The organism is Sphingomonas sp. GlSt437 (assembly GCF_048015635.2).
GTDB lineage: Bacteria > Pseudomonadota > Alphaproteobacteria > Sphingomonadales > Sphingomonadaceae > Sphingomonas.
In genome coordinates this window covers 1701432-1917613 of record NZ_JBPGYA010000001.1, presented here as the reverse complement: position 1 = coordinate 1917613, position 216182 = coordinate 1701432, and the positions used below count along the sequence as shown (strand labels likewise).

Genomic DNA, 216182 nt, shown 5'->3' with positions numbered 1-216182 from the left:
ACCCGACAAGATTCGAACTTGTGGCCTCTGCCTTCGGAGGGCAGCGCTCTATCCAGCTGAGCTACGGGTGCGTGGCGTTCGCTTAGCCCGCCGGTGTGCCGCTGGTCAACGGGCGAGACTGGGCGTGGGCCTTACTCTGCTTGTGCCAGCACGCGGCGCGCGGCTTTCAGATGCGGGGCATCGACCATTTTGCCGTCGAGGCTGAGCGCGCCGGCGCCGGGGTTGGCCTCGAACAACGCGACCACGCGGCGGGCGTGAGCGATCTCGGCGTCGCTCGGGCTGAAGGCGGCGTTGATGACGGGCACTTGCGCGGGGTGGATCGCCATCATGCCGGTGAAGCCGTCGCGCCCCCCGCGCGCGGCATAAGCGGCGAGGCCGCCGAGGTCACGGAACTCGGGATAGACCGTCTCGATCGCCGGCACGCCGGCCGCATGCGCCCCGAACAAGGTGAGCGCGCGGGCAACGTCATAAGGCGGGGTGTAGCGGCCATCGGCTTCGCGCGATGACGTGGCGCCGATCGCAGCGGGTAAATCCTCCGCGCCCCAGGTCAGGCCGCAGAGCCTTGTCGTCACCCCGCCATAGCTGCCGAGGCCAAAGATCGCCGCCGGCGTTTCAGTCGCGATCGGCAGGATCATCGTATCGCCGGTCAGCATCGCGTCGAGCTGGCGGAGCGAGGCGGCGCCCTCCGCTTTGGGCAGCACGATGCCATCCGGCCGCGCCGGCAGCACCACGGCAAGATCGGTGGCGATGAGACCGCTGTCGAGCGGATTGACGCGCACGAACACGATAACGCGCCGCTCGCCCGTCAGGAAATCCGCCACCGCCGCTCGCGCCGTCGCCTTCGCGTCGGCCGCGACCGCATCTTCCAGGTCAAGAATCAGCGCGTCGGCGCCCGATGCGACCGCCTTTTCCATTCGATCGGGCCGGTTGCCGGGCACGAACAGCAAGGATCTAAGGCGCGTCATTCATCTCTCCGCAAGCTATGCTCGGCCAAGGGCTAGCACGGCTAACCTGCCCGATCCACGCGGTGGGTCGATCTTGAGATATTATCACATCACCTGTATTCGTGCCGGATACGTACCGTTCGGAGTTGCCCCACACCATGACGAAGACCCTGCTTCTCTCGACCGTGGCACTTGCGCTCGCCGCGCCGCTAGCGGCGCACGCTCAGGATGTAGCGCCCGCTGCAGCCGATACAGACCAGGACGGCGGAGCAAAGAAGCAGAAGGAAATCGTCGTCACGGGCCATCTCGACAAGGCACGCGCTTCGATCCAGCCGAGCCTGGGGGCGACCACCTACACGATTTCCAACGAAGCGATTCAGGAGCTGCCCGGCGGCGACAACCAGCAGCTCAACCAGATTTTGCTGCAGCTACCCGGCGTGACGCAGGACGGTTTCGGCCAGTTCCACGTCCGTGATGACCATAACAACCTGCAATATCGCATCAACGGCACGATCCTGCCTGAGGGGATCGCGGTGTTCGGCCAGACGCTGAGCCCCCGCCTGGTCGACCGCTTCGATCTGCGCACCGGCGCGCTGCCCGCGCAATATGGCCTGCGCACTGCGGGCATTATCGACATCACCACCAAGAGCGGCTTTCAGAATGGCGGCCGCGTCGATGTTTACGGCGGCAGCCACGACACGATCACGCCGAGCTTCGAATATGGCGGGTCGGGCGGCAGCACCAATTATTTCGTCACCGGTAGCTATCGCCACACCAATCTGGGGATTGAGGCAGTCGATGCCGGGCAGACACCGGTCCACGACAAGTCCGATCAATATCAGGCCTTCGCCTATCTCGATCACACGCTGGGCGAGGGCGACCGGGTGTCGTTCATTGGCGGCTATTCGGACCAGACGTTCCAGATCCCCGATCCGCGCGGGCTTCACCCGACCAACGGCTATAATGTCGGCGGCGTCACCGATTATCTGTCAGACAATCTCAATGAGCGCCAGCACGAGCAGACCGCCTTCGGCATTGGCAGCTTCCTGCACGATGCCGGGCCGCTGACGCTGCAGGCCTCGGTCTTTGTCCGCTACTCGCAGCTGCGCTACACCCCTGATGTAACCGGCGAGCTGTTGTTCAACGGCATTGCCCAGAAAGCGTTGAAGCGAGACTTCACCTTTGGCGGCCAGATCGAGGGCGCTTATCGCCTCAGCACCGCGCACACGCTGCGCGCCGGCGTGATCGTAAATCGCGATCGCAGCAACAGCCGCACGACCAGCCAGGTTTTCCCGGTCGACGCGCTTGGCAACCAGACCGGCCAGCCGATCACCATCCCCGACAATTACGCCGCGACCGAAACCACCTACAGCGCCTATCTGCAGGACGAGTGGAAGCCCTGGGCGCCGCTCACCATCAATTTCGGCGGCCGGTTCGATCGCTATGAGGGCTTTCGGTCGGAGCAGCAATTCAGCCCGCGCGTAAACGCCGTGCTCCAGCCCGGCGGCGGGCTGACGCTGCATGCCGGCTATGCGCGCTATTTCTCGCCCGCGCCCTTCGCCAATGTCGCGGCGACCAGCGTGTTGCTGTTCCGCGGCACCAGCGCGCAGGCGCCGGGCGACGACGGCGTCAACCCGCCGCTCGCCACCGTGCCGTTCGCTGAGCGGCAGGATTATTTTGATGTGGGATTGGAGCAGAAGCTCGGCTTTTTCACGATCGGTATCGATGCTTATCATCGCCGCTCGCGCAATCTGGTCGATGAAGGCCAGTTCGGTGCACCGATCATCCTGACGCCGTTCAATTACGCGCATGGCCGCATCGACGGCATTGAGGGCACGATCAATTACCAACACGGCCCGCTCGTCGCTTATGCCAACCTCGCCTGGGCCAAGGCGAAGGGCGAGGGCATCGTCTCGGGCCAGTTCAACTTCAACCCTGCCGACTTCGCCTATATCGCCAACCACTTCATCTATCTCGATCATGACCAGACCTGGACGGCCTCGGGCGGTGTTTCCTACCGCATCGGCGCGTCGAGCCATGTCGGCGGCACGGTGATCTATGGCTCCGGGCTGCGGCGCGCGGGCGCTGTGCCCAATGGCGACAAGCTGCCGCCCTATGCCGTCGTCAACCTGACCGCGAGCCACGAGTTCAAGGAGGCCGGCCTCGAAGTCCGCGTCGACGTCAACAACGTGCTCGACAAGGTCTATGAGATCCGCGACGGCTCGGGCGTCGGCGTCGGCGCACCGCAGTTCGGGGCGCGGCGCGGGCTGTTCTTCGGGGTGAGCAAGAGCTTCTAGGGCGGCGCGGGGCTCTCGATCCCCACTGATCTACACCAGCTTCCCCGGCGAAGGCCGGGGCCCAGCCCCGTAAGTAACCTGCGCGGTAGCGCAGGGCGCGCTCCCGCGCGCGTCTTAGATCAGGACTGGGCCCCGGCCTTCGCCGGGGAAGCGCTGATGAAGGAAATTAGCGGCCCGTCCGCTCGCCCAGCTTGCGCTCCCAGGCCAGTGCGTCCGTCACGATGCGGTCGAGGTCGTCATAAGCGGGGCGCCAGGGCAGCGTCGCCAGGATGCGGCTGTTGTCGGCGACCAGCGCATCGGGATCGCCCGCGCGGCGGCCTTCGTAGCGGCGCTCGATCTTGACGTTCGTCACCCGGTCGACGGCGTCCAAGACCTGATTGACCGAATAACCCTTGCCATAGCCTGCGTTCATCGTGTGGCTCGTGCCCGGATCGGCGATCAGCAATTCCAGCGCGTGGACATGCGCAGCGGCGAGATCGCTGACATGGATGTAATCGCGCACCCCGGTGCCGTCCGCCGTCGCGAAATCGGTGCCGAACACGCTCACCCCGTCGCGCTTGCCCGTCGCCGCCTCGACCGCGACCTTGATGAGGTGCGTGGCGCCAGCGGTCGACTGGCCCGAGCGGCCGTGCGGATCGGCACCCGCCACGTTGAAATAGCGCAGCGCCGCATAGTTGATCGGGTGCGCCGCGGCGACATCCTTCAGCATGATCTCGGTCATCAGCTTCGACATGCCATAGGGATTGATCGGCCGCGTCGCGCTGTCTTCGCCGATCGGTACGGTATCGGGTATCCCATAAGTCGCGGCGGTGGAAGAAAAGATGAAATGCTTCACGCCCGATGCCACCGCGCTTTCGATCAGCGATCGGCTCGCGGCGGTGTTGTTGCGATAATATTTGAGCGGGTCACTGACCGATTCCGGCACCACCACCGATCCGGCAAAATGCATCACCGCAACCACATTATGCTCGCGCATGGTGCGTCGGACGACCTCGTCATCGGCGATATTGGCCTGGACCAAAGTCGCGCGCGGGTCGACCGCCCAGGCAAAGCCCGTCACTAGATTGTCGACGACGACGACCGGCCAGCCCGCGTCCGCCAGTGCCAGCACGGCATGGCTGCCGATATAGCCCGCGCCGCCTGTCACCAGCACCGCACCCTTTTGCATCATCCGCGCTCCGCATCGCTCATAAGCCGCGCTAATGCCGATTGTGTGGCGCGCCGTCGAGCCTATCTATGGCGGGTAACAATCTTCAGGAGTTTCGATAATGGCGAGCGAAACGGCGATTTTTGCCGGCGGCTGCTTCTGGTGCACTGAGGCGGTGTATAACGACGTGATCGGCGTGGAAGGCGTCGAGAGCGGCTATATCGGCGGATCGGTGGCGAACCCGACCTACAAGCAGGTGTGCGGCGGCAATACCGGCCATGCCGAGGCGATCCGCATCACTTATGATCCCGCGCAGATCAGCTATGGCGACCTGCTCGACATCTTCTTCGCGACGCACGACCCGACGACGCTCAACCGCCAGGGCAATGATGTCGGCACGCAATATCGCTCGGCGATCTTCCCCCTCTCACCCGAGCAGGACGCCGCCGCGCGCGAAGGCATCACACGCGCCCAGGCCGATTGGCCGGCACCGATCGTGACGACGATCGAGCCCGCCTCGACCTGGTATCCGGCCGAGGATTATCACCAGCAATATTGGGAAGGCGAAGGCCAGCGTAACCCCTATTGCCTGGCGGTCATCCCGCCCAAGATCAACAAGCTGCGCAAGAGCTTCGCGGCGCGGTCAAAGGCGGCGGTGGGGGCTTGAGGGCCAAGCGCTATCAGAACAAACGCCAAATTGGTTATTGAGCCAACAATATCCGGTAAATTCCTGCCGTGATCCCGGCCTTGAGCCGGGATCCCGCTTCTTTTCGACGACGGCAAAGGCAGCGGGACCCCGGGTCAAGCCCGGGGTGACGGCCTTCGCTCAGCCTTGGTCACCCCAATACGCCGCCCTTCTCAGCCGGTCGTTGATCGCCTCGCCGATGCCGTCGATCGGCACCGGGGCGATCGCGATGCGGGGTTTCTCGCTCGCATCCGCCCGGTGGAGCGCGTCGAACAGGCGGGCGGCGGCTTCTTCCAGATCGCCGGTCGCCGACAGCGTGTCGTCGCCCGGCGTCGGGCCGAAGCCGATCATATATTCGTCTGCCGCCGCGCGCGGCGCGCCGATGCGCAGCGGCTTCCTTGGCGCGTAATGCGTCAGGATCTGGCCCGGCGCCTCGATCTTGTCGGGCGCGTCCTCGCCCAGGTCGAAGCGCTCGATCCGGCCGGTCGGATCGGCGAGCGCGCGCAGCACCTGATCCGTCGTTATCGGGCCATGACGCAGGATGCGCGTCGTGCCGAATGCCTCGCGCACGATGGTCGATTCGATACCCTTCAGCGTCGGCCCATCATCGATGACGAGCGGGATGCGCCCGCCTAAGGACTGCACGACATGCGCCGCGCGGGTCGGGCTGATCGAGCCCGACGCATTGGCCGATGGCGCCGCCAGCGGACGCCCGGTCGCTTTCAACAGCGCGCGCATCGCCCGGTGCATCGGCACGCGGATCGCGACCGTCTCCAGCCCCGCGGTCACCAAGGACGCGATCGGCGCGCTGCTGCGCATCGGCAGCACCAAGGTCAGCGGGCCGGGCCAGAAAGCATGGGCGAGCAGCTCGGCGCGGTGATCGAACGCCGCCAGCGCGCGCGCGGCGGCGATATCGGGCACATGCACGATCAGCGGGTTGAAGCTCGGCCGCCCCTTGGCGGCATAGATGCGCGCCACCGCCGCGCCATCGGTCGCATCCGCCGCCAGGCCATAGACCGTCTCGGTCGGCACCGCGACCATGCCGCCCGCCAAGATTTCCTTTGCCGCCCGCGCGATAGCGGCGCGGCCATAGGGCAGGATTTGGGTCGGCACCTCGGGATTTGGCGTCATCATCACCCGGCGCTATAGCGCGGCCGTTCTTGCGACAAGAGAGGATCGCCGCCGTGCCGTTTGCCGCCGCCATTGCCGACCAGCGTTTCGTGCTCGACCATATCGTCCGAGTGGCCGAGCTCGGCGCGACCGAACGCTTTGCCAATGCGAGCCATGACGTGATCGATGCGGTGCTGGAAGGCGTCGGCGCGTTCGCGGCCGGCGAGTGGGAGCCGCTGCGCCGCGTGGGCGACACCGTCGGTGCGAAATGGACGGAAGCTGGCGTCGTCATGCCCGCCGGCTATGCGCAAGCCTACCAGGCCTATGTCGAAGGCGGCTGGGGCACGATCGGCGTGCCGGAGGCGTTCGGCGGCCAGGGCATGCCGTTCGCCATCCAGACCGCAGTGCTCGATACGCTCGGCACCGCCAATATGGGCTTTGCACTATGCCCGACGCTGACCGTCGGCGCGATCGAGGCGCTTGGCCATCACGGCTCGCCTGAGCAGCAGGCGCTCTATTTGCCGCACCTCGCGACCGGCGCGTGGACGGGGACGATGAACCTGACCGAGCCGCAGGCCGGCTCCGATGTCGGTGCCGTCCGCGCCAAGGCCGAGCCGCGCGCCGATGGCAAGTGGTCGATCTCGGGGCAGAAAATCTACATCTCGTTCGGCGACCACGACATGGCCGAGAATATCGTCCACCTCGTCCTAGCTCGCACGCCCGATGCGCCGCCGGGAACCAAGGGCTTGTCGCTGTTCCTCGTCCCCAAATGCCGGCTCGATGCCGAGGGCAAGCCGGGCGCGTTCAACGATGTTCGCGTCGTCTCGATCGAGCACAAGATGGGCCTGCACGCCTCGCCGACTTGCGTCCTCTCGTTCGGTGATAATGGCGAGTGCGTCGGCGAGCTGATCGGGCCGGAGCTCGGCGGCATGCGCGCGATGTTCACGATGATGAACAACGCGCGGCTGAATGTCGGCCTGCAGGGCGTGCAGATTGCGGAGGCGGCGACGCAGATCGCAGTCGGGTACGCGCGCGACCGCATCCAGTCGGCCCGCGCGGGAGGCGGGCGCGAGCCGGTCGCGATCATCGAGCATCCCGATGTCCGCCGCATGCTGATGCGGATGAAAGCGCAGACCCAGGCCGCGCGGGCGCTCGTGTACCTTGCTGCAGGCGAGGTCGATCGGGCGGCGCTGGGCTTCGAGGGCGCGCAACAGCGGCTCGATCTGTTCACCCCACTCGCCAAGGCGCACGGCACCGATCTCGGCAATGAAGTCGCTAGCCTGGCGGTGCAGGTGCATGGCGGCATGGGCTATATCGAGGAAACCGGCGTCGCCCAATTCTTCCGCGATGCGCGCATCACGCCGATCTATGAAGGCACCAACGGCATCCAGGCAGCGGACCTGGTCGGCCGCAAGCTCAGCATGGACAATGGCGGCGTCGTGCTGCGGCATCTGGCCGAGATGCGCGGCGATACCCGCGATGCGGGCCTGAGCGCGCTGATCGATGCCTGCGAGGAGGTGGCGCGGCGGCTGCTGACGGTGGAGGTCGATGATCGCCTGGCGGCGAGCTATCCATTTCTGACGATGCTGTCGGTCGCGACCTGCGGCTGGCTGATGGAGCGGATGGGCCGCATCGCGGCGAGCGCCGAGGGCGACCCGGAGTTCCTCAAGATGAAGCAGGCAACCGCGCGCTTCTATGTCGAGCAGATCGTGCCCGAAGCGCTGGGGCTGAAAGCGGCGGCGATGGCCCCGGCAGACGTGCTCTACGCGTTGGCGCCCGAGGCATTCGCGGCGTAGCGGCCCTCAATCCTCCCCCGCCAGGGGGAGGGGGACCAGCGAAGCTGGTGGAGGGGTAGGACGCCCAACGGCACGAGCGACTTCCTCCCCCTCCGTCATGCTGCGCATGCCACCTCCCCCAATGGGGGAGGAGTTTGGGTGTGCGCCGCCGCTCTAAGCCCCTCCCTTCCAGGAAGGGGCGCACCTCACCCATAAACCCGGACAAAAAACACCACGGTCGTCACTGCCGTCACCCCTAGCGTCCACGCCCGCACCACCCCGGCGGGCAGCCGTTTGCCGATATGCGTGCCCGCCCAGCCGCCGAGAATCGCCCCCACCAGCATCGGCAGGCACGCCCACCAGCGCACCAGCCCGCTGCCCACGAACACCAGCGCCGCTGCCAGATTGGCGATCGCCAGCATCAGCGTGCGCGGCGCAAACAGCGCGCGGGGGGAGACGTTGGCGAGCAGGCCATAGACCGCCGTCGTCATCAAACCGACGCCGCCGCCGAAATAGCCGCCATAAATGCCGAGCACGCCTTGCGCCGCCATCAGCGTCGGGCGACCGATCGTCACCCGGTCATGCAGCCACGCCGCCGCGCGCTTGCCGAATGCAATCACCAGAAACGCGATCAGCAGCAGCCAGGGAATGATGAAATCGAACGTCCGGCTCGGCGTCAGCACCAGCAACACGCTACCCGCCAGCCCGCCGACAAAGGTGATGACGCTCAGCGTCCTGATGCCCACCCCACCGATCGGCGCCAGCTCGTCGCGAAACCCCCAGGCGCTGGTCGCAGCACCAGGCAGCAGCGCGACATTCGAGGTCGCGTTGGCGGCATTGGCAGGCAGACCGACAAAGATCAGCGCCGGCAGCGTCGCGAACGTGCCGCCCCCCGCCAGCGCGTTCATCGTCCCGCCGATGAAGCCGGCGAGGAGGGGGAGGAAAGTGAGGATCATCATCCGCCCCTTGCCCGCCCGGAGCGACGCTGTCGACCGACTAACGCGCGCCCGCAAACGCCCAGCGCAAGCCCGACGCCATGCCGAACGCGGCGAGGTCGATCGCCGGGCGGGCGAGGCCCGATCCGTCGAGGCCGTGCATCGCGCGCGCCCAGGGCGGCAGCAGATCGACTGCGGCTTGAGTCGCTACCGCCTGGGGCGGCAAGTCGCGCAATCGGGCGGGCTGGTGGCGGGTGATGATGCGCGCGACCTCGCGGCTGCGATCGGACGGGGTCAGCTCACCACGGAACTTCTCGACCAGGGCCTCGGCCTCCGCCCGCGTGACTGGCACCGGATCGGCGCCGAGCAACCGCGCAATCGGCGCAACGTCAGCGAAATAGGCGTCCTGATCGGCGCGGCTCATCAGCGGCTCGCCATAGCGGCGCCAGCTATCGAGAAACATGATCGCGCCGGCGACATGCACCCAGGCAAGCAGCGCCGCATCGTCGGCGCGATACGCCTCGCCCGTCGGCGTAACGCCCGCCACTCGCGCATGGATTGCCCGCACCCGCGCGATCGCTGCCTCGGCATCGCCGCGCGCGCCATAAGTCGTGATCGCGATGAAGCGCGCGGTGCGGCGCAACCGGCCGATCAGGTCTCGGCGGAAATTGCTATGGTCCCACACGCCCGCCAGCGCGAGCGGGTGGAGCATATGGAGTAGCAAAGCGGCGATGCCGCCGATCATCATCGTCGCGACGTCGCCATGGACGCGCCAGGCGACCGAGCCGGGCGGGATCAGCGCCTCGGCGGAGCGCTCGATCGGGCGCTCGCCCTTGGCGGCATCGTTGAACAGTGCGACGACTTGCCCGACCAGCGCACGGCGAGCCGGCTCCAGCATCAGCTGAGCGCCGCCAGCTTTTCTTCGGCCTGCCGATCGAGCTCGGCGCGGCTCTTGCGTTCGGCCGCGGTCTTGAGTTGCCCGCACGCCGCATCGATGTCCCGCCCGCGTGGCGTGCGTACGGGGGCGGAGATACCCGCTTCGAAAATGATGTTGCTGAACGCGCGCACCCGCTCTGGCGTCGAGCATTCGTACGGCGCGCCGGGCCAGGGGTTGAACGGAATGAGGTTCACCTTGGCGGGCAGCTTATACTGGCGGATCAGGCGAACGAGCTCGCGCGCATCGGCATCGCTGTCATTCTTGTCCTTCAGCATGACGTATTCGAAGGTGATGCGCCGCGCATTATTGGCACCAGGATAATCGGCACAGGCCTGGAGCAGCTCGTCGATGCCGTACTTACGATTGAGCGGCACGATCTCGTCGCGAATGTCCTTGGTGACGGCGTGGAGCGACACCGCCAGGTTCACCCCGATTTCCTCGCCCGCGCGCGCCATCATCGGCACGACGCCGCTGGTCGAGAGCGTGATGCGCCGCTTGCTGAGCGCGAGGCCGTCGCCGTCCATCACGATCTTCAGCGCATCGCGAACGCTGTCGAAATTATAGAGCGGCTCGCCCATGCCCATCATCACGATGTTGGTGAGCAGGCGGCCATCGGGGCTGGAGGGCCATTCGCCCAGCGCATCGCGCGCCAGCATCACCTGGCCGACGATCTCACTGGAGGTCAGGTTGCGGACGAGCCGCATCGTGCCGGTGTGGCAGAAGCGGCAATTGAGCGTACAGCCGACCTGGCTCGACACGCACAATGTTCCCCGATCGGCATCGGGAATGAACACCATCTCGTAATCCTGCGCGTCCGGCGCGCGGAGCAGCCATTTGCGCGTGCCGTCGGTCGAGACCTGCGCCTCGACAACCTCAGGCCGCCCGACGACGAAACGCTCGGCGAGCAACGGGTGCTGTGCCTTGGCGATGTCGGTCATCGCGGCGAAATCGGTCACGCCGCGATTGTAGATCCAGTGCCACAACTGCTTGGCGCGCAGCTTCGCCTGTTTGGGCTCCATGCCGGCATCGCTGAGCGCGGCGCGGATCGCGTCCTTCGACAGCCCGACCAGATCGACGCGCCCATCGGCGCGCACCGGCGCAACGCGCGGCACGGGCACGGGGTCGATATGCCCGGGGATGGGCATCGGCGGGGCAACGCTGTCCAGCATGGCCGGCGCACATAGGGGATGGCGCGCCAAATTGCCAGTCGAGCGCTCGCGCTTGCGCTCCCCGGCATTCCTTGGAAAAGGGATCCCACACAACAGGGGATGCGCAAGCCATGTCGTCGACCATCGCGGAACTCGAGAAAAAGCGGGCGGCGGCGCGATTGGGCGGCGGCGAGAAGCGCATCGCCGCGCAGCATGCCAAGGGCAAGCTCACCGCGCGCGAACGGCTCGATGTGCTGCTCGACCAGGGCTCGTTCGAAGAGCTCGACATGTATGTCGAGCACAACTCGACCGATTTCGGCATGGCCGAGCAGATCGTGCCGGGCGACGGCGTCGTCACCGGATCGGGCACGATCAACGGGCGGCTGGTGTTCGTGTTCAGCCAGGACTTCACCGTGTTCGGCGGCTCGCTCAGCGAGCGGCACGCGCAGAAAATCTGCAAGATCATGGACATGGCGATGAAGGTCGGTGCGCCGGTGATCGGCCTGAACGACTCGGGCGGTGCGCGCATTCAGGAAGGCGTGGCGTCGCTCGGCGGTTACGCCGAGGTGTTCCAGCGTAATGTGCTCGCCTCGGGCGTCGTCCCGCAGCTCAGCCTGATCATGGGGCCATGCGCCGGCGGCGCGGTCTATTCGCCGGCGATGACCGACTTCATCTTCATGGTGAAGGACTCAAGCTACATGTTCGTCACCGGCCCCGATGTGGTGAAGACGGTGACCAACGAGATCGTGACGCAGGAGGAACTGGGCGGCGCGATCACTCACACCACCAAATCCGGCGTGGCGGACGTCGCGTTTGAGGATGATATCGAGGCGTTGCTGGCGGCGCGCGACTTCATCGATTTCCTGCCCGCCTCGAACCGCGAGGCGGTGCCTGAGCGGCCGTCGTCGGACCCGTGGGACCGCATCGAAGACAGCCTCGACACCTTGGTGCCTGCGAGCGCCAACCAGCCCTATGACATGCACGAGCTGATCCGGAAGACAGTCGACGAGGGCGATTTCTTCGAAATCCAGCCGACCCACGCCGCCAACATCATCATCGGCTTCGGCCGGATCGAGGGGCGCACCGTCGGCATCGTCGCCAACCAGCCGATGGTGCTGGCGGGCGTGCTCGACATCAATTCGTCCAAGAAAGCAGCGCGCTTCGTGCGCTTCTGCGACGCGTTCGAAATCCCGATCGTGACGTTCGTCGACGTGCCCGGCTTCCTCCCCGGCACCGCGCAGGAGCTCAACGGCATCATCAAGCACGGCGCCAAACTGCTGTTCGCTTATGCGGAGGCGACCGTGCCCAAGATCACCGTCATCACCCGCAAGGCCTATGGCGGCGCGTATGACGTGATGGCGTCCAAGCATCTGCGCGGCGACTTGAACTATGCCTGGCCGACCGCCGAAATCGCGGTGATGGGGGCGAAAGGCGCGGTCGAGATCATCTTCCGCGGGAAAACGCCCGAGGAGATCGCCGAGCGGACGGCGGAATATGAAACGCGCTTCGCCAATCCGTTCGTGGCGGCGAGCAAGGGGTTCATCGACGAGGTGATCCTGCCGCACTCAACGCGGCGGCGGGTGGCGCTGGGGTTGCGCAAGCTGCGGGGGAAGCAGTTGGAGAACCCGTGGAAGAAGCATGATAATATTCCGTTGTGAGCAGGGTTGGCCTGCTTGTGTGAAACTCGGCTACACCTTATAATCACATGATAAGGAGCAGCCATGCAGACCGAGCGCGTAACCTTTCTCACCAGCCGCGATCATAAGGCGGCGCTTGACGCGTTCGCGCGGCGGAACGGCAAGTCCGTTGGCCATGTCGTACGCGAGGCGACCAGCCTTTACATGGCCGCCCCCACTGGCGCGGGCGAGACCGAGCTTGCGGCGCTCGTCGATGAAGTGAACGCCGCCCTGCCTCGCATGGAAGCGTCGCTCGACGAAATGAGCGCAACGCTGCGCGAGACTCATGCCGATGTCGATCGCATGCTGCGCGAAATGGGCGCGCGATGAGCACGGTCGGCGACGCTTTCAGCGCGCTCAAAAATGTCATGCTCATGCAGGAACGAATCGACGGCCTACGATCCGATATTCGCACCGTTGCCGACGATTTGCGCACGGTGACCTCCAAGGTGGGCAACATCAACGAGCGCGTCATCCGCATCGAAACGATGATCGAAATGACGCGCAGCGGCCAAGGCGGTGCGACGCCAAGGATCGAAGGATGAAACTCGGCCGCCTCAACCATGTCGGGGTCGCGACGCCCTCGATCGACGGTTCGATAGCCTTCTACCGCGACGTGATGGGCGCCGAGGTGATCCGCGAACCGTTCGACCTCCCAGCGCAAGGCGTGCGCGTCTGCTTCGTCGACACCCCCAACAGCCAGATCGAGCTGATCGAGCCCTTGGGCGACGCCTCCCCCATCCGCGCCTTTCTCGAGAAGAACCCGGCGGGCGGGCAGCACCATCTCTGCTATGAAGTGCCCGACATCCACGAAGCCAAGGCATGGTTTGAGGCCAAGGGCTGCAAAGTGCTCGGCGAGCCGCGACTCGGCGCGCACGGCACGCTGATTTTCTTCGTCCATCCCAAGGATATGGGCGGCGTGCTGACCGAGATTATGGAAACGCCGAAAGACGCGCATTGACACAAGCGGGGTGTGGAGCGGCGCTGCCGTAGCGTTATCGGCTCACCATACCCGATTTTCCAAACGTAGCGGACACGTTGCCTATAGCTCGACTAACGGGCATACTCAAACAGCTGAAACCTTCCCCAGGGGGCTTGCCAATGACCTATGAGACGATCCGCGCCGAACGGCATGGCGATGTGCTGGTGATCACTCTCAACCGGCCGGATCGGCTCAATGCCGCGCCGCCGCAGATGTTCGAGGAGATCGGCCATGCGCTCGATCATCTCGATGGCTCGCGCGCGGTGCTGCTCACCGGCGAAGGCCGTGCTTTCTGCTCCGGCGCCGATCTTGCCGGGCGCGGCGACGGGGCCGCGACCACGGGCGGGGAGCGCGCGCAGCGCTCGCTCAATGGCAGCTACAACCCAACGATGCTCAAGATCGCGCGGCTCGGCGTGCCGGTGGTAAGCGCGGTGAAAGGGCCGGCCGCCGGTATCGGCTGCAGCCTGGCGCTCGCCGCCGATTTCTGCATCGCCGGGCATAGCGGCTATTTCCTGCAGGCCTTCGTCAATATCGGCCTGGTGCCCGATGGCGGCGCGAGCTGGATGCTCACGCGGCTGGTCGGCAAGGCACGTGCGACCGAGATGATGCTGCTGGGCGAGCGCATCCCCGCGCACAAGGCGGCCGAATGGGGCCTGATCTATAAGGCGGTGAATGACGAGGAACTGCTCGCCGAAGCGATGGCGCTCGCCGAGCGGCTCGCGCGCGGCCCGACGCTGGCGCTGGGACTGATGCGCCAGGGGATCGCGGCGGCGCTGGAAAGCGATTACGCCGCCGCGATGGCGGCCGAGGCCGACCGCCAGGCAATCGCCGGCGACAGCGCCGATGCACGCGAGGGCGCGATCAGCTTCCTCCAGAAGCGCGAGCCGGTGTTTAACGGCGCGTAAGACACGCCTGCGACCCTATCGAAAGCTGGGGTCGCAGTCCATTGAGCGATCCCAGCTTACGCTGGGATGACGCGAACCGCGCCAACGCGAGACACCGCCCGTCTAGCCAAAGCCATTCACGCTGAGTAGGGCCTTCAACTGCGCTTAGGCCCTACTCAGCGAGCACGGGGCAGGTTAGGGGCAGGTGGATGACCGACAAGAAATCTCCGGGACCATCAATCGCCGACTGGCAAGCCCTCGCCGCCAAGGAAGTGAAGGGCGCCGACCTCAGCTGGCACACGCCTGAGGGCATTACCGTCAAGCCGCTCTACACCGCCGAGGATATCGCCGATTGGGACCCCGGTCTGCCCGGCTTCGCGCCGTTCATGCGCGGCGTGCGCGCCAGCATGTATGTCGGGCGCCCGTGGACGATCCGGCAGTACGCCGGCTTCTCGACCGCCGAGGAATCGAACGCTTTCTACCGCCGCAATCTCGCCGCCGGGCAGAAGGGACTGTCGGTGGCGTTCGATCTCGCCACGCACCGCGGCTATGACTCGGACCATCCCCGCGTCACCGGCGATGTCGGTAAGGCAGGCGTCGCCATCGACACCATCGACGACATGAAAATCCTGTTCGACGGCATCCCGCTCGACAAGATGTCGGTGAGCATGACGATGAACGGCGCGGTCATCCCCATCCTCGCCTTTTTCATCGTGGCGGGCGAAGAACAGGGCGTGCGGCAGGATCAGCTCGACGGCACGATCCAGAACGACATCCTCAAGGAGTTCATGGTCCGCAACACGTACATCTACCCGCCCGAGCCATCGATGCGGATCATAGCGGACATCATTGCCTATACCTCGGCGCATATGCCGAAGTTCAACAGCATCTCGATCAGCGGCTATCACATGCAGGAAGCCGGCGCGACGCAGGTGCAGGAGCTGGCTTTCACCATCGCCGACGGCCGTGAGTACGCCAAGGCGGCGATGACGGCAGGGCTTGACATCGATGCGTTCGCGGGGCGGCTCTCGTTCTTCTTCGCGATCGGCATGAACTTCTTCATGGAAGTGGCCAAGCTGCGCGCGGCACGGCTGCTGTGGCACTGGGTGATGACCGAGCTTGGCGCGAAGGACGAACGCTCCAAAATGCTGCGCACGCATTGCCAGACCAGCGGCGTGTCGCTGCAGGAACAGGACCCCTACAACAACGTCATCCGGACTACGGTGGAGGCCCTCGCAGCGGCGCTCGGTGGCACACAATCGCTCCACACCAACGCGCTCGACGAAGCGATTGCGCTGCCCACCGATTTCTCCGCGCGCATCGCCCGCAACACCCAGATCGTGCTGCAGGAGGAAACCGGCATCACCAGGGTCGTCGATCCGCTGGGCGGCTCTTACTATGTCGAGGCGCTGACCAGGGAACTGGCCGACAAGGCCTGGGAAATCATCGAGCGCGTCGAGGCCGAGGGCGGCATGGCAGCGGCGGTCGCCAAGGGCTGGCCCAAAGCGATGATCGAGGAAGCCAGCGCCGCGCGTGCTGCCCGAGTCGATCGCGGTGAGGACGTGATCGTCGGCGTCAACAAATACCGGCTCGCCGAGCAGGACCCGATCGACATTCTGGAAGTCGACAATCACGCGGTGCGCGAAGGGCAGATCGCCCGGATCAACCGGGTGAAAGCGGGCCGGGACGAGGCCGCGTGCCAGGCGGCGCTGGAGGCGCTGCGCGATGCCGCGCGGCACAAAAATCCTCCCCCCCAGGGGGAGGGGAACCAAGCGCAGCTTGGTGGAGGGGGATCGCCACACGCGTCAGCCGCTGGCGCGGCTGCCACCTCCCCCGGCGGGGGAGGATTTGCCAACAACCTCCTCGCCCGCGCCATCGACTGCGCTCGCGCCCGCGCCACGCTCGGCGAAATCTCCGCCGCGATGGAAGATGTGTTCGGCCGCTATGCGACCAGCCCGACGCCGGTCAGCGGCGTCTATGGCGGCGCCTATACCGATGATGCGCGCTGGGCGCTGTTGCAATCAGGCGTCGCCGCCACCGAGCGTCGCCTGGGCCGCAAGCCCCGCATGCTTGTCGCCAAAATGGGGCAGGACGGGCATGATCGCGGCGCCAATCTGGTGTCGAGCATGTTCGGCGATCTGGGGTTTGAGGTCGTGCCCGGCCCGCTGTTCCAGACCCCCGCCGAGGCCGCCGCGCTCGCCATCGACAGCGATGTCGACGTCGTCGGCGCCTCCAGCCTCGCAGCCGGCCACAAGACGCTGATCCCCGAACTGATCGGTCATCTGAAAGATGCCGGCCGCGCCGACATCAAGGTCATCGCCGGCGGCGTCATCCCCGCGCAGGATTATGAGTTCCTGCGCGAGGCCGGTGTCCAGGCGATTTTCGGCCCTGGCACCAATCTGGTCGAGGCTGCGGCGAAAGTGCTGCGGCTGCTAGGCCATAACATGCCACCCGAGAGTGAGGCGGCGGAATAAGGAATGACCATGCGTTTTGCTCGATCGATCCTCGCCTTTTCGGCCATGGCTTGGCTGATGACGGTATCGGCGTCGGCCGACCAGGCCGCCCCGACCACGGGACGATCAATCGCGTCGCTGGCCCACATCCCTTTGATGTCACGCCAAGGTGCCGCCGTTCAGCTTGGCTCGCGCGTCGCCTCAGGCAAGCCGACCTTGATCGCCGTCTGGGCAAGCTGGTGCCCGCCCTGCGTCGCCGAGGCGCCTTATCTCGACAAGGCGCGCAAGGATTTGGGCAAGAGCTATAACTTCCTGTATATCAATCGACGCGAGGGCAATCCTGATCCGGACCAGCCCGCCGATCAGGTTGCGCAATTCCTCGACCGCGCCGGCCTGAGCGATGTCGACTATCTCGTTGCAGATGTCCGCGCCTATCAACAGATTGTGGGCGCCGATTTTAAAGATATTCCCCAAGGCAAGGTCGGCATTCCGCGCCTGTACCTGTTCGATGCCGAGGGCCGGCAAGTCTATACATCCTATGGCTTTGACGAGGCAGAAGGCGCGCAGCTTGAGCAGCGCATCAAACGGGCGATGACGAAATGACGATAATGCTCGACAGCGAACCCCGCACCGACTGGACCCGCGCCGAAGTCACCGCGCTGTTCGACTTGCCCTTCACCGAACTTGTCTTCCGCGCTGCCGAGGCGCATCGCGCGCACCACGCGCCCGCGGAGGTCCAGCTGTGCACCTTGCTCAGCATCAAGACCGGCGGCTGCCCGGAGGATTGCGGCTATTGCAGCCAGTCCGCCCATGCCGACACCGGCCTGAAGGCCGAAAAGCTGATGGACGTCGACGCCGTGCTCGCGGCGGCGGCGGAAGCCAAGGCAGCGGGCTCGCAGCGTTTCTGCATGGGCGCGGCCTGGCGCAACCCCAAGGATCGCGATCTCGATGCCGTCTGCGAGATGGTCGAGGGCGTGAAGGCGATGGGCCTCGAAACCTGCATGACGCTGGGCATGCTGGAGGAGCATCAGGCGCGCCGGCTGAAAGCGGCGGGGCTCGATTACTACAACCACAATATCGATACCTCGCCCGAGAATTACGGCACCATCATCACGACGCGGACGTTCGAGGATCGGCTGGAGACGCTCGAGCATGTCCGCGAGGCGGGGATTGCGGTGTGCTGCGGCGGCATTGTCGGCATGGGCGAGACACGCAGCGACCGCGTCGGCTTCATCCATGCGCTGGCGACGCTGCCGCGCCACCCGGAAAGCGTGCCGGTCAACGCGCTGGTGCCGGTGCCGGGGACACCGCTGGGCGACATGCTCGCGGGGACCCCAATGGCGAAGATCGACGATATCGAATTCGTCCGCACCGTCGCGGTCGCGCGGATCACGATGCCGATGAGCATGGTGCGGCTGTCAGCAGGCCGCGAGAGCATAAGTGAGGCGACGCAGGCGCTTTGCTTCATGGCGGGCGCGAACAGCATCTTCACCGGCGACAAACTGCTGACGACCGGCAACCGGGGGGATAGTGCGGACGGCGCGATGTTCGAGCGGCTGGGGCTGAAGCCGATGGTGGCGGAAGAACCGATGCGGATGGTGGAGGCGGCGGAATGAGCGATCCGCTTCCGCCCTTGACGATTTCAGAGCTGGAAGATTGGATCATCGAGAAAGGTGACGCCGTGATCCAGCGCCGAGCTTTCTCGCCGGAACTGGTCGTCCCAGAGGAGGAGCTAGTATACTGCCTTTGGTGTGTCGATTACGGAATGCGAAATGGGGGAGACCTTCAGCCCGCAATCGATTTGAAACAAGACTTAACGCAGGAAGGGCGTCGCCTAGCTGGAGATTTGAAACTGCCGAAATGCGAAGCGCTTTTCGGGCTCAGTCAGTCGGACGTCGAGCAGCAATACTTCGCGATGTTTGAGTCTGTTTGCTCGGAGCTCAAATCGGCATATCAAGAAATGCTGGAGAGGCGTTCCTAATGTTCAAGAAAATCCTGGTCGCCAATCGCGGTGAAATCGCCTGCCGCGTGTTCCGCACCGCCAAGCGGATGGGGCTTGGCACCGTCGCCGTCTATTCCGATGCCGATGCGCGCTCCCCCCACGTCCTGATGGCGGACGAGGCGGTTCGGCTTGGGCCGGCGCCGGCGGCGGAGAGCTATCTCAAGGCCGACCTGATCCTTGCCGCCGCCAAGGCGACGGGCGCGGATTGCATCCACCCCGGCTATGGCTTCCTCTCCGAGCGCGAGAGCTTCGCCAAGGCGTGCGCCGAGGCCGGCATCGCGTTCGTCGGCCCGCCGCCGGGCGCCATCGCCGCGATGGGCGACAAGATCGAATCGAAGAAGCTCGCCAAGACAGCGGGCGTCAATGTCGTGCCCGGCTTTCTGGGCGAAATCGCCGATACCGATGAGGCGGTGAAGATCGCGTCCGACATCGGCTATCCGGTGATGATGAAAGCCTCGGCCGGCGGCGGCGGCAAGGGGATGCGGCTGGCATACGCCGAGCAGGATGTCCGCGAAGGGTTCGAGGCGACCAAGCGCGAAGGCCTCGCCAGCTTCGGCGATGACCGCGTGTTCATCGAGAAATTCATCGAGAGCCCGCGCCACATCGAAATCCAGATCCTCGGCGATCAGCACGGCAACATTGTCTACCTGAACGAGCGTGAGTGCAGCATCCAGCGCCGTCACCAGAAGGTGGTCGAGGAAGCGCCGTCGTCGTTCGTCACCTCCAAGATGCGCAAGGCGATGGGCGAGCAATGCGTCGCGCTGGCCCGCGCGGTCGGCTATTATTCGGCGGGCACAGTCGAGCTGATCGTTTCGGGCGCGGATACCACGGGCGAGAGCTTCTACTTCCTCGAAATGAACACGCGGCTGCAGGTCGAGCATCCGGTGACCGAGGCGATTACCGGCCTTGACCTGGTCGAGCAGATGATTCGGGTGGCGGCGGGCGAGAAGCTCGGCTTCGGGCAGGCGGACATCGGCATCAACGGCTGGTCGATCGAGAACCGGGTCTATGCCGAGGACCCGTATCGCGGCTTCCTGCCCAGCACCGGGCGGCTGGTGCGGTATAATCCGCCGGAAGCCGGTGAGACGCCATACTCTTCGCAACCGTCACCCCAGCGAAAGCTGGGGTCGGCTGATGAAAGTGAGCCGTCGGCAGCGACCCCAGCTTTCGCTGGGGTGACGGAGAATATTGACGGCGACGAACCTTATATCCGCGTCGACGACGGCGTGCGTGAAGGCGGCGAGGTCAGCATCTTCTACGACCCGATGATCGCCAAACTGATCACCTGGGCGCCGACCCGCGAGGAAGCGATCGACGCGCAGATCGGCGCGCTCGATGCGTTCGAGATCGAGGGGCCGGGCAACAATATCGATTTCCTTTCCGCGCTGATGCAGCATCCGCGCTTCCGCTCGGGTGCGCTGACCACGGGCTTCATCGCCGAGGAATATCCCGAGGGCTTCCACGGCGCGCCCGCCGCGTCCGACCTCGTCCGCACGCTCGCCGGTATCGCGGCGTTTGCCGCCACCGCCGAGGCCGATCGCGCCCGGCGGATCGAGGGGCAATTGGGCGATCGCCTGCCGCCGCCGGCCGATTGGGTGGTCCGCATCGCCGGCGTCGATCATGACGTATCGCTGAGCGAGGACGAAGTCGTCGTCGATGGCGAGGCGCTCGATCTGATCGCCGAATATACGCCGGGCGACCGCATGATCGACGCCGAGGTCGATGGCGAGCCGCTGACTGTGCGCATCGCCCGCACCCGCACCGGGTTCAAGTTGACGACGCGCGGTGCAGCGCATGTCGCCCGCGTACTGCCTGCCCACGCCGCGCCACACGCCGCGCATCTGGTCGAGAAAGTCCCGCCCGATCTGTCGCGCTTCCTGCTCTGCCCGATGCCGGGGTTGCTCCAGCGGCTCGACGTCGGCCCCGGCGACAAGGTCGAGATCGGCCAGCCGCTGGCGGTCGTCGAGGCGATGAAGATGGAGAACATCCTGCGCGCCGAGAAAGCGGGCACAGTGAAATCCGTGAGCGCTAACCCCGGCGAGAGCCTGGCGGTCGACGCCATAATACTCGAAATTGAATGAAATAGTTGCCGCACTGCAACGGATTTCACGGTGAACGCGCGCTAACGAAAAATTGCGCTGGACGGCGCAGGGGCGATCCGGGCACATCAGCGGCAATGTCGTCGCGTCGTTTCAGCCTGATATCCTGTCTATTGGTCGCGGGATGCGCGGTCGGGCCGACCTATCGCCCGCCCGCCGATGCGACGCTCGGGGTGCCCCCCGCCTACACCGCCGCCGCACCCGCAGGGCAGGCGAGCGACTTGCCGCACTGGTGGACGAGCTTCAACGACCCGTTGCTGAACGGCATCATCGACACCGCGCTCAAGCAGAATCTGGATATCGAGCAGGCAGTGGCGCGGCTGCGGCAAGCGCGCGAAAGCTATGTCCAGACGCGCGCATCGCTCTTCCCAAGCGTGAGCGCGACATCGGGCTATTCGCGCAATTTCAGCCTGCGCGGCCAGACGTTCGGTTCGATTACCAATGCCGGCATCACCAACCAGACGGTGTCGATCGGTGCAGATGCATCATACCAGCTCGACATTTTCGGCGGCAACCGGCGCGCGAGCGAAGCCGCCAAGCGCAACTACGAATCGAGCGGGTTCAGCCTGGCGCGGGTGCAGGCAAGCGTCGCCTCGGAAGTCGCGCGCAGCTACATCCTCGCGCGCGCCGCGCAGGCCTCGGTCAGCATCGCGCAAGGCAGCGTCGCCATCCAGAACGAGAATTTCGAGATTGCGGGCTATCGCGCGCAAGCCGGGCTGGTTTCGTCGCTCGATGCCGAGCAGGCGCGCGCCCAGCGCGCCCAGACCGCAGCGCAAGTGCCAACGCTGCAGCAACAATTCGAGCAAGCGTCGGACACGCTCGGCGTGCTGACCGGTCAAGCGCCCGGCGCTCTGCGTGCGCAGCTGATCGCCGCCGCACCGATCCCCAAGGGCCCCGATGCGGTGCCGGCGGGCATTCCCGGCGACATCATCCGCTTGCGCCCCGATGTCCGCTCGGCCGAGCGCACGCTGGCGGCCGCGACTGCCAATATCGGCGTGGCGCAAGCGCAGCTTTATCCGCAATTCTCGATCGGCGGCAGCGTCAGCTCGAACGCCAATACGGTCTCGACGCTGACCGACATCGTCACCGGCCGCGTCTTCGCCAATATCGCCCAGACGATTTTCGATGCGGGCAAAAGCAAATCGGTGGTGCGCGCGCGCCGCGCCGCGGCCGAGCAAGCCTTTGCCGCCTATAAATCGACGGTGCTGACCGCGCTGCAGGATGTCGAGAACGGCCTGGTCGCGCTCCACACCGCGCAGGCACGCCAGCAGGAATTGACGACTGCGGTCGATGCGGCGACCAACGCCGCGCAGCTCGCCCGCGTGCAATATCGCGCCGGCCTCACCGACATCACCACGCTCAACAACGCCGAAGCGCAGCTCCTGTCTGCGCAAAGCAGCCTGATCGGCGCGCGATCGGACGAGGCGCAGGCGCTGGTGCAGCTTTATCTGGCCTTGGGCGGCGGCTGGGATGCCGCCGGCCCCATCCCCACTGCCGAGCCGCTGCGGCGCGGCGACGGTCAGCCGGGGCATTGACGGGAACCATTATGGCAGACGCAAGCGCTTCCAATCTTGACGATTTCCTGGGCGTAAGGCCCAAGCCCGCCTGGCGCCGCTATGCCAAATGGGGCGCGATCGCGCTTGGCGTCGTCCTGCTGGCGCTGCTCGCGCTCCGCTTTTTCGGCGGCGGTGCCAAGACCGAATATGCGACCGCGCCGGTCGAGCGCGGCAACCTCACCGTCAGCGTTTCGGCAACGGGCAAGCTCGCGCCGACCAACCAAGTGACGGTGGGCTCGGAGTTGTCGGGGCTCGTCACCAAGGTTCTGGTCGACGTCAACGACCATGTCACCAAGGGTCAGGCACTCGCGATCGTCGATCCCTCGCGCTTCCAGGATGCGGTCAACCAGTCGCAAGCCGCGCTCAACGCCAATGTCGCGGCGGTCGCGCAGGCCAAGGCGACGCTCGCGCAATCCCGCGCGACGCTGGCGCGCTACGAAGCGGTGAGCAAGCTCTCAGGCGGGCGCGTGCCGGCCAAGACCGAAATGGACCAGGCCATTGCCGATGCGGCACGCGCGGCGGCCAATCTTCGCGCGGCCGAAGCCAATGTCGGCTCAGCGCAGGCAGCACTCTCATCCAACGTCACCCAGCTCAAGAAAGCGGTGATCTATTCGCCGGTCAACGGCGTCGTCCTCGCTCGCCAGATCGAACCCGGCCAGACAGTGGCGGCATCGTTCAACACGCCGACCCTGTTCGTCATCGCCGAGGATCTCTCGAAGATGAAGCTCGAAGTGCAGATCGACGAAGCCGATGTCGGTGAAGTACGCGAGGGCCAGCAAGCAACCTTCACCGTCGACGCTTTCCCCGGTGCGCAATTCCCGGCGGCGATCACCCGCGTCGATTTGGGCTCCAACTTGTCGGCGCAGAATGCCAGCAGCAGCTCGACGAGTTCGACGACGACGCAGCAAGTCGTCTCTTATGGCGCGACGCTGTCGGTCGCCAATCCCGATTTGCAGCTGCGTCCGGGGATGACCGCAACCGCCGACATCACCACGATTTCCAAGAACGACGTGCTGCTCGTGCCCAATGCCGCGTTCCGCTACAAGCCGACTGATACCAGCCAGTCGAGCGGCGGCATCGCGTCCGCCTTCGGGCCGCCCCGGCTCAACCGGGGCCAGCAACGTGGCGCAAAGGTCGGCCGCCATGCCCAGCAGCAGCTCTATATCCAGCAGGACGACGGCACGCTGAAAAAGCTGACCGTCACCACCGGCGACACTAATGGCGTGGTGACCGAAGTGCTGGCGGGTGATTTGAAGCCTGGCATGAAGGTCGTGACCGGCGAGCTCGCCAAGGACAAGAGCGGCAAGCGCTCGGGCGGCGGCGCGGGTGCCGGTGCGGCAGGGGGCTCGGGCGGTGGCCAGCGGCGCAGCGGTGGCTGATCCCGCCGCCCCGCTCATCTCGCTCCGGCGCGTCACCAAGACCTATGGCGCCGGCGCGACTGCGTTCCAGGCGCTGAAGGGCATCGACCTCGACATTCAGGGCGGCGATTTTGTCGCGGTGATGGGCCCGTCCGGCTCGGGCAAGTCGACGACAATGAACATCCTCGGCTGTCTCGACGTGCCGAGTGCGGGGACCTTCACGTTTCGCGGCGTCCATGTCGAGCGCTTGGACCGCGACCAGCGCGCGCTCTTACGCCGCAAATATCTCGGCTTCGTCTTTCAGGGTTTCAATCTGCTCGCACGCACAACCGCGCTCGAAAATGTCGAGCTGCCGTTGCTCTATCGCGGTGATCCCAAGGCCGAACGCCACGCCGCCGCAATGGCCGCGCTCGACAAAGTCGGGCTCGCCGAGTGGTGGGACCACACGCCGGCCGAGCTGTCCGGCGGGCAGCAGCAGCGCGTCGCCATCGCGCGCGCGATCGTCACCAATCCCGACGTGCTGCTCGCCGACGAACCGACCGGCAATCTCGACTCCGAACGCTCGATCGAGATCATGGAGCTCTTGACCGATCTCAACCGTCAGATCGGCATCACCATCCTGATGGTGACGCATGAAGGCGACATGGCCGCGTTCGCGCGCACCATCGTCCATTTCAAGGACGGGCTGGTCGAGCGCGTCGAAGCCGGCGCGCGGGCGGGGGTGCAGGCGTAAGACGATGCTCGGCACCACCATCCTCCTCGCGCTGCGCTCGATCATGCGGCACAAATTGCGCTCGTTCCTGACGACGCTCGGCATCATCATCGGCGTCGCCGCCGTCGTCGCGATGGTGACGCTGGGCAAGGCGACGACAGCGGCGGTGCAGCAATCGATTGCCTCGCTGGGCACCAACATCCTGCAGGTGCGCCCCGGCCAGGGTTTTGGCCGCGGCGGTGGCGGGCCGCGCCCGGCCGATTTCAAGAGCGAAGACGTCACCGCGGTCGAAAAGCAGATCGCCGGCATCAAGGCAGTCGCGCCCGAAGCGCAGCAGACGGTGACCGTCATCTATAACGGCGCCAATTGGTCGACCACGGTCAACGGCACCACCGACGACTTTTTCAACGTCAATCCCTGGACGATCGCCGACGGCCGCATCTTTACGCCGCAGGAGGAAAGCGCCGGCAAGTCGGTCTGCATCCTCGGCAACACGGTCAAGGTCAATCTGTTCAAGGACAAGGAACCGGTCGGCGAGCAGATGCGCATCTCCGGCTTCACTTGCACGGTGATCGGCGTGCTCGCCGCCAAGGGCCAAGGCGGCTTCGGCGTCGATCAGGACGATCTCGTCGTGATGCCGATCAAGACGGTGCAGCGCCGCATCACTGGCAATCGCGACGTGCGCGTGATGCTGGTCGGCGTCAGCGACGATTATTCAACCGCGCAGGTGCAGGAGGCGATTACCGCACTGATGCGGGAACGGCGCAACATCACGCCCGGCAAGGACGATGATTTCTTCATCTTCGACACCAAACAGTTCAGCGACACACTGGCGCAATCGACCGCTTTGCTCACTGGCATCGTCTCGGCAGTGGCGGCGATCAGCCTGGTCGTCGGCGGCATCGGCATCATGAACATCATGCTGGTGAGCGTGACCGAACGCACCCGCGAAATCGGCATTCGCCTGGCGATCGGCGCGGTCGCGCGCGAGGTGCTGATGCAGTTTCTGATCGAGGCGATCGCGCTTTCCTGCCTGGGCGGCATTGCCGGGCTGCTGTTCGCGCAGCTGGTGATCGCGGCGCTGGTGCCGCTGCTCAAGCTGACCTGGCTGTTCGACTTGCAGATCAATATCGCTGCCTTTGCGATCTCGGCAGTGATCGGCGTGGTGTTCGGCTATTTCCCGGCAAGGCGCGCGGCGAGCCTGAACCCGATCGACGCGTTGCGGCACGAGTAACCCAAAATCCTCCCCCGCCAGGGGGAGGGGGACCAGTGAAGCTGTTGGAGGGGGAGGAAGCATCGTCTTCGGCCGAGAGTCCTCCCCCTCCGTCGCCTTCGGCGCCACCTCCCCCTGGCGGGGGAGGATCATTCCGGCCATAGGGCTCACTTATGACCAGCTGGAAACTGACCCTCCCGTGCACCAAGGCCGAGGCCGAGGGAATTGAGGATAGCGACGCGCTCGTGATGATCGAACCCGCGCCGGTGTTCCTCACCCGCGAGGCCACACCTGATGACCCGAATGACTGGCGGCTCGACGTCTATCTCGCCGAGAAACCCGGCAAGCGTGACATCGCCGCCATTCGCGCGCTGGTCCCGAGCGCGGGCGATGCGGAGCCGGTGATCGAGCGGATCGAGGACCAGGATTGGGTGACGCTTAGCCAAGCGGGGCTCGAGCCTGTCCGCGCCGGCCGATTCTTCGTCCACACCTCAGCCTATCAAGGGGCGATCCCGACCGATGCACGCGCCTTCCGCATCGAGGCGAGCCGGGCGTTCGGCACTGGCCATCACGAGACGACGACCGGTTGCCTGCTCATGCTCGACGCGATGAAGCGCGCCGGCACGCGCGTCGACAATCTGATCGACATCGGCACCGGCACCGGCCTGCTCGCCTTCGCCGCGCTCCATTTGTGGCCGCGCGCTTATGCGACCGCGACCGATATCGACCCCGTCTCGATCGAGGTGACAGCGGAGAATGCTGCGATCAACGGCGTGCCGCTCGGCCAGCGCATGGGCCGCGTCGCGCTGGCGGTGGCGGACGGCACGCAAGACGCATTGGTCCAGCGCCGCGCGCCCTACGACCTTGTCATCGCCAACATCTTGGCGGGGCCGCTGGTCGAGCTAGCGCCCAACATCGCCGCCATCGCCGCGCCCGGCGCGCAAATCGTCCTGGCAGGACTGCTGACGACACAGGCAAGCGCGGTGGCGCGGGCCTATCGGCGGTCTGGGTGCCGCGTGGCGGGGCGGACCGAGCTGGGGGACTGGACAGTGCTGCGGTTGCGGGTGCGGTAGGTCGCCGGGTAATGGCGCGACGGACGGCAGGAGGCGCTTGCCCGCGCCAGTTCGGATGATCGCTACGCCTTGGTGACGGTGATTTCGCCGAAAGTCATGAACACCTCGGCTTTGTCGGTTGGCCCGCGATAAGCACCATCGGCGCCGGCGAGGTGAACAGCTAGCGCCGTCAGCTCCCAAGCCTCTTCTTCGCTGGCTTCAATCTTGCGGGTGGTCATCGCCTTCAGACCCTGCTGCTCACCGAATGCCTTGACCAGCGCGGCATGGCGCCGCAGCGGCACCGGGATCGACGGGTGATCCCGGGCCCAAAGGAATGTCCCATCCGCGAGCGACCGTGTGCCGATCACCTGCACCGGCGCGCGAGCTACGGCGTCCTTGCCGGTAAAGGTGATGAGGCCGATTTCCATGTCGACGGCCCAGCGCGCCTTGTCCATGTGCCAGGTGCCGATATTTAAAGCGGTCTTCGCTGAAAGTTCGGCCTTGGCGCGATCGAATATCCGGTTGATTTCAGCGTCTGCCAGGTGAGCAGGATAGTGTGGCAGCTCACTACCGCTACCGCCGAGCCGCGCATCGCCGTCAGACCAGCGACCAAGAATAGCCATCGCGACCAGCCCTTTTGTTATTGCCCGGCGCGAGAAGATGAACTCAGACAATCTGCGCCCCACCCTTGGCGCGCGCATACTCCTGCGTCCCCCGCGTGATCACCTCATCCTCCGGCAAAATCGCGGCGATCGGGATATCCGGCTGCGCCAATATCTCAGCATAAAGCGGCGCGAAGTCCGTCTCCACCGTCACCCGCAGCAGCTCGTCGAAGCTCGGGATGACGAAATAATTCTGCTGGAAATCGTCGATGCGATATTCGGTGCGCATCACCCGCTTCAGGTCGAAGCCGATGCGGTTGGGGCTAGGGTCATCGAGCGCGAAGACGCTTTCCGCTGCCGACGAGACGATGCCCGAGCCATAAATCCGCAAGCCATCAGGCTCGGCAATCAGCCCGAATTCGACCGTGTACCAATAGAGCCGCGAGAGCTGCTTGAGCGCCCCGAGCCCCAGCGCGCGCTGCCCGCCACGGCCATAGGCCGCCATGTAATCGGCAAACACCGGATCGGCGAGCATCGGGACATGGCCGAACACGTCGTGAAAGACGTCGGGCTCCTGCAGATAATCGAGTTGATCCGGCCGGCGAATGAAATTGCCCGCGACGAACCGCCGATTGGCGAGATGATCGAAAAACACATCGTCCGGCACCAGCCCCGGCACCGCGACGACCTGCCAGCCGGTGAGCGCCATCAGCCGATCGGATAATTCCTCGAAATCGGGAATGCCGGGCTTGGAAAGCTTGAGCACATCGAGCCCGCGCAGATACGCATCCGATGCGCGACCGGGCAGCAATTTCGCCTGGCGCGCGAATAGCGTGTCCCACACCGCATGTTCGGCTGGCGTATAATGCGCCCAGTCCTGCGGAATCGTCCAATCGGCATTGGCGCCCTCGGGCGGCGGGTTGAGCACGGCAGTCGCTTCGGTCATGCGATAAGGATAGCATGACCATCTGCCGGCGCGAAATCGCGTTGGCCGTGGTTCAGCGCTTCATCATCTGGTTGCGCTCGCGTACGGCGACGCCGGGATCGTCAGTGATGAAACCATCGACTCCCAAGTCCATAAAGCGCCGTATTTCCAGATCCAGATGGCCGCGCCCGGCAGGGTCATCGCCGATGCGGAAACTTTTGGGAAGAAACGTATTTTCCAACCGAAATGTCCAGGGATGGACGCGCAGCCCCGCTGCATGCGCGTCGATGACCAGCGCTGTCGGCATCCTCTCGCCATCCTGGATCAGCGCCTTATTGGGCGCTATTCCCCAGGCATAAGTGGCAATCTCGCGCAGCCCAGCAGCATTGGTCATCGCGGCATAGCTGGGCTGAGCATGATCGGCTGGACCACCCTTTGCTTCGAGCAATTGGATAAGGCGCAGCCCGGTCAATTTGTGCAGCTCTTTTAAATTATTGACCTCGAAAGACTGGATGAACACCGGGTCATGCGGCTTGTCCCAACCCGCCGCCTTGAACTCGGCGGCAAGCTTGGCTTCCATGGGCAGACCGATCGACGCGAAATAGCTGGAATGCTTGAGCTCGGCATAAATGCCGATGGTGCGATGAAGCTCGTTCGACCGCTGCTTCACCAGCGCAATGATTTCGGCGAGCGTCGGCACATCAAACTGGCCATCATATCGGGTGTTTCGCGGGCGCAGCTGCGGCAATCGTTCTTTCACGCGGAGCGTTTTCAGCTCAGCAAGCGTGAAATCCTCGGTGAACCAGCCCGTATGGCTCTCACCATCAACAATCTTAGTGGTTTTACGCACGGCAAATTCAGGATGCTGCGCCACGTCGGTCGTCTGGCTAACCTCATTTTCGTGGCGGGCGACAAAGACATTGTCCTTCGTCAGTACCAGATCAAGCTCGATAAAATCCGTGCCATAGCTGATCGCGCGATCATAAGCCGCCAAGGTATTCCCAGGCCGGAAGCCGCTCGCGCCGCGATGGGCGATGACAATGGGGTGCGACATAGACGGCACGACAGGCGCATCCTGCCCGATAGCGGCCGTGGGCGCCAGCACGCACGCAACCCATAGCGCCATAATGCGCGATCTGGCGCGCCATCCCCTAAAGATCATATGGCAATCCACTCCGCCATGCTTATCTGTCACTCGCACAATCCGGCCGCCCGCGCCAGCATCAGAGTGTATCAAAGGGGAACTCCATGCACTTTACCATCAATGGCCGCGCCTTTGAGGCCGAGCCGGACATTCGGGCGTCGCTGCTCGACCTGCTGCGCAACGAGCTGGGCCTGATGGGCACCAAGAAAGGCTGCGACCATGGCCAGTGCGGCGCCTGCACGATTCTGGTCAACGGTCGCCGCATCAATGCCTGCCTGACGCTGGCGGTGATGCACCAGGATGACGACATTGTGACGATCGAGGGGCTGGGCGCGCCGGACAAGCTGGCGCCGCTGCAGGATGCATTCGTGCGCCACGATGCTTATCAATGCGGCTATTGCACGCCGGGGCAAATCTGTTCTGCGGTAGGCCTGCTGAGCGAAGTCGAAGCCGGCTGGGCGAGCCATGTCAGCGACGACCTCGCCGCGCCCGCGCTCTCCCGCGCCGAAATCGCCGAGCGGATGAGCGGCAATCTCTGCCGCTGCTCGGCCTATCCCAATATCGTCGATGCGATTGCCGAAGTGGCGGGCGTCGACGGCGCCAGCGTGACCGAAGCCGAGGTGGTGGCAGCATGAGAAGCTTCGATTATTGCCGCGTCGCCAGCCCCGAGCATGCGGTCGCCGCCATGGCCGAAGGGCATCCGCGCTTCATTGCAGGTGGCACCAATTTGCTCGACCTGATGAAGCTCGAGATCGAAACGCCCGACCGGCTCGTCGATATCAGCCGGCTGGCGCTGGGCGATGTCGAGAACACCGATGCCGGCGGTCTGCTGATCGGCGCGCTGGTAACCAACAGCGATCTGGCGGCTGATGCGCGCGTGCGGGCGCGCTATCCGGTGCTGGCACGCGCGCTGCTGGCGGGAGCCTCGCCGCAGCTCCGCAACAAAGCGAGCGTCGGCGGCAATCTGCTCCAGCGCACCCGCTGCCCCTATTTTTACGACACCAACATGGCGTGCAACAAGCGCGCGCCCGGCAGCGGCTGTGCGGCGCTGGGCGGTATCACCCGCAGCCACGCCATCCTCGGCACCAGCGAGCATTGCATCGCGACGCACCCGAGCGACATGGCGGTGGCGCTCGCCGCGCTTGACGCGGTTGTGGTGACGCTCGCGCCCGATGGCGACCGCCGCCGCATCGCGATCGGCGATTTCCATCGCCTCCCCGGCCAAACACCCCACCACGAGACGGTGCTCAAGCGCGGCGAGCTCATCACCCATGTCGAGCTGCCCGCCGCCCCACCGGGGCGCCAGGCCTATCGCAAGGTACGCGACCGCGCCTCTTATGCCTTTGCGCTGGCCTCGGTTGCGGCTGTAATCGCGGTTGAGAATGGCGTCGTTACCAGCGCCCGGCTCGCATTCGGCGGCATCGCCACCAAGCCTTGGCGCGACACGGCGGTCGAAGCCGCGCTCGTCGGCCACGCCCCCACCGCCGAGCGCTTCGCCGCCGCCGTCGACGCCTTGCTCGCCGGCGCGCGCGGGCATGGCGGCAATGATTTCAAAATCCCCCTCGCCCGTCGCCTGCTGTTGGCGGTGCTGCGCGACCTGACCGGAGAGCTGTGATGGCCGAGATGCGGATGGACCAGGATGCGCCGGCGCTGGCGCTCGATCGTGGCGTGCAGGGCGTGCTCGGCAAGCCGCTGCCGCGCTATGAAGGCGCGCTGAAAGTCACCGGCCAGGCGCCTTATGGCTATGAGCATGCGGTGCCCGGTGAGGTCGCCTATGGCTATCTCGTCACCGCGCCCGCCGCCAAGGGGCGGGTGACGGCGATCGATGCCAGCGCCGCGCGCGCGATGCCCGGCGTGATCGACGTCATCGTCGACGATCCGCGCCTGCCCCAGCAAGCCGCCGGCTTCGGCCCGCCGCCTTCGGGCCATGCGACGATCGACCATTATGACCAGCTGCTCGGCATCGTCGTCGCCGAAAGTTTCGAGGCCGCGCGCGCCGCGGCCCGCGCGGTGCGCGCGACGATCGAGGCCGAACCCGGCCGCTATGGCTATGACATGATGGCGGGGCTGGACGAGGCGAGCGGTCCACCGCGCGATTCGCGGCTGCAGGACATCCACAAGGGCGATCTCGACGCCGCGATCGCCGAGGCGGTGGCGACGGTCGACGCGACCTACACCACCCCCAACCAGGTCCATGCCGCGATGGAGCCGCACGCCAGCGTTGCGGTATGGGATGGCGACCGGCTGACGCTCCATTCCAGCCTGCAGATACTGGGCGTGGCGCGGCAGATCCTCGCGCACATCTTCGGCATCGAGGCTGAGCAGGTGCGGATCCTGTCGCCCTATATCGGCGGCGGCTTCGGCGGCAAGATGCTGGGGCCGGAAGCGATCTGCGCCACCATCGCCGCGCGCGCGATCGGCCGGCCGGTGCGGATCGCGATGACGCGGCAGCAGCTGTTCCACAACGTCTATCGCCGCACCGAGACGCACCAGCGCATCCGCCTCGCCGCCGATGCCGACGGCAAGCTCACCGCGCTCGCGCATGACAGCGTGGTGGCGCAGGGGCCGCATGGCGGCTTCATGGAGCCGGTCGCGCTCGGTACGCTGTCGCTTTATTCGGCGCCCGTCCGCCAGATCACGCATCGGGTGGTCACGATGGACATGATCACCGCCGGCGCCGTCCGCGCGCCGGGCGAGGCGGTCGGCATGATGGCGCTGGAAAGCGCGATCGACGAGATGGCGCATCAACTGGGCATGGACCCGATCGCGTTCCGCAAGCTCAACGAGCCCGAAGTCGATCCCACCACCGGCGCGCCCTTCTCGTCGCGTCGGCTGATCGAGTGCCTCGATCTGGGCGCCAAGCGCTTCGGCTGGGGCCAGCGCGACGCCACGCCGGGCAGCGTCCGCGACGGCGAATGGCTGATCGGGCTCGGCGTCGCCGCCGCGGTGCGCATCAACCTGCTGATGGATTCGGAAGCGCGGGTGACGCTGGGGTCGGACGGTCGCGCGACGATCGAAACCGACATGACCGATATCGGCACCGGCAGCTACACCATCCTCGCCCAGATCGCCGGCGAAGCGTTGGGCCTGCCGATCGAGGCGATTACGGTAAAGCTGGGTGACAGCGATTTGCCGCGCTCGGCGGGCTCAGGCGGGTCGTTCGGCGCGCCGAGCGCGGGCTCGTCGGTGGCGCTGGCGTGCGAGGATATCGTCGAGCGCCTTGCCGAACGCATGGGCGCGGCGCCCGCCGACGTGACGCTGAAGGACGGCCACGCCATCGCCGGCAATCGCCGCGTGCCGCTAAGCGAGCTCACCGGCGGCGCGCCGATCGTCGCCACCGGCACTATCCACCAGGGCCGCAATGCGCGCACCTACAGCCAGCAAGCGCATGGCGCGCAATTCGCCGAAGTCGCGGTGAACGCGGTGACCGGCGAAGTCCGCGTGCGGCGGATGGCAGGCGTGTTCGACGCCGGCCGCATCCTCAACGCCAAGACCGCGCGCAGCCAGGCGATCGGCGGGATGATCTGGGGGGTGAGCTATGCGCTGATGGAAGAAGCCGTGCTCGACCGCCGCTTCGGCCAGTTCGTCAACCATGACCTTGGCGACTATCACATCCCGGTCAACGCCGACATTCCGCCGATCGACGTGCAGTTCATCGAGGAAATCGACCGGCACGTGAACCCGATCGGCGCCAAGGGGCTGGGCGAGCTGACCATCTCGGGTGCCGGCGCGGCGGTGGCGAACGCGGTATTCAATGCGACCGGCGTGCGCGTCCGCGACTTCCCGATCACGCTCGAGAAGCTGCTGCCGGGGCTGCCGGGGGTTTGAGCGATCGGCAAGACCCCATCCCGTTCGGGCTGAGCTTGTCGAAGCCCTGTTCTTCATTGCGACCAAGTGCCGCCCTTCGACAAGCTCAGGGCGAACGGAGTTGAGAGGTTATGGCCGATAACGACACCGTCCTCGCCGCTGCCCAAGCGTGGCAAGGCGCGCCGATGGCGATCGCGACCGTCATCTCGACCTGGGGATCGGCGCCGAGGCCGCGCGGTAGCCACATGATCGTCCATGTCGATGGCCGTTTCGAGGGCTCGGTATCGGGCGGCTGTGTCGAGAGCGACATCCTCGCGACCGCCGCCGAAGTCATTGCCGGCGCGCCGTTCCAGCGCAAACATTATGGCGTCGCCGACGCCGCCGCCTGGGAAGTCGGCCTGCCGTGCGGTGGCGAGATCGAGGTGCTGGTCCAGCCGGTCAGCGCGGCGGGCTTCGACCCCGAATTGTTCGACCGCATCGCCGAGGCGCGCGCCGCGGGCCAGGCGATCACCGTCCATACCGATCTCGATACGGGACAGAGCACGACCCGCACCATCGAAGGCGCGGCGTTCGTCAACCGCTATGACCCGCCGCGCCGGCTGCTCATCGTCGGTGCGGTGCAGATCGCGCAGGCGCTGGCCGGCCTCGCGCGCGAGCTGGGCATCGCCGTGACGCTGATCGATCCGCGCGCGCGCTTTTTGACCGAGGAGCGCTTTCCGTACGTGACGCTCGACGATCGCTGGCCAGACGAAGCCATCACTGCGCTCGCCCCCGATCCCGCGACGGCCGTCGTCACGCTCAGTCACGACATCAAAATCGACGACCCCGCGCTCATCGCCGCGCTGGCCAGCCCGGCAAGCTATGTCGGCGCGCTCGGCAGCCGCAAGAGCCACGCCGCCCGCGTCGAGCGGCTGAAAGCGGCCGGTGTCGCCCCCCAAGCCATTGAACGGATTGACGCGCCCGTCGGGCTTGATATCGGCGCTATCGGGCCGGCCGAAATCGCCTTGTCGATCGCGGCGGCCATGATCAGGGCGTTCCACGCCCCCGGGGAAGCCTGAGCTGATAATGCCTGAGTTGTGCCGATGATCGCTGCCGACAAGACCGTGCTGGTACTGCTCGCCGCCGGGCGCTCGACCCGCTTCGGCTCGGCCGACAAGCTGGAAGCGACATGGCGCGGCAAGCCGCTCGCGCTCCATGCGGTGCAGGCGCTGAAGGCCGTGCCGTTCGCGCACCGCGTCGCCATCGTGTCGGACACCACAGTCGATTTCTCGGGCCAGGGCTTTGAGGTGATCGTCAATCCCGATCCCGATGAGGGGCTGGCGCGCTCGCTCCGGCTCGGCGTCGCGGCGGCACGCGATGTCGGCGCGGCGGCGATGCTGGTCGCGCTTGCCGATATGCCGCGCATCACCACCGAGCATGTGCAGCGCGTGCTCGATGGGGCGGAGGGGGCAATGTCGATAGTCGCGTCGAGCGATGGCGCGCACGTCAAGCCGCCCGCTTTGTTCGGCGCCGGTCATTTCACCGCGCTAGCGGCGATGACGGGGGACGCCGGCGGTCGCACCCTGCTCGCCGACGCCACGCGCGTCGCCGCCGATCCCGACGAGCTGATGGACATCGACACGATCGAGGACCTGGAGCGCCTGCGCGCAGCGGGTTAGCTACCGCACATAGCTCGCGCCGTTGATGTCGAGCACCGCGCCCGTCATCGACGGCGGCGCTTCGAGCGCGCAGAAGCGGGCGGCGGTGGCGACTTCCTCCGGCATCGCGACGCGCCCCAGCGGAATATCAGCGAGCAATTTGTCGCCGCCGCGGCTCGCCAGATATTCCTCGGCCATGCCGGTCATGGTGAAGCCGGGGCAGATCGCGAACGCCAATATGCCGTCGCGGGCATAGCCGCGCGCGATCGATTTGGTCATGCCGATCATGCCGGCTTTGGATGCTGCATAATGCCAATGGTCGGGGCTGTCGCCGCGATAGGCAGCGCGGCTGGCGATGTTGACGATCCGGCCGCCAACCCCTCGCGTCTGCCAGTGCCGCACGGCGAGCCGGCACAATTCGGCCGACGCGGTCAGGTTGATCCGCATCGTCCGCTCCCATTCGGCGACCCAGTCGGCGTCGTCGCGACTGATCGGATTGGCCTCGAACACCCCGGCATTGTTGATGAGGACGTCGATCGCGCCGCCAAGCTGATCGAGTGCTTCAGCCCAGGCATGTGCAGGCGCGGCGGAATCGGCGAAATCGGCGGCGATGTGGCTGGTTGTGGCTTGTCGCGCGAGGGCAACACCGGGGGTGTCGAGCGAGTTGGCGATGGCGGCGCCAATGCCGCGCGAGGCACCCGTAAGGAAGATTTTGATCATGGCTTGGGACTTAGCGTGCCTGCCCCCATCCGTCACCCCAGCGAAAGCTGGGGTCGCTGGCGGCACGCGGTCCCAGCTTTCGCTGGGACGACGAGATGGCTACGCTGCGACGTTGGCGGAGAATTTGCCCGCGGCGCTTTGCAGCCCGTGCAGGCGATCATCGACTTCGGCGAATTCGCGGTCGAGCCCGGCGATTTCGCTGGCGACATTTTCGGTATCTTCGCGGATGGCGGTGATGGTGGCGGACATCGAGTCGGCGGCGAGCGCCGTCTCGTCGACGCTGGCGGTAATTGCGGTCACCGTCTGCGCCTGGATTTCCATCGCACGCCGGATTTTCTCGGCGGATGCCTGGACTTCGCTCACCGTCGAGCGGATCGAGGCATTGGTTTCAACGGTCGTACGGGTGGCCGACTGGATCGCCGCAATCTTTGCAGCGATGTCGTCAGTCGCCCGCGCGGTTTGGTTGGCAAGGCTCTTCACTTCCTGCGCGACGACCGCGAAACCGCGACCGGCATCGCCCGCGCGCGCCGCCTCGATCGTCGCGTTCAAAGCGAGCAAATTGGTCTGGCCGGCAATGTCGCGGATCAGCCCCAGAATAGATTCGATCGACTTGGCATGCTCGCTTAGCGCTTCGGACATGCTGACCGCCGCGCCAGCCTGGCTCGACGCCCGTGTCGCAATATCGGCCGCCGCCTCAACCTCGCCGCGCGCATCTTCGATCGCGCGGATCAACCCTGCTGCCGTCTGCGCCGCCTCGCGCATCGCGATCGCCGATTGCTCGGCAGCGGACGCGACTTCAGAAGTCTTGTCGATCATGCTGCCGGCGGCGTGCGAGGCATCGCTGGCCCGGCCGCGCAGCCGCGCGCCCAGCGCCGCAGCTTCCTTCACGGTCGAGGCGATCTCGGCATCGAACAGCTCGGCGCGCTGCTGGCGCTCCTGCCGTGCTTCGTCGCTCTGCGAATTGACCAGCCATGACGTGACCATCTGCGCCTCGAGCACCGCCAGCCGCTGCACGACATCGGCGCAGCGGCCGAATTCGGCGGTCTCGCCATAAGTAGCGCGGGCAAGCTCGATCACGCGCGCATGGCCGCGCGCATAGGCCGAGACGAGCGACTCCGCCGAAACCCCGGCCTTGAAGCTGTCCGCCGTCTGCCGGGTCGACCACTCGCTCCAGCGTTCGCCAAAGGGATCGCGGAATTTGAGCAGGATATAATCGCCGGTCTTTCGATGCCGCTTGGCGAGCAGCTCGGGCGTGAACAACGGCACCAGATGGCGCGTATCGGAGCGCGACAGATAATAGCTCCAGAACGCATCGGCGACCGACAGCATATCGGGCTCGATCGCTTTCAGGATCAGCGCGCACGTTTCGGCGACGGTGCCGTCCCAATCATAATCGGCGACGCGCTCGCGCATCGAGCGGAGCACGCGCGGACCGCCTGGCGACAAGGGGATGGCGACCTGGCTCAAGCGGCGACCTTGGAGATGAAGTCGCTCGCGGTGGTCTTGAGCGTGCCGAGCCGGCCGTCAAACGCGTCGAAGCCGGTGCCGACGCGCTCGATTTCGCTGGCGACATTTTCGGTATCTTCGCGGATCGCGGTGATGGTGGCGGACATCGAGTCGGCGGCAAGCGCGGTTTCGTCGACGCTGGCAGTGATGGCGGTGACCGTCTGCGCCTGGATTTCCATCGCGCGGCGGATCTTCTCGGCGGACGCCTGAACTTCGCTCACCGTCGAGCGGATCGAGGCATTGGTTTCGACTGTGGTTCGCGTCGCCGACTGGATCGCGGCGATCTTGGCGGCAATGTCGTCGGTTGCGCGAGCGGTCTGGTTGGCGAGGCTCTTCACCTCCTGCGCGACGACCGCGAAGCCGCGCCCCGCGTCACCGGCGCGCGCCGCTTCGATCGTCGCGTTCAGCGCGAGCAAATTGGTCTGGCCGGCAATATCGCGGATCAGGCCCAGGATCGATTCGATCGACTTGGCATGCTCACTCAGCGCTTCGGACATGCTGACCGCCGCCCCTGCCTGGCTCGACGCCCGGGTCGCAATATCGGCCGCCGCTTCCACTTCACCCCGCGCATCCTCGATCGCGCGGATCAAGCCTGCCGCCGTCTGCGCCGCCTCGCGCATCGCGATCGCCGATTGCTCAGCCGCGGCGGCCACTTCGCTCGTCTTGTCGAGCACGCCGCGCGTCGATTCGGACGTGCGCGAGGCCTGACGACGCAGCTCGGCGCCTTCCGAGGTTACGGTGGCGACCATCGTCGCGATGCCGTCGCGATATTCATGCGCCAGCCGGTCGCGCGCGACTTGCGCGCTATGCTCGCGATAAGCGTTGTAGATGGCGACGGTCAGGTCGCCTTCGAGCGCCGAGAGACGCATGAGGGTATCGATCAGCACTGGCAGCCGCGCATCGTCGCGCTCGACCCGCTCGATCAGAAATTTGAGCGCGGCGCGATCGCTCGCGTTGATCATCGAGAGCAGCGCCATCGGCTGCACGCCGGCTTCATAAGCCGCGGCGACCGAGCGCTCGATCGATTCGACCCAAGCAAGGCCGCTGGTATCGAGGAAGCGGTTGCGCAGGAAAACGACGCCGAGGTCGATCATCTTCTCGGTTTCGTGCGGCGCCCAGAGGCGCTCATCGGAAAAGCAGCGCAGCCATTGCTGCCAATAGGCCGCCGAAATGTCGCGGATCGCCGGCTCAAGCACGGCCCAGGCCTCGCGGCTGGCCGACGCGAGCGAATGGTCGAAGTCGAACACCCGCAGCCGCGCGGCGAGATCGCATTTGGCGGCGATGGTGCCAGGAACGGGCAGATCGGTGGTCGGCAAGGGTCCAGTCTCCGCAACGGGCGGGCGCCATAACGGTCGCATGCCCTCCTTGCTGAAAAGGCTAGCCCGATTTGGTTAAGGGAGCGTTAGAGGGGGGATAGCCTTCCCCACGGCCCCTCTCCCCTTGAGGGAGAGGGATACGAAGACTTGGCAGCTTGCTGCCTAGTCGAAGTTGGGTGAGGGGTAGGTCCCGCGCTATCGAGGGTGGAAATCCCCCTCACCAAGCTCCGCTAAGCGCCTTCGGCGCCAAGCTGCGCTATCCTCTCCCTCAAGGGGAGAGGAATTGGATACTCGGCATCGCGTCGCTTGCATCGCGCCCCCGCACGGCTAATAGGGCGTCCGAGCAACACGAAGGACCAGGCATCTTGGCCAGCCAACGCCCGATCTCACCGCATCTCACCATCTGGAAATGGGGCCCGCACATGCTGGTCTCGATCCTCCACCGCGCGACTGGCGACGGGCTGGCAGTGGTGGGGTCGATCCTGCTCGTCACCTGGCTGGCGATGATCGCGGCGGGCGAGGATTCGTATAACCGCTTCATGAGCCTGTTCGTCACCGCGCAGGGCCATCTCAATCCGCTCGGCTATCTGTTCGGCATCGGGCTGACGCTATCGCTGTTCCAGCACATGGCGTCGGGCATTCGCCACTTCGTGCTCGATACCGGTGCCGGCTATGAGCTGAAGGCGAACAAGCGCGGCGCGCAGGCGACCATCCTGTTCTCGCTCGCTGCGACCACGGCCTATTGGGCCTATCTCATCTGGGGCAAATAACATGGGTAGCGGCACCGAACTCGGCCGGGTCCGCGGCCTCGGCTCGTCCAAGGAAGGCGCGCATCACTGGTGGCACCAACGGCTGACAGCGGCTGCCAATCTGGTGCTGATGCTGTGGTTCCTCGCCTCGATGGCGCGGCTGCCGGCGCATGATTTCGCCGCGTTGCAGCTATGGCTGAGCTCGGCCTGGGTGGCGGTACCGATGGCGCTGCTCGTCATCAGCGTGTTCTACCATTTCCGCTTGGGGCTGCAGGTGCTGATCGAGGATTATGTCCACGGCGCCGGCCGCTATGCGTGGATGCTGGTCCTCAACTTCTTCGTTGTCGCACTGGGCGCGACTGCCCTGTTCGCGATCCTCAAAATCGCCTTCACTGCCCAGACCGGAGCCGCTTCCTGATGGCCGACGCCTATAAGATCATCGATCATACATATGACGCGGTGGTGGTCGGCGCCGGCGGATCGGGCCTGCGCGCGACGATGGGGATTGCGGAGTCGGGCCTCAAGACCGCGTGCATCACCAAGGTGTTCCCGACGCGCAGCCACACCGTCGCGGCGCAGGGTGGCATCGCCGCGTCCTTAGGCAACAACACGCCCGATCACTGGACCTGGCACATGTACGACACCGTGAAGGGATCGGACTGGCTGGGTGACCAGGACGCGATCGAATATATGGTGCGCGAAGCCCCGGCGGCGGTCTACGAGCTCGAACATGCCGGCGTGCCGTTCAGCCGCAACGACAATGGCACCATCTATCAGCGCCCGTTCGGCGGCCATATGCAGAATATGGGCGAAGGCCCGCCGGTCCAGCGCACCTGCGCGGCGGCCGACCGCACCGGCCACGCGATGCTGCACGCGCTCTACCAGCAGAGCCTGAAATACGACGCCGATTTCTTCATCGAATATTTCGCGCTCGACCTGATCATGGAGAATGGTCAGTGCCGCGGCGTGATCGCCATGTGCATGGAAGACGGCTCGATCCACCGCTTCCGCAGCCACGCCGTGGTGCTGGCGACGGGCGGCTATGGCCGCGTCTATTTCTCGGCGACCAGCGCGCATACCTGCACCGGTGACGGCAACGCGATGGTGCTGCGCGCCGGCTTGGCGCTGCAGGACATGGAATTCGTCCAGTTCCACCCGACCGGCATTTACGGCGCGGGCGTGCTGATCACCGAAGGCGCGCGTGGCGAGGGTGGTTACCTCACCAACTCCGAAGGCGAGCGCTTCATGGAGCGCTATGCGCCGTCCGCGAAGGACCTTGCCAGCCGGGACGTCGTCTCGCGCTGCATGGCGCTCGAGATTCGCGAAGGGCGCGGGGTGGGCAAGGAGAAGGACCATATCTTCCTTCACCTCGACCATATCGACCCCAAGGTGCTCGCCGAGCGGCTGCCCGGCATTACCGAGACGGGCAAGATCTTCGCCGGCGTCGATCTCACCCGCCAGCCGCTGCCGGTAACGCCGACGGTGCATTACAATATGGGCGGCATCCCCTGTAATTATCATGGCGAAGTCGTGCAGCTACGCGATGGTGATCCCGATGCGGTCGTGCCCGGCCTTTATGCGGTGGGCGAGGCGGCGTGCGTCTCGGTCCACGGCGCCAACCGGCTCGGCTCGAATTCGCTGATCGACCTCGTCGTGTTCGGCCGTGCGACCGGCCTGCGCATCAAGGAAACGCTAAAGCCCAACACGCCGCACAACCCGCTGCCCAAGGGTTCGGAAGAACTGGCGCTCGCCCGGCTCGACCATTTCCGCCACGCCGCTGGCAGCCAGCCGACCGCGCAGATCCGCCTCAACATGCAGCGCACCATGCAGAAGCATTGCGCGGTGTTCCGCGATAATGCGCTGCTCGGCGAAGGCCAGACCAAGGTTCATGAGATTTACCAGTCGATGGGCGATGTCGGCATCAAGGACCGCAGCCTGATCTGGAACACTGACCTCATTGAAACGCTCGAACTCGACAATCTCCTCGCGCAAGCCGTGGTGACGATCGAATCCGCCGCCAACCGCAAGGAATCGCGCGGCGCGCATGTCAACGAGGATTTCCCCGAGCGCGACGACAAGAACTGGATGAAACACACCATCACCAGCTTTGACGGCTGGGGCGGCAAGGGCGGTGAGACCAAGATCGATTACCGCCCGGTCCACGACTACACGCTCACCGACGAGGCGGAGTATATCAAGCCGAAGAAGCGGGTGTACTAAGCCCCGCCATTGACAGCTGCGCCCCGCCCGCCTGAATGAGGGGATGGTGCATTTGTCGGGGGCGATGATGGCGGTGATCGGTTTGATGCGGCGGATCGGCATGGTGGCCGCGCTGCTCCTCGCCCCCGCCACGCTCGCGCAGGACTCGGGCTATCAGCCGCCCCGCCACGCTGCCCCGCCGCCGTTCCTGCAGCAGCTCTCGGCCTCGGACGTTATCCGCTATGCTGATGCCGGCATCCAGATCGAGCATGATCATCCTGCCGCCTGGTCGCTCGCCGAGCATCGCCGGCTGGAGCGCGCACTCGCCGGCCTCCAGCCGCAGCGCAAGGGCGTCGTCGATGCCTATGTCGTCGCGGTCGCGCTCGATAGTGACCCAAATTTCGGCAAGGAAGCGCGCGAGGCGGCGCGGGTGCTCGCCCGCCGCTACGATGCCGCCGGCCATACCATCGTGCTCGCCGGGTCCGATGGCACGCGGGACAGCGACTTGCCGATGGGATCGCCCGACAATCTCTCCGCCGCGCTCGCCCGCGTCGCCGAGCTGATGGACCATGATGAGGACGTGCTGGTGCTCTACACCACCAGCCACGGCGCGCCGTTGGGGATTGTCTATAACGATGCCGATCAGGGCTATGGCGTCATCTCGCCCAACCGGCTCGCGGCCGAGCTCGACGGGCTGGGGATCAAGCGGCGCGTTGTTATCCTGAGCGCCTGTTTCGCCGGCGTGTTCGTGCCGGTGCTGGCGTCCGACGATACCGCCGTGCTGACCGCCGCCTCCTCGGATCGCACCTCGTTCGGCTGCCAGGCCGATGCCGACTGGACCTTCTTCGGCGACGCGCTGGTCAATCACGCGCTCCGCAAGGCACAGCCGCTCGATGCCGCCGCGCGCGAAGCGGCGGGGCTGATCCAGGGCTGGGAAGCGCAAGGCAAGCTGACGCCGTCGCAACCGCAAACGAGCATCGGCAGCGGCGCCGCGCGCTGGCTGGCGACACTCGATGCGCGCACACCCCGCGCAACGACGCCCTCGGTGGGTCGCCCGGCTGTCACGCTGCTGGAAGGCCGCTGATCGGCGCTTGTCGATGGCTGCGGGCTGCGCCAAACTCGGTGCGTTCGGTCAAGAATCGAACGGGAGGGACATTATGCACATCATTCGAATGTTGATCGTCGGCCTGATCGTCGGCGGAATCGCCGCCTTTCTCTATCCCCACAACCAGCATCTCGGCTTTATCGGCCTGACGGCGGTGGGCATTGGCGGCTCGTTCGTGGGCGGCTTCATCACCCATTTGATCAGCCCGCCGGCGCCGGGCAGCTCGCAGGCGCTGCACCCGGCCGGGTTCCTGATGTCGATCATCGGCGCGCTGGTGCTGATCTTCGGCCTGCGCCTGCTACACCTGCTCTGACCACCCCTCAAAACCCGGCGCGCCAAAGGGGGAAGGCGCGCCGGGCCTCGGCGGCGTGGCTCCTCAGATCGAGAAGCCGCCGTCGATATCGATAGTGGCGCCGGTGATGTAGCTCGCCTCGTCGCTCGCCAGGAACGCGGTGAGCGCGGCGACCTCGTCCGCCGTGCCATAGCGGCCAAGCGCGGTCATCGGCGTCAGCGCGCTGGCAAAGGGACCGTCGGCGGGGTTGAGATCGGTGTCGATCGGGCCGGGCTGGATGACGTTGACGAGGATGCCGCGCCCGCCCAGATCGCGCGCCCAGCCGCGCGCAAAGCCGGCCACTGCCGCCTTGGTCGCGCCATAGACCGCGCCGCCCGGCACCGGCACGGTATGCGCGTTGACGCTGCCGATGATGATGATGCGGCCGCCATCATTGAGGTGCGGGATCGCCGCCGCCGTGCCATCGTAAACGCCGTTCACATTGACGCCGAATTGCTTGCGGAACGAACCCGTGTCGCCTTCGCTGATCGGGGTGAATTCGGCGATGCCGGCATTGTGGACAAGGATGTCGATGCTGCCCAAAATTGCCACGGCTTCGGCAACGGCACGCACTGCGTCGGCCTGATTACCGGCATCAGCCTTGATCGCGCCGCCTTCGCGCCCGGCCGCCTTGATCGCGCCCGTTACCTGGTTGGCGGCGTTTTCATTGCCGGCATAAGTGATGACGACATCGGCGCCTTCCTGCGCCAGCCGTCGCGCGATTGCCGCGCCAATGCCGCGCGCGCCGCCGGTAACCAGCGCCTTCTTGCCCTCAAGCCTGCCTGCCATGTCTGCTGATCCTGTCTGGATGAAGGGCGCGATTGCCCTGCTTGGCGCTAAATGGGACGCGGGCGGCATGCTTCAAGCGATGGCAGGCAGATGCACGCTCGATTGCCGATTTTGCAGCACCAAGTATTTGCGAGGGCGCCCGCGCTTGTGTATCCGACGCCCGAGCAAGTGAGGATTACCGCGAGCCATGGCCGAATTCGCCCTGCCCAAAAACTCCAAGATCACCGACAAGGGCCGCGCCTTTGCCGCGACCCCGGGCACCAAGCGCGACGATATCAAGACGTTCAAAATCTATCGCTACGATCCCGATAGCGGCGAGAATCCCCGTTACGACACCTTCCAGGTCAATCTGAAAGAATGCGGGCCGATGGTGCTCGACGCGCTCATCAAGATGAAGGCCGAGCAGGACAGCTCGCTCACCTTCCGCCGCTCGTGCCGCGAGGGGATTTGCGGCAGCTGCGCGATGAATATCGACGGCAAGAATGGCCTCGCCTGCACGACCGCGATCGAGGACATCAAGGGCGATGTCCGCATTACGCCCTTGCCGCACATGGAAATCATCAAGGACCTCGTGCCCGATTTCAAACATTTCTACGCGCAATATGCCTCGATCAAGCCGTGGCTGCAGACCGTCACCCCGTCGCCGAGCGGCAAGGAGCGGCTGCAGTCGCCTGAGGATCGCGCCAAGCTCGATGGTCTCTACGAGTGCATTCTGTGCGCGTGCTGCTCGACCAGCTGCCCGAGCTATTGGTGGAATTCCGACAAGTTCCTCGGCCCGGCCATCCTGCTCCAGGCCTATCGCTGGCTCGCCGACAGCCGCGACGAGATGACCGGCGAGCGGCTGGACGAGCTCGAAGACCCGTTCCGTCTCTATCGCTGCCACACCATCATGAACTGCGCCAATGTCTGCCCCAAGGGCCTGAGCCCCGCCAAGGCGATTGCGGAAATCAAGAAGATGGAAGTCGAGCGGGTCGCGTAACAGCAACTCCTCTCCCGTTTACGGGAGAGGATAGCGGAGCTTGGCGCGGCACGCGCTTAGCGTAGCTTGGTGAGGGCAGCCGCTCGGCCAACGTCGGATTTACCCCTCACCCAGCTCCGACTAATGCCTTGCTTACGCAAGACCTAAGTCTACGCATCCCTCTCCCCTTCAAGCAGGGGCGAGGGTTTGGAGGTAAGCCCCGGAAGACGAATGCCTGACTCTACCTCCCCCCATTTCCGCTATGTCGAAGCGCCCGATCATCCCGGCTGGATGAGCTGGGAGCTTGCCGATCCCACCCGCTTCAACAGCCTGTTCGGGCGATTTCTGTTGAAAGTGGAAGGCGGCATCGCGCGCGTGCGGATGGTGCCCGAACGCATCCACTCCAACCTGTCCAATCACATGCATGGTGGCGCGCTGCTGGGGTTTATCGATATCGCGCTGTTCGCCGCCTCGCGCGGGTTCGGGCTGATCGAGGCGGGCACCGCCGTGACGGTCGATCTGTCGACACAATTCCTGGGCGGCGCGCGGATCGGCGAGGAGGTCGAGGCGCAGGTCGAGCTGCTGCGCGAGACCCGTCGGCTGCTGTTCCTGCGCGGGCTGGTCGTGCAGGGCGAGGAAAAGGTCGCTGCCTTTGCCGCGACGATCCGCAAGCCGACGGCGCCATGACCTTCATCCTCGATCGCTACCAGCAGCTCCTTGCCAATGGCGAACTCCGCGCCGATGCCGAGCAGCAGGCCGCGGTGCTCCGCCTTGCCCATCTCGCCACCGCGCTAGAGGCGACGCCGCCGCGCGGCTCCGTCCTGTGGCGCGCACTCGGCCGCGCGCCCGAGCCGCCGGTCGGCGTGTACCTCTGGGGCGCGGTCGGGCGCGGCAAGTCGATGCTGATGGACTTGTTCTTCGCCTGCACCGAGATTCGCCGCAAACGCCGCGTCCATTTCCACGAATTCATGCTCGAAGTGCACGCGCGGCTGAACGAGGAGCGCAGGAAGGAAGCCGGCGATCCCATTCCCCCGGTCGCGGCCGCGCTCGTCGGCGACACCCGGCTGCTCGCCTTTGACGAGATGGTGATCAACAATTCGGCCGACGCGATGATCCTGTCGCGCCTGTTCACCGCGATGTGGGCGCGCGGGCTGACCGTGGTCGCCACAAGCAACCGCCCGCCCGACGACCTCTACAAGGACGGCCTCAACCGCGAGCATTTCCTGCCCTTCATCGCGCTCCTCAAGGGGAAATGCGACGTCATCGGCTTGAACGGCCCAACCGATTATCGCCGCGACCGGCTCGGGCGGATGGACATGTGGCTCGTCCCCAATGGCCCGGAAGCAACCGCCCAACTCTCCGCCGCCTTCTTCCGCCTGACCGACTTCCCGCCCGAGGACCGCGCGCATGTGCCGGCCGAGGATATTCCGGTCGGCCAGGGGCGCACGCTCCACATCCCCAAGAGCCTGAAGGGCGTCGCGGTCGTCAGCTTCAAGAAGATGTGCGCTGAGGCGCGGGGTGCTGCGGATTATCTGGCGGTCGCGCGGCGCTATCACACCGTCATCATGGTCGGCATCCCGCGATTGGGCCCCGAAAACCGCAACGAAGCGGCGCGGTTCGTCACCTTCATCGACGCGCTCTATGAGCACAACGTCAAGCTGATCGCCGCCGCCGATGCTCAGCCCGAAGACTTGTACGTCGCGGGCGACGGCAAATTCGAGTTCGAGCGCACCGTCAGCCGCCTGAAGGAAATGCAGTCGGAAGATTATCTCGCGCGCGGCCACGGAGTGTCGGCTTAAGCAATCGTCACCCCGGGCTTGACCCGGGGTCCCGCTTCCTGGATCGTCGGATTTAGCGGGACCCCGGCTCAAGGCCGGGGTGACGGTCGAGACGAGGTAGGGGAGGCGAAATGCGCACATTCAATCGGTTGAGCACGCTGACGCTCGCGCTCGCCTTCGCGGCGGCGCCCGCACTGGCTGCCGACAAGGGCAAGTCGGCCGACCCCAAGCCGGCTGCCGATGCCTCCGCCGATGGCAAGGACAAGCCCACCACCCTGTTCTCCCCCCACAGCGTCACCACCAGCGGCAGCGTGACCGCCGGCGGCCAGCGCGTCGATTACAAGGCGGTCGCAGGCACGCTGGTCATCCACCCCGCCGATTATGACGATGCCGCCTGGCGCGCCCAGGCCGAGAAGGATCGCGACCCCGCCGCCGCGCCGCCCGAAGCATCGATGTTCTACGTCGCCTATTTCAAGAACGGCGCGCCCTCGGCCAGCCGGCCGATCACGTTCCTCTACAATGGCGGCCCCGGCTCGCCGACGGTGTGGCTGCATATGGGCGCGTTCGGCCCGCGCCGCGTGGTGACGATGGACGACAGCCACACGCCGGCCGCGCCCTATCGCATCGTCGACAACGCCTCGAGCCTGCTCGACGCGACCGACCTCGTCTTCATCGATGCGCCGGGCACCGGCTTCAGCCGCATCACCGGCAAGGACAAGGAAAAGGCGTTCTTCGGCATCGATGCCGACGCGCACGCCTTCGCCAATTTCATCCGCCAGTTTTTGAGCCAATATGGCAGGTGGAATTCGCCCAAATTCCTGTTCGGCGAAAGCTATGGCACGCCGCGCTCCGCCGTGCTCGTCAACGAGTTGGCGGCCGGCGACAATATCGACATGAACGGCGTGGTCCTGCTATCGCAGATCCTCGACTTCAACCTGTTCGCCGGGCTGCAACAGGCCAATCCCGGCAATGTCGAAGGCTATGTCGTGCAAGTGCCAACCTTTGCCGCGACCGCCTGGTATCACAACCATCTGCCCGCCGGCCGCCCCGCCGAGCTCGAGCCTTTCCTCGCCGAGGTCGAGAAATTCGCGACCACCGATTACGCCGCCGCGCTCGCCCAAGGGTCAGAGATCGACCCCAAGACCAAGCAGGCGGTCGCCGAGCGGCTGTCGCGCTATATCGGCCTGCCGGCATCGTTCATCCTCAAGGCCGATCTGCGCATCGACGGGCCGACCTTCTCCAAGCATCTGCTCGAGGACCAGGGGCTCACAACGGGCCGGCTCGATTCGCGCTTTGCCGGGCCCGACCTCGATCCGCTGTCGAAAGACGCCGAATATGATCCGATGGATGCCGCGATCAGCTCGGCTTATGTGACCGCCTTCAACGCCTATGCGCGCGACACGCTCAACTGGGGGCACGACCAGGAGTTCAAGACCGCGATCAACGCCTTTCCGGTGTGGGACTGGAGCCACTCGCCGCCCGGCCAGCCCTTCGCGTTCAAGATGGTCGGCACCAGCGTGATGGGCGATATCGCCAACGCGATGAAGATGAACCCGGGGCTTAAGGTGCTCGTAGCCGGCGGCTATTACGACCTGGGCACGCCCTTCTACCAGGGCTGGTACGAGATGCATCACCTACCGGTACCGGCCGCGCTCCAGGCCAATATCGACTATCGCTATTACCCGTCAGGCCACATGGTCTATTCGCACGAGGAATCGCTGCGCAAATTGCACGACGATGTCGCGGCGTTCATCCGGCGGAATTCGGGAGAACAGGCTGTGGATTTTCGTCTGTATGGGGAGAAGGTGGAAAAGCGCCGCGGAGCCAAATAAAGCTCTGCCCCGCCGCGTTCACTGCCAGCCCCGCCAATAATGCCACGGTAAGCCCCGCCGCCAGCACCGGCGGCACGCCCGCCTCATGCAGCCGCGCCAGCACGATCGGCGCGGCGAGCATCACCAGCGCGATGGCGGGCAACGCGGCGAGCACCGCCTGGCGGCGTTCGGGGGAAAGGGGCGGCAGCGCGATCACGTCGATTGCGCTAGGGCCGCGCCCCTTAACAGCTTATATAAGCCGCAGCGACATTCGTGGTTAGCAAGCGGTAAACCGGGAGGGCGCGATGCTGGTGACGACGACGGAGAATGTGCCCGGCCATCAGGTCAAGGGCGTGCTGGGGCAAGTGTTCGGCGTCGTGGTGCGCTCGCGCGGCATCGGCGGGAACATTACCGCGAGCTTGCGCTCGATCGTCGGCGGCGAGATCCACGAATATACCAGCCTGGTCGAGGAAACCCGTCGCCACGCGATCGACCGCATGGTGCAGAACGCCGCGCTGATGGGCGCCAATGCGGTCGTGATGATGCGCTTCGATTCGGGTGAGATCGCGCAATCGATGAACGAAGTGATCGCTTATGGCACCGCGGTGATCCTCGATCCCGCGCCCACCGCTTGAGCCGCGCATGCTGCGCGGGGTGGTCTTGGGCTTCGCGATTCTGTTCGTCGCGCTAGCGCTTGCCGGAGTGGTTGAGGAGGGATCGAGCTGGCCGACGCTGATCGTGGCGCTCGTCCTGCTGGCCGGCGTGTTGTTCGAGCGGCGGCGCTACGGCGCTGCGCAGGCAACAGCACCGGCAGGCGAGAATTGGCAGGCGACGCCCGAGCGTTTCTTCGACGAAACCGGTCAGCGCGTGCGGGTTTGGGTCGACGCCAGAACCGGCGAGCGCCGCTACGTGGCGGACGATTCGGCACCGGAATAACCGCTCATTTTACTATTGCGAACTATTAGCATAAGCGATCGCTTTAACCGGCTTTTCGTGGTTGCCCTGCCCGCCCAAAGCGCCTAAGCCGCCCCCGTTTTCAAGGCGCGGAAGCCGTCCGGCCTCCGCCCCGTCCGCAGCGGCAAGGGAGAGACCATGGCCCGCAAGAAAATCGCCCTCATCGGTGCCGGCAATATCGGCGGCACGCTGGCTCACCTCGCCGCGCTCAAGGGGCTGGGCGACATCGTCCTGTTCGACGTGGTCGAGGGCGTGCCGCAGGGCAAGGCGCTCGATCTGTCGCAGTGCGCGCCGGTCGAAGGCTTCGACGCCAGCATCACCGGCACCAACGATTACAAGGATATTGCGGGCGCGGACGTGATCATCGTCACCGCCGGTGTCGCCCGCAAGCCGGGCATGAGCCGCGACGATCTGCTTGGCATCAACCTCAAGGTGATGAAGGCGGTCGGCGAAGGCATCGCCGCTCACGCGCCCGAGGCGTTCGTCATCTGCATCACCAATCCCTTGGACGCGATGGTGTGGGCGCTGCGCGAATTCTCCGGCCTGCCGCATCAGAAGGTCGTCGGCATGGCGGGCGTGCTCGATTCGTCGCGCTTCTCGACTTTCCTCGCCCAGGAATTCAACGTGTCGGTCAAGGACGTGACGAGCTTCGTGCTCGGCGGCCATGGCGACACGATGGTCCCGGTCATCCAATACTCCACCGTCAGCGGCATTCCGGTGCCCGACCTTATCAAGATGGGTAAATCGACGCAGGAGCGCATCGACGCGATCGTCCAGCGCACCCGCTCGGGCGGCGGCGAGATCGTCGCGTTGCTCAAGACCGGCAGCGCCTATTACGCGCCGGCGACGAGCGCGATCGCGATGGCGGAGAGCTATCTCGGCGACCAGAAGCGGCTGTTGCCGGCCGCGGTGCACCTGACTGGCCAGTACGGTGTCGACAACCTGTACGTCGGCGTGCCGGTGATCATCGGCAAGGACGGGGTCGAGCAGGTGATCGAGATCGACCTGGACGAAACGGCGAAGGCAAATTTCCAGGTCAGCGTAGAGGCGGTGAAGGAACTGCTGGTGGCGTGTAGGGGGATTGACGGCTCGCTGGCATGATTGAGGCGTCTGAGCTCGTTGGCAAGAAGCTTCTCGTCGGCGTTACCCACATCCATTCCGATGGCACTGTCGAGCAGGAGCAATTTGTGGGGACCTGTAGCATAGAAGACCGCGAAACATACTGCTTGGTCAACATCGACTGCTCAGACGGCGAGCGACGGAGCTATCCTTTCGACGCCCGCGCGCTCGAACGGGCGAACCACGGGGAGTATCGGCTACGCAGCACGGGCGAGATAGTTCGAAACCCCGACTTCCTGATGACTTGGGAAGTGTCAAAAGGAATAGAAGACGCATGAGCATCCTCGTCAACAAACACACCAAGGTCATCACCCAGGGGATGACCGGGGAGACCGGCAGCTTCCACACCCAAGCCGCGCTCGATTATGGCACGGCGATGGTCGGCGGCGTCACGCCGGGCAAAGGCGGCACCACGCATCTCGGCCTGCCGGTGTTCGACACCGTCGCCGAGGCCAAGGCCAAGACTGGCGCGGACGCCAGTGTCATCTATGTGCCGCCGCCCTTTGCCGCCGACTCGATCCTCGAGGCGATCGACGCCGAAATCCCGCTGATCGTGACGATTACCGAAGGCATTCCGGTGCTCGACATGGTCAAGGTCAAGCGCGCGCTGTCGGGCTCCAAGTCGCGGCTGATCGGGCCCAATTGCCCGGGTGTACTGACGCCGGGCGAGTGCAAGATCGGCATCATGCCAGGCAGCATCTTCAAGCAGGGCTCGGTCGGCGTCGTGTCGCGATCGGGCACGCTGACCTATGAAGCGGTGTTCCAGACCTCGAACGCCGGGCTCGGCCAGACGACCGCGGTCGGCATTGGCGGCGACCCGGTCAACGGCACCAACTTCATCGACGTGCTCGAACTGTATCTCGCTGATGATGCCACCAAGTCGATCATCATGATCGGCGAAATCGGCGGATCGGCGGAAGAAGAAGCCGCGCAGTTCCTGAAGGACGAGGCGAAGCGCGGCCGCAAGAAACCGATGGTCGGCTTCATCGCCGGCCGCACCGCGCCGCCGGGAAGGCGGATGGGCCATGCCGGCGCGATCGTCTCGGGCGGTCAGGGTGGTGCCGAGGACAAGATCGCCGCGATGGAAAGCGCGGGCATCCGCGTGTCGCCTTCGCCATCGCTGCTCGGCGAGACGCTGGTCGAGGTGTTGAAGGGTTGATCCCAAAGGCCGTCATCCCAGCGGAAGCTGGGATCGCGCGCCGCAAGCGACTCCAGCTTTCGCTGGGGTGACGGGAGTAAGTGATGGGTTACGAAGGCCAGGATTTCGAGGCGCTTGCCGGAGCCGTGAGCCCGGCATTCATCGACTCGCTATATGCGCGGTACAAGACCTCGCCCGACAGCGTCGAGCCGGCCTGGCGCGCGCTGTTCGAAGGGCTCGACGGCGCCGCGAGCGGGCCGAGCTGGGGCAACCCCGCCTGGCCGGGCAGCGCCACCGATGACTTGACCGCCGCGCTCGACCCCACCCAGATGGAGCCGGCGCCCGCCAAGCCGCAGGGACCAAAAGCTGGCGGCGCCAAGCCCGCCACAGGCGCCGCCCCTGCAGCGCCCGCCAGCCGCCAAGTCGATGTAACCCAGGCGGCCGCAGACTCGATCCGCGCGATGATGCTGATCCGCACCTATCGCGTGCGCGGCCACCTCGCTGCCGATCTCGATCCGCTCCACCGCTCCGAACGTGCGCTGCCGGCTGACCTGACGCCCGAATATCACGGCTTTTCCGGCGCCGATCTTGATCGCCAAGTCTATCTCGGCGGTACGCTTGGTCTGCAATGGGCGACGGTCCGCCAGATCGTCGACATCCTGCGCAAGAATTACTGCGGCCGCGTCGGCCTCGAATATATGCACATCAGCGATGTCGAGGAGCGTCGCTTCTTGCAGGAGCGGATGGAAGGCCAGGACAAGGCGATCGACTTCACCGATAACGGCAAGAAAGCGATCCTCGCCAAGGTGATCGAGGGCGAGCAGTGGGAACGCTTCTGCGCGCGCAAATATGTCGGCACCAAGCGCTTCGGGCTCGACGGCGGCGAGAGCATGATCCCCGCGCTGGAAGCAGTCATAAAATATGGCGGCCAGTTCGGCGTGCGCGAGATCGTCTACGGCATGGCCCATCGCGGCCGGCTCAACGTGCTCGCCAATGTGATGGCCAAGGCGTACCGCGTCATCTTCCACGAATTCGGCGGCGGATCGGATAACCCGGACGATGTCGCCGGATCGGGCGACGTCAAATACCATCTCGGCACCAGCACCGATCGCACGTTCGACGGCATCAACGTGCATATGTCGCTGGTCGCCAACCCGTCGCACCTCGAAGCGTCGGACCCGGTCGTGCTCGGCAAGACGCGCGCCATTCAGACGATCGCGGGCGATCTGGAGACGCATTCGGCCTCGCTCCCCGTTCTCATCCACGGCGATGCCGCGTTTGCGGGGCAAGGCATCGTCTGGGAATGCTTCGGTTTTTCCGGGCTTCGCGGCTACAATACCGGCGGCTGCATCCACTTCATCATCAACAACCAGATCGGCTTCACGACCAGCCCACAATTCGCGCGCTCATCGCCCTATCCGTCGGATGTCGCCAAGGGCGTGCAGGCGCCGATTTTCCATGTGAACGGCGATGATCCCGAAGCCGTCACCTTCGCGTGCAAGATGGCGATCGAGTTCCGCCAGCGCTTCCACCGCGACATCGTCATCGATATGTGGTGCTATCGCCGCTTCGGCCATAACGAGGGCGACGAGCCGAGCTTCACCCAGCCGCTGATGTACGCGGCGATCCGCAATCACCCGCCGGTCAGCGAGATTTACGGCAAGCGGCTGATCGAGCAGGGTGTGGTCGATCAGGCATGGATCGACGCGCAGGTGAAGGCCTTCAACGACTTGCTCGAAGGCGAGTTCGAGGCCGGGCAAAGCTACAAGCCTAACAAGGCCGACTGGTTCGCCGGCCGCTGGTCGGGCCTGCACGCGCCGGCCGATCCTGAAACCGCGCGGCGCAACGTCGATACCGGCATCGAGCCCAAGCTGTTCGACGCGCTCGGCCGCACGCTGACGACGGTGCCGGACAGCGTCCAGATCCACAAGACGCTGGGCCGCGTGCTCGATGCCAAGCGCCAGATGTTCGCCAGCGGCACGGGCTTCGACTGGGCGACGGGCGAGGCGCTGGCTTTCGGCTCGCTGCTCTCGGAAGGCTATGGCGTGCGGCTGTCGGGCCAGGATTCGGGGCGCGGCACGTTCAGCCAGCGCCATGCGGTGTGGGTCGACCAGACCGACGAGCATAAATATATCCCGCTCTCGACGATCGAGCATGGCCGGTTCGAGGTGCTCGATAGCCCCTTGAGCGAATATGGCGTGCTCGGCTTCGAATATGGCTATGCACTCGCCGACCCCAAGACGCTGGTGCTGTGGGAAGCGCAGTTCGGCGATTTTGCCAATGGCGCGCAGATCATGATCGATCAGTTCATCGCCGCGGGTGAAGCCAAGTGGCTGCGCGCCAACGGCCTCGTGTTGCTGCTGCCGCATGGCTATGAAGGCCAGGGCCCCGAGCACTCATCGGCGCGGCCCGAGCGCTTCCTGCAATTGTGCGCGCAGGACAATATGCAAGTCGCCAACTGCACGACGCCGGCCAATTATTTCCACCTGCTGCGCCGCCAGATGCACCGGCCGTTCCGCAAGCCGCTGATCGTCTTCACCCCCAAATCGCTGCTGCGCCACAAAATGGCGGTGTCGAGGACCGAGGATTTCGTCGGCGATGCGCACTTCATGCGCCTGCTCTCCGATCCCTCGGCGCCGGCGGACGCGGAGGTCAAGCGGCTGGTGCTGTGCACGGGCAAGGTCGCCTATGACCTGATCGAGGCGCGCGACGCAGCCGGCGACAAGCAGACCGCGATCGTCCGCGTCGAGCAGCTCTACCCCTTCCCCGGCGAACCGCTGACCGAGCGTCTGAAGCGGATGCCGGCGCTGGAAGACGTGGTGTGGGCGCAGGAAGAGCCGAAGAACAACGGCTATTGGTCGTTCGTCGAGCCGTTTATCGAGGAATGCCTGGCCGAGGCAGACGTGAAGCCGCAGCGCCCGCGCTATGCCGGCCGCGCCGCCAGCGCCTCGCCCGCGACCGGCCTCGCCAAGCGCCACCAGATGGAGCAAGCCGCCCTGGTGGCCGATGCGCTGGGGCACAATGTCCGCGAGGAAATCAGGCGGACGCGGAAGAATTAGGAGCGTCGCCCCAGCGAAAGCTGGGGCCGCGTGCCGCAAGAATAACCCAACGACCCCAGCTTTCGCTGGGGTGACGCAAAATAAGGTTAGAGGGCCAGACCATGGCAACCGAAGTCAAAGTCCCCGCACTGGGCGAATCGATCACCGAAGCGACGCTGGGCGAATGGCTGAAGCAGCCAGGCGACCAGGTCGCGGCCGACGAGCCCATCGCCAGCCTGGAGACCGACAAGGTCTCGGTCGAGGTCAACGCGCCCGTCGCCGGCATGCTTGGCCAGCACGCGGTCAAGGTGGGCGACACAGTGCAGGTCGGCGCGATGATCGCGACGATCGAGGCCTTCCAGGGCACCGCGCCGCAACTCGCGCCGGCGCCTGCGCCCGCGCCGGCCTCTCAGCCCGCACCTGCGCCCATTGCCACTCCGCCGGAGCCCGCGCCCGCCCCCGGCGATGCCCCCGCCGCGCTCAGCCCCTCGGTGCGCAAGGCGGTGCTCGAAACCGGGGTCGACCCTTCGGGGATCAAAGGCACCGGCAAGGATGGCCGCTTGACCAAGGACGACGTGATGGCAGCGGCCAGCGCGCCGGCTCCAGCAATCTCTGTGCCTGCGCCTGTTGCCGCGCCGACGGCAAAGCCGCCGTCGGACAGCGGTGTCGCCGCTGCCGGCCGCGCGGAGCTTGAAGAGCGCGTCCGCATGACGCGCCTCCGCCAGACCGTCGCCAAGCGGCTGAAGGACGCGCAAAACACGGCCGCGATGCTGACGACGTTCAACGATGTCGACATGTCGGCGGTGATCGAGGCGCGCGCCAAGTACAAGGATTTGTTCGAGAAAAAGCACGGCGTCCGCCTGGGTTTTATGGGCTTTTTCGCCAAGGCCGCGTGCCTCGCGCTGAAGGACGTGCCGAGCGTCAACGCGCAGATCCAGGGTGATGAAATCGTCTATCACCATTATGTCGATATCTCGGTCGCGGTCTCGGCGCCGCAGGGCCTCGTCGTGCCGGTGGTGCGCAATGCCGATCAGCTGACCGTCGCCGAGATCGAAAAGACGATCGGCGATTTCGGCAAACGCGCCAAGGACGGCACGCTGAAGCTGGAAGAAATGCAGGGCGGCACCTTCACCATCTCGAACGGCGGCGTGTTCGGCTCGTTGATGTCGACCCCGATCATCAACCCGCCCCAGTCCGCCGTGCTGGGCCTGCACCGCATCGAGGACCGCCCGGTGGTGAAGGACGGCCAGATCGTCGCCCGCCCGATGATGTATCTGGCGCTCAGCTACGACCACCGCCTGATCGACGGCCGCGAAGCGGTGACGTTCCTGGTCGCGCTCAAGAACGCGATCGAAGACCCGACGCGGATATTGATTGATTTGTGAGGGGGTGGTGCTCCTGCGAACGCAGGATCCCAGAGCCAGAAGCGGTTCGGCTGACAACCCTAGGCTCCTGCGTTCGCAGGAGCACAGTGAGGTAGAAAATGGCAGACGGCAATTACGACTATGACGTCCTGGTGATCGGTGCCGGCCCCGGCGGCTATGTTGCGGCAATCCGCGCGGCGCAGCTCGGGCTGAAGACCGCCTGCGCCGAGAGCCGCGAGACGCTGGGCGGCACCTGCCTCAATGTCGGCTGCATCCCCTCCAAGGCAATGCTCCACGCGAGCGAATTCTACAATGACGCCGCCAACGGCACGCTCGCCAAGCTGGGCGTCAAGGTCGGCGCGCTCGAGCTCGACATGGAGGCGATGCACGCGCAGCGCCGTGATGCGGTCAAGCAGCTGACCGGCGGCGTCGCCTTCCTGTTCAAGAAGAACAAGGTCGACTGGCTGCAGGGCCATGCCAAGTTCACCGGCACCGATACGGTCGAGGTCGCGGGCAAGACCTATCGCGCGCGCAACATCATCATCGCCACCGGCTCCAGCGTCACCCCGTTGCCCGGCGTTACGATCGATGAGAAGATCGTCGTCTCTTCCACCGGCGCGCTCGAACTGCCGCAAGTGCCGGGCCACCTCGTCGTCATCGGCGGCGGCGTCATTGGGCTTGAGCTCGGCAGTGTGTGGAAGCGGCTGGGCGCGAAAGTGACGTGCGTCGAATATCTCGACCAGATCCTGCCCGGCTTCGACGGCGAGGTCCGCAAGGAAGCCAACAAGATCTTCAAGAAGCAGGGCATCGAGTTCAAGCTGTCGACCAAGGTGACGGGTGTCGCGGTCAACGGCAACAAGGCGACCGTTACCGTCGAGCCCGCTGCGGGCGGCGCGGCCGAGACGCTGGAAGCCGATGCCGTCCTCGTCTCGATCGGCCGCCGCCCCAATACCGATGGCCTGAACCTCGACGCCGCCGGCCTCAAGACCAACAATCGCGGCCAGATCGAGATCGATCACGACTTCCGCACCGCCGTCCCCGGCATCTGGGCGATCGGCGATGTCGTCCCCGGCCCGATGCTCGCGCACAAGGCCGAGGATGAAGGCATTGCGTGTGCCGAGAATATCGCCGGCCAGCACGGCATCGTGAACCACGATGTCATTCCCAGCGTCGTCTATACCTGGCCCGAAATCGCCGGCGTCGGCCTGACCGAGGAAGCCGCCAAGGAGCGGGGCGAGGTGAAGGTCGGCAAGTTCCCGATGCTCGCCAATTCACGCGCCAAGACCAACCACGAGCCCGATGGCTTCGTGAAGGTGATCGCCGATGCGAAGACCGACCGTGTGCTCGGCGTGTGGATGATCGCCAGCGTCGCGGGATCAATGATCGCGCAAGCCGCGCAAGCGATGGAATTCGGCGCGACCAGCGAGGACATCGCCTATACCTGCCACGCCCACCCCACCCACGCCGAGGCGTTCAAGGAAGCGGCAATGGGGGTATTGGGCAAGCCGATCCATATTTGAAGCTGACGGCGCCGGGCGGTATCATCCCATGACACCGGTTCGCTTACCGCCGCCGAGTAAGCTGGCGCTGGCCGCCGAACTGCCCCGAGCGCTGGGGACGCTGGTCGATGCGGCGGTCAATCGATCCGTGCTGCGGGCCGCACCTAAGGGAGATGGTCGGCCGGTCCTCGTTCTGCCAGGCGTCGCGACCGGAGACGGCTCGGTAAGGCCGATGGCGCACTTTCTCAGCAAGCTCGGCTATCGCGCTGAAACCTGGCAGCTCGGCATGAATCGAGGGACGCCGACGATCGGGGCTGAGGCCGAACATCTGATCGCTCGCGTCACGGCATTGGCCGAACGTGACGGCAGTAGCGTCACGCTGATTGGCGTTAGCCTTGGCGGCATCATGGCCCGACTCGCCGCGCATCGGGGGCCGTCGCTGGTGCGGGAGGTCGTGACGATCTGCTCGCCCTATGCCGCCGATGCGCGTGCGACCAATGCCTGGCGGACCTATCAGTTGCTGAGTGGCGAGCGCGTCGATGATCCGGCGGTCGCCGCACGGCTGGTCGAAGCCAGACGACCGCTACCCGTGCCCGCAACCGCGATCTGGTCGCGCAATGATGGCATGGTCAATCCGGCTGCCTGCTTCGTCGCCGATGAGCCGGGGCTGCGCATCGTGGCCGTCGATGGCGGGCATTTGCTTGTCCATCTTCGCCCCAGCGTGTGGCTGTTCGTGGCGCAACTCCTGGCTGGTGAAGCGCCAGCAGCGTTACCGGGCTAGGTACGGCTGGCGGTGCGCCATAGCCCATCGGTTCTTCGGGCGTCAGTAGTCCCGCAACTGCCACCGTACCGGCGGCGCAATTACATGGCTGATCACGGGCTTGCCGGTAGGATCAAGCGGCGGCGCATAACGACCATAATGAATAAAGAGATTGCACGTCACCTTCTCGAACTCGAAACCCGAGTGCTTTCCCAACGCCCTGCAGTCGGTCACCCGACCGGTCGCATCGACTGTCAGAAACGTGACAATGCGTGCCTCCGCCCCCGCCGCTTTCGCGGTAGACGGATAATTGGCCGGACCAAACCACGTATCGGGATTGCCGATTGGCTTTGCTCTGAGTTCAGGGTGATCCAACTCGGCCGGATCGATTTTCCAGGTCTTCAGCAAATCCTTTTCGCAATCCTTGAGGGCATTCAGAACGTCGGTCATTGGGCCGGTGCGCAAGCGAACAGACTTGTCCTTGTAGGCGAAGACCCAGGTTGTGGCCGATGCCCTTTGCCGGAACGCATCAAAGCCCGTGCGGATAACGGTAAGGCGCATCGGTTTGGCGTCGGTCTTCAGTTTTGTCTCCCCCGACTGGAACCAGCCGGGGTCGTCCATCGGGCCCTCATTCGTCGTAATTTCAAGCTGTCCCTGTTCAGGCAGTTTCAAATCGGCGGAACCGCCGGCGAGCACCAACTCCATCGTGCTTGCCAGCGGCCAGAGCCTGAACCCGAAATTGGTCGGCGCATTTTTGTCGCCAAAGTTGCGGGCGACGATGCAGGCATCGGGCTCGTAATCGACCACCCATTTGCTGACCGGCAACAGCCCATCAGTCGCCGGTGATGCTTCCGAAGGAAGAGCGAGCGCCGCCTGAAGCAGCATCAAGAGAGCGATGGACATAGGCCACAATGCACTGTTTTTATTGTGGCTTGTCAATCATCAGCACGCGAGCAGCAAAGTGACCATGGCGAAGCGCGGACTGCGGTGTGGAGAGGGTTTGACCGCCGGACGAGGGAGGGAGGTGGCCCGTGTCGCACTTCCCCATGGCCATGCCGAGATTAGCCCAAGGTTGATTGCCGCCCCATACCGTTCTTGGCCGGTAAGCCTTTTGGCGGTGGTTACAGTCCCGCTTCCACCGCCAGGCGGATCATGTCGGCGGTTGTCGGCACGCCGAGCCGATCCATCAGGATGGCGCGGTGCATCTTCACGGTCTTTTCGGACAGGCCCAATTCAGCCGCGATCTGCTTGTTGAGCAGCCCCGAGGCGACAAGCTTCAGCACTTGCCATTGCCGCTGCGACAGTGATTTCACCATCTCGGCCGCCTGGATACGGCGCATCACCCCCGGCGCCGGCGCGCGTGCTTCCACCTCGACCTGGCTGCCGAGGAAATAGACAAGCTCGTCTTCCTCGTCATACAGCGGCGCGACCAGCACGGCGTTGCGGAACGGCGTGCCGTCGCGCTTGTAATTGAGGATTTCGACCAGCACCGGCTTGCGATTGGCCACCGCGCGACGGATTTCGTCCGACAGCCATGGCTCGGTCGCGGGCCCGGACAGGAAGCGGCAATTACGGCCGACGACTTCCTCGCGCGGATAGCCGGTCAGCTCGCAAAACGGATCGTTGCACGCGACGATCGGATTGTCGCGCTGGCGTGGATCGGTCACGACCGTCGCGATCGGACTATCGTAAACCAGGCGGCTCAGCCGCTCCATCACCGGATCTTCGGGAGTCATCGTCGCCATAGGGGCTACCCTTTCCAGCCGGCAGGCGCCGATGCCCGGGATGGGAGCATCATGCAGTCCGTACAGCACCAGCTTAGGCGTTCGCCGCACGGAAATCTAGATAGTTGACACCTAAAAGTGTCAATAAATCTGGACGGTCAAATAAATTATATCTCTTTACGTGCCGCCGCGGCTGTGAACGCGATAAAACCACCAGCGGCCCGAACACGAGGAACCCCCAAGCCGCTGCTCGCCTCCCAAAGACCGGGTAGCGGCAAGGCTTACCCTTGCCTATCTAAACTTCTGGCACTCCGCAAAGAACAGAAGTAGAACTCCCCTTCATGCAGATACACTCCCACCAGCATCGGCCCACCGAATGCTGACTCACATCAGCGTGCGCGGCGCCCGCGAGCACAACCTGAAGGGCGTCGACGTCGATATTCCGCGCGACACGCTGACGGTCATCACCGGTCTGTCGGGCAGCGGCAAGTCGAGCCTCGCGTTCGACACCATCTATGCCGAGGGCCAGCGCCGCTATGTCGAGTCGCTGTCGGCCTATGCGCGCCAGTTCCTCGAGATGATGCAGAAGCCCGATGTCGAGCATATCGAGGGGCTGTCGCCGGCGATCAGCATCGAGCAGAAGACGACGAGCCGCAACCCGCGCTCGACCGTCGCGACCGTCACCGAAATCTACGACTATATGCGCCTGCTATGGGCGCGGGTCGGCACGCCTTATTCGCCCGCGACTGGCCTGCCGATCGCCGCGCAAACGGTCAGCCAGATGGTCGACCGGGTGATGGCGCTGCCCGAGGGCACGCGGCTGTACCTGCTGGCGCCGGTCGTGCGCGGCCGCAAGGGCGAGTATCGCAAGGAGCTCGCCGAGTGGCAAAGAGCGGGCTTCACCCGCGTCCGCATCGACGGCGAGCTGTACGAGATCGACGAAGCCCCCGCGCTCGACAAGAAATACAAGCACGACATCGAAGTCGTGGTCGACCGGCTGGTCGTCGGGCCAGACCTGGGCACGCGGCTGGCCGACAGCTTCGAGACGGCGCTGAAGCTGGCGGACGGGCTGGCTTATGTCGATCTGGTGGATGGGACGGTAAACTCCCTCTCCCCTTCAGGGGAGAGGGTCGGGGAGGGGGGCAGTGCCGCGAGCGCAGTCCGTGAAATTGCCCAGTCGTTCGCTGCTGAGACCGCCCCTCTCCCAACCCTCTCCCCTGAAGGGGAGAGGGCTAGTGGCATGAAAGGCGCCGGCATTCCGGCCAACCGGATCGTCTTTTCCGAGAAATTTGCCTGCCCCGTCTCGGGCTTCACCATTGCCGAGATCGAACCGCGCTTGTTCAGCTTCAACGCTCCGCAGGGCGCCTGCCCGGCGTGCGACGGCCTGGGCGAGAAGATGCTGTTCGACGAGGACCTCGTCGTCCCCAACCACGCGCTGTCCTTGAAAAAAGGCGCGATCGTCCCCTGGGCCAAGTCGCAGCCGCCCAGCCCCTATTACATGCAGGTGCTCGGCTCCCTCGCACGCGAATTCGGCTTCAGCCTCGATACGCCATGGGAAAAGCTGCCGGACGACGTGAAGCACATCATCCTCCACGGCACCGGCGGCAAGCCGGTGACGCTGACCTTCGTCGACGGCCGCAAGTCGTACGACGTGCGCAAGCCCTTCGAAGGCGTTATCGGCAATCTCAACCGCCGCCTGCTGCAGACCGAGAGCGCGTGGATGCGCGAGGAGCTGAGCAAATACCAGACCGCGCAGCCCTGCGAAGTCTGCCACGGCGCCCGCCTCAAGCCCGAGGCGCTAGCGGTGAAGGTCGGCATGCGCGACATCAGCAGCGTCACCCGCCTCTCGGTAGTCGACGCGCTCGCCTGGTTCGCGCAAGTCCCGCAAAGCTTCACCCCGCAACAGGCCGAAATCGCCCGCGCCATCCTCAAGGAAATCGACGAGCGCCTGGGCTTCCTGAACAATGTCGGCCTCGATTACCTCAACTTGGATCGCACCTCGGGCACGCTCAGCGGCGGCGAGAGCCAGCGCATCCGCCTCGCCAGCCAGATCGGATCGGGCCTGTCGGGCGTGCTCTACGTCCTCGACGAGCCCTCGATCGGCCTCCACCAGCGCGACAACGACATGCTGCTCGCCACGCTCAAGCGCCTGCGCGATCTCGGCAACACCGTGCTGGTCGTCGAGCATGACGAGGATGCGATCCGCAGCGCCGATTACATCATCGACATGGGCCCCGGCGCCGGCGTCCATGGCGGCGACGTGGTCGCGCGCGGCACGCTGCCCGAATTGCTGGCGAGCAAGGACAGCATCACCGCCGATTATCTGAACGGCACCCGCGCCATCCCCGTGCCGGCCAAGCGCCGCAAGGGCAATGGCAAGAAAATCACTGTCCACAACGCCACCGCCAACAATCTGCGCGGCGTGACGGCGAGCATCCCGCTCGGCACCTTCACCTGCGTGACGGGCGTGTCGGGCAGCGGCAAGTCGAGCTTCACCATCGACACGCTCTACGCCGCCGCCGCCCGCGTGCTCAACGGCGCGCGGATGATCGCCGGCAAGCACGACAAGATCACTGGTCTCGAAAATTGCGACAAGGTCATCGACATCGACCAGTCGCCGATCGGCCGCACCCCGCGCAGCAACCCCGCCACCTATACCGGCGCTTTCACCAACATCCGCGACTGGTATGCCGGCCTGCCCGAGGCACTGGCGCGCGGCTACAAGCCCGGCCGCTTCAGCTTCAACGTCAAAGGCGGCCGGTGCGAGGCGTGCCAGGGCGACGGCGTGCTCAAGATCGAGATGCACTTCCTGCCCGACGTCTATGTGACGTGCGACGTCTGCCACGGCGCGCGCTACAACCGCGAAACGCTCGAGGTGAAGTTCAAGGGGATGAGCATCGCCGACGTGCTCGACATGACGGTGGAAGACGCGGTCGAGTTCTTCAAGGCAGTGCCGCCGATCCGCGACAAGATGGCGATGCTGGCTGAAGTCGGCCTGGGCTATGTCAAGGTCGGCCAGCAGGCGACGACGCTGTCGGGCGGCGAGGCGCAGCGCGTGAAGCTCGCCAAGGAACTCGCCCGCCGCTCCACCGGGCAGACGCTCTACATCCTCGACGAGCCGACCACCGGCTTGCATTTCGAGGATGTGCGCAAGCTACTGGAAGTGCTCCACGCGCTGGTCGAACAGGGCAATACCGTGGTGGTGATCGAGCACAACCTGGATGTTATCAAGACCGCCGACTGGATCATCGACCTGGGGCCGGAAGGCGGCGTGAAGGGCGGGGAGATTGTCGCGGTGGGGACGCCGGAGGAGGCGGTGAAGGAAGCGCGGAGTTATACGGGGCGGTATTTAAGGCCGTTGTTGCGATAGCCTATCGGGTCAATCCGAACCGCAAGGCTCGGGCGGCGGAGTAGGCCACGCGAAAGCAGCAAATTGCACGTCGGATGCGCCACGATATCCCAAAATCGCCGCTGCCAATGCCGCCCTTTTTCCTTTTGCGATTACTTGAGCCTTATCTAAGTATGCGAGATAATGCTCTGCAATGGCACGATCGACATCAATAATCGTCGCCTTGTCATCGCAGAATGAATAATGGTGGGCCCATCCTTTAGCCATCCCAGATATTCTATTTAGAGTTTTGGGAATACTATACTGCTGCTGAAATTGGCCAGCATCGCTGCAGCGCCTCATATGAAAAAGTGAAGTTGCTGCAACCTCACGACAACGCATCACGATGCTTTTGCGGGACTTTCTCGCTGGCCTGAGACCTTCGGCAGAAAACTCGATGCCTAAGTATTCAAACGGATTGCTTATTTGGATAGGAAACTTGCTAGATTTGTCCGGCGAAAAATCCATGCCCATCTCATCAAGCAGACGCCGGGCCTTTCTAAGCTTGGATGAGGCGGCCCTACCAGAGGGCGCAAGAATCATGATGTCGTCAATGTACCTGATGCAGCGGCAATCTCCTTCATTCATTTTCTGATCAAATTCAGATAGTATTAGGTTTCCTAGGAAAGGAGACAAGCAGTTTCCTTGCGCAACACCAATGTCCCCGTAAGGAAATTGATCCTTACTCTTCAAAAGAGATCGAGCATTTTCGAGGTCGACTACAATCGCCTTTTCAAGAAGTTCGATGAATGGACCGTCATCGGTGAATTCTCTGACCAGCTGTACGCAATAGGATTTTGATATCTTTGTAAAGAACCCCTCAATATCTGCAATCATAACGTGCGATAATCCATCGTTCGTAAATTCGATTAATTGTCGAATGGCCGCTGGAACGCCCGCAAATTCATCGCCTTTCCTTTTTGGCACACCCCCGTAGCTATAGGGTTGAAAAGCCCGGTTGCGTATCCGATCGTCGCTTACCAGCGCGTCAAGGATGCACCGTTGAACGATGCGATCTTCGACTTTTGAGATCACTATCGGGCGGATTTTGCCGGTCTTGCCCTTTTTTTCTAGCGCGACCCCTCGGCTGGCCGAGAACTTATAGGTCCCCCATTGAATGCGCGAGCCGATGGATGCAATGCGCCTTTGTTCGTCGCCGGCAAACCCCTTTGCCTCATCCTTGACGTATGGTGACGTCGAATGCCGAGAATTCGCGCTTACCGCTTGCCATGCTTTGGTCAGATGGCCGTGCTTGCGAATGAACTTTCTAAACCTGTCGTCCAAGTCTCCGGGCCCCTGCTCTCGTCAACCCATCCGACCTTGCACTGTCCTCCGAGGAACCGGAACGATGCCGATCCCCTGCGCCGCGCAATGTGCTTGCACACCCTGACACGTCGCCGCTCCGCTCGCTCGCCACACCAGAATTGTCGGCTGGCAAAGCTTGCAGCGCAAGAGGCAAACACAGAGCAGCGATTAAAACCGCCGCGCTGCGCCGCGCCCGCTTGGCACGTTTTTGCATGCCCCCCCAACAGCGCGCCAATCCAACGAAAGTTCGATTTCAGCGCGAAATTCAGTTTGCATGCCTGGCCTCCCGTCCTTGTAAAATAATCTAACAGCTGCCGAGCAGGGCGCCCTAAAGCTACGATCAACAGCTCCATTGTGGCTACGATCGGACGAGATTGCACTGTCCTCCGAGGAACCGGAACGATGCCGATCCCCTGCGCCGCGCAATGTGCTTGCACACCCTGACACGTCGCCGCTCCGCTCGCTCGCCACACCAGAATACCCGGCTGGCAAAGCTTGCAGCGCCAAAGCACTCAAAGCTAATATCACAGCAAGAACAAAAGTGAAGAAAAACCGGCGGGAGGGATTCGAACCCTCACCCTTCCGATTAGCAATCGGCTGCACCGTCCATTGTGCTACCGCCCCATTGAGCCACAAATGTCGCTCGGAAGTAAGAATCTGACAGTGCTGTGATTTTTTGTCAATCAGGGGTCAGCAAGCCGCCGCGGCAAAGCCGCGTCGTCGGTCGCGGCTTCTCGCCGCGCCGGCCGGGCCGGGCTAGTGCGCTTGGTATTAGCTGCGCTAATCCCGTCGCCGCCCGGCTGTCCTACATCCCTCCACCTGGTATAAATCCGCATCCCTCCCAAACCCATAGGAGGGTCCAATGCCATTCCCGCTTTACCCCACGCCGCCCGCGCCCGAGGGCACCGGTCAACTCGGGCGCCCGCAGCTGTCGCGCGATACCATGCCCGGCTACATCTATAACAATGGCGACGCCTTCGCGCAGTGGCAGCGGCTCGTCGATGCGGGGTTGATCGGCAATCCCCAGCCCATGGCGCCCGAGCTGCTCGCCCGGGCAGCCGAGGCCGAGGCGCTGTTCCGCCGCATCCGCCTGGAGACCGAAGCCGCCGAGCGCGCGAGCGAATGGCGCTGACGAGCAAGTAAGGCGCGCGCCGGCCTCATCATTGCCCCCGTCTGACTGGCGAGCGCGCGCCAAGCGCCCCGCAGCGCTCAAGCGAGCCGCTTACCCGCGCAGCGCCGAAGCCCAGCTGCGGGGTGACACCCCCACCATTTTGCTGAACGCGCGCGAGAGCGCGGCGGGGCTCTCATAGCCGACCGCGCGGGCGACCGCCTTGATTGGCTTGCCCTTGCGCATCAGGTTCTGCGCAACCGTCATTCGCCAGCGGGTGAGGTAATCGACCGGCGTCGTCCCTGTCGTCTCCCGGAAATGCGCGGCGAAGCGGGTGCGCGACATACCCGCCTCTTCCGCCAGATCATCGAGCGTCCACAGCCGCTCGGGCCGCTCGTGCATCGCCGTGATTGCGCGTGCGAGCCGGGCGTCGGCCAGCCCGGCCAGCATCCCGCCCGTCACCACGCCGCTCGCGATTACATGGCGGAGCAGCTGGACGAAGAGATATTCGAACAACCGGTCGAGCGCGACTTGGCGGCCGTCGCGCGCCGCGAAGGCTTCATCGAGCAGCAGGTCGAGCGTCGGCGCGAGGTTGGCGATCTCGGCCAGGCGGATCACCACCAGATCGGGCAGGCCCAGCGCGATCGGGTTGCCCGCGCCACCGCCGATCTGGATCGTCGCGCAGATCAGGTCGGCGCCCGTCTCGCGATCGGTATCGAAGCCGTGCGCCGTATTGCGCGGCAGCAGCAGGATCGAGGGTTCGGCGATCTCGATCGCGTCATGCCCCGCGCCGCTCACGGTCATCCGCCCGCTCTTCAGGATATGCAGATAGCCGAGCCCGTCGGGATTCTCGAAGCCGATCGCCTGGCACAAATTGCCCGTGAAGAAGGCGCGCGCGGTGGGCGTGAATTGGCCGAAGAGGGCGTCAAATTGATCCACGGCACTCTCTGCAAAGTTATTGGCACCAATAGCTGTTCATAATCCCGGATACAGCCTGAGTGCAATCCGCACGGTTCAAGAAGGAAACCGACCAATGACCCGCATCAACCCCGTCAATATCGACGCCATCGACACCGATACCAAGGCCACGCTCGACGCCGTCAAGGCGCAGATCGGCATGGTGCCGAACCTGTTCAAAGTCTTCGCCCAGTCGCCCGCCGTCCTGAACGCCAATCTCGCCTTCGCCGGCGCGCTCGCCAAGGGCGTGCTGACCGCGCAGCAACGCGAGATCATCGCGCTGGCGACCGCGCAGGTCAACGAATGCCATTATTGCCTCTCCGCGCACACGCTGATGGGCAAGAGCGCCGGCCTCTCGCCCGACGGCATCCGTGCGGCACGGGAGGGTAAAGGCGACAACGCGATCGACGATGCGATCGCCACCCTCGCCCGCCGCGTGACCGAGGAACGCGGCCACCTGAGCGACGCCGAACTCGCCGCTGCCCGGCTTGCCGGCCTGAGCGACGCGCAGATCGTCGAGGTCGTCGCCAATGTTGCGCACAATGTGCTGACCAACTTCACCAACAACGTTGCCCGCACGACGATCGACTTCCCGGTTGTCGACATCGCGCTCGCGGCCTGAACTGCCTTTGCCGGGCGGTCAATCACGACCGCCCGGCCACGATCCGACCATCTGAAAGGACATCACCATGAAGTTCCAGTTCCTCACGCCTGCCCTGCACGGCGTGCTCGATTATCTCGCGGCCGGCGCGCTCGTTGTGCTGCCGTTCCTTCTGGGCTTTTCCGGCATCGAGCTGTGGCTGTCAGTGATCGGCGGCGCTGGCCTGATCGCGTACAGCCTGCTGACCGATTACGCCTATGGCGCGATCAAATTGGTGTCGTTCGACGTGCATCTGCTGCTCGATCTGTCAGCGGCGGTTGCGTTCATCATCGCGCCGTTCGTGCTCGGCTTCGGCTTCCTCGCCTCGATTTACTATCCGGTAATGGCGGCTGGCGTGGTCGCCGTCGTGGCGCTCAGCCAGCGTCAGGGACAAGTGGCGGCGGCAGTGCGTCGCTGAACACTCCACCGGCCAGCTGGGCCAGCGCGTGTTGGCCCAGCTGGCCCTGGCGGCCCTAATCGCGACGCACCAAGCCGCGATGCCGCCGCGCAACACCCCGGCGAGCACCGCGCGGAAAGCGTTGAGCATCCCCGCCTGCCCGCGCCGGATAACATCGCCACCCTGATCGCCCACGCCATTGCGCAAACGCCTGATTGTGATGCGCAGCGTCCACACCGCCACAGCGGACTTGGCATCGGGTGCACGAGGGCCAAACCCGCGCACCGGGGGAACAAACCATGGATTACGTGCTGAAGGATGTGCTGGACACCGTATCCATCACGACCGCCTTTTATTTCCGCACCGATTTTCGCAAACCCTATGCGATCCGCGTGCCGGCTTATGAAAGCGTCGCGCGCTTCCACATGGCGTTCCACGGTTATTGCCAGGTGCGAATCGACGATGGCACCGTCGTCGATCTCGGCGAGGGCGATCTGGTGCTGGTGCCCAACGGGGCGAGCCATGTGCTCGCGTGCGGCGGCGATGCGCCGGAAATCTTGCTCGAAGATGCGTTTCAGCGCACCGGCTATGAAGGGCACGGTCCCTTCGTCTTCGGCTATGATGGCGAGGCTGACGGCTGCCAGCTCATCTGCGGTCACTTCGCTTTTGCCAAAGGCGCCGACCATCCGTTGCTCGCGCTGCTGCCCAGCATCGTCCACATCCCCGCCGCCCGGCGCCGCGCGCTGCCACTGCTCGACGAGATGTCGGCGCTGATCGGCCGCCAAGTCTTCAACGACGATCCCGATGCGACCGCGAGCTTCGGCCGCTTGTCCGAAGCGCTGTTCATCGAAATCCTGCGCGCCGCTTCGCACGACGTGCCGCGCCTCGCCACCTTGTTCGCCGCGATCAGCGACCCGCATCTCGGCCGCGCGCTGGCAGCGATCCACGCCAATGTCGGCGCGCAATGGACGGTCGAGGCACTGGCCGGTCATGCCGCCATGTCGCGCACTCGCTTTGCCGAACGCTTTCGCGCGCTCGTCGGCCTGTCGCCGATGGCGTATCTCACCGAATGGCGGCTGCAGCGCGGCCTGAAGCTGCTCGCCGACGGGCAATTGCCGGTGAAAACCGTGGCCGCTCAGGTGGGTTACACCTCGCCCGCCGCCTTTAGTCGCGCGTTCAGCGAGCGGTTCGGGCACAGCCCGTCGAGCGTCGGACGCGCCCCGGCGGCCGCCTGATTGATCGCGACCCCCGAAGTCTTTGCCCGCCACCCCAATCTTGGCGGCGCCTCTTCCCTCCCCAAGCGCAATGGCGTCGGTAGCGGCGGTGACGACGGGGGCGTCCGAGTCGATCCTCCGCGCGCGCCTACAATGCCAAGCAGGAGGAACATCATGTCAGACTTGAAGACGGGTCGTCGGGAATTTCTGGGCCATGCCGGTCTCGTAACCGCCAGCCTCGTGGCGATCGGCACGGCGGGCAGCGCGGTTGACGCTGCGGTTCGCGGCAAGGCGGCGATGGCCACCGCCGGCGGCGACATTGACATTCTGCAAACCGCGCTCGCGCTCGAGCATGAAGGCATCGCTGCCTATACCATCGCGGCCGGTAGCGGCTTGCTGACCCCGGACGTGATCAAGGTCGCATCGGTGTTTCTCGGCCATCACCAGCAGCATCGCGATCGGTTGGCCGGCCTGATCCGCACTGCCGGCGGCCACCCCGTCGATCCCAAGACCGACGCCGAATATACCCAGGAACTGAACCTCGGCGCGCTCAAGTCGCAGGGTGATGTGCTGGCGCTCGCGACCAAGCTCGAACAGGGCGCATCATCGGCTTATGTCGGGCAGGCGGCGGGGCTGAAAGACCACCAGCTTGCCGGCTTGTTCGCCAGCCTCGCGGCAGACGAAGCCTCGCACTGGGCCGTGCTCAACAACGCCATTGGCGGCGCCGTGCCGACCAAGGGCTTTATCTTCGGATGACGAGCGTAAGGGTGCGCGCCCATCTTGCTTTGTGGGTCGCGCTTGCCGTGTCGCCGTCGCTCGCTGCCGCTGAGGCAGCGGGCGGCGCGGCGGCAGACAAGGCGCTTTACGAGGGCAAATGCGGTGGCTGCCACTCGGTGGAAGCCAACCGCATCGGCCCGCTCCACCGGGGTGTGGTCGGGCGGCGTGTCGCGAGCGCCCCCGGCTATGCCTATTCAGCCGCACTGCGCAAAGTGACGGGCGTGTGGACCCCGGCGCGGCTCGATAAATGGCTGCAGAACCCGCAGGCCTTCGCGCCCGGAACCAAGATGTACCTCAGCGTTTCAGACCGCGCAGAACGCGCGCAGATCATCGCCTATCTGCAAAGCGTCTCGCCGCCAGCCGCAGCGCATAAGTGAACCAATCGGGAGAACGCCTGTGAGCCTCACCTCGAAAATTCTCGCCATCGGCCTTGGCGCGGCGATCGCCGCTTGCGCGGGCTGCACCGACAAATCGGCAGGCAGCGATCGTGCTGCCGGCGGCGCCTCGTCTGCCTCGACCGCAGAGGCCGAACCCGCCGCCTTCTACAAGCCCGAATACACTGCCGACGGCTCGCTCAAGCTGCCCAGGGATTTCGAGCAATGGGTCTATGTCGGCTCGCCGCTCACACCCAACGCGCTCAACAACGGCAAGGCCAATTTCCCGGAATTCCACAATGTCTACATCCAGCCGGGTGCGTATCGCGAATACAAGCGGACGGGCGTGTTCCCGGAAGGCACGATCATGTTCAAGGAGCTGCAGCTGACGCTGAAAGGCGACAAGCCAGACGGATCGCGCGCCGAAGCATCGGGGCGCGGCTATTTCCCCGGCGCGCTCAACGGCGCGGACGTGTCGGTCAAGGATAGCAAGCGCTTCGCCGCCACCAATGGCTGGGGCTATTTCGACTTCAACCACGCCGAGCCCAAGGCGGCAACCGCCAAGCTGGAACCAAAGGAGGCGTGCGCGGCGTGCCATTTGGCGGGCGCCAAGAAGGACATGGTCTGGGTGCAGTTCTATCCACGGCTGCAATAAGGCGGTATCCCACCCCAAGCATGACCGACCCCCAGACCAGCCACGCCGCAGCCGCTTTGCGTGAGGCGGTTGCGGCGTGCCGCGTTTGCGCGGCGCATCTCGACGCCGGGCCGCGGCCGATCGTTCAATTCAGCCCGGCCGCGCGCATCCTGATCATTGGGCAGGCGCCGGGATCGAAAGTGCATGCGAGCGGCGTGCCGTGGGACGATGACAGCGGCAACCGGCTGCGCGACTGGCTGGGCATTAGCCCGGTCGATTTCTACGATCCCGCCAAGGTCGCGCTGATGCCGATGGGCTTTTGCTACCCCGGCAAGGGGCCGAGCGGCGATCTGCCGCCCCGGCCCGAATGCGCGCCCCTGTGGCACGATCGCATCCTGGCGCTGCTCCCCGCTGACCGGCTGACCTTGCTCGTCGGCAGCTATGCGCAGGCGCGCTATCTGAACGATGGTGGCCAATCGATGGTCGATCGGGTGCGGGCCGGGTTGGAGAGTTTCGGCAGCATCGTCGCCCTGCCCCACCCCTCCTGGCGCGTCGTCGGCTGGATGAAGCGCCACCCCTGGTTCGCCGATGAGCTGCTACCCAAGCTGAAACAGGCGGTCGACGCGCGACTAAAGTGAAGCGGGGGCGGGCGCGCTGGTGGGTCCGCCGGGATTCGAACCCGGGACCTCTCGATTAAAAGTCGCTTGCTCTACCGACTGAGCTACGGACCCACGAGCGCGGGCGCCCCTTGGCACGATATCGCGCGCCGCGCAATCAGCCTTGCAGGCGGTAGGCAAGCTGACGGATGGTTAGCCCGGTGATGGGCTCCCGCCAGTCAGGGGCGATCTGGGCGAGCGGGCGCAGCACGAAGGCGCGATCGCGGAAGGCGGGATGCGGCAGCGTGAGGCCGCGGCTGAACCACGCGCCGCCCGACCACAGGATCAGGTCGATATCGATCACCCGCGCCGCCCAGCGCTCGCCGCGCCGCCGGCCGAAGGCGCGCTCGATCGTCTTGGCGCGGGCGAGTAGTTCGGGGGGAGCCTCGTCGGTCGAGATGATCGCAGCGGCATTGACGAAGCGGCGGATCGAGGGGCCTACAGGCGCCGTCTCGATGATCCGCGACGCCGCAACCACCCCGCCCATCGCCGCCAGCGCCGCGCGCACTTCCGCCGCCGGACCGCCATGCCGCCCGCATCGGTTGGAGCCGAGCGCGATCGCGTAGGAGTGGGCATGGCTTGCGGTCGACACCGCCAAGCGCCTATCGCGCCGGCATGACCTTGCCAACGCCTGCCGATCGTTCCCCGCTGCCCCAGGGCGAGCCGCCGCGCGATTGCCCGCGCTGCCCGCGCCTCGTCGCCTTTCGCGATCAGTTGCGCGCTGAACTCCCCGATTGGTGGAACGCGCCAGTGCCCGCGTTCGGCGATCCGCAAGCCTGGCTGGCGATTATCGGCCTCGCCCCCGGCAAGCACGGCGCCAATCGCACCGGCCGACCGTTCACCGGCGATTTCGCGGGCGACTTGCTGTTCGCGACGCTCGCCAAATTCGGCTTCACCAGCGGCACCTACGACGCGCGACCCGATGACGGGCTGGTGCTGAAGGGCGCGGTGATCGTCAACGCGGTCAAATGCCTGCCGCCGGAAAACAGGCCGACGCCGGCGGAAATCCATGAATGCCGGCCGTTCCTCAGCGAGCAGGTCGGCCTGCTCCCCAAGGCGCGAGTGTTCATCGCGCTGGGGCAGATCGCGCATCAATCAGCGGTCAAGGTGCTGGGCGGCCGATTGCCCAAGGCGCGCTTCGGCCACCTTGCCGAGCATGTGATGCCCGATGGGCGCGTGCTGATCGATAGCTATCACTGCTCGCGCTACAACCAGAATACCGGGCGGCTGACGACCGAGATGTTCGAGGCGGTGTTTGCGCGGGCGGTGGCGGTGGGGGTAGCCTGAGTTACAACCAAACCGTCACCCCGGGCTTGGTGATGAAGGTCGCCGTGTCCCCCGGACACGGCTGAAACCGTCCGGGGGACGGTTTCACCTTCATCACGGGTCCCGCTATTATCGAGCGCTCGAAGAAGCGGGACCCCGGCTCACGGCCGGGGTGACGATGCAAATATTCGCAAATCAGCTCAAAAACGGCGCCACCACGTCTGCCCGCACCCGCATCGGCCGCCCGCTCGCGCGGTCGATCAGCGCCCAGCTCGTCACGGCCTCGACCTTCACGTTGCCGTCCGCGCCAAGAAAGCGGACGTGGCGATCGAAGCGCGCGCCCTTGGGCGCGTCGGCCACCCAGGTCTCGCCCGTCACCGTTTCGCCCGGGCCGACATTGCCGCGATAATCGATCTCGTGGCGCGTCACGACCCAGTAGAACGCCGCCTTGTGCTCGGGCGGCGCGACCGCTTCCCAATGCGCAACCGCGATGTCCTGAATCCACCGCACCCACACCGCGTTGTTGACATGGCCGAGCTCGTCAATGTCATCCGCGCTCGCCGTGCGGGAGAGCGTGAAGCGCATGCATCAGCCCCGGCGAACGAGCGCGGCGGGCGGATCGATACCGATCGCCGCGATTTCCCACAGCGGCGAGCTTGGCCGGGCGCGGCTATGTTCAGCCTCGGCCTGCGCGGCGGCTTCGCGGTCGCCGGGCTCGTAGAAGCGATAGCTGGTATCGGGGATGCGCCGCAGCCGCTCGATCACCCCCAGCGCCCAGCCGTCGATCACGCGCAGCGCCGGCTTGGTCGGCGACAGATTGGCGCTCGGCCCCTGCCGCCAATCCTCGCGGATGACGCGCAGCACCTGCATTTCGGCGGCCTGGCGATTGGGTTGGGTCACCGTGCGCGCGCTGAAGAAACCGGCGGCGCCGTTCCAGCCGCGAATGCCGGTGCCTTCCACAACGATGCGATAAAGCGGCACGCGTCTAGCCCTCCACGTCCAGCTGCCAGAGCACGAAGGCATGCTCCTCGGCCGCTTCGCGCAAACTGTCGAACCGCCCCGATTTGCCGCCATGGCCGGCGCCCATATTGGTCTTGAGCACGAGCACGTTCGCATCGGTCTTGGTCGCGCGCAATTTGGCGGCCCATTTGGCCGGCTCCCAATAAGTCACGCGGGGATCGTTGAGGCCGCCTGAAATGAACAGCGGTGGGTAGTCCTGCGCGGTCACATTGTCATAGGGGCTGTAGCTGCGGATGAGGTCGAACGCTGCCTTGTCCTCGATCGGGTTGCCCCATTCGGGCCATTCGCCAGGGGTCAAGGGCAGGCTGTCGTCGAGCATCGTGTTGAGCACGTCGACGAAGGGCACATCGGCGACGACCGCGCCCCACAGCTCGGGGGCCTGGTTGACCACCGCGCCCATCAGCTCGCCACCCGCCGAGCGGCCGGCGATCGCGAGCTTGCCGGCGCTGGTCCACTTGTCCGCGATCAGCGCGCGGGCGACATCGACAAAGTCGTTGAAGGTGTTGGTGCGCTTCTCCAGCTTGCCGTCGAGATACCATTGCTGGCCGAGATCGTCGCCGCCACGGATATGCGCGATGGCATAGGCAAAGCCGCGATCGAGCAGGCTCAGCCGCCCGGTCGAAAAGCCTGGCGGGATCGCATAGCCATAGGCGCCATAGGCATAGAGATAGAGCGGGCGGCTGCCGTCTTTGGGGAAATCCTTGGGGTAAACGATCGACACCGGCACCATCGTGCCATCGCGCGCGGTGATCTTCAGCCGCTCGGTGGCGTATTTGCCGGCGTCATAGCCCGAGGGAATTTCCTGGACCTTGAGCACGGTCATCGCGCCGGTCGCGACATCGTAATCATAGACGGTGCCCGGCGTGACCATCGATTCATAGCCGAGCCGCAGCACGGTCTGCTCATATTCGGGGTTATCGCCGAGACCAGCGGCATAGCTCGCTTCGGGGAAAGCGATGCGCTTGGGCGGGACGGCGGGATCGTAAGAGTGGATCTCGATCTGGTCGAGCCCGTCTTCGCGCCCCTCGACGACGAAGAAGTCGCGATAGGTTTCGACCCCGGTCATGTAGAAATGGTCGCTCGGCGCGATCCGCTCGGTCCATTCGCTGGGGGCGGAGACGGGCGCGGTCACCAGCCGCCAATTGGTGTGGGTGTCATTGGTGTGGATGAACAGCGTGCCGTCATGCTCGTCGACATCATACTCGCGGCCGGGCTGGCGGGGGGCGACCAGCAGCGGCGTCGCGAGCGGATTGTCGGCGGGGAGGAGATAGACCTCGCTCGTGACATGGTCGCCTGTCGCCAGGATGATCCATTGGCGCGAGCTCGTTTCCGACACGCCGACGCGGTAGCCGGGGTCGGCCTCGCGGAAAATCTCGACATCGTCCTCGATGGGCGTGCCGAGCCGGTGGAAGCGGGCATTGTCGGTGCGCCATTGCTCATTGGCGAGGCCGTAGAGAAAGCCGCTGTCATCCGCCGCCCAGACGATTTCCGAGAGCATGCCGGGGATCACCTCGGGCAGATGCTCGCCGGTCGCGAGGTTCTTGACGCGGACGGTGAAGCGCTCCGAGCCATTGTCGTCGATCGCATAGGCGAGCAACTGGCCGTTATTGCTCACCGAGAGCGCGCCGAGCCGGAAATATTCCTTGCCCTCGGCGAGCGCGGGTTCGTCGAGGATCAGCTGATCCTCACCACCTGCCACCGGCTTGCGCCACCATTTGCGATATTGCCCGCCGGTCTCGAACGCGGTCCAGTAGAGCCAGTCGCCATCCTTTTGCGGCACGCTCGCATCGTCTTCCTTGATGCGGCCCTTCATCTCTTCATAGAGCCGGTCGGTCAGCGGCGCGAGCGGCTTCATCACCGCCTCGAAATAGGCGTTCTCGGCTTCGAGATAGCCGAGGATGTCAGGATCGGTGACCTCGGGATATTTCGGGTCCTTCAACCAGGCATAGGGGTCCTGGATCGTCGTGTCATGGACAGTGAAGGCATGCTGGCGCCGCTCGGCGACCGGCGGCTGGGGAAGGGTCGTCATCGGGGTTCTTTAGAGCCCAATGGCGCGCATTGGAATCGCCGTTGAAATTTTTGCGTCCCCTCGCCCCTGCTTGCAGGGGAGAGGGTTGCGCAGACTTAGGCCCGGCAGGGCCTTAGTCGAAGCTGGGTGAGGGGTCCTGCCGAGCGCAGCTCGGCGCGCGTCACTCGCGCGCAGAACCCCTCACCCAACCTGCGCTAGCCAGCAAGCTGGCAAGCTTCGGTATCCCTCTCCCCTGCACGCAGGGGAGAGGGCGATATATACGCTAGTGCAGCTTCAGCCGCGGCCGAACGATCTGGTTGACGTGGCCGATCAGGATCAGCGCGACCCCCTTCACCCAGCCATGGATCGCGATCAGGTGCATGCGGTAGAGCGAGAGATAGACCATCCGCGCGATCGTGCCCTCGACAAACATCCGCCCGCCGACGAGATTGCCCATCAGGCTGCCGACCGTCGAAAAGCGCGAGAGCGACACCAGCGAGCCATGGTCGTGATAGCTGAAATCCTTGAGCGGCCGGCCTTCCTGCGCCCGCACCAGATTTTCGAAGATTAACGACGCCATCTGGTGCGCCGATTGCGCGCGCGGCGGCACCGGGCGCTCGGCACCGGGGAGCAGGCACGAGGCGCAATCGCCGAGCGCATAGATGCGGTCGTCGCGCGTCGTCTGCAGCGTCGGGCGGACGATGAATTGGTTGAGGCGGTTGAGTTCGAGGTCGCTCATCGTCGCCAGCTCGTCGGCGCCTTTCACACCCGCCGCCCAGACGATCAGATCGGCCTCCACCGTCGCGCCATCGGCGGTGTGGACCAGCCCGGCGTCGATCCGCGTCACTTGCGTCGCATCGCGCACATCGACGCCGAGCTTGGTCAGCTGCTGCTTGGCGGTCTCGGCGAGCGGCGCGTCGAGCTGGGGCAGGATGCGCGGGCCGGCCTCGAGCAGCGTCACTTCGAGCTTGGTATCGTCGAACACCTCCAGCCCATAAGTGCGCAGCGCCTTGGCGGCATTGTAGAGCTCGGCGGCCAGCTCCACGCCCGTCGCGCCGCCGCCGACGATCGCGATCTTCACCCGCGCGTCGGGGTTGCCGGTCTGGTGCTGGTGATTGGCGCGCAGGCACAGGCTGAGCAGCCGCTGGCGGAAGCGGTCGGCCTGCGAACGCTGCTCGAGGAACAGCGCATGCTCGCGCACCCCGGGTACGCCGAAATCATTCGAAATGCCGCCGACCGCGACGACCAGATAATCATAGCGGATCGAATGGCGCCCGATCACCTCGAACCCCTCGGCATCGACCAGCGGCGCCATGGTGATCGTGCGCGCTTCCCGGTCGATGCTTTCCAGGCTGCCGTTGAAGAAGCGATAGCCCCAGCGCGCGGCATGGCCGCCATAGCCGACCTCGTCGAGATTGGCGTCGAGCGAGCCCGCCGCCACTTCATGCAGCAGCGGCTTCCAGATATGCGTCAGGTTGCGGTCGATGAGGATGATGTCGTGGCGCTTGCGGCCATAGCGCGCGCCCAGCCGCCGCACGAGTTCCAGCCCGCCGGCGCCGCCGCCCACCACCACGATCTGCGTCTTGCGTTCGGCCATTGCCTGCCCCCTTCATCGCCGCACCGCAGCATGGCGACGATAGCCGCACCGGGCAAGTCCGAGCGACACGGGTTTTAGGGTAAGGGCGCGGTTGCGCGGAGGCGCGTGCAGGTGAATAATATGACAATCACGACATCCCGATCGAGTAACCGCCATGTCCTCTTACGCCGACCGCCTCGCCGCCCTTCGCGACCAACTGAAGCGCGACCGCCTCGACGGGTTCGTCGTGCCGCTGACCGATGAGCATATGAGCGAATATGTCGGCGCCTATGCGCAGCGGCTGGCATGGCTGACGGGGTTTCAGGGATCGGCGGGGACGGCGGTGGTGCTGCCGCAAGAAGCCGCGATCTTCACCGATGGCCGCTACACGCTGCAAGTGCGCGAGCAGGTCGATGGGCGGCATTGGGCCTATGTCGGCGTGCCCGAGACGAGCGTGTCGGGCTGGCTTGGCGCACATGCCCCCGCAGGCGGGCGGATCGGCTATGATCCCTGGCTCCACACCCGCGACTGGGTGCGCGAGGCGACCCGCGCGCTCGCCGCCAAGGGCGCGACGCTGGTCGCGGTCGATACCAACCCGGTCGATGCGGTGTGGCCTGATCGGCCGCTCCCCTCCGACGCGACGCTGGTGGTGCAGGACGATGCCCGCGCCGGGCGCAGCCATGCCGACAAGCGCGCCGAGATCGGCGACTGGCTGACCGCGCAGGGGGCGGACGCGGTGGTGCTGTCCGCGCTCGATTCGATTGCCTGGGCGCTCAACGTGCGCGGCCGCGATGTCGATCACACGCCAGTCGCGCTCGCTTATGCGATCGTCCAGGCCGATGGCACCGCCGACCTGTATGTCGCGCCCGAAAAGCTCACCGACGCGGTGCGCCAGCACCTCGGCAACGCCATCCGCCTGCACGATCGCGCCGCGTTTGCCGGCGATCTCGCGGCATACAGGGGCAAGCGCGTCGCCGCCGATCCCGAACGCGCGGTCGCCGCGATCTTCGACCGGCTGGAAGCAGGCGGCGCGACGGTGCTCGCGCTGCGCGACCCGGTGGTACTGGCCAAGGCGACCAAGAACCCGGTCGAGATTGCCGGCCACCGCGCCGCCTCCGCCCGCGACGGCGCCGCGCTCGCCCGCTTCCTGCGCTGGGTCGAGGCGGAAGCACCCAAGGGCGGCCTCACCGAGCTCGATTGCGTGGCGAAGCTGCGTGCCTTCCGTGAAGAAACCGGCGTGCTGCTCGACACCTCGTTCGACACCATCTCGGCGACCGGCGCGCATGGCGCGAGCCCGCATTACCGCGTCGACGAGGCATCGAACGCGCGGTTGGAACTCGGCCAGCTCTATCTGGTCGACTCCGGCGGCCAATATCTCGACGGCACCACCGATGTGACGCGCGTGCTCCCCATCGGCGCGCCGACGCCTGAGATGCGCGACCGCTTCACCCGTGTGCTCAAAGGGCATATCGGCCTCGCCACCGCGATCTTCCCGCCCGGGACCAATGGCGGGCAATTGGACGGCTTCGCGCGCCGGCCGCTCTGGGAAGCCGGCCTCGATTTCGCGCATGGCACCGGCCACGGCGTCGGCGCGTATCTCGCGGTGCATGAAGGGCCGCAGCGCATCGCCAAGCCCAATTACCCGGGCGGCGGCCCGTCCGAGCCGCTGCGCGCGGGCATGATCATCTCGAACGAGCCCGGCTATTACAAGGCGGGCGAATATGGCATCCGCATCGAGAATCTGGTGCTGGTGGTCGAGCGCGACGTACCCGGCGGCGACCAGCCAATGCTGGCGTTCGAAACGCTGACCTTCTGCCCGATCGAACGCTCGCTGATCGTGCCCGAGCTGCTGACGGTGGCCGAGCAGGCGTGGCTCGATGCTTATCATGCACGAGTGCTGGAGGTGCTGGGGCCGCAGCTGAGCGGGGATGATCTGGCGTGGCTGGAGGCGAAATGCGCGCCGCTTTGAGCTGATTGACTCAATCAAGATGTTCCCTCTATGTTCCCGTCCAACGACTCGCAGGACGGGAGAGAGGCGATGATCGGTTACGTAACGCTCGGCACCAATGATCTGGCGCGCGGGGCGAAATTCTATGATGCCATCGCGGCCGAACTCGGCACCGCGCGGATGATGGAGTTTGACAGCTTCATCGCCTGGGGCACGCCGGGCGGAGCGCCGGGCATCGGGCTCACCAAACCGTTCGACGGCAATGCGGCATCGGTCGGCAATGGCGTGATGGTGGCGCTCGACGCGAAAGACGAAGCGCAGGTCCATCGCCTGCACGACATCGCGCTGGCGAATGGCGGCACATGCGAAGGCCCGCCCGGGCCGCGCGGCGATGGCGGCTTCTACGCCGCCTATTTCCGCGATCCCGATGGCAACAAGCTCAACGCGTTCGTGATGGCGGGGTGAGCGGCAGCGACGTCAGCGCTCGCCGCCGTCCTTGTCCTCAGCCGGGTGAGGCACGGCGGGCGTTTCGGCGCGGGCGCGGGCTTTGCGGCGTTTGAGGTTCTCGCGCAGCTGCGCCGCCAGCCGCTCCGCCCGCTCGTCATTGGCTGTCATGCGGTATCGCTAGCGCTGGCGCTCGTGCCTTGACAATAGCCCATGCCTCCGACCATAGGCGCGCTTCCGCCCCACCGAGCGATCGCCGGGCGTGTGCTGCCGTAGCTCAGTGGTAGAGCGCATCCTTGGTAAGGCTGAGGTCGTGAGTTCAATCCTCACCGGCAGCACCATTTTCCCGATCCAACCGCCGATTTTGTGATCGCGACGGCAGTCGCCGGGAAATTGCCCGATCCACGATGCAAAAAGCCCCGGCAACCAAGTGGTTGGCCGAGGCTTTAATGGTGGGCGTGGCAAGGATTGAACTTGCGACCCCTGCGATGTCAACACAGTGCTCTACCACTGAGCTACACGCCCACGAAGACGCGCGCCTTAGCCGGGCCGGGCAGGACGCGCAAGCGCCTGTTGGCGATTTTGGGCGATTGCGCGCGCCGTCACAGCCCGGTGGCGCTGCCCATCTCGAACAGCCGATCAACCTCCAGCACCAGGTCGCGCAAATGAAAGGGTTTTGACAGCACGCGCGCATGCGGCACTTGCTTGCCCGCTTTCAGCGTGACGGCGGCAAAGCCGGTGATGAACATCACCCGCAGATCAGGGCGGATCTCGCCGGCCTTTTGCGCCAGCTCGATGCCGTCCATCTCGGGCATCACGATGTCGGTGAGCAAGAGGTCGAAATGCTCGGTCTCAATCAGCGGCATCGCCGCCGTGCCGCGATCCACCGCGCTCACCGCATAGCCGGCCTTTTCCAGCGCCCGCGTCAGATACTGGCGCATCACATCATCGTCTTCGGCAAGCAGTATCCGGATCATCGCGCTACCTTGGGTCCCCAGACCGCGTGTTTATGCTTGAACCCCTTAAGATTTTCCAGCCAGACGGCGTGCTCCACCCTGTCCTATCCCAATAAGCCGCGCTACCCTGATCGCATGACGCAGATCGATCGCCTTCCGTCACACGCGCGCCGTTGCCACCCGGCGGAGTGGGCAACAAAGGGGGGACGTAGTGTAAACTTCGTCAACTTCGGTGCAGCCGGGCGATTCGAAAACGATCCCGTCGGCCGCACCCGCACCGGCGGGAAGCGCTTGCAGCCGCGCAGCCATTGTGAGCGCGCCATCGCGTGCCTAGGATAGAGGCTATGCACGGCACCACGCCTTGGTTCGACCAATGGGACCCGAACCCGCCCGAAAGCCCGGTCGTTTTATCGGTGCAGCATGCCGGGCGCGATTATCCGCCGGAAATGGCCGACCAACTGCGCGTACCGATCGCGCAGCTGCGGCCGCTCGAAGATCGCTATGTCGATGCGCTGGCGCTTGCTGCGCGCCGCCACGAAACGCTGTTCGTCCAGCGCGCGGCGCGGGCGTGGATCGACCTCAATCGTGGCGAGCGCGAGCGCGACCCCAAGCTTGATGACGGCGCCGATGCGCGCCGCACCAGCATCGAATCGCACCGGCTGCGCAGCGGCCTTGGCCTGGTGCCGCGGCGCATCGCGTCGGCGGGCGATATCTGGCGGCACCGGCTGCGCAGCGCGGATGTCGACGCGCGGATCGCCGCGTGCCACCGGCCGTATCACGGCGCCATTGCCAAGGCCCTGAACGCGGCGCGCGACCGCTTTGGCATCGCGATCCTGCTCGATATTCATTCGATGCCGCCGCTCGGCACCGAGGGGCCGGTCGCGCGCATCGTGTTCGGGGATCGCTTCGGCCGCTCCGCTGCGGCGCGTTTCGTCAGCCGGATGGAAAGCATCGCCGAAGCCGCCGGGCTGCGCCACGCGCTCAACACACCTTATGCCGGCGGCCATCTGCTCGACCGGCACGGCCAGCCGAGCGCCAACATCCACGCGATCCAGATCGAATGGTGCCGCAGCCTGTATCTCGATGCGGCGCTCGATCAGCCTGGCGAGGGCTTGCCGATGGCCGCGCGCGCATTGCGCGGGATGATCGATGCCGTGGCGGACGAAGCGCTCAACGGCGCGGCGCCTTTTGCGCCCCACGCGCTGGCTGCCGAATAAAAAACCACCCCGTGCAAGCACGGGGTGGCCAAGGTTCAGGGAGGAGACACGCCGAAGCGTGCCGCGCTGTCCCGTGAAAGGGGGGGCACGAGACTGCGCCCAAGCAATATAGGTCGATGCGCGCGCCGCTTCAAGCGGTCGCGGGCACGGTGCCTAGAGCTGGCCTGAAGCTCGGCCTAAAGCCGGCTCAGATCGTCAATTCGGGCGCCGGCAGCAGGCCGCGCTGGGCTTGCCGTTCGAAAACTTCGCGAATCACCGAAAGCGAGAACAGATGCGCATAAAGCAGGGGCAGCAAGCCGGACTGGGCGATCTTGCGGAGCTGATCGCCGCGCAGATCGTTGAACTTCTGCTCGTTGATCATCTGGAAGCCGCGATAGATAAACGGCGTCTCGCTGCCTTGCGGCTGGATCGAGAACTCGCCGTCCATCAGCAAGCCAAGCTCGTTCACTTCGCGCATGAACTGCGCGGTCCGCTGGCCGGCTTCCTCGAACATGCGGTTGAAGTCGAGGATCGATTTGGTGAACTCGGTCGGCTCGCCATTGGCAAACAGCGCCTCGCCATCCTCGAACGCGCCGATCGTGTCCGACGACGGATCGAAGCAGAGCGACAAGTCTTCCGAATCGGGCCGCAGCCGCGCCAGCATGTAGGGATAGCGGCGGACATAGGCCGGCACGTACATCTGGTCGTTGATCAGCGCGCCGTCGTCGTCAACGAACACGTTGACGCCCTCGTTCAGGCCCATCAGCGCCAGCGGGATCGCATCGTCACCAACCGAAAACACGATCGGCATGAAGCGCTGCGCCAGCACGAATTCGTCGACCGTCAGCGGAATGGCGTGCTGACCGACGAGGAACGGCGCCTTAGTCGCGGGGCGAACGCGGAAATCGGCGTGCGCCTGGCTCGAGAGCGGCTCGAGCCCGTTATAAAAGAGCGGAAGCGATTGCGGCGCGCTGGCCATTCATGTGTCTCCATTGACGAAGGGGCACCGGCCACAAGCCGACGCCCCCGATTGCGCAACGCTCTATGGTGCCGCGCCCGCGGGCGCAAGTCTCACGAGCTTGCCGGGGTTCATAATGGCTGCTGGGTCGATTGCCTGCTTGATGGCGCGCAGCGCCGCCAGTCGTGCCGGGGTCGACAAGCGCTCCAGCTCGCCCAGTTTCATCTGGCCGATGCCGTGTTCCGCCGAGATCGAGCCGCCGGCCTCGATCACCAAGTCATTGACATAGCTCGTGATAGATGGCGCCTGCTCGGCATACCAGCGCACCGGATCGACGCCCGCCGGCGCGCGGACGTGGAAATGGACGTTGCCGTCACCCAGATGGCCGAAGCCGCTGGCATGCGTGCCGGGAAAACGTGCCTCTACGGCACAAGCCGCGTCGATCATGAAGCGCGGCATGTCGGCGACCGGCACCGAGATGTCGTGCTGCGCGGCTGGGCCGGCCGCGCGCTCGGCTTCCGACAGCGAGTCGCGCAGCCGCCAGAACGCCGCCGCCTGCGCTTCATTGGCGGCGATGACAGCGTCCTGCACCATACCGTCCGCCAACGCGGGGGCAAGCAACCGTTCGAGCAGCGCGGCGGGCGCTTCATGACCCAGATCAGTCGCCACCGCCTCGATCAGCACATGCCAGGGATGCGAGCCGTTCAGCGGCGCGCGGCTAGCTGGAATGTGCGCCAGCACCAGGCCAAGCGAATCATCGGGAATGATCTCGAAGCTTTCGATCGCATCGGTCGCCGCTTCCAGCCGCCGCAGCAAGGCGAGCGCGGCTTGGGGATCGGCGAGCCCGACCCACGCCACCGCGCGCGCCGCCACCGCCGGCACCAGTCGCAACGTCACTGCCGTAATCACGCCCAGCGTACCTTCGGAGCCGATCAGCAATTGATTGAGATCGTAACCACGATTGTCCTTCTTGAGCGGGGCGAGGCCGTCATGCACCGATCCATCGGGCAGCACGGCTTCCACCCCGGCGACGAGACCGCGCATCGTCCCCCAACGCAGCACTTGCGTGCCGCCGGCATTGGTCGCGGTAAGCCCGCCGATCGTTGCCGACCCCTTGGCGCCGAGCGTCAGCGGAAAGCGCATGCCCTGCTCGCCCGCCGCATCGTGGAGCGTCGCCAGGATCACGCCGGCCTCGGCGATGGCGAGACCGGCCGCGGCGTCGATCGAGCGAATGCGGTTCATCCGCCGCGTCGACAGGATCAGTGCCGAACCATCCGCTGGCGGCACCGATCCGCCGACCATCGAGCTGTTGCCGCCCTGCGGCACCAGCGAGACGCCCAGCGCGTGCGCCCGCCCGACAATCGCCGCTGCTTCGGCGGTTGTGGCCGGCGCGATGATCGCCGCCGCGCTCCCGCGATAGCGCCCGCGCCAGTCGACCAGCCAGGGCGCAACATCCGCGGGATCGACAATCGCGCCCTTCTCGCCCAGCCGCTCGCGGGCGTAGTCGATCAGCATCTGTTGCGCGGTCTGAGTCATCGGGCGGCCTTTACCACCTCCGGGGCGCGCGCGGCAGCATCAATTCATCGACTGTTCAAGCCGGCACGCTATGAGAGCTGCCAAGATGCGTGCGCTGCCCCTGATTGCCTTGTCTTTATCGGCCCTCGTGCCCGGTGCAGGCGCCGCCGACCCCGGCGATCCGCCGCAGCAAGTGCAATGGACCGTGCACCAGCAAGTCGTAGTGCGCTTCCGCCGCCTGCCCGACACGCCCGATGCCGATATGGCGACGCCGGCGCGGCTGAAGATCGTCGAGCGCAAGGGGCCGAAATGGGCTCTGACTCATATTCCGTGCAATTCTGGTCATGCTGGCGCCATAACTCTGGCCTTGAGCAGGTCGATCTTCGCGCGCCCGTACATTTGCCGTTTTATCAACTTGAGGCGGTTGACGTTCCCTTCGACCTGTCCGCTGGACCAAGGGCTGGAAATGGCAGCGGCCACGGCATCCTTGTCGGCCTCCACGCCTGCTGCGAAGGCAGCGAGCTTGGTGCTGGCGGCCTTGGCGATCCACGGATCGAGGCGGGCCTCGTCCTTCGAGCGCATCATCGCGTGGAAACGGTCGAGAACGTCACGTGCCACGACCAGCGCGGGCACGGCCCGCTCGACCACAGCGTTGATCATCGCCGTCTGGGCCGATCCGGTGCCGCGTTCGGTCGTCATGCTACGGGCAATGGTGCGTGCGCTCATTGCGGCGCCGACGGCGTGGCCGAGTTTTTCGTCGCGCCGCCGGCGGGTGGCCCATTCGCTGACCACGCGCAGCGAACCGGCAAAGCCCGATGCCTTCAGTCGCCGCCACAGCTCTGCGCCCACCCTGCATCCGGCGCTCCATTCTGCCTCGAGTATGAGCGACCAGGCATCAAGCGAACTCTCCCGGCTACGAAAGGTATCGTGACGCTGGCCACGCAGGATTTTGCGGATGGTCTGGCGCGACACGCCGGTGGTGTGCGCCATGACCCTGATCGGCGTGCCTTGGCTGGCCAGATCCAGGATCTGCCGGTTGAGTGCCTCACGGATCTGCGCGCCGTCCCACTGCAGGCGTTCGGCACGGGTCAGGGTTGCGGGATCGACCGGCCCGGATGGCGCCAAGATCCGGCGCAAGCCAGGCATTTCCATGCGCACTGCTGCCAAAAAGGCTGCCGATGCGTTTTCGAAGAGATGCCAGCGGTCGGCGACCTGTTGCGCCTGTGGTGCCGCCTCGGTTGCCGCGGCGACATAGCCTGCGCCACGATCCCGGCAAATGGTCGCAACTTGCGGGTTCTCCTGCAGCCACGCCACGACGGTCTCGCGTTGCCGGTCGGGCAGCAGGTCGATGACCTGGCGGCGCTCCAGATCGACGATGATCGTGCCGTAGGTGTGCCCGCGCCGCCAGGCGAAGTCATCGATGCCGATGACCCGCGGGGGTGGCGCAGGTTCGGCCATCGGATCGCCATGACGCAGAACACGCAACATCGTGTCGCGCGACCACGGCACCGCCAGACGCGCCATCATCCGCGCGCCCGGTCTGCCGCCCAGCGCGACCGCCACCGCATGCAGCAGTGCCTCGCAACGCCCGACCCGCCGGCCATATCGGCGGGCGAACGCTGGTGGCAACGGTTCACTGAAGGTCGTGCGCGGGCATGGCGCATGGTTGCACCGCAAGCGCCGCACCTTGAGCCGGAGCTCAACTCTGGCACCGCTGATCGGCAAATCTGTCAGCGTGCGATCGTACGTGCTGTGGCGCGATCCCGACGGCGTGCCGCAATCCGGGCAGATCCCTTGCGATGCGGCCAGTCGACCGGACATCCGCACCATGCCCTCGACGATGGCCCTGCCTTCAACGATTAGTCCCGGTAACGACAGGCTGCTGTCCCATGCCTTTGCGACCACTGACATTCCTCCCCACTAACCATCAGCAGGAATCCAACAGTCCGCGCCCTGTCCTGTCAATTCTGCACGGAATATGAGTCAGAGCCCGAAATGCGTGCCGATTCCACTGATCGGCGCCGCGCAGGTGTCGACGCGCGACAGCGTCGACCTGATGATGATCGATGGCGGCGTGCTGCGCACGCGCTTCGCCGATCGCTGCCCTGCACTCGGCTTTTACCCCGGGCTCTATATGCGCCAGACCGCCGACGGGCTGGTCTGCGCGGGCCGCGACGCGCTGCGTGCCCGATCCGGCGCCGACTGCCGGATCAAAAGCTTCAAGCGCCTGGCCATCAAGAAATAGGCGCAGCCGAGCCCGCCGCTTGACTTTGCCAAGCGAATCCGCAAGCCCGAATGCAAGCGTCGGGTCACTCGGCGCGCCATTTTTCCGGACATCAAATGAGCTTTGCCGATCTCGGCCTATCCGATGAACTTCTAAAGGCGGTCACCGAGGCCGGCTATAGCGAGCCGACGCCGATCCAGGCGCAAGCCATCCCGAGCGTGCTGATGATGCGCGACATCATCGGCATCGCGCAGACCGGCACCGGCAAGACCGCGAGCTTCGTGCTGCCGATGATCGACATTTTGGCGCACGGCCGCGCCCGCGCGCTGATGCCGCGCAGCCTGATTTTGGAGCCGACGCGCGAACTCGCCGCGCAGGTCGCCGAGAATTTCGAGAAATACGGCAAGTACCACAAGCTCTCGATGGCACTGCTGATCGGCGGCGTGCAGATGGGCGACCAGGTGAAAGCGCTCGAAAAGGGCGTCGACGTGCTGATCGCGACGCCGGGCCGGCTGATGGACTTGTTCGAGCGCGGCAAGATTCTGCTCAACGGCTGCAACCTGCTCGTCATCGACGAAGCCGACCGCATGCTCGACATGGGGTTCATTCCCGATATCGAGCAAATCTGCACCAAGCTGCCGAGCCAGCGCCAGACCTTGCTGTTCTCGGCCACGATGCCGCCGCCGATCAAGAAGCTGGCCGACAAATTCCTCACCAACCCCAAGACGATCGAAGTCGCGCGGCCGGCGACGACCAACGTCAACATCGCACAATGGGTGGTGCCGGTCAGCGCCAATCGCAAGCGCGACCGGCTGATCGACTTGCTGAACGCCGAGGAAGTGCGCACGGCGATCATCTTCTGCAACCGCAAGACGATGGTGCGCGAGCTCAACAAGGCGCTGCAGCGCGAAGGCTTCTGCTCGGGCGAAATCCATGGCGACATGGAACAACCCCAGCGCATCGCCGAACTCGACCGGTTCAAGGCGGGTGACATCAATATTCTGGTCGCGTCAGACGTCGCCGCGCGCGGGCTCGACATCAAGGGCGTTAGCCACGTCTTCAATTTCGACGCGCCGTGGCACCCGGATGATTATGTCCACCGCATCGGCCGCACCGGCCGCGCTGGCGCCACCGGCATCGCCTATACGCTCGCGACGCCCGACGATGCCGAGAACATCGCCAATATCGAAAAACTGACCGGCATGAAGATTGACCGGCTGGCCGCCAAGGAAGAGGCGGGCGGCGAGGCGGCTGCGGTTTCGCCCGCTGGAAGTGATCGCAACCGGCGCGGCGGACGCGGCGCGGGCAAGACCGATCGCGCCACAGCCGAGCCTGTCGCCCGGGAAGCGCCACGGGCAAAGCGCCCCGATCGCCGACCGGAAGCGCCCCGCGACGAGCGCCGCGGCGGCCAACGCGCCGAGCCGCGCCGTCATCATCGCGAGGTGGATGACGAGCCCGATGACGGTTGGAACGGCCCGATGCCGGCCTTCCTCAACGCGAAGATCGGCTGATCGCGATCCGGCGTTACGCGCATGGCGATCATCACCTTCACTCTGCCGGTCGCGATCGAGTCACCCTGTGTCGGCGTCTGTGCGCTCGAAGCCGCACGCTCCCGCTGCACCGGCTGCGGCCGCACGACCGATGAGATCGCCCGCTGGACCAGCGGCACACCCGAATGGCGGCGCGCCGTGATGGCCGAACTGCCCGCCCGGCTCGCCGCAGATCAGTCCTTGGCGCGCGACTGCAAATAATCGGATAGCGCTGAAAACAGCGCGGTGCCGACGAAAGTGACGTGGATGATCGTCATCCAGGCCAAAGCCGGCCCGTCGGGCGGCTTGTCGCCGATGGCCATGTAATTCTTCAACAGCTGCACGGCGGAAATCGCGACGATCGAGGCGTAGAGTTTGATCTTGAGCCCCGCGAAACTCGTCGTCCCCATCCAGCCGGGGCGGTCTTCATGGCCCGCGGTGTCGATCTTCGAGACGAAATTCTCATAGCCCGCCAGAATGACGACCAGCACCAGATTGGCGGCGAGCGCGAGATCGAGCAGCGTCAGCATCTTGAGGATCGCCTGCTCGACCGAGAGCAGCGCGATATTGGCCAACGCCGTCCACAGCTCGCGCAGAAATACCGCAAGCAGCACGATCATCGCGGCGACCAGCCCGATATAAAAGGGCGCCAGCAACCAGCGGGCCGCGAACAGCGCATTCTCGAACGCCAGTTCAAGCCGTCTCATCATCACTGCCGCACCCGAATACCTCATCCGGCGCCATCGATGACGCCGCAGGAAATGTCGGTCAAGCCGGCGTCGGTGCCGGCGCGGGCATCAACGCATCGTCCTTCGCGCCGGCACGGATATAAGCATCACGCGCGGTCAGCCGCTCGACATAGGCGGCGAAGGCATCGCGGCGCGGGATCGTGCCGAACTGCAGCCCCCAGGCGACTTGCGAGCCCAGATAAACGTCAGCAGCGGTGAAGCGATCGCCGGCGATATAGGGCCCAGCAGTCACCGCCTGTTCGAGCACGTCGATCGCCAGATCATAATTGCCGTAACCGAACATCCGCCCGCGCTCGGCGGTGGGCTCGAATCCCGCCGCCCGGTTGGTCACCGCCTGCTCGACCGGGCCGGCGGCGAAGAACAACCAGCGAAAATAGCGCGCCTTCTCGTCACCGCGCGGGCCAAGGCCGGCATCGGGGAAGACATCGGCGAGATAAGCGCAAATGCCGGCGCATTCGGTAATCACCTGGCCCTTGTGGACGATCGCCGGCACCTTCCCCATCGGGTTGATGGCTCGATAAGATTCGTCCTTCATGGTCGTGTAATCGACCACGACAGTGTCATACTCGGCACCGGTTTCCTCCAACATCCAGCGGACGATGCGCCCGCGTGACATGGGGTTAGTGTAGAAAATCAGATCGCTTGCCATGCTCGCCCCTCCCGAGTCGGTTAAGAACGGAGCGTGAACACTGCTGGCAGGCGCGTCAAGCGCGTTCGTACGACCAGACGCCGTTGTCGGTGCGCCGCCTGGCGCGGCCTTCGACTTCCAGCCGCCGCAGATGCGCGAGCGTCTCGCCCGTCGCGAGTCCGATGACGGATTGATCGATCGTGCGCGAGAACAGCGCGCCGAAGCAATCGATCGCGCGGCGCGGCGTGTCGAGATAGGCGTACAGCTCATCGAGCCGCGCCAGATGCTCGTCGCGCAGCGCGTCGAGCCTAGCGTGGAGGCCCGTGAACGGCTCGCCATGCGCGGGGCAAACGAGCAAGTCGCCGGGAAGCTCGCGCAGCTTGGCGAGCGACGCCAGCCAGTCGCCAAGCGGATCGCCTTCGGGCTCGGTCACGCTCAGTGAGACGTTGGAGCTGATCCGCGGCAACACCTGGTCGCCGGCGATCAGGACGCCATCGACCTCGTTGAGCAGACAGGCGTGCTCGGGGCTATGGCCGCTGCCCACCACAACGCGCCACGCCCGCCCGCCGAGATCGAGCACATCGCCATCGCGCATTCGGACATAACCGAGCGGCAGCGGCGTCACCACGGTGCCGAATTGCCGCCAGCCGCGCGCTTTGGCGTGCGCGATCTGGTCATCATCCCACCCCGCGCCGCGCCAGAACGCGACCATCTCCTCGGGCGTTTCGTCCCGCTGATCGGCGGTCAGCATCCGCGCGGTGAGCCACTCGCCGCGTGTCATCCACAAGGCGACGTCGTGCGTGCGGCACAGCCAGCCGGCGAGGCCGATATGATCGGGATGGAGATGCGTGCCGATCACCCGCGTCAGGCGGCGCCCGGCCATGGCGCCGGCATCGAGGGCTGCCCAACTCTCCCGGCAAGCGGGTAAATCCATGCCGGTGTCGACCAGTGCGACGCCGCCGCCCGCCGCATCGGCATCGTCGATGAGCCAGATGTTGATGTGGCCAAGCGACCCCGGCAGCGCGATGCGTGCCCAGCCGAGCCCCGGCGCGATCGTCATCGCTTCGCCCGGCTGCGGCGTCCGGCGGCCGAACGGATACGTCAGCCCGCGATGGCTGGTCGCAACGAAGCTCTCGTCGCTGGTCAGCGACGCATCGGGAGAAGCCGTCGCCACCTACAGCGCCTATTGCTTGAACAGCGTGTCGGCATCCAATTCGACCGGGTGCTCGGCGCCAGGCTCGCCGGCATGCGCGGCGGCCTCGGCATCGCGCGCGGCCTGTTCGCGCTGGGCGCGCAGCTCGCTGATGAGGGCCTCGCGATCGCCCTCCAGCCGGTTGTCGACCGGCGCCTGAATGCCCTTGGCCTTGGCTGCCTTGGCGACGATCGCGTCGAGCTCGCGCTGCGAGCACAGGCCGAGCGTCACCGGGTCCTTGGGCACGATATTGGCGATGTTCCAATGCGTGCGATCACGGATCGCGGCGATCGTCGTGCGCGTCGTGCCGATGAGGTTGCCAATCGCGCCGTCCGAAATCTCGGGATGGTTGCGGATGATCCAGGCGATGCCGTCGGGCTTGTCCTGGCGCTTGGAAACCGGGGTATAGCGCGGGCCCTTGGTGCGCCGGACTTGATCGGGGCCCTTGGTCATCTGCAGGCGATACTCAGGATCAGCCTGGCCGCGATCGATTTCCTCCTGCGTCAGCTCGTGCGCGCGGACGGGATCGCGGCCCGTGAGCTTGGTCGCGGCGGTATCGTCGGCGATCGCCTGGACTTCGAGGATGTGCAGCCCGCAGAATTCGGCGATCTGCTGGAAACTGAGCGAGGTATTGTCGACCAGCCAGGCGGCGGTCGCATGCGGCATGAGCGGTTGCGCCACGATGGGAAACTCCTGAAAATGCGCCCCGAAAAAACTCGGGTGAAAAAACAAGGGCCGCCCCGTCACGGAGCGGCCTTTAACAGGGCTGACTTAATGACATCGGCGCGCCGGGGCAAGAGCGCGCGCAAAACGCGCGGGTCAGGCAGCGAGCGCCTCGTCGAGAGCGATCGGCGCCAGCGCGTCCAAGAACTGCCGCGCGCTCGCCTGCCAGGTGAAGCTGCGGCCATAATCGCGGCAACGCGCGCGATCGAGCGTGAGCGCGCCGGCAATCGCCTTGTCGAGATCATCGTCCATCACGCCGACATCGGGGCGCAGCACATCGACCGGCCCGGTGACCGGATACGCCGCGACGGGCACGCCGCACGCCAGCGCCTCGATCATCACCAAGCCGAACGTATCGGTCTTGCTTGGGAAAACGAACACGTCGGCCGCAGCATAGCAAGCCGCGAGGTCAGCGCCGAATTTGGGGCCCAGAAAATGCGCGTCGGGATAGCGCGCACTGAGCGCGGCGCGCGCCGGGCCATCGCCGACGATCACCTTGGTGCCAGGATGCGCCGATTGCAGAAACGCCTCGATATTCTTCTCGACCGCGATGCGGCCGACATAAAGCTGGATCGGCCCGGCGCCGTCGTCCCTCAGCGCTTGCAGCGCCGGATCGGGCGCGACATCGCCGCCGAAAACGCCGAGGTCGACGCCGCGGCCCCAGGGCCTGATCTTGTCCAGCCCATGCGCGCGGAGTGCCGAGGCGATCGACGGGGTCGACGCCAGCACGGCGCGCGCCGGCCAGTGGAACCAGGCAATGTAGCGCCAGATCCATTCGGGATCGATGCCGATCCGCGCCGACACATAATCCGGGAATTGCGTGTGATAGGCCGTCGTGAACGGATAGCCATGCGCCAGGCACCAGCGCCGTGCCGCCAGACACACCGGGCCTTCAGTGGCGAGATGGATGGCATCGGGCGCGAAATCGGCGAGCATCTTGCCCACCGCCGCCGTCCGCGCGAACGCCAGCCGGATTTCGGGATAGGTCGGGCACGGCAGCGAATAGAACAGGTCGGGCGAGACGACGAGCACCTCGTGCCCCATCTTCTCGAGCTCGGCGCGCACCGATTGCAGCGTGCGCACGACACCGTTCACCTGGGGTGACCAAGCGTCGGTGGCGATTGCGATCCGCACGGCGGTCAGGCGGCGAGCGCCGCGACGCTGGCGAGCTGGCGCACCGCGATCTCGTCTGCCCAGTGGAGCACTTCCATGCGCCCATCGTAATGCTCGACGAGCGCGGTGCAACCCTCCACCCAATCCCCATCGTTATAATAGTCGATGCCATTGATCTGGCGGATTTCGGCGGTGTGGATATGGCCGCACACCACGCCGTCGACCCCGCGCGCGCCGGCGGCTTGCGCCACCACGTCTTCGTAATGCGAGATGAACTCGACCGCGTTCTTCACCTTGGCTTTGGCGTGCTTGCTGAGCGACCAGTAAGGCATGTTGAGCCAGCGACGGACATTGTTGACCCAGCGGTTGAGGCCCATCAGCGCGGTATAGGCAAAATCGCCGACATGCGCGAGCCAGCGATGGGCGAGCGTGATCGCGTCGAACTCGTCGCCATGGAGCACGAGCAAGCGGCGGCCATCAGCTGTTTCGTGGATTGCCTGGCGCCGGATTTCTACACCGCCAAAGTTGAGGCCGGTGAACTGACGAAACACTTCGTCGTGATTGCCGGGTATATAGATGACGCGCGTACCGCGCTTGGCGCGCTTCAGCACCCGCCAGACAATGTCGTTGTGCTGCGCCGGCCAGTAGAATTTGCGCTTCAGCCGCCAGCCATCGATGATATCGCCAACCAGATACATCATATCGCTGTCGACATGGTCGAGAAAGTCGATCAGCATCTCGGCATTGCACCCGCGCGTGCCCAGGTGAATATCCGAAATCCAGATGGTGCGGTATTTGCGCCGTTCGGTGACCTGTTTTTCGGGAAAAGTCGGCGTCGAATGGGCAAAATCTGCGAAACTGGCGATGTCGCCATGGCTGCCCGACACGAAATCTGCAAGCCTAGTCGTTGATTCCCCGTCCATTTAAGCGTCTCGCGCTGCTTCGATCCGGCCGCTATGGCGACGAATTGTTACAGTTGGAATCGTTGACCGACTCGGGATTGTCACAATTACACAAGCTGTACCGTGGTGGGGCGCCGACGAAAATCATGGCGCCGTGCAACCATCCATGCGATGAATCGTTACGTCGCCAACCACATTGAAATGAGGGAGCGAATAATGCGCAAGTTCATGCTGACTCTGGGTGCCGCTGCCGTCGCGATGCCGGCAATGGTTGTTCCGGCCGATTTCGCCTCGGCACGCACGACGTATCATGGCCGCACGGTTCACAAGGTTTGCCGCAAGTCGAGCGGCACGACCGGCCTGATCGCCGGTGGCGCTGGCGGTGCCGCGACGGGCGTCGCGCTCGGCGGTGGCGTGCTCGGCGCGGTCGCTGGTGGCGTTGGCGGTGCCTTTGCCGGCCGCGCGATCGATCGCTCGATCACCGCCAAGAAGCGCTGCCGCTATTACAGCGAGCGCTGATCCAGCCTAACCGATTTCAAGAGGGGGCGGGCCGCGATGCTCGCCCCCTTTTCGTTGCTACCCCTCATCCTCCTCGCCTTTTTCGGGCGGCGGCAGCTTGGGAATGACCCATTCATGGTCGCCCGTCACTTGTTGCGGCACGGCGCGGCCTAGCGCATCGCGCGCCGGGCGGTAGCGGAAGCGCTTGATGATCAGCGCGCAGGTAACATTGTCGAGCTCGGGCGTGCCGCTCGAATGCGTTACGGTGCAATCGGTGACTCGGCCCGTAACGCCGACCGTGAAGCGCAAGCCGACACGGCCCGTGCGACGCGCCACGAATGCGTCGTGCGGGTAATCATGTTCGCGAATGTCGCCGGCGATCTGTTCCGCGTCCGTGCCGCCATCCCCCTCGCCATTGCCGAAGCCGCCGCTGCCCGTGCCGGCGCCTTCGCCCCCCGCGCCGCTGCCCGGCCCGTCGCGAGGGCTCGCACCCTGGGCCAAGGATGTGCCGATGCCGGGCTTGGGCGCGGCGGCGATGGGTTGGGGCCGTACGGTCGTGACCGGCGCGACGACGGGCGTTGCTTTGGCGTCCTTCGCCGGCGGCGCCGCTTTCCCCGAAGCTTTGTGCGGCTGCTCTAAGAGTGGCATAGGTGGAGGCGCCGCTGGCGGCGCGACGAACGCGACGACGCCCAGATCGTGCTGCAATTGCCGCACGAACGTAACGGCGAAACCGCTGATCAAGGCATAACCAAGCGCACCTTGCAGCAGCACCGCCGCGCCGATCGCCATCGCGCGGTCACGCGGTTCGGCTTGGGCGGAAAAGCGGTTGGTCATGCTCTGCCGAACACCGTTACGGCCGCGATCGTTCCCTAAACCGGCATCGCACCCTGGGAGAGGTCACGCGTCGATCGCAATGTGGCCCGGCAGCGCCGCCACCCGCGCCAGCCACGCGACCACCGAGGGATAGCGCGCCACCTCGAACCCGGCCTGGCTGGCGACATGGGTATAGGCGTACAACGCAATGTCAGCGAGGGTGAATTGATCGCCGACCAGGAAAGGCGTGCGGGCAAGCTGATCATCCATCAACGCCAGCGCCGCTTCGCCGCCAGCGCGCTTGCCGGGGATCATCGCGCGCTGCGTTTCGGTCAGCGCCGTCTCGCCGACATAAACCAACCAGTAGCGCACGGTCGCGATGTTGGGCTCGTGATTATACTGCTCCCAGAACATCCAGCGCAGCATGTCGGCGCGGTCGAACCGATCCTCGGGGATCAGCGCCGATCCGTCCGCTAGATAGAAGCACGCCGCGTTGCTTTCGGGCAGAAAGCGGTCGCCATCCTGCAGCACTGGGATGCGGCCATTGGCGTTGATCGTCGCGAGAAACTCCGGCGTCCGCGTCGCGCCCGTCATCACGTCATATTCGCGCCGCTCGATCGGCACGCCGAGATGCGCGGCCGTCAGCCGGATTTTATAGCAGTTCCCCGATGCGGCATATTCGTGGAGGATCAGCGTCATCCCGCGTGCTCCACCGTCAGCACGATCTTGCCGACATGGTCGCCGCTTTCCATCCGCGCGTGCGCCTCGGCGGCGTTGGCGAGCGGGAAGGTCCGGTCGATCACCGGCTTCAACCGCCCCTCGGCAACATAGGGCCAAACGATGCGGTGCAGCTCATCCGCCACCATCGCCTTGAACGCAGTGTCGCGGGGGCGCAGCGTCGATCCGGTCAGCGTCAGGCGGCGTCGCATCACCTCGAAAATCGGGATCGTCGCGGTCAGGCCGCCCTGCACCGCGATCGAGACATGGCGGCCATCGTCGGCCAGGCATTGCAGGTTGCGCGGCACATAATCGCCGCCAACCATGTCGAGCACTGCCTGCACACCGTGCCCGCCAGTGATCGCTTTCACCTCGGCGACGAAATCCTGCATCTTGTAGTTGATCGCATGGTCGGCGCCGAGTTTGCGGGCAGCCGCGCATTTCTCGTCAGTGCCGGCGGTAACGATGATCTTGAGGCCGAAGATATTGGCGAGCGCGATCGCCATCGTGCCGATGCCGCTGGTGCCGCCATGGACCAGCACCGTATCGCCCTCAACGACGAACGCGCGTTCGAATAGATTGGTCCAGACGGTAAACAGCGTTTCGGGGATCGCCGCCGCCTCGATTATCGTCAACGCCGACGGCACCGGCAGGCACACGCCCGCCGCCGCCAGCGCATATTGGGCATAGCCGCCGCCGGGGACGAGCGCGCAAACCGGCTGGCCCATCAGCTCAGGCGCGACGCCCGCGCCGAGCGCGACCACCGTGCCCGCCACTTCCAGCCCCGGAATGCTCGGCGCACCCGGCGGCGGCGGATAACCGCCGCGCCGCTGCAGCACATCGGGCCGGTTGACCCCGGCAGCGGCAACGCGGATCAGCACGTCGCCCGGCCCCGGCACCGGCACGGGCCGCTCGACCACCACGAGCACCTCGGGACCACCGGGGGCTGCGGGATCGATCGCAATCATGGTTTCAGGTGTCGCGTCCATCCCCAGCCCTCTGCCGCGAACTTTGGCCGCTTATTGACCGCCCGGCGGCGCGGTGCAACCTAACGGAACACATGGGCCAAAGGAATTTTGATTGCCGCTATCCTTCATCTTGCCGACTGTTGCCACCGCCTGCTTTGGTCTTCTCGTTGGACTCGTTGCGGGATGGGCGGCTCGCAAAAATAGCCCCGCGGCAATCGTGTCCTATTCCATTGGTACCGTGATCTGCCTTTTCGGAACACCATCCCTCTGGGCGTATATGTCGCTAGCGTTGCGCGCACCCGGCGAGCCCCTATCTCCTACCGGGCGGACGCTTGCGATCGCCCTTTACGGCTTGCCGGGAGCGATAGGGGCTTTCGTCCTGACGGGCTTCGTCATCGCCAGGATGCGGGCTAAAGCAGGTTAGCCACCTGTAGCCTGTATTGACAAGCATCCTAGTCCGGATGACCATCTCGTTAATGGAGCCCGAAGAGAATCTCCCGCGTCGGGCGGGCGATCCGCTGGACGCGCTGGCCCGACAGGATCTGGACCCGCTCTCGGTCGCGGAGTTGGACGCGCGCATCGCCGCGCTGGAGGCTGAAATCGCTCGGGTGCGCGCCCATATGCAACGCGCCGTTAACCATCGCGCAAGCGCTGACGCGCTATTCAGGCGATGAGCATGATGGCAACCCGCCCCGTTTTCCGGACGCTGGTTGTCAAGTGCTTGATGGAACGCGGCGCACTCCCGACATACTGGAAAAGGGCCGTGGTTTCATGACGGCCCGCTTGGAGTAACCCAAATGCCTTCCTTTGCCACCGCGCTCGAAACCACGCTGCACAAGGCGCTCGATGCCGCGACCACGCGCCGCCACGAATATGCCACGCTCGAACATCTGCTGCTGGCGCTGATCGACGATGAGCATGCCTCGAAAGTCATGTCGGCGTGCGGCGTCGACTTGAGCGAGCTCAAGACCACGGTCGCGCATTATCTCGATACCGAGCTCGATGCGCTGAAGGTCGATAGCAAGGAAGCGAACGATCCCTCGCCGACCAGCGGTTTCCAGCGCGTCGTCCAGCGCGCCATCCTGCACGTCCAGTCCTCGGGCCGCGACGAAGTGACCGGCGCCAACGTGCTCGTCGCCTTGTTCAGCGAGCGCGAGAGCTATGCCGTCTATTTCCTCCAGCAGCAGGATATGAGCCGGCTCGATGCGGTTAGCTATATCAGCCACGGCGTTGGCAAGGGCACGCAAGTGCCCGAACAGCGTGAGGTGAAAGGCGCCGAGGAGGAAAAGCCGCAGGCAAAGTCCGACGGCAAGGGCAAGAGCGAAAGCGCGCTCAAGCAATTCTGCGTCGATTTGAACGAGAAAGCCAAGAACGGCAAAGTCGATCCGCTGATCGGCCGTGCTGCCGAGGTCGACCGCACGGTGCAGATCCTCTGCCGCCGCAGCAAGAACAATCCGCTCTATGTGGGCGACCCCGGCGTCGGCAAAACCGCGATTGCGGAAGGCTTGGCGCGCAAGATCATCGAAGGCGACGTGCCCGATGTGCTCAAGCCCGCGGTCATCTATTCGCTCGACATGGGCGCGCTGCTCGCCGGCACGCGCTATCGCGGCGATTTCGAGGAGCGGCTGAAAGCGGTCGTCAATGAGCTCGAAAAGCTGCCGCATGCGGTGCTGTTCATCGACGAGATCCATACCGTCATCGGTGCCGGCGCGACGAGCGGCGGCGCGATGGATGCGTCCAACCTCTTGAAGCCGGCGCTGTCGGGCGGGACGATCCGCTGCATCGGCTCGACCACCTACAAGGAATTCCGCAACCATTTCGAGAAGGACCGCGCGCTGCTCCGCCGGTTCCAGAAGATCGACGTCAACGAGCCGTCGATCGAGGATACGGTCAAAATCCTGAACGGCCTGCGCACCGCGTTCGAGGACCATCACTCGGTCAAATACACGCCGGATGCGATCAAGACCGCGGTGGAACTCTCGGCGCGCTACATCAACGACCGCAAGCTGCCCGACAAAGCCATCGACGTGATCGACGAAGTCGGCGCGATGCAGATGCTCGTGCCGCCGAGCCGCCGCAAGAAGACGATCACAGCCAAGGAAATCGAAGCGGTAATCGCGACGATGGCGCGCATCCCGCCCAAATCGGTCTCGAAGGACGATACCAAGGCGCTCGCAACGCTCGACACCGATCTCAAGCGCGTCGTGTTCGGCCAGGATTTGGCGATCGAAAAGCTGTCTTCGGCAATCAAGCTCAGCCGCGCAGGCCTGCGCGATCCCGACAAGCCGATCGGCAATTATCTGTTCACTGGCCCGACCGGCGTCGGCAAGACCGAAGTCGCGCGCCAGCTCGCGTCGATCATGGGCATTCCGCTCCAGCGCTTCGACATGAGCGAATATATGGAGCGGCATTCGGTGAGCCGGCTGATCGGCGCCCCTCCGGGCTATGTCGGCTATGATCAGGGCGGTCTGTTGACCGACGCGGTCGACCAGCAGCCGCATTCGGTGCTGCTGCTCGACGAAATCGAGAAAGCGCATCCTGATCTGTTCAACATCCTGTTGCAGGTGATGGACAACGGCAAGCTGACCGACCACCACGGCAAGACGGTCGATTTCAGGAACACCATCCTGATCATGACGACCAACGCCGGCGCGTCCGACATGGCGCGCGAAACGGTGGGCTTCGGCAATGTGACGCGCGAAGGCGAGGACGAGCAGGCAGTGCAGCGCATGTTCACGCCTGAATTCCGCAATCGCCTCGATGCGATCGTGCCGTTCGGCTATCTGCCGCCGGAAGTCGTGGCGCGAGTGGTCGACAAGTTCATCCTCCAGCTCGAATTGCAGCTGGCCGATCGCGGCGTCCACATCAAGCTCGATGACGACGCCAAGCAGTGGCTGACCGACAAGGGATACGACAAGCTCTATGGCGCGCGGCCGATGGGCCGGCTCATTCAGGAGAAGGTCAAGCAGCCGCTCGCGGAGGAATTGCTGTTCGGCAAGCTCGTCCATGGCGGTGAAGTCACCGTCAAGCTCAAGGACGGCGCGCTCAACTTCGAAATCGTCTCGGCCGCGCCCAAAAAGCCGCGCAAGAAGGGCAAGGCGGAGACGGTTGAGGTGAAGTGAAGCAAAACGCCGGGGTGGCGATGAGCCTCCCCGGCGGTTCGGGCATCAGCCGCCGCCGGCGACGCCCTTGTCATAGGCCATGACGACGATCAGGCCTCCCGTCACCGCTGCCCAATCGGTACCATCTTCCTTTTCAAGCCGCACGCTTGCCGGCGCGTCATTCATCACGACGTGATAGCGCGTAGCCACCATTTGAGCCGCCCATGTCGCAGCCGCATCTTTAGTCGCGAATGTTTTGACGAATGTGGTCGCCACGGTCATCCTCCTGCCTGAGCGACCTTGGTCCAGTCATCGAGCGACAGATCATCGAGACTGTCGCCGTTCAACAGGATCGCCGCGCAATCATTCTTGGCCCGGTTCTGGCAGGCATTAGTGAAATTGGCGCGAGATGCGCCCGCCGCCGATATCGCCGCGTCGAATTTCTGCAGTCGCGCCTGGCCGTTGTCGCCGGCTGCGAGGTACATGCTGGCGACCTGAGTCCGCGCGTCGGTAATCTTCACATGCTCTGCAACCGCCGGCCCAAGCTTGGCCGTGATGAGTGCGCGTGTGGCCGGCGAGCCGCTGATCGCCTCGGCCGCAGCAGCCGGGCTCGCCGCCACCAGCGAAGCACCGTGCGTCGCCAACTCGCGCGCGGCAAGGCCGGTCGCGAAATATTGCGCAATGGCGCCACCCGCCTGCGGCGTCGTGCCCTTCGAAGCGTCAAACTTCGCGCCGAAGCTCGCCATCACGGAGTACGCGTCCTGGTCGCCTGACGCCGCGCCGATATATTTGCAATTCAACGGTAATACCGCGGGTGTGCCAGCAACATAGGGGCACGGCGTCAGCTTGTCACCCGTACCGCCCGTGTTTGCCAGCAGCGGCATCAGCACCAATTCCTGCCGCGCATAGCCCACCTGAATCGCCGGAGTCTGCGTGGCATCAGCACCGACCTTCAGGCCAACAACGGCATTCGTGCCGAAAATAAGCAAATTGGTGTGTGGCGGCGTCGCGCAGCCGCTTAGTGCGACGCTGGCAAGACCGCCAATGATGATACCCCGGTTCCGGTTAAACATGCCCCCTCCATCGACTTGATCAGTTTTTCCACATTCTCGAGTTCGGCATGGTCGCGCACCATGATGACGATGCGGCAATCGCCCGGCTTGGCGAACACGAACCGACTGTTGCGCCACCCCAGGAACGCGCCGCGATCAACCCCCACACCAAGCGTCTTCACGTCCGCGGCGACCAGCTGCCCGATGCTGTCGGGATAAACGACACGCACCAAGCCGAGATAATAATGCGTCCCCGCGCTGCCCGCCGTCGGCACCGTCGTGCACGACGCCAAGCCCAGCGCGCTCGCGGTCAATAACCAGCGCCCTCCCCGTCGCATCAACCCGCCGCATCAATCTCGTCTCGGTTAAGCAAAGTCGCTGGAGGCAATACTGGTGGCGTAACGATGTCAATGGCATCGCCCCGGATTGGCCCATTTGCTTAAATGACGAAGCATCAACACCATCCCCGCTGTTAACCCTATCTTGGTCTCCACGGTCTAGCAGCGATACCATGTTCGGAACGCGTTCCATCCGATGGCTGTGGTCGCTATGCATTGTGCTGCTGGCGGCGACCCTGCCCGCGACGGGCCATGCCGATATCGTGATGACCGGGCAGCCGCTCACCGTCTGCATCGCCCCGGTGCGTCCCGGCCAGACGGTCCAGCAATTATTCGCCGGCAACATCCCGCTCGATTGCAGCGAACGGCAGGCCCGACTGGGCCCGGGCGATTATTGGGCACTGTCCAATCCCGTCCGTATCGAGGGCGAACGCGCCTTGCGCAGCGCCAGCCTGTGGCAGATGCGCCGCACCGTCTATGCGCACTATGCCGATGGCGCGATCTGGGCGCGGAGCAGCGATGGCACGCAAGCCGCGCGCAACCTGCAACTGGGCGCCATCTTCCTCGATCGGCTGCCCGGCCGGGCAAGCCCGCTCGTGCAGGTTGCGTGGAAGATCGAAGGATCGGCCAATCTGCGCGGCGTCGTTGCCGGTGCCCGGTTGGCGACGTTGCGCGAGAATGGCTGGGCCAATCTGGTGATGGCGGCGATCTATGCCGGCTTTGGCGGGCTCGCGCTCGCGCTTCTCCTCCATCATTTCGCGCTGTGGACGGCAATGCGCCACCGCTTCCAGCTCGCTTATTGCCTGATGGTCGTGATGCTGATGGGCTTCGCGTTCAGCTCGTCGGGTATCATGGTCTGGCTGATGCCGTGGATCGACAATAACGATCGCATGCGCTTCAATTACGCGACGCTGGGACTGGCGGCGGCGACCGCACTCGTCTTCGCGCGCACTTTTTTCGAAGAGCGTGTTTTCGAAGGCTGGGTCGGCAAGGCGGCCAACGCCATCGCGATCGCCGTGATTGTGACGTCGTGCGTTTATGCGGGCCTGTCGCCTTGGCACATGACGCTGCTGGACCGGCTGTTTTCGCTTTCCTACCTGGTGCTTGTGCTGTTCGTGCCGGTATTTCTGGTGCGCGCCTGGCTGGTGCGCAGCAATTATCTGTGGATTTTCGCGCTCGCCTGGGCTGCCCCGGTCGTCTTTGCCGGTGCGCGCGTTGCTAATAATCTGGGCTTGATCAGCTGGAGCTTCTGGATCGACAATTCGACCCTGTTGTCGATGACCGCCGAAGCGCTGATTTCGTCGATGGGCATTGCTTATCGCATCCGCCTCCTGGGCAAGGAGCGCGACGAGGCACGCGCGCAGGAACTCGCCGCCCGGGCGCTTGCCGATATCGATCCGCTGACCGGCCTGCTCAATCGTCGCGCTTTCCTGTCGCGCGCGATCGGCAGCGTGGGCACGCAGACGCTGATCATCCTCGATATCGATCACTTCAAGGCGGTGAACGAAACGATCGGGCATGACGGCGGCGACGAAGTGCTGCGACTGGTCGCGCGCGTGCTGCGCACCGCGACGCCCGCTGGCGCGCTGATCGCGCGGATAGGCGGCGAGGAGTTCGCGGTCGTCGCCCCGGCGCACAGCGGGATTGACGGCGCGCAGGTCCTTGCTCGGCTGCGCGCGCAGCGCATGCCGTTCGATCTTGGCGTTACCGCGAGCATCGGCGCCTGTAGCGGGCCGCTGACCAATGAAGTCGACTGGAAGCGGCTCTACCATCAAGCCGATCTCGCGCTGTACCAGGCCAAGGCCGAGGGCCGAGACCGCGCGCGGCACAGCGCAACGCTGGTTGCTGCCTGACCCGAAATAAGGTAAACGCGCCGGCTTGGAAGGGAGGCTCGCGCCATGCGTAACCGCCGAATTGCCATTGCGCTCGTCGCGCTCGCGCTATTGGTCGCGGCCGTTCGGCATCCCTCCGCGACCATCACGCTGGCGACAGCCGACGCGACTGACCCCGCGCCGCACCGCTTCCAGGCGGCGGTCGATATCGGGCTGATGGCAGTGTCAGTCATCGTCACCTGGACGAGCAAGCACCTCAGCGACGCGCGTTAACGCCGTAGCCGCGCCGCGCGGCATTGCGCGGCTCTGCGCCGCTGCTATCCTAGCCTGATGAGCGACCCCGAAAGCGTCTGGCGCACGCATTATCGCCATCCCGGTCAATGGGATCGCCGCTTTCCGCCGCAAGCGATGGACGTGCTGTTCGATCAGGCAGCGGCGCGCCATGGCAGCCAGCCGCTGATCGATTTTCTCGGCCGCCAATACAGCTATGCCGAGACGCTGGACGGCGCCAATCGCGTCGCGGCGGGCTTGCACAAGCTCGGCTATGGCAGAGGCGACCGGGTCGGGCTGTTCCTGCCCAACGTGCCGCATTACCTGGCGGCCTATTACGGCATTCTCAAGCTTGGCGCGACGGTCGTCAATTTCTCGCCGCTCTACACGGTGGACGAGTTGGCGCATCAGGTGGGCGATTCGGGCACGCGGCTGCTGTTCACCATCTCGGCGACCGCGCTGCTGCCGACCGCGCTCAAGGTGCTCGACCAGAGCGGCCTTGAGCGGCTGATCGTCGGGTCAGTGGCGGGCGCGCTGCCGGCGGGTAAGTCGATCTTCTATCGCCTCTTCAGCCGTCGCGACGTCGCATCCCGCCCCGACGACGCTCGGATCGGCGCATTTTCGCAGCTGATCGCCAATGACGGTCGCTTCCCAGCCCCCGATATCGACGCCGAGCGCGACGTCGCGTTGATCCAATATACCGGCGGCACCACCGGCACGCCCAAGGGCGCGATGCTGACGCACCAGAACCTGTCCGCCAATGCCCGCCAGGTCGCCGCACTCGATCCGCTACCCAACGCGCCCGATCGCATCTTGGGCGTTCTGCCGCTGTTCCACGTCTTCGCCAATACCTGCGTGCTCAATCGCACGGTGGTGACGGGCGGCTGCATCGTCATGCTGCCGCGCTTCAGCGCCGCGCAGGCGCTGGGCACGATCACCCGGGCCAAGGCGACCTCGATCCCCGGCGTGCCGACCATGTATCAGGCGCTGCTCGACAATCCGGCGCTCGCCAAGACCGATTTTTCCGGCCTGCGAATCTGCATTTCGGGCGGCGCGCCGCTGCCCGCTGAACTGAAGACGCGCTTCGAGGCGGCAACGCACGCGACCTTGGTCGAAGGCTATGGCTTGTCGGAGAGCGCCGGCGTGGTCGCCGCCAATCCGTTCGACGGCAGCGGCAAGCCCGGCACGATCGGCCAACCCATCGCCGGCACGCGCGTGCGGCTGGTCGACAAGGAAGACCCGTCGCGACCTGCCGCCGCCGGCGAGCCGGGCGAGATCGTCATCGCCGGCCCGCAGATCATGGCCGGCTATTGGCAGCGCCCCGACGCCGATGCCGAGGTGTTCGTCGCGGACGACACCGGCACCCGCTGGCTGCGCACCGGCGATGTTGGCGTGATCGATGATGACGGCTTCATCCGCATCGTCGATCGGTTGAAGGACATGATCGCGGTCGGCGGCTTCAAGGTCTTCCCCAGCCAGATCGAGGCGGCGCTCTACCGCAACCCGGCGGTTCGCGAGGCGCTCGTCATCGGCATTCCCGACCCCTATCGCGGCGAGCATCCGCGCGCCTATGTAACGCTCAACGACGGCGCGACCGAAACGGGCGACGCGCTCAAGGCATGGCTCAATCCCCAACTCGGCAAGCACGAGCAGGTCGATGCCGTCGTCATCCGCGCCTCGCTCCCCAAAACGATGATCGGCAAATTGAGCCGCAAGGACCTGGTGGCGGAGGTCGCCGCCGAGGCGCAGTCCGTAACATCCGCCGCTTGACCCTTCTCCCCCGCGTGGCCCATAGCGGCGCCATGGATGAGGGACGGCCTGTCGACCAATTGAGCTTCGAGGATGCCTTGCGCGAACTCGAGACGATCGTCGGCCTGCTCGAGCGCGGCGACGCCCCGCTCGACGACTCCATCCGCCTCTATGAGCGCGGCAGCCAGCTGCGCCAGCGCTGCGCCGATCGGCTCGATGCAGCGCAGGCGCGGATCGAGGCGATCAAGCTCGACGGTGACGGTCGCCCCGTCGCCACGGTTCCCTTCGCGGCAGGTTGATGGCCTTGATGATCGACACGACTGTTTCGTTGCGTGATGCCCTTGCCGATGTGTCGGCGGAGATGGACCGCCGCTTCGACGTGCTGCTGGCGGTGCCCGAGGATCCGCGCGCCGAGCTTTACGCCGCGATGCGCCACGCCGCGATTGGCGGCGGCAAGCGGCTGCGGCCGCTGCTGGTGTTCGCCACCGCCCGCCTGTTCGGCGTGGCGCGCGACGCTGCGGCGCGCGCGGGCATCGCGATCGAGTGCATCCATGTCTATTCGCTGATCCATGACGATCTGCCGGCGATGGACGATGACGATCTGCGCCGCGGGAAGCCGACCGTCCACAAGGCCTATAACGAAGCGACCGCGATCCTGGCGGGCGATTGCCTGCATGCCCTGGCGTTCGAAGTGCTCGCCGATCCCGCGACGCATCCTGATCCCTTCGTGCGTGCCGAGCTGGTGCTCGATCTGGCGCGCGCCGCCGGCCCGGCCGGCATGGCGGGCGGCCAGATGATGGATATCGAGGCCGAGAAAGCGAGCTTCGATCTCGCCACCATCACACGGCTACAGGCGCTCAAGACCGGCGCGCTGATCGCCAGCGCGGTCGAGGCGGGCGCGATTCTGGGCAAGGTGCCGCCCGAAGGCCGCATGGGCCTGCGCGGCTATGCCCGCGACGTTGGCCTCGCCTTCCAAATCGCCGACGATCTGCTCGATTACGAGGGCGACGAGGAGAAGATGGGCAAGCGCGTCGGCAAGGACCAGAGCGCGGGGAAAGAGACTTTCCTCAGCCTGCTCGGCGTCGACCGCGCGCGGGCGCAGGCACGGATGCTGGTCGACCAGGCGATCGAGCACTTGCACAGCTACGGCGCGGAGGCCGATCTGCTGCGCGATATCGCCCGCTACACGCTGGAACGCGACCGGTGAGCTTGCGCATCGGGGTCTATCCGGGGACGTTCGACCCCGTCACCCTGGGCCATATGGACATCATCCGCCGCGGCGCCAAGCTGGTTGACCGGCTGGTCGTCGGCGTCACCACCAACCCCAGCAAATCGCCGATGTTCAGCCTCGAAGAGCGCATGGCAATGGTCCAGCGCGAAGTGGCCGGTGTCGAGGGCGAAGTCCATGTCGTCAGCTTCAATTCGCTGCTGATGGACTTTGCCGAGCGCGAAGGGGCGTCAGTCATCGTGCGGGGTCTGCGCGCCGTCGCCGATTTCGAATATGAATTTCAGATGGCGGGGATGAACCAGCAGCTCAACAACCGCGTCGACACCGTCTTCCTGATGGCCGATGTCGCGCTGCAGCCGATCGCCAGTCGGCTGGTCAAGGAAATCGCGCTGTTCGGCGGCGATATCCACAAATTCGTCTCGCCCGCCGTCGATGCCGAGGTACGTGCACGCGTCACCGCATTGGGACGCAAGGGCGATTAGGGCGCGACACGTTCAGATTGGCGCAAGGCGGGATTTGGTCTAAGCGCAATTGCCTGATCAGGATGACGGGGAAGTGATGCGGTTTTTGTCGACGATGCTGCTGGCGATTGCCGGCCTGTTCTCTTCCCCCGCCTTTGCGCAGACCGATCTGATCCCGGTGGCCGGCCGCGCCGCCGCGCCTTCGCCGGACGACAAGCAGAATATCTGGCTGATCGACTTGTCGACCGGCGGCCGCGTGACGATCCTGCTGCGCCCCGATGTCGCGCCCAAGATGGTCGAGCGGGTGAAGACGCTGACGCGCCAGCATTTCTATGACGGCCTGCCTTTCCACCGCGTGATCGACGGCTTCATGGCGCAAGGCGGCGACCCCAAGGGCGATGGCACCGGTGGATCGAACCTGCCTAATGTGAAGGCTGAGTTCAATTATCTGCCGCACGTGCGCGGCGCCGTGTCGGCCGCGCGCGCCGATGATAATGACAGCGCCAACAGCCAGTTCTTCATCGTCTTCCAGCCGACGCTGAAACTCGACCACAAATATACCGTGTTCGGCCGCGTGCTCGACGGCATGCAATATGTCGACGCGATCGAGCGCGGCGAGCCACCGGCGCACCCGTCGAAAATCCTCCACGCCTATATCGCCGCTGACAACCCGCCCGCTTATGAGGCGCCCGTCGCCGCCACGATTGCGCCGGGGGATACGGCGGTGTCGCTGACGGGGAGCACACCGGCCGCTGCAGTCGCCACCCCGCCGGCTCCGGCTGCGCCCGCCGCCAAAGCCACGCCCTCCGCCAAGGGCAAACGCGGCAAGACCCCGCCGCCGGAATTGCCCAAGCCCTGACGCGCAGCGGCGGCACACGGCGCCGACCATGAAAGTCGACCTGTTCGATTTCGAGCTACCCGCCGAGCGCATCGCGCTGCGGCCCGCCTCTCCACGCGATTCGGCGCGGCTGCTGCTCGTGCGGCCCGATGCGCTGGCCGATCATGGCGTGCGCGACTTGCCCAATCTGCTCCGCGCGGGCGACCTGCTCGTCTTCAACGATACCCGCGTCATCCCCGCCCAGCTTGAGGGCTGGCGCGGCGACGCGCGGATCGGCGTGACGCTCCACAAGCGTGAAGGACCGCGCCGCTGGCGCGCGTTCGTGCGCAACGCCCGGCGCGTGCGCGATAGCGATATCGTCGATTTCGCCGATGGCGTTTCTGCCACGCTCTCAGACCGCGCCGAAGACGGCAGCATGGCGATCAGCTTTGCCGGCGACGAGCCGGTCGAGCTGCTGCTCGCCCGCGCCGGCCAGATGCCGCTGCCGCCCTATATCGCCTCGAAACGCCCGACCGATGCCCGCGACGCCGAGGATTACCAGACAATGTTCGCCCGCGAGGCGGGCGCCGTCGCCGCGCCGACCGCGTCGCTCCACTTCACGCCCGAATTGCTAGCGGCGCTGGAGGCAGCCGGCATCGGCCATGCCACCCTCACCCTCCATGTCGGCGCCGGCACCTTCCTGCCGGTCAAGGCCGACGACACCGATGATCACCGCATGCACGCCGAATGGGGCCGCATCGACGCCGCGACCGCCGATCGCCTCAACGCGACGCGCCGCGCCGGCGGCCGCATCGTCGCGGTCGGCACCACCGTGCTCCGCCTCATCGAAAGCGCGGCGCGCGACGATGGCACGATCCGCGCGTTCGAAGGCGACACCGCCATCTTCATCACCCCCGGCTATCGATTTCGCGGCATCGATGCGCTGATGACCAACTTCCACTTGCCGCGATCGACGCTGTTCATGCTGGTTTCGGCGCTGATGGGGCTGGAACGCATGCAGACGGCCTATCGCCATGCGATCGAAAGCGGCTATCGCTTCTACAGCTATGGCGATGCCTGCCTGCTGATTCCCTAAACGGGGAAAGGTTGATGATGCGGTTGCGTACCCTTGCCCTGACGATGGCGCTGATCCCGGCGGCGGCTGCTTGGGCGCAGGACCGCGCGCCCGCCCCGCTCGGGGTCGCGGCCAGTCCCTCGGGCCAGCAGCCGGCGCGGGCGACCATCTATGCCGAGCCCGTCGCACTGATGATCGCGGCTTATGATGCCGATGGCGATGGCAAGGTGACACGCGCAGAATGCCTCGCCGGCGTCGAGCACGGCTTCAACGCGATCGACACGACGCACAAGGGCTGGCTCGGCTATGTCGAATTCGCCGATTGGGCGGAGCGCTGGCTCGGCGATCGCAACGCACTGCCGAGCCCGTTCGAAACCGACGCCGATGGCGACAACCGCATCACCCTTGCCGAGCTCCAAGCCAAGATCATGACGAGCTTCGACCGGTTCGATCGCAATCATGACGGCGCGGTGACGCGCGCCGAGCTGCTGACGCTGGCGGGCTCCCGTACGGCAGGCCCGCGCAACGGCACCACCGGCGACGCCCCCCGGCGCGGGCGCGACCGGCGCGGACAGCCCGACCAATGACCACGTCTGCGCCTTCCGCGCTCGGTCCGCCACGCTATCGCCTCGTCATCTTCGATTTCGACGGGACGCTGGCGGACAGCGGCGACTGGTTCCTGTCGATCGCCGATCATCTCGCCGATCGTTTCAAGTTTCGCCGCGTCGCCGCCGATGAGATCGAGGGACTTCGCGGCCAATCGAGCCGGCAAGTGATCCGCTATCTCGGCATCCCGCGCTGGAAGCTGCCGGCGATGGCGCGCTACGTCCATGGCCTGCTTGGCCAGCAAGCCGATCGCATCGCGCTGTTCGACGGCGTGCGCGAGATGATCGAGACGCTGGATGCCGCCGGCATCGGCCTCGCCCTCGTCACCTCCAATGCCGAGAGCAATGCGCGCGCCATCCTGGGGCCCGAGATCGCCGGTCGCATTCGCCATTTCGAGTGCGGCGCGTCGCTGTTCGGCAAAGCGCGGCTGTTCCGCCGAGTGCTGAAGCGCGCCCGCGTGCCGGCGGCGGAAGCCTTCTGCGTCGGCGACGAAACGCGCGACATGGTCTCGGCGCACAAGGCTGGCATCACCGCTGGCGCAGTGCTGTGGGGCTATGCCAATCGCGAAGCGCTCGCCGCGACCGAGCCGTCGCGCTTTTTTGAAACGCCCGCGCAAGTCGTCGACCATATCCTGGGAAGCGCGTCCGCCATCGCCGCATGAACCGCTTTCAGTTCACGATCCACGCGACCGACGGCAAGGCGCGCACCGGCGAAATCGCGATGGAGCGTGGGGTCATCCGCACGCCCGCCTTCATGCCGGTCGGCACCGCCGCCACCGTCAAGGCGATGAAGCCCGATGATGTGCGCGCGACCGGCGCCGACATCATCCTGGGCAATACCTATCACCTGATGCTGCGCCCCACCGCCGAGCGGATCGACCGGCTGGGGGGCTTGCACGCCTTCATGCAATGGGATCGCCCGATCCTGACCGATAGCGGCGGCTATCAGGTGATGAGCCTCGCGGAGCTGACGACGCGCGACGAAAATGGCGTCGCGTTCAAGAGCCATCTCGATGGTTCGCGCCACCTGCTCAGCCCCGAACGCTCGATCGAAATCCAGCGCCTGCTCGGCTCGAACATCGTCATGGCGTTCGACGAACTCGTGCCGGCGACCGCCGACCGCGAGGCGCGTGCCGCCGCGATGGAGCGATCGATGCGCTGGGCGCGCCGCAGTCGCGCGGCGTTCGATAGCGGCAGCGCGCATGCCGAGCGCAATGCCATTTTCGGCATCCAGCAAGGCGCGCTCGACGAGGATTTGCGGCAGGCATCGGCCGATGCGCTGATCGACATCGGCTTTGACGGCTATGCGGTCGGTGGCCTCGCGGTCGGCGAAGGACAGGACGCGATGTTCGCGTGCCTCGATTATGCGCCCAGCCAGCTCCCCACTGACAAGCCGCGCTATCTGATGGGCGTCGGCAAGCCCGACGATATCGTCGGCGCGGTCGAGCGCGGCATCGACATGTTCGATTGCGTGCTGCCCACCCGCAGCGGCCGTACTGGCCAGGCGTTCACCGCGCATGGGCCGATCAACATCCGCAACGCGCGCTTCGCCGAGGACCAGTCGCCCCTCGATGCAAGCTGCCCCTGCCCCGTCTGCGCCCGCTTCAGCCGCGCCTATCTCCACCATCTGGTGCGCGCGGGTGAAATTTTGGGCGCTATGTTAATGACCGAGCATAACCTTTGGTTCTACCAGACATTGATGGCGGGGTTGCGTTCGGCAATTGCCGAGCAACGGTTACCCGCCTTTGCCAGCGCGTTTCGCGCGGCCTATCTGGGTGGGCAGGATTGAGGAGCAAGCCATGGCCGACGAAGAACCCGAGATGAACGAGATCGCTGAAGCGGCGCACCACGCCAAGCGCGTGCGCGAAGCCGGCGAAGCGGCGGCAGCCGAACGCGCCAAGTCGGGCAAGAACAACTGGCCGCTGGTTTCGATCGGCATCGGCATCGGCGTCGGCTCGGCAGCGCTGGCGGCGGCCTTGCTGTACAGCCGGCGCAAGGATTGATCGGCGCACTTGCCTGAACGGCAGCGGCAGCGCGGCTGTCCTACGCAACGCCGCTGTGCGACCCTCCGCGCGCTCTTTCTCATCAGCGGCGGGCCGGTAGGCAATCGGAAGCAGCGGCTGTTGGAAAACCTTTTCCTCAGTGCGAACATTGGGAACATTCGCGGGCGATGCGCACCGTCTCGCAGCGCTGCCGCACCCGCAACCGCTTGACAAGATTAACACACACGCGCCACGCTGGCGGCTCCTATATTGTCATCCCGGAGCTTGCTGCCATGCGCCTTTCCCGTGCCGCCTTGATGCTGAGTGCCGCAGCCCTGCCGCTCGCCAATGCGCAGGCCGCGCCGCCGCGCAAACCGGCGCATGCCGCGCCCCAGGCCGCCGCCATGCCGGCGCCAGCGCTGCCCAAGCCGATTGCCTATACGACGCGCACCCTTGCTAATGGCCTGCGCGTCTACGCGATCCGCGACACCTCGACCGCCAATGTCTCGGTGCAGGTCTGGTATGATGTCGGCGGCAAGAACGACCCCAAGGGCCGCTCGGGCTTCGCGCACATGTTCGAGCATCTGATGTTCAAGGCGACGCGCAACCTGCCGGCCGAGTCGTTCGATCGTCTGACTGAGGATGTCGGCGGCTATAATAACGCCTCGACCAATCCCGATTACACCAATTATTACGAGGTCATTCCCGCCAACCATCTCGAGCGGCTGTTGTTCGCCGAGGCCGATCGTATGGCGAGCCTGGTCGTCGATCCCAAGGATTTCGCGTCCGAGCGCGACGTGGTGAAGGAAGAGCTGCGCCTGCGCGTGCTCGCGCAACCCTATGGCAAGCTGTTCTACCTCTATTTCCCCGAGGTATCGTACAGCCAGCACCCCTATGGCCGGCCCGTGATTGGCAGTATCGCCGATCTGGAGGCCGCGTCGATCGACGATGTCCGCGCGTTCCACGCGACTTATTACCGGCCCGATAATGCCGTGCTGGTGGTCGCCGGCAATTTTGATCCCGCCCAGCTCGACCAGTGGATCGACAAATATTTCGCGCCCATTCAGCGGCCCGACCGCCCGATCCCGCGCGTCACCGTTGTCGAACCCGCGCGCACCGCGCCGACCGCGCGCACCGTGTATGAAACCAACACGCCGCTTCCCGCCGTCCTGATCAGCTACCCCATCCCGGCTGATCGCGATGCCGATTCGGCACCGCTCGCCGTGCTCAACGCGATCCTGTCGCAGGGCGATAGCAGCCGGCTCTACCAGTCGCTCGTCTATCGCCAGCAAGTCGCGCAGAGCGCCGGGACTTTCCTTGACAGCAAGCAGGAGACGGGCGCGCTCGCCGCCTATGTCATCCTGGCGGGCGGCAAATCGGTCGAGGCGGGCGAAGCCGCGTTGCGCGCCGAGATCGCCAAGCTGCGCACCGCGCCGGTGACGCCCGAGGAACTCGCCCGCGCCAAGAACCAGATCCTGACCACCACGCTGCGCGGCCGCGAGACCGCCGATGGCAAGGCCAGCGCGATTGCGAGCGCCGTCATTATCGATGGCGACGCGGCTGCCGCTGATCGCCAGCTTGCCGAAATCGCGCGCGTCTCCGCTGCCGATGTCGAGCGCGTCGCGCAGCGCTATCTCGCCGATACGGTCGCCGCGACGGTGCGCTATCTCCCCGCCGCGACCGAAGCCGACACCGCCAAGGGCGACAAGATCGTCCTCGCGCCGACCGTCCAGATCGCCGATCTGGTGCCGCCCGCCAACGTGGCGGTGGTAACGCCCGCCTCCGATGCCGAGCGCGTGCCGCTGCCCAAGCCCGGCCCGGCAGTCTCGCCGGCGATCCCGACGCCGCAGACCGCAACGCTCAAGAATGGCCTGAAGCTAGTCGTCGTCGAAAAGCACGACTTGCCGCTGGTTGCCGCCACCGTCTTCGCGCCCGGCGGTGCCGCGACCGACCCGGCGGGCCAGGCGGGCCTGACGCAGCTGACCGCATCGCTGCTCACCAAGGGCACCGCAACGCGCTCAGCCACGCAGATCGCCCGCGAGGTGGAAGCGCTGGGCGGATCGATCGGCAGCGAGGCCGGTTGGGATTCGAGCTTCGTCTCGACCGATGTCAAGTCCGACCAGCTCGACAAAGCGCTCACTATTCTCGCCGACACCGCGCAGCACCCCGCCTTTGCGCAAGCCGAAATCGACCGAGCGCGCACCCAGACGATCGACGGCATCGAAGTCGCGCTCAAAAACCCCGCGCAACTTGCGAGCCTGGTCGCCGGCCGCGCGGTTTTCGGCGACACGCCTTATGGCCATGTCGCCTCGGGCACGCCTGCCACGCTGAAAGCGCTCGCTCGGGATGCTATCGTCGCCGATTATCGCTCGGCCTGGCGGCCCGATCGCGTGACGCTGGTGATGGCCGGCGACATCACGCTCGCCCGGGCCAAGGCGCTGGCCGAGGCTGATTTCGGCGGATGGACTGCGGCCCCCGCACAGATGACCGCACCGGCCCCGGCGACCGTGCCGGCACCGCGCATCATCGTGGTCGACATGCCAGGCGCGGGCCAAGCCGGCGTTGTCGTCGCGCGACCGGCGATCCCGCGCAGCGATGCGAGCTTCTACCCCGCTTCGGTCGCCAATGCGGTGCTCGGAGGCGGCTATTCGTCGCGTCTCAACCTTGAGATTCGGGTGAAGCGTGGGCTTTCCTATGGCGCGTCGAGCCGTTTGGAAGCCCGCCGCGACGGCGGCGTGCTCGAAGCCGCGACGCAGACCAAGAATCCCTCGGCAACCCAAGTTGTCGGGCTGATCCTGAACGAGATGACCAAGCTCGGCAACGACCCGGTGAGCGCGGCCGAGCTCGACAGCCGCAAGGCCGTGCTGATCGGCGGCTTCGGCCGGCGCGCGGAGACGGTGGGCGGCATTGCCGGTATCATTGGCGGCTATGTCTCCGACGCCGTGCCGCTCGACGAGCTGGGCCGCTATATCGGCAATGTGTCGGCGGTGACGCCCGATCAGGTCCGCGCCGCGGCGGCCAAGCTGCTCGATCCGGCCAAAGCGAGCATCGTGGTCGTCGGCGATGCCAAGCTGTTCGGTGATGAACTGCGCAAGGCCTATCCCAATGCCGAGGTCATTCCGGCTTCGGCGATCAACCTCGACAAGGCCGCGCTGCATTGATGGAGCGAGTACCGCACGCGAAAAATTACGTTAACCATCAACTGTTTCGCGGCGGCACACCGCCAGATTGGGGCCAAATTGAGGGACGAATGATAACCTTTGGCCTGCTATGGCGCTCGGGCGCCATGGCATGGGGCCAGAGGCGCGCGCTGGGAAACGATGGCCAACCGCCGCGCGATGATTGCGATACTGGGAGGAACGCTGCGCGCGTTGCCCGACGCGCGGTCGCGCTCGGCGGGGATCGCCGTGTTCGTCGCCGTGCTCGGCCTGGGCTTCTCGGCACAAGCGGCAATCCGCGCGATCATCGCGCATCCGGCACCGCAAGTAGGCGCCTCGGCGCATCCTGCGGGCTATGAAGCCGACGACCACTTCCCCGGTGCCGCCTATTTCTTCACCGTCGACGACAGCGCCGCGCCTGCCGCCGGAACGACCGGCACTGCTGAGCTGCCCGAAATGCCGATCTCGGCTCTAGGCGCCGACACCGTTCCCGACGGGACGATCCACCCGGCGCGCCCCTTCAGTTTCGGCCGCGCCTCAGCCATCGATCGTGGCCGCGCGCTCGATTGCCTGACCGCCGCCATCTATTACGAAGCCGCGCGCGAGCCCGATGCCGGCCAGCAAGCGGTCGCCCAGGTCATCCTCAACCGTGTCCGCCACCCCGCCTTCCCGGCGACGGTCTGCGGCGTGGTCTATCAGGGCAGCGAGCATGCCGGCTGCCAGTTCTCGTTCGCGTGCGATGGATCGATGGCGCGGCGGCCCGAGCCCGGCTTGTGGCGGCGCGCAATGGCGGTGGCGGCCAGTGCTCTTGCCGGCCAAGTGTACGCCCCCGTCGGCTTGGCGACGCATTACCACACTTATGCGGTCACCCCCGCGTGGAACCGGCAATTGGTGATGACCGCCGCGATCGGCGCGCATTTCTTCCATCGCTGGCAGGGCTGGTGGGGAACGCCCGCCGCGTTCAGCCAAGGCTATCGCGGCGGAGAGCCTGTGCCCGGCCCGCATCCACGCGCCGCGACGCTGATGCCGGGCGCACCAGCGGCATCGCCCGCAACGATTGCTTCGCTGTCATCGTCTCCAGCGCGAGCGACAAAGTCCGCTATCGCCAACACCGCGCCCGCCGCGATCCAGCCCGCTTACACAGGATCCGGGACGGTGCAGCCGCGCTACGCCGTCCCGGAAGCCGATAATGGTGACAGCCAGATCCTCGACAAATGGAAGGACTCGGGCAAGCCACTCCGCTGAGATCAGCGGCAGGTGACCTGGTTCTGGTCGACCGCCGTGCCGATCGCCGCACCGCCCGCCGCGCCGAGCAGCGTGCCCAACGTCTTCGATCCACCCGGTGCCAGCGCGTTGCCGAGCAGGCCGCCCGCAACCCCGCCGACGATCAAGCCGGTCGTGCCATCCGACCGGCGGCAATAATAGCGCCCGTCCTGGCCACGATAGACGCGCTCGTCAGCCGACAAGCGGCGCTCCTGATAGCGCGAGTCATCGCGAAAATAGCGATCGGCATAATAGCCGCCATAAGCCGGATCGGGGTGATCATAGTCGTATTCGTGGTAGCGATGCCAATCGCTCGCATAGCCGGGCCGCGTGTCATAGTCGCCGGAACAGCCGCCGACCAACGCCGCCATCGTCAAAACTCCCAGGGTAAGCGTCCGCATATCGTGTCTCCTCAGCCGCCCCGCTCGCTCAACCCGCCAGCGGCGCTTTGGTTGCGGAACGAATTTTTCAGAAGGGTCAGCGGGGACGCGTCCAGAGCTTGGGGTCGCGCGGGCTGGGCGGGTAAAGCGATTTGCGGGCCAGCGCCTCGCGCCAGCTTGTCGCAATGAAGCCCAGCTTGGCGACCGACGACGTCGTCACGCGCCTGGCAAGCGCGGCAGCGCCGTCGCGCGCGACTTCCTGGCCGATCGCGCCATAGATCTCCGCCGCCGCCAGCACCGCCCAAGCCGATCGGAATCGCAGCGCCGGCGTACCGAAACGCGCGCTTGCCTGGTACGCCGCCGCGAGCGCCCCCATCCGCGCGGCAAGCCCCGCCAGCGCGGCGCGGTTGGCGGGCGCCGACAGGGTGGCGAGCGTCAGCCCCGTTTCATCAAGCCAGGCTTGCGGTAGATAGCAGCGGCCGACGCTCGCATCCTCCGCCACATCGCGCGCGATATTGGCGAGCTGGAATGCCAAACCAAGGTCGCAGGCGCGATCGAGCGTGGCATCGTCGCCGGCGTCGACCCCCATCACGACCGCCATCATGCAGCCGACCACGCCCGCGACATGGTAGCAATAGCGATAAAGATCGTCCTCGCTCGCCGGCCGCCAACCTTCAGCATCGAGCGCGAACCCGTCGATCAGGTCGTGCGCAAAACGGTGCGGCAAATGCACCTCGGCCGCGACGATGCGCAGCGCATCGAAGGCGGGATCGCCGACCCATTCGCCGGCAAGCGCCCGCTCGGTCATCTCCCGCATGCGCTCGACGCGCTCCTGGGCGTCGTTGACCAACCTCATGCCATGGCCATGGTCCTGCCCGTCGGCGAGGTCGTCGCAGCGGCGGCACCAGGCATAAAGCAGCCAGGCACGCTCGCGCGTCGGCCGATCGAACAAGCGGCTGGCGGCGGCAAAGCTCTTCGACCCGCGCGCGATCGAGGATTGCGCGGTCGCGACGATCGCGTCGCGGCTGGGGCGCAAAGACTGACTCATCCGCGCGCCAGCGTCACAAGTCCTTGGCGCCGATCTGCTGGATCGTCGCAACCGGCGCGAAGGCCGCCATCCGGTCGAGCAGCACGTCGAGCGTATCGCCGACGATCATCAGTCCCTGATGCTGCGGGCGGAGGAAGCCGACCTCACCCATGTGGCGCGTGAACGCGATCAGTAGATCGTAAAAGCCAGCGGTGTTGAGCAGCCCGACCGGCTTGGCGTGATAGCCGAGCTGCGCCCAGCTCAACGCCTCCCACAATTCGTCCATCGTGCCGGTGCCGCCGGGCAGGGTGACGAAGCCGTCCGACAAATCGGTGAACGCCTGTTTGCGCTGGTGCATCGTCTCGACAATGTGGAGCTCGCTAAGTCCTTTATGGGCAACCTCCGCTTCGACAAGGCTGCGCGGGATGACGCCGATAACCTCACCGCCTGCCGCCAGCGCGCTGTCCGCGACCGCGCCCATCAATCCCAACCGCCCGCCGCCATAGACGACCGTGATCCCGCGCTCCGCCAGCGTACGGCCGACATGGCGAGCATTCTCCAGATAGATCGGATCAGTCGGCGTTGCCGAGCCGCAATAGACGGCCAGGCGCTTCACAAAATCCTCCCCTGGCAGGGGAGGGGGACCATCGCGCAGCGATGTTGGAGGGGTATGGCGCTATCTGGTCGGCGATACCCCTCCGTCAGACCTTCGTCCTGCCACCTCCCCCTCCAGGGAAGGATTTTCGGGCGTCTCACCGCCCTTCCTCCAGCATCAGCTTGGCGGTCGCCTTGGCGCTGCCGACGACGCCCGGGATGCCCGCACCCGGATGCGTGCCCGCGCCGACGAAATAGAGGTTGGGAATATGGTCGTCGCGGTTATGCGCGCGGAAATAGGCCGACTGCAGCAGGATCGGCTCCAGGCTGAACGCGCTGCCGAGATGCGCCGACAAGTCATGCGCGAAATCGCTCGGCGCGTAATGGAATTTGGTGACGATGCGTTCGTGAATGTCGGGGATCAGCCGGCGGCCGATTTCATCGAGGATACGCTTTTCAAGGATCGGCCCGACTTCGCTCCAGTCGGCGGGGAATTTGCCCTGATGCGGCACCGGCGCCAGCGCGTAGAAGGTCGAATGACCCTCGGGCGCCATGGTGGGGTCGGTCACGGTCGGGTGATGCAGATAGAGCGAGAAATCCTCCGCCAGCACGCCGTGATCATAAATGTCCTCAAGCAGCCCCTTGTAGCGCGGGCCGAACAGGATCGAGTGGTGCGGGATGCCGGGCCAGGTGCCCTTCACCCCGAAATGCACGACGAACAGCGACGGCGAATAGCGCTTGCGCTCGAGCCGCGCCTTGGTCCGCTGGGCGGAGCGGTTGCCCGCCAGCAAGTCGCGATAGCTGTGCATGATATCGGCATTGCTGGCGACCGCATCGCAATCGAAATGGAAGCCACTCTTGGTCGTCACGCCCGTGGCGCGATCGCCCAGTGTGACGATCTCATCGACCGGGTCAGCGAGCCGCAGCACGCCGCCCAGCCGCTCGAAATGCGCGACCATGCCGGCGACGAGCTTGTTGGTGCCGCCGCGCGCGAACCACACACCGCCATCCTTTTCGAGCTTGTGGATGAGCGCGTAGATGCTGCTCGTTTTCATCGGATTGCCGCCAACGAGCAGCGTGTGAAACGACAGCGCCTCGCGCAATTTCTCGTTACGCACGAAGCTCGCCACGATCGAATAGACGCTGCGCCACGCCTGATATTTGGCCAAGCTCGGCGCCGCCTGCAGCATCGACTTGAAGTCGAGGAACGCCGCATGGCCGAGCTTCAGATAGCCCTCGCGATAGACGCCGGCCGAATAGTCGAGGAACCGCCGATAGCCGTCGACATCAGCCGGATCGAGCTTGGCGATTTCGGCGACGAGGTGGGGATCGTCGTTCGAATAGTCGAAATTGGTGCCGTCGGGCCAATTGAGCCGATAGAACGGCATCACCGGCATTAGGTCGACATCATCGGCCATGTCACGGCCCGACAAGCCCCACAATTCCTTCAGGCAATCGGGATCAGTGATCACGGTCGGGCCAGCGTCGAAGGTGAAGCCGTCCTTCTCCCACACATAAGCGCGGCCGCCAGGCTTGTCGCGCGCCTCGACCAGCGTCGTCTGCACACCCGCCGATTGCAGGCGGATCGCCAGTGCCAGCCCGCCGAACCCGGCGCCAATGACAACCGCCGACTTCATGCGCTCTTGCTCCCGCCAGAATTGCTCCTGATCGCGCGGATAGCGCTCGATATTTTCACGGGCGGCTTGCCGGTCAGGATGCGGGCCTGATCGATCATGGTCGTTTGTCCTGCATAAAATCGGCCGATCAGGGCCGGGTTGAGGCGATAGAAGCGTTCGAGGATGCGGTATCGTTCGTCAGGCTCGCCGGCGCGATACAGCATCTTGTCCAGCATGCGATAGAAGCCGCGGCGCGCCCAGGTGGCGCGCGCCTGGCGATAGGTCAGCTCGTGCAGCGCCACGCCCGACAGGTCGCTCGTCCGCGCGATCATGCTGGCGGAGCGCACCGCATCGGGCAGCGAATAGCCTGTCGTCGGGTGGAACAGGCCGGCGCGCATCCCCGCCTTGGCAACCTTGTTGCCGCCCGAGCGCCAATATTCCTCGAAATCGCCGCCCAGCGCGACCGGCAGCGCGCCCTTCTCCTGCCGCGCGACGCTGGCAACACGCCAGCCCTTGGCGACGGCGTAATCGTCGACGCGCTCGGCGATCACCGGCACGTCGAGATCGGGCGTGTCGCTGTAATAGGTATCTTCCACGAACATCCGCGTCGCCGCAAAGGGCAGCGTGTAGACGAAGCGATAGCCGTCGATCTGCGGCACGGTCGCGTCCATCACCACCGGGCGATCGGCGTCGTGCGGTTCGTCGAGCAGGAATTCGCGCCCGACGAATTTCTGCCAGCCAAGGTCGAGCAGCTTGAGATCGCCGGCGCCGCGCGCGTCGATCACGCCCTTGGCTTCGAGCCGATCGCTATTGTCGAACAGCACTGCCGTCGCCGAGGCGCCGACGACCTTGCGCCCTAAAAGCAGCGCGTGGGCCGGCAAGGCCGCGCGCACCGCGGCGTCGAGCCTGGTCGACTCGATCGAATAATAAGCGGTGCGCAATTGCCGCTGATGCGCCGGAAACGCGATGTCATAGCTCGTCCAGCCATGGCAGATCAGCGGCGCGACGATCCAGCGGTCCGCTGGCGCCACATCGCTCGCAAAAAACGACCAGAGGTGATTGCCGCCGATCTTGGTCGCGCCGTCGATCAACCGCACATCGAGATCGGGCCGCGTCTTGGCGAGCGCCAGCGCAATCAAGCCCCCAGCCAGCCCCGCGCCGACGATCGCCAGATCACAGGTCAGATCGCCCGTCGCATGGGGTGCCAAGCGTCGCATCGCCTCTGCGCCTAGCCGATTTGGCACGCCACGCAAAACCCCCTGAAAGATAAAATCGGCCATCTGCCGCGCGGGCTTTGACCGAATGGCACGATCGGCTAGGCTGCGGCGCTGTGAGGGTGGGTTTCGCCATAATCCTGTCCGCAGCCGCGATGGCCGCGATTGTCGCTGTGCGCTATCTGCTGGCGAGCGGCGCGTTCGCGGCGGCGACGCGGCTGCGCCACCCGGGGCTCTATCGCGGGCTCGATGCGCAGATCAGGCGTGAAATCGCCTGGTCGCTGGCGAGCGCCGCCATTTACGGCGTGCCGGCGGGCATTATCGCCTGGGGCTGGGCCAATCGCGGCTGGACGCTGATCTATTCGGACCTCGCCACCTGGCCCTTATGGTATTGGCCGCTATCGGTGCTGCTCTACCTCGCCGCGCACGACACATGGTTCTACTGGACGCACCGGCTGATGCACCGGCCGCGCTGGTTCCGCCTGGCGCACGCCGTCCATCATGCCAGCCGCCCGCCGACAGCCTGGGCGGCGATGGCGTTTCACCCGATTGAAGCGCTGACGGGCGCGATTGTTATTCCTTTACTCGTTTTCTTTATCCCCATCCATGTCACCGCGCTTGCGGTCGTGCTAACGGTGATGACGGTCATGGGGGTGACCAACCACATGGGTTGGGAGATTTGGCCAGCGTTCATGTGGAGGGGGCCATTGGGGGCGGGGCTCATTACGGCGAGCCATCACCAGCGGCATCATGTGGAGTATAGGTGCAATTATGGGCTTTATTTCAGGTTCTGGGACCGCGTTTGCGGCACTGACCGGGGGGTCGGAGAATTTGCGTGGGCAGGCTCGGCTGGCGGCCGGCGCGGCAGCGGCGCTGCTGCTCCTGCCGGGGGCAGCGCCCGTCTCCACGCTGAAACTGTCGATTGATCAGGTCCGCTCGCATAAGGGCATGCTGCGCGTCTGCCTGACGGCGGACCCCAAGAATTTCCCTGGCTGCATCGACGACGCGCATGCGCTGACGCGATCCGTCCCCGCGAGCGACACCGGGATTGAAATCGACGGCCTGCCGCACGGCGATTACGCCGCCGCCGTGATCCATGACGAGAACAGCAACAACAGGCTCGACACCTTCATGGGCATCCCGCGCGAAGGCTTCGGCTTTTCGCGTAACCCGCCGATCCATTTCGGCCCACCGCGCTTCACCGCCGCGCGTTTCACGATCAATGGCGATCGCGAAGATCAGGACATCAAGATGCGGTATCTGCTGTAGTTGGCCAACGGCGCTACAGCACTGCGCCATTGGCTGAAGCAAACGCCTCAAGCCGCGGAATGATAATCCCCGAAATGATCGACAAGATCAGCAAGGCGACAAGCGGTGATAAATCCAGCGGTCCGAAATCGGGCATTACACGCCTGATCGGTCTGTAGATTGGGTCCGTTATTCGTTGCAATGTAACCCAGACTTGGCGGACGCCATCATTGTACGTGTTGATAACATTGAACATGATCAGCCACGACATTATGGCCTGGATCACGATGATCCACTGTGCAACGTGAAGCAGCACTTCGAGAATATCGAGAACGGTAATCAAGGGTCTGCCTCCGTCACGCACCTGAATTTGGGAAGGGCATAGCGCACTGGTCAGCGCGAGCAAGCGTCACCGCCGGACGAGCGTGCCGGCCCCGGTGCGGGTGAACACCTCGAGCAGCATCGCGTGCGGGATGCGGCCGTCTAAGATGACGGCGGCGTCGACGCCCGCCTCGACCGCGGTGATGCAGGTCTCCAGCTTGGGAATCATGCCGCCGGTGATCGTGCCATCAGCGCGCAAGACGGCGATGGCGGCGGGATCGAGATCGGTCAGCAACGCGCCCGATTTGTCGAGCACGCCCGCGACATCGGTCAGCAGGAACAAGCGGCGCGCGCCGAGCGCAGCTGCAATCGCACCGGCCATCGTATCGGCGTTGATATTATAGGTCTGGCCGTCATCGCCGATACCGATCGGCGCGACCACGGGGATCATGCCCGCAGACGAGATGGTATCGATCACCCGGCGGTCGATCGCTTCGGGCTCGCCGACAAAGCCGAGGTCGACGACGCGCTCGATATTGCTGTCCGGGTCGCGCGTCGTGCGTGTCACCTTGGCGGCTCGGACGAAGCCGCCATCCTTGCCCGAAATGCCGACCGCGCGACCGCCAGCCTGGCCGATCCAGGCGACGATTTCCTTGTTGATCGCGCCGGAGAGAACCATCTCGGCGACCTCGGCGGTCTTGGCATCGGTAACGCGCAGGCCATCGACGAAGCGCGATTCGACGCCCAGCGTCGCCAGCATCGCGCCGATCTGCGGCCCGCCGCCATGCACCACGACCGGGTTGATGCCGACCGCCTTCAACAGCGCGACATCCTCGGCAAAATCGCGCGCGAGCTCGGGGTCGCCCATCGCATGGCCGCCATATTTGACCACAAAGGTCTCGCCGGCATAACGCTGCATATAAGGCAGCGCCTCGGTCAACGTTTCGGCCTTGGCGAGCAGCGCGGGCGAGGGAGCGTGGTCGGTCATGCACGCCCCATAATCGCCGCAGGACCGCCCGTCATCCTCGTTATGGAGCAACCATTCGTTAACCATATCGGTCGTACCGACGAAGGATGATCTGGGAGGACGCTATGATGCTGAGAAGCTTTGCAATCGCTCCGCTGGCCGTGCTAGCAACTGCCGGTGCCGCATCGGCAATGGCCAAGACGCCGGCCGTGCCCGCCTATGTCGTGTCAATGGAAATCCGTGATGGCGACAAGCTGATCGGCCAGCCGCACCTCAATGTGCTGGCTGCCGAAAATTGGCGGATCATGATCGGCGACGGTAAGGAGTCAGACTTCACAATGTCGGTAGTCGCTCGACCGGTGGACGCAAACACCGTCAGCATTGCGTCCGTGGTCGACGTGTTAAGCCACGGCACGAAGCAACATGCGGCGCCCAATCTCACCGTGGCGCTCGGCAAGCCGGCTGAACTGGCGTTTGGTGAGGATAGCGCAACGACAAAGCCGGTGCGCATAAAGCTCACCGTCACGCCGACAAACTGATTGGGCCCGCGATCAGGCAGGGCTGCGATCGAACCAGCGCCCGAAGCCGACGAGCAAGTAAATGAGCGGCGGCACGATCAGCACCGATAGCACCACCTTGACCAGCATCTGGCCGAGAAGCAGCTCGCCGATCGGGAAGACGCCCAAAAACGCGATCGACACGAACAACAGCGTGTCGACAATCTGGCTCGTCACGCTCGCCACACCGGCGCGCAGCCATAGCAGGGCGCCGCCGCCGCGCTTCATCCACGAGAATACCGTGACGTTGAGTGTCTGCGACACGCCATAGGAGATAATCCCGGCGACCCAGATGCGCGGCGTCGACCCCATCATCAGCGCGAAGGCATCACGGCGCGCCGGGTCCATGTCCGGTGCGGCCGGGAGAGCGAGGACGAGCAATGAAAGAATGATCGAGAAGAGCAAAGGCACGAAGCCGAAGCGCACCAGGCCGGTTGCGACTTTCTGCCCGTGCAGCTCGGCAACCGCGCTGGAGAACACCACCAGCAACAGAAACGCGAAGATCCCCGCCTCGATCGCGAGCGGACCGAGCCCGACCAGCGGCCCGATCGCGGAAATCGGCCCGAGCGTCACCTGCTTGTTGCCAAGCACGCCGGCGATGCAGACCATGCCGCCATAGAAAACAGCATAAGCGAACAGGGAACGCGGGATGGCGCGCGAGCTATCGGTCATGCGTGGGCACGCTAACGCAACGGGGGGGAAGGTCAATCGCGGCGAGGCATTCGTCTTCCCCTCCGCCACGTCACCCCAGCGAAAGCTGGGGTCGTTTGCTAGAGCAGTCCTCCGGTGGATGACGGCCCCAGCTTTCGCTGGGGCGACGGGAGAGGACGGACGGCGCGCGCCACCAAATCCCTTGCATCGCGGCAGCTTCGCCGCAAAGCTCCAGCCAAACTGACGGGGGACCCTATTGCCGATGCTGCCCGAGCAAACCCAACGCCTGTTGATCGGCCTTGCTGGCATCGTCGTCATCCTGGGCGTGGCCGTGCTGTTTTCGACCAATCGCCGCGCGATCCGCCTGCGCGTCGTCGGCGCGGCGTTCGCGCTGCAGGCGGCGACCGCGACGCTGGTGCTTTATGTGCCCGCCGGCCGCGCCGCGATCCAAGGGCTGGCAAGCGGCGTATCAGCGCTGCTGGGCTATGCCGGCGCGGGCACGCAGCTGATCCTCGGGCCGCTCGCCAGCGACCCCAAATTCGGCGCGGCCTTCGCCTTTTCAGCACTGCCGGTGATCATCTTCTTCGCCAGCCTGGTGAGCGTGCTTTATTATCTCGGTATCATGCAGCTCATTGTCCGCTGGGTGGGCGGCGCGATCGAAGCGATCGTCGGCGTGTCGAAGGTCGAGGCGTTGTGCGCGGCGGCGAACATCTTCGTCGGGCAAAGCGAGGCGCCACTGGTCATCCGCCCCTATCTCGCCGGCCTGGCGCCCTCGCAGATGTTCGCGGTCATGTCGGTCGGCATGGCAGGCGTCGCGGGCACGATCCTCGCGGCCTATGCGGCGTTGCTCGGGCCGGGGTCGCTGCCTTATCTGCTCGCCGCTTCGTTCATGTCGGCCCCAGGCGGGTTGTTGATGGCCAAGATCATCATGCCCGACGATCCCGCACTCGCCGCCGAAGTCGCGAGCGGTGGGGAAGCGGTGCGCGTCGTTGATCCCGAAGACGAAAGCGAGCGGCCCGCCAACCTGATCATGGCCGCCGCGATGGGGGCGCAGACGGGCGTGCGGATCGCGGTCGCGGTGGCCTCGATGGTGCTCGCCTTCGTGGCGCTGGTTGCGCTTGCCAACGGCATCTTGGGCGCGGTCGGCGCGGCGCTCGGCTATCCGGGCCTGTCGTTCCAGCAGATATTGGGCGTCATCCTGTCGCCGATGATGTACCTGCTCAACATCCCGGCAAATGAGACCGCGACGGCGGGCGGCTTGCTCGGCACCAAGGTCGTGCTCAACGAATTTGTCGCCTTCATCGACCTCGGCCAGATCAAGACGCTGAGCCCGCGCACCACCGCGATCGTCACCTTCGCGCTGTGCGGCTTCGCCAATTTCTCGTCGATCGCGATCCAGATGGCGTCCGCGGGCAGCCTTGCGCCCAACCAACGCCCGACGATTGCGCGCCTGGGCCTGCGCGCGCTGCTGGCGGGGAGCCTGGCCAACCTGATGTCGGCAGCGCTGGCGGGGCTGTTGATCAGCTAGAACCGAGAGGAGCCATGGTCGACACTAGCGACAGCGGCGTGGAACTGGAAAACCGGCATGGCCCCGAGCATGCGCTCGAGCGGCTGATTTTCTTTTCCGACGCGGTGTTCGCAATCGCGATTACCTTGCTGGTGATCGAGCTGCATATTCCCTCTTTGCCCGAAACGGCCAGCGATGAGCAGTTCGTCCAGGCGCTGGCCTACACGATCCCCAATTTTCTGGGCTTCACCATCGGCTTTTTCGTCATCGGCGCATTCTGGGGCGGCCACCATCGTGCTTTTCGCTTTGCGACGCACTGGAGCGACCGGCTGCTGCCCGCCAACATCCTGCTGCTGTTTTCGATCGCGGCGCTGCCGTTTTTCACCGCGCTGGTCAGCGAATATGGCAACAAGCGCGTGCCGGTGGTGCTTTATTGCGGCTGGCTGACGTTCACCGCGCTGCTCAACGTCCGCGTGCAGCGCCTGGCGACATCGCCCCCCGTGGTCGGCGCGGACGCGAAGGCCGCCGATATCGCAGCGACGCGCCGCCGCGGATACGCGACCGTCCTTGGTGCCGCGACGGCGACCGTCATCGCCCTTTCGGCGTCGCAGCCGGCGCTGGCGCAAATGTCGCTGATCTCGATTCCCTTTTATCACCGCCTGCTCGACCGGCTGGCGCGGCGGCGTCAGCGCGTCGGCACCGGCTCCGCGCCCGAATAATCGTAGAAGCCGCGGCCGGCTTTCCGGCCATACCAGCCCGCCTCGACATATTTGACGAGCAAAGGTGCGGGGCGGAATTTGGGGTCGCCTGTGCCTTCGAACAGCACCCGGGTGATCTCGAGGCAGGTGTCGAGCCCGATGAAGTCGGCCAGCGTCAGCGGCCCCATCGGGTGGTTGAGGCCTAGGCGGCAGGCGGTGTCGATGTCACGCACGCTCGCCACGCCTTCGCCCAGCGCAAAGCACGCTTCGTTGAGCATCGGCATCAGCACGCGGTTGACGATGAAGCCCGGCGCGTCATTGGCGTGGACGATTTCCTTGCCGAGTGATTTGCCGAACGCCTCGACCGCGGCGACGGTCGCGTCACTGGTGGCGAGCCCGCGGATCAGCTCGATCAGCCCCATCACCGGTACCGGATTGAAGAAATGCACGCCCATGAAGCGCGCCGGATCGGGCGAGGCTTGCGCGAGCCGCGTGATCGGGATTGACGAGGTGTTGCTGGCGAGGATGGCATCAGCCGCTAGCACCTTGCCGACTGCCCCGAAAATGGCGCGCTTGATTTCCTCACGCTCGGTTGCCGCTTCGATGACGAGGCCGCACGGCGCCATCGCAGCGACATCGCCGACGGGCTCGATCAGCGCGAGCGCTGCGTCGCGCGCCTCGGCGGTAAGCTTCTCCTTGTCGACCAGCCGCCCCAGCGCCTTGGCAATGCCCGCCTTGCCCGCCTCGGCGCGCGCCTGATCGACATCGGACAGGATCACGCGATACCCGGCTTGCGCTGATACCTGCGCAATGCCCGCCCCCATCTGGCCTGCGCCGATAACGCCGATCGTCTGCATTGCTTCGCCCTTCCGCTGTCGTGCGCCCGCCCTATCCAGCGGGCGCGCGCCAAGATCAAGGGTGCGCGATTACGGCGCCAGGCGCGGCGGCTGCGCTTCGGCCAGGATCAGCGCGAACCGATCCTCGGCGTCGGTCCATTCGCTGATCGGCGTCCAGCCACCGGCGCGGAGCAGGATGCGCGCGTCGCGCTCGCCATATTTGTGGCTGTTTTCGGTGTGGATCGTCTCGCCCGCCGCCATCGCGAAGTTGCGCCCTTCGATGGAGAAGGCAACGTCGCGTGTCGCTTCCAGATGCATTTCGATCCGCGCGCGCATGTCGTTCCAGATCGCCCGATGGGCGAAAGCATCGACGGGAATCGTGCCGGCAAGCTCGCGGTTGATGCGTTCGAGCAGGTTGAGGTTGAACCGCGCGGTCACCCCTGCCGCATCGTCATAGGCGCGAACCAGCACGTCGACATCCTTCACCCGATCCATGCCGATCAGCAGCATTGCGCCGGTGCCGAGCGAGGCGCGCATCGCCCGCAGCAGATCGACCGAGGAATGCGGGATCATGTTGCCGATGGTCGAGCCGGGGAAAAAGCCGAGCTTCGGCATCGCGGCGATGCCGTCGGGCAGGGCGATCGGCCGCAAGAAATCGGCCTCGATCGGCAGCACCGGCAGGCCAGGGAATTGGGCGGCAAGCTCGCTCGCCGATTCGCGCAGGAAATCGCCGGAAATATCGATGGGAATATAGGCCGCCGGCTCGATCGCGCCGAGCAGCAGCGGCGTCTTCGCCGACGAGCCCGAGCCGAACTCGACCACCGCGCGGCCGGGGCCCACAGCAGCGGCAATCGCCGGCCCCGCCTCGACCAAAATCGCGCGCTCGGTCCGCGTCGGGTAATATTCGGGGAGATCGGTAATCGCCTCGAACAGTTCCGAACCGCGGTGGTCGTAGAACCAACGCGCCGGGATGGCGCGCGGGCGCGACGCCAGCCCGGTCAACACATCGGCGCGAAACGCCGGATCGGCAAGGCTCGCCTCGCCGTCCTCGATTTCTTGCTTCAGCACGTTACAAATCCTTGGCGAGACGCACGCCGGTGAATTGCCAGCGCTGGTGCGGATAAAAGAAGTTGCGATAGCTGGCGCGCATGTGGCCGCGCGGCGTGGCACAGGAGCCACCGCGCAACACGCTCTGCCCGCTCATGAACTTGCCGTTATATTCGCCGACCGCGCCGGCCGCCGCGGTGAAGCCGGGATAGGGGCGGAAAGCGCTGCCGGTCCATTCCCAAACATCGCCAAACCAGGCGGGGCCGCCGGCCGAGGGGCGCGGCTCGACCGGGCCGGCGGTGTCGAGCTGGTTGCCACTGGCGGGATCCGCATCGGCCGCGGCAGCCTCCCACTCGGCTTCGGTCGGCAAGCGCGCGCCGGCCCAACTCGCATAAGCATCGGCCTCGTAGAAGCTGATATGCGTTACCGGCGCGGCGGGGTCGATCGGCCGGCGGCCGTCGAGCCCGAAGCGCGTCCAGCCATCCTCCTCACGCCGCCAATAGAGCGGCGCCTCGATCGCCTCGCTCTTCACCCATGCCCAGCCGTCGGACAGCCACCAGCGCGGATCGGTATAGCCGCCATCGGCGATGAACGCCTGCCACTCGCCATTGGTGACGGTGCGGTCGGCGATGGCGTGCGGGGTAAGCAGCGTTGCGTGGCGCGGGCCTTCGCAATCAAAGGCGAAACCCGCGCCGTCATGACCGATCTCGACGATGCCGCCGGGCCGCTCGATCCAGCCGAGCGGCGCCGGCATCGCCACCGGCACCTTGCGCGCCGCCGGCCACAGCGCGGGCTGCAGCGGGTTTTGCGCGAACAGATGGAGGATATCGGTCAGCAGCAATTCCTGGTGCTGCTGTTCATGGTGGCAGCCGAGCTCGATCAGATCGAGCGCCGGTCGCGGCAGCGTATCGATCGCGGCCAGCACCGCCGCATCCACCGCGGCGCGATAAGCGATCACTTCGCTCAGGCTTGGCCGGCTGATCAGCCCGCGCGCCGCCCGTGCGTGGCGGGCGCCTTCCGCCTCATAATAGCTGTTGAACAGGAACGGCCAGCGCTCATCAAACAGCCGATAGCCCGGCACGTGATCGCGCAGGATGAAGGTCTCAAGGAACCATGTCGTATGCGCCAGATGCCATTTGGCGGGCGAGGCATCCGCCATCGATTGGCCGGTCGCGTCGGCGTCGGACAAGCGCGCGACCAGCGATAGCGAAAGCCCGCGTACCGCCTCGAATTGCCGCGCGAGATCGGGGCAGGCCCGTTCCGGTTGCGTCTTGCCTGCCATTGCCGTTCACCACCTGTGTATCGGACAAGAACGCGCGCCGCGCGCGTCTGTTCAGCGCGACGCGCCGGGTACCCACAGAATATCTGCCGACCCCATATTGTTCGCGGCCCGCGCGCTTACAAACAGAAAATCGGACAGGCGGTTGAGATAAGTCACCACCTCGGGATTGAGGGGCACCGTTCGCGCCGCCGCGACCACCGATCGCTCCGCGCGGCGCGCGATCGCGCGGGCGAGATGGAGCGCGGCCGCTGCCGGTGACCCGCCCGGCAGGATGAAGCTGGTGAGCGGTTGCAACTGTGCGGTCAGCGCGTCGATCTCGTCTTCGAGGCGAGCGCTTTGCTTGGCCGTGATCCGCAACGCGCCGCCATCGGCAAAGTCGCTGCCGGGCGTCGCGAGATCGGCGCCGAGATCGAACAGATCGTTCTGGACGCGCGTCAGCATCGCTGCCAGCGGATCGCTTGCCAACGCAACAATGGCGACGCCGATCGCGCTGTTCGCCTCATCGACATCGCCGATCGCGGCCAGCCGGGCATCGTCCTTCGCCACGCGCGAGCCATCGACCAGCCCCGTCGTGCCGTCGTCACCCGTGCCGGTATAGATGCGGTTGAGCTTGACCATCAGGCCCTCACCCGCCCGCGATCAGGTGCGGCCGGTAACGAACAGGATCAGCACCACGATCATGATCGCGAGTGCTTGAAAGAAGATGCGGAATTGCATCATCTTGTTGGACCGCACGCCCGCCGCGCTGGGGCCGGTGCCTTTCAGGTCTTCCTCGGTGGTGCGCAGGAAAATGACGATGCCGCGCACCAGCGCTGCGACCGTTGCGAGCATCGCTGCAATGAGCAGAATGGCTAGGAAGACTGTCATGCCCACAATCTAGTCGCTCGACAGGCGAAAGCCAATGGGCAGTTCGCCTTGGCGCAAGCGATTGGCGAGCGCGACGCCATCCTCGCCCGCCGCACGCATCGCCGCGAGCGTCGGCGCGCCATCGCGTTTGGCGAGCCGCTTGCCGGCGGCATCAACGATGAGCCGATGGTGGTGGTAACGCGGCGCTGGTAGCCCGAGCAGCGCTTGCAGCAGCCGGTGAATGTCGGTCGCCGCGATCAGATCGCGCCCGCGCACCACATCGGTCACGCCTTGCGCGGCATCGTCGATCGTGACGGCGAGGTGGTAGCTGGCGGGCGCATCCTTGCGGGCGAGCACGACATCGCCCGCCGCCAGCGGATCGGCGCGCTGAGCGCCCAGAACCGCGTCTTCCCAGTGGATTGCGCCGGCGAGCGCAACCGCCTTCGCGATATCGATCCGCCAGGCGTGCGGCTCGGTAGCGAGACGCGCGGCTCTCGCTTCCGCCGACAGGTTCCGGCAGGTGCCGGGGTAGCGATGCTCCCCCTCGCCGCCTTGTGGGGCACTGGTACTCGCCGCGATCTCGCGGGCGATGTCGGCGCGGGTGCAGAAGCAAGGATAGAGAAGCCCTAGCGCGCGCAGGTTTTCCAATGCAGCCTCGTAAGCCCCAAGCCGCGCCGACTGGTGGAGCACCGGCCCATCCCAGCCAAGCCCCAGCCAGGCCAAATCATCGAGAATGCCCGCGACGAATTCGGGACGGCTGCGCGCGCCATCAATATCCTCGATCCGTACCAGAAAGCGCCCGCCCGCCCGACGCGCCAAGTCATGCGCAGTGATCGCGGAGAGCGCATGGCCGAGATGGAGCGCCCCCGTCGGGCTCGGCGCGAATCGCGTGACGATCATATCGCCGCCGATACTGAACTCGGCGCTTGACCACGAGTCGCGGCCTGTGCTGTCATCAGGGCGTCATGCAGGTCGGCGAAAGGCGGCGGCGTGAACCGAGCCAGGTCAAAGGCCCAAAGGGAGGTCGAATGTATCATCCCGACGTGATCCGCCATCCGGACAGTTGCCCGGCGCTGGTGCTGAACGCGGATTATACCCCGCTCAGCTATTATCCGCTGAGCGTGTGGCCCTGGCAGACCGCGGTCAAGGCGGTGTTCCTCGATCGTGTCGACATCGTCGCGCATTATGAGCGGGAAGTGCGAAGTCCCACCGCGAGGCTGAAGCTGCCTTCGGTCATCGCGCTCAAACAATTCGTCAAACCCTCTCAATTCCCCGCCTTCACGCGCTTCAATCTCTTCCTTCGCGACCGTTTCGAGTGCCAATATTGCGGCTCCGGGCGCGACCTCACCTTCGATCACGTCATTCCCCGTGCCCAGCATGGCCGCACGACCTGGGAGAATGTCGTCACCGCTTGTGCGCCGTGCAACTTGAAGAAAGGCGGCCGCACCCCCAAGCAAGCCGGCATGCCGCTGCCCTATGCGCCGATCCGCCCGACAAGCTGGCATCTGCAGGAACATGGCCGCCGCTTCCCGCCCAATTACCTCCACGAAACGTGGCGCGACTGGCTTTATTGGGACGTCGAACTCGAAGCCTGAACCTGCCGAGCGGAACTTGGCCGTCGCTGCCGGGTTATCGGCGGCATGGCCTTTCAACAACTTGACCCGACCATTCCCGTCCATGTGCTCGACAAGGGACCGGGTTTCGCCTTCGCGGTCATCGACTACGGCCAGGAGCATAATCTGGTCTGGGTGACCGCGATCAACGAGACGGGCGAAATCTGGTGCGCGCCTAATCCACAAGTCCGCCTGCAGAGCAATTGGACGATGGGCCGCGCACGGCCGCCGGCGGTTGAGAAGAGTGGCGGCAAGGGCGACGACACCTGCGTCAAGAGCAATTGACCGCGGCGCTGTTGCAGCGCAGCATGGGCCATGGCCTCCCCAGCCCCGATCGCCAATAACCCCGATGTCCGCTTTCTGGGCGCGCTGCTCGGCGACGTCATCCGCGCTTATGGCGGCGCGACGCTGTTTGAGCGGACCGAGGCGATCCGTTCGGCGTCGGTGGAGCGGCATCGCGGGCTCGCCGGCCCGGGCGCGACGGCGATGGAGCTCGGGCGGCTGAGCCTGGACGAGACGCTCGATTTCACGCGCGGCTTCATGCTGTTCTCGATGCTCGCCAATCTGGCCGAGGATCGCCAGGGCGTGGCCGCCGAGCCCGGTGCCGATCTGGCGCAAGCGGTCGAAACACTAGGCAAGCAAGGCATCCCCGCCGATCGCATCGCCAACCTGCTCGACGGCGCGCTGATCGCGCCGGTGCTCACCGCGCACCCGACCGAAGTGCGCCGCAAGTCGATGATCGACCACCGCAACCGCATCGCCGCGCTGATGAAGCTGCGCGACACGGGCGCCACCACCACGGCCGATGGCGACAATGTCGAGGAGGCAATCCTCCGCCAGATCGCGCTGCTGTGGCAGACGCGGGTGCTGCGCCGCGAGCGGCTGTTCGTCGCCGACGAAGTCGACACGGCGCTCAGCTATCTGCGCGACGTCTTCCTGCCGGTGCTGCCCGCGCTTTACCAGCGCTGGGATCGCGCACTCGGCATGCGGGTGGCGAGCTTCCTCAAGCCGGGCAGCTGGATCGGCGGCGATCGCGACGGCAACCCGTTCGTGGTGGCGGACTCGCTGACCGGCGCGCTGGCACGGGCGTGCGAGACGGTGCTGCAGCATTATCTCGATGCCGTCCACGCGCTCGGCGCCGAACTCTCCATTTCCAGCGAGCACGCCACGATAGACGCGGAGGTTGCCGCGCTCGCCGAAGCGAGCGGCGACAGCTCGGCGAGCCGCACCGACGAGCCGTATCGGCGCGCGCTCACCGGCATCTACGCGCGCCTTGCCGCAACGCATCTGGCGCTGACCGGCAAGCCCGCCCCGCGCGCCTCCGCGCTCGCCGGCAAGCCCTATGCTGCGCCTGCCGAGCTGCGCGCCGATCTGGTCGCGATCGCGCACGGGCTCGCCGCCGACCATGCCGGCCCGCTGGCGACCGGCGGCGCGCTTGGCCGGCTGATCCGCGCGGTCGAGACGTTCGGCTTTCACCTGGCGACGCTCGACATGCGCCAGAACAGCGCGGTGCATGAGCGCGTCGTCGCCGATCTGCTGAAGGGCGCCGGCGTCACCCCCGATTATGCCGGGCTCGACGAGCCCGCGCGCATCGCGCTGCTCCGCCGCGAGCTCGCCAGCCCGCGCCCGCTGGTCAGCCCGTTCGCCGATTATAGCGACGAGACGCGCTCCGAACTCGCCATCCTGCGTGCCGCGGCGCAAGCGCATGCGCGCTACGGCCCGGCGTGCCTCACCAACTACATCGTCTCGATGGCGCAGTCGGTGTCCGACCTGCTCGAAGTCAATTTGCTGCTCAAGGAAGCCGGCCTCTATCAGCCCGGCGATCCGCCTAGCGCGGCGATCATGGCCGTCCCGCTGTTCGAGACGATCGGCGATCTGGAGGCCGCGCCGGGCATCATGGCCGACTGGTTTGCGCTGCCCGAAATCGCCGCCATCGCCCGCGGGCGTGGCCATCAGGAAGTGATGATCGGCTATTCGGACTCGAACAAGGATGGCGGCTACCTTACCTCGACCTGGGGCCTCAGCCGCGCTTCGACCGCGCTGGCGCCGGTGTTTGCGGACGCCGGCGTCGGCATGCAGCTGTTCCACGGCCGTGGCGGCGCGGTCGGGCGCGGCGGCGGATCGTCGTTCGCGGCGATCCTCGCCCAGCCGCCGGGGACGGTGCAGGGCCGCATCCGCATCACCGAGCAGGGCGAGGTGATCGCCGGCAAATATGGCACGCGGGAAAGTGCGCTCAGAAATCTGGAAGCGATGGCATCGGCCACCTTGCTCGCCAGTTTGGAGCCGCCGCGCCTCTCCGACGCGGACTATACGCGCTTTTCCGCCGCGATGGACACGCTGTCCGATACCGCGTTCCACGCCTATCGCGATCTCGTTTACAGCACAGAGGGCTTTCGCCAATTCTTCCGCCAGATGACGCCGATTGCCGAGATTTCAGGCCTCAAGATCGGCAGCCGGCCAGCGAGCCGCACCAAATCCGACCGGATCGAGGATCTGCGCGCCATTCCCTGGGTGTTCAGCTGGGCGCAGGCGCGGGTGATGCTGCCCGGCTGGTATGGCGTCGGCCAGGCGCTCGCCGCTTTCCCCGACAAGGCGCTGCTCAAAGACATGGCGCAGGGCTGGCCGTTCCTTGCCTCGGCGCTCGCCAATATGGAGCAAGTGATCGCCAAATCCGACATGGGCATTGCCGAGCGTTATGCCGGGCTGGTTGAGGACCAAGCGCTGGCCGACGCGATTTTCCCACGCATCCGCGACGGCTGGGCGCTGGCGCATGACGGGCTGCTCGACGTAACAGGACAGACCCGGCTGCTCGAAAACAGCCCCACGCTCGATGCCAGCATCCGCCTGCGCCTGCCCTATATCGAGCCGCTCAACCTTCTCCAGATCGAGCTGATCAAGCGCCGCCGCGCCGGTGAGGACGACCCGCGCATCGCCGAGGGCATCCTGCTCTCGATCAACGCAATCGCGACGGCATTGAGAAATAGCGGTTAGAAAGAGTACTGAAATATAAGTCTTTTTCGGCGAATGTTCCCTAATGTTCCCACTGACCATGGGGGTCGCGGCGGAGCCGATCCACCGGGCCGGCGCGGTTCGAGAGAGAGAGCGGCACCGACGACGAAGAAGAGCGCCGCTCAGCCATAAGGCGCGGTGCGGCTGTAGGACAGCGGATCGGGCATCCGGACGGCAAATCGCCGACCCGGGCAAGGATCGCGCCCTAGATATCCGCCACCAGCCGCCCGTACAGCTCGGGCCGGCGATCGCGGAAGAAGCCGAAGGCGGCGCGGTGGCGTTTGACGCGGTCGAGGTCGAAGGTCGCGGTGATGACGCCTTCCTCCTCGCGGCCAAGCTCGGCGACGATATCGCCGCGCTCATCGGTGATGAAGCTGGTGCCGTAAAACACTTGGCCGTGTTCATTGCCGATGCGGTTGGCGGCGACCACCGGCACAACGTTCGACACGGCATGCCCCACCATTGCGCGGCGCCACAGCCGCGCGGTATCGAGGCTCTGGTCGTGCGGCTCGCTGCCGATCGCGGTGGGGAAGAACAGCACATCCGCCCCCATCAGCATCAGCGCGCGGGCGGTCTCCGGATACCATTGGTCCCAGCAGATGCCGACGCCGAGCGTAGTTCTGTCGGGCCCCTCCCAAACCTTGAAGCCGGTATTGCCGGGGCGGAAGTAGAATTTCTCCTCATAGCCCGGCCCGTCGGGAATATGGCTCTTGCGATAGACGCCCTGGACCGCGCCATCGGGGCCGATCATCGCCAGTGAGTTATAGTGGTGCGGGCCATCCGCCTCGAAAAAGCTGGTGGGGATCGCGACCTTGAGCTCGGCGGCGAGTGCCTGCATCGCCAGCACGGCCTTGTGCTCGGCAGTGGGCTTCGCGGTGGCGAACAGCCCCTCATCCTCGACCCGGCAGAAATATTCGCCCTCGAACAACTCGGGCGGCAGGATGACCTGCGCGCCGCGCGCCGCCGCCTCCCGCACCAGCTGCGAGACATGCGCGATGTTGCGATCGGTGTCCGGCCCGAAGGCGAGCTGCAGCGCGGCGACGGTGATCTCGGTCATCTCGGCAATCCTAAAGCGCCACGCCGAAGCGCGCGGCGATGGCGACTGTGGCGAGATAGAGCAGCACGGTCAGACCGCAACCCGCCGCCAGCGCCGGCCAGAAGGAAACGCCATGGCGCAGCAGTGCGGGGATCAGCAGGAACATCGGCAGCGAGGGGAGCACATACCACAGCGTCGCCTCGGCGTGCGCAGCGAGCCGGGCACTATCCTGCGTGTCGTGCCACAGCCACATCATCCCCATCACCGAGACGAGCGGCAGCGACGCGACGAGCGCGCCCAGCGCGGGACTGCGCCGCGCCAGCAAGGCGACCAGCGCGATCAGCACGCCCGACACGCCCGCGCGCAGCGCGAACGCGAGCATCACGCCGGAATCTGCTGGCTGATGCAGTGGAAGCTGCCGCCGCCGGTCAGGATGTGGTCAGCGCGCAAGCCCACCACCTCGCGCGTCGGGAACAGCGCGGCGAAGGCCGCGACCGCCGCCGCATCGTTGGGCGCGCCATACAGCGGCACGACGACCGCCGCATTGCCGATATAGAAATTCATATAGCTCGCCGGCACGACATGCTCGTCATGCATGATCCGCCCCGGCGACGGCACGCGGACGACCGCCAGCCCGGCGCGCTCCGCCACTTCAGTGGCCGATTGATAGACGCGCCAATTGGGATCATTGTCGGCCCCTTCCGGGATGGCCAGCGTGCCCGGCGCGACGAAGCGGGCGAGATTGTCGACATGGCCATCGGTATGGTCGTTGCGCAGGCCATCGATCAGCCAGACGACGCGGTCATGCCCCAAATCCTCGCGCAACGCCGCCTCGATCGCGGTCTTGCCCATGCCGGGGTTGCGGTTGCGGTTGAGCAGGCATTGCTCGGTGGTGACGACCATACCGGTGCCATCACCATCGATCGCGCCGCCTTCGAGGATCCAGTCGCAGCGCGGCGCGGTGATGTGCTTGCGCCGCGCCAGCCGCGCGCCGATGTCTTCGTCGCCGGGCAGATCATATTTGCCGCCCCAGCCGTTGAAGCCGAAATCGCGGCCTTCATAGCCCGACACCATGATGACGGCGGTGTCCCGCAGCCAGATATCGCCGAACGGCTCGACGACGATCTCGGCAAAGGGTGCCGCCTTGCGCGCCGCACGCGCCGCCTCGTCATCGGCGGCGACAAGCATGACATGCTCGCCGGCGCCCTCTGCGTGCACCGCCCGCGCGAACGCCACCACTTCGGCGCGCGCCGGGTCAAGATCGGCTTCCCACAGCTCGGCATGGCTGGGAAAGCCGATCCAGACGCCCTTGTGCGGCGCCCATTCCGGGGGCTGGGCGGGATGCGCCATCGCCGGCCCTATTTGGCCTCGGCGCGCGACTGATCGCGGATGCTGCGGAATTCGGCGGTCTTGTACCAATTGGGCCAGCTCGTGCCGTTGGCGAGTTCGCGCCCCAGACGGTAATAGATCGTCAAGTCCTCGACCGCGCCTGACCAATCCCAGTTCGGATTATATTCGTCCTGCGGCTTGTGATAGCGATTGGCGATGTAATCGAGCGTCGCCGCATGCCCCGCCGCGGTGCCGCCGACGCGCAAATCCTCGCCCGATCCGCCGTCGAGCATCGGCACGCCCTTCTTGGCGAAGCTGAAGTGATCCGAACGGAAATAGGACCCGCGCTCAGGATTGGGTTCGGGCGAGATGACGCGATCCTCCGCCGCGACGATCGGCTTGATCATATCCTCTAGCTCGGACTTGCCCGCGCCGATGACGACGAAATCGCGCGCCCGGCCGTTCACGTTGAGCCCGTCCATATTGACGCCGCCGACCGTGTGGTTGAGCGGATAGATGGGGTGCGAGGCGTAATAGCGCGACCCGAGCAGCCCGCATTCCTCGCAGGTGACGGACAGGAAAACGAGGCTGCGCTTGGCCGGCCCCGCCTTGGCGTGCGCCTCGGCGAGCGCGACCAGCCCGGCCGAGCCACTCGCATTGTCGAGCGCGCCGTTGCAGATGCCGTCACCCTTGATCGGGGTGCAATGCCCGAGATGGTCCCAATGCGCGGTGTAGAGCACATAATCATTGGGCCGCGCTGTGCCCGGCAAAATGCCGATGACGTTCTTCGATGCCTGGCGGCGGACGCTGTTGTCGAACGACACCGACGCGGTCACGCCGAGCGGCACGGCCTTGAAGCCCTTCTGCTTGGCGGCCGCCTGCAACGCATCGAAATCCTGGCCGGCGCTGGCGAACAGCGCCTTGGCCTTGTCGAGCTGAATCCAGCCGATTGCCTGGCTCTGGTCGAGATGGTCGCCCTTTTCATCGAGCTCGATCTGCGGGCCGGTCCAGCTCGATTTGACGACGCCCCAGCCGTAAGCGGCGGGCTCGGTGTCATGGACGATGATCGCGGCGGCAGCACCCTGGCGCGCGGCTTCCTCGAACTTGTACATCCAGCGGCCGTAATAAGTCTCGGCCTTGCCTTCGAACAGACCGCTGCGATCCGGATTCTGCCAGTCGGGATCGTTGATCAGGATGACGACGGTTTTGCCATGCACGTCGATGCCGGCATAATCGTCCCAGCCGCGTTCCGGCGCGTGGATGCCATAGCCGACGAACACGACTGGGCTATCCTTCACGTCAACCTTGGGCGTGACGCGGTAGGTCGCGATCACCATCTCGTCGCCATAAGCAAGGTCGAGCGGCGCGCTGCCGCCCTTGAAGCTGAGCGCTGAGACGTGCTGCGCGTTCAGCTCGACCATCGGCACCGCTTGCGTCCATTGGCCGTGATTGCCCGGCTTGAGCCCCGCTTTCTTGAACCGCTCGATTATATAGGCGACCGTCTTGTCTTCGGCGGGCGTCGTCGGCTTGCGCCCTTCGAACGCGTCGGACGATAGCGTCTTGTCGACTTGCTTCAGGGTTTCGACCGAGATGGCCGGCGCGGCGACATGGGGCGCGGGTTTGGCCGCGAGCGGTGCGCCCGCTGCCAAAGCCGCAACGGGCAGAACAACGCCAAGAATACGCGGTCGGATCATATCGCTCTCCATTTTGCCCGCTTCTGGCAGCGGCACGGCGCCGCGACAAGAGACTTGCCCGGCCCGTAATCCGCGCTAGGCTGGCATCGCGTTATAAAGGGGGAATAATTTATGCGCACCGCGCTCGCCACGAGCTTGTTTGCTTTGATTATCGCAGCGGCTGGGGCCGCAACCGCTCAGACCAAAGCACCCGATAGCGCATCGGCGACTGCTGCACCGCTCGACGACGCCCATGCTTTCGGCCGGCGCGAGTCAATCCACCAGATCAGCCTGTCGCCCGATGGCACGCGCTACGCCGCAATCATGGCGACCACGGGCACGGGCAAGATGGTGATCGTCGGCCCCATTGACGGGTCGACCAAGCCGACGGTCGTCGTCACCAGCAGTGGCAAGCCCGAAGATCTGAACTGGTGCCGCTGGGCGAACGATCAGCGACTGGTGTGCAACTTGTCGACAAGCGACGGCAAGGGCGTGCAGCGCATCGGCTTTACCCGGCTGGTCGCGATCAACGCCGCCGGTGGCGGCCTCAAAATGCTGTCGGCGGACCCAGGGAGCAACGCGACCGGACTGATGCAGGACGGCGGAACCATCATCGACTGGTACGGTGACCCCGACGGCAAATCCGTGTTGATGACTCGCGAGTTTGTTGAAGAGGCCTCGATCGGTCATATCGCGTCGCAGCCGCCCGGCCTTGCGGTCGCCCGCGTCGATCCAATGACGGCGAGGGCCACGGTGATCGAGCGAGCGCGCGGCGAAGCTTCCGAATATATTGCCGACGGCAACGGCACGGTTCGCATCATGGGCCAGCGCGATCATGACGGGTCCGGCTATCTTAAATCCTCGGTGCATTATTTTTACCGGAAACCCGGCGAGCGCGAATGGGCGACGCTGAGCGTCGTGAAAGAAGGTGGCGGGTTCAATCCCTATGCCGTCGATTCGAAGCTCAACGTCGCTTACGGGTTCGACGAGCAGGACGGGCGCTCCGCGCTCTTCAAGGTCACGCTGGACGGCACCGGCAAGAAGGAGCTCGTGTTCGCGCGGCCCGATGTCGATGTCGACGAACTGATCAGCATCGGTCGCCATCGCCGGGTCGTCGGCGTTGGCTATGCGACCGAAAAGCGCCATACCTTCTTTTTCGACCCCGAGCTTGCCAAGCTGCAGACCTCGCTCGCCAAGGCACTGCCCAATTTGCCGCTGGTCAGCTTCGTCGATGCAAGCGCCGACGAGAAGCGTCTGTTGCTCTGGCTCGGCAGCGATGCCGACCCCGGCTATTTCGCCGTCTTCGACAAGCAGACCCGCCACCTCGACCAGATTCTGAATGTGCGGCCCGAGCTTGCCGGTCGGCCGCTTGCCAGCGTCACGCCGATCACCTTTACCGCGACCGACGGCACTGTCGTGCCCGGTTATCTGACGCTTCCCCCGGGTGGGCGCAGCAAGGTGATCGGCGCGATTGTGATGCCGCATGGCGGCCCCGCGGCGCGCGATGAGTGGGGCTTTGACTGGTTTCCGCAATTCTTCGCGGCGCGCGGCTATGCCGTGCTTCAGCCCAATTATCGCGGATCGACCGGCTATGGCGACGCCTGGTATGCCAAGAACGGCTTCAAATCATGGCGCCTCGCCATTGGCGACGTCAACGATGCGGGCCGCTGGCTGGTGAAGCAGGGCTACACCAGCGCCGACCATCTTGCTATCGTCGGCTGGTCCTATGGCGGTTATGCGGCGCTGCAGTCGCAAGTGCTCGACGCGAACCTGTTCAAGGCGATCGTTGCCGTGGCGCCGGTCACCGATTTCGACATGGCGCGCGAAGAAGCCCGTGACTTCGATAATTTCACGATTGTCGATCAGGAAATCGGCCAGGGTCCGCACATTCGCGAAGGCTCCCCGGCGCGCAATGTCGCGGCCTTTCAATCGCCGGTGCTGATGTTCCATGGCGACAATGACAGCAATGTCGGCATTGCCGAATCGCGCGTGATGGCGAGCCGGCTGCGCAGCGCCGGCAAGTCGGTCGAGCTTGTCGAGTTCAAGGGGCTCGACCACCAGCTCGACGATAGCGATGCACGCGCGCAGATGCTGGCGAAGATGGACGCTTTTCTGCGGACGACGCTTAAGCTGCCGCCGTCGTGAAAAAGGGCGGCCCGGTTAAGGACCGCCCTTTTTCTTGTTCGGGCGCGGCGCCGCGGCGAAGCCGCGTCGTCGGTCGGGGCTGCTGGCCCCGCCGGCCGTTCGCGCAGCGGTCGGGGTTAGCGTGCGCTAACCCCTGTCATCAGCGCGAATAGAACTCGACGACCAGGTTCGGTTCCATCTTCACCGGATAGGGCACCTCGTCGAGGCTCGGCACGCGCGTGAAGGTCACCTTGGCATTGCCGTCAGGCGCGACATAATCGGGGATGTCACGCTCGGCGAGCGCCTGCGCTTCCATCACCAGCGCCATTTCCTTGGCCTTGTCGCCCAGCGTGATCTCGTCGCCCGGCAGCACGCGGCGGCTGGCGATGTTGCACTTCACGCCATTGACGCGGATATGGCCGTGGCTGACGAGCTGGCGCGCGGCGAACACCGTCGGCGCGAACTTAGCGCGATAGACGATGATGTCGAGCCGGCGCTCGAGCAGGCCGATCAGATTCTGGCCGGTGTCGCCCTTCATCCGCGACGCTTCGATATACGCCGCCTTGAACTGCTTTTCGGTGACGTCGCCATAATAGCCCTTCAGCTTCTGCTTGGCGCGCAGCTGAATGCCGAAGTCCGACATCTTGCCCTTGCGGCGCTGGCCGTGCTGGCCGGGACCATATTCGCGCTTGTTGACGGGCGATTTGGGGCGACCCCAGATGTTTTCGCCCATCCGGCGGTCGAGCTTGTACTTGGCGCTGGCGCGCTTCGACATGTGATATCCTTCAGCAATGCAACAACGGCCATGGACCATCCATGACCATCCCGGTCATCCGCGCTGCTTGGATCATCAAGAGATCGGCAGGGCCACCGCTTCACCGGGGTGCGGGGCCATTGCGAAGCGGCGCCGTTAGCGGCGGGCCTCGGTCAAGTCAAGCCTTGCGCCGCGCCTTGGCCCCTTCCAACGCAGAGAGAACGCCGCGCAGCGTGCGGATTTCCATGCTCGACCAGCCCGGCTTGGTGAGCAGCGTACGTAGCGTCCGCTTGGTCGCGGGCACGCGATCGGGCGGGAAATAATAGCCGCTCGGCTCGAGCAATTGGTCGAGATGGCCGATCAGGCCTTCGAGTTCCTCCTGGGGCGCGGGTTCGGGCAGTTCGGTATCGGTCGGCTGGGCGAGCGCCTGGTGCTTCGACCATTCATAAGCAACCAGGATCACCGCCTGGGCCAGATTGAGGCTGCCGAAATCGGGATTGATCGGCACGGTGATGATGGTGCGGGCAAGCGCGACATCGTCGGTCTCCAGCCCCGATCGTTCGGGCCCGAACAGGATCGCCGAGCGGTAAGGCGCGGTAACGATGGCGCCCGCCGCCTGCTCGGGCGTCTCGACCGGCTTGGTGACCCCGCGCTTGCGGACCGTGGTCGCATAGACATGCCCGCAATCAGCGACGGCCTCCGCGACGCTATCGAAAACGCGCGCCTGCTCCAGCACCACATCAGCGCCGGACGCGGCCGGGCCGGCGGCGGGGTTGGGCCAGCCGTCGCGCGGGCTCACCAGCCGCAAATCGGTCAGCCCGAAATTGAGCATCGCCCGCGCCGCCTTGCCGATATTCTCGCCAAGCTGCGGACGCACAAGGACGATGGCGGGGGCGAGGCGGCTCAACCGACCGACGCTGCCGCCGCATTGAGCAGGACGGCAATCCGTTTGGAATTCAGCTCGCCCACCGCGCCCACCACAAAGGGCAGCTGCGTGCGAAACCAGTCAAGCGCGCCCTTTTCGGCGGCTTCCTGCGCCATCGCGGTGATGACGCGATAGCGATAGTTGCGCAGGTTGAAGCCAAACGCTTCATAAGGCAATTCCAGCGAGCGATCGTCCTCGGTCATTACCGGACCGGCAATCTTGGTCTTGTAAACGCGCGCCTCCACCGTTTTCGCTTCCGGATTGGTCGAAAAGTCGCGGAGACTGATCGGCACCTGATATTTTTTGGTCAGCGCCTCGGCCATCTTCAGGCGGAAGCGATCATAGTCGACATTGAACGCGGTCTGCTCGCCTTCAAACAAGGCGCGCACTTGCGGAATCAGAATGGACTTATAGGCCTGATTTGCCTGCGTCGAGAGGATGGTGTTCTGTCGATCCGCTTCGTTGGCGAGCCGCGTCGCCTCGGCGCGCTGGAGTTCAAGCTCGCGGCGCTGCAACTCAGCCTCGCCGCGTTGCAGCCGCAGCTCATCGCGCTGCAGCCGCAACTCATAGCCCTGGCGAAACACGGTGACGACCAGCCAGGAGGTCGAGATCATCGAAAAAACCGCCGACAACAAGGTCGCAAAGGCCTCGGGCCGGCGAAACCCCGGCATATCGTCGATCAGCACGAAATAGCCGCAGGCCAGTGCGGCGAGCGTCGCGGCTATGCCGAGATATTCAAAACGCACGCGCATCGCCTACCCCCAAATGCGCTGGCGCTCGCCCTGCCAGCTAGCCCTTGCCGACCTCCGCGACATTGCCCGCGAATTCCTCGAAATCGCGCGCTTCGCGAAAATCCTTATAGACGCTGGCGAAACGAATATACGCAACCGAATCGAGCGCTTTTAAGCCCTCCATCACCATTTCGCCGATCTGCTTGGCGGGCACTTCGGCCTCGCCCTGCGTTTCGAGCTGGCGCTGGATGCCCGAGACCAGCCGCTCGATGCGCACCCCGTCGATCGGGCGCTTGCTGCACGCGATCAGCACCGAGCGCATTAGCTTGTCGCGATCGAATGGCTCGCGCTTGTCCTCCGATTTCAGGACGACGAGTTCGCGCAACTGGATGCGCTCGAACGTGGTGAACCGCGCCCCGCATGCCTCGCATTGGCGACGGCGGCGGATCGCGGCGCCGTCGTCGGTGGGCCGCGAATCCTTTACCTGGCTGTCTTCATGACCGCAGAAGGGGCAGCGCATTACATTTCCGGGTAAATGGGGAAGCGCGCGGTCAGGTCGGCCACGCGGTCGCGGACGCGCTGTTCGATCTGGCCGTCGCCTTCATCGCCGTTCTTCGACAGGCCCTCGACCACTTGGGCGATCAGCCCGCCAATGGCGCGGAACTCGGCCGGGCCGAAGCCGCGCGTCGTGCCCGCCGGCGTGCCGAGCCTGATGCCCGAGGTGACGAAAGGCGAGCGGGTGTCGAACGGGATGCCGTTCTTGTTGCAGGTCAGCCAGGCCCGATCGAGGCCCTTCTCGGCGGCCTTGCCGGTCACGTCCTTCGGCGTCAGGTCGACGAGCATCGAATGATTGTCGGTGCCGCCCGAGACGATGCCGAGCCCCGCCTCTTTCAGGCTGTCGGCCAGCGCACGCGCATTCTCGACCACGCGGTGGGCGTAGAGCTTGAATTCGGGCCGCAGCGCCTCGCGGAACGCCACCGCTTTCGCGGCGATGATGTGCATCAGCGGCCCGCCCTGCAGGCCCGGGAAGATTGCCGAGTTGAGCTTCTTGGCCAGCGCCTCGTCATTGGTGAGGATGATGCCCGAGCGGGGCCCCCGAAGCGACTTGTGCGTCGTCGTCGTCACGACATGCGCGTGCGGGATGGGCGAGGGATGCGCGCCGCCCGCGACCAGGCCCGAGATATGCGACATATCGACCAGCAGATAGGCGCCGATTTCGTCCGCGATCGCGCGGAACGCTGCCCAGTCCCACACCCGCGAATAGGCGGTGCCGCCGGCAATGATCAGCTTGGGCTTGTGCTCGCGCGCCAGCGCCGCGACCTGATCCATGTCGATCAGATGGTCCTCGCGCCGCACGCCATAGGGAATGGGGTGGAACCACTTGCCCGACATATTGACCGGCGATCCGTGCGTCAGATGGCCGCCCGAATTGAGGTCGAGCCCCATGAAGCTGTCACCGGGGTTGAGCAGCGCCAGGAACACCGCCTGGTTCATCTGGCTGCCCGAATTGGGCTGCACATTGGCGAAGGCGCAACCGAACAGCTGCTTGGCGCGCTCGATCGCTAGCGTCTCGACGACGTCGGCATATTCGCAGCCGCCATAATAGCGCTTGCCGGGATAGCCCTCGGCATATTTGTTGGTGAAGACCGATCCCGCTGCCTCCAGCACGGCGCGGCTGGCGATGTTCTCGCTCGCGATCAGCTCGATCTTGTCCTGCTGGCGCTTCAGCTCATGCGCGATCGCCTCGGCAATGTCGGGATCGGTCTCGGCCAGCGTGGCGGTGAAGAAGCCGCTATCGGCAATGTCATATGCTTGAGTGCTCATGCCGGGTCCTTTGCGAAATCGGGCGCGCCGAGCTTGGCGACGCGCTGGGAATGACGGCCGCCTTCGAAACCGGCGGCGAGAAAAGCGGTGATGCAGGCGCGCGCCATTTCCTCGCCGATCAGGCGAGCGCCGAGCGCAACGACATTGGCATCGTTGTGCTGGCGGGCAAGCGCGGCGGAGAGCGGCTCGGAGACCAGCGCGCAGCGGCACGCCGGGTTGCGATTGACCGCGATCGAAATGCCGATCCCCGATCCGCACAATGCGATGCCAAAATCGGCGCGGCCATCGGCGACAGCGGCGGCGAGCTTATAGCCATAATCGGGATAATCGACGCGATCGGCGTTGAACGGGCCCAGATCTGTCACCGCATGGCCCTGCTCGGCAAGCCACGGCACCAGCGCGGCCTTCAGGTCGTAAGCAGCGTGATCTGAAGCAATAACGAGTCGGATGGGGGCTGGGCGCATGATCGGCGCGGCTCTCCTGTCGGCAGCGGATGGCAAGCGCCTTAATCGATCGCTACGGGCATGACTACCCTTGGCAGCACCCATCCAAGAGACTCGGCCCAAAGGACTCGATTGTCGTTGCAGGCAAGGCGCGCTAGGCAGCCCTTATGGCCGCCGCTCCTCCCTCCGACGATGCCGTCGCGGCGCGCGCGCGACTGGTTGAGTTGATGATCCTGACGGGGCAGGAAGATCGCGCCGCTTTTGCCGAACTTTATCGTCTCACCTCGGCGAAGCTTTTTGGCGTGTGCCTACGTATCTGTGGAGAGGCCCAAGGAGCCCAAGACGTTTTGCACGAGGTTTACCTGACGATCTGGCGCCGCGCGGGCGCGTTCGAGCCGGGACGGGCCAGCCCGATCACCTGGCTCGCCACGATTGCGCGCAACCGCGCGATCGATTGGGTGCGCGCGCAGGGATCGCGGCGCGCGGCGCCGATCGAGGACGCAGCGCCGATCGCCGATGCCCGACCGTTGGCGAGCGACATGCTGCTGGCCGCAGAAGGCGACCGACGCCTGCACCTCTGCCTCGATGCGCTGGACGATCATGCCCGCTCGGCGATCCGCACAGCCTTTTTCGACGGCGTGACTTATGCCGAATTGGCCGAGCGCATGGCCGTGCCGCTCGGCACGATGAAGAGCTGGGTCCGCCGCGGCCTGATCCGGTTGAGGGAGTGCCTCGATCGTGACGGATGAGCCGATGACCCCCGCCGACGAAGCCGATGCGCTCGCCGCCGAGCTGGCGCTCGGACTGCTTGACGGCGAGGAGCGCGCCGAGGCGCTGCGCCGGGTGCTGCGCGATCCTGACTTTGCCCGTGAGGTCGAGCGATGGCGTGCGCATTTCGCGACGCTGGCGATGGATGTGCCCCCAGTGGCGCCGCCCGAGAGCGTGTTCGCTCGGCTGGAGGCGGCACTTGGCGGGCCCGCACCGGCGGCGACCCCCGCGCCTACCAATGACAATCGCCGGGTGCGGCTGTGGCAGGGGATGGCAGGGCTGTCATCGCTGGTCGCTGCAGCGCTGATCGGCGTGGTGCTGCTCCGCCCGGCGCCGACGACGGTCGTCGCACCCGCCACACCGGTTCTCGTCGCCGCGATTGCGCCCGAGGACAAGGCCGCACCGATCGCGGCGGCCTATGACGCGGGCAAGAGCCAGCTGCATCTCGCCGCCGCCGTGCTCACCGACCCGGCCCACAGCGCCGAATTGTGGATCATCGCAGCGGATGGCGTGCCGCATTCGCTCGGCGTGTTGCCGCCCGGCCACGCCCGGACGGTATTGATCGACCACCAACAGGCGGCGCGCTTCGTGCCGGGCTCAAAGCTCGTCGTGACGCGTGAGCAGCCGGGCGGCTCACCCGACGGGACGCCCAAGGGCCCGGCGATTGCCGCGGGCGCGCTGATTTCGGCTTAAGGCAACCCAAAATCTCTCCTAATCAAGCTGTCATCCCCGCGAAGGCGGGGATCCATTGTTGCTGAGCAGCAGCTTTTTTCAATGAAGGCAGCCCAAATGGATTCCCGCCTGCGCGGGAATGACGGTGCCCGGAAAGAATTCGGGAACCGGCCAACAAAAATTTCTGGCGCGCCTGCATCCATCGCCTTCCCTGCCCCGTAGCTTCCGCCGCACCCGACACGAGGTGTCTTCAGGAGGCTGTTCAAGATGAAATCACCCCTCGCTCCCCTCATGATCGCGCTGTCGCTTGCCGCGAGCGGCGCGGCGATTGCCGCCACGCACGCCGTGAAGGACCCGATGGTCGGCGGCGCCGCCATGTACCCGACCAAGAATATCATCCAGAACGCGGTCAACTCGAAGGACCACACCACGCTCGTCGCCGCCGTCAAGGCCGCCGACCTGGTCGACACGCTGTCCGGCCCCGGCCCGTTCACCGTTTTCGCGCCGACCAACGCCGCCTTCGCCAAGCTGCCTGCCGGCACGGTCGACACGCTGCTGAAGCCTGAGAACAAGGCGACGCTGACGTCGGTGCTGACCTATCACGTCGTCCCTGGCCGGATCAGCGCGCAGGACATTGCCGCGAATGCCAAGGCGCATGGCGGCACCGCCACCTACACCACGGTGCAGGGCGGCACGCTGACCTTTGCCAAGGGCGCGAAGGGCTGGACCGTTACCGACGCCAAGGGCAACAAGGCGAACATCACCATCGCCAATGTGTTCCAGTCGAACGGCGTCATCCATGTAATCGACGGCGTGCTGCTGCCGTAATTTGCTGAATCGCGCGCGCAGTCATCGATCCCGGACCGTTGCGCGTCGCGATAAGGCGGCAATCACTGCCCCCCAAGTTGGTCGATTGCCGCCGCCGGGCCTGTCGCAGATCCCCAAATGCGGCAGGCCCGTTTCGGGCTGCTCCGAACCCCCGCACGCCATCGCGTCGTCACGCAACCGTCATCGCTTTGTCCTAGCGCGCAGGCGTTTGGCGGAGTAGGCGGAAGCGCAAGGAGACGCTTTTCACATGGCACCAGTGACCAAGGGCCCACGCAACCAGGCCGTCCGCAAGGCGGTGATCCGCCACGAGCATTTGTCGAAGCAGGGCCTGCTGGAACGTGCCTTCAGCTTCGCGTTTCGCGGTCTTGTCTATGCGCAGATCTGGGAAGACCCGGCAGTCGACATGGAAGCGCTGGCGATCACGCCCGATTGTCACATCGTCCAGATCGCCTCGGGCGGCTGCAACGTGCTGAGCTATCTGACCGCTGACCCCAAGGCAATCACCGCGGTAGACCTGAACACCGCGCATATCGCGCTCAACAAGCTCAAACTCGCCGCCGCGCGCTATCTCCCTGATTACGAGACCTTCCACCGCTTCTTCGCGCGCGCTAACGCCAAGGAGAATATCGCGGCGTATAAGCGCTATGTCCGCCCGCATCTCGACGAGCCGACGCGGCGCTATTGGGAAGGCCGCGACATGATCGGCCGGCGGCGGATCGGCGGCTTTGCCAAGGGCGTGTACAAGCGCGGGCTGCTCGGCAATTTCATTGGGGCTGCGCACCTCATCGCGCGGCTGCATGGCGTCAACCCGCGCAAAATCCTCGAGGCCAAGTCGATCGAGGAGCAGCGCGAGATTTTCGACCGCGATTATGCGCCGGTGTTCGACAAGGCGTTCGTCCGCTGGCTGACCGACCAACGCGCGTCGCTGTTCGGGTTGGGCATCCCGCCCGCTCAGTACGAAGCGCTGGCCGGCGACAACAAGATGGCCGTCGTGCTGCGCGAGCGGCTCGAAAAGCTCGCTTGCGACTTCGACTTGCGCCACAATTATTTCGCGTGGCAGGCATTCGGGCGCGGCTATGCCGAGGGGCCGGATGCATCGCTGCCGCCCTATCTCCAGGCCGGCAATTACGCTGCCGTCGCCGATCGCGTGTCGCGCGTCGAAGTGCGCCACGCCAATTTCATCGACTATCTGAAGTCGACGCCGGCGCAATCGCTCGACCGCTATGTGCTGCTCGACGCGCAGGACTGGATGACCGACGAGATCCTGACCGATTTGTGGACCGAGATCACCCGCACCGCCAAGCCGAACGCGCGCGTGCTGTTCCGTACGGCTGGCGTCGAGACGATCCTGCCGGGCCGCGTGCCCGATGCGGTGCTCGGCCATTGGGAGTATCGGGTGGAGGACTCGCTCGATTATACCCGCCGCGATCGCTCGTCGATTTACGGCGGCGTGCACCTCTACACGCTGAAGGGCTGAGACGCAGCGCATGGCGGCGAATGCGGCGGACCATGCCGGCCACATGGATGCGATTTATCGCACCCAGCGGCATTTTTATGACCTAACGCGCAAATATTATCTGCTCGGCCGCGATCGGCTGATCGCGGGCCTGGCGCCGCCCGAGGGTGGGACGGTGCTCGAAGTCGGCTGCGGCACCGGGCGCAACCTGATCGAAGCGGCGAAGCGCTGGCCGAAAGCGCGCTTCTACGGCATCGATATTTCGGCGGCGATGCTGGAGACGGCGCGTGCCAAGGTGGCGGCGGCGGGCCTGAGCGAGCGCATCACGCTCGCTCAAGGCGATGCCACCGCGTTCGACGCCGCCGCGCTGTTCGGCGTCGAGCGCTTCGACCGCATCTTCCAAAGCTACACCCTGTCGATGATCCCCGACTGGCAAGGCGCGATCCGCGAGGCCGCGGGCAAGCTCGCGCCCGATGGTCGGCTCGACATCGTCGATTTCGGCCAGCAGGAGCGCTTGCCCGGCGCGTTCCGGCGGCTGCTATTCGCCTGGCTCGGCCAGTTCGACGTCACCCCGCGCACCAATCTGGCGGAGGTGATCGACAGCACCGCATCCGCCCAAGGTCTGCGCGCGCGGTTCACCCCGCTCTATCGCGGCTATGCCTGGAGCGCGCGGCTAACCGCGGCATAGCGCCAGCGCGCGAACTTTATCCTCCCCCGTCAGGGGGAGGTGGCACGCGGCACGCGTGACGGAGGGGGAGGACTCACCGCGATTTGCTGGAATTCCTCCCCCTCCGTCGCTTTCAGCGACACCTCCCCCTGGCGGGGGAGGATTAGACTGATCTAACCCTAAATCGCCAGATCGATGGCGTGCAGCACCAGCCCCACCAAACCGCCGACCAACGTGCCGTTGACGCGGATATATTGCAGATCGCGCCCCACCGCATTCTCCAGCCGCCGCGTGATCGTATCGGCATCCCAGCTGCGGATCGTTTCGGACACCAGCCGGACGATGCCGTCACCATAATCAGCGACGATGCCGACCGCGGCGCGGCGGAAGAAGCGGTTGATCGTGGTGCGCAGCCGCGCGTCGGTCTGCAGCGTTGAGCCCAGCGCCTTCAAAGCTTCGGCCAGCCGCCCGTCGCGGCCCGCTTCAGGGTCGCGGGCGATGCGGATCAGGGCCTGGCGCGCCTGCTCCCAAAGCCCGTCGATCCAGCGCTGCATCGCCGGATTGTCGATAATCTCGAGCTTCAGCCGGTCGACGCGCGCTTGCATGTCGGCATCATATTGCAAGTCGAAGGCGAGCTGGCGCAGCCCCTCCTCCGCCTTGCCGCGCAGCGGATGGCCGGGATCGACCGCCATCTCCGCGAGCATCTGGTCAAGCCCGTCGATGATCTTGTTGGCGAGCGTCTCGTCGAGCCCAGTCCAGCGCATGATCGAGCCGGCGCGCTCATGCACCATTTGGCGGACGAGATGCTCGTTGGCTTCCAGCGTGCGCCCCGCCCAGCGGACGATGCCGTTAAGCAGTGGCACATGCCGGTCCTTGGCGATCGCCGCATCGAGCGCCTGGCCGACCAGCGGCGCGATATCGAGGCTGCGCAGCCGCTGGGCGATCGTCGACTTGGCCATGCCGCCGAGCCGCTCCTGATCGAGCGCTTCGAGCATATCGCCCGCCAACCGGCCCGCGCCCAGCCGCAGCCGGCCGCCACCGCCGCCCTGCGGATCGGCAAGCCAGCGCCCGACCGAGCCCGCGACATCGATCCGTCGCATCCGCCGCGCGACGATCCCCGGCAGCAGGAAATTGCTGCGCAGGAAAGCAGCGAGCGTATCGCCGATCCGGTCCTTGTTGCGTGGCACCAGCGCGGTGTGCGGGATCGGCAAGCCGAGCGGGTGGCGGAACAGCGCGGTGACCGCAAACCAGTCGGCCAGCCCGCCCACCATCGCCGCTTCGGCAAAGGCACGCAGGAAACCGAAGCCGGGATGCGCCGGTTGCAACGCCCGCGCCACCAGAAACAGGCTCGCCATCAGCACGAGCAGCCCGGTCGCGACCAGCCGCATGCGGACGAGCGCAGGCGGTGGGGCGTCGCTGCCCGGCACGCGGGTGAAAATCTTCATACCCGCCACAATCCCCGAAAGCGGGGATCGTTCAAGTGCCGCGTCATCGCGCCCCGGTCATTCCGCCGGCTGGACGCCTTCTTCGCCCGGATTGAAGCCGATCGGGCGAGGTCCGTGTGGCACGTCGATCAGCGGCCGGTTCTCGTCGCCGGGGCGGTAGGTCAGCAAGCGCCGGCTGAGCCGCGGCCCCATCCATTGCTCGATGCCGACCGCAATCGAGAAGCCCGCCGGCACGATGACCAAGGTCAGCAGCGTCGAGACGATCAGCCCGCCGATCACGGTGACGCCCATCGGCGCGCGGAAGCTGCCATCCCCGGTCAGCGACAGCGCGACCGGCAGCATGCCTGCGACCATCGCCACCGTCGTCATCACGATCGGCTGGGCGCGCTTGTGCCCGGCATCGAGGATCGCGACGTCGCGGTGCACGCCCTTGTTCATTTCCTCGAGCGCGAAGTCGACAAGCAGGATCGAGTTTTTGGCGACAATCCCAAACAGCATAAGCAAGCCGATGAACACCGGCATCGAGACGGCGTCTCCGGTAAGCCGCAGCGCGATCGCCGATCCCAACGGCGCCAGCACCAGCGCGCCCATATTGACGAGCGGCGGCACCACGCGCTTGTAGAGCAGCACCAGCACCGCAAAGACGAGCAGCACGCCCGAGATCAACGCAACCGCGAAGTTGAGGAGCAGCTCGGCCTGCCATTTCGCTTCGCCCAGCGTCAATTGCTGGATGCCGGTCGGCAAATGCTTGAGCGTCGGCAGCGCCTGGATCTTGGTCATCGCGTCGCCCGTCACCTTGCCGGGCGCAAGGTCGGCGCCGATGCTGATCCGACGCGTAAGATTGGTGTGCTGAATGAGCGACGGCCCGGAGCCGAAGCCGATATCAGCGACGACGCCGAGCGGCACCGATCCGCCACTGGCAGTCGGCACCGGCAGGTTCTTGATCGTCGACAGATTGCGGCGCGAATCCTCCGCCAGCGCGACCCGGATCGGGATCTGCCGATCGGACAGCGAGAATTTGGCCGCATTCTGGTCGGTCTCGCCTTGCGTCGCGATCAGGATCGTCTGGCTGAGCGCCGCCGTCGTCACGCCCATGCTGGCGGCGAGATCGAGCCGCGGCTTGATCGTGATTTCGGGCCGCTGCAGGTCGCCGACGACGCGCGGTGCGCGGATTTCGGCGACGTGCGACATTTCATCGACCAGCTGGTTGGCGGTCTGGGTCAGCAGCACCGGATCGCTGCCGCCAAGCGTGATCGTGATGTCGCGCCCCGACACCCCGCCGCCGCCCTGCGACTGGAAGAAAATGCGCGCATCGGGGATTTTGTTGAGCTCCGGCGCATAAGCGCGCTCGAATTCGGTGCTCGTGCGCTTGCGGTCCTTGCGCAGCGTCAGGAAGACATTGGCGCTGCCGACATTGATGTCGGTAAAGGCATTCTGCACTTCCGGCGCGCGCTCGACGATGCGCGACACCCGTTCGGCAACCGCGCGCGTTTCCGCGAGCGTCGCGCCGGGTTCGAGTTGGATGCTGATCTGGCTGAAATCGGTGTTGAGCTTGGGCTGGAAGGTCAGCGGAATGCCCGAGAATGTCAGGATCGTCGCGATGAAGGCGAGCCCGCCAATACCCATCGTCTTCCAGCGATTGGCGAGCGACCAGCGCAGCGCGCGCATATACTGGTCCATCATCCAGCCTTCGCCGTGCGAGGCGACACCGAAGGCTTTCAGGAAATAAGCCGCGATCATCGGCGTGATCATGCGGGCGACCGCCAAGCTCATCAGCACCGACACGACGACGGTGAGGCCGAAATTCTTGAAGAACTGGCCCGAAATGCCCGGCATCAACGCCACCGGCAGGAAGACCGCGACGATCGCCATCGTCGTGGCGAGCACCGCGATGCCGATCTCGTCCGCTGCGTCAATCGCGGCCTGGTAGGCGGTTTTGCCCATTCGCATGTGGCGGACGATGTTCTCGATCTCGACGATCGCGTCGTCGACCAGCACGCCGGCGACGAGACTCAACGCCAGCAAGCTCAGGAAGTTGAGCGTGAAGCCCATCAAATACATGAAGAAAAAGGCCGGAATCGCCGATAGCGGGATGGCAATCGCGGAAATCAGCGTCGCGCGGATGTCGCGCAGGAACAGAAACACGACGACAACGGCGAGCAGCGCCCCCTCGATCATCGCTTCGATCGCCGAATGATACTGGTTCTTGGTATAATTGACGCTGGTGAACAGCTGGGTGAAGCGAACCTTGGGGTTCTCCTTTTCGAGCTGCTGAAGCACCTTCACCGCATTGTCATAGACAGCGACGTCGGACGCACCCTTGGCGCGGTTAAAATAGAACGACACGACCGGGTGGCCGTGCATGAGCGCAACCGAACGCTGTTCGGCATAGAGATCCTTTACCTCGGCAAGCTCGCTGAGCTTAACCGTGCGGCCGCCGCCAAGCGCAATGTCGGTCTGGCCGAGCTCGAACGCATTGCGCGCATTGCCCAGCACGCGCACCGATTGCTCCGAGCCCGCGATCTGGGCGCGACCGCCGGCGGCATTGAGATTGGTCTGGCGCAGCTGCGCGTTCACCTGGCTGGCGGTGACCCCGAACGACTGGAGTTTGACCGGATCGAGGATGACGCGGATCTCGCGATCGACGCCGCCTGAGCGGCTGGCCTTGGCCATGCCCGGCACGCTGAGCAGCCGCTTGGAGACGGTATCGTCGATATACCAGCTCAGCTGCTCGAGCGTCATGTCGCTGGTTTCGGCGGAGTAATAAGCAAGCGCGTCGCCGCCGATGTCGATGCGCTGGACCTGAGGCTCGAGGATGCCTTCCGGCAAGTCGGACCGGATCTGCTGGACGGCGCTGCGGATGTCCTCGACCGCGCGATCGATCGGTGTGCCGATCGCGAACTGGACGGTGGTGACGCTATAGCCTTCGTGCGCGCTCGAATTGATCTCGTCGACGCCGTTGATGTTGCGCACCGCCGCTTCGACCTTGCGCGTCACCTGCGTTTCGAGCTCGGAAGGCGCTGCGCCCGGCTGGCTGATGTTGATCAAGGCCGCCGGAAAGTCGATATCCGGATTCTGGCTCACCTGCATCCGGCTGAAGCTGACCATGCCGGCAATCAGCAGCGCCGCGAACAGCACCAGCGGCGGCACCGGGTTTCTGATCGACCATGCCGAGATGTTGCGAAAGCCCATGGCTCAGTTCCGCTTGTTCTGGAGGATCGGGGTCACTTTCTGGCCGGGATTGAGGAACGCGCCGGCTTGCGCCACCACCCGCTCACTGCCGGTCAAGCCGCTCGCGATCGAGGCGCCGGCATCCGACACCTGCCCGACGGTGACCGGCACGCGCACCACTTCGTTGCGCGCATTGACGATGTAGACGAAATTGCCCTTGTCATCGCTCTGGATCGCCGATTGCGGCAGCAACGGCGCGGGTGCCTGGCCGCTCATGATGTTGGCCGACGCAAAGCCGCCGGGCTTGATCGCCGGATTATAGCTGACGGCGATACGCGCGATACCCTGGCGCGTCTGCGGATCGACGACCGGCGACACTTGCCAGATATGCCCGGCAAAAACCTGGGTGCTGCCAACCGGCGTGACTTGCGCGCTGTTGCCGACCGCGACCCTGGCAAGATCGCTCTGGCCGAGCGCGGCGCGCAGCTCCATTTCGCCATCCTTGGCGATACGAAACAACACGCCCGATCCGGCGCCGACCACCTGGCCCGGTTCGATCGACCGCGTCAGCACTAGGCCCGAGGCCGGCGCGCGGATGTCGAGCCGGCCGTTGCGCGCTTGCGTTTCGGCAAGCTGTGCTTGCGCGACCTTAACGCGCGCCAGCGCTCCATCGCGTGTCGCGCCCTTGCGGTCGAGATCGGCCTTGGAAATGAAACCGCGATCGACCAACGCGCGCGCACGATCGAGCTCGGATTGGGCAATATTGGCATCGGCCTGCGCGACCTTGATCTGCGCAGCGAGCGACGCCGCCGTCTCCGCCTGGACCGAGCGATCGATGCTCGCCAGCAGCTGGCCGGCGCGCACCCAAGTGCCGGGCTGGACATAGACTTGGCGAACCAGACCGCCTTCGCCGACGACGCCGACCGGCATGTCGACACGCGCGGCGAGCGAGCCCGTCGCACTGATCGCATGCGCCACCATCGTCTGCCCAGGCACCAGCACCGTGACCGGCGGGATCTGTGCCTTGCTATCGACCGCGTCGGCCGCGGGCTTGGCCGTCATCAGGCGCACGGCGCCAAGCGCCAGCAGCGCCACGACAATGATCGCTACCACGATCGGCCAGCGCCGCCGACGCCGGGTGCCGTCAGAAAGGCCCAACGGCGCCTCAGCTTCCATCATGCGCGGCTCGTAGTTCATCATCGCCACTTTCGTCATCCAGCCTGAATTGGGCCTGATCAGCCCTTGCGTGTTGCTGTGTTATAGTAATAGATCACCGATCTCAAGCGCTGATTTGCGCGGCTAATCGGTACGCTCGCGCGCGCCCTTTGGCGGCTTTGACTGAAAAGCACAAGGCAGCGCGCGATGAGCCGAAGCCGGTATTTCGAGTTGCATCGAGCGGCAGAGCGAGCGAGTGTAGTGCCGGGATGCCGCCATTAACGGGAGGGACGGGCATGCTGCTGCACAACAGTTTCCTGGGATGGATCATGATCGGCCTGGTGGCCGGCGTGCTGGGCAAGATCATCATGCCGGGCAAGGACCCGGGCGGGTTCGTCGTTACGATCCTGATCGGGATCGCGGGGGCGCTGCTCGCGGGCTATGTCGCGCAAGCGCAGGGCTGGCATGTTGCCGCCGGCTGGCAAAGCTATGGCGCCGCTACGGCGGGCGCGGTGGTTTTGCTCGCGCTATATCGGCTGGTGGCAAGCCGCCGCAGCTAAGCTGCTGCTGTCCGCCGGCGGTCGATCAATATTTCTGCTGGCGCTCGTAGAGCGAGCGATAATGCTGAATGCGGGTGACGCGCAGGCCGGGCATGCCCGACCGATCGATTGCGCGCTGCCAGCCGGCAAATTCCTCGACCGTCAGATTATAGCGCTCGCACACTTCGTCGACGCTCAACAGGCCGCCATTGACCGCCGCGACCACCTCAGCCTTGCGCCGCACCACCCAGCGCGTGGTTTCCGGCGGCGGCAGTGAATCGAGCGTCAGCGGTTCGCCGAGCGGACCGATCACCTTGGCAGGGCGGATTTTCTGATTCTCGATCATGCGTACCTCAATTGGGCCGGGGACCCCGTAAACTCTGTAACGACCATTAGCGGGCGGACTTGAACAGCGATTGAAACGGCGCGGTAAACGCCGCGTTCATTCGCGTTTCCAATCCGCTATCGACACCGCCATCGCCGCGTTGAACGCGCCGGTGGCGGGCGCCAGCAAGGTAGTGCAGGCCGGCGCCACACCCCGCTGCTGCTCGACGCGGGCGGTGGGGCTGGTCGACTGGCGCACGGCCACACCGATCAGCAACACCGCCAGATCGAGCGGCAAAGCCGTCGGCGTCGCTTCCTGGTCGAACCGCGCAAAACTTAAATCCACTCGCGCTTACCCTTGGCCGTTTGGCGAAACAGGCGGGGTATAGCGCGGCATGCTGAAGGGTCGGTAAAGCGGGCGGAAATGCTTTGGCAATCTCCGTTACCAGGCACGGTTAAAGGGTCCGGCTTTGCATCGCCGGGCACGACCGCCTATGTGCGCGCCCGTGATGAACGCCGAAATCGATGGAGCCGATTTTCAGTTGGAGGGGGGTGCCGCCGGGCGCCGGATCGTTGTCGCCATGTCGGGCGGGGTCGATTCGTCGGTGGTGGCAGCCCTTGCCGCGCGCACCGGCGCCGAAGTGATCGGCATCACGCTCCAACTCTACGATCATGGCGAAGCGGTCGGCCGGGCGGGCAGCTGCTGCGCCGGCCGCGACATTCGCGATGCGCGCGCGGTGTGCGACCGGCTCGGAATCGCGCATTATGTCTTCGATCACGAAACGAGCTTTCGTGAGCAGGTGATCGACGACTTCGCCGACGAATATCTCGCCGGGCGCACCCCCATCCCCTGCATCAAATGCAATATGGGGCCGAAATTCACCGATCTGCTTCAGATCGCGCGTGACCTCGGCGCCGATTGCCTGGCGACGGGCCATTATGTGCGGCGCGTGATCGGGCCTGCGGGCGCCGAGTTGCACCGCGCCATCGATCCGGCGCGCGACCAGAGCTATTTCCTGTTCGCGACGACCCAGGCGCAGCTCGACTATTTGCGCTTTCCGCTGGGCGGCATGGAAAAATCGGCGGTTCGGGCGATCGCCGTCGATATCGGGCTGCCCGTCGCCGCCAAGCCCGACAGCCAGGACATCTGCTTCGTGCCCGATGGCAATTATGCCGGGCTGGTGCGCAAGCTGCGCCCGGAGGCCGAGACCGGCGGCGACATTGTCGATCTTGGCGGGCGCGTGCTCGGCCAGCACAGGGGACTGATCCATTATACCGTCGGCCAGCGGCGCGGGCTGGAAATCGGCGGCACGGCCGAGCCGCTTTATGTGATCCGGCTCGAGCCGGCGACGCGCCGCGTGATCGTTGGCCTCCGCGCAGCGCTCGGCGTGGCGTCGGCGCGGCTGTCCGGCATCAACTGGCTCGGCGGCGATGCTGGCGGCGAGATGACCGCCAAGGTCCGCTCGATGGCCAAGCCGGTACCGGCGCGGCTCGCCGGTGATCGCGTCGTCTTCGCCGCGCCGGAATATGGCGTCGCCCCCGGTCAGGCCGCTGTGCTCTATGCCGGCGACCGGGTAATGGGCGGCGGCTGGATCGAGGAAACCGAGCCGGCGCTGGTTGCGGCCTAGCGCTCGTGCGTCGCCGCGAAGGTCACCTTGGGATAGCGATCGGCGATATAGCCGACTTCCCACGCCGATTTCGCCATGAACACCGGGTTGCCGTCGCGGTCCTTGGCCATCGCGCCCTTGTTCAAGTCGACAAAGGCTTTGAGATCGGCGGGATCGGCCGCCGAAATCCAGCGCGCGGTGTCATAGGGTGAGGGCTCCAGCCCGGCATCGACCTTGTATTCTGCCTCCAGCCGGCTGAGCAGCACGTCCAATTGCAACTGCCCGACGACGCCGATGATCCAGTTCGAGCCGATTTCGGGGTAGAAGACCTGCGTCACCCCTTCCTCGGCCATATCGTCCAATGCCTTGCGCAACTGCTTGGTTTTGGTCGGGTCCTTGAGCACGACGCGGCGCAGGATTTCGGGCGCGAAATTGGGCAGGCCGGTGAAGCGGATCGCCGCCCGCTCGCTCAGCGTATCGCCGACGCGCAGCGTCCCGTGATTGGGGATGCCGATAATGTCGCCGGGGAACGCCTCGTCGGCCAGCTCCCGGTTCTGCGCGAAGAACAGGATCGGCGAGTGGATCGCGATCGGCTTGCCATGCCCCGTCGGCGTCAGCTTCATGCCGCGCTTGAAAATGCCCGAGCACAGCCGCATGAAGGCGATGCGGTCGCGGTGCTGCGGGTCCATATTCGCCTGCACCTTGAAGACGAAGCCAGTCACTTCGCCATTGTCGGGCGGGACCGGCGCCGGCTCGGCGGGCTGAGGGCGTGGGCCGGGCGCATGAGTGGCAAGCGCCTCGATCAGCTCGGCGACACCGAAATCCTTGAGCGCCGAGCCGAAATAGACGGGCGTCAAGTCGCCATGGCGATAGGCCTCGACATCGAACGGGGCATAGCCGGCCTGGGCGAGCTCGATTTCCTCGGCGACTTCATCGGGCAGCGCCGGCGCTTCTTCGATCTTGCCCTGGAAGGTGCGGCTGTCCCCCTCGGGCCGGCTGATGCGGTTGGTGGCGAGATCGAGAATACCCTCAAACGTGCCGCCCATGCCGACCGGCCAACTCATCGGCGCGACGTCGAGCGCGAGCACATCGGCGATTTCGTCTAAGAGCGCGAACGGCGCCTTGCCCTCGCGATCGACCTTGTTGACGAAAGTGATGATCGGCACGCTGCGCAGCCGGCACACCTCGAACAGCTTGCGCGTCTGCGCCTCGATGCCGCGCGCCGCGTCGATCACCATCACCGCCGAATCGACCGCGGTCAGCGTGCGATACGTGTCCTCGCTGAAATCCTCGTGGCCTGGGGTGTCGAGCAGGTTGAAGGTTATCCCGTCGCGCTCGAACGTCATCACCGAGCTTGTCACCGAGATGCCGCGCTGCTGCTCGATCTTCATCCAGTCCGACCGTGCCCGGCGGTTCGCCCCGCGCGCCTTCACCTCGCCCGCCAGATGGATCGCGCCGCCGGCGAGCAGCAGCTTTTCGGTCAGCGTGGTCTTGCCGGCGTCAGGATGGGAAATGATCGCGAAGGTGCGTCGGGGGGAAGTCATGGCCAGGCTCGATAGTGGAATTCGGTCCTCATGCCAGCGAAAGCTGGCATCGCTTGGGGGCGATCGGCCCCAGCGTCCGCTGGGGCGACGGGATTTGTGCTAGGGCAGCGTCAATGTAACCCGCATCGCGCATTGCCAGCTGTCGCCGGCGGCGATCTCGAACACGCCCGGCTTGTCGCGAAACTCCCCGGCAAAGTCTTCGGGATCGGCGATGCCGTGCCACGGCTCGACGCAGACATAGCGCGCGCCGGGTTTGGTCCACATGCCGAGCCGTGGCGCATCCCAGGCGATGTCGAGCCAGGGCCCCTGCGGCGGGCCGTAGCGCAGCGCGCGGCTCTCGATCGGGTCCCAGACCAAAGCATCATCCTCGAACAGCGCATCGGTAAGCGTGAAGGCGTTGCCGCTGACGGGCGATGGCTTCACCGGCGGGGTGCTATAGCCTTCCGGCGTGATCCGCTTGAGCTGACCCGGCTCGGCGCGTTCGAATGCGATCCGATGCGCGGCGCGGTCACCGCCATAAGGCAGCGGCCAGGCAAAGGCCGGGTGCCAGCCGAAGCTCGCGGGCAATGGCGCATCGCCGATATTGCCGATCGTCGCGGTCATGGCGAGCGTCGCGCCGTCGATCGCGAACGCCATTTCGAGCAGGAACGGAAAGGGATAAGCGGCGCGCGTTTCAAGCGAATCGACCAGTCGAAACACCGCGCTGTCGGGCGTCACCTCGGCCACGTCGAACATCGACCGCCGCGCAAAGCCGTGCTTGCCGAGCGGGTAGCGTTCGCCATCGACGAGGATGGTGTCATCATGAACGCGACCGACGACCGGGAACAGGATCGGCGCGCGGCCGGTCCAGAAGGCCGGATCGGCATCGGTCATCAACTCGCGGCCTTCAGCGTCCTTTAGCGACGATAGCTCGGCGCCAAGCGGGTTGATCATGGCGGCAAGCTGGTTCGAGCGAATCGAGATCATCGGCGTTGCTGAAAGCAGAGTTCATACCCGTCAGGATCGCTGACCGAAAACTGGCGCATCCCATGCGGCGTATCGTGCACCGGCGCCGCCGCCAGCCCCCGCTCGGTGAGCTCAGCATGGATCGCGTCAACATCTGAACAGCCAAGGAACAGGCAGGTGTCAGCATGGCCAGCCCAGCGTTGCGCATCGATTGCCTCGGGCCGCTCGCTCGAATCGTAAGCGGTGTTGAGCATCACATCGACCGACTCACGCCGCAGCCACATCCAATGGCTGAACCGCCCCTCCCGCGTCTCAACCTCAGGCGATTGCGCCAAGACCGCAAAACCCAGCACACCGCCATAAAAGGCGAAGGCCCGCGGCATGTCGTAAACCTGCACCAGCGGCACCAGCCCGGTGAGATGCGCCTCAACCACGCAAGCTTGCTCCCAGTTTCGCCGCTGCCGCGACCACCTTGTCGGCGATCGCCTTCAGCTCCTCGTCGGTGAAGCTCTTGTCGCCGGGTTGCAACGTCACTTCGACCGCCATCGATTTCTGGCCGTCGCGTTCGAACGCGTCGAACAAGCGCGCGGCGGTGATCGCAGCCTTGTCCGCGCCGCGGATCGCCCGCACCAGCGCGTCCGCCGCCAGATCGGCAGGCACCAGGAAAGCGAAGTCACGCCGTACCGCCTGCAAAGCGGGCGGCGCGTAGGCGGTGCGCATGAAGCCCGTCGATCGCTTGGCAGGGATCGCGTCGAGATAGAGCTCGACCGCCGCGACCGGGCCGTCGAGATCGAACGCCTTGGTCGTCAGCGGGTGCAGCATGCCGAACGCGGCCAGCACGGTCTTGGGCCCCAGCCGCAGCGTGCCCGACTGGCCGGGATGCCACGCATCACCCGCCTCACCCATGACCTGCAGATTGTCGACCGGCGCGCCGGCTTCCGCGAGCAAGGCCAGTGCCTCGGCCTTGGCATCGAAGGCATCGAAGCTTGCGGCCTTGCCCGTCTGCCAGCTCCGGGCGCGCTTGTCTCCCGCCAGCACCACGCCCAGCGTCAGCCGCTCCTTGCCCGCCAGATAGCGCCGGCCGATCTCGAACAGGCGCACGCTTTCCGCCCCGCGCTTGGTGTTGCGCGCGGCCGCCGACAGCAGCCCGGCGAGCAGCGTCGGCCGCATCACCTTCAGCTCCTCGCTGATCGGGTTGGCGAGCGTCCACGCGCCACCGCCGAACGCGGCGGCTTCCGCCTCGGACAGGAAGCTCCACGTCACCGCTTCGTTCAGCCCTCGCGCAGCAGCAGCACGGCGGACGCGGCGCTCCAGCTTCTGCTCGGGCGTCGCGGTTGGGCGAGCGACGCCGGGCGCGCGCGGTAGCGTCGTCGAGGGCACATGCTCCAGCCCATGGATACGCACCACTTCCTCGACCAGATCGGCCGGCCCATCGATGTCGCGCCGCCAGCTCGGCACGCGCACCGGCCAAGGCGAGGTGACGGTAGCGAACAGCGCGTCGCTATAGGCGTCGGCATGGTCGATCGCGCCGACCTTGAAGCCAAGCGAGAGCAAGATGCGCGCCTGCCGCTCCGGTGGCACATGCACGCCGCCCAGATCTTGCGTCAGCCGCGGCGCGAAATGGACGATCTTCTCGACGAGCGGCGGCTCGCCGGCACGAGTGATGCCGCTGGGGGTGCCGCCGCAATGCTCGGTGACCAGCCACGTCGCGATCGCCAGGCCGTCGTCGAGGAATGCCGGATCGACACCGCGCTCGAACCGCTGGCGCGCATCGCTGGTCAGCATCAGCTTCTGGCCGGTGCGCGTGATGTGATCGGGGTCGAAATAGGCGCATTCGATCAGCACGTCGGTCGTCGTTTCCGAGACCCCCGAATGCTCGCCGCCCATGATGCCGCCGATATCGTGGACGCTCGCCTGATCGGCGATGACAGTCATCGTCTCGTCGAGCGTGTACGTCTTGCCGTTGAGCGCCAGCACCTGCTCGCCGGCTCGCGCCTTGCGGGCGACGAGGGGGCCCGTCAGCCTGGCGCGGTCATAGACGTGCAGCGGCCGGCCGAGGTCGAGCATCACGAAATTGGTGATGTCGACCAGCGCGGAGATCGGCTTCTGGCCGACCGCTTTCAGGTAACGCTGCATCCAGTCGGGCGCAGCACCGTTGGTGACGCCGGACACTGCCTGCGCGTAAAAGGCCGGGCAGCCGGCGGGATCATCGGTGCGGACGTCGGGGCCGGGGCCTTCCCCCGCGATCGGCGCCACCTCGCGCATCCGATAGACCTCGCCTAGCGGCTTGAGCGTCCCCAGCCCCGCCGCCGCGAGATCTCGCGCAATGCCGCGCACGCCCATGCAGTCCTGCCGATTGGGCGTGATCGCCACGTCGATGACGGGATCGTTGGCGTCGGCATAGTCAGCGAATGGCGTGCCAATCGGCGCATCTTCGGGCAGCTCGACGATACCGTCATGATCATCGCCGAGCTCCAGCTCGCGCGACGAGCACATCATGCCGTTCGACTCGACGCCGCGAATGGCCGAGACCTTCAGCTCCATACCATTCGCCGGCACGACCGCACCCGGGAGCCCCAAAACGCCGACCAGCCCGGCACGCGCATTGGGCGCGCCGCACACGACCTGCAGCGGCACACCGTCCCCACGGTCGACGGTCAGCACCTGCAGCTTGTCGGCCTGCGGATGGCGTGCGGCGGTCAGCACCCGCGCCACGGTGAAGCCGGCGAGCTGGTCGGCTGGGTTGTCGACGCCTTCGACTTCCAGCCCGACGCTGGTCAGCGTCGTCAGGATCGTGTCGAGATCGGCAGTGGTCTCAAGATGCTCCTTGAGCCAGGAAAGGGTGAACTTCATGCCCCCACTCCCCCGCTCAGCGTCGGCACGTCGAGCGCCGAGAAGCCGTAATGCCGCAGCCAGCGGATATCGCCGTCGAAGAAGGCGCGCAGATCGTCCATGCCGTATTTCAGCATCGCCAGCCGATCGATGCCGCAGCCGAACGCGAAGCCCTGCCACTCGGCGGGATCATAGCCGCCCGCTTCGATCACCTTGCGATGAACCATGCCGCTGCCCAACACTTCCATCCAATGGTCACTGCCGCCGATCACGCGCTTGCCGTTCTGGATCGTATAGCCGACATCGATTTCCACCGAAGGCTCGGTGAAGGGGAAATAGCTGGGGCGCAGCCGCAGCACGATATCGTCGCGCTCGAAGAAGGCCTTCAGGAACGTCTCGAGCGTCCATTTGAGATGGCCGAGCGTGATGCCCTTGTCGATCACCAGCCCCTCGACCTGATGGAACATCGGCGTATGCGTCGCGTCCGAGTCCGAGCGATAGGTGCGGCCGGGCGCGATGATGTAGACAGGCTTGTCGCCGCCGGCCGCCTGCATCGCGCGGATTTGGACGGGGCTGGTGTGGGTGCGGAGCACCATCGGCGGCTCGTGCTCGCCCGCTAGGTAAAACGTATCGTGCATCGCCCGCGCCGGATGCGTCTCGGGGATGTTGAGCGCGGTGAAATTATACCAGTCGGTCTCGATCTCCGGACCCGTAGCGACCGCGAAGCCCAAATCGGCAAAGATTTCGGCGAGTTCGTCCATCACCTGGCTGACCGGATGCACCGAACCGCGCGGGGTGGCGGCCACGGGCAGCGTCATGTCGATCGTCTCGACCGCGAGCCGCGCGTCGAGCTCGGCGCGCTCCAGCAACGCCTTGCGCGCGGAAAGGGCCTCGGCGACCGCCTCGCGCAGACCATGGATGCGCGGCCCCTGCGCCTGACGTTCTTCCGGGCTCATGCCGCCCAGCGTCTTGAGCAGCGCGGTGACGCTCCCCGACTTGCCGAGCGCGGCCACCCGCACTGCCTCGATGGCGTCGGGCGTTTCGGCGGCGGCGATCTGGGCCAGCAGATCGGTCTTCAATTGGTCGATGTCGGTCATCGGGTCGTCCTTGTTCCCGCGCCTGCTAGCGGGATGTGCCGGAAAGAAAAAGAGCGCCGGTGTTGCCACCAGCGCCCCATATTCCGATTGCTCAGGTCCGCTCAGGCGGCCTGGGGCAGAGCCGCCTTCGCCTGAGCGATGATGGCGGTAAACGCCTCGCCTTCGTGCATCGCGATATCGGCCAGCACCTTGCGGTCGAGTTCGATGCCGGCGAGCTTCAGCCCGTGGATGAACTGCGAATAGGTGAGGCCTTCGGCGCGGACACCGGCGTTGATACGCTGGATCCACAAAGCGCGGAAATTCCGCTTGCGGACCTTGCGGTCGCGATAGGCATATTGCCCGGCCTTTTCGACGGCCTGGCGAGCGATGCGGATGGTGTTTTTGCGACGGCCATAATAGCCCTTCGCCTGGTCCAAAATCCGCTTGTGCTTGGCCTTGGTGGTTACACCACGCTTGACTCGTGCCATGGTCTATATCCTTCCGTCGCTCAGCGCAGCCCGTAAGGCGCCCAGGCCTTCACGGTCGCGGTATCGGCATCCGACAGCACGGAAGTGCCACGGTTCTGGCGGATATATTTGGCATTGTGGCTGATCAGGCGGTGACGCTTGCCAGCGACGCCGTGCTTGATCTTGCCCGTCGCGGTGATTTTGAAGCGCTTCTTCACACCGCTCTTGGTCTTGAGCTTGGGCATTTTCGTCTCCTTGTTTGCGCGACGATCTATGAACAGCCCTGGCAGCCCATATCAGCCAGGCGGTTCCTCTTACTCGCGGAAAGCGGGGCGCTTAGCGATGAGTCGGTAAAAAGGCAACCCCGCCGACCGATCCTTTGGGCCAACTACTCAATGCCCGTGGCAGGCGAGCGCCTCGACGATGTCGTCGATCCGCGCCGGATCGCCGGCTGCGATCACCTCGCCGGCGCTGTCGGCGGTGAGCGGATCGCCTTGCCAGTCGCACATGCGGCCGCCGGCGCCTTCGACCACCGGCACCAGCGCGGCGAAGTCGTGGAGCTTGAGGTTCGCCTCGACGACAAGATCGAGCCAGCCGCCCGCGACCAACCCGTAATTATAGCAGTCGCCACCAAGCACGGTCGATCGCACCAGCGCGTCGACATGCTCGAAGGCGTGAAGCTGGCCATCGTCAAAATAAGCGGGCGAGCTGGTCGCGAGCAGCGCATCGGCAAGCGCCGTGCAGGAACGGGTGCGCAACGGCTGGCCGTTGAGCAATGTCGGCTGGCCCATGACGCCCAGCCAGCGCTCGCGCAGGATCGGCTGATCGATAATGCCGAGCAGCGGCCAGCCATCGACGACGAGCGAGATCAGCGTGCCGAAGATCGGCCGGCCGGTGATGAACGCGCGCGTGCCGTCGATCGGATCGAGCACCCAGGCGCGGCCCGAGGTGCCGTCCTTGACGCCATATTCCTCGCCGATGATCGCATCGGCCGGGAAGGCCTGCTCGATCAGCCGGCGCATCGCTGCTTCCGCCTCGCGATCGGCCAGCGTGACCGGCGACTGATCGGGCTTGGTCTCCAGGCCATGGGGCTTGCGGAAATAAGGGCGGATCGCCGCGCCCGCCGCCTCGGCGAGGCGCTGGGCAAGATCGATATCGGCGGGGCTGATGCGCATCTTCATTGCCTAGCCCCGATTTCGGCGGATCGCCAGCGTCCGACGACGGGCCCGGACGCCGGTATTGGCGGCACGGCGCGCGCACGGTAATAGGTGCGATATACACAACCCGGAGAGACTCGCCCCATGCGCGCCATGATGATCGCCGCCCTTGCCGCCGCCGGCTTTGCCGCCAGCGCCGATGCTGCCCTGAAGAGCGGCGCAACCGCTGCCGACTTCACCACCCGCGGCGCGCTGGCCGGCAAGGTGTTCACCCTCAACCTGAAGGAGCAGCTGAAGAAAGGGCCGGTCGTGCTCTACTTCTTCCCGGCAGCGTTCACGCCCGGCTGCAGCGCCGAGGCACGCGCCTTTGCCGAGCATATCGGCGACTTCAAGGCCGCCGGTGCGAGCGTCATCGGCATGTCCGCCGACCCGGTCGACAAGCTTGCGGACTTCTCGACCAAGGATTGCGCCAACAAATTCCCCGTCGCCAGCGCCGGCCCGCGCGTGATCAGCGATTATGATGTCGCGCTCACTTATACCGGGCGTGACGGCAAGGCGGCGACGATCACCAACCGCACCAGCTATGTGATCGCGCCGGACGGCCACATCATCTTCTCGCTCACTGATCCCGCCGCCGGTCCGCACGTCCAGAACACGCTGGATACGGTGCGCGCTTATGCCAAAGCGCATCCCACCCACAGCTGAGCGGGACGATAGCGCACCTTGACGCAGCAGGAGAGGACTGGACTTCGCGCGCCGGAGCGGCTCTCTTTGGCGGCGGAGGAACATCAGGCACTGGCTTGAATGCGGGATGGGATGGCTAGAGTAATGACAATGGGGGACGATTCGGCCGCGACCGCATCGTCGCTCTATGCGAGAATCGGCAAGTTTCTCGACACTCACCGGCTCAGCCCCGAGCCGGTGCATTACGAATTCGCTTATCGCGTGCTGAGCAGCCCGGATGGTCCGCTCGCCGCCGCGGTGCAGTCGCTGACCGAAGGCGGCATCAGGCTCACCCGCAAGGACATTATCGCCTTGGGCGGCGAAGTCGCGTCGCCCGAGCCCGAAACCCAGAGCCGTGCGCTCCATGATCTGCTCGTCTCGCGCACTCAGATGCAGGTCGACGGCTTTCAGGACCTGGTCCGCTCGGTCCGCGCCGAAGCAACCGGTTTCGGTCGCGACCTTGCAGCGAGTGCCGAGGCGATCCGCGACATGGGCGGCGAGGCCGGGGCCGAAATCGCGCGGCTGACGAGCGCGATGGCCGATCGCGTCCGCAGCGCCGAAGCCCGGCTGGAAGCCGCGACGCGCGAAGCCGCTGAACTGCGCGCCAAGCTCGACGAAGCCCGCGACAATGCCCGCCGCGACCCCTTGACCAACCTGCCGAACCGCCGCGCTTTCGAAGAGGCCTATGCCGCCAGCCTCGCCGCCGGGCACACGCATTGCGTGGCGGTGTGCGACATCGACAAGTTCAAGCACGTTAATGACAGTTTCGGCCACGCCGTCGGCGACCGGGTGCTGAAAGCGATTGGCGAGGTGCTCGAAACGCGGTGCGGGGACCATCTGGTCGCGCGCTATGGTGGCGAGGAATTCGTCGTCCTGTTCGCCAATGTGCCGATCGAGCAAGCCCGGGTGACGCTGGAAGGCGCGCGCGCCACCGTCGCCGGCAAGACCTATCGCCTGCGCGAAACCGACGCGCCGCTGGGCACTGTTACTTTCTCCGCCGGGCTGACCGTCGCGGCCCCCGGCGAGCCGCTCGACGCCGCGTTCCAGCGGGCCGACGCCCTGCTCTATCGCGCCAAGGAAGCGGGCCGCAATCGCCTGATCGCCGACAGCGACGGCTGAGCAAGCGTGGCGGGGATTGCCCGGCATATTCACTTGGCGTTAATTACGACAAGTTGGTAATTTACGCGCCATTTATTTGGCATGAAACGCCATTTCATCAGCATCTGTTTCTATAAGTCCCTATATTACAGACACTTACGACTTTGGCACGCTCCCTGCTAACGTGTTGGCATCGCTGACCGAATGGTTCGGCCGGCGACACAAAAGGGAGTTAAGACCATGTTCGTTCGTGCAGAAACCTTCGCTCGCGTCGCCACCTCGGCGATCGTTTCGATGATGGTGGCGGGTGTCATGCTGGGCACTGCCGCTTCGGTTCTGCCGGTCGCGTGACCGGCAGAACGTTCCGACCCCGGGACCCAAGCGCCATGACCACCACTCGCACCTTCCTCGTCATCCTCGCCGCGTTCGGCCTGACCGCGACCACGCTGGTCGCGGTCGGCCAGCTCTTCGTCGCGGTTGCCGGCGCCTAACGCCGCTCGAGCAAATCCCAGCGATTGCCGTAGAGATCCTCGAACACCGCGACCGTGCCGTAAGGCTCGGTGCGCGGCGCTTCGACGAAGCGCACGCCGGCAGCGGTGAACGCGGCGTGATCGCGGGCAAAATCATCCGTCTCCAGGAACAGCCACACCCGCCCCGCGCCTTGATGGCCGATCGCCGCCGCCTGATCGGGCGTGGCGGCGCGGGCGAGGAGGATGGCGGCGCCTGCCCCTGCCTCACTGCCACCGCCGCGCGGTCGTACCACCACCCAGCGCTTGTTTTGCGCAGGAAGCGGCGTGTCCTCGACCAGCTCGAAGCCGAGCGTGCCGACATAAAAGCCGAGCGCCTCGTCATAATCGCGGACGATGAGGGCGATCTGGGCGAGGTGGGGCATGGGCAACGGTTTACCGGGGCCTCGGCGGGCGCGGAAGTGAATTCCGCGCCGTCGGTCGCGGCGTTGGCCGCGCCGGCCGGGCCGGGCCGTCTGCGGTTTAGCGTTGCTAAAGCCGCTGCGGCCTCGGTTGGCGCGGAAGTGAATTCCGCGCCGTCGGTCGCGGCTCTCGCCGCGCCGGCCGGGCCGACGGCGGTGCCGATTTAGCGCCGCCAAATCGCTCCGCCGTTCGGCCGAAGTTGACGAAGTTTACACGACGTCCCCCCTTTATTCGCCTCCCCCGCAGCATCCCGCGCGCGCGCCGCCGCCGTCGCAGCCTCACGCGCGTGCCGCTTGCTCAACGCATCGAGCTTGCGTTCCAGCGCACGCGTCACCTCGGCTTCGGTTGCGCCCTCGCGATCGGCCTTGTCCTGCGGATCGGGCGCGGTGGGCAGCTGATAGCGCGCGAGCGGCGTCGCCAGCCGGTCGTCGTGCCGCCGCGCGCGCTTGCCGGCAATCGCCTCGCACGCGCGCGCCAGGCCCTGCGCCAGCGCATCGGGCGGGCGATGGCCGCGCAAGCCATCGAGCGCGGCGCCATAGCGTTCGGAGTCGCGATAGCGCAGCACGAACATCGCCAGCCGCTCGTCATAATAACGCCGCTCGCCGATCTGCTCGCCCTGGTAGAAGACCGGCCGCGCCACGCCGTGAAGCGCGCGTGCCAGCACCGCTTCGCCCAGCTGATGCACGGCATAATCGAGCGCGAAATCCCACGCCGCGCGAAACGCCCCGGCATCCGCTCGCCGACGGAGCGCATAAGCCGAAGCGCGGCTCATGCCGACCGACGCGGCAGCCTCCGCCACGCACGCCGATTGCGCCAGCGCCTCGATAAACGCGATCTGCCGCGCCGGCGTCCACCCATCATGCCGAGGCTCGATGGGGACGGGCGCGAAATCAGGGGTTGCAGGACGCGCCGGCGTGACGGCACGCGCGGCGGGCGAGCGGGGGGAGCGACGATGAGGCATACAGGTAGGGAAGCATGAAATGGGGGGCGTAGGACAGGGGCGAGATTGACATTGGACAGAACGTTGTCCATTCGTCGTGCATGCGAGCCGTCAGCTATTCCGAAGCGCGCGAGAATCTGAAAGCAATGATCGACAAGGTCGTCGCCGATCGCGCGCCCATCGCCATCACGCGCCAGCGTGGCGAGGGCGCAGTGCTGATTTCCGAAAGCGAATGGGCGTCGATCGAGGAGACGCTGTATCTGCTGCGTTCGCCCAAAAATGCCGAGCGGCTGCTGGAGGCGGTGCGCGGTTTCGAGGCGGGCAATCCGGGCATTCCGCTGCCGTGAAGGTCGCCTTCTGGCCGACGGCGTGGGACGATCTGCGCTATTGGCAGGAGCATGACCCCAAGATCACCGAAAAGCTGATGAGCCTGATCGAGGAATGCCGCCGCCACCCGTTCAAAGGCACCGGCAAACCAGAGCCGCTGGGCGGCAACCTGTCAGGCTGGTGGTCGCGGCGGATCAGCCATGAGCATCGGCTGGTGTATCGGGTGAGCGGGAGCGGTGACGAGCAGACGCTGCAAGTGGCGCAGTGTCGGTATCATTATTAGTCTGTTGGACGTTATATGAGCACGACCAAGCTTTTAGCGATCTGCCAAAAAGCATGGGCTGCGAGCGATCTCTCGACTTGCAAGCCCTTAGGCCTTGATGCAGCGACTTGGATTGCTGGTCTGACCGCGTTTGTAGGTGTCGCACTTGTCACCGTTCGCTGGTTGATCAGGCGTTGGCGCAGAGCTGAGACCGACCCTAACTATATCAGTAGCAGCTTCGGACGAAGCCGTTTTCGTAATGTGTGCCGTGCCATCAAGCCTTTGATGAACGAGAATTATAGAATTTTCTCGCAATTTGGACCCAATGGCGGGCGCGGCGATGGCTTGCCCAAAATCGTTCGTTTTGATCTCGGTATTTGGGAACAGTTGCGTGAGCAAATTGTCGAAAATAACAGCCGTATTCGCTTACTCATCGCCACTAACCTGACCGCGGTCCCGCAGAAACATCGGTCGTCTTTTACGCGATGGCTCGATCATATTGATGCGTTTCGTGCCCATGTTGCCGACCCAAATGCCGATTATAGGAACCACCAATTTCCGCGCGAGGTGACGCGGATCGTAGAAAGTAATGTATAACTTAGCATCGATGCGATCATGGCTGGAGGACGCCGCTACCAGCCACTCACCGCCACTCGCGCAATGCGTCTTGTTTGGCTCTATCCTCAACAGCAGTCAGCCTGCGGACGTCGATGTTGTTCTCGTTTCAAATGAGTGGTATATTCAAAACATTCTGACAGAAATGCGCTTGAATTTTGTTGCCGAATTCAGGCTGCCGTTACACTTACAGCTTTTCCATATATCTCAAGTCGAGGCGATTAATAAATTTCTAAATCGCGCTGGCAAAATAGAGATTTTACTATGACTAAAGATTTATACTATACTATTCCTGAGTATTTTTTAGCTCGCATGAATGAGCATGATCAGGTTGTTTCTGTCACGGACGTGAGTACCAATGAGTTTTTCTTATTTCGAATTGACCGCTCTCGATATGAAAGTTTGACGGTCTGGTTATCCGATGCATACTCTTTCGGAGACATGGATTATGTCAACCGACCAGCAGAACTAAAGCGCGGAGACTATATTCTGATCGCAAAACCAGAGGGAGGCGGTGGCGCATCCCAGCACTTAATCGACGCTGCTGGCATCGGGGTGGGCAAGCTTGGCGAGCTTATGGGGGCGCTACGTACGCGAGATATGTGGACTTATGTTGCGCCGACGTGGGAGGAGAAGATGGAACGAAAGAAGCGTTGGAATACCCGCGCTCTATTTGGTCGTAAATAGACGGGCCTAACCACTTTCAATCCCGCTCCCGATCCCCAGCCCCCATATACAACTCCCGCCCGGTCGCTTTGTACAGCTCGCTCATCGCCGCCATCCCCTTTTCCGCTTCGTCGGCGGCGATGAAGGCGGTCGCTTCCTGGTTCTGCTTCGCCGCGAAATCCCGCACCTCTTGCGTAATCTTCATCGAGCAGAATTTCGGCCCGCACATGCTGCAGAAGTGCGCGGTCTTGGCGCCTTCCGCGGGGAGCGTCTGGTCGTGATATTGCTCCGCTGTGTCGGGGTCCAGGCTCAGGTTGAACTGGTCGCGCCAGCGGAATTCGAACCTTGCACGGCTGAGCGCGTCGTCGCGGAGCTTGGCGGCGGGGTGGCCTTTGGCGAGATCGGCGGCGTGGGCGGCTAGTTTGTAGGTGACGACGCCGACCTTCACGTCGTCGCGGTCGGGCAGGCCGAGATGCTCCTTGGGGGTGACGTAACAGAGCATCGCCGTGCCGTACCAGCCGATCATCGCCGCCCCGATGCCGCTGGTGATATGGTCGTAACCCGGCGCGATATCGGTGGTGAGCGGCCCGAGCGTGTAGAAGGGCGCCTCGCCGCAGGCCGCCAGCTGCTTGTCCATATTCTCCTTGATCTTGTGCATCGGCACATGGCCGGGCCCTTCGATCATCACCTGCACGTCCTGCGCCCAAGCGCGCTTGGTGAGCTCGCCCAGCGTGTAGAGCTCGGCGAACTGCGCTTCGTCATTGGCGTCGGCGATCGATCCGGGGCGCAGGCCATCGCCCAGCGAATAGGCGATGTCGTACGCCTTCATGATTTCGGTGATCTCATCGAAATGCTCGTAGAGGAAGCTCTCCTTGTGATGCGCGAGGCACCATTTCGCCATGATGCTCCCCCCCCGGCTGACGATGCCGGTCACGCGCTTGGCGGTGAGCGGGATATAGGGCAGGCGGACGCCGGCGTGGATGGTGAAGTAATCGACGCCCTGCTCGGCCTGTTCGATGAGGGTATCGCGGAAAATGTCCCAGGTGAGATCTTCCGCCACGCCGCCGACCTTCTCCAGCGCCTGATAGATGGGCACGGTGCCGATCGGGACGGGCGAATTGCGGATGATCCATTCGCGCGTGTCGTGGATGTTGCGCCCCGTCGAGAGGTCCATCACCGTGTCGGCGCCCCAGCGGATCGACCAGACCATCTTGTCGACTTCGGTCGCGACGTCGCTGGCGACCGCCGAGTTGCCGATATTGGCGTTGATCTTGACCAGGAAATTGCGGCCGATCGCCATCGGCTCGCTTTCAGGGTGGTTGATGTTGCTGGGAATGATGGCGCGGCCGCGCGCGACTTCATCGCGGACGAATTCGGGGGTGACGTAATCGGGGATGGCGGCGCCGAAGCTTTCGCCGTCGCGCACGTATTCGGCGAGCATCTCGCGGCCGAGATTTTCGCGGATGGCCACGTACTCCATCTCGGGCGTGATGATGCCGCGGCGGGCATAGTGCATCTGGCTGACGTTCATGCCGGGCTTGGCGCGCAATGGCCGCTTCACGACATTGGGGAATTGCGCGACGCCGGCGGAGCGGTCGGGACCGGACAAGCCGTTATCCTCGGGGCGGATTTCGCGGGCGTCGTAGCTTTCGACATCGCCGCGCGCGAGGATCCAATCGCGGCGCTTGGCGGGGAGGCCGGCCATGATGTCGATCTGCGCATCGGGGTCGGTATAGGGGCCGCTGGTGTCATAGACGTTGAGCGGCGGCTCGCCCGAGGAGGGTTCGAGGCTGATCTGGCGCATCGCGACCTTGAGCGGGCCGACATGGATTTTGCGGCTGCCGCGAATGGGGCCCGTGGTAACGCCGATTTCGGTGCGGGCGGGGATGTCGGCCATTGTTCAAGCTCCAAATCAACCGGAGCAAGATGGATTGCGGGTGTGCCGCCGCTCCACTTCCTCCGCCGGTGTCAACCGGATCAGGTTCAGCGGGTCGCGATCTCGTGATCGCCTCTCAGACGCCGTGACGGGTGTCCGTCAGCGTCCCCCCGGGGAATGGCGTTGCTGTAAAGCGCTTTGGCTAGAATGTATAGCCGAGCCCGGCACCGATGAACCATTGATCGGTGCCGCCGGCGATGCGCGTGACGGGGCTGGCGGCGAAATCGCCCTGCAGCGCGGTGTAGGAAACGAACGCGAACGCGCCGAGGCCGTTGCCGAGCGTGCCGTGCACCGATCGGTTGGCGACGAGCGCGAAACCCAGGCTCTTGAGGCCGCCGCGCGGATCGGCGAATTCGGGCAAGCCGCTCGCGGCTGCACCAGCGGCGCTGACCTCGAAATAATGCTCGGCATAGCGCGTGCCCGCGAAATTCGCTGCGACCGACAGATTGACCGCCATGCGGTGGCCGATCGCGATGCCGTAATCGGCGGAAGCGACCATCTGGTAGCTGTTATGCTCGCCGCTCGCGTCAACGGTGTAAGCGAGGTTGACCCCGATCGCATCGTGCGCGCCGAATATGCCGGGGCGGATGAAGCTGACGAAACCGCCTGCTTCCATCGCCACCTCGCGCCGACCGAGGCGGAGCACGCGCGGATCGGTCGCTTCCAGGTTCACCTGGGTGAAATTCTGGTTGATCACCGCGCCATAATGAAGCTGCACGCCGCCGACCGGACCAGCGTGGTTCATGTCGACCAGGATGCGCGTGCCGCGCCCGGCGACCGAGACGCCGCCGACGCCACCGTCAAAACCGCCGATCGGTTGCAGCAGCGTATCGCCCGATCCTTCGAAGCTCGGCAATATCCCGGTGCCGCCGCCCAGCATCACCTGGTTCCAGTCGAGCCCGGTGAATTCTGAGTCGTCGGGGCGCGAGCGCGGCGCGTGCGCGATGTGGTGGTGCGGCGGGCTCGCGACGGGGGCGGCCATCGTGCTGACGGCGCCGACGACCACTGGGTCGACCGCGATCGTGGTCGCGGCGGCTGTCGCGGGCGCAACGCTGGCGCTGCTCGTGCCGGCGCCATCGGGGGTATCGGCAGCGATGGCGGGCGTCGCAACGCCGATCGCCAGCACGGACGCGGCCAGCACCACTGCGGCGCAGCGTGCCTTGCTCCACTCCTGACCCCGTCGACGCATAAGCCCCTCGCGCTTTGCCGGTGACGATTACTTAGCCGTAACGTCCTACGCGGCGCTTACCCTTCGTGGTTAAGCCGCATTAGGGCGGGATCGGCAGCCGGGGTGGCGCGCGACGCCAGGCGCGGCTAAGGCCGGGCCATGACGGCGCAGATCATCGACGGGAAAGCGGCAGCGGCGTTGCTGCGCGGGCGCATCGGCGTGGCGGTAACGCGCTTTGTTGCCGAGACGGGGCGCCGGCCGGGGCTGGCGGTGGTGCTGGTCGGCGACGATCCGGCGTCCGCCGTTTACGTCCGCAACAAGGGCAAGGCGACGACCGAAGTCGGCATGGCCTCGTTCGAGCATCGCTTGCCGGCCGATACGCCGCAGGCCGATCTGCTCGATCTCGTCGCGCGGCTGAACGCCGACCCGGCGGTCGACGGTATATTGGTGCAGCTGCCGCTGCCCGCCCACATCGACGAGCGCGCGGTGATCGCGGCGATCGATCCCGACAAGGATGTCGATGGCTTCCACCCCGTCAATGCCGGGCGGCTGGCGACGGGGCTTGAGGGCTTCGTGCCGTGCACCCCGCTCGGCTGCCTGATCCTGCTCAAGGACCAGCTCGGCGATCTCGCCGGCAAGGATGCGGTGGTGATCGGCCGCTCGAACATCGTCGGCAAGCCGATGGCGCAATTGCTGATCCGCGAAAGCGCGACCGTGACCGTGGCGCATTCGAGGAGCCATGATCTGGCCGGCATTGTCCACCGCGCGGATATCGTGGTTGCGGCGGTCGGGCGGCCGCGCCTCATTAAAGGCGAATGGATCAAGCCGGGGGCGACCGTGATCGATGTCGGCATCAACCGCACGGCCGACGGCCTGGTCGGCGATGTCGATTTCGCCGGCGCGGCGAGCGTCGCCGGCGCGATCACCCCGGTGCCGGGCGGCGTCGGCCCGATGACGATCGCGTGCCTGATCCGCAACACCTATGTCTCGGCGGCACGGCGCGCGGGTGTGGCGATCGACCTGGACGCGCTGTGAGCATGCTGGCTTACCAGCAACCGTCATTCCCGCACAGGCGGGAATCCATTCTGGCCGACGCCGGTCACGCTCCCGTGGGGCAGCACCAATGGATCCCCGCCTGCGCGGGGATGACAAGGATTGAATGGCGCGACGCCCGTTCCGGTGCGCGCGATGCTTGAGCTCTTCGTCTCCTCGCTGATCACCTTTTTCGTCGTGATCGACCCGCCGGGTTGCGCGCCGATCTACGCCGGGCTCACCGCGGGGGCGCCGCGCCACCTCGCTCGCGCGATGGCGGTGCGCGCGGTGCTGATCGCCGGCGGCATCCTCGTGGTGTTCGCCCTGTTCGGGCAAGATATCCTGTCGGCGATCGGCGCCAGCCTGGACAGTTTCCGCATCGCCGGCGGCATTTTGCTGTTCGTGATCGCGACCGAGATGGTGCTCGAAAAGCGCACCCAGCGCCGCGAGGATCGCGCCCAGAAGCTCAGCGAAGCGCATGTCGAGGATGTCTCGGTTTTCCCGATGGCGATGCCGATGATCGCCGGGCCGGGATCGATCGCGTCGATCATGCTGCTGATGTCGAAAGGCCATGGCATCGAGCGCACTGTCGTCATCCTGACGGCGCTGGCGACCATCTTGGCACTGACGATGGCGGCGCTGATCCTCGCCGGGCCGATCATGAAAGTGCTGGGCGACAAGATCGAGGCGGTGGTGACGCGGCTGCTCGGCGTGCTGCTGGCAGCGCTGGCGGCGCAGTTCGTGATCGACGGGATCAAGGGGAGCTTTTTTCCGGCGTAGCACCTTCCCAACCCTCTCCCCTTGCGGGAGAGGGATACGGAGACTTGGCAGCTTGCTGCCTAGTCGAAGTTGGGTGAGGGGTAAGTCCCCCACTATCTACGGTGGGCATCCCCCTCACCAAGCTGCGCTAGCCGCTAAAGCGGCAAGCTCCGCTATCCTCTCCCGCAAGGGGAGAGGAGTATGCACTGAGCGTCAATTGATCCGCCACAACCTCAGCGGCGAATTCGCCGGCAGCGGCACGGGCGTCAGCCAGGCGGGCACCTGGTCACCGGCGATCTGGCTGTAGAAGCCGTGCGGGGCGCGGGCGCGGTAGATGGTCGATTCGGCGAGGTTAGGGCAAATCATCAGCAGGGTCGCGCCGTGGCGCGTGGCGATGGCGCGGAACTGGTCGGGCGTGCCCTGAAAGGCGTGCTGCACGTCGAGAATCGCCACGCCATTGCGGTGATAAGGGCCGGCAATCGCATTGTGATGCGTGACGGTGATGAGCCGCGGGCCGAGATCGACAAAAGTGAAAATCGTCTGCGCCGGCAGTCGGTTGAGCGGGGTGAGCGCGGTGAGCGAGGTGCAGCTGCCGCCCGCCTTATTGATCGTGCGCGTGCGCGCGTCCGGCGTGCCACCGGGCAGATAGGGAATCAGCAGCCCGGCAAACAGCCCCGATACTGCCAGAAAAGCGATCGGCGTCCCCAGCACGCGGATGATCGCCGAGCGGCTGTTGAGCGCCATCGGCAGCACGATCCACGCGAGCGCCACCGCGCCCGGTACCGCCAACATCATCGCGCCGGGGCCGATCCGCACCGCCCAGAGCAGCAGCGAGGCCGACAGCACCGTGAACACCAGCACGCCCACCCAGGGAATGAAGCGATCGGTACCGCGCGCGCGCCACATCGCAATGGCGGAGCCGATGATGCCGATCACCGGCAGCGTCGCCAGCGGAAACGCGCTGCGGAACGGGTGCTGGTAGATCGGCCGGGCTTCGCGGATATTGTCGAGCCAGTTCCTGGCGAGCTCGGGCGTGACTTGCTCGGGCCGGCCGAGGCATTGCGGGAACAGTCCGGCAAAGCCCCCCGCCAGCGCGACGCCTGCCACCGCCGCCAGTGCGAAGCGCTGCCAGCGCTCCTCCGGGTTGAGCGTCGCGAGCAGGACGAGCAGGCCGCCCGCCGTCATCATCACGCTCACCCACACCGGCGTCAGCGCGTCGCAGCGCGCGACCGAATTGCCCCAGGAGGCAAAGCCCAGATAGCCGATCGCACAGCCGATCGCGAGGCTGATGCCGTAAAGCTGGACGCGCGGCGCCTCATCCCGATCCCAGATCCAGCGCAGCGCCAGGATCGCGCCGGCGAATGCGGCATAGGGCATCAGCTCCAGCCCGATCGCCAGCGAAAAGGCACTGGCGCCGCCGACGAGCAGCCCGCCGCGCCGCCGCTCGGGATCGGCCAGCCCCGCCATCGTGACGGCGAGCGCGGCAATCTGCCAGCCATGGTGATCGATACGTTCGGGCATATACATGCCCATTGTCGGGTTGCAGCCGAGCAGGAACAGCATTGCCAAGGGCCAGGCGATCGGGCTGACCAGCCGCCGCACGGTGAAGGCAAGGCCGAGCATGGTGATCGACAAGGGCAAGAGCGGCGCGATGCCGCACGCCCAGCGCTCCGCCCACACCGACCCGGCAATCGGCTTGAGCAGCAGGATGAGCGCGGCGATCGGCAAGTCGACGATCCGCGTCCAGTGGATGTCGAAACCCTGGGGCGGGTTGAGCCGATATTGGCGCAGATCATACCAGCCCTGGCCGTGGAGCAGCGCGCGGACCTGCATCAGCCGCATATTGTCATCGGTATCGCCGAGCGCGAACCATTCGATCTGCGGCCAGCGCCCGACCAGAAACCAGATCGCGGTGCCGAGCCAGAACAGCACCACCAGCTGCCGCCAGCGCCGGTCGATCAGCGCCTCGATGGGGTTGGGCGCGGCGGCGGGATGGACGGGTTGGGCGGGATCGGACAAGAGCGGGCTTTCCTGGAGGCTCCCCGCGCTCTATCGCGCCGCGCGTGACAAGGGCAAGAGACGCCGCTGCGATGAGCACCCATCCCCGCCTGCACGATCGGCTGATCGACATGGCCGCGCGTCCGCTCGGCGGTCGGGAGGTGCTGGGCCAGCTCGTCCGCTTCGCCATCGCCGGCGGGATTTCGACGGTGGTTTATTCAGCCGTGTATCTACCGCTCGCGCATTACGTCTTTCCTGGCGCGCGCGCGGTTTATGCGGTGCCGTTCGCGTTCGCCGTCGCGGTGACCTGCGGCTTTTTCCTGCACAGTTACTGGAGCTTCCGCGGCCATGGCACGCGCGACCATAGCGGCCGGCAGCATTTGAAGTTCGTGGTGGTTCAGGGCGTCGGGCTGGTGTTGAACGCGCTGTTCACCTGGGTGATCACCGGGCCGCTGCATGGGCCCGTGTGGCTGCCGCTGATCCCGATCGTCACCATCACGCCGATCGCGACCTTCGCGCTCAACCGGCAATGGGTGTTCGGGTAGGAGCGGTGTTTAGGGCAACCTAAATCCTCCCCCGCCAGGGGGAGGTGGCAGGCGCAGCCTGACGGAGGGGGAAGTCAAATAGCTGCGTTGGCGTCCTCCCCCTCCGTCACCTTCGGTGACACCTCGCCCTGGCGGGGGAGGATCTTTAAAGACAAAGTGATTTAGACGAGGCGATCATACCGCCATCGCCTTATGCCTGAAGGGGGCACATGGACCGCATCGTTTACGACCGCATGGCCGCGCATGATTCCACCCATTGGTGGTACCGCGCGCGCCGCGACATCCTCGCCGATTATCTCGCGCGTTATGGCGCGCTGCCCAAGGCCGCGCATATCCTGGAAATCGGCGCGGGGACCGGGCACAATCTGCCGATGCTGGCGCGGTTCGGCGAGGTCGATGCGATCGAGATCGACGATGCGGCGCGCGCGATTGCCAGCGAACGGCTCGGCAAGGCGGTCGGCGCCGCCCCGCTCCCCGCGCTGACCGGCGTGCCGCGCGGCGCTTACGATCTAATCGCGGTGCTCGATGTGGTCGAGCATATCGAGGATGACGTGGCGGCGCTGGCGGCGATGCGCGATTGCCTGGCGCCGGGCGGCAAGATCCTGATCACCGTGCCCGCGCACCAATGGATGTGGAGCGCGCACGATGTCGTCAATCACCACAAGCGCCGTTATTCCAAAGCGACGCTGAAGGCCGCGCTCGACAAGGCAGGCCTTAGCCCCACGCATTTCGGCTATTTCAACTCGCTGCTGTTCCCGCTCGCCACCGCCGCGCGCCTCGCCGGGCGGTTGACCGGCAAGGATGACAGCGACGATTCGCCGCCGCCGGCGCCGGTGAATGCGTTGTTCGAATGCGTCTTTCGGCTCGAGCGCCACCTGGTCGGCCGGGTACCGCTGCCGCCGGGCGTCTCGATCATCACGCTGGCGGTGCCGAAGGCCACTTAGTCCTCTCCCGCAAGCGGGAGAGGATAGCGCAGCTTGCCGACTTGTCGGCTAGCGAAGCTTGGAGAGGGCAGCCACGTTGGCAACTGTTGGATTTACCCCTCTCCCAGCTTCGACTAAGCCTTTGCTACGCAAAGACTAAGTCTACGCAACCAGTTTGAGGTAAACAGCGCCCCGCGCTGTTTAGGCCATGCCGGGGGCATGGCCGACCTCAAACTCCCCTGCAAGCAGGGGCGAGGGATTAGGAACGGCGCACCGCCCCGATTCCCGTTCGGGCTGAGCGAAGTCGAAGCCCTGCCCTTCTTTCCAACGCGAGTTAAGAAGGACGGCCCTTCGACAAGCTCGGGGCGAACGGGACTACCAGAGAGCGCTTAAGCCGTCCGCTTGGCGCGGGGGCGCTTGGGTGGGGCGACGACAGGATCGGCGAGAGGTTCGGCAACCGCCTCGACCGGCGTCACCACCATGCCTTCCTTGAAGCTGCTCGGCGCCGCTGCGGGCGCCTCAACCGGGCTCACCGCCGAATAGCCGAGCGTCGCCTGCCGCTTCACCTGCCCCGCGACATCGGCGACCAGATAGAGCGGCCGATGCTTCGATTCGACATAAAGCCGGCCGAGATATTCGCCGATCATGCCCAGCACGAACATCTGCACCGCGCTCAGCACCACGACGACCAGCATCGTCGAGGTCCAGCCCTGGACATGGCTGCCGGCGAAATAGCCCCAGGCGATGTAGAACAGCAGCAGCAGCGACGCCCCGCCCAGGATCACTGACGCATGGCTGGCGAACCGCAGCGGCGCGGTCGAAAAACCCGTGATCGCATCGAGCGCGAAGCGGATCATCTTGCCCAGCGGATATTTGGTCTCGCCCGCGTGGCGCTCGGCGCGGTCATAGGGGAACGGCACCTGGCGGAAGCCCACCCAGGCGACCATGCCGCGAATGAAGCGCGCCTGCTCGGGCATGGCCAGAAACGCATCGAGCGCGCGCCGGCTCATCAGCCGGAAATCGCCGGTGTCGAGCGGGATCGGCGTGTCGGTGATATGGTCGAGCGCGCGATAGAAAGCCGCCGCCGTCGCTTTCTTGAACAATGTCTCGCCTTCGCGCTTGCGGCGGACGGCGTAGACGACATCGGCTTCCTCGCGCACCATCGCTTCGCGCATCGCGGTCAAGAGCTCGGGCGGGTCCTGGAGATCGGCATCGATGATCAGGATCTGCTCGCCCGCGCACAGATCAAGGCCGGCGGTCAGCGCCAACTGATGGCCATGGTTGCGCGACAGATTGACCGCGACGAGGTGCGGGTCTTCCGCCGCGATGCGCTGCATGACGCGCCAGCTATCGTCGCGCGAGCCATCATTGACGAAGACGATCTCATAATCATCCCCCACTGCCGCCCGCGCCGCGCCGGAGACGCGGACATGGAGCAGATCGAGGCAGGATTCCTCATTGTAACAGGGGACGACGATGGACAGCGCAGGACGGTTCATCGCGCCCTATTAGCGCGCTGTAACTCGTCCGTCATGGGGAGATTGCGGCGGCATGCGCCGAGTGCCCGCCTCTAGAACAGCGCCTTGCCGCCAGGGTTGGGCCAGCTCACCGCCAGCAACGTGGCGACGGTCGGCGCGATGTCGCGCTGGTCGATGTCGCCCAGCGCCTTGCCCTTGGGCACGCCCGGTCCGGCGGCGAAGAAGCTGGCGCGCATTTCTGGATGGGTTGGGAAATAGCCATGCGTGCCCTTGATCGGGGCGGGCTGGCGCAGCGGGCCGGTGGGGCCGCCGCCATTACTGAAGCCGAGCTGGAAATCAACCCAGAAGCTCGCGTCCGCCGTGCCGCCCAGCTGGGCAATCTCGTCGCGACCGATCACCTTGCCGATGCCATTGGCCGGATCGGCGGCGAGCTTGTCGAGCAGGGTTCGGACCTGGGCAGCGGTTGCGGTGTCGGACGGGTCGGCGAGCACGATCGCCGCCGATGCGCCACCCCAGGGCGCGGCTTTCCAGCGCGTGACCTTGCCGGTCTTGGGGTCGAGATCGATCAGGCCGGCGTCGACAAAGGCGCGCGTCAGGTTGATGCTGGTGTTGAGCGGCGCGAAGCCATGGTCGGAGACGACGACCACCACCAGATCGGGCTCGACCGCGCGTGCGCTCGCGACCAGATCGCCGACAATGCCGTCCACCGCTTCCAGATTCTTGATCGCTTCGGGCGAGCCGGGGCCATATTCATGCTCGGCCTCGTCAAGGCTGGGCAAATGCAGCGTGAAGAAGGTCGGACGATCGAGCTTGTAGATGGCGGCGGCCAGCTTGGCACGCGCGGCATCGGACGCGGCGTCTTCCCCGAACGCGGCCGCCAGCGTCGCCCCGCTTTCCTTTTCGGCCGCGTCGACCAGGCCCGGCGTCGACAGCGCCCGCACCAGCTTCAGGTCTTCGGCGTTGCGGGCGCGCCAATATTCGGGGATGTCATAGTCGATCGACCGTGCGCCGACGCTGACCGGCCAGCTGATCGACGCAGTGTGGCCACCGGCGGCATGAACCTTGTCCCACAAGGTCGGCACCTTGATATCCTCGGCATACCAATACCAGCCTTCCGCATTGCGCGATTGCGGATCGAAAGTGACGTTGTTGGCAATGCCATGCACCGCCGGCCACACCCCGGTGATGATCGTCGTGTGATTGGGATAAGTCACTGTCGGCAGGCTGTTGCGAACGCCTTGGGCATAGCTGCCGTCGGCCATCAGCTGGCGCAGATGCGGGACGTGAATGCCGCGCTTGTCCGCCTCGATCACATCGAGCGGGCGCAGGCCGTCGATCGAGATGAGCAAGACGGGCGACGCCTCGGCCGCACTGGCGCAGAGCAGAGAAAAAGCAGCAGCGGCGATCGCGGCGAATCGATACGTCATGATGGAGCCTCCCGGTATGTCGCTGGCTTAGAGCGCGCCGGTGACGCTTTCGTGTCGCCTACCCCCGCGCCGCTTCGTTCACCGCATCCGCTGCGCGCGCCGCGCTCGACACTCCGACATGGAGCAGATCGAGGCAGGATTCCTCATTGTAACAGGGGACGACGATGGACAGCGCGGGACGGTTCATCGCGCCCTATTAGCGCGCTGTAACTCGCCCGTCATGGGGAGATTGCGGGTGCCGACAGCAGGTCAAGAGATCAGCGCGCGAGGTCAACAGTAAGGATTCGCTCGATCAAAACCGCTCTAGTGCCGTCGCCAAGGTATCGCGTTGGATGTGACCCGAGGCTTGCTCGGCCAACTAGTCTCACCGTGAACGTCCCCTCGACAGGTTCGGGCTGCGTCCAATGCGCAGCGCGGCGCGCTTCCGCATCGAGCAGCGCGCATTGGCCGTTAACGCATTCGACCGAGGCGGCGGCGCCATCCAATAACGGTTTGCGCGCCGCGTCATGGCATTCCTCCATCCGGCTATTTTCGAAGTTGGAGAACCACGTGCAGGTCATGGTGCGTGGCGGACCATATCGCTCGACATCGACCGGCTCGCTATGGTCTTGCGCCAATCGCAGCATTGCAAACGCCATAGCGAGGATAGCGAACATGGTTCCTACCCCCGCGCCGCCTCGTTCACCGCATCCGCCGCGCGCAGCGCCGCGAGCACGCGCATCAGGTGCTGGACGTCGTGGACTTCGATGTCGATCAGGTTGGTGTGGAAACCAGGGTCGCGGTTGTCGAGGCGCATGTTGACGATGTTGGCGCGCTGCTGGCCGATGATCGTGGCGACGACGCCAAGCGCGCCGGGCTCGTTCTTCAATTCCACCTTGATCCGCGCGACGGCGCCCTCGCCCTTCGCGTCCCAGGCGAGATCGACCCAGTCGGCATCGTCAGCTTCGATCAGGCGCGGACAATCGATGGTGTGGACTTCGATGCCGCGATCGGGCCGGCGCAAGCCGACGATGCGGTCGCCGGGCACCGGGTGGCAGCAATCGGCAAGATCGAACGCGACGCCCGGCGTCAACCCGCGGATCGAGATCGCCTTGGCCTGGGCGGGCATCGGCCGCAGCGCGTCGGCACCCGCCGAGCCGGGCATCAGCGCTTCCATCACTTCGGCATCGGTCAACCGCCGCCGCGCAATCGCTTCCATCAGCGCGGCTTCGTCAGCAAGCTTGAGCCGCTTGACCGCGAGGCCGACCGCATTGTCCGCCAATTGCGCGGGCAGGCGCGACACGATCTCGTCATAGATTTTGCGGCCGAGCGTTTGCGTCTCGACGCGCTCCTTGTGGCGCAGATGGCGGCGGATCGCGGCGCGCGCCTTGCCCGTCACCGCGAAATTGAGCCAGCCGGCCTGCGGCGCCTGTGCTTTCGATCGCAAAATCTGCACCTGGTCGCCATTGCCGATCTGGGTGCGCAAGGGGGCGACGCGGCCGTTGATCTTGGCGCCGACCGCCTGATCGCCGAGATCGGTGTGGACGGCATAGGCAAAATCGATCGGCGTCGCGCCCTTGGGCAGCTGGATCAGCTCGCCCTTGGGGGTGAAGGCGAAGATGCGATCCTGGTACATCGCCATGCGGGTATGTTCGAGCAGCTCCTCGGGCGTGTCGGCGGTTTCGAGGATTTCGATGAGGTCGCGAATCCAGCTCGATTGGGTTTCGGGGCGGACCTTGTCGAGCTTGTACGCCCAGTGCGCGGCCAGGCCGTACTCCGCCTCGGCGTGCATCTCGGGCGTCCTGATCTGGATTTCGACGCGGGTATTTTCGGCATGGATGACGCTGGTGTGGAGCGAGCGATAGCCATTGCGCTTGGGCGTCGAGATATAATCCTTGAACCGACCGGGCACCATCGGCCAGCGGCGGTGGATGATGCCGAGCGCGCGGTAGCAATCATCGACCGTCGGCACGATCGCGCGGAACGCCATGATGTCGGACAATTGCTCGAAGCTGATGTGCCGCTCGGCCATCTTCTTCCAGATCGAATAGGGGTGTTTTTCGCGGCCGGAAATATCGGCGTCGATGCCCTGGCGGCTGAGCAGCAGCTTGAGGCCCGAAGTGATCTTGGCGATGCGGTCGCCATCGCCTTCCTTCAACTGCTCGAGCCGGCGCGTCACCGACTCATAGGCTTCGGGTTCGAGCTCGCGGAAGGCGAGGCTCTGCATTTCCTTCATGAATTCATACATGCCGATCCGCTCGGCGAGCGGGGCATAGATGTCCATCGTCTCCTTGGCGATGCGGCGGCGTTTGTCGGGATTGGGGATGTGGTGGAGTGTACGCATATTGTGCAGCCGGTCCGCGAGCTTGACGAGCAGCACGCGGATATCGTCCGACATGGCGAGCAGGAATTTGCGTAAGTTTTCCGCCGCGCGCTCATTCTCGGTCTGCGCTTCGATCTTGGAGAGCTTGGTGACGCCGTCGACCATGCGCGCGACTTGCGGCCCGAAAATCTGGAGGATCTGCTCGGGCGTGGCGACGGTATCCTCGATCGTGTCGTGGAGGATCGCGGTCGCGATCGTCTCGTCGTCGAGGTGGAGATCGGTGAGGATGCCGGCCACTTCGATCGGGTGGCTGAAATAGGGATCGCCGCTCGCGCGCTTCTGGCTGCCATGCGCCTGCAGCGAAAACACATAAGCGCGGTTGAGCAGAGCCTCGTCTGCTTCGGGATCGTAGCTTAGGACCCGATCGACCAGTTCATATTGCCGCAGCACGCGGCCTATTGTGGCCGCGTGCTGCCGCATTGCAACATCTTATCGATGCTTACGAGCGCGCCTTGGTGTTGCACTTGGCGAGCGTCGCCGCCGGGAGCGCGGTGCCGCTGACGGTGAAAGAGGTCAGCTGGCCGACATTCGACGCGACGAGCTGGCAGACGATCAGGTCGCGTTCCGGCGCCTTGTTGGCGACGCAAACGCCGTTGCCGCACTTCCACAGCGTGCCGTCGGTGATGATCGTGTCCTTGGCGGGCGCGGTCGCCGGGGTGGCGGCGTAATAACCAACGGGCTGAGCGAAACCGGCGCTCGCCGAGAAGAGAGTCGCAGCGACGATCGCGGCGGCGGCAGAGGTAAGGATGCGCGTCATGGGGAGGCTCCTGTTAAAAGTCTTTGATTCGGGTTGCACTTTTCAGTTGCGAATCACTACTTACACCGTTAGGTTTCTAGTTGCAACCCGAAACTTATATTTCATTCGCATGACGGCCAAAATGCGATAGGATGGCTGCAGGAAGAGGATAAATGCACAACAAACTGCGTGAGCCGCTGCGCGAACTGGCGGGATGCAGCTTACCGGCGGCCCTGGAAGTGATGGGCGAGCGCTGGTCGTTCATGATTCTGCGCGCCTCGTTCAACGGCCTTCACCATTTCGAGGAAATGCAGCAGGAGCTGGGCATCGCGCGCAACATCCTCGCCAACCGGCTGGCGCGACTGGTCGACCACGGCATTTTGGCGCGCGAAGCGATGCCCGAGGATCGCCGCAAGATCGAATACCGCCTGACCGAGAAGGGCTATGCCCTGCTGCCGGCGATGCTGGCGCTCAGGCAATGGGGCGAGCGCTGGGAAATGGGCTTCCCCGCCTCCCCCGTACTGGTCGATGCGCAGGACCGCCGCCCGATCGCGCCGATCGAAGTGCGCGCCTGGGATGGCCGCGTGCTGAGCAAGGACGATCTGATGTGGTCGCTGCCCGAGGATGTCGCCGGCTACGAACCACCGGCGCTGGCAGCGGAATAGCCGGCCCTTACCCCGCCAGCTTCTCTAAAAACGTCCGCACTTCACCGCCGATTTCGGCCGGCATTCCGGTCGGCAAGTGAACATTCACGATCACCATGTCGATCACCGTGTGCAGCGCACCGGTTTCGGCATGGCAGAGCTCGAAGCGCTGCGTCACGCTGGTGCGGCCGACCTTGGCGATCTTTACCCAGGCCTCGATCGTGTCGCCGAGCACGAACGGCTTGAGATAATCGACCTCGGTGCGGCGGACGTGGAATTCGGTTTCCTCCCACGCCTTGCCGAGCGCGGCGGCAATGCCGGTCCAGTCCCAATATTCGGTGACCGCGACATCGGCATATTCGAGGTAGCGTGAGTTGAACACGACCTTCTGCCCGTCAATCTCGGCATAGCGGACCTTGAAGCGGGTGGAGAAGTGGAAGCCGGGGCGAGTCATGGCGGCGGCGATGGCGGGGTGCGCCGGCGCGGTCAACCCCGGCTAGCCGATCAGCCAGATCGCTGTCGCGGTCGACAGGATCAGCGCCACCAGCGTCGCGCCGGCAATCACCAGCAACGGGCGCGGGCCGGTTTCCAATAGCTGCCCCATCGGGGATCGGATCGCGGTCGCGGTCACCGCGCAAGCGAGCATCGCCGCTGCCGCCTTTTCCGCCGCGCTCGCCACGATCGCGGGGACGACACCGAGCGAATTGACGCCGGCGAACACGAAAAAGCCGATGACGAACCAGGGCAGCCCCGGCCCCTTGGCGCGCGCGCCGTCTTTCAGAAACAGCGCGACCACCGCCAGCACCGGCGCGAGCAGCGCGACACGGGTGAGCTTGACGATTGCGGCAATCTGCCCCGCCCCTTCCGAATAGCTGTAGCCAGCGCCCAAGGTCTGCGCGACATCGTGGATCGAGGCGCCGAGCATGAAGCCAGCCTTGAGATCGGTGAGCGCGAGCCAATGCGCGAGGATGGGATAGGCCACCATTGCGCCCGCGCTCATCGCCGAAATGCCGACGAGGACCAGCGTCAGCTGCGCCTGGCTCACCCGCCGTTCACCCAGCGTCGTCGCCAGCGCGAGCGCGGCGGACGCGCCGCAAATCGCCACCGCGCCCCCTGCCAGCGTGCCGAACGCGGCGCCGAAGCCGAGCCGCCGCGCGGCGAGGATGCCCACGCCCATCACCAGCGCGACGATCGCCACCACCGCGACCAGCGCGACTGGTCCCAACGCCGCGACCTGGCCGAACGTCACCCGCGCGCCGACCAGCACGATGCCCCAGCGCAATAGCGAGCGCGACGCCAGCGTCAGCCCGGGATTGAGCCGCGCGTCCGCACTCAGGAAATTGAGCGCCAGGCCGATCAGCAGCGCCATCAGCGTGAGCGGCGCGCCATAATGGTCCGAGATAAACCCTGCCGAGAGCGTGCCCGCGCCGACCACGAGCAGCCCCGGGACATAATCGCGCCAGCCTGCCTTGGGAGTCGGCTCGATGTCGCCATAAAGGTCGGCGGCCATCGGCAGGGGCCGCGCCACCCGCCCGCCCGATGCTTGCTTTATCGCCATGCTTCCCCTTCTATCGGCTCGCCCGAAAAGGACTAGCCGATCCGCGTGGGCCATGACAACGTTATCGGAAAAAGGGAGCGCGGGGAGGACAGGATGACGGCGCAGACGGGACAATCGGCCGGCAACGCGGCGCGGTGGGTGATCGTGGTGATGGTGTTCATCGCGATCATGCTCAACTATGTTGATCGCCAGATCCTGGCGCTCTTGAAGCCGACGCTCGAGCAGGTCTTCCACTGGTCCGACCAGGATTATGCCAATATGGGCACGGTGTTCCAGCTTGCGACCGCGTTCGCGTTCCTCGGCACGGGCTGGTTCCTCGATCGGGTGGGCTTGCGCGTCGGCTTTGCGCTCGGCGTGCTGGTGTGGAGCCTCGCCGGAATGGCGCATGCCTTTGCGACCAATGTCGCGGGCTTTTTCGGCGCGCGGATCGTGCTCGGCGTGGCGGAGTCGATCGGCACGCCGGCCGGGGTGAAGTCCGCCGCCACCTATTTCGATCATCGCGAGCGCCAGATCGCGCTCGGCATCGGCAATACCGCGCCCAATATCGGCGCGATCCTGACGCCTTTGTTCATTCCCGCGCTGGCGGTAGCATTCGGTTGGCAATCGGCTTTCGTGCTGGCCGGCGGCCTGGGGGTGGCGTGGGTAATCGTCTGGTTCGCGATCCGGGTGCAGCCGGTGGCGATCGACGCGGTGGCGCCGGCGCGCGTGTCATGGCTGTCGGTGTTGCGCAGCCGCGAGACGCTGGCGATCGCGCTCGCCAAGGTGCTCTCCGATCAGGTGTGGTTCTTCATGCTGCTGTGGCTGCCCGACCTGTTCCACCGGCTGTTCGGGTTGCCGCAAGGCACGCTGGGGCTGCCGATCGCGCTCGTCTATCTGCTCGCCGCGTTCGGCTCGATCAGCGGCGGCGTGGTGCCGTCACGCCTGATGGCGGCGGGGTGGAGCGTCAACCGTGCGCGCAAGACGGCGATGCTCGGCTACGCGCTGCTGGTGCTGCCGGTGGTGTTCGTCCAATCGCTGACCAGCCCGTGGAGCGCGGCGCTGCTGCTTGGCCTGGTGCTGTTCGCGCACCAAGGCTTTTCGACCAATGTGTTCGGGCTGGTCACCGACATCACCCCGGCGCGCACGGTCGGCACGCGGATCGGCATTGCGGCGTTCTGCGGCAATCTCTGCTCGATCGGGATGATCCAGTTCCAGGCTTATGCGCTGGCGCATGGCTGGGGCTATGCGCCGGCACTGGCGATCTGCGCGGGATCGTATCTGGCCGCGCTGGGGGTCATCCAGCTGCTGATCCCCCGCATCGAGCCGATCGACGCGAGCGAGCGCGGGATCGCCTTAGCGCATTGAGGGTTGATCCGCTCGCGCGGATGCGGGCACCGTACTTCAACAAAAAGCCCGGCGACATCGCTGCCGCCGGGCCAAGCTCCCCCTGTTACTGGGAGCTTCAGAAGTTGACGCGCGCGGTGACGCTGAAATAGCGATCGGCGTCGCGCGGGATTTGGTAGCGATAGGAACCCGCCGGGCCGCCATTGGTGATCGCCGCGGCAAAGCTCTTGTCGAGCAGGTTCTTCACCGCAAAGGTCAGCCGGTATCTGTCATCCTTGGTCGCGATCCCGGCCGACAGATTGACCAGCGCATAAGGCGCGATGGTGCCGAGTTGCCGCTGGATCGGGTCTGGCGCGAACAGCGACAGCTCCGAGCTCTGGAACGACGATTGCGCGCCGAGCAGCAGGTTGAACGCATCGATGCTGCGCACCTTGTAATCGACCGAGACATTGCCCTTCCACTTCGGCGCAAAGCCGAGCGGCGTACCCGACGGGATGATCGCCGTCGGCGCGGCGCCGGGCGCCGCCAGGAACTGGTCGACATGCGCATCAGTATAGGCAAAGCCGCCCGCCAGCGTCAGATCCGGGATGGGCCGGAAGCTCGCGTCGACTTCGACGCCGCGCGTCGAGACCTTACCCGCGTTCGTGAAGCGCGTGACGACCACGCCCGCCACCAGATCAGGATTGTTCGCCTGGAAATTATCGTATTTGGCGTAGAAACCGGCGATGTTGATGATCACCCGGCCATTGGCGAGGGTATTCTTCAAACCGACTTCAAACGCGTTCGACGTTTCCGGCGCGATCACATTGGTGCCGGTCGAGGTCAGATTGAAAAAGACGTTATAGGCCGGGCCCTTATAGCCGCGCGAATACGTACCGTAGAAGGTCGACTCGTGGCTGAGGTCGAACTGGAAGCCGACCTTGCCCGACAGGTTGTTGTTATGCGTGCTGGTGCGGAACGGCACGCCGTTCGACGCCGCCAACACCGCGGGTGATCCCGCCGCCACCGTCGGCGACACGCCCGATGCGACCGCGGCCAGATAGGCATTGTATACGCCCTGATCGAAATTGGGCTGAATGCCGGGCCCGGTCAGCGCGGTGACGCGCTTGTGGAATACATCCAGATTGTCGATCGAGTAGCGCAAGCCGCCGAGCACGCGGAAGCGCGGCGTGATTTTCCACGTCGCCTGGCCGAAAAAGGCGAGGTTGTCGAAATCCGACCCGAAATCGGCGGTGCCGGTGGGGAAGGTCGACGGATTGGCGAGCGGGCTGGTGCACGGCGTCAACGTCGCCGGCGCGGCGCCGACTGCCGTGCAGACCTGGTCGTTGCGCGTGAAGACACGCTCGGACGCGGCGTTCGAGTAGAACAGGCCAAGCACATAAGTGAGCGGCTTGTTCGACGGCGACGTCAGCCGCACTTCCTCGGTCCAGGTATGGCCGGTCTGCGGCCCGAGATCGTGCAACTGGTTGAACCCGATATAGGGCTGGTCGAGCCAGTCACCGTCGCGGATTTCGGTGTTGCGCCAATTGCGATACGCCGAAATCGAGGTGAGCGTGTGCTCGCCGATCGTCAGATCGCCCTGCAGCGAGAAGCCATAGCCGGTCTCCTTGGTCGCGGTGACGAGGTTCTGGTTGATCGTGCGGGTGTTGGTGCCCAGCGGCGTCGGCAGCGCGGTGAAGACCGGGCTAGTCGTGGTGAACCCGGTAACGACGCCACCAGTGACAACCGGCGTGCCGGTCGCGATGATCTCTGCGCAGCAATTATCGTTATTGTGGTGCCAATCGGCGATGAAGGCGAGCTTGAGCGTCGAGGTCGCGTCCGCCACGACCTGAAGCCGCGCGCCATAATGCTCCCAGCCATTGACATGGCCCTTGGTGGCGAGATTGTAGATGTTGCCGGCGTAATTGTCGTAGAAGCCGGTAACGCGCGATCTGATGCTATCGGTCAGCGGCACGTTGAGCGCGACCCGGCCGCGATATTCGGCATTGCTCAGATACCCCGCCTCGATCGACCCGCCGAACTCGGCGGTCGGCTGCTTCGAGACGATGTTGATGACGCCGGCGGACGAATTCTTGCCGAACAACGTGCCCTGCGGACCGCGCAGCACTTCGATCCGGTCAACATCGACGAGATCGCTGAACGCCTCGCCCGAGCGGCTGTAGACGACGCCATCGACGACGGTCGACACCGACGGCTCGCCGGCGATCGAGAATGTCGAGGTGCCGACGCCGCGCAGGAACAGCGACTGGTTGAGCGTCGTCCCCGATTTGAGGAAGGTGAAGCTCGGCACCAGATATTGCGCGCCCTCAAGGCTCGACTTGCCGCCGCCGGCGAGCGTGTCGCCATTAACCACGGTTACGGCAAGCGGCACGTCCTGCAGGCGCTCGCTGCGCTTCTGCGCGGTCACGATGATGTCGCCGGGCTGGGCGGCGTTATCGTCAGCTTCAGGGGCCGCCGGTGCTGCCGGGGCCGGGGCAGTCTGCGCGACCGCCGGGGCGCCAAGGGCAAGCGCGATCACCGCCGCGCTGGCCAGGAAAAACTGCTTCTTCATCTCAAACCCTCCGAAACCCCATCGTTCTGATGGGTTTTTGTCATCGCGGCACCCGTCAAGTTTTTTGGGGCCGGCCAAGTTTGGCTTTCGCCGAGCATCAGACGCCCAGCTCCGCCATTTCCACCACGCGCTTCTCGCGCGCGCTCAATTCGGCCGCAGCACCGATCGCGACCGCCATCATCCCGTCGCGTGCCGTCACCTCGACCGGCCCTTCGCCCCGCACCGCCGCAATGAAGCGCTGATGCTCGTAAAAGGTCGAGCCATGGTGATGGCCGGCGTTGAGCGCGACTTCATCGGTGTGGACATGCCGGCGCTCGACCGCCTTGGGCGCGCGAAAGCCGACGCGCGGGGAATAGACGATCGTCCCTTCCGGGATCAGCACGTCGAGCCGCGCCTTGTCCCCCACCGCGGTGATCTCTTCCTGGTTCTCCGCCCCTTCCGCGAACATGCTCAAATCGAGCATTGCGCGGACGCCGTTGGCGAAGTCGACGGTGGTGTAGCTATTGTCGATAATGTCGGGGCGCTCGCCATCATAGCGCTCGTCGAGATGGTTCACGTCCATGCTGCCCGAGCAATAGACGCGCACCGCCTCCGACCGGACGACGAGCCGCATCAGATCGAAGAAGTGGCAGCATTTCTCGACCATCGTGCCGCCGGTGTTGCGCGAAAAGCGGTTCCAGTCGCCGACCTTGGGCAGGAAGGGGAAGCGGTGTTCGCGGATCGAGAGCATGTGCAACTGGCCGATCTTGCCGCCATGGATTTCGGCAATGAACTCGGCCGCCGGCGGCATGTAGCGATATTCCATCGCGGTCCAGAACACGCGATCGGTCTGCGCGGCGCGATCGACGATCCTGCGCGCGTCCTCGATCGTTGTCGCCAGCGGCTTTTCGCAGAGGATGTGGAGGCCGGCGTCGAATAACGGTTCAAGCACAGCGCGGTGGGTGAAATTGGGGGTGGCGACGATGACGGCATCGACCAGGCCGCTCTTGGCCAATGCCTCGGCGCTATCGAAGCTCTGCACGCCCTCGGCGCGATCGCCCAGCGCCCCCTTCGCCCAGCCAAGCGAGGTGTCGACCGGATCGGCGAGCGCAGTCACCACCGCGCCCGGGGTCAGCGCGAGATTGTTGAGATGCTCGACCCCCATCATGCCGGTGCCGACCAGCCCGTACCGCACCTGATTGCTCAACGCCGTACTCAAACCTCTTGCTCTCCCGCTCGGGTCAATTCTATGTATGACAACGATGTCTGAGATCACGCTTACACCCGATTCCCGCCCGCTCGGCAAGAGCGGATTGATGGCGAGCCCGATTGCCTGGGGCATGTGGCGTTTCGGTCACGGCTCGGTGGCGGAGGGCCGCGCGCTGGTCGACGCGGCGTTCGCGGCGGGCGTAACCCTGTTCGATACCGCCGATATTTACGGCTTTGACGGATCAGGCGGGTTCGGCGACGCGGAAGCCTTGCTCGGCCGGATTTTCGCTGAAGCGCCGGGGCTGCGCGAGCGGATGGTGCTGGCGACCAAGGGCGGGATCATGCCGCCGCTCCCCTATGACCAGAGCCGCGCCTATCTGATGAGCGCGCTTGAGGCGTCGCTGAAGCGGCTGCGGGTCAGTGAGGTCGATCTCTACCAGATCCACCGGCCCGATCTCCTCGCCCACCCGCAGGAAGTGGCGCGCGCGCTCGACGACATGGTGACGGCGGGCAAGGTGCGCGCGGTCGGCGTCTCCAACTTCACGCCGGCGCAGACACGCGCGATTGCCAGCTTCCTGACCGTGCCGCTGGCGAGCCACCAGCCCGAATATTCGCCGCTGCATCTGGAGCCGATCGAGAATGGCCTGCTCGATCTGGCGATGGAGCTCGATCTGGCGGTGCTCGCCTGGTCGCCGCTCGGCGGCGGGCGGATCGGCGCGCCGGAAGATGATCGCGCGCGCCGCGTCGCTGCCGCGCTCGATGTGGTCGGCGCCAAATTCGGCGTGAGCCGCGCGGCGGTCGCTTATGCCTGGACCATGGCGCACCCCGCCCGCCCGATCCCGATCGTCGGCACCCAGAACGTGCAGCGCATCGCCGAGATTGGCGAGGTCTACAAGGTGCGCTGGAGCCGGCAGGACTGGTATGACGTGCTCGTCGCGTCGCGCGGGGAGAGAATGCCGTGAGCGATGGCTTGCCGCCATGCGAGATCGCGTGGTTTTCGGCGCTGTGCGACGATGATTACGAGTTTCTCGGCGTGCCCGACCCGATGCTCAAATCGAGCTGGGAGCATTGCCGCGATATCGTGATGCAGGCCGAAACCGGCGGGTTCGACAATATCCTGCTGCCGTCGGGCTATGAGCTCGGCATCGACACCACCGCGTTCGCAGCGGCCATCGCGGCCGAGACCAAGCGGATCAACCTATTGCTCGCGGTGCGGGTCGGCGAGATGTGGCCGCCCCAGCTTGCCCGCCAGATCGCGACGATCGACCGGATTTCCGGCGGGCGGCTGAAGATCAACATCATCTCGTCCGACATGCCGGGTGAAAAGCTGGCGAGCGCGCCGCGTTACCAGCGCACCGTCGAGGCAATGGCGATCCTAAAGACGATGCTGAATGGCGAAACGCTGAGCCATGACGGTGACTTCTGGAAGTTCGACAATCTCGCCCCGCCTCGCGTGAAAACCGTGTCGGGCAAGGTGCCGCCGCTCTATTTCGGCGGGCTGAGCGAAGACGCGCGCGAGGCCGCCGCCAAGGGCTGCGACGTGTACCTGATGTGGCCCGACAAGCGCGAGACGGTCGCCGCGATCATCGCCGACATGAAGGAACGCGCCGCCAAGCATGGCCGCACGTTGCGCTTCGGCTATCGCGCGCATGTGATCGTCCGCGAAACCGAGGCCGAGGCCCGCGCTTATGCCGATCGGCTGCTGTCGAAGCTCGACGCCGCCGAGGGCGCTGCGATCCGGGCGAAGTCGCTCGATTCGACCAGCGCGGGTGTCGCCGCGCAGGCAGCGCTCCGCGAAGGCGCGGCGGATGACGGCTATGCCGAGCCCAACCTCTGGACCGGCGTCGGCCGGGCGCGATCGGGCTGTGGCGCGGCGATCGTCGGCGATCCCGACCAGGTGCTCGCCAAGCTCAACGATTATCGCGCGATGGGAATCGAGGCGTTCATCCTGTCGGGCTACCCTCATGCGGCGGAGGCCGATCTGTTCGCCCGCCACGTGCTGCCCCGGATCGACCACGCGGCGCTTTGATCAAGGTTCCAGACCGCGATCGTGTCTCGACTTCGCTCGACACGACCGGGTAGAGGGTTGGCATGTTGACCTGGACCAGACGCTAGCGTGACCACCGCCCAACCCCTTGTCGTCGGCATCGGCGGGACCGTCGGCGGCGTGTCGTCGACCGAGCGTGCGCTCAAGATCGCGCTCGATGCGGCGGGGCGCGAGGGATTCCGCACGCATCTGTTCGGCGGTGAGGCGCTCGCCGCATTGCCGCTTTACAACCCCAAAGCCGCCACGCGCACCGCTGCCGAAGCCGAATTCGTCGACGCGGTGCGCGCCGCGTCCGCGATCATCATTGCCTCGCCGGGCTATCACGGCAGCATCTCGGGCGTCGTCAAGAACGCGCTCGACCTGCTCGAGGAAACGGCCGGAGACGCGCGGCCCTATCTCGCCGATCTGCCGGTCGGCCTGATCGCCACGGCCTATGGCTGGCAAGCGACCGGGTCGACGATCGCCGCGTTGCGCTCGATCGTCCACGCGCTGCGCGGTTGGCCGACGCCGTTCGCCGCCGCGATCAACACGCAATTGAGCAAGTTCGACGATCAGGGCGGCGCGTCGGACCCGCAAGTCGCCGAGCAACTGGCGCTGGTCGGGCGCCAGGTCGCGCGCTTCGCGCCGCTGGTCGCCAGCCTTGGCTGAGCTCGACCGCCGCGACGCGCTGAGCATGCTGGCGCTGGGCGGCGCGGGCCTGGCCGCCGCGCCGCTGCTCGCCGCCGAGCCCGGCCCGCCGCTCACCCGCGCTTTCCCGGAAAAAGGCCAGATGTTGCTGCGCCGGACACGCGCGCCGCTGCTCGAAACGCCCTTGAGCGTGTTCGACGCGCATGATTTCACGCCGAACGATCGGTTTTTCGTCCGCTGGCATTATTCGGACATCCCGACCTCGATCGATGTCGAGAGCTTCCGGTTGAAGATCAGCGGCGCGGTGCGCAGCCCCGTCGCGCTGTCGTTGAGAGACTTGATCCGCATGCCGCGCGTCGAGCTCGCCGCGGTCAACCAATGCGCCGGCAATTCGCGATCGCTGTTCAGCCCGCGCGTCCCCGGGGCGCAATGGACCAACGGCGCGATGGGCAATGCGCTATGGACGGGCGTGCGGCTGCGCGACGTGCTCGATCGCGCCGGGATTGCGCCGGGCGCGGTCGCGGTCAGGATGAAGGGCATGGATCGCCCGCCCGGCGACGCGCCCTGGTTCGCCAAGTCGCTCGCCATCGATCACGCCCGCGACGGCGAGGTGATGATCGCCTTTGCGATGAACGGGCAGCAGCTGCCCATGCTGAACGGCTTCCCGATCCGAATGATCGTGCCGGGCTGGTTCTCGACCTATTGGGTGAAGGCGCTCGATACGCTGGAAGTCCTGACCCAGCCGGACGACACTTACTGGATGGCCAAGGCGTACCAGATCCCCGCCACCCCCGGCGGATCGGTTGCGCCCGGCACCAAGGATTTCCCCAAGGTGCCGATCAGCGCGATGCCGCCGCGCTCTTTCTTCACCAACCTGACCGACGGCGCGGTGGTCAAGGCAGGCGAGCGCTTCGTCACGCGCGGCATTGCGTTCGGGGGCGATGCGGGCGTGGGCGCGGTTGACTTGTCGATCGATGGCGGCCGCCACTGGCACCCGGCGCAATTGGGCGAGGATCACGGCAAATACAGCTTCCGCCGCTGGTCGGTGACGGTCGTGCCGCCGCCCCCCGGCCATTACCGGCTCGCGGTGCGCTGCACCAACGCGCATGGCGCGCAGCAGGTAGCGACGCCGATCTGGAACCCCGGCGGCTATCAGCGCAGCCCGATCGAAACCGTCGCGATCGAGGTGCGGGCATGAACCGGCTGTTCGCCCAACTCGCCTTTGCGGTGCCGGCGCTGGCGCTGTTCCTCGCGGCGGCGTGGATGGTGCTGGGCGGCCATCGCACGACCGGGCCGAGCTCGGCAATTTCGGAAGGCGGGGTTTCGCTCAAATCGACCACCATCACGCTGCCGACGACCGAGCCGGTGCTGCCCGGTGGGGCCAAGAGCGACATCATCACCAACAACTGCACCGCGTGCCACTCGCCCGAGATGATCCTGATGCAGCCGCCGCTCGACGCCAAGACCTGGGGCACCGAGATCGACAAGATGCGCAGCGCCTATAAGGCTGCGATCGACCCCAAGGACGTGCCCGCGATCACCGCCGCGCTGCTCGCGCTGCCGAGCCAGCGGAAACCGACCGCTACCCCAGCCGCGCCGCGTGCCAGCGCAGATGCTCGGCCATGAAGGTCGAGATGAAATAGTAACTGTGGTCGTAGCCGGGCTGGAGGCGGAGGGTAAGCGCGATACCCGCTTCGGCGCAGGCATTGGCCAGTAATTCGGGGCGGAGCTGCTCGGCGAGGAAAGTGTCGGCCGCGCCTTGTTCAACGAGCAGTTCGGGCACCCGCGCACCATCCTCGATCAGCGCGACCGCGTCATAAGCGCGCCACGCCGCGCGGTCCGGCCCTAGATAAGCGCTCAGCGCCTTCTCGCCCCACGGCACTTGGGCAGGCGCGACGATCGGCGCGAAGGCGGAGATGCTCCTGAACCGGCCGGGATGGCGCAAGCCCACCGTCAGCGCGCCGTGGCCGCCCATCGAATGGCCCATGATCCCTTGGCGTGCCAGGTCGACCGGGAACTGCTCGGCAATCAGCGCGGGCAGTTCATCCTCGACATGGGACCGCATGCGGAAATGCGGCGCCCACGGCGCCTCGGTCGCATCGACATAAAAGCCCGCGCCCTGGCCCAGATCATAAGCCCGATCGTCCGCCACCCTTTCGCCGCGCGGCGACGTATCGGGCGCGACGAAGATCAGCCCCAGCTCGGCGCAGACAGCGCGATACTCGCCCTTCTCGGTCACATTGGCATGCGTGCAGGTGAGGCCCGAGAGATACCAGACGACCGGCAACCGAGCGCCCGGCGCATGATCGGGCACGAACACCGAGAACACCATGTCGGTCCCGGTCGCGGACGATGCGTGGCGATAGACGCCTTGGGTGCCGTTGTGCGCGCGGGTGGTGGAGACTGTTTCCATCATTGATGCCCCTGAACAACCTCACCCTTCCCACCGCCTATGGCGGCGGGCCCCTTCCCTCTCCCGCCCGCGGGAGAGGGAGGGAGGCGCGGCACGCGCCGGAAGGGTGAGGGCTATTGCAGCTAGTAAACCACCACGCTCCGGATGCTCTCGCCCGCGTGCATCAGGTCGAAGCCCTTGTTGATCTGGTCGAGGCTCAGCACATGGGTGATCATCGGGTCGATCGCGATCTTGCCTTGCATGTACCAGTCGACGATCTTGGGCACGTCGGTGCGGCCCTTCGCGCCGCCGAACGCGGTGCCACGCCAGTTGCGGCCCGTCACCAGCTGGAAGGGGCGGGTGCTGATTTCCTTGCCCGCTTCGGCGACGCCGATGATGATGCTGGTGCCCCAGCCGCGATGGCAGCATTCGAGCGCGGTGCGCATGACCTCGGTGTTACCGGTGCAATCGAAGCTGTAATCCGCCCCGCCATCGGTAAGCGCGACCACCTTGGCGACGATCTCCTCGCGGCTGAGCCCAGAGGTATTGAGGAAGTCGGTCATGCCGAACTGCCGGCCCCAGCCTTCGCGATCGGGATTGATGTCGATGCCGATGATCTTGCCCGCGCCTGCCAGCCGCGCGCCCTGGATGACGTTCAAGCCAATGCCGCCCAGCCCGAAGACGACGACATTGTCGCCGACCTGCACCTTGGCGGTGTTCACTACGGCGCCGACGCCGGTGGTGACGCCGCAGCCGATATAGCAGCTTGTCTGGAACGGCGCGTCCTCGCGGATTTTGGCGACGGCGATTTCGGGCAGCACGGTGAAGTTCGAAAAGGTCGAGCAGCCCATATAATGGAAGATGGTCTGGCCCTTGTAGCTGAAGCGGCTGGTGCCATCCGGCATCAGGCCCTTGCCCTGCGTCGCGCGGATTGCGGTGCAGAGGTTGGTCTTGCCGCTAAGGCACGATTTACACTGGCGGCATTCGGGCGTGTAGAGCGGGATGACGTGGTCGCCGGGCTTCACGCTCGTCACCCCCGCGCCGACCTCACGCACCACACCCGCGCCTTCATGCCCCAGCACGCTCGGGAACAGCCCCTCGCTGTCCAATCCGTCGAGCGTATAGGCATCGGTGTGGCAAATGCCCGTCGCCATGATCTCGACGAGCACTTCGCCCGCCTTGGGCCCTTCCAGATCGAGCTCGACAATCTCCAGCGGGCGCTTGGCCTCAAACGCAACGGCGGCACGAGTCTTCATGGCAGGGGCTCCCTTGATATCGCAGGACCGCGCTTTGCCCAAAGCGCGCACGCGCGCAAGGGAACCGGTGCCCATCGGCGGCATGGATTGTTGCGCTTCTCCATCCTACATGAGCCGCAATGCCGCCCGATAGCTCCACACCGCTGCGCCCCGATCGCCCGTTATGGCCGACGCTGCGCCGCTTCCTCCCGTATCTGTGGCCTGAAGGCGAACCGATCCTGAAGCTTCGGATCGTCGTCTCGATGGCGCTCGTCGTGTTGTCGAGCGTGGTCCAGTTTCTCGGTATGCCGCTCGCGCTCCAAGACGCGATCGATTCGATGACAGGAAAGGCGAATATCGGTGCGCCCAACCTGACGACACTCGCGATCTTGCTGGTGGCAGGCTACGCTGCCGCGCGCTTCAGCGGGACGTTGTTCGACAATGTACGCAATGTCGTGTTTGAGCGCGTCGGCCAGGATGCAACGCGGCGGCTGGCGGCGAGGGTGTTCCGGCACTTGCACCAGCTCTCGCTTCGCTTCCACCTCGAGCGGCGCACCGGCGCAGTGACCAAGGTTGTCGATCGCGGCACCAAGAGCATCGACACAATGCTCTATTTCATGCTGTTCAACATCGTCCCGACAATTCTTCAGCTCGCGCTGGTCATCGGCAGCTTCCTGTGGAAGTTCAGTGGTTTGCTGGTGATCGCGACATTTACCACGATCGCGGTCTACATCGCATTTACCCGGTGGGTCACCGACTGGCGCGCGGCGCTGCGCAACCAGATGAATGATCTCGACACGGGCGCGGTGGCGCACGCGGTGGACTCGTTGCTCAACTTCGAAACTGTCAAATATTTCAATGCCGAGGCGCGTGAGGCGGACCGATACGAGAAGGCGATGATTGCCTATGCCAATGCCGCGACCCGAAGCGAGAACTCGCTCGCCTGGCTGAATGTCGGTCAGGCACTCATTACCAATATGATGCTCGGTTTCGGGCTGGCCTATGTCGTCTGGGGGTGGAGCCAGGGGCGGTTTACGGCCGGGGAACTTGTATTTGTGCAAATCCAGCTGACCAGCCTGTTCCGCCCGCTCGACCTGCTCGGCATGGTCTATCGCACCATTCGCCAAGGCGTGATCGACATGGGCGCGATGTTCGACCTGATCGACACGCCGAGCGAAGTGGTCGATGCGCCCGGCGCCAAGCCGCTGGTGGTGAGCGACGGGCATGTGCGTTTCGAAGGCGTGCGCTTCGGCTACGAGCCTGGGCGCGACATATTGAAGGGCATCGATCTCGACATTCCGGCCGGCAAGACGCTGGCCGTGGTCGGGCCATCGGGCGCGGGCAAGAGCACGCTCGCCCGGTTGATGTACCGTTTCTACGACCTGACCGGCGGGCGCATCACCATCGATGGGCAGGACATTTCGCAAGTCACCCAGGCGTCGTTGCGCGCCGCGATCGGCATCGTGCCGCAGGACACGGTGCTGTTCAACGACACGATCGGCTACAACATCGCTTATGGCCGCGAAGGCGCGAGCCCCGAGGAAATCGCCCAGGCAGCGCGTGGCGCCGCAATCGCCGACTTCATCGCGCGCCAGACCGATGGCTATGAAACCCGTGTCGGCGAGCGCGGGTTGAAATTGTCGGGCGGCGAGAAGCAGCGCGTCGCCATCGCGCGCACTCTGCTCAAGAACCCGCCGATCCTGATCCTCGACGAAGCGACGAGCGCGCTCGACAGCCGCACCGAGGCCGAAATTCAAGCAACGCTGGAAGCCATTGCCGAGCGGCGCACCAGCATCGTCATCGCGCATCGCTTGTCGACCGTGGTGAATGCCGACGAGATCGTCGTGCTTGAAGCGGGCGAAGTCGTCGAGCGCGGCAGCCATGCCGAGCTGCTCCGCCGGGGCGGACTCTATGCCGATATGTGGAACCGCCAGGCCCAGGAACGCGCCGAAGAAGCACTCGCGGCGGAATAACCCGCGGCGACGCGCATCGCCCGGACGACCGGCATGACCAGCCCCGCCATCGGCCCGTGGGGGCGCGGATCGAGCAGCTCTACGCCGAAGCTCAGCGCCTCACGCCGCGCGGCTGGCTGGTAAAAGGTCCCCGCCAGTCGATCGAAAATAGTGAGGCTGCTGCCAAAATTGCGGTCATAATGCGCGGGATCGGCCGAGTGATGGATCTGGTGGTGCGCCGGGCCAAACAGCCACTTCCCCCAGCGCGGCCCGAAGCTGACCCACAAATGCGAATGCTGAACGTGGGTGACGGCGACCGCAAAGCCCAACAGCAGGATATTGGTGCCGCCAATCTGCCAATCGCTGACCGGGCCAAGGACATGCAACGCCACGCCGCGGACACCGCCGGTAACGAGCGCGATGATCGCGGCGAACTTGATCGTCTCGAGCGGGTGGACGCGGAAATTGGTGAAGATCGACAAGCTCTCCGCGCTGTGGTGGACGCGATGGAGCTGCCAGAAGGCCGGCACTTTGTGGCTCAGCCAATGGTCGAGCCAATAGGCGAATTCATAAGCGACGAAGAGCGCGACGGTGAGCAGCGGCGCCGCGATCCAGGCGGGCCAGACCGGCGCGACCGGTCCCGGGCCGAGCCTTGCCTCCACCGCCGCCGCGACTTGGCCGGCGCCGAGCGTGAGCCCGCCGAAAACCAGGCCATAGCCCATCAGACTGAACGCGAACCAGCCGAGATCGGCACGGCCCGACGCACTCCGCCACATCCGGCGCGGGAACAGCGCGCGCGCCAGCACGCGCCAGCGGGGGCGCCGCGAGCGATGCGCGGGCACCAGCCACCACCCCGCGACGATCAGCGTGATCGCCAGCGCCGCCAGCGACAGCGTCGATCCGGGCGCAAGGAAGGTGCCGCCGAGCTGGTTGGCCCAGAAGCTCGTCAGCCGGTGAATCAGGGCGGCAGCTGCGGTCATCACGCGACGCTACGCCATCGCGGGTATCCGCCGGGTTAAGGCCCGCTCGGCCTAGCTGCAGGTCAACCGGATCGCGCGCTGCGGCTTGTCGAACACGATCGACGAGCAGCGGGACAGGACATCCGCACCCAGGATGATGAAGTCGCGGCGATCGCCGCCGCCCTTGGCGGTGACGACAATCTCCTCCGGGTCGGCGTCGGCATCGGCAATGCCCGCCGTCGTACCATTGTCGCTGATCCGCACGGTAATCTCGTTGAGCCGCAGCGGGCCGACGACCAGCGGCCGCGCCAGCCGCATCGAACGGACCGGTCGCTCGATGCCGAATGCGACTTGGGTGCGCCCGCGATCGCCCGACAATTGCCCGCCGAGCGCCGATGCCAGCGCTTGCCCCGCCCCCGCCGTCGCGATTGACCGCGCGCGGTGCGGATCGAACAGCACGTGGAGCTTGCGATCGGCCAGCCCGATCTGGGCATAGGCCGGGCGGAACATCTCCTGGACGAGCGGCAAGCTCGCCGTCTGCTCGCCCTCGCCCGGCGCTTTCAGGCGGAAGCGGACGATATCGACCGGCAGACCCCCCGGTCCGACAGCGGCATCGGCGGCGCGCTCATAATCCTTTTCGAACCACACGACGCGGCGCTTGAAGCCGACCTTGCCGAATTCGAGCTTGGTGACTCCAGTACCGCCCTTCACCTTGATCGGGCCGACCTTGACGGCGACGCCGAACAAGCCGCCATGCAAGCCGATGGCCTCCGCAAAGCCGGGATTGAGCGTCGGCGCGGCGGGTGCCCAGGGGCTGATCCTGAGCCGCGCCGGCTTGCCGCCGATCCGCACCGGCACGATCCCTTCGCCATCGACCGCGTAATCGATCGGCGCGCGCGCCGCGGCACCCAACATCGCGGCCGCCAGAATAATGGCCGCGACGCGACCCGAAAGCTGCCTCACCTGTGTTCTCCCCGCCCCTATTCCCTAGATCAGCAAATCGCGCTCGTCAGGATGCCGCTCGATATAGGCCGCCACGAACGAGCATTGCGGCACCACTTTCAACCCCCGTGCCCGCGCGCTTGCCAGCGCCGCGCCGATCAACCGGCTCGCGACCCCGCGCCCGCCGATTTCGGGCGGGACGATGGTGTGGGTAAAGGTGATGACGCCGCCTTCGATGCGATATTCGGCAAACGCCAGATGGCCATCCTCGACCAACTCGAAGCGGTGAAGCGTGGTGTTATCATGAACCTCGGCCAAAATTCTCTCCGCAAAGCCATGGCGGCGGCAGCGCCCAGGGCTATAGGTGGGGCGTGATTGCGCCAGAGTCCATCCTCCATACCACCTTCGGCTTTCCCGACTTTCGCGGCGTCCAGCGCCAGGTGATCGACCGCGTGCTGGCGGGCGAGAACACGCTGGCGGTGATGCCGACCGGCGCGGGCAAGTCGCTCTGCTATCAGCTGCCGGCGCTGGCATTGCCGGGCACCTGCATTGTCATTTCGCCGCTGATCGCGCTGATGCATGACCAGCTGCGCGCGGCGGAATCGGTCGGCATTCGCGCCGCGACGCTGACCTCGGTCGACACCAACCGGGCGGAGACGCGCGGGCGCTTCCTCGATGGCGGGCTCGACTTGCTCTACGTCGCGCCCGAACGCGCCTCCAGCGAGGATTTCCGCGAGCTGTTGGCGCGCGGGCATGTGTCGCTGTTCGCCATCGACGAGGCGCATTGCGTCAGCGAATGGGGGCATGATTTCCGCCCGGACTATCGCCTGCTGCGACCGCTGATGGACATGTTTCCCGAGCTGCCGCGCCTGGCGCTGACCGCGACCGCCGACGCGCATACGCGTGCCGATATCCTCCAGCAGCTCGGCATTCCGGTGGAGGGCTTGATCGTTGCGGGCTTCGATCGGCCCAACATCCGTTACGCCATCTCCCCGCGCGACAACACCGCGCGGCAAATCGGCGCGCTGGTGCGCGAGACGCTGGGGCCGGGCATCGTCTATTGCCCGACGCGCGCCGCGACCGAGCGCCTGGCAGGGCAACTCGCGGCGATGGGCCGCGCGGTGCGGCCCTATCATGCCGGACTCGAGCCGGGGCTGCGCGCGCGCAACCAGGCTGATTTCGTCGCGTCCGAAGACATGGTGATGTGCGCGACGATTGCGTTCGGCATGGGCATCGACAAGCCCGACGTGCGCTTTGTGGCGCATGCCGCTTTGCCCAAATCGATCGAGGCTTATTATCAGGAAACCGGCCGCGCCGGGCGTGACGGCGATCCGGCAGTGGCGCATCTGTTCTGGGGATCGGAAGATTTCGCGCGCGCCTGGAGCCGGCTGGACGAGGTCGAGCCCGAGCGGCAAGCAGTGGTGCGCGGCCAGATCAACGCGCTCGCCGGGTTGGTCGAGACGGGCGGCTGCCGGCGCGCGGTGCTGCTCCGCCATTTCGGCGAGGATCCGCCGGCGCGGTGCGGCAATTGCGACAATTGCCTGAATGCGCCCGGCCTGGTCGACGCGACCGAGCTGGCGCGCAAATTCCTGTCGGCGGTTTATCGCACCGGCCAGCGCTTCGGCGTCGGCCATATCGAGAAAGTGCTGACCGGCGCGCAAGACGATCGAGTCGCCCAGCTCGGGCATGACCGGCTGAGCGTGTTCGGCATCGTCCAGGCGACCGAAGCGCGGCTGATCAAGCCGCTCGCCCGGGCGTTGCAGGCGCGCGGGCTGGTGACGCCCAACGAGCATGGCGGGCTGGCGCTGGCGCCATCGGCGCGGCCGGTGTTGAAGGGCGAGGCAGCGGTCGAAATCGTCGCGCCGGCCGAGCAGGTGCGCGGCAGCCGACGGCGCCAGGCCGCCGCCAACCCGGTCGACGATCCGTTGTTCGAAGCGCTGCGCGCCAAGCGCCGCGAGCTTGCGCAGGCTGCCGGCGTGCCGCCTTATGTCATCTTCCACGACGCGGTGTTGCGCGAAATGGCCGCGCTGAAACCCGCCAGCCGCGCGGCGATGGCGGCGATCACGGGGGTAGGCGAACGGAAGCTCGATGCTTATGGCGAGGCGTTTCTGGCGGTGGTGCGCGATCACGAGTGACTTGCGCGCTCACCGAATAACGAGGCATGACAGCAGCAAAATCCTCCCCCGCCAGGGGGAGGGGAACCATGCGCAGCATGGTGGAGGGGGCATGAGCGAGCGCCGTGCCAGCGCAGCCCCCTCCGTCAGGCTACGCCTGCCACCTCTCCCAGAGGGGGAGGATTTAGGAGAGTCGTTTTGGACCTGCGTAAACTCGATGACCACATTTCCGTCGCGCCGCAAATCGGCCCCGCCGACGTGACCGAGCTTGCCGCGCAGGGCTTCACCGCGATCATCAACAACCGCCCCGATGGCGAGGAGATAAGCCAGCCCGAGGGTGCCGCGATCCGCGCTGTCGCCGAGACGCTGGGGCTGGCCTATGCCGAAATCCCGGTAACGCATGCCGGCTTTTCGCACCCCCAACTCGATGCCTTTGCCGCTGCCATGGCGGCCGCGACCGGCCCGGTGCTGGCTTATTGCCGCTCGGGCACGCGCAGCTGCAATCTTTGGGCGCTCGCCATGGCCAAGCAGGGCGCCGACCCGGACGAGCTCGTCGCCAAGGCAGCCGCTGCGGGGTATGACTTGTCGGGCATCCGGATGATGCTCGACCAATTGAGCGCGGGGGCAAAGGCGTAGCGATGAGCACGGCGCAGATCGTCATCTCGGTCCTTGGCGTGCTTGGCCTTGCGCTGGTCGCGCGGCTGCTCAAGCTCGGCGAGAGCAAGATCACGAGTCCCGACGATGCCGCGCGCCGCGCCGAGGAGCTGCTCGCGGGCTTCGTCGCGCGTCGCGCGATCGTCAGCCGCGATGGTGGCGCGGCGCTGGTGTCGGGCAACGGCACCGTCGCCATCCTGAAGCGCCACGGCGCGCGCGTCGCTGCCCGGCGCCTCGTGCCGCCGCTCAGGATGACCGACATACCCGAAGGCGTCCGCATCGAGACCGATGAGCGCTTGTTCGGCGCGGTGACGTTGGTCGGCGTCTATCCCGATGATGCGCGAGCGCTGGAAGCGCCATTGACACTGGTGTAAGCAGGCCCGGACATGCCTCCTCATCTGCCCGATCCCGTGCAATATGCCGTGCCCGCCTTCATCGTGCTGGTGTTCGCCGAGATGCTGGTGGCGCGGGCGCGCGACAAGAGCCGCTACGAGCCCAAGGACACGCTGACCTCGCTATCGCTCGGCTTTGGCAGCACCATCGCCGGCGTCATCCTCGGCGCGACGATGTATGGCATCGCCGCCTGGGTCTATCAGTTCCGCTTCTTCACGATCGGCTGGGCCTGGTACTGGTTCGTCATCGCCTTCGTGCTCGACGACTTTGCCTATTACTGGTTCCACCGCACCGCGCACCGTGTCCGCTGGTTCTGGGCGAGCCATGTCATCCACCATTCGAGCCAGCATTATAACCTGTCGACCGCGCTGCGGCAGACATGGACAGGCTTCTTCTCGCTGAGCTTCATCTTCAGGCTGCCGCTGGCGCTGCTCGGCTTTCACCCGGCGATGCTGCTGTTCGTCGGCGGCATCAACCTGATCTTCCAATTCTGGATCCACACCGAAGTGATCGACCGGATGCCGCGCTGGTTCGAAAGCGTGATGAACACGCCGTCGCACCACCGCGTCCACCACGGCATCAACCCGCGCTATCTCGACAGCAATTATGCCGGCGTGTTCATCATCTGGGACAAGATGTTCGGCAGCTTCGTTGCCGAGCGCGCCGACGATCCGCCGGTCTATGGCATCGTCAAGCAGCTCGGCAGCTTCAACCTCCTCTGGGCAGCGACGCACGAATGGATCGGCATTGCGCGCGATATTTGGGCGGCGCCGGGCTGGCGCAACAAGCTCAATTATGCGCTGATGCCGCCGGGCTGGAGCCACGACGGCAGTCGCGATACATCGGAGGCAATCAAGCAAAACTGGGCAGCGACCCGGGCAGAACGGGAGCAGAATGCATGGAAGAGGCGGACATCGTCGTCATCGGCGGGGGATCAGGCGGCAGCGCAGTCGCCGGCCGGCTGAGCGAGGACGGCCGCTATACGGTCGCGGTGCTCGAAGCAGGCGGCCGCAACAACGGCTTTCGCACCATCATTCCGGGCTTCCTCGCCTTCCAGACGCCCAAGACCAACTGGCAGTACGAAACCGTGCCGCAAGCCGGGCTAAACGGCCGGCGCGGCTATCAGCCCCGCGGCAAGGGCCTCGGCGGATCGTCGGCGATCAACGCGATGATCTATATTCGCGGCAATCGCTGGGATTACGACAATTGGGCGAAGATGGGCTGCCCCGGCTGGTCGTATGACGAGGTTCTGCCCTATTTCAAACGCGCCGAGCATAATGTCCGCGGCGCCGATACCTATCACGGCGCGGACGGTCCGCTCTGGGTGTCCGAGCAGATGTCGCCCAATCCGGGCGCGCTCGATTTCGTCGAGGCCGGCGCTTCCTTACAAATCCCGCGCAACGACGATTTCAACGGCGAGCGGCAGGAAGGCATCGGCCTTTATCAGGTGACGCAGCGGCGCGGCGAGCGGTGGAGCGCGGCGCGCGGCTATCTCGAGCCCAACCGCGATCGGCAGACGCTCAATATCCTGACCGGGGTTACCGTCGAACGCGTGCTGATGGACCAGGGCCGCGCCTGGGGGGTCGCTTATCTGCAAGGCGGCGAGCACAAGCAGATCAAGGCGCGCCGCGCGGTGGTGCTGGCGGGCGGCGTGTTCGGTACCGCGCAAGTGCTGATGCTCTCCGGCATCGGGCCGGCGGATCATCTGCGCGAAATGGGCTTGCCAGTGGTGGTCAATCGCCCGGCGGTCGGCGGCAATCTGCAGGATCACCTCGATTATGTCGCGTCTTACGAGACCAAGGATCGCACCTTCCTCGGCCAGACGCTGATGGGCACGCTCAAGACCGGCGCCGAGTTGCTCCGCTGGTTCCGCAGCCGCGAGGGCTCGTGGGCGACGCCTTATGCCGAAAGCGGCGCGTTCCTGAAGGTCGATCCCGACAGCCCCTGCCCCGATGTCCAGCTCCACTTCGTCATCGCGCCGCTTGAGGACCATGGCCGCACTCCGGTGAAGGCGCACGGCTTTTCGGGCCATGTCTGCGTGCTGCGCCCCGAGAGCACCGGCACGGTGCGGCTCGGCTCGATCGACGCACGCGATGCGCCGCTCATCGACCCCAATTTCCTCTCCGATCGCCGCGACCTCGACCTGATGATCAAGGGCATCAAGGCGATGTACCGCATCCTCGAAACCCCGCCGCTGACCAAATACCAGGCCAAGGATCGCTATCCGGTCAATCTCGACGACGATGCCGCGATCGAAGCGCTGATCCGCGCGCGATCGGACACCATCTACCACCCGGTGGGAACCGCGCGGATGGGATCGGACGACGCGGCGGTGTGCGATCCCAAATTGCGCGTGCGCGGCGTGGAGGGGCTTTACGTCGCCGATGCCTCGATCATGCCCAAGCTGGTGAGCGGCAACACTAACGCGCCCTCGATCATGATCGGCGAACGCGCGGCGGATTTCATCAAGGCTGATTTGGCGGCCTGATCGCGGCCACGCACTCTGGCCCAAGCCGTCATGCCAGCGAACGCTGGCATCGCTGGCAAGTGAAGCCAAGCGCACAACGACCCCGGCTTTCGCCGGAGTTGATTGGCGACCCCGCGCTTGCGCGGGTTACGCCAATCAAAAAAAGGCCGGTGACTTTCGCCACCGGCCAGTGCGTCCGCAGGAGGAACGCCTTGAGGGGCGGGCGCGGTGCCCGCCCCAATTCCGTCAGTAATGATAAGCCCGCTCGCCATGCTCGGCGATGTCGAGCCCTTCCAGCTCGACATCCCGGCTGACGCGCAGGCCCCAGGTCTTGTCGACCAGAATGAACAACACGGCCGCGCCGACGCCCGACCACAGCAGCGTCAGGCCAACGGCCCAGGCCTGCGTCGTCACCTGGCCGACCATGTCATAGGTGCCGGCGACCAGCGTGCCGGGCTTCGACGCATAATCGGCAATGCCCTGGCCGCCGAGATACGGCGCGTCGAGCACGCCGGTCAGCAACGCGCCAGTAATGCCGCCGATGCAGTGGACGCCGAACACGTCGAGGCTGTCGTCATAGCCGAGCTTGCCCTTCACCCAGCTCACGAAGAAGAAGCAGATCGGCGAGACGAGCAGGCCCAGCACCACCGATCCCATCGGCCCGGCATAGCCCGAGGCGGGCGTGACCGCGACCAGCCCCGCCACGACGCCCGACGCCGCGCCTAGCAGCGACGGCTTGCCGCGCACGATCTGCTCGGTCAGCAGCCATGACAGACCTGCCGCGGCAGTGGCGACCATGGTGTTGATGAAAGCAACCGTGGTGACGCCGTTCGACTCAAGGTTTGACCCCGCGTTGAAGCCGAACCAGCCGACCCACAGCAAGCTGGCGCCGATCATGGTCATGGTCAGCGAGTGCGGCGGCATCGGCTCCTTGGGGAAACCGGTACGCTTGCCGAGCAAAAGCGCAAGCACCAGGCCGGTGATACCGGCATTAATGTGGACGACGGTGCCGCCGGCGAAATCAAGCGCGCCCCATTGGAAGAGCTTGCCGGCATCGTTGTTGACCGCATCCAGCGCGTCCTTGCCCTTCAGCGCAGCGGCGGCAACGGCATCGGGGCCACCCCAATACCAGACCATGTGCGCGATCGGGAAATAGACGAGTGTCACCCACAGCGCCGTGAACAGCATCAGCGGCGAGAATTTCACCCGCTCGGCGACCGAGCCGACAAACAGCGCCGGCGTGATCATCGCGAACGTCATCTGAAAGCAGATATAGGCATATTCGGGGATGTAGACGCCGTTGGAGAAAGTCGCCGCCTGGCTGTTGGCGTCAACACCGAGCAATGCGATCTTGGACGTGCCGCCTACGAATGCTCCGAGGAACGTTCCCCATTGCGCGCCGCTGGTGAAGGTTTCCGAATAACCCCAGGTCACCCAGATCACGCCCACCATGCAGACGATCATCAGCACCTGAGTGAGCACGCTCAGCATGTTCTTGGTGCGAACGAGGCCGCCATAGAAGAGCGCGAGGCCCGGCACCGACATCATCAGCACGAGCAATGTCGAGGTCAGCATCCAGGCGGTGTCGCCCTTGTTGACGGTGGGCGGCGGGATCGGCGAGGCGGCCGTCGCGGCTTCGGCAACGGCCGGCAGCGCAGCAGCGAGCGCGGCCCCCAGACCCGCGACCGCGACCCATTTCATCGCTTGCTTCATCATTGTCCCCTTGGCTTTATCAGTCATGGTCTAGAGCGCGGTCTGGTCGGTTTCGCCGGTGCGGATGCGCACCGCCTGGCCCACATCGAGCACGAAAATCTTGCCGTCGCCGATCGCGCCGGTATTGGCGGCCGCCTGGATCGTCTCGACGATGTGGTCGGCCATGTCGGACGCGCAGACGACCTCGATCTTGATCTTGGGCACCATGTTGGTGGTGTATTCCGCGCCGCGGTAGATTTCGGTCTGCCCCTTCTGGCGGCCGAACCCTTTCACCTCGGTCACGGTCATGCCCGCCACGCCGATGCCGGTGAGCGCCTCGCGCACCTCATCGAGCTTGAAGGGTTTGATGATGGCAATAACGAGTTTCACCCGGCGCCCCCTGTCGCATTGAACCGATGACGCAGGGCAGCAAGGGGCGTGCCAGATTCAAAAATGGCTGAAACGCGGGAGTTTCGAGCAATCAAATGTCAACGAACGGTAAATTTTTGTGCAGTTGCGAAACGATGCTCAAAAAATGGGCAGGTCAGATCGGCTGCGCCAGCGCCTGCCGCGCCCGGCTGAGATCGTCTTCATCTACCATCACGCGCACGGGGATCAGGAACCAGCTACCGTCGGCGATGCTGGCATTGCCGTCAAAGGCGATTGCGTCGATGCCTTCGGAATCGAGGCGGCCGACGACCAGATGCGCCTCGTTACGATCGTATCGGCCAAGTTCGACCAGCGCCATCAATCCGCATCGACGTAAAGCGTCTTCTGGACGGTGACGGGCAGGCCATCGATGCTCTTGTTGCGGGCCGCGATCTTGGCGAGCCGCTCCCCCGGGTCTTGTTGGGCGTGGTAGCGGACCAGCGTATCGCGCTCGCGCTCGAATTCCATGCGCGGCACGCCCCAGCCGCAGCTGGTCTGCAGGCTGTCAACATCGACCACGAAAATCTGGCGCATGCCGGGGAGTGGGCTGAAATGGACCATCATCTCGTCAAAGCCCGCATCATCGACGCCGATGAAACTGCCGCGCCCATAAAGCCGCAGGATAAGCGCCGGATTGTCGAACGCGCAGAACATGATGGTGATGCGCCCATCTGCCGCGAGATGCGCCTGCGTCTCGTTGCCCGACCCGCCGAGATCGAGATAAGCGACGCGATGGGGGCCGAGCACGCGGAACACGTCCATGCCCTTGGGCGAGAGGTTGATCCGCGCGCCTTCGGCCGCCGTCGCGACGAAGAAAACGGGCTGCTTCTCGATAAAGGCGCGGTGCTTGTCGTCGATCGCGGTGAAGAATTCGGCCATCGTCGTCTCCTCTTTCGACTAAGGCGTGAAATCGCGCAGCGCCGCCACGGTCTTGGCATCGAGCCGCTCGATGATCGCGACGACCAGATCGACCGTCCGGTCGAAATCCGCCCGATCGATAATGCCATTATGCGCATGGGTATAGCGAGCCGGCACGACGAGGTTGACCGTCGGCACCCCGCCTGCGGTTGCCTGGATGGCGGCGCTGTCGTCGCCATAACCCTGCACCAGATCATGCTGGAGCGGGATGCCCTTGGCGGCGGCGACCTCGTTCACCAGCGCAACGAAGCGACGATTGGGCAGCGTGCTGGTATCGTAGAGAAACAGCCCCGGCCCCGCGCCGAGCACCGCTTGCGTCTCTTCGGGATTGCGACCCGGCGAATCGCCGGCAATGCCGCCCTCGATCGCGATGCCGATATCGGGCTTGATCAGGTCTGCGGCAGTGCGCGCGCCGCGCAGGCCGATTTCTTCCTGCACCGTCGCGGCGATGACCAGCCGGTTAGGATGGCCACTCGCGCGCAAGCGGCGCAGCGCCTCGATCACCACCGCGCAGCCGACCCGGTCATCCCACGCCTTGCCGAGATAGCGCTTGCCGTCGCCCAGCACGGTGAACGGCGAATCGGGAACGACCGGATCGCCGGGCGAAATGCCGAGTGCCGCGACCTCAGCCGCCGTCTTCGCGCCGACATCCAGATACAAGCTATCGCGCGGATAGACGCGCGTGCGTTCATCAGCGGGCACGACATGGACGTCGCGGATGCCCGTCACCGCCTTGACCGGGCCCTTGCTGCCGATGATCACCCAGCGCTGATCAGGCAGCGCCTGATCGAGCCAGCCACCGAGCATCTGCATCGACAGGAAGCCGTTGGGCGTGACGCGGCGAACGATGCCGCCCAGCTCGTCCATATGCGCATCGAGCATCACCGTGGGGCCGCTATTGCCTTGCTCGGCAATGACCGAGCCGACGCCGTCATACCGGATCTTGTCGGCATGCGGCTTTAGCTCGCGCACCATGATCGCGCGCACTGCTTCTTCATAGCCGGAAGGGCCGGGCGCATCGGCCAACTCGGCCAGCAGCCGCTCGGTGCGGTCGCCGGGTTCAGCCTGCGCCGACGTGGTGGTCAGCAACAGCAATCCCGCCGCTGCGAAGATCGACGTGATTCTCATATAGCTGCCCCCATGATCTGCATCGAGCGACATGGTTGCAGGCTATGCGGCGACGGGCAAGCCTGCCCAAGGGGCTAGACCGCCGTGCCCCCCACCGTCAGCCCATCGACCAGCAGCGTTGGCTGGCCGACGCCGGCGGGCACGCTTTGCCCGCCCTTGCCGCACATGCCGACGCCTTCGTCGAGCGCCATGTCGTTGCCAATGCCGATCACCCGGGTGAGCACGCTGGGGCCGTCGCCGATCAGCGTCGCGCCCTTAATCGGCCCCCCCAATTTGCCGTCTTCGACCAGATAGGCCTCGGTGCAGCTGAACACGAATTTGCCCGAGACGATATCAACCTGGCCGCCGCCGAACGACTTGGCGAAGATGCCTTTCTTGACGCGGCTGAGCAGCTCCTTGGGATCATCCGCGCCACCACGCATGAAGGTGTTGGTCATCCGCGGCATCGGCGCGTGGGCGAAACTCTCGCGGCGGCCATTGCCGGTCGCGGGCACGCCCATCAGCCGGGCGTTGAGCCGGTCCTGCATATAGCCCTTCAGGATGCCGTCCTCAATCAGCACATTTTCCTGGGTCGGCGTGCCCTCGTCATCAATCGAGAGCGAGCCGCGCCGATCCAGCATCGTGCCATCGTCGACCACGGTGACGCCGGGGGCGGCAACGCGCTGGCCGATGCGGCCGGTGAACGCGCTGGTGCCCTTGCGGTTGAAATCGCCTTCCAGGCCATGGCCGACCGCTTCATGGAGCAATACCCCCGGCCAGCCCGGCCCGAGCAGCACGGTCATCTCCCCCGCCGGCGCATCGACCGAGTCAAGATTGACCAAGGCTTGCGCCAGCGCCCCGTCGATGGCGCGGTTCCATGTTTCGGGTTTGAACAGATCGTCATAGAGATAGCGCCCGCCGAGCCCGAAGCTGCCCGTCTCGCGCCGGCCATTCTTCTCTGCCACGATCGACACATTGAGGCGAACGAGCGGGCGGATGTCGGTCGCGACGAAACCATCTGGGCGGACGATCTCGACCACGCTCCACGAGCCAATCAGCGATACCGAGACTTGCGCCACGCGTGGATCGCGCGCGCGGGCGGCGGCGTCGATCGCCTGGCACAGGTTCACCTTATCGGCGAAGGGCACCAGGTCCAGCGGATCGGCATCGGTATAAAGGTGGCGGTTGGTCTTGGGCGGCGGCGCGGCGCGGGTGCCGGTTGCCGGATCGATCAACGCCATGGTCTGCGCGGCTCGGCGGATGGCGTCGGCCGAAATCTCGTTGGCGTGCGCAAACGCCGTCATCTCGCCCGACACCGCGCGCAAGCCAAAGCCAGTGCTGGTATCGTAGCTCGCGGTCTTCAGCCGGCCATCATCGAAGCCGAACGCTTCGGACTTGCGATATTGCAAGTAGAGCTCGCCATCATCGGCGCGGGCAAGCGCGTCCGCGGTCAGTGTCAGCGCGACATCGGGATCGAGGGCATCGGCGCGGTAAAGGAAAGCGCGGGGGTCGGCAGGGCTGTTCATTCCGCCAATATAGGCGTGAGGTCAGGCAGCGCCAGCCGGGATATCGGGCAGCGTGGCGGGATCGACGCCATCAGCGGCCCCGCCGATCAGGATGAAGCGGCGGTCGCAATAGCCGCAATCGACATAGCCATGCTCGTCAATTTCCAGAAACACGCGCGGATGGCCGAGCGCGGCGGGAATGCCGTCCTGCGCGCCATCGCAGCTGACGCGGGGCGAGGATACGCGGGTAATTTGCGGCGGCGGGATCATGCTGGTGGCGTTAGCAAGGTGAGCGATCAACGGCAATCATTGCTTGGCGCATGGGTTGTCGCGGCTTAAGTGCGCGGATCATGACTGACGCCGTCCCGATTGCCGCCATTGCCATCCGCGATCTGTGCAAGACCTATCAAGGCGGCAAGCGTGCGCTCGACCAAGTGAGTTTCGATGTGCCGCAGGGCCAGATTTTTGGCCTGCTGGGCCCCAATGGCGCGGGCAAGTCGACGCTGATCAATATCCTCGCCGGCCTCGTCAACAAGACGAGTGGCACAGCGAGCATCTGGGGCTTCGACATTGACGAGCACCCGCGAAATGCCAAAGCCTCGATCGGCATCGTCAACCAGGAAATCACCTTCGATCCGTTCTTCACGCCGTTCGAGACGCTCGAAATCCAGGCGGGGCTTTATGGCGTGCCCAAGGCGCAGCGGCGATCGATGGAACTGCTCCGCGCGATGCGGCTGGAGGACAAGGCCAAAGCCTATTCGCGCACGCTTTCGGGCGGCATGAAGCGGCGGCTGATGGTGGCGAAGGCAATGGTCCATTCGCCGCCGGTGCTGGTGCTCGATGAGCCGACCGCCGGCGTTGACATCGAGCTGCGCCAGCAGCTTTGGGCCTATGTCCGCGAGCTTAATGCGGGCGGCGTGACGGTGGTGCTGACGACGCATTATCTCGAGGAAGCCGAGCAGCTCTGCGACCGCATCGCCATCATCAACCACGGCCAGCTGATCGCCAACCAGCCGACCCGTACGCTGGTGGGGATGGCGCAGGAGAAAGTGGTTGCGGTAACGGTCGACCGCGATGTCGTCGCCCCGCCCGAGGACCGGACGTTTCAGAAGATCGAGCTGGTCGGCGAGCGGGTGCTGGAAATCACTTATCGCAAGGATGCAGTGAACGCGGGACAAGTGCTCGCGGCAGTGCAGGCCGGGGGATACGGCATCGTCGACGTCAGCACCCGCGAGGCGGATTTGGAGGACGTGTTCCTCAACCTGACGCGGGCGGCGAATGGGTGAGCGGGATGGAAGACTCTGACGAAAGACCCAAAAAGTCAAAACCATCGGTGCGCGCTCGGGCGGACGCTATCAAGCAATTTCGGTGCAAAAACTGCATTGCAGTCATCG

At 65.5% G+C, this 216182-nt stretch carries 221 protein-coding genes, 4 tRNA genes and 1 riboswitch (1 of these 226 only partly in view); of the genes, 117 read left to right on the top strand and 108 right to left on the bottom strand.

Features of this window, described 5'->3' with window-relative positions; all coding sequences use genetic code 11:
• Positions 1 to 131 precede the first annotated feature (131 nt).
• Complete coding sequence (locus tag ACLB0R_RS09535) at positions 132 to 965, bottom strand: HpcH/HpaI aldolase/citrate lyase family protein (protein WP_416643014.1); 834 nt, start codon at positions 963 to 965, stop codon at positions 132 to 134.
• 137 nt (positions 966 to 1102) lie between these two features.
• On the opposite strand from ACLB0R_RS09535, the gene ACLB0R_RS09530 reads away from it, so the two are divergent.
• Positions 1103 to 3241 (top strand): TonB-dependent receptor, encoded by a 2139-nt coding sequence (locus tag ACLB0R_RS09530; RefSeq protein WP_416643013.1) that lies wholly within the window; start codon positions 1103 to 1105, stop codon positions 3239 to 3241.
• Positions 3242 to 3407: 166 nt separating this feature from the next.
• Here the strand turns inward: ACLB0R_RS09530 and galE are convergent, their stop codons facing one another.
• Complete coding sequence (gene galE, locus ACLB0R_RS09525; protein ID WP_416643064.1) at positions 3408 to 4409, bottom strand: UDP-glucose 4-epimerase GalE; 1002 nt, start codon at positions 4407 to 4409, stop codon at positions 3408 to 3410.
• Positions 4410 to 4509: 100 nt separating this feature from the next.
• On the opposite strand from galE, the gene msrA reads away from it, so the two are divergent.
• Positions 4510 to 5055, top strand: a complete 546-nt coding sequence (msrA, locus tag ACLB0R_RS09520; RefSeq protein WP_416643012.1) for a peptide-methionine (S)-S-oxide reductase MsrA — start codon at positions 4510 to 4512, stop codon at positions 5053 to 5055.
• Between the two features lie 159 nt (positions 5056 to 5214).
• On the opposite strand, the gene ACLB0R_RS09515 is transcribed toward msrA, so the two are convergent.
• On the bottom strand, positions 5215 to 6207 hold the full coding sequence (locus ACLB0R_RS09515; protein ID WP_416643011.1) for an L-threonylcarbamoyladenylate synthase: 993 nt from the start codon (positions 6205 to 6207) through the stop codon (positions 5215 to 5217).
• Between the two features lie 50 nt (positions 6208 to 6257).
• On the opposite strand from ACLB0R_RS09515, the gene ACLB0R_RS09510 reads away from it, so the two are divergent.
• Complete coding sequence (locus tag ACLB0R_RS09510; protein WP_416643010.1) at positions 6258 to 7979, top strand: acyl-CoA dehydrogenase; 1722 nt, start codon at positions 6258 to 6260, stop codon at positions 7977 to 7979.
• Between the two features lie 185 nt (positions 7980 to 8164).
• Here ACLB0R_RS09510 and ACLB0R_RS09505 read toward each other — a convergent pair whose 3' ends face one another.
• The 3 genes from ACLB0R_RS09505 to rlmN are packed head-to-tail and all read right to left on the bottom strand — an operon-like array spanning position 8165 to position 10999.
• Positions 8165 to 8914: a sulfite exporter TauE/SafE family protein gene (locus ACLB0R_RS09505; RefSeq protein ID WP_416643009.1), complete on the bottom strand. Its 750-nt coding sequence runs from the start codon at positions 8912 to 8914 to the stop codon at positions 8165 to 8167.
• 40 nt (positions 8915 to 8954) lie between these two features.
• Positions 8955 to 9791, bottom strand: a complete 837-nt coding sequence (locus ACLB0R_RS09500; RefSeq protein WP_416643008.1) for an oxygenase MpaB family protein — start codon at positions 9789 to 9791, stop codon at positions 8955 to 8957.
• Positions 9791 to 10999, bottom strand: a complete 1209-nt coding sequence (gene rlmN / locus ACLB0R_RS09495) for a 23S rRNA (adenine(2503)-C(2))-methyltransferase RlmN (protein ID WP_416643007.1) — start codon at positions 10997 to 10999, stop codon at positions 9791 to 9793. The genes ACLB0R_RS09500 and rlmN overlap by 1 nt, the downstream gene beginning before the upstream one ends.
• A 110-nt stretch (positions 11000 to 11109) precedes the next feature.
• Here rlmN and ACLB0R_RS09490 point away from each other — a divergent pair, with 110 nt between their 5' ends.
• The 15 genes from ACLB0R_RS09490 to ACLB0R_RS09420 all read left to right on the top strand — a co-directional run bounded on the left by ACLB0R_RS09490 (position 11110) and on the right by ACLB0R_RS09420 (position 26986).
• Positions 11110 to 12636 carry an acyl-CoA carboxylase subunit beta gene (locus ACLB0R_RS09490; protein WP_416643006.1) on the top strand — a complete coding sequence of 509 codons (1527 nt, stop codon included), beginning with the start codon at positions 11110 to 11112 and terminating at the stop codon, positions 12634 to 12636.
• A 63-nt stretch (positions 12637 to 12699) separates the two neighbouring features.
• Positions 12700 to 12984 carry a hypothetical protein gene (locus ACLB0R_RS09485; protein WP_416643005.1) on the top strand — a complete coding sequence of 95 codons (285 nt, stop codon included), beginning with the start codon at positions 12700 to 12702 and terminating at the stop codon, positions 12982 to 12984.
• Entirely contained in the window at positions 12981 to 13199 is a 219-nt protein-coding gene (locus tag ACLB0R_RS09480) for a hypothetical protein (RefSeq protein ID WP_416643004.1), read from the top strand. Before ACLB0R_RS09485 ends, ACLB0R_RS09480 begins: the two co-directional genes overlap by 4 nt.
• The gene (gene mce, locus ACLB0R_RS09475; RefSeq protein ID WP_416643003.1) at positions 13196 to 13615 is read left to right on the top strand and encodes a methylmalonyl-CoA epimerase; all 420 of its coding nucleotides are present in this window, start codon (positions 13196 to 13198) and stop codon (positions 13613 to 13615) included. The genes ACLB0R_RS09480 and mce overlap by 4 nt, the downstream gene beginning before the upstream one ends.
• Before the next feature lie 140 nt (positions 13616 to 13755).
• A complete protein-coding gene (locus tag ACLB0R_RS09470; RefSeq protein ID WP_416643002.1) occupies positions 13756 to 14541 on the top strand; it encodes an enoyl-CoA hydratase-related protein in 786 nt (261 codons plus the stop codon).
• 188 nt (positions 14542 to 14729) lie between these two features.
• Positions 14730 to 16994, top strand: a complete 2265-nt coding sequence (gene scpA, locus ACLB0R_RS09465) for a methylmalonyl-CoA mutase (RefSeq protein WP_416643001.1) — start codon at positions 14730 to 14732, stop codon at positions 16992 to 16994.
• Between the two features lie 135 nt (positions 16995 to 17129).
• Entirely contained in the window at positions 17130 to 17576 is a 447-nt protein-coding gene (locus ACLB0R_RS09460) for a TlpA family protein disulfide reductase (RefSeq protein WP_434953825.1), read from the top strand.
• Positions 17573 to 18589, top strand: coding sequence for a biotin synthase BioB (gene bioB / locus ACLB0R_RS09455; protein WP_416642999.1), 1017 nt, complete (start codon positions 17573 to 17575; stop codon positions 18587 to 18589). Before ACLB0R_RS09460 ends, bioB begins: the two co-directional genes overlap by 4 nt.
• The gene (locus ACLB0R_RS09450; protein WP_416642998.1) at positions 18586 to 18954 is read left to right on the top strand and encodes a hypothetical protein; all 369 of its coding nucleotides are present in this window, start codon (positions 18586 to 18588) and stop codon (positions 18952 to 18954) included. Before bioB ends, ACLB0R_RS09450 begins: the two co-directional genes overlap by 4 nt.
• Positions 18954 to 21056, top strand: coding sequence for a biotin carboxylase N-terminal domain-containing protein (locus ACLB0R_RS09445; RefSeq protein ID WP_416642997.1), 2103 nt, complete (start codon positions 18954 to 18956; stop codon positions 21054 to 21056). The genes ACLB0R_RS09450 and ACLB0R_RS09445 overlap by 1 nt, the downstream gene beginning before the upstream one ends.
• A 131-nt stretch (positions 21057 to 21187) precedes the next feature.
• Positions 21188 to 22609 carry an efflux transporter outer membrane subunit gene (locus tag ACLB0R_RS09440; RefSeq protein WP_416642996.1) on the top strand — a complete coding sequence of 474 codons (1422 nt, stop codon included), beginning with the start codon at positions 21188 to 21190 and terminating at the stop codon, positions 22607 to 22609.
• A gap of 11 nt (positions 22610 to 22620) precedes the next feature.
• Positions 22621 to 24009, top strand: coding sequence for an efflux RND transporter periplasmic adaptor subunit (locus ACLB0R_RS09435; RefSeq protein ID WP_416642995.1), 1389 nt, complete (start codon positions 22621 to 22623; stop codon positions 24007 to 24009).
• A complete protein-coding gene (locus tag ACLB0R_RS09430) occupies positions 23984 to 24721 on the top strand; it encodes an ABC transporter ATP-binding protein (protein ID WP_416642994.1) in 738 nt (245 codons plus the stop codon). Before ACLB0R_RS09435 ends, ACLB0R_RS09430 begins: the two co-directional genes overlap by 26 nt.
• A 4-nt stretch (positions 24722 to 24725) precedes the next feature.
• Positions 24726 to 25934, top strand: a complete 1209-nt coding sequence (locus ACLB0R_RS09425) for an ABC transporter permease (protein ID WP_416642993.1) — start codon at positions 24726 to 24728, stop codon at positions 25932 to 25934.
• Between the two features lie 152 nt (positions 25935 to 26086).
• Entirely contained in the window at positions 26087 to 26986 is a 900-nt protein-coding gene (locus tag ACLB0R_RS09420; RefSeq protein ID WP_416642992.1) for a 50S ribosomal protein L11 methyltransferase, read from the top strand.
• A 62-nt stretch (positions 26987 to 27048) separates the two neighbouring features.
• On the opposite strand, the gene ACLB0R_RS09415 is transcribed toward ACLB0R_RS09420, so the two are convergent.
• Genes ACLB0R_RS09415 through ACLB0R_RS09405 form a run of 3 tightly spaced genes read right to left on the bottom strand, consistent with a single transcriptional unit; the run spans position 27049 to position 29618 of the window.
• Positions 27049 to 27639, bottom strand: coding sequence for a DUF6882 domain-containing protein (locus ACLB0R_RS09415; RefSeq protein ID WP_416642991.1), 591 nt, complete (start codon positions 27637 to 27639; stop codon positions 27049 to 27051).
• Positions 27632 to 28513 (bottom strand): phenylalanine 4-monooxygenase, encoded by an 882-nt coding sequence (phhA, locus tag ACLB0R_RS09410; protein ID WP_416642990.1) that lies wholly within the window; start codon positions 28511 to 28513, stop codon positions 27632 to 27634. The genes ACLB0R_RS09415 and phhA overlap by 8 nt, the downstream gene beginning before the upstream one ends.
• A gap of 52 nt (positions 28514 to 28565) precedes the next feature.
• Positions 28566 to 29618 (bottom strand): glycerophosphodiester phosphodiesterase, encoded by a 1053-nt coding sequence (locus ACLB0R_RS09405; protein ID WP_434953824.1) that lies wholly within the window; start codon positions 29616 to 29618, stop codon positions 28566 to 28568.
• Positions 29619 to 29740: 122 nt separating this feature from the next.
• Here ACLB0R_RS09405 and ACLB0R_RS09400 point away from each other — a divergent pair, with 122 nt between their 5' ends.
• The 5 genes from ACLB0R_RS09400 to ACLB0R_RS09380 all read left to right on the top strand — a co-directional run bounded on the left by ACLB0R_RS09400 (position 29741) and on the right by ACLB0R_RS09380 (position 35101).
• Positions 29741 to 30271, top strand: a complete 531-nt coding sequence (locus tag ACLB0R_RS09400; RefSeq protein WP_416642989.1) for a 2Fe-2S iron-sulfur cluster-binding protein — start codon at positions 29741 to 29743, stop codon at positions 30269 to 30271.
• The gene (locus ACLB0R_RS09395; RefSeq protein ID WP_416642988.1) at positions 30268 to 31251 is read left to right on the top strand and encodes an FAD binding domain-containing protein; all 984 of its coding nucleotides are present in this window, start codon (positions 30268 to 30270) and stop codon (positions 31249 to 31251) included. The genes ACLB0R_RS09400 and ACLB0R_RS09395 overlap by 4 nt, the downstream gene beginning before the upstream one ends.
• Positions 31251 to 33464, top strand: a complete 2214-nt coding sequence (locus ACLB0R_RS09390) for a xanthine dehydrogenase family protein molybdopterin-binding subunit (protein ID WP_416642987.1) — start codon at positions 31251 to 31253, stop codon at positions 33462 to 33464. Before ACLB0R_RS09395 ends, ACLB0R_RS09390 begins: the two co-directional genes overlap by 1 nt.
• Positions 33465 to 33574: 110 nt before the next feature.
• Complete coding sequence (locus ACLB0R_RS09385) at positions 33575 to 34501, top strand: XdhC family protein (RefSeq protein ID WP_416642986.1); 927 nt, start codon at positions 33575 to 33577, stop codon at positions 34499 to 34501.
• A gap of 24 nt (positions 34502 to 34525) precedes the next feature.
• Positions 34526 to 35101: a nucleotidyltransferase family protein gene (locus ACLB0R_RS09380; RefSeq protein WP_416642985.1), complete on the top strand. Its 576-nt coding sequence runs from the start codon at positions 34526 to 34528 to the stop codon at positions 35099 to 35101.
• Here the strand turns inward: ACLB0R_RS09380 and ACLB0R_RS09375 are convergent, their stop codons facing one another.
• From ACLB0R_RS09375 to ACLB0R_RS09365, 3 genes are all read right to left on the bottom strand, one after another.
• Complete coding sequence (locus tag ACLB0R_RS09375) at positions 35102 to 35800, bottom strand: SDR family NAD(P)-dependent oxidoreductase (protein WP_416642984.1); 699 nt, start codon at positions 35798 to 35800, stop codon at positions 35102 to 35104.
• Positions 35801 to 35899: 99 nt separating this feature from the next.
• Positions 35900 to 37213, bottom strand: a complete 1314-nt coding sequence (locus ACLB0R_RS09370) for a methyl-accepting chemotaxis protein (RefSeq protein ID WP_416643062.1) — start codon at positions 37211 to 37213, stop codon at positions 35900 to 35902.
• 50 nt (positions 37214 to 37263) lie between these two features.
• Positions 37264 to 38607 (bottom strand): methyl-accepting chemotaxis protein, encoded by a 1344-nt coding sequence (locus ACLB0R_RS09365; protein ID WP_416643061.1) that lies wholly within the window; start codon positions 38605 to 38607, stop codon positions 37264 to 37266.
• 380 nt (positions 38608 to 38987) lie between these two features.
• Here ACLB0R_RS09365 and sdhC point away from each other — a divergent pair, with 380 nt between their 5' ends.
• From sdhC to ACLB0R_RS09340, 5 genes are read left to right on the top strand one after another with little or no spacing between them, the layout of a single operon-like run.
• The gene (gene sdhC / locus ACLB0R_RS09360; RefSeq protein ID WP_416642983.1) at positions 38988 to 39392 is read left to right on the top strand and encodes a succinate dehydrogenase, cytochrome b556 subunit; all 405 of its coding nucleotides are present in this window, start codon (positions 38988 to 38990) and stop codon (positions 39390 to 39392) included.
• A 1-nt stretch (position 39393) separates the two neighbouring features.
• Positions 39394 to 39789: a succinate dehydrogenase, hydrophobic membrane anchor protein gene (gene sdhD / locus ACLB0R_RS09355; RefSeq protein WP_416642982.1), complete on the top strand. Its 396-nt coding sequence runs from the start codon at positions 39394 to 39396 to the stop codon at positions 39787 to 39789.
• Positions 39789 to 41591 (top strand): succinate dehydrogenase flavoprotein subunit, encoded by a 1803-nt coding sequence (sdhA, locus tag ACLB0R_RS09350; RefSeq protein WP_416642981.1) that lies wholly within the window; start codon positions 39789 to 39791, stop codon positions 41589 to 41591. The genes sdhD and sdhA overlap by 1 nt, the downstream gene beginning before the upstream one ends.
• 43 nt (positions 41592 to 41634) lie before the next feature.
• Positions 41635 to 42654: a C13 family peptidase gene (locus ACLB0R_RS09345; RefSeq protein ID WP_416642980.1), complete on the top strand. Its 1020-nt coding sequence runs from the start codon at positions 41635 to 41637 to the stop codon at positions 42652 to 42654.
• 13 nt (positions 42655 to 42667) lie between these two features.
• Positions 42668 to 42988: a GlsB/YeaQ/YmgE family stress response membrane protein gene (locus ACLB0R_RS09340; protein WP_434953830.1), complete on the top strand. Its 321-nt coding sequence runs from the start codon at positions 42668 to 42670 to the stop codon at positions 42986 to 42988.
• Positions 42989 to 43051: 63 nt separating this feature from the next.
• Here ACLB0R_RS09340 and ACLB0R_RS09335 read toward each other — a convergent pair whose 3' ends face one another.
• Positions 43052 to 43795, bottom strand: coding sequence for an SDR family NAD(P)-dependent oxidoreductase (locus ACLB0R_RS09335; RefSeq protein ID WP_416642978.1), 744 nt, complete (start codon positions 43793 to 43795; stop codon positions 43052 to 43054).
• 187 nt (positions 43796 to 43982) lie between these two features.
• On the opposite strand from ACLB0R_RS09335, the gene ACLB0R_RS09330 reads away from it, so the two are divergent.
• The 4 genes from ACLB0R_RS09330 (at position 43983) to ACLB0R_RS09315 (ending at position 48363) form a co-directional block, all read left to right on the top strand.
• On the top strand, positions 43983 to 44774 hold the full coding sequence (locus ACLB0R_RS09330; RefSeq protein WP_416642977.1) for a succinate dehydrogenase iron-sulfur subunit: 792 nt from the start codon (positions 43983 to 43985) through the stop codon (positions 44772 to 44774).
• A 210-nt stretch (positions 44775 to 44984) separates the two neighbouring features.
• Positions 44985 to 45440 carry a PaaI family thioesterase gene (locus ACLB0R_RS09325; protein WP_416642976.1) on the top strand — a complete coding sequence of 152 codons (456 nt, stop codon included), beginning with the start codon at positions 44985 to 44987 and terminating at the stop codon, positions 45438 to 45440.
• On the top strand, positions 45437 to 46552 hold the full coding sequence (gene zapE / locus ACLB0R_RS09320; protein ID WP_416642975.1) for a cell division protein ZapE: 1116 nt from the start codon (positions 45437 to 45439) through the stop codon (positions 46550 to 46552). The genes ACLB0R_RS09325 and zapE overlap by 4 nt, the downstream gene beginning before the upstream one ends.
• A 110-nt stretch (positions 46553 to 46662) precedes the next feature.
• The gene (locus ACLB0R_RS09315; protein WP_416642974.1) at positions 46663 to 48363 is read left to right on the top strand and encodes a S10 family peptidase; all 1701 of its coding nucleotides are present in this window, start codon (positions 46663 to 46665) and stop codon (positions 48361 to 48363) included.
• Here the strand turns inward: ACLB0R_RS09315 and ACLB0R_RS09310 are convergent.
• Positions 48281 to 48559, bottom strand: a complete 279-nt coding sequence (locus tag ACLB0R_RS09310) for a hypothetical protein (protein WP_416642973.1) — start codon at positions 48557 to 48559, stop codon at positions 48281 to 48283. The genes ACLB0R_RS09315 and ACLB0R_RS09310 overlap by 83 nt on opposite strands.
• An 88-nt stretch (positions 48560 to 48647) precedes the next feature.
• Between ACLB0R_RS09310 and ACLB0R_RS09305 the strand changes: the two genes are divergently transcribed.
• The 9 genes from ACLB0R_RS09305 to ACLB0R_RS09265 all read left to right on the top strand — a co-directional run bounded on the left by ACLB0R_RS09305 (position 48648) and on the right by ACLB0R_RS09265 (position 58235).
• Positions 48648 to 48977 (top strand): YbjQ family protein, encoded by a 330-nt coding sequence (locus ACLB0R_RS09305; protein WP_416642972.1) that lies wholly within the window; start codon positions 48648 to 48650, stop codon positions 48975 to 48977.
• A gap of 7 nt (positions 48978 to 48984) precedes the next feature.
• On the top strand, positions 48985 to 49278 hold the full coding sequence (locus ACLB0R_RS09300) for a hypothetical protein (protein WP_416642971.1): 294 nt from the start codon (positions 48985 to 48987) through the stop codon (positions 49276 to 49278).
• Between the two features lie 156 nt (positions 49279 to 49434).
• Positions 49435 to 50397, top strand: coding sequence for a malate dehydrogenase (gene mdh / locus ACLB0R_RS09295; protein WP_416642970.1), 963 nt, complete (start codon positions 49435 to 49437; stop codon positions 50395 to 50397).
• Positions 50394 to 50693 (top strand): hypothetical protein, encoded by a 300-nt coding sequence (locus ACLB0R_RS09290; protein WP_434953823.1) that lies wholly within the window; start codon positions 50394 to 50396, stop codon positions 50691 to 50693. The genes mdh and ACLB0R_RS09290 overlap by 4 nt, the downstream gene beginning before the upstream one ends.
• Positions 50690 to 51574: a succinate--CoA ligase subunit alpha gene (sucD, locus tag ACLB0R_RS09285; RefSeq protein ID WP_416642969.1), complete on the top strand. Its 885-nt coding sequence runs from the start codon at positions 50690 to 50692 to the stop codon at positions 51572 to 51574. The genes ACLB0R_RS09290 and sucD overlap by 4 nt, the downstream gene beginning before the upstream one ends.
• 83 nt (positions 51575 to 51657) lie before the next feature.
• The gene (locus tag ACLB0R_RS09280) at positions 51658 to 54612 is read left to right on the top strand and encodes a 2-oxoglutarate dehydrogenase E1 component (RefSeq protein ID WP_416642968.1); all 2955 of its coding nucleotides are present in this window, start codon (positions 51658 to 51660) and stop codon (positions 54610 to 54612) included.
• Between the two features lie 101 nt (positions 54613 to 54713).
• Entirely contained in the window at positions 54714 to 55976 is a 1263-nt protein-coding gene (odhB, locus tag ACLB0R_RS09275; protein ID WP_416642967.1) for a 2-oxoglutarate dehydrogenase complex dihydrolipoyllysine-residue succinyltransferase, read from the top strand.
• A gap of 98 nt (positions 55977 to 56074) precedes the next feature.
• A complete protein-coding gene (lpdA, locus tag ACLB0R_RS09270) occupies positions 56075 to 57475 on the top strand; it encodes a dihydrolipoyl dehydrogenase (RefSeq protein WP_416642966.1) in 1401 nt (466 codons plus the stop codon).
• Positions 57476 to 57503: 28 nt separating this feature from the next.
• Positions 57504 to 58235 carry an esterase/lipase family protein gene (locus ACLB0R_RS09265; RefSeq protein ID WP_416642965.1) on the top strand — a complete coding sequence of 244 codons (732 nt, stop codon included), beginning with the start codon at positions 57504 to 57506 and terminating at the stop codon, positions 58233 to 58235.
• 42 nt (positions 58236 to 58277) lie between these two features.
• On the opposite strand, the gene ACLB0R_RS09260 is transcribed toward ACLB0R_RS09265, so the two are convergent.
• Both ACLB0R_RS09260 and ACLB0R_RS09255 read right to left on the bottom strand, forming a co-directional pair.
• Positions 58278 to 59117, bottom strand: a complete 840-nt coding sequence (locus tag ACLB0R_RS09260; protein WP_416642964.1) for an energy transducer TonB — start codon at positions 59115 to 59117, stop codon at positions 58278 to 58280.
• Positions 59118 to 59335: 218 nt separating this feature from the next.
• The gene (locus tag ACLB0R_RS09255; protein WP_416642963.1) at positions 59336 to 59959 is read right to left on the bottom strand and encodes a LuxR C-terminal-related transcriptional regulator; all 624 of its coding nucleotides are present in this window, start codon (positions 59957 to 59959) and stop codon (positions 59336 to 59338) included.
• Positions 59960 to 60314: 355 nt separating this feature from the next.
• Between ACLB0R_RS09255 and uvrA the strand changes: the two genes are divergently transcribed.
• Positions 60315 to 63308: an excinuclease ABC subunit UvrA gene (uvrA, locus tag ACLB0R_RS09250; RefSeq protein ID WP_416642962.1), complete on the top strand. Its 2994-nt coding sequence runs from the start codon at positions 60315 to 60317 to the stop codon at positions 63306 to 63308.
• A 9-nt stretch (positions 63309 to 63317) separates the two neighbouring features.
• Here the strand turns inward: uvrA and ACLB0R_RS09245 are convergent, their stop codons facing one another.
• Positions 63318 to 64610 carry a reverse transcriptase domain-containing protein gene (locus ACLB0R_RS09245; protein ID WP_416642961.1) on the bottom strand — a complete coding sequence of 431 codons (1293 nt, stop codon included), beginning with the start codon at positions 64608 to 64610 and terminating at the stop codon, positions 63318 to 63320.
• 572 nt (positions 64611 to 65182) lie between these two features.
• Positions 65183 to 65255, bottom strand: a tRNA-Ser gene (locus ACLB0R_RS09240).
• Positions 65256 to 65493: 238 nt separating this feature from the next.
• On the opposite strand from ACLB0R_RS09240, the gene ACLB0R_RS09235 reads away from it, so the two are divergent.
• Entirely contained in the window at positions 65494 to 65763 is a 270-nt protein-coding gene (locus tag ACLB0R_RS09235) for a hypothetical protein (protein WP_416642960.1), read from the top strand.
• A 90-nt stretch (positions 65764 to 65853) separates the two neighbouring features.
• Here the strand turns inward: ACLB0R_RS09235 and ACLB0R_RS09230 are convergent, their stop codons facing one another.
• The gene (locus tag ACLB0R_RS09230) at positions 65854 to 66678 is read right to left on the bottom strand and encodes a helix-turn-helix transcriptional regulator (protein WP_416642959.1); all 825 of its coding nucleotides are present in this window, start codon (positions 66676 to 66678) and stop codon (positions 65854 to 65856) included.
• A gap of 94 nt (positions 66679 to 66772) precedes the next feature.
• Here ACLB0R_RS09230 and ACLB0R_RS09225 point away from each other — a divergent pair, with 94 nt between their 5' ends.
• The 7 genes from ACLB0R_RS09225 (at position 66773) to ACLB0R_RS09195 (ending at position 71370) form a co-directional block, all read left to right on the top strand.
• Positions 66773 to 67318 carry a carboxymuconolactone decarboxylase family protein gene (locus ACLB0R_RS09225; protein ID WP_416642958.1) on the top strand — a complete coding sequence of 182 codons (546 nt, stop codon included), beginning with the start codon at positions 66773 to 66775 and terminating at the stop codon, positions 67316 to 67318.
• Positions 67319 to 67385: 67 nt separating this feature from the next.
• Positions 67386 to 67754, top strand: a complete 369-nt coding sequence (locus ACLB0R_RS09220) for an SPW repeat domain-containing protein (protein ID WP_416642957.1) — start codon at positions 67386 to 67388, stop codon at positions 67752 to 67754.
• Between the two features lie 278 nt (positions 67755 to 68032).
• A complete protein-coding gene (locus tag ACLB0R_RS09215; protein ID WP_416642956.1) occupies positions 68033 to 68968 on the top strand; it encodes an AraC family transcriptional regulator in 936 nt (311 codons plus the stop codon).
• A 153-nt stretch (positions 68969 to 69121) separates the two neighbouring features.
• On the top strand, positions 69122 to 69703 hold the full coding sequence (locus ACLB0R_RS09210) for a ferritin-like domain-containing protein (RefSeq protein ID WP_416642955.1): 582 nt from the start codon (positions 69122 to 69124) through the stop codon (positions 69701 to 69703).
• On the top strand, positions 69700 to 70101 hold the full coding sequence (locus tag ACLB0R_RS09205) for a c-type cytochrome (protein WP_416642954.1): 402 nt from the start codon (positions 69700 to 69702) through the stop codon (positions 70099 to 70101). The genes ACLB0R_RS09210 and ACLB0R_RS09205 overlap by 4 nt, the downstream gene beginning before the upstream one ends.
• 19 nt (positions 70102 to 70120) lie before the next feature.
• Positions 70121 to 70753, top strand: a complete 633-nt coding sequence (locus ACLB0R_RS09200; RefSeq protein ID WP_416642953.1) for a cytochrome P460 family protein — start codon at positions 70121 to 70123, stop codon at positions 70751 to 70753.
• Between the two features lie 20 nt (positions 70754 to 70773).
• Positions 70774 to 71370 (top strand): uracil-DNA glycosylase family protein, encoded by a 597-nt coding sequence (locus ACLB0R_RS09195; protein WP_416642952.1) that lies wholly within the window; start codon positions 70774 to 70776, stop codon positions 71368 to 71370.
• Positions 71371 to 71387: 17 nt separating this feature from the next.
• Here the strand turns inward: ACLB0R_RS09195 and ACLB0R_RS09190 are convergent.
• Both ACLB0R_RS09190 and folK read right to left on the bottom strand, forming a co-directional pair.
• A tRNA-Lys gene (locus tag ACLB0R_RS09190) sits at positions 71388 to 71463 on the bottom strand.
• Positions 71464 to 71506: 43 nt separating this feature from the next.
• Positions 71507 to 71986 (bottom strand): 2-amino-4-hydroxy-6-hydroxymethyldihydropteridine diphosphokinase, encoded by a 480-nt coding sequence (gene folK, locus ACLB0R_RS09185; protein ID WP_416642950.1) that lies wholly within the window; start codon positions 71984 to 71986, stop codon positions 71507 to 71509.
• A 17-nt stretch (positions 71987 to 72003) separates the two neighbouring features.
• Between folK and ACLB0R_RS09180 the strand changes: the two genes are divergently transcribed.
• Positions 72004 to 72675, top strand: coding sequence for a uracil-DNA glycosylase (locus tag ACLB0R_RS09180; RefSeq protein WP_416642949.1), 672 nt, complete (start codon positions 72004 to 72006; stop codon positions 72673 to 72675).
• Positions 72676 to 72849: 174 nt separating this feature from the next.
• On the opposite strand, the gene ACLB0R_RS09175 is transcribed toward ACLB0R_RS09180, so the two are convergent.
• The 4 genes from ACLB0R_RS09175 to ACLB0R_RS09160 all read right to left on the bottom strand — a co-directional run bounded on the left by ACLB0R_RS09175 (position 72850) and on the right by ACLB0R_RS09160 (position 77279).
• Entirely contained in the window at positions 72850 to 73239 is a 390-nt protein-coding gene (locus tag ACLB0R_RS09175; RefSeq protein WP_416642948.1) for an acyl-CoA thioesterase, read from the bottom strand.
• 3 nt (positions 73240 to 73242) lie between these two features.
• Complete coding sequence (locus tag ACLB0R_RS09170) at positions 73243 to 73635, bottom strand: hypothetical protein (protein ID WP_416642947.1); 393 nt, start codon at positions 73633 to 73635, stop codon at positions 73243 to 73245.
• Between the two features lie 4 nt (positions 73636 to 73639).
• The gene (locus ACLB0R_RS09165; protein ID WP_416642946.1) at positions 73640 to 75703 is read right to left on the bottom strand and encodes a S9 family peptidase; all 2064 of its coding nucleotides are present in this window, start codon (positions 75701 to 75703) and stop codon (positions 73640 to 73642) included.
• Positions 75704 to 75965: 262 nt separating this feature from the next.
• On the bottom strand, positions 75966 to 77279 hold the full coding sequence (locus ACLB0R_RS09160; protein WP_416642945.1) for an NAD(P)/FAD-dependent oxidoreductase: 1314 nt from the start codon (positions 77277 to 77279) through the stop codon (positions 75966 to 75968).
• Positions 77280 to 77433: 154 nt separating this feature from the next.
• Between ACLB0R_RS09160 and ACLB0R_RS09155 the strand changes: the two genes are divergently transcribed.
• Complete coding sequence (locus ACLB0R_RS09155; RefSeq protein ID WP_416642944.1) at positions 77434 to 79227, top strand: aminopeptidase P family protein; 1794 nt, start codon at positions 77434 to 77436, stop codon at positions 79225 to 79227.
• A gap of 69 nt (positions 79228 to 79296) precedes the next feature.
• A complete protein-coding gene (locus ACLB0R_RS09150; RefSeq protein ID WP_416642943.1) occupies positions 79297 to 79671 on the top strand; it encodes a VOC family protein in 375 nt (124 codons plus the stop codon).
• Between the two features lie 12 nt (positions 79672 to 79683).
• Here ACLB0R_RS09150 and ACLB0R_RS09145 read toward each other — a convergent pair whose 3' ends face one another.
• The gene (locus tag ACLB0R_RS09145; RefSeq protein WP_416642942.1) at positions 79684 to 79821 is read right to left on the bottom strand and encodes a hypothetical protein; all 138 of its coding nucleotides are present in this window, start codon (positions 79819 to 79821) and stop codon (positions 79684 to 79686) included.
• A 95-nt stretch (positions 79822 to 79916) separates the two neighbouring features.
• Between ACLB0R_RS09145 and ACLB0R_RS09140 the strand changes: the two genes are divergently transcribed.
• Positions 79917 to 79991 (top strand) — tRNA-Thr (locus tag ACLB0R_RS09140).
• A 109-nt stretch (positions 79992 to 80100) separates the two neighbouring features.
• On the opposite strand, the gene ACLB0R_RS09135 is transcribed toward ACLB0R_RS09140, so the two are convergent.
• A tRNA-Val gene (locus ACLB0R_RS09135) sits at positions 80101 to 80175 on the bottom strand.
• Between the two features lie 77 nt (positions 80176 to 80252).
• Positions 80253 to 80627, bottom strand: coding sequence for a cell cycle two-component system response regulator CpdR (gene cpdR, locus ACLB0R_RS09130; protein ID WP_416642941.1), 375 nt, complete (start codon positions 80625 to 80627; stop codon positions 80253 to 80255).
• A 323-nt stretch (positions 80628 to 80950) separates the two neighbouring features.
• On the opposite strand from cpdR, the gene ACLB0R_RS09125 reads away from it, so the two are divergent.
• Positions 80951 to 81823: an N-formylglutamate amidohydrolase gene (locus ACLB0R_RS09125; protein WP_416642940.1), complete on the top strand. Its 873-nt coding sequence runs from the start codon at positions 80951 to 80953 to the stop codon at positions 81821 to 81823.
• A gap of 187 nt (positions 81824 to 82010) precedes the next feature.
• Here ACLB0R_RS09125 and ACLB0R_RS09120 read toward each other — a convergent pair whose 3' ends face one another.
• From ACLB0R_RS09120 to ACLB0R_RS09105, 4 genes are all read right to left on the bottom strand, one after another.
• Positions 82011 to 82781: a SapC family protein gene (locus ACLB0R_RS09120; RefSeq protein WP_416642939.1), complete on the bottom strand. Its 771-nt coding sequence runs from the start codon at positions 82779 to 82781 to the stop codon at positions 82011 to 82013.
• A gap of 63 nt (positions 82782 to 82844) precedes the next feature.
• Positions 82845 to 84296, bottom strand: coding sequence for an FAD-binding oxidoreductase (locus tag ACLB0R_RS09115; protein ID WP_416642938.1), 1452 nt, complete (start codon positions 84294 to 84296; stop codon positions 82845 to 82847).
• 115 nt (positions 84297 to 84411) lie between these two features.
• On the bottom strand, positions 84412 to 84600 hold the full coding sequence (locus ACLB0R_RS09110) for a hypothetical protein (protein WP_416642937.1): 189 nt from the start codon (positions 84598 to 84600) through the stop codon (positions 84412 to 84414).
• A 17-nt stretch (positions 84601 to 84617) separates the two neighbouring features.
• Positions 84618 to 86180 (bottom strand): ISL3 family transposase, encoded by a 1563-nt coding sequence (locus tag ACLB0R_RS09105; RefSeq protein WP_416642936.1) that lies wholly within the window; start codon positions 86178 to 86180, stop codon positions 84618 to 84620.
• Between the two features lie 73 nt (positions 86181 to 86253).
• Between ACLB0R_RS09105 and ACLB0R_RS09100 the strand changes: the two genes are divergently transcribed.
• The 3 genes from ACLB0R_RS09100 (at position 86254) to ACLB0R_RS09090 (ending at position 88250) form a co-directional block, all read left to right on the top strand.
• Positions 86254 to 86520, top strand: coding sequence for a hypothetical protein (locus ACLB0R_RS09100; RefSeq protein ID WP_434953822.1), 267 nt, complete (start codon positions 86254 to 86256; stop codon positions 86518 to 86520).
• Between the two features lie 95 nt (positions 86521 to 86615).
• Positions 86616 to 88010 carry a DEAD/DEAH box helicase gene (locus ACLB0R_RS09095; protein ID WP_416642934.1) on the top strand — a complete coding sequence of 465 codons (1395 nt, stop codon included), beginning with the start codon at positions 86616 to 86618 and terminating at the stop codon, positions 88008 to 88010.
• Positions 88011 to 88031: 21 nt separating this feature from the next.
• On the top strand, positions 88032 to 88250 hold the full coding sequence (locus ACLB0R_RS09090; protein ID WP_416642933.1) for a DUF1289 domain-containing protein: 219 nt from the start codon (positions 88032 to 88034) through the stop codon (positions 88248 to 88250).
• Here the strand turns inward: ACLB0R_RS09090 and ACLB0R_RS09085 are convergent.
• From ACLB0R_RS09085 to ACLB0R_RS09060, 6 genes are all read right to left on the bottom strand, one after another.
• A complete protein-coding gene (locus tag ACLB0R_RS09085) occupies positions 88223 to 88735 on the bottom strand; it encodes a TIGR00645 family protein (RefSeq protein ID WP_416642932.1) in 513 nt (170 codons plus the stop codon). The genes ACLB0R_RS09090 and ACLB0R_RS09085 overlap by 28 nt on opposite strands.
• Positions 88736 to 88796: 61 nt before the next feature.
• Positions 88797 to 89426 (bottom strand): glutathione S-transferase family protein, encoded by a 630-nt coding sequence (locus ACLB0R_RS09080; RefSeq protein ID WP_416642931.1) that lies wholly within the window; start codon positions 89424 to 89426, stop codon positions 88797 to 88799.
• A gap of 55 nt (positions 89427 to 89481) precedes the next feature.
• A complete protein-coding gene (locus ACLB0R_RS09075) occupies positions 89482 to 90579 on the bottom strand; it encodes an MBL fold metallo-hydrolase (protein WP_416642930.1) in 1098 nt (365 codons plus the stop codon).
• A gap of 9 nt (positions 90580 to 90588) precedes the next feature.
• Entirely contained in the window at positions 90589 to 91278 is a 690-nt protein-coding gene (locus ACLB0R_RS09070; protein ID WP_416642929.1) for a DUF1013 domain-containing protein, read from the bottom strand.
• Positions 91279 to 91416: 138 nt separating this feature from the next.
• Positions 91417 to 92454, bottom strand: coding sequence for a glycosyltransferase family 4 protein (locus ACLB0R_RS09065; RefSeq protein ID WP_416642928.1), 1038 nt, complete (start codon positions 92452 to 92454; stop codon positions 91417 to 91419).
• Between the two features lie 5 nt (positions 92455 to 92459).
• Entirely contained in the window at positions 92460 to 93356 is an 897-nt protein-coding gene (locus ACLB0R_RS09060) for a UDP-2,3-diacylglucosamine diphosphatase (protein ID WP_416642927.1), read from the bottom strand.
• 195 nt (positions 93357 to 93551) lie between these two features.
• Between ACLB0R_RS09060 and ACLB0R_RS09055 the strand changes: the two genes are divergently transcribed.
• Positions 93552 to 93854, top strand: coding sequence for a hypothetical protein (locus tag ACLB0R_RS09055; protein ID WP_416642926.1), 303 nt, complete (start codon positions 93552 to 93554; stop codon positions 93852 to 93854).
• Positions 93855 to 93911: 57 nt separating this feature from the next.
• Here ACLB0R_RS09055 and ACLB0R_RS09050 read toward each other — a convergent pair whose 3' ends face one another.
• From ACLB0R_RS09050 to ACLB0R_RS09040, 3 genes are all read right to left on the bottom strand, one after another.
• Positions 93912 to 94667 (bottom strand): energy transducer TonB, encoded by a 756-nt coding sequence (locus ACLB0R_RS09050; RefSeq protein WP_416642925.1) that lies wholly within the window; start codon positions 94665 to 94667, stop codon positions 93912 to 93914.
• A gap of 63 nt (positions 94668 to 94730) precedes the next feature.
• Positions 94731 to 95345, bottom strand: coding sequence for a glutathione S-transferase family protein (locus tag ACLB0R_RS09045; RefSeq protein WP_416642924.1), 615 nt, complete (start codon positions 95343 to 95345; stop codon positions 94731 to 94733).
• Positions 95342 to 96331, bottom strand: coding sequence for an NAD(P)H-quinone oxidoreductase (locus ACLB0R_RS09040; protein WP_434953821.1), 990 nt, complete (start codon positions 96329 to 96331; stop codon positions 95342 to 95344). The genes ACLB0R_RS09045 and ACLB0R_RS09040 overlap by 4 nt, the downstream gene beginning before the upstream one ends.
• A gap of 476 nt (positions 96332 to 96807) precedes the next feature.
• Between ACLB0R_RS09040 and ACLB0R_RS09035 the strand changes: the two genes are divergently transcribed.
• Both ACLB0R_RS09035 and clpA read left to right on the top strand, forming a co-directional pair.
• Complete coding sequence (locus ACLB0R_RS09035; RefSeq protein ID WP_416643060.1) at positions 96808 to 97005, top strand: DUF1192 domain-containing protein; 198 nt, start codon at positions 96808 to 96810, stop codon at positions 97003 to 97005.
• Positions 97006 to 97128: 123 nt separating this feature from the next.
• Complete coding sequence (clpA, locus tag ACLB0R_RS09030; RefSeq protein WP_416642922.1) at positions 97129 to 99453, top strand: ATP-dependent Clp protease ATP-binding subunit ClpA; 2325 nt, start codon at positions 97129 to 97131, stop codon at positions 99451 to 99453.
• A gap of 45 nt (positions 99454 to 99498) precedes the next feature.
• Here the strand turns inward: clpA and ACLB0R_RS09025 are convergent, their stop codons facing one another.
• From ACLB0R_RS09025 to ACLB0R_RS09015, 3 genes are read right to left on the bottom strand one after another with little or no spacing between them, the layout of a single operon-like run.
• Positions 99499 to 99714, bottom strand: coding sequence for a hypothetical protein (locus ACLB0R_RS09025; RefSeq protein WP_434953820.1), 216 nt, complete (start codon positions 99712 to 99714; stop codon positions 99499 to 99501).
• Positions 99711 to 100505, bottom strand: a complete 795-nt coding sequence (locus ACLB0R_RS09020; protein ID WP_416642920.1) for a hypothetical protein — start codon at positions 100503 to 100505, stop codon at positions 99711 to 99713. The genes ACLB0R_RS09025 and ACLB0R_RS09020 overlap by 4 nt, the downstream gene beginning before the upstream one ends.
• Positions 100451 to 100798 carry a hypothetical protein gene (locus ACLB0R_RS09015; RefSeq protein WP_416642919.1) on the bottom strand — a complete coding sequence of 116 codons (348 nt, stop codon included), beginning with the start codon at positions 100796 to 100798 and terminating at the stop codon, positions 100451 to 100453. The genes ACLB0R_RS09020 and ACLB0R_RS09015 overlap by 55 nt, the downstream gene beginning before the upstream one ends.
• 197 nt (positions 100799 to 100995) lie before the next feature.
• Between ACLB0R_RS09015 and ACLB0R_RS09010 the strand changes: the two genes are divergently transcribed.
• From ACLB0R_RS09010 to ACLB0R_RS08945, 14 genes are all read left to right on the top strand, one after another.
• Positions 100996 to 102675 (top strand): GGDEF domain-containing protein, encoded by a 1680-nt coding sequence (locus ACLB0R_RS09010; RefSeq protein WP_416642918.1) that lies wholly within the window; start codon positions 100996 to 100998, stop codon positions 102673 to 102675.
• A 45-nt stretch (positions 102676 to 102720) separates the two neighbouring features.
• Positions 102721 to 102927 (top strand): hypothetical protein, encoded by a 207-nt coding sequence (locus ACLB0R_RS09005; protein ID WP_416642917.1) that lies wholly within the window; start codon positions 102721 to 102723, stop codon positions 102925 to 102927.
• Between the two features lie 57 nt (positions 102928 to 102984).
• A complete protein-coding gene (locus ACLB0R_RS09000) occupies positions 102985 to 104694 on the top strand; it encodes an AMP-binding protein (RefSeq protein ID WP_416642916.1) in 1710 nt (569 codons plus the stop codon).
• A 32-nt stretch (positions 104695 to 104726) separates the two neighbouring features.
• Complete coding sequence (locus ACLB0R_RS08995; protein ID WP_416642915.1) at positions 104727 to 104972, top strand: exodeoxyribonuclease VII small subunit; 246 nt, start codon at positions 104727 to 104729, stop codon at positions 104970 to 104972.
• A gap of 8 nt (positions 104973 to 104980) precedes the next feature.
• Positions 104981 to 105880, top strand: a complete 900-nt coding sequence (locus ACLB0R_RS08990; RefSeq protein WP_416642914.1) for a polyprenyl synthetase family protein — start codon at positions 104981 to 104983, stop codon at positions 105878 to 105880.
• Complete coding sequence (coaD, locus tag ACLB0R_RS08985) at positions 105877 to 106383, top strand: pantetheine-phosphate adenylyltransferase (protein ID WP_416642913.1); 507 nt, start codon at positions 105877 to 105879, stop codon at positions 106381 to 106383. The genes ACLB0R_RS08990 and coaD overlap by 4 nt, the downstream gene beginning before the upstream one ends.
• Positions 106384 to 106459: 76 nt before the next feature.
• The gene (locus tag ACLB0R_RS08980; RefSeq protein WP_416642912.1) at positions 106460 to 107221 is read left to right on the top strand and encodes a peptidylprolyl isomerase; all 762 of its coding nucleotides are present in this window, start codon (positions 106460 to 106462) and stop codon (positions 107219 to 107221) included.
• Positions 107222 to 107249: 28 nt separating this feature from the next.
• Positions 107250 to 108275, top strand: a complete 1026-nt coding sequence (queA, locus tag ACLB0R_RS08975) for a tRNA preQ1(34) S-adenosylmethionine ribosyltransferase-isomerase QueA (RefSeq protein WP_416642911.1) — start codon at positions 107250 to 107252, stop codon at positions 108273 to 108275.
• 17 nt (positions 108276 to 108292) lie between these two features.
• Complete coding sequence (locus ACLB0R_RS08970) at positions 108293 to 108841, top strand: EF-hand domain-containing protein (RefSeq protein WP_416642910.1); 549 nt, start codon at positions 108293 to 108295, stop codon at positions 108839 to 108841.
• Entirely contained in the window at positions 108838 to 109521 is a 684-nt protein-coding gene (locus ACLB0R_RS08965) for an HAD hydrolase-like protein (RefSeq protein ID WP_416642909.1), read from the top strand. Before ACLB0R_RS08970 ends, ACLB0R_RS08965 begins: the two co-directional genes overlap by 4 nt.
• Entirely contained in the window at positions 109518 to 110648 is a 1131-nt protein-coding gene (gene tgt, locus ACLB0R_RS08960; RefSeq protein WP_416642908.1) for a tRNA guanosine(34) transglycosylase Tgt, read from the top strand. Before ACLB0R_RS08965 ends, tgt begins: the two co-directional genes overlap by 4 nt.
• A 10-nt stretch (positions 110649 to 110658) precedes the next feature.
• A complete protein-coding gene (locus ACLB0R_RS08955) occupies positions 110659 to 110862 on the top strand; it encodes a hypothetical protein (protein ID WP_416642907.1) in 204 nt (67 codons plus the stop codon).
• A gap of 272 nt (positions 110863 to 111134) precedes the next feature.
• Entirely contained in the window at positions 111135 to 114002 is a 2868-nt protein-coding gene (locus ACLB0R_RS08950) for a M16 family metallopeptidase (RefSeq protein ID WP_416642906.1), read from the top strand.
• Positions 114003 to 114179: 177 nt separating this feature from the next.
• Positions 114180 to 115244: a cell wall hydrolase gene (locus tag ACLB0R_RS08945; RefSeq protein ID WP_434953819.1), complete on the top strand. Its 1065-nt coding sequence runs from the start codon at positions 114180 to 114182 to the stop codon at positions 115242 to 115244.
• Between the two features lie 2 nt (positions 115245 to 115246).
• Here the strand turns inward: ACLB0R_RS08945 and ACLB0R_RS08940 are convergent, their stop codons facing one another.
• From ACLB0R_RS08940 to crtY, 5 genes are all read right to left on the bottom strand, one after another.
• A complete protein-coding gene (locus ACLB0R_RS08940; RefSeq protein WP_416642904.1) occupies positions 115247 to 115663 on the bottom strand; it encodes a glycine zipper 2TM domain-containing protein in 417 nt (138 codons plus the stop codon).
• A gap of 76 nt (positions 115664 to 115739) precedes the next feature.
• The gene (locus tag ACLB0R_RS08935) at positions 115740 to 116690 is read right to left on the bottom strand and encodes a phytoene/squalene synthase family protein (protein ID WP_416642903.1); all 951 of its coding nucleotides are present in this window, start codon (positions 116688 to 116690) and stop codon (positions 115740 to 115742) included.
• A 13-nt stretch (positions 116691 to 116703) separates the two neighbouring features.
• A complete protein-coding gene (locus ACLB0R_RS08930) occupies positions 116704 to 117285 on the bottom strand; it encodes a TIGR00730 family Rossman fold protein (RefSeq protein ID WP_416642902.1) in 582 nt (193 codons plus the stop codon).
• 136 nt (positions 117286 to 117421) lie between these two features.
• Positions 117422 to 118900: a phytoene desaturase gene (locus ACLB0R_RS08925; RefSeq protein WP_416642901.1), complete on the bottom strand. Its 1479-nt coding sequence runs from the start codon at positions 118898 to 118900 to the stop codon at positions 117422 to 117424.
• Entirely contained in the window at positions 118897 to 120096 is a 1200-nt protein-coding gene (crtY, locus tag ACLB0R_RS08920; RefSeq protein ID WP_416642900.1) for a lycopene beta-cyclase CrtY, read from the bottom strand. The genes ACLB0R_RS08925 and crtY overlap by 4 nt, the downstream gene beginning before the upstream one ends.
• 152 nt (positions 120097 to 120248) lie before the next feature.
• On the opposite strand from crtY, the gene ACLB0R_RS08915 reads away from it, so the two are divergent.
• Both ACLB0R_RS08915 and ACLB0R_RS08910 read left to right on the top strand, forming a co-directional pair.
• A complete protein-coding gene (locus tag ACLB0R_RS08915; protein ID WP_416643059.1) occupies positions 120249 to 121019 on the top strand; it encodes a sterol desaturase family protein in 771 nt (256 codons plus the stop codon).
• Between the two features lie 22 nt (positions 121020 to 121041).
• Complete coding sequence (locus ACLB0R_RS08910; protein WP_416642899.1) at positions 121042 to 121362, top strand: DUF2141 domain-containing protein; 321 nt, start codon at positions 121042 to 121044, stop codon at positions 121360 to 121362.
• Positions 121363 to 121375: 13 nt separating this feature from the next.
• Here ACLB0R_RS08910 and ACLB0R_RS08905 read toward each other — a convergent pair whose 3' ends face one another.
• Together ACLB0R_RS08905 and argB are read right to left on the bottom strand one after the other, a co-directional pair.
• Entirely contained in the window at positions 121376 to 121684 is a 309-nt protein-coding gene (locus tag ACLB0R_RS08905; RefSeq protein ID WP_416643058.1) for a YggT family protein, read from the bottom strand.
• A gap of 66 nt (positions 121685 to 121750) precedes the next feature.
• The gene (gene argB, locus ACLB0R_RS08900; RefSeq protein ID WP_416642898.1) at positions 121751 to 122650 is read right to left on the bottom strand and encodes an acetylglutamate kinase; all 900 of its coding nucleotides are present in this window, start codon (positions 122648 to 122650) and stop codon (positions 121751 to 121753) included.
• Between the two features lie 104 nt (positions 122651 to 122754).
• On the opposite strand from argB, the gene ACLB0R_RS08895 reads away from it, so the two are divergent.
• Positions 122755 to 123168, top strand: a complete 414-nt coding sequence (locus tag ACLB0R_RS08895) for a hypothetical protein (RefSeq protein ID WP_416642897.1) — start codon at positions 122755 to 122757, stop codon at positions 123166 to 123168.
• A gap of 12 nt (positions 123169 to 123180) precedes the next feature.
• Here ACLB0R_RS08895 and ACLB0R_RS08890 read toward each other — a convergent pair whose 3' ends face one another.
• Positions 123181 to 123858: a queuosine precursor transporter gene (locus ACLB0R_RS08890; protein WP_416642896.1), complete on the bottom strand. Its 678-nt coding sequence runs from the start codon at positions 123856 to 123858 to the stop codon at positions 123181 to 123183.
• Positions 123859 to 124099: 241 nt separating this feature from the next.
• Here ACLB0R_RS08890 and ACLB0R_RS08885 point away from each other — a divergent pair, with 241 nt between their 5' ends.
• Together ACLB0R_RS08885 and ACLB0R_RS08880 are read left to right on the top strand one after the other, a co-directional pair.
• Positions 124100 to 125365: a NupC/NupG family nucleoside CNT transporter gene (locus tag ACLB0R_RS08885; RefSeq protein WP_416643057.1), complete on the top strand. Its 1266-nt coding sequence runs from the start codon at positions 124100 to 124102 to the stop codon at positions 125363 to 125365.
• A gap of 14 nt (positions 125366 to 125379) precedes the next feature.
• Positions 125380 to 126063, top strand: a complete 684-nt coding sequence (locus ACLB0R_RS08880) for a TMEM175 family protein (RefSeq protein WP_416642895.1) — start codon at positions 125380 to 125382, stop codon at positions 126061 to 126063.
• On the opposite strand, the gene ACLB0R_RS08875 is transcribed toward ACLB0R_RS08880, so the two are convergent.
• The 6 genes from ACLB0R_RS08875 to gluQRS form a co-directional block, all read right to left on the bottom strand.
• Positions 126030 to 126899 carry a 3-hydroxyacyl-CoA dehydrogenase NAD-binding domain-containing protein gene (locus ACLB0R_RS08875; RefSeq protein ID WP_416642894.1) on the bottom strand — a complete coding sequence of 290 codons (870 nt, stop codon included), beginning with the start codon at positions 126897 to 126899 and terminating at the stop codon, positions 126030 to 126032. The two genes, ACLB0R_RS08880 and ACLB0R_RS08875, sit on opposite strands and share 34 nt — an antisense overlap.
• 69 nt (positions 126900 to 126968) lie before the next feature.
• Positions 126969 to 127946 (bottom strand): L-histidine N(alpha)-methyltransferase, encoded by a 978-nt coding sequence (gene egtD, locus ACLB0R_RS08870; protein WP_416642893.1) that lies wholly within the window; start codon positions 127944 to 127946, stop codon positions 126969 to 126971.
• Position 127947: 1 nt separating this feature from the next.
• On the bottom strand, positions 127948 to 129207 hold the full coding sequence (egtB, locus tag ACLB0R_RS08865; RefSeq protein WP_416642892.1) for an ergothioneine biosynthesis protein EgtB: 1260 nt from the start codon (positions 129205 to 129207) through the stop codon (positions 127948 to 127950).
• 51 nt (positions 129208 to 129258) lie between these two features.
• Positions 129259 to 129825 (bottom strand): cob(I)yrinic acid a,c-diamide adenosyltransferase, encoded by a 567-nt coding sequence (locus tag ACLB0R_RS08860; protein WP_416642891.1) that lies wholly within the window; start codon positions 129823 to 129825, stop codon positions 129259 to 129261.
• Positions 129826 to 129846: 21 nt separating this feature from the next.
• Positions 129847 to 130074: a twin transmembrane helix small protein gene (locus ACLB0R_RS08855; protein WP_416642890.1), complete on the bottom strand. Its 228-nt coding sequence runs from the start codon at positions 130072 to 130074 to the stop codon at positions 129847 to 129849.
• Positions 130075 to 130083: 9 nt separating this feature from the next.
• Positions 130084 to 130953, bottom strand: a complete 870-nt coding sequence (gene gluQRS / locus ACLB0R_RS08850) for a tRNA glutamyl-Q(34) synthetase GluQRS (RefSeq protein ID WP_416642889.1) — start codon at positions 130951 to 130953, stop codon at positions 130084 to 130086.
• Between the two features lie 128 nt (positions 130954 to 131081).
• Here gluQRS and ACLB0R_RS08845 point away from each other — a divergent pair, with 128 nt between their 5' ends.
• Genes ACLB0R_RS08845 through ppc form a run of 3 tightly spaced genes read left to right on the top strand, consistent with a single transcriptional unit; the run spans position 131082 to position 134657 of the window.
• Complete coding sequence (locus tag ACLB0R_RS08845) at positions 131082 to 131648, top strand: HNH endonuclease (protein ID WP_416642888.1); 567 nt, start codon at positions 131082 to 131084, stop codon at positions 131646 to 131648.
• A gap of 45 nt (positions 131649 to 131693) precedes the next feature.
• Complete coding sequence (locus ACLB0R_RS08840; protein ID WP_416642887.1) at positions 131694 to 131951, top strand: hypothetical protein; 258 nt, start codon at positions 131694 to 131696, stop codon at positions 131949 to 131951.
• A 30-nt stretch (positions 131952 to 131981) separates the two neighbouring features.
• Positions 131982 to 134657 carry a phosphoenolpyruvate carboxylase gene (ppc, locus tag ACLB0R_RS08835; protein ID WP_416642886.1) on the top strand — a complete coding sequence of 892 codons (2676 nt, stop codon included), beginning with the start codon at positions 131982 to 131984 and terminating at the stop codon, positions 134655 to 134657.
• A gap of 223 nt (positions 134658 to 134880) precedes the next feature.
• Here the strand turns inward: ppc and aguB are convergent, their stop codons facing one another.
• Genes aguB through ACLB0R_RS08815 form a run of 4 tightly spaced genes read right to left on the bottom strand, consistent with a single transcriptional unit; the run spans position 134881 to position 138734 of the window.
• A complete protein-coding gene (gene aguB / locus ACLB0R_RS08830) occupies positions 134881 to 135732 on the bottom strand; it encodes an N-carbamoylputrescine amidase (RefSeq protein WP_416642885.1) in 852 nt (283 codons plus the stop codon).
• A 10-nt stretch (positions 135733 to 135742) separates the two neighbouring features.
• Entirely contained in the window at positions 135743 to 136093 is a 351-nt protein-coding gene (locus ACLB0R_RS08825) for a DUF3147 family protein (RefSeq protein WP_416643056.1), read from the bottom strand.
• Positions 136093 to 137061 carry an agmatine deiminase family protein gene (locus ACLB0R_RS08820; protein WP_416642884.1) on the bottom strand — a complete coding sequence of 323 codons (969 nt, stop codon included), beginning with the start codon at positions 137059 to 137061 and terminating at the stop codon, positions 136093 to 136095. The genes ACLB0R_RS08825 and ACLB0R_RS08820 overlap by 1 nt, the downstream gene beginning before the upstream one ends.
• A gap of 8 nt (positions 137062 to 137069) precedes the next feature.
• Positions 137070 to 138734, bottom strand: a complete 1665-nt coding sequence (locus tag ACLB0R_RS08815) for a M28 family metallopeptidase (RefSeq protein ID WP_416642883.1) — start codon at positions 138732 to 138734, stop codon at positions 137070 to 137072.
• A 135-nt stretch (positions 138735 to 138869) separates the two neighbouring features.
• Between ACLB0R_RS08815 and ACLB0R_RS08810 the strand changes: the two genes are divergently transcribed.
• Complete coding sequence (locus tag ACLB0R_RS08810; RefSeq protein ID WP_434953818.1) at positions 138870 to 140858, top strand: alpha/beta hydrolase family protein; 1989 nt, start codon at positions 138870 to 138872, stop codon at positions 140856 to 140858.
• 139 nt (positions 140859 to 140997) lie between these two features.
• On the opposite strand, the gene rpsD is transcribed toward ACLB0R_RS08810, so the two are convergent.
• From rpsD to rpiB, 6 genes are all read right to left on the bottom strand, one after another.
• Positions 140998 to 141612: a 30S ribosomal protein S4 gene (gene rpsD, locus ACLB0R_RS08805; protein ID WP_416642881.1), complete on the bottom strand. Its 615-nt coding sequence runs from the start codon at positions 141610 to 141612 to the stop codon at positions 140998 to 141000.
• 157 nt (positions 141613 to 141769) lie between these two features.
• Positions 141770 to 142498 carry an RNA methyltransferase gene (locus tag ACLB0R_RS08800; protein WP_434953817.1) on the bottom strand — a complete coding sequence of 243 codons (729 nt, stop codon included), beginning with the start codon at positions 142496 to 142498 and terminating at the stop codon, positions 141770 to 141772.
• Positions 142495 to 143268 carry a hypothetical protein gene (locus ACLB0R_RS08795; RefSeq protein WP_416642880.1) on the bottom strand — a complete coding sequence of 258 codons (774 nt, stop codon included), beginning with the start codon at positions 143266 to 143268 and terminating at the stop codon, positions 142495 to 142497. The genes ACLB0R_RS08800 and ACLB0R_RS08795 overlap by 4 nt, the downstream gene beginning before the upstream one ends.
• A 37-nt stretch (positions 143269 to 143305) precedes the next feature.
• Entirely contained in the window at positions 143306 to 143767 is a 462-nt protein-coding gene (gene nrdR / locus ACLB0R_RS08790; RefSeq protein ID WP_416642879.1) for a transcriptional regulator NrdR, read from the bottom strand.
• Positions 143767 to 145071 (bottom strand): serine hydroxymethyltransferase, encoded by a 1305-nt coding sequence (gene glyA, locus ACLB0R_RS08785; protein WP_416642878.1) that lies wholly within the window; start codon positions 145069 to 145071, stop codon positions 143767 to 143769. Before glyA ends, nrdR begins: the two co-directional genes overlap by 1 nt.
• On the bottom strand, positions 145068 to 145520 hold the full coding sequence (gene rpiB / locus ACLB0R_RS08780) for a ribose 5-phosphate isomerase B (RefSeq protein ID WP_416643054.1): 453 nt from the start codon (positions 145518 to 145520) through the stop codon (positions 145068 to 145070). The genes glyA and rpiB overlap by 4 nt, the downstream gene beginning before the upstream one ends.
• Positions 145521 to 145681: 161 nt before the next feature.
• Here rpiB and ACLB0R_RS08775 point away from each other — a divergent pair, with 161 nt between their 5' ends.
• Complete coding sequence (locus tag ACLB0R_RS08775; protein WP_416642877.1) at positions 145682 to 146263, top strand: sigma-70 family RNA polymerase sigma factor; 582 nt, start codon at positions 145682 to 145684, stop codon at positions 146261 to 146263.
• Positions 146264 to 146267: 4 nt separating this feature from the next.
• Positions 146268 to 146975 (top strand): anti-sigma factor, encoded by a 708-nt coding sequence (locus tag ACLB0R_RS08770; protein WP_416642876.1) that lies wholly within the window; start codon positions 146268 to 146270, stop codon positions 146973 to 146975.
• Between the two features lie 22 nt (positions 146976 to 146997).
• Here ACLB0R_RS08770 and ACLB0R_RS08765 read toward each other — a convergent pair whose 3' ends face one another.
• Positions 146998 to 147153 (bottom strand): hypothetical protein, encoded by a 156-nt coding sequence (locus ACLB0R_RS08765; protein ID WP_434953816.1) that lies wholly within the window; start codon positions 147151 to 147153, stop codon positions 146998 to 147000.
• Between the two features lie 92 nt (positions 147154 to 147245).
• Here ACLB0R_RS08765 and ACLB0R_RS08760 point away from each other — a divergent pair, with 92 nt between their 5' ends.
• From ACLB0R_RS08760 to ACLB0R_RS08750, 3 genes are all read left to right on the top strand, one after another.
• Positions 147246 to 147782 carry a fasciclin domain-containing protein gene (locus ACLB0R_RS08760; protein ID WP_416643053.1) on the top strand — a complete coding sequence of 179 codons (537 nt, stop codon included), beginning with the start codon at positions 147246 to 147248 and terminating at the stop codon, positions 147780 to 147782.
• A gap of 247 nt (positions 147783 to 148029) precedes the next feature.
• Positions 148030 to 149259, top strand: coding sequence for a DUF3419 family protein (locus ACLB0R_RS08755; RefSeq protein WP_416642875.1), 1230 nt, complete (start codon positions 148030 to 148032; stop codon positions 149257 to 149259).
• 43 nt (positions 149260 to 149302) lie between these two features.
• Complete coding sequence (locus ACLB0R_RS08750) at positions 149303 to 149926, top strand: class I SAM-dependent methyltransferase (protein ID WP_434953815.1); 624 nt, start codon at positions 149303 to 149305, stop codon at positions 149924 to 149926.
• Between the two features lie 158 nt (positions 149927 to 150084).
• Here the strand turns inward: ACLB0R_RS08750 and ACLB0R_RS08745 are convergent, their stop codons facing one another.
• From ACLB0R_RS08745 to ACLB0R_RS08735, 3 genes are read right to left on the bottom strand one after another with little or no spacing between them, the layout of a single operon-like run.
• Positions 150085 to 151350 (bottom strand): DUF445 domain-containing protein, encoded by a 1266-nt coding sequence (locus ACLB0R_RS08745; RefSeq protein WP_416642873.1) that lies wholly within the window; start codon positions 151348 to 151350, stop codon positions 150085 to 150087.
• A 57-nt stretch (positions 151351 to 151407) separates the two neighbouring features.
• Complete coding sequence (locus ACLB0R_RS08740) at positions 151408 to 154542, bottom strand: efflux RND transporter permease subunit (RefSeq protein ID WP_416642872.1); 3135 nt, start codon at positions 154540 to 154542, stop codon at positions 151408 to 151410.
• A gap of 3 nt (positions 154543 to 154545) precedes the next feature.
• Entirely contained in the window at positions 154546 to 155718 is a 1173-nt protein-coding gene (locus ACLB0R_RS08735) for an efflux RND transporter periplasmic adaptor subunit (RefSeq protein ID WP_416642871.1), read from the bottom strand.
• A 254-nt stretch (positions 155719 to 155972) separates the two neighbouring features.
• On the opposite strand from ACLB0R_RS08735, the gene ACLB0R_RS08730 reads away from it, so the two are divergent.
• The gene (locus ACLB0R_RS08730; RefSeq protein ID WP_416642870.1) at positions 155973 to 156236 is read left to right on the top strand and encodes a GlsB/YeaQ/YmgE family stress response membrane protein; all 264 of its coding nucleotides are present in this window, start codon (positions 155973 to 155975) and stop codon (positions 156234 to 156236) included.
• A gap of 25 nt (positions 156237 to 156261) precedes the next feature.
• On the opposite strand, the gene sciP is transcribed toward ACLB0R_RS08730, so the two are convergent.
• On the bottom strand, positions 156262 to 156561 hold the full coding sequence (gene sciP, locus ACLB0R_RS08725; RefSeq protein ID WP_416642869.1) for a CtrA inhibitor SciP: 300 nt from the start codon (positions 156559 to 156561) through the stop codon (positions 156262 to 156264).
• A 96-nt stretch (positions 156562 to 156657) separates the two neighbouring features.
• Entirely contained in the window at positions 156658 to 156885 is a 228-nt protein-coding gene (locus ACLB0R_RS08720) for a hypothetical protein (protein WP_416642868.1), read from the bottom strand.
• A 163-nt stretch (positions 156886 to 157048) separates the two neighbouring features.
• Here ACLB0R_RS08720 and mnmA point away from each other — a divergent pair, with 163 nt between their 5' ends.
• A complete protein-coding gene (gene mnmA / locus ACLB0R_RS08715) occupies positions 157049 to 158167 on the top strand; it encodes a tRNA 2-thiouridine(34) synthase MnmA (protein WP_416642867.1) in 1119 nt (372 codons plus the stop codon).
• On the opposite strand, the gene ACLB0R_RS08710 is transcribed toward mnmA, so the two are convergent.
• The 8 genes from ACLB0R_RS08710 to hisN all read right to left on the bottom strand — a co-directional run bounded on the left by ACLB0R_RS08710 (position 158164) and on the right by hisN (position 166185).
• Positions 158164 to 159690: a peptide chain release factor 3 gene (locus ACLB0R_RS08710; protein WP_416642866.1), complete on the bottom strand. Its 1527-nt coding sequence runs from the start codon at positions 159688 to 159690 to the stop codon at positions 158164 to 158166. The two genes, mnmA and ACLB0R_RS08710, sit on opposite strands and share 4 nt — an antisense overlap.
• A gap of 99 nt (positions 159691 to 159789) precedes the next feature.
• On the bottom strand, positions 159790 to 160656 hold the full coding sequence (locus ACLB0R_RS08705; protein WP_416642865.1) for an aldose 1-epimerase family protein: 867 nt from the start codon (positions 160654 to 160656) through the stop codon (positions 159790 to 159792).
• Positions 160653 to 161069 carry a VOC family protein gene (locus tag ACLB0R_RS08700; protein ID WP_416642864.1) on the bottom strand — a complete coding sequence of 139 codons (417 nt, stop codon included), beginning with the start codon at positions 161067 to 161069 and terminating at the stop codon, positions 160653 to 160655. The genes ACLB0R_RS08705 and ACLB0R_RS08700 overlap by 4 nt, the downstream gene beginning before the upstream one ends.
• Positions 161062 to 163488: a phenylalanine--tRNA ligase subunit beta gene (gene pheT / locus ACLB0R_RS08695; RefSeq protein ID WP_416642863.1), complete on the bottom strand. Its 2427-nt coding sequence runs from the start codon at positions 163486 to 163488 to the stop codon at positions 161062 to 161064. The genes ACLB0R_RS08700 and pheT overlap by 8 nt, the downstream gene beginning before the upstream one ends.
• Positions 163485 to 164564 (bottom strand): phenylalanine--tRNA ligase subunit alpha, encoded by a 1080-nt coding sequence (gene pheS, locus ACLB0R_RS08690; protein WP_416642862.1) that lies wholly within the window; start codon positions 164562 to 164564, stop codon positions 163485 to 163487. The genes pheT and pheS overlap by 4 nt, the downstream gene beginning before the upstream one ends.
• Before the next feature lie 101 nt (positions 164565 to 164665).
• Entirely contained in the window at positions 164666 to 165031 is a 366-nt protein-coding gene (gene rplT / locus ACLB0R_RS08685; RefSeq protein WP_416642861.1) for a 50S ribosomal protein L20, read from the bottom strand.
• Positions 165032 to 165051: 20 nt separating this feature from the next.
• Positions 165052 to 165255 carry a 50S ribosomal protein L35 gene (rpmI, locus tag ACLB0R_RS08680; protein WP_167955345.1) on the bottom strand — a complete coding sequence of 68 codons (204 nt, stop codon included), beginning with the start codon at positions 165253 to 165255 and terminating at the stop codon, positions 165052 to 165054.
• A gap of 147 nt (positions 165256 to 165402) precedes the next feature.
• A complete protein-coding gene (hisN, locus tag ACLB0R_RS08675; protein ID WP_416643052.1) occupies positions 165403 to 166185 on the bottom strand; it encodes a histidinol-phosphatase in 783 nt (260 codons plus the stop codon).
• Positions 166186 to 166311: 126 nt separating this feature from the next.
• Here hisN and ACLB0R_RS08670 point away from each other — a divergent pair, with 126 nt between their 5' ends.
• Together ACLB0R_RS08670 and ACLB0R_RS08665 are read left to right on the top strand one after the other, a co-directional pair.
• Positions 166312 to 166872, top strand: a complete 561-nt coding sequence (locus ACLB0R_RS08670; protein ID WP_416642860.1) for a peroxiredoxin — start codon at positions 166312 to 166314, stop codon at positions 166870 to 166872.
• A gap of 129 nt (positions 166873 to 167001) precedes the next feature.
• Complete coding sequence (locus ACLB0R_RS08665; protein ID WP_416642859.1) at positions 167002 to 168009, top strand: GGDEF domain-containing protein; 1008 nt, start codon at positions 167002 to 167004, stop codon at positions 168007 to 168009.
• A 466-nt stretch (positions 168010 to 168475) separates the two neighbouring features.
• Here the strand turns inward: ACLB0R_RS08665 and ACLB0R_RS08660 are convergent, their stop codons facing one another.
• Complete coding sequence (locus ACLB0R_RS08660) at positions 168476 to 168880, bottom strand: VOC family protein (RefSeq protein WP_416642858.1); 405 nt, start codon at positions 168878 to 168880, stop codon at positions 168476 to 168478.
• Between the two features lie 200 nt (positions 168881 to 169080).
• Positions 169081 to 169878 carry a hypothetical protein gene (locus tag ACLB0R_RS08655; RefSeq protein ID WP_416642857.1) on the bottom strand — a complete coding sequence of 266 codons (798 nt, stop codon included), beginning with the start codon at positions 169876 to 169878 and terminating at the stop codon, positions 169081 to 169083.
• A gap of 80 nt (positions 169879 to 169958) precedes the next feature.
• Between ACLB0R_RS08655 and ACLB0R_RS08650 the strand changes: the two genes are divergently transcribed.
• The 5 genes from ACLB0R_RS08650 to ACLB0R_RS08630 are packed head-to-tail and all read left to right on the top strand — an operon-like array spanning position 169959 to position 171748.
• A complete protein-coding gene (locus ACLB0R_RS08650) occupies positions 169959 to 170204 on the top strand; it encodes a type II toxin-antitoxin system Phd/YefM family antitoxin (RefSeq protein ID WP_416642856.1) in 246 nt (81 codons plus the stop codon).
• Positions 170201 to 170467: a Txe/YoeB family addiction module toxin gene (locus tag ACLB0R_RS08645; RefSeq protein ID WP_416642855.1), complete on the top strand. Its 267-nt coding sequence runs from the start codon at positions 170201 to 170203 to the stop codon at positions 170465 to 170467. The genes ACLB0R_RS08650 and ACLB0R_RS08645 overlap by 4 nt, the downstream gene beginning before the upstream one ends.
• 15 nt (positions 170468 to 170482) lie before the next feature.
• Entirely contained in the window at positions 170483 to 171043 is a 561-nt protein-coding gene (locus tag ACLB0R_RS08640; RefSeq protein WP_416642854.1) for a hypothetical protein, read from the top strand.
• Positions 171036 to 171329 (top strand): hypothetical protein, encoded by a 294-nt coding sequence (locus ACLB0R_RS08635; RefSeq protein ID WP_434953814.1) that lies wholly within the window; start codon positions 171036 to 171038, stop codon positions 171327 to 171329. The genes ACLB0R_RS08640 and ACLB0R_RS08635 overlap by 8 nt, the downstream gene beginning before the upstream one ends.
• On the top strand, positions 171326 to 171748 hold the full coding sequence (locus ACLB0R_RS08630) for a hypothetical protein (RefSeq protein WP_416642853.1): 423 nt from the start codon (positions 171326 to 171328) through the stop codon (positions 171746 to 171748). Before ACLB0R_RS08635 ends, ACLB0R_RS08630 begins: the two co-directional genes overlap by 4 nt.
• Before the next feature lie 16 nt (positions 171749 to 171764).
• Here the strand turns inward: ACLB0R_RS08630 and thiC are convergent, their stop codons facing one another.
• Positions 171765 to 173624 carry a phosphomethylpyrimidine synthase ThiC gene (thiC, locus tag ACLB0R_RS08625; protein WP_416642852.1) on the bottom strand — a complete coding sequence of 620 codons (1860 nt, stop codon included), beginning with the start codon at positions 173622 to 173624 and terminating at the stop codon, positions 171765 to 171767.
• Positions 173625 to 173663: 39 nt separating this feature from the next.
• Positions 173664 to 173786, bottom strand: a riboswitch (TPP riboswitch).
• A gap of 19 nt (positions 173787 to 173805) precedes the next feature.
• Positions 173806 to 174852 carry a MipA/OmpV family protein gene (locus ACLB0R_RS08620; RefSeq protein ID WP_416642851.1) on the bottom strand — a complete coding sequence of 349 codons (1047 nt, stop codon included), beginning with the start codon at positions 174850 to 174852 and terminating at the stop codon, positions 173806 to 173808.
• Positions 174853 to 174990: 138 nt separating this feature from the next.
• Here ACLB0R_RS08620 and folD point away from each other — a divergent pair, with 138 nt between their 5' ends.
• Together folD and ACLB0R_RS08610 are read left to right on the top strand one after the other, a co-directional pair.
• Positions 174991 to 175866 (top strand): bifunctional methylenetetrahydrofolate dehydrogenase/methenyltetrahydrofolate cyclohydrolase FolD, encoded by an 876-nt coding sequence (gene folD, locus ACLB0R_RS08615; protein ID WP_416642850.1) that lies wholly within the window; start codon positions 174991 to 174993, stop codon positions 175864 to 175866.
• Positions 175867 to 176019: 153 nt separating this feature from the next.
• On the top strand, positions 176020 to 176643 hold the full coding sequence (locus ACLB0R_RS08610) for a MarC family protein (RefSeq protein ID WP_416642849.1): 624 nt from the start codon (positions 176020 to 176022) through the stop codon (positions 176641 to 176643).
• Positions 176644 to 176835: 192 nt separating this feature from the next.
• Here the strand turns inward: ACLB0R_RS08610 and ACLB0R_RS08605 are convergent, their stop codons facing one another.
• On the bottom strand, positions 176836 to 178641 hold the full coding sequence (locus ACLB0R_RS08605; protein ID WP_416642848.1) for an AcrB/AcrD/AcrF family protein: 1806 nt from the start codon (positions 178639 to 178641) through the stop codon (positions 176836 to 176838).
• Positions 178642 to 178751: 110 nt separating this feature from the next.
• On the opposite strand from ACLB0R_RS08605, the gene ACLB0R_RS08600 reads away from it, so the two are divergent.
• Both ACLB0R_RS08600 and ACLB0R_RS08595 read left to right on the top strand, forming a co-directional pair.
• Positions 178752 to 179165, top strand: a complete 414-nt coding sequence (locus ACLB0R_RS08600; protein WP_416643051.1) for a GtrA family protein — start codon at positions 178752 to 178754, stop codon at positions 179163 to 179165.
• Positions 179166 to 179374: 209 nt separating this feature from the next.
• Positions 179375 to 180109: a class I SAM-dependent methyltransferase gene (locus ACLB0R_RS08595; RefSeq protein ID WP_416642847.1), complete on the top strand. Its 735-nt coding sequence runs from the start codon at positions 179375 to 179377 to the stop codon at positions 180107 to 180109.
• Positions 180110 to 180477: 368 nt separating this feature from the next.
• Here the strand turns inward: ACLB0R_RS08595 and ACLB0R_RS08590 are convergent, their stop codons facing one another.
• The 5 genes from ACLB0R_RS08590 to ACLB0R_RS08570 all read right to left on the bottom strand — a co-directional run bounded on the left by ACLB0R_RS08590 (position 180478) and on the right by ACLB0R_RS08570 (position 186112).
• Entirely contained in the window at positions 180478 to 181587 is a 1110-nt protein-coding gene (locus tag ACLB0R_RS08590; RefSeq protein ID WP_416642846.1) for a glycosyltransferase family 2 protein, read from the bottom strand.
• A 71-nt stretch (positions 181588 to 181658) separates the two neighbouring features.
• Entirely contained in the window at positions 181659 to 182993 is a 1335-nt protein-coding gene (locus tag ACLB0R_RS08585; protein WP_416642845.1) for an alkaline phosphatase family protein, read from the bottom strand.
• A 58-nt stretch (positions 182994 to 183051) separates the two neighbouring features.
• Positions 183052 to 183180 carry a hypothetical protein gene (locus tag ACLB0R_RS08580; RefSeq protein ID WP_416642844.1) on the bottom strand — a complete coding sequence of 43 codons (129 nt, stop codon included), beginning with the start codon at positions 183178 to 183180 and terminating at the stop codon, positions 183052 to 183054.
• A gap of 474 nt (positions 183181 to 183654) precedes the next feature.
• Entirely contained in the window at positions 183655 to 185745 is a 2091-nt protein-coding gene (locus ACLB0R_RS08575; RefSeq protein WP_416643050.1) for a RelA/SpoT family protein, read from the bottom strand.
• Positions 185746 to 185794: 49 nt separating this feature from the next.
• Positions 185795 to 186112: a CC_3452 family protein gene (locus ACLB0R_RS08570; RefSeq protein ID WP_416642843.1), complete on the bottom strand. Its 318-nt coding sequence runs from the start codon at positions 186110 to 186112 to the stop codon at positions 185795 to 185797.
• Between the two features lie 152 nt (positions 186113 to 186264).
• On the opposite strand from ACLB0R_RS08570, the gene ACLB0R_RS08565 reads away from it, so the two are divergent.
• Positions 186265 to 186756, top strand: a complete 492-nt coding sequence (locus ACLB0R_RS08565; RefSeq protein ID WP_416642842.1) for a winged helix-turn-helix transcriptional regulator — start codon at positions 186265 to 186267, stop codon at positions 186754 to 186756.
• 7 nt (positions 186757 to 186763) lie between these two features.
• On the opposite strand, the gene ACLB0R_RS08560 is transcribed toward ACLB0R_RS08565, so the two are convergent.
• The gene (locus ACLB0R_RS08560) at positions 186764 to 187189 is read right to left on the bottom strand and encodes an acyl-CoA thioesterase (RefSeq protein WP_416643049.1); all 426 of its coding nucleotides are present in this window, start codon (positions 187187 to 187189) and stop codon (positions 186764 to 186766) included.
• A 42-nt stretch (positions 187190 to 187231) separates the two neighbouring features.
• The gene (locus ACLB0R_RS08555) at positions 187232 to 188293 is read right to left on the bottom strand and encodes a YeiH family protein (protein ID WP_416642841.1); all 1062 of its coding nucleotides are present in this window, start codon (positions 188291 to 188293) and stop codon (positions 187232 to 187234) included.
• A gap of 93 nt (positions 188294 to 188386) precedes the next feature.
• Between ACLB0R_RS08555 and ACLB0R_RS08550 the strand changes: the two genes are divergently transcribed.
• Positions 188387 to 189637 (top strand): MFS transporter, encoded by a 1251-nt coding sequence (locus ACLB0R_RS08550; RefSeq protein WP_416642840.1) that lies wholly within the window; start codon positions 188387 to 188389, stop codon positions 189635 to 189637.
• A gap of 97 nt (positions 189638 to 189734) precedes the next feature.
• On the opposite strand, the gene ACLB0R_RS08545 is transcribed toward ACLB0R_RS08550, so the two are convergent.
• Both ACLB0R_RS08545 and ACLB0R_RS08540 read right to left on the bottom strand, forming a co-directional pair.
• Complete coding sequence (locus tag ACLB0R_RS08545; RefSeq protein WP_416642839.1) at positions 189735 to 192167, bottom strand: TonB-dependent receptor; 2433 nt, start codon at positions 192165 to 192167, stop codon at positions 189735 to 189737.
• A 97-nt stretch (positions 192168 to 192264) separates the two neighbouring features.
• On the bottom strand, positions 192265 to 193341 hold the full coding sequence (locus ACLB0R_RS08540) for a Gfo/Idh/MocA family protein (protein ID WP_416643048.1): 1077 nt from the start codon (positions 193339 to 193341) through the stop codon (positions 192265 to 192267).
• A gap of 67 nt (positions 193342 to 193408) precedes the next feature.
• Between ACLB0R_RS08540 and ACLB0R_RS08535 the strand changes: the two genes are divergently transcribed.
• From ACLB0R_RS08535 to ACLB0R_RS08515, 5 genes are all read left to right on the top strand, one after another.
• A complete protein-coding gene (locus tag ACLB0R_RS08535) occupies positions 193409 to 194317 on the top strand; it encodes an aldo/keto reductase (protein ID WP_416642838.1) in 909 nt (302 codons plus the stop codon).
• Positions 194314 to 195384 (top strand): LLM class flavin-dependent oxidoreductase, encoded by a 1071-nt coding sequence (locus ACLB0R_RS08530; RefSeq protein WP_416642837.1) that lies wholly within the window; start codon positions 194314 to 194316, stop codon positions 195382 to 195384. The genes ACLB0R_RS08535 and ACLB0R_RS08530 overlap by 4 nt, the downstream gene beginning before the upstream one ends.
• Before the next feature lie 87 nt (positions 195385 to 195471).
• On the top strand, positions 195472 to 196050 hold the full coding sequence (locus tag ACLB0R_RS08525) for an NADPH-dependent FMN reductase (protein WP_416642836.1): 579 nt from the start codon (positions 195472 to 195474) through the stop codon (positions 196048 to 196050).
• Positions 196051 to 196075: 25 nt separating this feature from the next.
• Entirely contained in the window at positions 196076 to 197227 is a 1152-nt protein-coding gene (locus ACLB0R_RS08520; RefSeq protein WP_416643047.1) for a molybdopterin-dependent oxidoreductase, read from the top strand.
• The gene (locus ACLB0R_RS08515) at positions 197224 to 197655 is read left to right on the top strand and encodes a cytochrome C nitrite reductase (protein ID WP_416642835.1); all 432 of its coding nucleotides are present in this window, start codon (positions 197224 to 197226) and stop codon (positions 197653 to 197655) included. Before ACLB0R_RS08520 ends, ACLB0R_RS08515 begins: the two co-directional genes overlap by 4 nt.
• Here ACLB0R_RS08515 and fghA read toward each other — a convergent pair.
• Both fghA and ACLB0R_RS08505 read right to left on the bottom strand, forming a co-directional pair.
• The gene (gene fghA, locus ACLB0R_RS08510) at positions 197612 to 198442 is read right to left on the bottom strand and encodes an S-formylglutathione hydrolase (RefSeq protein WP_416642834.1); all 831 of its coding nucleotides are present in this window, start codon (positions 198440 to 198442) and stop codon (positions 197612 to 197614) included. The genes ACLB0R_RS08515 and fghA overlap by 44 nt on opposite strands.
• Before the next feature lie 122 nt (positions 198443 to 198564).
• Positions 198565 to 199677, bottom strand: a complete 1113-nt coding sequence (locus ACLB0R_RS08505) for an S-(hydroxymethyl)glutathione dehydrogenase/class III alcohol dehydrogenase (RefSeq protein ID WP_416642833.1) — start codon at positions 199675 to 199677, stop codon at positions 198565 to 198567.
• 119 nt (positions 199678 to 199796) lie between these two features.
• On the opposite strand from ACLB0R_RS08505, the gene ACLB0R_RS08500 reads away from it, so the two are divergent.
• Positions 199797 to 201629: an ABCB family ABC transporter ATP-binding protein/permease gene (locus tag ACLB0R_RS08500; protein ID WP_416642832.1), complete on the top strand. Its 1833-nt coding sequence runs from the start codon at positions 199797 to 199799 to the stop codon at positions 201627 to 201629.
• Here ACLB0R_RS08500 and ACLB0R_RS08495 read toward each other — a convergent pair.
• From ACLB0R_RS08495 to ACLB0R_RS08485, 3 genes are read right to left on the bottom strand one after another with little or no spacing between them, the layout of a single operon-like run.
• On the bottom strand, positions 201566 to 202588 hold the full coding sequence (locus tag ACLB0R_RS08495; protein ID WP_416642831.1) for a sterol desaturase family protein: 1023 nt from the start codon (positions 202586 to 202588) through the stop codon (positions 201566 to 201568). The genes ACLB0R_RS08500 and ACLB0R_RS08495 overlap by 64 nt on opposite strands.
• Positions 202589 to 202639: 51 nt before the next feature.
• A complete protein-coding gene (locus ACLB0R_RS08490) occupies positions 202640 to 203530 on the bottom strand; it encodes a hypothetical protein (protein ID WP_416642830.1) in 891 nt (296 codons plus the stop codon).
• Positions 203531 to 203554: 24 nt separating this feature from the next.
• Positions 203555 to 203827 (bottom strand): GNAT family N-acetyltransferase, encoded by a 273-nt coding sequence (locus ACLB0R_RS08485; protein ID WP_416642829.1) that lies wholly within the window; start codon positions 203825 to 203827, stop codon positions 203555 to 203557.
• A 53-nt stretch (positions 203828 to 203880) separates the two neighbouring features.
• Here ACLB0R_RS08485 and recQ point away from each other — a divergent pair, with 53 nt between their 5' ends.
• The 5 genes from recQ (at position 203881) to ACLB0R_RS08460 (ending at position 209158) form a co-directional block, all read left to right on the top strand.
• Positions 203881 to 205644, top strand: a complete 1764-nt coding sequence (gene recQ / locus ACLB0R_RS08480; RefSeq protein ID WP_416642828.1) for a DNA helicase RecQ — start codon at positions 203881 to 203883, stop codon at positions 205642 to 205644.
• A gap of 177 nt (positions 205645 to 205821) precedes the next feature.
• Positions 205822 to 206259, top strand: a complete 438-nt coding sequence (locus ACLB0R_RS08475; RefSeq protein WP_416642827.1) for a TIGR01244 family sulfur transferase — start codon at positions 205822 to 205824, stop codon at positions 206257 to 206259.
• Positions 206260 to 206261: 2 nt separating this feature from the next.
• Positions 206262 to 206651, top strand: a complete 390-nt coding sequence (locus ACLB0R_RS08470) for a hypothetical protein (protein ID WP_416642826.1) — start codon at positions 206262 to 206264, stop codon at positions 206649 to 206651.
• Between the two features lie 12 nt (positions 206652 to 206663).
• The gene (locus ACLB0R_RS08465) at positions 206664 to 207635 is read left to right on the top strand and encodes a sterol desaturase family protein (protein ID WP_416642825.1); all 972 of its coding nucleotides are present in this window, start codon (positions 206664 to 206666) and stop codon (positions 207633 to 207635) included.
• The gene (locus tag ACLB0R_RS08460; protein WP_416642824.1) at positions 207569 to 209158 is read left to right on the top strand and encodes a GMC family oxidoreductase; all 1590 of its coding nucleotides are present in this window, start codon (positions 207569 to 207571) and stop codon (positions 209156 to 209158) included. Before ACLB0R_RS08465 ends, ACLB0R_RS08460 begins: the two co-directional genes overlap by 67 nt.
• A 225-nt stretch (positions 209159 to 209383) precedes the next feature.
• Here the strand turns inward: ACLB0R_RS08460 and ACLB0R_RS08455 are convergent, their stop codons facing one another.
• The 7 genes from ACLB0R_RS08455 to ACLB0R_RS08425 all read right to left on the bottom strand — a co-directional run bounded on the left by ACLB0R_RS08455 (position 209384) and on the right by ACLB0R_RS08425 (position 215058).
• Complete coding sequence (locus tag ACLB0R_RS08455) at positions 209384 to 210850, bottom strand: ammonium transporter (protein WP_416642823.1); 1467 nt, start codon at positions 210848 to 210850, stop codon at positions 209384 to 209386.
• 30 nt (positions 210851 to 210880) lie between these two features.
• The gene (locus tag ACLB0R_RS08450; protein WP_416642822.1) at positions 210881 to 211219 is read right to left on the bottom strand and encodes a P-II family nitrogen regulator; all 339 of its coding nucleotides are present in this window, start codon (positions 211217 to 211219) and stop codon (positions 210881 to 210883) included.
• A 154-nt stretch (positions 211220 to 211373) separates the two neighbouring features.
• Positions 211374 to 211577, bottom strand: a complete 204-nt coding sequence (locus ACLB0R_RS08445; protein ID WP_416642821.1) for a DUF2007 domain-containing protein — start codon at positions 211575 to 211577, stop codon at positions 211374 to 211376.
• Positions 211577 to 212137 carry a pyridoxamine 5'-phosphate oxidase family protein gene (locus ACLB0R_RS08440; RefSeq protein WP_416642820.1) on the bottom strand — a complete coding sequence of 187 codons (561 nt, stop codon included), beginning with the start codon at positions 212135 to 212137 and terminating at the stop codon, positions 211577 to 211579. The genes ACLB0R_RS08445 and ACLB0R_RS08440 overlap by 1 nt, the downstream gene beginning before the upstream one ends.
• 18 nt (positions 212138 to 212155) lie before the next feature.
• Positions 212156 to 213304 carry a M42 family metallopeptidase gene (locus tag ACLB0R_RS08435; protein ID WP_416642819.1) on the bottom strand — a complete coding sequence of 383 codons (1149 nt, stop codon included), beginning with the start codon at positions 213302 to 213304 and terminating at the stop codon, positions 212156 to 212158.
• Between the two features lie 74 nt (positions 213305 to 213378).
• Positions 213379 to 214809: a metalloprotease TldD gene (gene tldD, locus ACLB0R_RS08430; protein WP_416642818.1), complete on the bottom strand. Its 1431-nt coding sequence runs from the start codon at positions 214807 to 214809 to the stop codon at positions 213379 to 213381.
• A 21-nt stretch (positions 214810 to 214830) separates the two neighbouring features.
• Complete coding sequence (locus ACLB0R_RS08425) at positions 214831 to 215058, bottom strand: zinc-finger domain-containing protein (protein WP_416643046.1); 228 nt, start codon at positions 215056 to 215058, stop codon at positions 214831 to 214833.
• A gap of 80 nt (positions 215059 to 215138) precedes the next feature.
• On the opposite strand from ACLB0R_RS08425, the gene ACLB0R_RS08420 reads away from it, so the two are divergent.
• Both ACLB0R_RS08420 and ACLB0R_RS08415 read left to right on the top strand, forming a co-directional pair.
• Complete coding sequence (locus ACLB0R_RS08420) at positions 215139 to 216074, top strand: ABC transporter ATP-binding protein (protein WP_416642817.1); 936 nt, start codon at positions 215139 to 215141, stop codon at positions 216072 to 216074.
• A gap of 5 nt (positions 216075 to 216079) precedes the next feature.
• Positions 216080 to 216182, top strand: the beginning of a protein-coding gene (locus tag ACLB0R_RS08415; protein WP_416642816.1) for a TrmH family RNA methyltransferase. It continues 560 nt past the right edge of the window; the window shows 103 of its 663 coding nt (coding positions 1-103); it begins with the start codon at positions 216080 to 216082; the stop codon falls past the right edge of the window.

Coding starts and splice junctions, on each gene's coding strand:
- ACLB0R_RS09535 (WP_416643014.1), bottom strand. CDS start 965: ATGACGCGCCTTAGATCCTTGCTGTTCGTGCCCGGCAACCGGCCCGAT.
- ACLB0R_RS09450 (WP_416642998.1), top strand. CDS start 18,586: ATGAGCGATCCGCTTCCGCCCTTGACGATTTCAGAGCTGGAAGATTGG.
- ACLB0R_RS08945 (WP_434953819.1), top strand. CDS start 114,180: ATGATTGCGATACTGGGAGGAACGCTGCGCGCGTTGCCCGACGCGCGG.
- ACLB0R_RS08665 (WP_416642859.1), top strand. CDS start 167,002: ATGGGGGACGATTCGGCCGCGACCGCATCGTCGCTCTATGCGAGAATC.
- fghA (WP_416642834.1), bottom strand. CDS start 198,442: ATGGAAACAGTCTCCACCACCCGCGCGCACAACGGCACCCAAGGCGTC.
- uvrA (WP_416642962.1), top strand. CDS start 60,315: ATGCTGACTCACATCAGCGTGCGCGGCGCCCGCGAGCACAACCTGAAG.
- bioB (WP_416642999.1), top strand. CDS start 17,573: ATGACGATAATGCTCGACAGCGAACCCCGCACCGACTGGACCCGCGCC.
- zapE (WP_416642975.1), top strand. CDS start 45,437: ATGACCTTCATCCTCGATCGCTACCAGCAGCTCCTTGCCAATGGCGAA.
- ACLB0R_RS08765 (WP_434953816.1), bottom strand. CDS start 147,153: ATGCAGGCGCGCCAGAAATTTTTGTTGGCCGGTTCCCGAATTCTTTCC.
- ACLB0R_RS09010 (WP_416642918.1), top strand. CDS start 100,996: ATGTTCGGAACGCGTTCCATCCGATGGCTGTGGTCGCTATGCATTGTG.
- ACLB0R_RS08505 (WP_416642833.1), bottom strand. CDS start 199,677: ATGAAGACTCGTGCCGCCGTTGCGTTTGAGGCCAAGCGCCCGCTGGAG.
- ACLB0R_RS09265 (WP_416642965.1), top strand. CDS start 57,504: ATGACACCGGTTCGCTTACCGCCGCCGAGTAAGCTGGCGCTGGCCGCC.
- ACLB0R_RS09470 (WP_416643002.1), top strand. CDS start 13,756: ATGACCTATGAGACGATCCGCGCCGAACGGCATGGCGATGTGCTGGTG.
- ACLB0R_RS09195 (WP_416642952.1), top strand. CDS start 70,774: ATGACCGACCCCCAGACCAGCCACGCCGCAGCCGCTTTGCGTGAGGCG.
- ACLB0R_RS08890 (WP_416642896.1), bottom strand. CDS start 123,858: ATGACCGATAGCTCGCGCGCCATCCCGCGTTCCCTGTTCGCTTATGCT.
- rplT (WP_416642861.1), bottom strand. CDS start 165,031: ATGGCACGAGTCAAGCGTGGTGTAACCACCAAGGCCAAGCACAAGCGG.
- ACLB0R_RS08705 (WP_416642865.1), bottom strand. CDS start 160,656: ATGATCTCGATTCGCTCGAACCAGCTTGCCGCCATGATCAACCCGCTT.
- ACLB0R_RS09050 (WP_416642925.1), bottom strand. CDS start 94,667: ATGACCAACCGCTTTTCCGCCCAAGCCGAACCGCGTGACCGCGCGATG.
- ACLB0R_RS09095 (WP_416642934.1), top strand. CDS start 86,616: ATGAGCTTTGCCGATCTCGGCCTATCCGATGAACTTCTAAAGGCGGTC.
- ACLB0R_RS08875 (WP_416642894.1), bottom strand. CDS start 126,899: ATGCAGACGATCGGCGTTATCGGCGCAGGCCAGATGGGGGCGGGCATT.
- ACLB0R_RS08855 (WP_416642890.1), bottom strand. CDS start 130,074: ATGACAGTCTTCCTAGCCATTCTGCTCATTGCAGCGATGCTCGCAACG.
- ACLB0R_RS09505 (WP_416643009.1), bottom strand. CDS start 8,914: ATGATCCTCACTTTCCTCCCCCTCCTCGCCGGCTTCATCGGCGGGACG.
- ppc (WP_416642886.1), top strand. CDS start 131,982: ATGGCCTCCCCAGCCCCGATCGCCAATAACCCCGATGTCCGCTTTCTG.
- ACLB0R_RS09255 (WP_416642963.1), bottom strand. CDS start 59,959: ATGGCGACGATGACTCCCGAAGATCCGGTGATGGAGCGGCTGAGCCGC.
- tldD (WP_416642818.1), bottom strand. CDS start 214,809: ATGAACAGCCCTGCCGACCCCCGCGCTTTCCTTTACCGCGCCGATGCC.
- ACLB0R_RS08520 (WP_416643047.1), top strand. CDS start 196,076: ATGCTGGCGCTGGGCGGCGCGGGCCTGGCCGCCGCGCCGCTGCTCGCC.
- ACLB0R_RS09045 (WP_416642924.1), bottom strand. CDS start 95,345: ATGACGCTGATCCTCCACGAATATGCCGCATCGGGGAACTGCTATAAA.
- ACLB0R_RS09225 (WP_416642958.1), top strand. CDS start 66,773: ATGACCCGCATCAACCCCGTCAATATCGACGCCATCGACACCGATACC.
- ACLB0R_RS08965 (WP_416642909.1), top strand. CDS start 108,838: ATGACCACGTCTGCGCCTTCCGCGCTCGGTCCGCCACGCTATCGCCTC.
- ACLB0R_RS09305 (WP_416642972.1), top strand. CDS start 48,648: ATGCTGGTGACGACGACGGAGAATGTGCCCGGCCATCAGGTCAAGGGC.
- ACLB0R_RS09480 (WP_416643004.1), top strand. CDS start 12,981: ATGAGCACGGTCGGCGACGCTTTCAGCGCGCTCAAAAATGTCATGCTC.
- ACLB0R_RS09210 (WP_416642955.1), top strand. CDS start 69,122: ATGTCAGACTTGAAGACGGGTCGTCGGGAATTTCTGGGCCATGCCGGT.
- ACLB0R_RS09055 (WP_416642926.1), top strand. CDS start 93,552: ATGCGCAAGTTCATGCTGACTCTGGGTGCCGCTGCCGTCGCGATGCCG.
- ACLB0R_RS09020 (WP_416642920.1), bottom strand. CDS start 100,505: ATGTTTAACCGGAACCGGGGTATCATCATTGGCGGTCTTGCCAGCGTC.
- ACLB0R_RS08795 (WP_416642880.1), bottom strand. CDS start 143,268: ATGCGCGTGCGTTTTGAATATCTCGGCATAGCCGCGACGCTCGCCGCA.
- ACLB0R_RS08760 (WP_416643053.1), top strand. CDS start 147,246: ATGATCGCGCTGTCGCTTGCCGCGAGCGGCGCGGCGATTGCCGCCACG.
- sdhD (WP_416642982.1), top strand. CDS start 39,394: ATGGGTAGCGGCACCGAACTCGGCCGGGTCCGCGGCCTCGGCTCGTCC.
- phhA (WP_416642990.1), bottom strand. CDS start 28,513: ATGACCGAAGCGACTGCCGTGCTCAACCCGCCGCCCGAGGGCGCCAAT.
- rpsD (WP_416642881.1), bottom strand. CDS start 141,612: ATGTCGAAGCGCGCCAGCGCCAAGTACAAGCTCGACCGCCGGATGGGC.
- ACLB0R_RS08740 (WP_416642872.1), bottom strand. CDS start 154,542: ATGGGCTTTCGCAACATCTCGGCATGGTCGATCAGAAACCCGGTGCCG.
- ACLB0R_RS09420 (WP_416642992.1), top strand. CDS start 26,087: ATGACCAGCTGGAAACTGACCCTCCCGTGCACCAAGGCCGAGGCCGAG.
- ACLB0R_RS08465 (WP_416642825.1), top strand. CDS start 206,664: ATGCCTCCTCATCTGCCCGATCCCGTGCAATATGCCGTGCCCGCCTTC.
- ACLB0R_RS08815 (WP_416642883.1), bottom strand. CDS start 138,734: ATGATCCGACCGCGTATTCTTGGCGTTGTTCTGCCCGTTGCGGCTTTG.
- ACLB0R_RS08840 (WP_416642887.1), top strand. CDS start 131,694: ATGGCCTTTCAACAACTTGACCCGACCATTCCCGTCCATGTGCTCGAC.
- ACLB0R_RS09215 (WP_416642956.1), top strand. CDS start 68,033: ATGGATTACGTGCTGAAGGATGTGCTGGACACCGTATCCATCACGACC.
- ACLB0R_RS09485 (WP_416643005.1), top strand. CDS start 12,700: ATGCAGACCGAGCGCGTAACCTTTCTCACCAGCCGCGATCATAAGGCG.
- ACLB0R_RS09115 (WP_416642938.1), bottom strand. CDS start 84,296: ATGACTCAGACCGCGCAACAGATGCTGATCGACTACGCCCGCGAGCGG.
- ACLB0R_RS09375 (WP_416642984.1), bottom strand. CDS start 35,800: ATGATCAAAATCTTCCTTACGGGTGCCTCGCGCGGCATTGGCGCCGCC.
- ACLB0R_RS08955 (WP_416642907.1), top strand. CDS start 110,659: ATGGCCGACGAAGAACCCGAGATGAACGAGATCGCTGAAGCGGCGCAC.
- ACLB0R_RS09205 (WP_416642954.1), top strand. CDS start 69,700: ATGACGAGCGTAAGGGTGCGCGCCCATCTTGCTTTGTGGGTCGCGCTT.
- galE (WP_416643064.1), bottom strand. CDS start 4,409: ATGCAAAAGGGTGCGGTGCTGGTGACAGGCGGCGCGGGCTATATCGGC.
- glyA (WP_416642878.1), bottom strand. CDS start 145,071: ATGAGCACTCAAGCATATGACATTGCCGATAGCGGCTTCTTCACCGCC.
- ACLB0R_RS08545 (WP_416642839.1), bottom strand. CDS start 192,167: ATGAAGAAGCAGTTTTTCCTGGCCAGCGCGGCGGTGATCGCGCTTGCC.
- ACLB0R_RS08580 (WP_416642844.1), bottom strand. CDS start 183,180: ATGAACCGTCCCGCGCTGTCCATCGTCGTCCCCTGTTACAATGAGGAA.
- ACLB0R_RS08755 (WP_416642875.1), top strand. CDS start 148,030: ATGGCACCAGTGACCAAGGGCCCACGCAACCAGGCCGTCCGCAAGGCG.
- ACLB0R_RS09035 (WP_416643060.1), top strand. CDS start 96,808: ATGGAGCCCGAAGAGAATCTCCCGCGTCGGGCGGGCGATCCGCTGGAC.
- ACLB0R_RS08845 (WP_416642888.1), top strand. CDS start 131,082: ATGTATCATCCCGACGTGATCCGCCATCCGGACAGTTGCCCGGCGCTG.
- ACLB0R_RS08600 (WP_416643051.1), top strand. CDS start 178,752: ATGGCCGCGCGTCCGCTCGGCGGTCGGGAGGTGCTGGGCCAGCTCGTC.
- ACLB0R_RS08655 (WP_416642857.1), bottom strand. CDS start 169,878: ATGCCTCATCGTCGCTCCCCCCGCTCGCCCGCCGCGCGTGCCGTCACG.
- ACLB0R_RS09085 (WP_416642932.1), bottom strand. CDS start 88,735: ATGAGACGGCTTGAACTGGCGTTCGAGAATGCGCTGTTCGCGGCCCGC.
- ACLB0R_RS08565 (WP_416642842.1), top strand. CDS start 186,265: ATGCACAACAAACTGCGTGAGCCGCTGCGCGAACTGGCGGGATGCAGC.
- folD (WP_416642850.1), top strand. CDS start 174,991: ATGACGGCGCAGATCATCGACGGGAAAGCGGCAGCGGCGTTGCTGCGC.
- pheS (WP_416642862.1), bottom strand. CDS start 164,564: ATGACCGACATCGACCAATTGAAGACCGATCTGCTGGCCCAGATCGCC.
- ACLB0R_RS08495 (WP_416642831.1), bottom strand. CDS start 202,588: ATGACCGCAGCTGCCGCCCTGATTCACCGGCTGACGAGCTTCTGGGCC.
- ACLB0R_RS08940 (WP_416642904.1), bottom strand. CDS start 115,663: ATGCGGACGCTTACCCTGGGAGTTTTGACGATGGCGGCGTTGGTCGGC.
- ACLB0R_RS08630 (WP_416642853.1), top strand. CDS start 171,326: ATGACTAAAGATTTATACTATACTATTCCTGAGTATTTTTTAGCTCGC.
- ACLB0R_RS09500 (WP_416643008.1), bottom strand. CDS start 9,791: ATGCTGGAGCCGGCTCGCCGTGCGCTGGTCGGGCAAGTCGTCGCACTG.
- ACLB0R_RS08895 (WP_416642897.1), top strand. CDS start 122,755: ATGATGCTGAGAAGCTTTGCAATCGCTCCGCTGGCCGTGCTAGCAACT.
- ACLB0R_RS09160 (WP_416642945.1), bottom strand. CDS start 77,279: ATGGCCGAACGCAAGACGCAGATCGTGGTGGTGGGCGGCGGCGCCGGC.
- ACLB0R_RS09400 (WP_416642989.1), top strand. CDS start 29,741: ATGCACTTTACCATCAATGGCCGCGCCTTTGAGGCCGAGCCGGACATT.
- ACLB0R_RS08500 (WP_416642832.1), top strand. CDS start 199,797: ATGCCGCCCGATAGCTCCACACCGCTGCGCCCCGATCGCCCGTTATGG.
- ACLB0R_RS08425 (WP_416643046.1), bottom strand. CDS start 215,058: ATGATCCCGCCGCCGCAAATTACCCGCGTATCCTCGCCCCGCGTCAGC.
- ACLB0R_RS08445 (WP_416642821.1), bottom strand. CDS start 211,577: ATGGCGCTGGTCGAACTTGGCCGATACGATCGTAACGAGGCGCATCTG.
- ACLB0R_RS08935 (WP_416642903.1), bottom strand. CDS start 116,690: ATGAGTCAGTCTTTGCGCCCCAGCCGCGACGCGATCGTCGCGACCGCG.
- ACLB0R_RS08980 (WP_416642912.1), top strand. CDS start 106,460: ATGCGGTTTTTGTCGACGATGCTGCTGGCGATTGCCGGCCTGTTCTCT.
- ACLB0R_RS08440 (WP_416642820.1), bottom strand. CDS start 212,137: ATGGCCGAATTCTTCACCGCGATCGACGACAAGCACCGCGCCTTTATC.
- sucD (WP_416642969.1), top strand. CDS start 50,690: ATGAGCATCCTCGTCAACAAACACACCAAGGTCATCACCCAGGGGATG.
- ACLB0R_RS09390 (WP_416642987.1), top strand. CDS start 31,251: ATGGCCGAGATGCGGATGGACCAGGATGCGCCGGCGCTGGCGCTCGAT.
- nrdR (WP_416642879.1), bottom strand. CDS start 143,767: ATGCGCTGCCCCTTCTGCGGTCATGAAGACAGCCAGGTAAAGGATTCG.
- mnmA (WP_416642867.1), top strand. CDS start 157,049: ATGAACGCCGAAATCGATGGAGCCGATTTTCAGTTGGAGGGGGGTGCC.
- ACLB0R_RS08770 (WP_416642876.1), top strand. CDS start 146,268: ATGACCCCCGCCGACGAAGCCGATGCGCTCGCCGCCGAGCTGGCGCTC.
- queA (WP_416642911.1), top strand. CDS start 107,250: ATGAAAGTCGACCTGTTCGATTTCGAGCTACCCGCCGAGCGCATCGCG.
- thiC (WP_416642852.1), bottom strand. CDS start 173,624: ATGGCCGACATCCCCGCCCGCACCGAAATCGGCGTTACCACGGGCCCC.
- msrA (WP_416643012.1), top strand. CDS start 4,510: ATGGCGAGCGAAACGGCGATTTTTGCCGGCGGCTGCTTCTGGTGCACT.
- ACLB0R_RS08455 (WP_416642823.1), bottom strand. CDS start 210,850: ATGAAGCAAGCGATGAAATGGGTCGCGGTCGCGGGTCTGGGGGCCGCG.
- ACLB0R_RS09125 (WP_416642940.1), top strand. CDS start 80,951: ATGCACGGCACCACGCCTTGGTTCGACCAATGGGACCCGAACCCGCCC.
- rpmI (WP_167955345.1), bottom strand. CDS start 165,255: ATGCCCAAGCTCAAGACCAAGAGCGGTGTGAAGAAGCGCTTCAAAATC.
- ACLB0R_RS08915 (WP_416643059.1), top strand. CDS start 120,249: ATGGCCGCGATTGTCGCTGTGCGCTATCTGCTGGCGAGCGGCGCGTTC.
- ACLB0R_RS08820 (WP_416642884.1), bottom strand. CDS start 137,061: ATGGCGCATCCCGCCCAGCCCCCGGAATGGGCGCCGCACAAGGGCGTC.
- rlmN (WP_416643007.1), bottom strand. CDS start 10,999: ATGCTGGACAGCGTTGCCCCGCCGATGCCCATCCCCGGGCATATCGAC.
- ACLB0R_RS08750 (WP_434953815.1), top strand. CDS start 149,303: ATGGATGCGATTTATCGCACCCAGCGGCATTTTTATGACCTAACGCGC.
- pheT (WP_416642863.1), bottom strand. CDS start 163,488: ATGAAGTTCACCCTTTCCTGGCTCAAGGAGCATCTTGAGACCACTGCC.
- ACLB0R_RS08730 (WP_416642870.1), top strand. CDS start 155,973: ATGCTGCTGCACAACAGTTTCCTGGGATGGATCATGATCGGCCTGGTG.
- aguB (WP_416642885.1), bottom strand. CDS start 135,732: ATGACCGAGATCACCGTCGCCGCGCTGCAGCTCGCCTTCGGGCCGGAC.
- ACLB0R_RS09300 (WP_416642971.1), top strand. CDS start 48,985: ATGCTGCGCGGGGTGGTCTTGGGCTTCGCGATTCTGTTCGTCGCGCTA.
- odhB (WP_416642967.1), top strand. CDS start 54,714: ATGGCAACCGAAGTCAAAGTCCCCGCACTGGGCGAATCGATCACCGAA.
- ACLB0R_RS09120 (WP_416642939.1), bottom strand. CDS start 82,781: ATGGCCAGCGCGCCGCAATCGCTTCCGCTCTTTTATAACGGGCTCGAG.
- ACLB0R_RS09280 (WP_416642968.1), top strand. CDS start 51,658: ATGGGTTACGAAGGCCAGGATTTCGAGGCGCTTGCCGGAGCCGTGAGC.
- argB (WP_416642898.1), bottom strand. CDS start 122,650: ATGACCGACCACGCTCCCTCGCCCGCGCTGCTCGCCAAGGCCGAAACG.
- ACLB0R_RS09335 (WP_416642978.1), bottom strand. CDS start 43,795: ATGGCAGGCAGGCTTGAGGGCAAGAAGGCGCTGGTTACCGGCGGCGCG.
- ACLB0R_RS08620 (WP_416642851.1), bottom strand. CDS start 174,852: ATGCGTCGACGGGGTCAGGAGTGGAGCAAGGCACGCTGCGCCGCAGTG.
- lpdA (WP_416642966.1), top strand. CDS start 56,075: ATGGCAGACGGCAATTACGACTATGACGTCCTGGTGATCGGTGCCGGC.
- ACLB0R_RS09340 (WP_434953830.1), top strand. CDS start 42,668: ATGGCTGCGGGCTGCGCCAAACTCGGTGCGTTCGGTCAAGAATCGAAC.
- sciP (WP_416642869.1), bottom strand. CDS start 156,561: ATGATCGAGAATCAGAAAATCCGCCCTGCCAAGGTGATCGGTCCGCTC.
- clpA (WP_416642922.1), top strand. CDS start 97,129: ATGCCTTCCTTTGCCACCGCGCTCGAAACCACGCTGCACAAGGCGCTC.
- ACLB0R_RS09145 (WP_416642942.1), bottom strand. CDS start 79,821: ATGACAGCCAATGACGAGCGGGCGGAGCGGCTGGCGGCGCAGCTGCGC.
- ACLB0R_RS09080 (WP_416642931.1), bottom strand. CDS start 89,426: ATGGCAAGCGATCTGATTTTCTACACTAACCCCATGTCACGCGGGCGC.
- ACLB0R_RS09315 (WP_416642974.1), top strand. CDS start 46,663: ATGCGCACATTCAATCGGTTGAGCACGCTGACGCTCGCGCTCGCCTTC.
- mce (WP_416643003.1), top strand. CDS start 13,196: ATGAAACTCGGCCGCCTCAACCATGTCGGGGTCGCGACGCCCTCGATC.
- ACLB0R_RS09180 (WP_416642949.1), top strand. CDS start 72,004: ATGACCTTGCCAACGCCTGCCGATCGTTCCCCGCTGCCCCAGGGCGAG.
- ACLB0R_RS09155 (WP_416642944.1), top strand. CDS start 77,434: ATGTCCTCTTACGCCGACCGCCTCGCCGCCCTTCGCGACCAACTGAAG.
- ACLB0R_RS09220 (WP_416642957.1), top strand. CDS start 67,386: ATGAAGTTCCAGTTCCTCACGCCTGCCCTGCACGGCGTGCTCGATTAT.
- ACLB0R_RS08570 (WP_416642843.1), bottom strand. CDS start 186,112: ATGACGCGCATCCTTACCTCTGCCGCCGCCGCGATCGTCGCTGCGACT.
- ACLB0R_RS09175 (WP_416642948.1), bottom strand. CDS start 73,239: ATGCGCTTCACGCTCTCCCGCACGGCGAGCGCGGATGACATTGACGAG.
- ACLB0R_RS08550 (WP_416642840.1), top strand. CDS start 188,387: ATGACGGCGCAGACGGGACAATCGGCCGGCAACGCGGCGCGGTGGGTG.
- ACLB0R_RS08670 (WP_416642860.1), top strand. CDS start 166,312: ATGCGCGCCATGATGATCGCCGCCCTTGCCGCCGCCGGCTTTGCCGCC.
- ACLB0R_RS08745 (WP_416642873.1), bottom strand. CDS start 151,350: ATGAAGATTTTCACCCGCGTGCCGGGCAGCGACGCCCCACCGCCTGCG.
- ACLB0R_RS09330 (WP_416642977.1), top strand. CDS start 43,983: ATGGCCGAATTCGCCCTGCCCAAAAACTCCAAGATCACCGACAAGGGC.
- ACLB0R_RS08610 (WP_416642849.1), top strand. CDS start 176,020: ATGCTTGAGCTCTTCGTCTCCTCGCTGATCACCTTTTTCGTCGTGATC.
- ACLB0R_RS08925 (WP_416642901.1), bottom strand. CDS start 118,900: ATGAAGTCGGCGGTTGTCATTGGCGCCGGGTTCGGCGGGCTGGCACTG.
- ACLB0R_RS08470 (WP_416642826.1), top strand. CDS start 206,262: ATGAGCACGGCGCAGATCGTCATCTCGGTCCTTGGCGTGCTTGGCCTT.
- ACLB0R_RS08735 (WP_416642871.1), bottom strand. CDS start 155,718: ATGAACTACGAGCCGCGCATGATGGAAGCTGAGGCGCCGTTGGGCCTT.
- ACLB0R_RS08825 (WP_416643056.1), bottom strand. CDS start 136,093: ATGCTCGCGTTCGCGCTGCGCGCGGGCGTGTCGGGCGTGCTGATCGCG.
- ACLB0R_RS08650 (WP_416642856.1), top strand. CDS start 169,959: ATGCGAGCCGTCAGCTATTCCGAAGCGCGCGAGAATCTGAAAGCAATG.
- ACLB0R_RS08460 (WP_416642824.1), top strand. CDS start 207,569: ATGGAAGAGGCGGACATCGTCGTCATCGGCGGGGGATCAGGCGGCAGC.
- ACLB0R_RS08860 (WP_416642891.1), bottom strand. CDS start 129,825: ATGGTCAAGCTCAACCGCATCTATACCGGCACGGGTGACGACGGCACG.
- ACLB0R_RS08595 (WP_416642847.1), top strand. CDS start 179,375: ATGGACCGCATCGTTTACGACCGCATGGCCGCGCATGATTCCACCCAT.
- ACLB0R_RS09290 (WP_434953823.1), top strand. CDS start 50,394: ATGATTGAGGCGTCTGAGCTCGTTGGCAAGAAGCTTCTCGTCGGCGTT.
- scpA (WP_416643001.1), top strand. CDS start 14,730: ATGACCGACAAGAAATCTCCGGGACCATCAATCGCCGACTGGCAAGCC.
- ACLB0R_RS08515 (WP_416642835.1), top strand. CDS start 197,224: ATGAACCGGCTGTTCGCCCAACTCGCCTTTGCGGTGCCGGCGCTGGCG.
- ACLB0R_RS09530 (WP_416643013.1), top strand. CDS start 1,103: ATGACGAAGACCCTGCTTCTCTCGACCGTGGCACTTGCGCTCGCCGCG.
- ACLB0R_RS09090 (WP_416642933.1), top strand. CDS start 88,032: ATGGCGATCATCACCTTCACTCTGCCGGTCGCGATCGAGTCACCCTGT.
- ACLB0R_RS08420 (WP_416642817.1), top strand. CDS start 215,139: ATGACTGACGCCGTCCCGATTGCCGCCATTGCCATCCGCGATCTGTGC.
- ACLB0R_RS09435 (WP_416642995.1), top strand. CDS start 22,621: ATGGCAGACGCAAGCGCTTCCAATCTTGACGATTTCCTGGGCGTAAGG.
- ACLB0R_RS09325 (WP_416642976.1), top strand. CDS start 44,985: ATGCCTGACTCTACCTCCCCCCATTTCCGCTATGTCGAAGCGCCCGAT.
- ACLB0R_RS09395 (WP_416642988.1), top strand. CDS start 30,268: ATGAGAAGCTTCGATTATTGCCGCGTCGCCAGCCCCGAGCATGCGGTC.
- ACLB0R_RS08590 (WP_416642846.1), bottom strand. CDS start 181,587: ATGAACCGTCCTGCGCTGTCCATCGTCGTCCCCTGTTACAATGAGGAA.
- ACLB0R_RS09425 (WP_416642993.1), top strand. CDS start 24,726: ATGCTCGGCACCACCATCCTCCTCGCGCTGCGCTCGATCATGCGGCAC.
- ACLB0R_RS09515 (WP_416643011.1), bottom strand. CDS start 6,207: ATGATGACGCCAAATCCCGAGGTGCCGACCCAAATCCTGCCCTATGGC.
- tgt (WP_416642908.1), top strand. CDS start 109,518: ATGAACCGCTTTCAGTTCACGATCCACGCGACCGACGGCAAGGCGCGC.
- ACLB0R_RS08585 (WP_416642845.1), bottom strand. CDS start 182,993: ATGACGTATCGATTCGCCGCGATCGCCGCTGCTGCTTTTTCTCTGCTC.
- egtB (WP_416642892.1), bottom strand. CDS start 129,207: ATGGCAGGCAAGACGCAACCGGAACGGGCCTGCCCCGATCTCGCGCGG.
- ACLB0R_RS08885 (WP_416643057.1), top strand. CDS start 124,100: ATGCTGCCCGAGCAAACCCAACGCCTGTTGATCGGCCTTGCTGGCATC.
- ACLB0R_RS09380 (WP_416642985.1), top strand. CDS start 34,526: ATGATCGCTGCCGACAAGACCGTGCTGGTACTGCTCGCCGCCGGGCGC.
- ACLB0R_RS09000 (WP_416642916.1), top strand. CDS start 102,985: ATGAGCGACCCCGAAAGCGTCTGGCGCACGCATTATCGCCATCCCGGT.
- ACLB0R_RS08990 (WP_416642914.1), top strand. CDS start 104,981: ATGATCGACACGACTGTTTCGTTGCGTGATGCCCTTGCCGATGTGTCG.
- ACLB0R_RS09005 (WP_416642917.1), top strand. CDS start 102,721: ATGCGTAACCGCCGAATTGCCATTGCGCTCGTCGCGCTCGCGCTATTG.
- ACLB0R_RS08640 (WP_416642854.1), top strand. CDS start 170,483: ATGAGCACGACCAAGCTTTTAGCGATCTGCCAAAAAGCATGGGCTGCG.
- ACLB0R_RS08535 (WP_416642838.1), top strand. CDS start 193,409: ATGTCTGAGATCACGCTTACACCCGATTCCCGCCCGCTCGGCAAGAGC.
- ACLB0R_RS08880 (WP_416642895.1), top strand. CDS start 125,380: ATGGTCGACACTAGCGACAGCGGCGTGGAACTGGAAAACCGGCATGGC.
- ACLB0R_RS08995 (WP_416642915.1), top strand. CDS start 104,727: ATGGATGAGGGACGGCCTGTCGACCAATTGAGCTTCGAGGATGCCTTG.
- ACLB0R_RS08555 (WP_416642841.1), bottom strand. CDS start 188,293: ATGGCGATAAAGCAAGCATCGGGCGGGCGGGTGGCGCGGCCCCTGCCG.
- cpdR (WP_416642941.1), bottom strand. CDS start 80,627: ATGATCCGGATACTGCTTGCCGAAGACGATGATGTGATGCGCCAGTAT.
- ACLB0R_RS09100 (WP_434953822.1), top strand. CDS start 86,254: ATGAGTCAGAGCCCGAAATGCGTGCCGATTCCACTGATCGGCGCCGCG.
- ACLB0R_RS08660 (WP_416642858.1), bottom strand. CDS start 168,880: ATGCCCCACCTCGCCCAGATCGCCCTCATCGTCCGCGATTATGACGAG.
- crtY (WP_416642900.1), bottom strand. CDS start 120,096: ATGCGACGCTTGGCACCCCATGCGACGGGCGATCTGACCTGTGATCTG.
- mdh (WP_416642970.1), top strand. CDS start 49,435: ATGGCCCGCAAGAAAATCGCCCTCATCGGTGCCGGCAATATCGGCGGC.
- ACLB0R_RS08970 (WP_416642910.1), top strand. CDS start 108,293: ATGCGGTTGCGTACCCTTGCCCTGACGATGGCGCTGATCCCGGCGGCG.
- ACLB0R_RS08910 (WP_416642899.1), top strand. CDS start 121,042: ATGCTGCGCGTCTGCCTGACGGCGGACCCCAAGAATTTCCCTGGCTGC.
- ACLB0R_RS09345 (WP_416642980.1), top strand. CDS start 41,635: ATGGTGCATTTGTCGGGGGCGATGATGGCGGTGATCGGTTTGATGCGG.
- sdhA (WP_416642981.1), top strand. CDS start 39,789: ATGGCCGACGCCTATAAGATCATCGATCATACATATGACGCGGTGGTG.
- ACLB0R_RS08950 (WP_416642906.1), top strand. CDS start 111,135: ATGCGCCTTTCCCGTGCCGCCTTGATGCTGAGTGCCGCAGCCCTGCCG.
- hisN (WP_416643052.1), bottom strand. CDS start 166,185: ATGCGCATCAGCCCCGCCGATATCGATCTTGCCCAGCGCCTCGCCGAG.
- ACLB0R_RS08435 (WP_416642819.1), bottom strand. CDS start 213,304: ATGAGAATCACGTCGATCTTCGCAGCGGCGGGATTGCTGTTGCTGACC.
- ACLB0R_RS09405 (WP_434953824.1), bottom strand. CDS start 29,618: ATGGCGCTATGGGTTGCGTGCGTGCTGGCGCCCACGGCCGCTATCGGG.
- ACLB0R_RS09060 (WP_416642927.1), bottom strand. CDS start 93,356: ATGGACGGGGAATCAACGACTAGGCTTGCAGATTTCGTGTCGGGCAGC.
- ACLB0R_RS09025 (WP_434953820.1), bottom strand. CDS start 99,714: ATGACCGTGGCGACCACATTCGTCAAAACATTCGCGACTAAAGATGCG.
- ACLB0R_RS09370 (WP_416643062.1), bottom strand. CDS start 37,213: ATGCGCGAGCGCGTCGCCGATTATGATTGGGACGGCACCGTCGCCGAA.
- ACLB0R_RS09490 (WP_416643006.1), top strand. CDS start 11,110: ATGTCGTCGACCATCGCGGAACTCGAGAAAAAGCGGGCGGCGGCGCGA.
- ACLB0R_RS09235 (WP_416642960.1), top strand. CDS start 65,494: ATGCCATTCCCGCTTTACCCCACGCCGCCCGCGCCCGAGGGCACCGGT.
- ACLB0R_RS09385 (WP_416642986.1), top strand. CDS start 33,575: ATGGCCGATAACGACACCGTCCTCGCCGCTGCCCAAGCGTGGCAAGGC.
- ACLB0R_RS08775 (WP_416642877.1), top strand. CDS start 145,682: ATGGCCGCCGCTCCTCCCTCCGACGATGCCGTCGCGGCGCGCGCGCGA.
- ACLB0R_RS08710 (WP_416642866.1), bottom strand. CDS start 159,690: ATGACTTCCCCCCGACGCACCTTCGCGATCATTTCCCATCCTGACGCC.
- ACLB0R_RS09165 (WP_416642946.1), bottom strand. CDS start 75,703: ATGACGACCCTTCCCCAGCCGCCGGTCGCCGAGCGGCGCCAGCATGCC.
- ACLB0R_RS09445 (WP_416642997.1), top strand. CDS start 18,954: ATGTTCAAGAAAATCCTGGTCGCCAATCGCGGTGAAATCGCCTGCCGC.
- ACLB0R_RS09040 (WP_434953821.1), bottom strand. CDS start 96,331: ATGATTGCGATCGATCCCGCAGCCCCCGGTGGTCCCGAGGTGCTCGTG.
- ACLB0R_RS09260 (WP_416642964.1), bottom strand. CDS start 59,117: ATGTCCATCGCTCTCTTGATGCTGCTTCAGGCGGCGCTCGCTCTTCCT.
- ACLB0R_RS08635 (WP_434953814.1), top strand. CDS start 171,036: ATGTATAACTTAGCATCGATGCGATCATGGCTGGAGGACGCCGCTACC.
- ACLB0R_RS09460 (WP_434953825.1), top strand. CDS start 17,130: ATGTCACGCCAAGGTGCCGCCGTTCAGCTTGGCTCGCGCGTCGCCTCA.
- ACLB0R_RS09110 (WP_416642937.1), bottom strand. CDS start 84,600: ATGAGTCAGAGCCCATTTCGGCCCCTTGCGCTCGACGATCTTCAGCCG.
- gluQRS (WP_416642889.1), bottom strand. CDS start 130,953: ATGATCGTCACGCGATTCGCGCCGAGCCCGACGGGGGCGCTCCATCTC.
- ACLB0R_RS09150 (WP_416642943.1), top strand. CDS start 79,297: ATGATCGGTTACGTAACGCTCGGCACCAATGATCTGGCGCGCGGGGCG.
- ACLB0R_RS08560 (WP_416643049.1), bottom strand. CDS start 187,189: ATGACTCGCCCCGGCTTCCACTTCTCCACCCGCTTCAAGGTCCGCTAT.